Annotated in this window: 179 protein-coding genes and 3 pseudogenes (2 of these 182 only partly in view); 104 read left to right on the top strand and 78 right to left on the bottom strand. The window is 70.5% G+C overall.

The window, feature by feature from the left end; genetic code table 11:
- Window positions 1–309: the 5' end (the start) of a 50S ribosomal protein L3 gene (gene rplC, locus WMF44_RS10810; RefSeq protein WP_437299042.1), read on the bottom strand. The gene continues 390 nt to the left of window position 1, outside the view; only the first 309 of its 699 coding nucleotides appear in the window; it begins with the start codon at window positions 307–309; its stop codon lies beyond the left edge, outside the window.
- Between the two features lie 364 nt (window positions 310–673).
- Between rplC and WMF44_RS10805 the strand changes: the two genes are divergently transcribed.
- Entirely contained in the window at window positions 674–1,183 is a 510-nt protein-coding gene (locus WMF44_RS10805) for a hypothetical protein (protein ID WP_437299041.1), read from the top strand.
- A 36-nt stretch (window positions 1,184–1,219) separates the two neighbouring features.
- Here WMF44_RS10805 and WMF44_RS10800 read toward each other — a convergent pair whose 3' ends face one another.
- Window positions 1,220–1,618, bottom strand: coding sequence for a cupredoxin domain-containing protein (locus WMF44_RS10800; protein WP_437299040.1), 399 nt, complete (start codon window positions 1,616–1,618; stop codon window positions 1,220–1,222).
- A gap of 130 nt (window positions 1,619–1,748) precedes the next feature.
- Window positions 1,749–2,495 (bottom strand): Bax inhibitor-1/YccA family protein, encoded by a 747-nt coding sequence (locus WMF44_RS10795; RefSeq protein ID WP_437299039.1) that lies wholly within the window; start codon window positions 2,493–2,495, stop codon window positions 1,749–1,751.
- A gap of 801 nt (window positions 2,496–3,296) precedes the next feature.
- Between WMF44_RS10795 and WMF44_RS10790 the strand changes: the two genes are divergently transcribed.
- From WMF44_RS10790 to WMF44_RS10760, 7 genes are all read left to right on the top strand, one after another.
- Window positions 3,297–4,418 (top strand): DUF4419 domain-containing protein, encoded by a 1,122-nt coding sequence (locus WMF44_RS10790; protein WP_437299038.1) that lies wholly within the window; start codon window positions 3,297–3,299, stop codon window positions 4,416–4,418.
- A 276-nt stretch (window positions 4,419–4,694) separates the two neighbouring features.
- Window positions 4,695–5,948, top strand: a complete 1,254-nt coding sequence (locus WMF44_RS10785; RefSeq protein ID WP_437299037.1) for a hypothetical protein — start codon at window positions 4,695–4,697, stop codon at window positions 5,946–5,948.
- Between the two features lie 45 nt (window positions 5,949–5,993).
- On the top strand, window positions 5,994–7,112 hold the full coding sequence (locus WMF44_RS10780; RefSeq protein ID WP_437299036.1) for a hypothetical protein: 1,119 nt from the start codon (window positions 5,994–5,996) through the stop codon (window positions 7,110–7,112).
- A 25-nt stretch (window positions 7,113–7,137) separates the two neighbouring features.
- Window positions 7,138–9,573: a DUF2169 domain-containing protein gene (locus WMF44_RS10775; protein WP_437299035.1), complete on the top strand. Its 2,436-nt coding sequence runs from the start codon at window positions 7,138–7,140 to the stop codon at window positions 9,571–9,573.
- The gene (locus WMF44_RS10770; protein ID WP_437299034.1) at window positions 9,570–11,309 is read left to right on the top strand and encodes a pentapeptide repeat-containing protein; all 1,740 of its coding nucleotides are present in this window, start codon (window positions 9,570–9,572) and stop codon (window positions 11,307–11,309) included. Before WMF44_RS10775 ends, WMF44_RS10770 begins: the two co-directional genes overlap by 4 nt.
- A 16-nt stretch (window positions 11,310–11,325) precedes the next feature.
- Complete coding sequence (locus tag WMF44_RS10765; protein ID WP_437299033.1) at window positions 11,326–12,036, top strand: DUF3540 domain-containing protein; 711 nt, start codon at window positions 11,326–11,328, stop codon at window positions 12,034–12,036.
- 12 nt (window positions 12,037–12,048) lie between these two features.
- On the top strand, window positions 12,049–13,116 hold the full coding sequence (locus WMF44_RS10760; protein WP_437299032.1) for a S41 family peptidase: 1,068 nt from the start codon (window positions 12,049–12,051) through the stop codon (window positions 13,114–13,116).
- Between the two features lie 19 nt (window positions 13,117–13,135).
- On the opposite strand, the gene WMF44_RS10755 is transcribed toward WMF44_RS10760, so the two are convergent.
- The gene (locus WMF44_RS10755) at window positions 13,136–15,184 is read right to left on the bottom strand and encodes a hypothetical protein (protein WP_437299031.1); all 2,049 of its coding nucleotides are present in this window, start codon (window positions 15,182–15,184) and stop codon (window positions 13,136–13,138) included.
- Window positions 15,185–15,902: 718 nt separating this feature from the next.
- Window positions 15,903–17,957, bottom strand: coding sequence for a hypothetical protein (locus tag WMF44_RS10750; RefSeq protein ID WP_437299030.1), 2,055 nt, complete (start codon window positions 17,955–17,957; stop codon window positions 15,903–15,905).
- A 124-nt stretch (window positions 17,958–18,081) separates the two neighbouring features.
- On the opposite strand from WMF44_RS10750, the gene WMF44_RS10745 reads away from it, so the two are divergent.
- Window positions 18,082–18,879, top strand: coding sequence for a sulfite exporter TauE/SafE family protein (locus WMF44_RS10745; RefSeq protein WP_437299029.1), 798 nt, complete (start codon window positions 18,082–18,084; stop codon window positions 18,877–18,879).
- 67 nt (window positions 18,880–18,946) lie between these two features.
- Here the strand turns inward: WMF44_RS10745 and WMF44_RS10740 are convergent, their stop codons facing one another.
- The 4 genes from WMF44_RS10740 to WMF44_RS10725 all read right to left on the bottom strand — a co-directional run bounded on the left by WMF44_RS10740 (window position 18,947) and on the right by WMF44_RS10725 (window position 24,450).
- Window positions 18,947–20,881, bottom strand: a complete 1,935-nt coding sequence (locus tag WMF44_RS10740; protein WP_437299028.1) for a DUF6798 domain-containing protein — start codon at window positions 20,879–20,881, stop codon at window positions 18,947–18,949.
- A gap of 127 nt (window positions 20,882–21,008) precedes the next feature.
- Window positions 21,009–21,740: an aquaporin Z gene (gene aqpZ / locus WMF44_RS10735; RefSeq protein ID WP_437299027.1), complete on the bottom strand. Its 732-nt coding sequence runs from the start codon at window positions 21,738–21,740 to the stop codon at window positions 21,009–21,011.
- A 267-nt stretch (window positions 21,741–22,007) separates the two neighbouring features.
- Window positions 22,008–22,580 carry a GNAT family N-acetyltransferase gene (locus WMF44_RS10730; RefSeq protein ID WP_437301549.1) on the bottom strand — a complete coding sequence of 191 codons (573 nt, stop codon included), beginning with the start codon at window positions 22,578–22,580 and terminating at the stop codon, window positions 22,008–22,010.
- 1,063 nt (window positions 22,581–23,643) lie between these two features.
- Window positions 23,644–24,450 (bottom strand): class I SAM-dependent methyltransferase, encoded by an 807-nt coding sequence (locus WMF44_RS10725; protein WP_437299026.1) that lies wholly within the window; start codon window positions 24,448–24,450, stop codon window positions 23,644–23,646.
- 222 nt (window positions 24,451–24,672) lie between these two features.
- Here WMF44_RS10725 and WMF44_RS10720 point away from each other — a divergent pair, with 222 nt between their 5' ends.
- Window positions 24,673–25,215 (top strand): DinB family protein, encoded by a 543-nt coding sequence (locus tag WMF44_RS10720; protein WP_437299025.1) that lies wholly within the window; start codon window positions 24,673–24,675, stop codon window positions 25,213–25,215.
- A gap of 88 nt (window positions 25,216–25,303) precedes the next feature.
- Here WMF44_RS10720 and WMF44_RS10715 read toward each other — a convergent pair whose 3' ends face one another.
- Window positions 25,304–26,827 (bottom strand): hypothetical protein, encoded by a 1,524-nt coding sequence (locus WMF44_RS10715; RefSeq protein WP_437299024.1) that lies wholly within the window; start codon window positions 26,825–26,827, stop codon window positions 25,304–25,306.
- 626 nt (window positions 26,828–27,453) lie between these two features.
- On the opposite strand from WMF44_RS10715, the gene WMF44_RS10710 reads away from it, so the two are divergent.
- Complete coding sequence (locus WMF44_RS10710) at window positions 27,454–27,795, top strand: lipocalin/fatty-acid binding family protein (RefSeq protein WP_437299023.1); 342 nt, start codon at window positions 27,454–27,456, stop codon at window positions 27,793–27,795.
- A gap of 70 nt (window positions 27,796–27,865) precedes the next feature.
- Here the strand turns inward: WMF44_RS10710 and WMF44_RS10705 are convergent, their stop codons facing one another.
- Entirely contained in the window at window positions 27,866–28,831 is a 966-nt protein-coding gene (locus WMF44_RS10705) for a LysR family transcriptional regulator (RefSeq protein ID WP_437299022.1), read from the bottom strand.
- 207 nt (window positions 28,832–29,038) lie between these two features.
- Here WMF44_RS10705 and WMF44_RS10700 point away from each other — a divergent pair, with 207 nt between their 5' ends.
- The gene (locus WMF44_RS10700) at window positions 29,039–29,662 is read left to right on the top strand and encodes an RNA 2'-phosphotransferase (RefSeq protein WP_437299021.1); all 624 of its coding nucleotides are present in this window, start codon (window positions 29,039–29,041) and stop codon (window positions 29,660–29,662) included.
- 76 nt (window positions 29,663–29,738) lie between these two features.
- On the opposite strand, the pseudogene WMF44_RS10695 reads toward WMF44_RS10700, so the two are convergent.
- A pseudogene (locus WMF44_RS10695) lies at window positions 29,739–29,924 on the bottom strand (peptide-N-glycosidase F-related protein); the annotation flags it as partial.
- 490 nt (window positions 29,925–30,414) lie between these two features.
- On the opposite strand from WMF44_RS10695, the gene WMF44_RS10690 reads away from it, so the two are divergent.
- Genes WMF44_RS10690 through WMF44_RS10680 form a run of 3 tightly spaced genes read left to right on the top strand, consistent with a single transcriptional unit; the run spans window position 30,415 to window position 33,185 of the window.
- Entirely contained in the window at window positions 30,415–31,437 is a 1,023-nt protein-coding gene (locus WMF44_RS10690; protein ID WP_437299020.1) for a glycosyltransferase family 2 protein, read from the top strand.
- 14 nt (window positions 31,438–31,451) lie between these two features.
- Window positions 31,452–32,144, top strand: coding sequence for a class I SAM-dependent methyltransferase (locus WMF44_RS10685; RefSeq protein WP_437299019.1), 693 nt, complete (start codon window positions 31,452–31,454; stop codon window positions 32,142–32,144).
- A 12-nt stretch (window positions 32,145–32,156) separates the two neighbouring features.
- A complete protein-coding gene (locus tag WMF44_RS10680) occupies window positions 32,157–33,185 on the top strand; it encodes a lysylphosphatidylglycerol synthase transmembrane domain-containing protein (RefSeq protein ID WP_437299018.1) in 1,029 nt (342 codons plus the stop codon).
- Between the two features lie 171 nt (window positions 33,186–33,356).
- Here WMF44_RS10680 and WMF44_RS10675 read toward each other — a convergent pair whose 3' ends face one another.
- The gene (locus tag WMF44_RS10675) at window positions 33,357–33,989 is read right to left on the bottom strand and encodes a HupE/UreJ family protein (protein ID WP_437299017.1); all 633 of its coding nucleotides are present in this window, start codon (window positions 33,987–33,989) and stop codon (window positions 33,357–33,359) included.
- 15 nt (window positions 33,990–34,004) lie between these two features.
- On the bottom strand, window positions 34,005–34,460 hold the full coding sequence (locus tag WMF44_RS10670) for a DUF6640 family protein (protein WP_437299016.1): 456 nt from the start codon (window positions 34,458–34,460) through the stop codon (window positions 34,005–34,007).
- 355 nt (window positions 34,461–34,815) lie between these two features.
- Between WMF44_RS10670 and WMF44_RS10665 the strand changes: the two genes are divergently transcribed.
- The gene (locus WMF44_RS10665; protein WP_437299015.1) at window positions 34,816–35,742 is read left to right on the top strand and encodes a LysR substrate-binding domain-containing protein; all 927 of its coding nucleotides are present in this window, start codon (window positions 34,816–34,818) and stop codon (window positions 35,740–35,742) included.
- 63 nt (window positions 35,743–35,805) lie between these two features.
- Here the strand turns inward: WMF44_RS10665 and WMF44_RS10660 are convergent, their stop codons facing one another.
- The gene (locus tag WMF44_RS10660) at window positions 35,806–38,877 is read right to left on the bottom strand and encodes an outer membrane protein assembly factor BamB family protein (RefSeq protein ID WP_437299014.1); all 3,072 of its coding nucleotides are present in this window, start codon (window positions 38,875–38,877) and stop codon (window positions 35,806–35,808) included.
- 276 nt (window positions 38,878–39,153) lie between these two features.
- Entirely contained in the window at window positions 39,154–39,573 is a 420-nt protein-coding gene (locus WMF44_RS10655) for a hypothetical protein (RefSeq protein WP_437299013.1), read from the bottom strand.
- 592 nt (window positions 39,574–40,165) lie between these two features.
- Here WMF44_RS10655 and WMF44_RS10650 point away from each other — a divergent pair.
- The gene (locus WMF44_RS10650) at window positions 40,166–41,830 is read left to right on the top strand and encodes a glycoside hydrolase family 43 protein (protein ID WP_437299012.1); all 1,665 of its coding nucleotides are present in this window, start codon (window positions 40,166–40,168) and stop codon (window positions 41,828–41,830) included.
- Window positions 41,831–41,908: 78 nt separating this feature from the next.
- Here the strand turns inward: WMF44_RS10650 and WMF44_RS10645 are convergent, their stop codons facing one another.
- On the bottom strand, window positions 41,909–43,471 hold the full coding sequence (locus WMF44_RS10645; protein WP_437299011.1) for an RtcB family protein: 1,563 nt from the start codon (window positions 43,469–43,471) through the stop codon (window positions 41,909–41,911).
- A 238-nt stretch (window positions 43,472–43,709) separates the two neighbouring features.
- Window positions 43,710–45,611: a hypothetical protein gene (locus WMF44_RS10640; protein WP_437299010.1), complete on the bottom strand. Its 1,902-nt coding sequence runs from the start codon at window positions 45,609–45,611 to the stop codon at window positions 43,710–43,712.
- 790 nt (window positions 45,612–46,401) lie between these two features.
- On the opposite strand from WMF44_RS10640, the gene WMF44_RS10635 reads away from it, so the two are divergent.
- On the top strand, window positions 46,402–47,913 hold the full coding sequence (locus WMF44_RS10635) for a hypothetical protein (protein WP_437299009.1): 1,512 nt from the start codon (window positions 46,402–46,404) through the stop codon (window positions 47,911–47,913).
- On the opposite strand, the gene WMF44_RS10630 is transcribed toward WMF44_RS10635, so the two are convergent.
- Window positions 47,902–51,144 (bottom strand): serine/threonine-protein kinase, encoded by a 3,243-nt coding sequence (locus WMF44_RS10630; protein WP_437299008.1) that lies wholly within the window; start codon window positions 51,142–51,144, stop codon window positions 47,902–47,904. The two genes, WMF44_RS10635 and WMF44_RS10630, sit on opposite strands and share 12 nt — an antisense overlap.
- Before the next feature lie 33 nt (window positions 51,145–51,177).
- The gene (locus WMF44_RS10625; protein ID WP_437299007.1) at window positions 51,178–52,572 is read right to left on the bottom strand and encodes a sigma 54-interacting transcriptional regulator; all 1,395 of its coding nucleotides are present in this window, start codon (window positions 52,570–52,572) and stop codon (window positions 51,178–51,180) included.
- 499 nt (window positions 52,573–53,071) lie between these two features.
- Here WMF44_RS10625 and WMF44_RS10620 point away from each other — a divergent pair, with 499 nt between their 5' ends.
- The 7 genes from WMF44_RS10620 (at window position 53,072) to WMF44_RS10590 (ending at window position 59,010) form a co-directional block, all read left to right on the top strand.
- Window positions 53,072–54,304, top strand: coding sequence for a hypothetical protein (locus WMF44_RS10620; RefSeq protein WP_437299006.1), 1,233 nt, complete (start codon window positions 53,072–53,074; stop codon window positions 54,302–54,304).
- Between the two features lie 118 nt (window positions 54,305–54,422).
- A complete protein-coding gene (locus WMF44_RS10615; protein WP_437299005.1) occupies window positions 54,423–55,454 on the top strand; it encodes an AraC family transcriptional regulator in 1,032 nt (343 codons plus the stop codon).
- Between the two features lie 43 nt (window positions 55,455–55,497).
- Complete coding sequence (locus WMF44_RS10610) at window positions 55,498–55,782, top strand: hypothetical protein (protein WP_437299004.1); 285 nt, start codon at window positions 55,498–55,500, stop codon at window positions 55,780–55,782.
- Window positions 55,783–56,402: 620 nt separating this feature from the next.
- Window positions 56,403–56,663, top strand: coding sequence for an AbrB/MazE/SpoVT family DNA-binding domain-containing protein (locus tag WMF44_RS10605; protein ID WP_437299003.1), 261 nt, complete (start codon window positions 56,403–56,405; stop codon window positions 56,661–56,663).
- Window positions 56,650–57,030 carry a PIN domain-containing protein gene (locus WMF44_RS10600; protein WP_437299002.1) on the top strand — a complete coding sequence of 127 codons (381 nt, stop codon included), beginning with the start codon at window positions 56,650–56,652 and terminating at the stop codon, window positions 57,028–57,030. Before WMF44_RS10605 ends, WMF44_RS10600 begins: the two co-directional genes overlap by 14 nt.
- 212 nt (window positions 57,031–57,242) lie before the next feature.
- Window positions 57,243–58,400, top strand: a complete 1,158-nt coding sequence (locus WMF44_RS10595) for a hypothetical protein (protein ID WP_437299001.1) — start codon at window positions 57,243–57,245, stop codon at window positions 58,398–58,400.
- Between the two features lie 43 nt (window positions 58,401–58,443).
- Window positions 58,444–59,010, top strand: coding sequence for a hypothetical protein (locus WMF44_RS10590; RefSeq protein ID WP_437299000.1), 567 nt, complete (start codon window positions 58,444–58,446; stop codon window positions 59,008–59,010).
- A gap of 97 nt (window positions 59,011–59,107) precedes the next feature.
- Here WMF44_RS10590 and WMF44_RS10585 read toward each other — a convergent pair whose 3' ends face one another.
- Window positions 59,108–61,912, bottom strand: coding sequence for a hypothetical protein (locus WMF44_RS10585; protein WP_437298999.1), 2,805 nt, complete (start codon window positions 61,910–61,912; stop codon window positions 59,108–59,110).
- Window positions 61,913–62,451: 539 nt separating this feature from the next.
- Here WMF44_RS10585 and WMF44_RS10580 point away from each other — a divergent pair.
- The 3 genes from WMF44_RS10580 to WMF44_RS10570 all read left to right on the top strand — a co-directional run bounded on the left by WMF44_RS10580 (window position 62,452) and on the right by WMF44_RS10570 (window position 68,096).
- Window positions 62,452–63,468 carry an ABC transporter substrate-binding protein gene (locus tag WMF44_RS10580; RefSeq protein ID WP_437298998.1) on the top strand — a complete coding sequence of 339 codons (1,017 nt, stop codon included), beginning with the start codon at window positions 62,452–62,454 and terminating at the stop codon, window positions 63,466–63,468.
- A gap of 56 nt (window positions 63,469–63,524) precedes the next feature.
- On the top strand, window positions 63,525–66,344 hold the full coding sequence (locus WMF44_RS10575) for an ATP-binding protein (protein ID WP_437298997.1): 2,820 nt from the start codon (window positions 63,525–63,527) through the stop codon (window positions 66,342–66,344).
- Window positions 66,345–66,410: 66 nt separating this feature from the next.
- Window positions 66,411–68,096, top strand: a complete 1,686-nt coding sequence (locus WMF44_RS10570) for a response regulator (RefSeq protein ID WP_437298996.1) — start codon at window positions 66,411–66,413, stop codon at window positions 68,094–68,096.
- Here WMF44_RS10570 and WMF44_RS10565 read toward each other — a convergent pair.
- Entirely contained in the window at window positions 68,093–69,865 is a 1,773-nt protein-coding gene (locus tag WMF44_RS10565) for a hypothetical protein (protein ID WP_437298995.1), read from the bottom strand. The genes WMF44_RS10570 and WMF44_RS10565 overlap by 4 nt on opposite strands.
- 211 nt (window positions 69,866–70,076) lie before the next feature.
- On the opposite strand from WMF44_RS10565, the gene mbhE reads away from it, so the two are divergent.
- From mbhE to WMF44_RS10520, 9 genes are all read left to right on the top strand, one after another.
- Complete coding sequence (mbhE, locus tag WMF44_RS10560) at window positions 70,077–72,365, top strand: hydrogen gas-evolving membrane-bound hydrogenase subunit E (RefSeq protein ID WP_437298994.1); 2,289 nt, start codon at window positions 70,077–70,079, stop codon at window positions 72,363–72,365.
- 3 nt (window positions 72,366–72,368) lie between these two features.
- Window positions 72,369–72,788: a Na+/H+ antiporter subunit B gene (locus WMF44_RS10555; protein WP_437298993.1), complete on the top strand. Its 420-nt coding sequence runs from the start codon at window positions 72,369–72,371 to the stop codon at window positions 72,786–72,788.
- Window positions 72,785–73,132 carry a Na+/H+ antiporter subunit C gene (locus tag WMF44_RS10550; RefSeq protein WP_272101619.1) on the top strand — a complete coding sequence of 116 codons (348 nt, stop codon included), beginning with the start codon at window positions 72,785–72,787 and terminating at the stop codon, window positions 73,130–73,132. Before WMF44_RS10555 ends, WMF44_RS10550 begins: the two co-directional genes overlap by 4 nt.
- Window positions 73,129–74,640, top strand: coding sequence for a proton-conducting transporter transmembrane domain-containing protein (locus WMF44_RS10545; protein ID WP_437298992.1), 1,512 nt, complete (start codon window positions 73,129–73,131; stop codon window positions 74,638–74,640). Before WMF44_RS10550 ends, WMF44_RS10545 begins: the two co-directional genes overlap by 4 nt.
- A complete protein-coding gene (locus tag WMF44_RS10540; RefSeq protein ID WP_272101617.1) occupies window positions 74,637–75,110 on the top strand; it encodes a Na+/H+ antiporter subunit E in 474 nt (157 codons plus the stop codon). The genes WMF44_RS10545 and WMF44_RS10540 overlap by 4 nt, the downstream gene beginning before the upstream one ends.
- The gene (locus WMF44_RS10535) at window positions 75,107–75,373 is read left to right on the top strand and encodes a monovalent cation/H+ antiporter complex subunit F (RefSeq protein WP_437298991.1); all 267 of its coding nucleotides are present in this window, start codon (window positions 75,107–75,109) and stop codon (window positions 75,371–75,373) included. Before WMF44_RS10540 ends, WMF44_RS10535 begins: the two co-directional genes overlap by 4 nt.
- On the top strand, window positions 75,370–75,945 hold the full coding sequence (gene mnhG / locus WMF44_RS10530) for a monovalent cation/H(+) antiporter subunit G (RefSeq protein ID WP_437298990.1): 576 nt from the start codon (window positions 75,370–75,372) through the stop codon (window positions 75,943–75,945). The genes WMF44_RS10535 and mnhG overlap by 4 nt, the downstream gene beginning before the upstream one ends.
- Window positions 75,946–76,087: 142 nt before the next feature.
- Window positions 76,088–76,414, top strand: coding sequence for a hypothetical protein (locus tag WMF44_RS10525; RefSeq protein WP_437298989.1), 327 nt, complete (start codon window positions 76,088–76,090; stop codon window positions 76,412–76,414).
- Between the two features lie 219 nt (window positions 76,415–76,633).
- A complete protein-coding gene (locus tag WMF44_RS10520) occupies window positions 76,634–77,242 on the top strand; it encodes a superoxide dismutase family protein (RefSeq protein WP_437298988.1) in 609 nt (202 codons plus the stop codon).
- A gap of 78 nt (window positions 77,243–77,320) precedes the next feature.
- Here the strand turns inward: WMF44_RS10520 and WMF44_RS10515 are convergent, their stop codons facing one another.
- The gene (locus WMF44_RS10515; RefSeq protein WP_437298987.1) at window positions 77,321–77,638 is read right to left on the bottom strand and encodes a hypothetical protein; all 318 of its coding nucleotides are present in this window, start codon (window positions 77,636–77,638) and stop codon (window positions 77,321–77,323) included.
- A gap of 102 nt (window positions 77,639–77,740) precedes the next feature.
- Here WMF44_RS10515 and WMF44_RS10510 point away from each other — a divergent pair, with 102 nt between their 5' ends.
- From WMF44_RS10510 to WMF44_RS10490, 5 genes are all read left to right on the top strand, one after another.
- Window positions 77,741–78,016: a TrkA C-terminal domain-containing protein gene (locus WMF44_RS10510; RefSeq protein ID WP_437298986.1), complete on the top strand. Its 276-nt coding sequence runs from the start codon at window positions 77,741–77,743 to the stop codon at window positions 78,014–78,016.
- A 136-nt stretch (window positions 78,017–78,152) separates the two neighbouring features.
- Complete coding sequence (locus WMF44_RS10505) at window positions 78,153–79,412, top strand: trypsin-like serine peptidase (RefSeq protein WP_437298985.1); 1,260 nt, start codon at window positions 78,153–78,155, stop codon at window positions 79,410–79,412.
- Window positions 79,413–79,556: 144 nt separating this feature from the next.
- On the top strand, window positions 79,557–82,007 hold the full coding sequence (locus tag WMF44_RS10500) for a hypothetical protein (RefSeq protein WP_437298984.1): 2,451 nt from the start codon (window positions 79,557–79,559) through the stop codon (window positions 82,005–82,007).
- The gene (locus WMF44_RS10495; protein WP_437298983.1) at window positions 82,004–82,579 is read left to right on the top strand and encodes a hypothetical protein; all 576 of its coding nucleotides are present in this window, start codon (window positions 82,004–82,006) and stop codon (window positions 82,577–82,579) included. The genes WMF44_RS10500 and WMF44_RS10495 overlap by 4 nt, the downstream gene beginning before the upstream one ends.
- Complete coding sequence (locus WMF44_RS10490) at window positions 82,576–83,508, top strand: HTTM domain-containing protein (RefSeq protein ID WP_437298982.1); 933 nt, start codon at window positions 82,576–82,578, stop codon at window positions 83,506–83,508. The genes WMF44_RS10495 and WMF44_RS10490 overlap by 4 nt, the downstream gene beginning before the upstream one ends.
- Before the next feature lie 25 nt (window positions 83,509–83,533).
- On the opposite strand, the gene WMF44_RS10485 is transcribed toward WMF44_RS10490, so the two are convergent.
- Entirely contained in the window at window positions 83,534–83,890 is a 357-nt protein-coding gene (locus WMF44_RS10485) for a hypothetical protein (RefSeq protein ID WP_437298981.1), read from the bottom strand.
- Between the two features lie 235 nt (window positions 83,891–84,125).
- Here WMF44_RS10485 and WMF44_RS10480 point away from each other — a divergent pair, with 235 nt between their 5' ends.
- Both WMF44_RS10480 and WMF44_RS10475 read left to right on the top strand, forming a co-directional pair.
- Window positions 84,126–84,491: a hypothetical protein gene (locus tag WMF44_RS10480; protein ID WP_437298980.1), complete on the top strand. Its 366-nt coding sequence runs from the start codon at window positions 84,126–84,128 to the stop codon at window positions 84,489–84,491.
- Between the two features lie 128 nt (window positions 84,492–84,619).
- Window positions 84,620–85,033 carry a hypothetical protein gene (locus tag WMF44_RS10475; protein WP_437298979.1) on the top strand — a complete coding sequence of 138 codons (414 nt, stop codon included), beginning with the start codon at window positions 84,620–84,622 and terminating at the stop codon, window positions 85,031–85,033.
- Between the two features lie 106 nt (window positions 85,034–85,139).
- Here WMF44_RS10475 and fbaA read toward each other — a convergent pair whose 3' ends face one another.
- Entirely contained in the window at window positions 85,140–86,213 is a 1,074-nt protein-coding gene (gene fbaA, locus WMF44_RS10470) for a class II fructose-bisphosphate aldolase (RefSeq protein ID WP_437298978.1), read from the bottom strand.
- Window positions 86,214–86,422: 209 nt separating this feature from the next.
- Between fbaA and WMF44_RS10465 the strand changes: the two genes are divergently transcribed.
- Window positions 86,423–86,833 carry a nuclease A inhibitor family protein gene (locus tag WMF44_RS10465; protein WP_437298977.1) on the top strand — a complete coding sequence of 137 codons (411 nt, stop codon included), beginning with the start codon at window positions 86,423–86,425 and terminating at the stop codon, window positions 86,831–86,833.
- Window positions 86,834–86,842: 9 nt separating this feature from the next.
- Here the strand turns inward: WMF44_RS10465 and WMF44_RS10460 are convergent, their stop codons facing one another.
- Complete coding sequence (locus WMF44_RS10460) at window positions 86,843–87,820, bottom strand: DNA/RNA non-specific endonuclease (RefSeq protein ID WP_437298976.1); 978 nt, start codon at window positions 87,818–87,820, stop codon at window positions 86,843–86,845.
- Here WMF44_RS10460 and WMF44_RS10455 point away from each other — a divergent pair.
- From WMF44_RS10455 to WMF44_RS10420, 8 genes are all read left to right on the top strand, one after another.
- Window positions 87,774–90,497: a TonB-dependent receptor plug domain-containing protein gene (locus WMF44_RS10455; protein WP_437298975.1), complete on the top strand. Its 2,724-nt coding sequence runs from the start codon at window positions 87,774–87,776 to the stop codon at window positions 90,495–90,497. The two genes, WMF44_RS10460 and WMF44_RS10455, sit on opposite strands and share 47 nt — an antisense overlap.
- 613 nt (window positions 90,498–91,110) lie before the next feature.
- Window positions 91,111–92,112 (top strand): alpha/beta hydrolase, encoded by a 1,002-nt coding sequence (locus tag WMF44_RS10450; protein ID WP_437298974.1) that lies wholly within the window; start codon window positions 91,111–91,113, stop codon window positions 92,110–92,112.
- A gap of 134 nt (window positions 92,113–92,246) precedes the next feature.
- Window positions 92,247–92,543, top strand: a complete 297-nt coding sequence (locus WMF44_RS10445) for a DUF2288 domain-containing protein (protein WP_437298973.1) — start codon at window positions 92,247–92,249, stop codon at window positions 92,541–92,543.
- A gap of 36 nt (window positions 92,544–92,579) precedes the next feature.
- A complete protein-coding gene (locus WMF44_RS10440; RefSeq protein WP_437298972.1) occupies window positions 92,580–93,482 on the top strand; it encodes a WGR domain-containing protein in 903 nt (300 codons plus the stop codon).
- 237 nt (window positions 93,483–93,719) lie between these two features.
- A complete protein-coding gene (locus tag WMF44_RS10435) occupies window positions 93,720–96,584 on the top strand; it encodes a hypothetical protein (RefSeq protein ID WP_437298971.1) in 2,865 nt (954 codons plus the stop codon).
- On the top strand, window positions 96,581–103,486 hold the full coding sequence (locus tag WMF44_RS10430; RefSeq protein WP_437298970.1) for a HEAT repeat domain-containing protein: 6,906 nt from the start codon (window positions 96,581–96,583) through the stop codon (window positions 103,484–103,486). The genes WMF44_RS10435 and WMF44_RS10430 overlap by 4 nt, the downstream gene beginning before the upstream one ends.
- Window positions 103,483–105,390, top strand: coding sequence for an SWIM zinc finger family protein (locus WMF44_RS10425; protein WP_437298969.1), 1,908 nt, complete (start codon window positions 103,483–103,485; stop codon window positions 105,388–105,390). The genes WMF44_RS10430 and WMF44_RS10425 overlap by 4 nt, the downstream gene beginning before the upstream one ends.
- Before the next feature lie 386 nt (window positions 105,391–105,776).
- Entirely contained in the window at window positions 105,777–107,261 is a 1,485-nt protein-coding gene (locus WMF44_RS10420) for a reverse transcriptase family protein (protein ID WP_437298968.1), read from the top strand.
- 6 nt (window positions 107,262–107,267) lie between these two features.
- Here the strand turns inward: WMF44_RS10420 and WMF44_RS10415 are convergent, their stop codons facing one another.
- Window positions 107,268–108,161: a helix-turn-helix transcriptional regulator gene (locus WMF44_RS10415; RefSeq protein WP_437298967.1), complete on the bottom strand. Its 894-nt coding sequence runs from the start codon at window positions 108,159–108,161 to the stop codon at window positions 107,268–107,270.
- 90 nt (window positions 108,162–108,251) lie between these two features.
- Here WMF44_RS10415 and WMF44_RS10410 point away from each other — a divergent pair, with 90 nt between their 5' ends.
- Together WMF44_RS10410 and WMF44_RS10405 are read left to right on the top strand one after the other, a co-directional pair.
- Window positions 108,252–109,010: an MBL fold metallo-hydrolase gene (locus tag WMF44_RS10410; RefSeq protein ID WP_437298966.1), complete on the top strand. Its 759-nt coding sequence runs from the start codon at window positions 108,252–108,254 to the stop codon at window positions 109,008–109,010.
- 378 nt (window positions 109,011–109,388) lie between these two features.
- The gene (locus WMF44_RS10405) at window positions 109,389–110,126 is read left to right on the top strand and encodes a hypothetical protein (protein WP_437298965.1); all 738 of its coding nucleotides are present in this window, start codon (window positions 109,389–109,391) and stop codon (window positions 110,124–110,126) included.
- Between the two features lie 13 nt (window positions 110,127–110,139).
- Here WMF44_RS10405 and WMF44_RS10400 read toward each other — a convergent pair whose 3' ends face one another.
- The 8 genes from WMF44_RS10400 to WMF44_RS10365 form a co-directional block, all read right to left on the bottom strand.
- On the bottom strand, window positions 110,140–111,315 hold the full coding sequence (locus WMF44_RS10400; RefSeq protein ID WP_437298964.1) for a PAS domain-containing protein: 1,176 nt from the start codon (window positions 111,313–111,315) through the stop codon (window positions 110,140–110,142).
- 349 nt (window positions 111,316–111,664) lie between these two features.
- Entirely contained in the window at window positions 111,665–113,158 is a 1,494-nt protein-coding gene (locus WMF44_RS10395) for a hypothetical protein (protein ID WP_437298963.1), read from the bottom strand.
- 57 nt (window positions 113,159–113,215) lie between these two features.
- Complete coding sequence (locus WMF44_RS10390) at window positions 113,216–114,793, bottom strand: hypothetical protein (protein ID WP_437298962.1); 1,578 nt, start codon at window positions 114,791–114,793, stop codon at window positions 113,216–113,218.
- A 299-nt stretch (window positions 114,794–115,092) separates the two neighbouring features.
- On the bottom strand, window positions 115,093–115,719 hold the full coding sequence (locus tag WMF44_RS10385) for a S1 family peptidase (RefSeq protein ID WP_437298961.1): 627 nt from the start codon (window positions 115,717–115,719) through the stop codon (window positions 115,093–115,095).
- A gap of 401 nt (window positions 115,720–116,120) precedes the next feature.
- The gene (locus WMF44_RS10380) at window positions 116,121–117,923 is read right to left on the bottom strand and encodes a WD40 repeat domain-containing protein (protein WP_437298960.1); all 1,803 of its coding nucleotides are present in this window, start codon (window positions 117,921–117,923) and stop codon (window positions 116,121–116,123) included.
- Complete coding sequence (locus WMF44_RS10375; protein WP_437301548.1) at window positions 117,842–119,497, bottom strand: CHAT domain-containing protein; 1,656 nt, start codon at window positions 119,495–119,497, stop codon at window positions 117,842–117,844. The genes WMF44_RS10380 and WMF44_RS10375 overlap by 82 nt, the downstream gene beginning before the upstream one ends.
- Window positions 119,498–120,005: 508 nt before the next feature.
- Entirely contained in the window at window positions 120,006–120,308 is a 303-nt protein-coding gene (locus WMF44_RS10370) for a type II toxin-antitoxin system RelE/ParE family toxin (protein ID WP_437298959.1), read from the bottom strand.
- Window position 120,309: 1 nt separating this feature from the next.
- Window positions 120,310–120,537 carry an addiction module protein gene (locus tag WMF44_RS10365; protein WP_437298958.1) on the bottom strand — a complete coding sequence of 76 codons (228 nt, stop codon included), beginning with the start codon at window positions 120,535–120,537 and terminating at the stop codon, window positions 120,310–120,312.
- Window positions 120,538–121,240: 703 nt separating this feature from the next.
- On the opposite strand from WMF44_RS10365, the gene WMF44_RS10360 reads away from it, so the two are divergent.
- The gene (locus WMF44_RS10360; RefSeq protein ID WP_437298957.1) at window positions 121,241–121,564 is read left to right on the top strand and encodes an H-type lectin domain-containing protein; all 324 of its coding nucleotides are present in this window, start codon (window positions 121,241–121,243) and stop codon (window positions 121,562–121,564) included.
- Window positions 121,565–121,810: 246 nt separating this feature from the next.
- On the opposite strand, the gene WMF44_RS10355 is transcribed toward WMF44_RS10360, so the two are convergent.
- A complete protein-coding gene (locus WMF44_RS10355; RefSeq protein ID WP_437298956.1) occupies window positions 121,811–124,429 on the bottom strand; it encodes a WD40 repeat domain-containing protein in 2,619 nt (872 codons plus the stop codon).
- 131 nt (window positions 124,430–124,560) lie between these two features.
- Window positions 124,561–124,989: pseudogene (locus WMF44_RS10350) on the bottom strand (helix-turn-helix domain-containing protein); the annotation flags it as partial.
- A 73-nt stretch (window positions 124,990–125,062) separates the two neighbouring features.
- On the opposite strand from WMF44_RS10350, the gene WMF44_RS10345 reads away from it, so the two are divergent.
- On the top strand, window positions 125,063–125,908 hold the full coding sequence (locus WMF44_RS10345) for a class I SAM-dependent methyltransferase (protein WP_437298955.1): 846 nt from the start codon (window positions 125,063–125,065) through the stop codon (window positions 125,906–125,908).
- A gap of 108 nt (window positions 125,909–126,016) precedes the next feature.
- Here WMF44_RS10345 and WMF44_RS10340 read toward each other — a convergent pair whose 3' ends face one another.
- From WMF44_RS10340 to WMF44_RS10320, 5 genes are all read right to left on the bottom strand, one after another.
- Window positions 126,017–126,556 (bottom strand): hypothetical protein, encoded by a 540-nt coding sequence (locus tag WMF44_RS10340; protein WP_437298954.1) that lies wholly within the window; start codon window positions 126,554–126,556, stop codon window positions 126,017–126,019.
- A gap of 138 nt (window positions 126,557–126,694) precedes the next feature.
- Window positions 126,695–127,960, bottom strand: a complete 1,266-nt coding sequence (gene kynU, locus WMF44_RS10335; RefSeq protein ID WP_437301547.1) for a kynureninase — start codon at window positions 127,958–127,960, stop codon at window positions 126,695–126,697.
- A 170-nt stretch (window positions 127,961–128,130) separates the two neighbouring features.
- Window positions 128,131–128,409, bottom strand: a complete 279-nt coding sequence (locus tag WMF44_RS10330) for a hypothetical protein (RefSeq protein WP_437298953.1) — start codon at window positions 128,407–128,409, stop codon at window positions 128,131–128,133.
- Between the two features lie 67 nt (window positions 128,410–128,476).
- Window positions 128,477–129,661 carry an ARPP-2 domain-containing protein gene (locus WMF44_RS10325; protein WP_437298952.1) on the bottom strand — a complete coding sequence of 395 codons (1,185 nt, stop codon included), beginning with the start codon at window positions 129,659–129,661 and terminating at the stop codon, window positions 128,477–128,479.
- Window positions 129,661–131,256, bottom strand: a complete 1,596-nt coding sequence (locus WMF44_RS10320; protein ID WP_437298951.1) for a hypothetical protein — start codon at window positions 131,254–131,256, stop codon at window positions 129,661–129,663. Before WMF44_RS10320 ends, WMF44_RS10325 begins: the two co-directional genes overlap by 1 nt.
- An 812-nt stretch (window positions 131,257–132,068) precedes the next feature.
- Here WMF44_RS10320 and WMF44_RS10315 point away from each other — a divergent pair.
- Window positions 132,069–133,340: an alpha/beta hydrolase gene (locus tag WMF44_RS10315; RefSeq protein WP_437298950.1), complete on the top strand. Its 1,272-nt coding sequence runs from the start codon at window positions 132,069–132,071 to the stop codon at window positions 133,338–133,340.
- Window positions 133,341–133,417: 77 nt separating this feature from the next.
- Here the strand turns inward: WMF44_RS10315 and WMF44_RS10310 are convergent, their stop codons facing one another.
- From WMF44_RS10310 to WMF44_RS10285, 6 genes are all read right to left on the bottom strand, one after another.
- The gene (locus WMF44_RS10310; protein WP_437298949.1) at window positions 133,418–134,029 is read right to left on the bottom strand and encodes a hypothetical protein; all 612 of its coding nucleotides are present in this window, start codon (window positions 134,027–134,029) and stop codon (window positions 133,418–133,420) included.
- Between the two features lie 68 nt (window positions 134,030–134,097).
- Window positions 134,098–135,120 carry a TauD/TfdA family dioxygenase gene (locus WMF44_RS10305; RefSeq protein WP_437298948.1) on the bottom strand — a complete coding sequence of 341 codons (1,023 nt, stop codon included), beginning with the start codon at window positions 135,118–135,120 and terminating at the stop codon, window positions 134,098–134,100.
- Window positions 135,121–135,207: 87 nt separating this feature from the next.
- Window positions 135,208–136,632 (bottom strand): hypothetical protein, encoded by a 1,425-nt coding sequence (locus WMF44_RS10300; protein WP_437298947.1) that lies wholly within the window; start codon window positions 136,630–136,632, stop codon window positions 135,208–135,210.
- Entirely contained in the window at window positions 136,616–137,656 is a 1,041-nt protein-coding gene (locus tag WMF44_RS10295; RefSeq protein ID WP_437298946.1) for a hypothetical protein, read from the bottom strand. The genes WMF44_RS10300 and WMF44_RS10295 overlap by 17 nt, the downstream gene beginning before the upstream one ends.
- Window positions 137,653–138,399, bottom strand: a complete 747-nt coding sequence (locus WMF44_RS10290; RefSeq protein ID WP_437298945.1) for a nucleotidyltransferase domain-containing protein — start codon at window positions 138,397–138,399, stop codon at window positions 137,653–137,655. The genes WMF44_RS10295 and WMF44_RS10290 overlap by 4 nt, the downstream gene beginning before the upstream one ends.
- Before the next feature lie 3 nt (window positions 138,400–138,402).
- The gene (locus tag WMF44_RS10285; protein ID WP_437298944.1) at window positions 138,403–139,908 is read right to left on the bottom strand and encodes a multinuclear nonheme iron-dependent oxidase; all 1,506 of its coding nucleotides are present in this window, start codon (window positions 139,906–139,908) and stop codon (window positions 138,403–138,405) included.
- Between the two features lie 101 nt (window positions 139,909–140,009).
- On the opposite strand from WMF44_RS10285, the gene WMF44_RS10280 reads away from it, so the two are divergent.
- Entirely contained in the window at window positions 140,010–140,276 is a 267-nt protein-coding gene (locus WMF44_RS10280) for a hypothetical protein (RefSeq protein WP_437298943.1), read from the top strand.
- A gap of 161 nt (window positions 140,277–140,437) precedes the next feature.
- Here WMF44_RS10280 and WMF44_RS10275 read toward each other — a convergent pair whose 3' ends face one another.
- Window positions 140,438–141,361, bottom strand: a complete 924-nt coding sequence (locus tag WMF44_RS10275; RefSeq protein ID WP_437298942.1) for a Rieske 2Fe-2S domain-containing protein — start codon at window positions 141,359–141,361, stop codon at window positions 140,438–140,440.
- Between the two features lie 661 nt (window positions 141,362–142,022).
- Between WMF44_RS10275 and WMF44_RS10270 the strand changes: the two genes are divergently transcribed.
- Window positions 142,023–142,715, top strand: a complete 693-nt coding sequence (locus tag WMF44_RS10270) for a hypothetical protein (RefSeq protein WP_437298941.1) — start codon at window positions 142,023–142,025, stop codon at window positions 142,713–142,715.
- 118 nt (window positions 142,716–142,833) lie between these two features.
- Here WMF44_RS10270 and WMF44_RS10265 read toward each other — a convergent pair whose 3' ends face one another.
- Complete coding sequence (locus tag WMF44_RS10265) at window positions 142,834–143,040, bottom strand: hypothetical protein (RefSeq protein ID WP_437298940.1); 207 nt, start codon at window positions 143,038–143,040, stop codon at window positions 142,834–142,836.
- 400 nt (window positions 143,041–143,440) lie between these two features.
- On the opposite strand from WMF44_RS10265, the gene WMF44_RS10260 reads away from it, so the two are divergent.
- A complete protein-coding gene (locus WMF44_RS10260; protein ID WP_437298939.1) occupies window positions 143,441–143,746 on the top strand; it encodes a type II toxin-antitoxin system Phd/YefM family antitoxin in 306 nt (101 codons plus the stop codon).
- Window positions 143,743–144,174, top strand: coding sequence for a type II toxin-antitoxin system VapC family toxin (locus WMF44_RS10255; RefSeq protein WP_437298938.1), 432 nt, complete (start codon window positions 143,743–143,745; stop codon window positions 144,172–144,174). The genes WMF44_RS10260 and WMF44_RS10255 overlap by 4 nt, the downstream gene beginning before the upstream one ends.
- Window positions 144,175–144,253: 79 nt before the next feature.
- Here WMF44_RS10255 and WMF44_RS10250 read toward each other — a convergent pair whose 3' ends face one another.
- Complete coding sequence (locus tag WMF44_RS10250; RefSeq protein ID WP_437298937.1) at window positions 144,254–145,225, bottom strand: alpha/beta fold hydrolase; 972 nt, start codon at window positions 145,223–145,225, stop codon at window positions 144,254–144,256.
- A 468-nt stretch (window positions 145,226–145,693) separates the two neighbouring features.
- Window positions 145,694–145,948, bottom strand: coding sequence for a hypothetical protein (locus tag WMF44_RS10245; RefSeq protein ID WP_437298936.1), 255 nt, complete (start codon window positions 145,946–145,948; stop codon window positions 145,694–145,696).
- On the opposite strand from WMF44_RS10245, the gene WMF44_RS10240 reads away from it, so the two are divergent.
- The 8 genes from WMF44_RS10240 to WMF44_RS10205 all read left to right on the top strand — a co-directional run bounded on the left by WMF44_RS10240 (window position 145,947) and on the right by WMF44_RS10205 (window position 153,489).
- Window positions 145,947–147,347 (top strand): hypothetical protein, encoded by a 1,401-nt coding sequence (locus tag WMF44_RS10240; protein ID WP_437298935.1) that lies wholly within the window; start codon window positions 145,947–145,949, stop codon window positions 147,345–147,347. The two genes, WMF44_RS10245 and WMF44_RS10240, sit on opposite strands and share 2 nt — an antisense overlap.
- Window positions 147,348–147,646: 299 nt before the next feature.
- Window positions 147,647–148,207 carry an NADPH-dependent FMN reductase gene (locus tag WMF44_RS10235; RefSeq protein ID WP_437298934.1) on the top strand — a complete coding sequence of 187 codons (561 nt, stop codon included), beginning with the start codon at window positions 147,647–147,649 and terminating at the stop codon, window positions 148,205–148,207.
- A gap of 247 nt (window positions 148,208–148,454) precedes the next feature.
- Entirely contained in the window at window positions 148,455–149,129 is a 675-nt protein-coding gene (locus WMF44_RS10230; RefSeq protein WP_437298933.1) for an RNA polymerase sigma factor, read from the top strand.
- The gene (locus WMF44_RS10225; RefSeq protein WP_437298932.1) at window positions 149,113–150,384 is read left to right on the top strand and encodes a hypothetical protein; all 1,272 of its coding nucleotides are present in this window, start codon (window positions 149,113–149,115) and stop codon (window positions 150,382–150,384) included. The genes WMF44_RS10230 and WMF44_RS10225 overlap by 17 nt, the downstream gene beginning before the upstream one ends.
- A 146-nt stretch (window positions 150,385–150,530) precedes the next feature.
- Window positions 150,531–151,799, top strand: a complete 1,269-nt coding sequence (locus tag WMF44_RS10220) for a hypothetical protein (protein ID WP_437298931.1) — start codon at window positions 150,531–150,533, stop codon at window positions 151,797–151,799.
- Window positions 151,800–152,549: 750 nt separating this feature from the next.
- Window positions 152,550–152,840 (top strand): RNA recognition motif domain-containing protein, encoded by a 291-nt coding sequence (locus WMF44_RS10215; RefSeq protein WP_437298930.1) that lies wholly within the window; start codon window positions 152,550–152,552, stop codon window positions 152,838–152,840.
- A 107-nt stretch (window positions 152,841–152,947) separates the two neighbouring features.
- The gene (locus tag WMF44_RS10210) at window positions 152,948–153,130 is read left to right on the top strand and encodes a hypothetical protein (protein ID WP_437298929.1); all 183 of its coding nucleotides are present in this window, start codon (window positions 152,948–152,950) and stop codon (window positions 153,128–153,130) included.
- Window positions 153,131–153,348: 218 nt separating this feature from the next.
- Window positions 153,349–153,489, top strand: coding sequence for a hypothetical protein (locus WMF44_RS10205; protein ID WP_157906575.1), 141 nt, complete (start codon window positions 153,349–153,351; stop codon window positions 153,487–153,489).
- 14 nt (window positions 153,490–153,503) lie between these two features.
- Here WMF44_RS10205 and WMF44_RS10200 read toward each other — a convergent pair whose 3' ends face one another.
- The gene (locus WMF44_RS10200) at window positions 153,504–156,386 is read right to left on the bottom strand and encodes an SAM-dependent methyltransferase (protein ID WP_437298928.1); all 2,883 of its coding nucleotides are present in this window, start codon (window positions 156,384–156,386) and stop codon (window positions 153,504–153,506) included.
- An 80-nt stretch (window positions 156,387–156,466) separates the two neighbouring features.
- Here WMF44_RS10200 and WMF44_RS10195 point away from each other — a divergent pair, with 80 nt between their 5' ends.
- Window positions 156,467–157,291 carry a hypothetical protein gene (locus tag WMF44_RS10195; RefSeq protein ID WP_437298927.1) on the top strand — a complete coding sequence of 275 codons (825 nt, stop codon included), beginning with the start codon at window positions 156,467–156,469 and terminating at the stop codon, window positions 157,289–157,291.
- Window positions 157,292–157,772: 481 nt separating this feature from the next.
- Window positions 157,773–158,708: a right-handed parallel beta-helix repeat-containing protein gene (locus tag WMF44_RS10190; protein WP_437298926.1), complete on the top strand. Its 936-nt coding sequence runs from the start codon at window positions 157,773–157,775 to the stop codon at window positions 158,706–158,708.
- Window positions 158,709–158,828: 120 nt separating this feature from the next.
- Here the strand turns inward: WMF44_RS10190 and WMF44_RS10185 are convergent, their stop codons facing one another.
- Complete coding sequence (locus WMF44_RS10185) at window positions 158,829–159,476, bottom strand: hypothetical protein (protein WP_437298925.1); 648 nt, start codon at window positions 159,474–159,476, stop codon at window positions 158,829–158,831.
- Between the two features lie 346 nt (window positions 159,477–159,822).
- Between WMF44_RS10185 and WMF44_RS10180 the strand changes: the two genes are divergently transcribed.
- Complete coding sequence (locus WMF44_RS10180) at window positions 159,823–160,704, top strand: VOC family protein (protein ID WP_437298924.1); 882 nt, start codon at window positions 159,823–159,825, stop codon at window positions 160,702–160,704.
- A 78-nt stretch (window positions 160,705–160,782) separates the two neighbouring features.
- On the opposite strand, the gene WMF44_RS10175 is transcribed toward WMF44_RS10180, so the two are convergent.
- The 4 genes from WMF44_RS10175 to WMF44_RS10160 are packed head-to-tail and all read right to left on the bottom strand — an operon-like array spanning window position 160,783 to window position 164,415.
- Window positions 160,783–161,700: an AraC family transcriptional regulator gene (locus tag WMF44_RS10175; RefSeq protein WP_437298923.1), complete on the bottom strand. Its 918-nt coding sequence runs from the start codon at window positions 161,698–161,700 to the stop codon at window positions 160,783–160,785.
- On the bottom strand, window positions 161,685–162,968 hold the full coding sequence (locus WMF44_RS10170; protein ID WP_437298922.1) for an MFS transporter: 1,284 nt from the start codon (window positions 162,966–162,968) through the stop codon (window positions 161,685–161,687). Before WMF44_RS10170 ends, WMF44_RS10175 begins: the two co-directional genes overlap by 16 nt.
- Window positions 162,965–163,705 (bottom strand): MBL fold metallo-hydrolase, encoded by a 741-nt coding sequence (locus tag WMF44_RS10165; protein WP_437298921.1) that lies wholly within the window; start codon window positions 163,703–163,705, stop codon window positions 162,965–162,967. Before WMF44_RS10165 ends, WMF44_RS10170 begins: the two co-directional genes overlap by 4 nt.
- Before the next feature lie 17 nt (window positions 163,706–163,722).
- Window positions 163,723–164,415, bottom strand: coding sequence for an ArsR/SmtB family transcription factor (locus tag WMF44_RS10160; RefSeq protein WP_437298920.1), 693 nt, complete (start codon window positions 164,413–164,415; stop codon window positions 163,723–163,725).
- A gap of 82 nt (window positions 164,416–164,497) precedes the next feature.
- Between WMF44_RS10160 and WMF44_RS10155 the strand changes: the two genes are divergently transcribed.
- The 4 genes from WMF44_RS10155 to WMF44_RS10140 all read left to right on the top strand — a co-directional run bounded on the left by WMF44_RS10155 (window position 164,498) and on the right by WMF44_RS10140 (window position 167,516).
- Window positions 164,498–165,196 carry a TetR/AcrR family transcriptional regulator gene (locus tag WMF44_RS10155; protein ID WP_437298919.1) on the top strand — a complete coding sequence of 233 codons (699 nt, stop codon included), beginning with the start codon at window positions 164,498–164,500 and terminating at the stop codon, window positions 165,194–165,196.
- The gene (locus WMF44_RS10150) at window positions 165,193–166,029 is read left to right on the top strand and encodes a class I SAM-dependent methyltransferase (RefSeq protein WP_437298918.1); all 837 of its coding nucleotides are present in this window, start codon (window positions 165,193–165,195) and stop codon (window positions 166,027–166,029) included. Before WMF44_RS10155 ends, WMF44_RS10150 begins: the two co-directional genes overlap by 4 nt.
- 600 nt (window positions 166,030–166,629) lie before the next feature.
- Window positions 166,630–167,034, top strand: a complete 405-nt coding sequence (locus WMF44_RS10145; RefSeq protein ID WP_437298917.1) for a PadR family transcriptional regulator — start codon at window positions 166,630–166,632, stop codon at window positions 167,032–167,034.
- The gene (locus WMF44_RS10140; RefSeq protein WP_437301546.1) at window positions 167,034–167,516 is read left to right on the top strand and encodes a DoxX family protein; all 483 of its coding nucleotides are present in this window, start codon (window positions 167,034–167,036) and stop codon (window positions 167,514–167,516) included. Before WMF44_RS10145 ends, WMF44_RS10140 begins: the two co-directional genes overlap by 1 nt.
- A gap of 82 nt (window positions 167,517–167,598) precedes the next feature.
- Here the strand turns inward: WMF44_RS10140 and WMF44_RS10135 are convergent, their stop codons facing one another.
- Complete coding sequence (locus WMF44_RS10135) at window positions 167,599–168,579, bottom strand: response regulator (protein WP_437298916.1); 981 nt, start codon at window positions 168,577–168,579, stop codon at window positions 167,599–167,601.
- 388 nt (window positions 168,580–168,967) lie between these two features.
- On the opposite strand from WMF44_RS10135, the gene WMF44_RS10130 reads away from it, so the two are divergent.
- Window positions 168,968–174,943 (top strand): protein kinase domain-containing protein, encoded by a 5,976-nt coding sequence (locus WMF44_RS10130; RefSeq protein ID WP_437298915.1) that lies wholly within the window; start codon window positions 168,968–168,970, stop codon window positions 174,941–174,943.
- Here the strand turns inward: WMF44_RS10130 and WMF44_RS10125 are convergent.
- Window positions 174,924–176,336, bottom strand: a complete 1,413-nt coding sequence (locus WMF44_RS10125; RefSeq protein WP_437298914.1) for an L-serine ammonia-lyase — start codon at window positions 176,334–176,336, stop codon at window positions 174,924–174,926. The genes WMF44_RS10130 and WMF44_RS10125 overlap by 20 nt on opposite strands.
- A 215-nt stretch (window positions 176,337–176,551) precedes the next feature.
- Here WMF44_RS10125 and WMF44_RS10120 point away from each other — a divergent pair, with 215 nt between their 5' ends.
- The 3 genes from WMF44_RS10120 (at window position 176,552) to WMF44_RS10110 (ending at window position 180,291) form a co-directional block, all read left to right on the top strand.
- Entirely contained in the window at window positions 176,552–177,346 is a 795-nt protein-coding gene (locus WMF44_RS10120) for an OmpA family protein (RefSeq protein WP_437298913.1), read from the top strand.
- Window positions 177,347–177,359: 13 nt separating this feature from the next.
- Window positions 177,360–178,640: a glycosyltransferase gene (locus WMF44_RS10115; protein ID WP_437298912.1), complete on the top strand. Its 1,281-nt coding sequence runs from the start codon at window positions 177,360–177,362 to the stop codon at window positions 178,638–178,640.
- Window positions 178,641–178,773: 133 nt separating this feature from the next.
- Window positions 178,774–180,291, top strand: a complete 1,518-nt coding sequence (locus tag WMF44_RS10110) for a cytochrome P450 (protein WP_437298911.1) — start codon at window positions 178,774–178,776, stop codon at window positions 180,289–180,291.
- A gap of 132 nt (window positions 180,292–180,423) precedes the next feature.
- Here WMF44_RS10110 and WMF44_RS10105 read toward each other — a convergent pair whose 3' ends face one another.
- The 5 genes from WMF44_RS10105 to WMF44_RS10085 all read right to left on the bottom strand — a co-directional run bounded on the left by WMF44_RS10105 (window position 180,424) and on the right by WMF44_RS10085 (window position 186,879).
- The gene (locus tag WMF44_RS10105) at window positions 180,424–182,352 is read right to left on the bottom strand and encodes a tyrosine-type recombinase/integrase (RefSeq protein WP_437298910.1); all 1,929 of its coding nucleotides are present in this window, start codon (window positions 182,350–182,352) and stop codon (window positions 180,424–180,426) included.
- Between the two features lie 71 nt (window positions 182,353–182,423).
- Window positions 182,424–182,951: a hypothetical protein gene (locus WMF44_RS10100; RefSeq protein ID WP_437298909.1), complete on the bottom strand. Its 528-nt coding sequence runs from the start codon at window positions 182,949–182,951 to the stop codon at window positions 182,424–182,426.
- A 598-nt stretch (window positions 182,952–183,549) separates the two neighbouring features.
- Entirely contained in the window at window positions 183,550–184,371 is an 822-nt protein-coding gene (locus WMF44_RS10095; protein ID WP_437297344.1) for an ATP-binding protein, read from the bottom strand.
- Window positions 184,368–185,936 carry an IS21 family transposase gene (gene istA / locus WMF44_RS10090; protein WP_437297343.1) on the bottom strand — a complete coding sequence of 523 codons (1,569 nt, stop codon included), beginning with the start codon at window positions 185,934–185,936 and terminating at the stop codon, window positions 184,368–184,370. The genes WMF44_RS10095 and istA (WMF44_RS10090) overlap by 4 nt, the downstream gene beginning before the upstream one ends.
- 535 nt (window positions 185,937–186,471) lie before the next feature.
- Window positions 186,472–186,879: a hypothetical protein gene (locus WMF44_RS10085; protein WP_437298908.1), complete on the bottom strand. Its 408-nt coding sequence runs from the start codon at window positions 186,877–186,879 to the stop codon at window positions 186,472–186,474.
- A 1,054-nt stretch (window positions 186,880–187,933) separates the two neighbouring features.
- Between WMF44_RS10085 and WMF44_RS10080 the strand changes: the two genes are divergently transcribed.
- Window positions 187,934–188,230 carry a hypothetical protein gene (locus tag WMF44_RS10080; protein ID WP_437298907.1) on the top strand — a complete coding sequence of 99 codons (297 nt, stop codon included), beginning with the start codon at window positions 187,934–187,936 and terminating at the stop codon, window positions 188,228–188,230.
- A 319-nt stretch (window positions 188,231–188,549) separates the two neighbouring features.
- Here WMF44_RS10080 and WMF44_RS10075 read toward each other — a convergent pair whose 3' ends face one another.
- Window positions 188,550–189,338 carry a hypothetical protein gene (locus WMF44_RS10075; protein ID WP_437298906.1) on the bottom strand — a complete coding sequence of 263 codons (789 nt, stop codon included), beginning with the start codon at window positions 189,336–189,338 and terminating at the stop codon, window positions 188,550–188,552.
- Between the two features lie 354 nt (window positions 189,339–189,692).
- On the opposite strand from WMF44_RS10075, the gene WMF44_RS10070 reads away from it, so the two are divergent.
- Window positions 189,693–189,905 carry a hypothetical protein gene (locus tag WMF44_RS10070; RefSeq protein WP_437298905.1) on the top strand — a complete coding sequence of 71 codons (213 nt, stop codon included), beginning with the start codon at window positions 189,693–189,695 and terminating at the stop codon, window positions 189,903–189,905.
- 150 nt (window positions 189,906–190,055) lie between these two features.
- Here the strand turns inward: WMF44_RS10070 and WMF44_RS10065 are convergent.
- The 4 genes and pseudogenes from WMF44_RS10065 to WMF44_RS10050 all read right to left on the bottom strand — a co-directional run.
- Window positions 190,056–190,490 (bottom strand): annotated as a pseudogene (locus WMF44_RS10065) (CgeB family protein); the annotation flags it as partial.
- A gap of 405 nt (window positions 190,491–190,895) precedes the next feature.
- Window positions 190,896–191,108, bottom strand: a complete 213-nt coding sequence (locus tag WMF44_RS10060) for a hypothetical protein (RefSeq protein ID WP_437298904.1) — start codon at window positions 191,106–191,108, stop codon at window positions 190,896–190,898.
- 63 nt (window positions 191,109–191,171) lie between these two features.
- The gene (locus tag WMF44_RS10055; protein ID WP_437301545.1) at window positions 191,172–192,059 is read right to left on the bottom strand and encodes a helix-turn-helix transcriptional regulator; all 888 of its coding nucleotides are present in this window, start codon (window positions 192,057–192,059) and stop codon (window positions 191,172–191,174) included.
- A 129-nt stretch (window positions 192,060–192,188) separates the two neighbouring features.
- Window positions 192,189–193,310 carry an RNA polymerase sigma factor gene (locus WMF44_RS10050; RefSeq protein ID WP_437298903.1) on the bottom strand — a complete coding sequence of 374 codons (1,122 nt, stop codon included), beginning with the start codon at window positions 193,308–193,310 and terminating at the stop codon, window positions 192,189–192,191.
- A 190-nt stretch (window positions 193,311–193,500) separates the two neighbouring features.
- On the opposite strand from WMF44_RS10050, the gene WMF44_RS10045 reads away from it, so the two are divergent.
- The 3 genes from WMF44_RS10045 (at window position 193,501) to WMF44_RS10035 (ending at window position 197,940) form a co-directional block, all read left to right on the top strand.
- Window positions 193,501–194,712 (top strand): hypothetical protein, encoded by a 1,212-nt coding sequence (locus WMF44_RS10045; RefSeq protein WP_437298902.1) that lies wholly within the window; start codon window positions 193,501–193,503, stop codon window positions 194,710–194,712.
- Between the two features lie 92 nt (window positions 194,713–194,804).
- Window positions 194,805–196,373 carry a hypothetical protein gene (locus WMF44_RS10040; RefSeq protein ID WP_437298901.1) on the top strand — a complete coding sequence of 523 codons (1,569 nt, stop codon included), beginning with the start codon at window positions 194,805–194,807 and terminating at the stop codon, window positions 196,371–196,373.
- Window positions 196,374–196,410: 37 nt separating this feature from the next.
- Window positions 196,411–197,940, top strand: coding sequence for a hypothetical protein (locus WMF44_RS10035; protein WP_437298900.1), 1,530 nt, complete (start codon window positions 196,411–196,413; stop codon window positions 197,938–197,940).
- Between the two features lie 43 nt (window positions 197,941–197,983).
- On the opposite strand, the gene WMF44_RS10030 is transcribed toward WMF44_RS10035, so the two are convergent.
- The 3 genes from WMF44_RS10030 to WMF44_RS10020 all read right to left on the bottom strand — a co-directional run bounded on the left by WMF44_RS10030 (window position 197,984) and on the right by WMF44_RS10020 (window position 200,457).
- Window positions 197,984–199,081 carry a hypothetical protein gene (locus WMF44_RS10030; RefSeq protein WP_437298899.1) on the bottom strand — a complete coding sequence of 366 codons (1,098 nt, stop codon included), beginning with the start codon at window positions 199,079–199,081 and terminating at the stop codon, window positions 197,984–197,986.
- A gap of 105 nt (window positions 199,082–199,186) precedes the next feature.
- Window positions 199,187–199,921: a hypothetical protein gene (locus WMF44_RS10025; protein WP_437298898.1), complete on the bottom strand. Its 735-nt coding sequence runs from the start codon at window positions 199,919–199,921 to the stop codon at window positions 199,187–199,189.
- Window positions 199,918–200,457, bottom strand: a complete 540-nt coding sequence (locus WMF44_RS10020) for a hypothetical protein (RefSeq protein WP_437298897.1) — start codon at window positions 200,455–200,457, stop codon at window positions 199,918–199,920. The genes WMF44_RS10025 and WMF44_RS10020 overlap by 4 nt, the downstream gene beginning before the upstream one ends.
- 1,121 nt (window positions 200,458–201,578) lie before the next feature.
- Here WMF44_RS10020 and WMF44_RS10015 point away from each other — a divergent pair.
- The 6 genes from WMF44_RS10015 to WMF44_RS09990 all read left to right on the top strand — a co-directional run bounded on the left by WMF44_RS10015 (window position 201,579) and on the right by WMF44_RS09990 (window position 210,246).
- Entirely contained in the window at window positions 201,579–201,818 is a 240-nt protein-coding gene (locus tag WMF44_RS10015) for a hypothetical protein (protein ID WP_437298896.1), read from the top strand.
- Between the two features lie 512 nt (window positions 201,819–202,330).
- Window positions 202,331–202,525 (top strand): hypothetical protein, encoded by a 195-nt coding sequence (locus WMF44_RS10010; protein WP_437298895.1) that lies wholly within the window; start codon window positions 202,331–202,333, stop codon window positions 202,523–202,525.
- Window positions 202,526–203,753: 1,228 nt separating this feature from the next.
- Window positions 203,754–204,341, top strand: a complete 588-nt coding sequence (locus WMF44_RS10005) for a hypothetical protein (protein ID WP_437298894.1) — start codon at window positions 203,754–203,756, stop codon at window positions 204,339–204,341.
- Between the two features lie 816 nt (window positions 204,342–205,157).
- Window positions 205,158–206,570: a DUF4062 domain-containing protein gene (locus WMF44_RS10000; RefSeq protein WP_437298893.1), complete on the top strand. Its 1,413-nt coding sequence runs from the start codon at window positions 205,158–205,160 to the stop codon at window positions 206,568–206,570.
- Window positions 206,571–206,864: 294 nt separating this feature from the next.
- Complete coding sequence (locus WMF44_RS09995; protein ID WP_437298892.1) at window positions 206,865–207,875, top strand: hypothetical protein; 1,011 nt, start codon at window positions 206,865–206,867, stop codon at window positions 207,873–207,875.
- Window positions 207,876–208,659: 784 nt separating this feature from the next.
- Window positions 208,660–210,246, top strand: coding sequence for a protein kinase domain-containing protein (locus tag WMF44_RS09990; RefSeq protein ID WP_437298891.1), 1,587 nt, complete (start codon window positions 208,660–208,662; stop codon window positions 210,244–210,246).
- Between the two features lie 176 nt (window positions 210,247–210,422).
- Here the strand turns inward: WMF44_RS09990 and WMF44_RS09985 are convergent, their stop codons facing one another.
- Window positions 210,423–210,563 carry a hypothetical protein gene (locus tag WMF44_RS09985; RefSeq protein ID WP_437298890.1) on the bottom strand — a complete coding sequence of 47 codons (141 nt, stop codon included), beginning with the start codon at window positions 210,561–210,563 and terminating at the stop codon, window positions 210,423–210,425.
- A 1,028-nt stretch (window positions 210,564–211,591) separates the two neighbouring features.
- Between WMF44_RS09985 and WMF44_RS09980 the strand changes: the two genes are divergently transcribed.
- Entirely contained in the window at window positions 211,592–211,846 is a 255-nt protein-coding gene (locus WMF44_RS09980) for an addiction module protein (RefSeq protein ID WP_437298889.1), read from the top strand.
- Between the two features lie 404 nt (window positions 211,847–212,250).
- Here WMF44_RS09980 and WMF44_RS09975 read toward each other — a convergent pair whose 3' ends face one another.
- Together WMF44_RS09975 and istA (WMF44_RS09970) are read right to left on the bottom strand one after the other, a co-directional pair.
- On the bottom strand, window positions 212,251–213,072 hold the full coding sequence (locus WMF44_RS09975; protein ID WP_437298888.1) for an ATP-binding protein: 822 nt from the start codon (window positions 213,070–213,072) through the stop codon (window positions 212,251–212,253).
- Window positions 213,072–214,637 carry an IS21 family transposase gene (istA, locus tag WMF44_RS09970; RefSeq protein WP_437296944.1) on the bottom strand — a complete coding sequence of 522 codons (1,566 nt, stop codon included), beginning with the start codon at window positions 214,635–214,637 and terminating at the stop codon, window positions 213,072–213,074. Before istA (WMF44_RS09970) ends, WMF44_RS09975 begins: the two co-directional genes overlap by 1 nt.
- Window positions 214,638–215,643: 1,006 nt before the next feature.
- Here istA (WMF44_RS09970) and WMF44_RS09965 point away from each other — a divergent pair.
- Entirely contained in the window at window positions 215,644–216,306 is a 663-nt protein-coding gene (locus tag WMF44_RS09965; protein WP_437298887.1) for a hypothetical protein, read from the top strand.
- Window positions 216,307–216,340: 34 nt separating this feature from the next.
- Here WMF44_RS09965 and WMF44_RS09960 read toward each other — a convergent pair whose 3' ends face one another.
- On the bottom strand, window positions 216,341–217,018 hold the full coding sequence (locus tag WMF44_RS09960) for a hypothetical protein (RefSeq protein ID WP_437298886.1): 678 nt from the start codon (window positions 217,016–217,018) through the stop codon (window positions 216,341–216,343).
- 658 nt (window positions 217,019–217,676) lie between these two features.
- On the opposite strand from WMF44_RS09960, the gene WMF44_RS09955 reads away from it, so the two are divergent.
- The 7 genes from WMF44_RS09955 to WMF44_RS09925 all read left to right on the top strand — a co-directional run bounded on the left by WMF44_RS09955 (window position 217,677) and on the right by WMF44_RS09925 (window position 225,696).
- A complete protein-coding gene (locus WMF44_RS09955; protein WP_437298885.1) occupies window positions 217,677–218,729 on the top strand; it encodes an NAD(P)H-dependent flavin oxidoreductase in 1,053 nt (350 codons plus the stop codon).
- Window positions 218,730–218,823: 94 nt separating this feature from the next.
- Window positions 218,824–219,834: a hypothetical protein gene (locus WMF44_RS09950; protein ID WP_437298884.1), complete on the top strand. Its 1,011-nt coding sequence runs from the start codon at window positions 218,824–218,826 to the stop codon at window positions 219,832–219,834.
- A gap of 259 nt (window positions 219,835–220,093) precedes the next feature.
- Window positions 220,094–220,999: an ATP-grasp domain-containing protein gene (locus WMF44_RS09945; RefSeq protein ID WP_437298883.1), complete on the top strand. Its 906-nt coding sequence runs from the start codon at window positions 220,094–220,096 to the stop codon at window positions 220,997–220,999.
- A gap of 2 nt (window positions 221,000–221,001) precedes the next feature.
- Entirely contained in the window at window positions 221,002–221,541 is a 540-nt protein-coding gene (locus WMF44_RS09940) for a 2'-5' RNA ligase family protein (protein ID WP_437298882.1), read from the top strand.
- Between the two features lie 159 nt (window positions 221,542–221,700).
- A complete protein-coding gene (locus WMF44_RS09935; RefSeq protein WP_437298881.1) occupies window positions 221,701–223,410 on the top strand; it encodes a protein kinase domain-containing protein in 1,710 nt (569 codons plus the stop codon).
- A gap of 73 nt (window positions 223,411–223,483) precedes the next feature.
- Window positions 223,484–224,551 (top strand): tetratricopeptide repeat protein, encoded by a 1,068-nt coding sequence (locus WMF44_RS09930; RefSeq protein ID WP_437298880.1) that lies wholly within the window; start codon window positions 223,484–223,486, stop codon window positions 224,549–224,551.
- Window positions 224,548–225,696, top strand: a complete 1,149-nt coding sequence (locus WMF44_RS09925; RefSeq protein ID WP_437298879.1) for a hypothetical protein — start codon at window positions 224,548–224,550, stop codon at window positions 225,694–225,696. The genes WMF44_RS09930 and WMF44_RS09925 overlap by 4 nt, the downstream gene beginning before the upstream one ends.
- A gap of 24 nt (window positions 225,697–225,720) precedes the next feature.
- On the opposite strand, the gene WMF44_RS09920 is transcribed toward WMF44_RS09925, so the two are convergent.
- Window positions 225,721–226,767, bottom strand: coding sequence for a glycosyl hydrolase 53 family protein (locus WMF44_RS09920; RefSeq protein ID WP_437298878.1), 1,047 nt, complete (start codon window positions 226,765–226,767; stop codon window positions 225,721–225,723).
- On the opposite strand from WMF44_RS09920, the gene WMF44_RS09915 reads away from it, so the two are divergent.
- The 3 genes from WMF44_RS09915 to WMF44_RS09905 form a co-directional block, all read left to right on the top strand.
- Window positions 226,766–226,915, top strand: coding sequence for a hypothetical protein (locus tag WMF44_RS09915; RefSeq protein ID WP_437298877.1), 150 nt, complete (start codon window positions 226,766–226,768; stop codon window positions 226,913–226,915). The genes WMF44_RS09920 and WMF44_RS09915 overlap by 2 nt on opposite strands.
- Before the next feature lie 351 nt (window positions 226,916–227,266).
- The gene (locus WMF44_RS09910; RefSeq protein ID WP_437298876.1) at window positions 227,267–230,287 is read left to right on the top strand and encodes a carboxypeptidase regulatory-like domain-containing protein; all 3,021 of its coding nucleotides are present in this window, start codon (window positions 227,267–227,269) and stop codon (window positions 230,285–230,287) included.
- Between the two features lie 119 nt (window positions 230,288–230,406).
- A protein-coding gene (locus WMF44_RS09905) for a LysR family transcriptional regulator (RefSeq protein WP_437298875.1) crosses the window boundary here: on the top strand, window positions 230,407–230,686 show its start. It continues 641 nt past the right edge of the window; only the first 280 of its 921 coding nucleotides appear in the window; the start codon lies at window positions 230,407–230,409; the stop codon falls past the right edge of the window.

Raw genomic sequence — 230,686 nt, 5'->3', positions numbered from 1 at the left:
GTCGACCTTGAGCGTGCTCCCGATCTCGTACTTCGCCGCGTGCTCCGCGCTGCAGCGCAGCTCGCGCACGACCCGCTTCGGCGTCTGCCCCGACTTCTTGTACGCGCCGGCGACCGGCTTCGTCGTGTGCTTCTCCGCCCGCTCGCCGAGGCCGAGGATGAGGGCGCTGTAGCCGTCCTTCTCGAGCGTGCGCTTGCCGATGACGACGCAGCCCGCCTGCACGACCGTGCAGCGCAGGACCTCGCCCGTCTCGTTGAAGATCTGCGTCATGCCGATCTTCTTGCCGATGATGCCGGGATGCTGATTCATGATGGGATCGCCTTGCTCGCTCCGTCTGGGGTGGCTGAAACAGGCTCCGCGCGGCGCGCCGCGGGAGCGATCCCCTCGGCGCGCCTCGTCACGAGCCGGTTCGGAGCGAAGAACCGGGGCGGCTTCCCGCCGGGCACGTTGGGGGGCGCAGAGCTTACCCACGGAAGCCCCAAAGGGAAGCGAAAACCACCGCCACAACGGTAATACAGACCACATCAAACCGAGACGCATCGCATCACGTCGCTTCGCGTCACGTCGCGTCACGACCGCTCGGACATTGTCCTTCTGGGCGGACATTTCCTGTCTCTCCCTGGCATCGAAGTTCGGAGGAGCGGGCCTCACATTGGGCCGCCGGAGGTCAGGGATGACAGACATCATCGCTCACGGTGGGCCGCGCGGCGTCGAGCGCCTCATGGATCGTTACTGGTTCCTGCTGAGAGGCGAGGCCCACGGCGCCGGTGAGGACAGCGCGAGCGCGGCCCGGACCCGGGTGGTCCGCGACGGCGAGTTCATCGTGGTGAGCATCGAGGCGTCGGCGCTCGGGTGGCCCGAGGGGACGCTGCTCTTCAGGTTCCGATCCGAGGTGGCCCCGTGCGCCGAGTGCGTCGAGCGCGCGGCCGCGATCGCGCGCCACCGGACGCGCGGCATGCTCCGCTCGGGCGACGTGCGCGAGATGCTCGGCTTCGCCGTCGCCCGCTGCGCCGCCTCCGGCATCGACCTGGCCCACGCCGGCGCGCCCGCTCGAGGCGACGGGGCGCGCCGGGACGACGCGCCGGGCGGCGCGGGGGAGCCCGCCTCGGGAGGGCGCCGCGCGGCAGAGGACGCGGGCGGCGGCGCGAAGCGCTACGATGCCGAGCTCTGGCTCATGCTCTGACGGCGCGCGCGCGTCGCGACGGGCGCGGCCGCCGCGTCACGAGCCGACCACGTTGATGGTCGCCTTGACCATCGCCATCCAGCACTGAAGCACCATCTTCCCCTCCTTCTCCGGGGTGATGGCCACCTCGACCTGCGTGTTCAGCGGCAGGTCCTTCTCGATCTTCAGATCGGGAATCGCGATCGCCTTCAGACACTCGCTCTTCGTCGTCCGCGTGAAGCGCAGCACCACGGGCTCTCCCTTCTTCAGCTCGATCGTCGACGGGGAGAACCCGCTGTCGTTCACCGCGATGTCGACGCGCTTGACGTTCGCCGGCGCGGCGAGCTCGGCGGCCGCCACAACCGGCGCCTCCTCGGCGGGCTTGTTGCAACCGAGCGATGCGAGCGGTGCGAGCGATGAGAGGGCAAGCGCGGAGACGAGGAGCTGCAGGCTCATGGTCAGCGCGTTCTTACCCGGCCCAAATCGCGCGTCAAGCCGCCCTCCAGCCGTCCGCCCCGGGCGAGAGATCCAGGGGCGGTCGGGCGCAGACGGGCGCGCGCCGCGACGTGAACGCGACGCGGCCGGCTCAGACGTGGCGGCCCGAGAGGATCTGCAGGATCGACGAGAAGAGGTTGATGAAGTTGAGGTAGAGATCGAGCGCGCCGCCGACAGGGTCCTCTTCGTTCGAGTGGAGCAGGCGCGACGTGTTGTAAAGGACGTATCCCCCGAACACGAGGACGGACACGCTGGCGATCGCGAGGCCGAGGAGCGTGCTCCCGAGCAGGGCGTTCAGCAGCATCGCGCCGAGGACGACCATGGCGCCCATCACCAGCCCGCTGGCCATGAACGACAGGTCCTCCCTCGAGAGGAAGACCCCCAGCGTGAGGCTCCCGAACGTGAGGACCGTCAGGATGAAGGTGTCCCGCACCGGGGCCGACGACAGGGTGCCGCCGAGGCCCGCCGCCGCCTGGGCCATGTAAAGCGCAGGCGCCGTGGTGACGCCCAGGACGGCCGCCATCCCGAACAGCGCGAGGACGTTGACCCCGGGGATCTTGCGCACCGCCCGCGCGCCGAACATCACGCCGAACACGACGCCCATCGAGAGGATCGGGTGCTGCGCGAAGAGCGCGACGACCGGCGGCATCTCGCGCCCCAGCGTCCCCTCCTCCAGGTCCGGCGCCCCGATGTACAGCGCGCACATGGCGCCCAGGGACGAGACCACAAGGCTCGCCGTGAAGAGCCCGTACACCTTCTTGAGAAAGTCGATCCGCAGCGCCAGCTTCGGGCTGGCCGAGACGCTCGCCCCGAGGGGACTCGCCTGGCGTGAGTTCATCTGCTGCGCTCCTCCTTCAGGGCGTTTCGCCGCGGCTGCACGAGCGCCTAGTCGTGCACCATTCACCTCGGACATGCAACACCGCCATGCGAAGCCCTCGGGCATCTGCCGCCCGCAAAAAAAATCACGCCCCAGCGGCATCGCGCGCGCACGGCGGGGCCGGCGCGGCGTGAACCGGCGTGACCCGGCGTGAACGACGCGCCGGCATCGCGTAGCTTCCGGCGAAGAGCAGCCCGGATCCAGAGAAGATCCTCTCGATTCAGGCTAATTTAAGCCCACATCCAGAGAATCATCTCTGGACTCCGGCTAAATCCAGCCTGGATCTAGAGAAACAGCTCTCGGTTACGGCGAAGAGCAGCCCGGATCCAGAGAAAACGCTCGGTTTCGACGACAACCCGCGCGGCTGCGACGAAGGCGCGCTCGGTTGCAACGCCAGCAACGCCGGCAACGCTAGCGCCGAACGACAGCGCCGTCGACCTGGCTGCGGGCGCCGTGGGAAGGAGGAGAACGAGCTCCTGTCTTCTGAGGTCCGGAAGAACGACCTCTCACGCCTCCCAGCGGACCCGGAGCACGACCGATCACGACCCATCACCAATCGATGCCTCGGAACAGGCACCTTGCCGCGCCCCTGCGCTCACGCCGGGCAGCGGAAATGGGCCGCGCCCGGGCGCGCTCCGCCCCATGCAGGGACGCCGCGGTGGGCGCCTGCGCGCGGCCCGTTGTCGCGCGCCGCACGCTCGTGTACGAAGGATCGCGAAGCATCACGAGCGCGCCGCGCAGCCCCGGGGAGGACGAGGTTCCATGAACGTCACGACGATCGCCGTTGCCGACGTCGAGCCCGCGACGGCGCCGTTGCCGGGGTTCGACAGCGAAGCGGCGGTGCAGAGCCTGCTCGTCTCGAAGATCGAGGCCTCCTACCGCCACCGCCTGCCCCTCGTGGGACGCACGGACCTCCACCCGCTCGTCCAGGCCGCCTATACCGCCTTCACCCAGCGCTATCCCCTCGTGCTCTCGCCCGACGTGGTCTGGCTCTGCCTGGCGCGCGGCTTCACGTTCCACCTCGCCGCGAACGACGAGCAGCGGCGCCGCTTCCTCCCTGACGATCACGAGTTCTCGCTCGTCGTCGATCGCCCGGACTTCACCCTCGGCGAGGTGAACCCGTGGCCAGCTTTGTTTCCGGACTTTTCCAGGCAGGTTTCGGCGCGGGTCGGCTCGCTGCGGGACCTCGTGACCTCCAATTTCTCCACGACGGGGCCTGTCGAGCGGGTGTCGTCGGAGCTCACGGTCGCGACCCCGCTCGCGCCGCACTACGCGTGGGAGCCGCCGTTCCCGGGCGACATGGTGTTCCCGCAGCGCGGGATCCCGCGCGTGTACCTGCTCGGCACGTCCGACGACTGGCGCTGGGTGCGCCAGCGCGTGGCGATGCTCGGCTCCGTCGGGCAAGATCGGTGGACCCGCGCGCTCCTGCCCGTGCTCGACCAGATCGCCGCCTCGGCGGAGGGGCGTGCCGACACGATGTTCTGGCGCGCGTTCTTCAGGTACGAGAGCTCGGCCGACGAGCTGACCGGGTGGATCCACGTGCTGTTTCCGTACCTGCGCGCGTGGCCCAACGACTACTTCGCCCCGAATCCCTATTTCGAGAGCTGGCACGAGCGATGGCTGACGGCGGAGGCCCGGAGCGACGCGCTCGGGGGCCTCGGGAACCCGCAGGGACCGGGGCTCTCCGAGCTGCCGCCCGGCCTGACCAGCGCCCAGCTGCGCTTCATCGACGGGAGCAGGCGCGAGCACCCCATGGAGTTCATCAGCGGTCTCATCGGCGTGACGCAGGATCCGCACTCCCTCGCGCTGCTGCCGGAGTTCGTCTGGGCCATCGCGCACCAGGCCCCCGAGTCGGCCGCGCAGCGCCCCGCCGAGGCCTCGTGAGCCCCGCGGCCCCGTGAGCCGCGCGCTCCAGAGCGGTTTTCAGCTGAGCCTGGCACGAGCGTCGCGGAGCGGCGGTCACCCGCACAGGAGACGGGCCCAGATCGGCGTTTTCGGCGCGCAAGCGCACTCCCGTGCGCTGAGCACCGAAAACGCCGAGGTGGGCCCGTATCCGAAGCGGGTGACCGTCGCTCTGGACGGGCGGCGCACGCTGACATAGGATTGTGCGGTCCGCGACACGGCGACGCCTTGCGTCGTCCATCACGCTCGGAGGCTCCAGTGTCCGGAGGCAAGTTTGCGCTCCTCGAAGTACCGGATCTGAATGGTGGGGAACCGTCCTACCTGCGCCTCGGGGCCGCCGCGCCGCTCGGCGAGAGCGCGGGCGACGATCTCGCCGAGCGGATTCAGACGTTCACCGACGACGACCGCAAGCGGGACGGCTCGCCCAATTTCGTGCCTGTGGGCGAGCGAAAGGCCGAGACCGCGAAGCTGCACACGAAGGGCGGCTGGCGCGATCACACCGACGGCAACCGCATCTCGACCACCAAGGGCGACAAGGTCGAGGTGATCGGGGGGAACTACCGCCTGCTCATCCTCGGCCGCGGGGAGCACCAGGCGGGCTGGGACGTGTCGGGAGGGCACGTCACCGAGGTCAGCGAGACCTTCGGCGGCGGCACCACGATCGAGTGGGTGCAGAACTACGGCGGGACGTGGAAGGTCGTCGAGACGACCATCAAGGGCGAGGTGCGCACCCTCTACCACGGCGACGTCTACGACTATTACTTCGGGAAGATCAAGGAGAGCCAGACCGGCACGGACACGTTCCCCACGCTGAATGTCACCGACGATTTCATCGATGACAAGAATCCGCCCTCGCCCCAGGCGATCCCGACGGAGAACCCCACGATCGTCGACAGGACGTGGGCCAAGAGCATCGAGTCCTATACCGGCTCGGCGAAGCTGCCGGTGCCGTCGATCACGGACGAGACCTGGGCGGAAGTGATGGTGACGAAGACGAACGCCACCTCGATGACCGACGAGACGACCGTCAAGGAGGAGTCGAAATCCACCATGCGCGCCGCGTCGATCACGTCCTCCACCAAGGTCGACGGGACCATGGATGACCACACCGAGGCCGACGTCATCAAGAGTTATACGAAGGCGAGCAAGATCATCTCCGAGACCCACGCCGACACCGAGGACGATATGTACGGCGACGCGGACTCCTACACGAAGGGCGACAGCAAGACCGTCGTCGAGGGGATCGAGACGACGATCAACCTCGGCATGGTCAACGAGGTCGTCCTGGGGGGGATGATCGAGGCGACGCTCGGCGCGGAGGTGACCTTCACGGCCGGCGGCATCGTCGACGTGACCGTCGGGCTCAAGGCGGATTTCAGCCTGACCGGGACCATCGACGTCTCCGCCGGCCCCAGGCTCGAGATCAGCCCGGCGGGCGTGGAGCTCCACATGAGCAAGACGGAGATCGCGCTCGCCAACAAGATCGTCTCGGCGTTCAACCTCTTCGTTTGAGGGCGCGAGCACGACGCTCCACGCGCCACCGGATACGGAGCTCCCATGGCCGGCGATGGCAAGTACGGTATCCTCCATGTGCCTGATTTCGGCGACGGCATGTCGTCGTACCTGCGCATCGGCGCGGCCGAGGGCGACGAGTACACCTGGCGCGATCACACCGACGGCAACCGGGTCATCACCACGCGGGGCGACAAGGTCGAGGTCATCGGGGGCACGTACAAGATGACCGTCCTCGGCCGCCGCGAGTTCGAGGGCGGCTGGAAGGCCGAGGACGGGCAGATCAACGAGAAGAGCATCACCTTCTACGGGTCGGGCGAGTTCGACTTCATCCAGGGCCCCCGCGGCGAGAAGCGCCTGCGCGAGAAGACCGTGAAGGGTGAGGTGCACACCACCTACCACGGCGATGCCTTCGAGTTCCATTACGGCAGCAGGCTGGAGAGCGTCACCGGACACGACAGCCCGCCGCGCAACCTGGACGAGATCACGGACGCCTGGGGGCTCCCGTCCTCAGGCGTCCTCGGGGAGAACCCCACGATCGTCGACAGGACGTGGGCCAAGAGCATCTCTTCGTATACCGGCTCGGCGAAGCTGCGGGTGCCCTCGATCTCCAACGAGACCTGGGCGGATACGATGGTGTCGACGACCCACGCCACGTCGATGACCGACGAGACGACCATCGACGGACCGTCGAAGTCGACCATGAAGGCAGGGTCGATCACGACCTCGACAACGGTCACCGGGACCATCGATGACCACACCGAGGCCGACGTCATCAAGAACTTTACGAAGGCGGGCAAGATCATCTCCGAGACCCACGCCGACACCAAGGACGAGATGTACGGCGACGCGGACTCCTACACGCAGGGCAACAGCAAGACCGTCGTCGACGGGATCGAGACGACGATCAACCTCGGCATGGTCAACGAGGTCGTCCTGGGGGGGATGATCGAGGCGACGCTCGGCGCGGAGGTGAGCTTCACAGGCGGCATCTCGGCGAGCGCCACGATCGGCCTGGAGGTGTCCGTCACCGTCGCCGCGTCCCTCGACGCCAGCATCGGGCCCACGCTCTCGATGGGGCCGGAGAAAATGAAGGTCACCCTGGACCGGGGCAAGGTCGTGCCCGTCCGCACGAACATCGCGGCAGTCCACCTCATGATGTGACGCGCTAGCGCGGCGACCCTCACGGATGGCGAACAAGAATCTCACCCCGTTCCTCTTCGGCAGCAAGGTCACCTCGCGGAGGCCGCCCCAGCCGGAGATGACCCTGATCGTCCGGGCGAAGTTCATCCTCACGCCCGGCGCGCCGCTCTCCCTGCCCGAGGGCCACCCGGCGCTCGCGCAGGAGACGCTGCGCGGCGACGTGTTCCACGACGACGATCACGAGCAGACAGGCGAGTGCCTGTACCCGAGCGATCTCGTGGACTTCAAGCCCCACGCCGACGTGCTCTTGCTCGGCACGTGCCACACGCCGGGCAAGGCGCGCATGACCGAGTGTCCGGTGCGGTTCGGCGTCGGGTCCTGGTCGAAGATCCTGCGCGTGGTCGGCGAGCGCGTGTGGATGGATGGCGTGCTCGGGCCCGCCATGAGCGATCCCGTGCCGTTCGACAGGATGCCGCTCGGCGATCGGCGCAGCTTCGGAGGGCCGGGGCACCCGCTCAACCCGGTGGGCAGGGGCCACGGGACGCGCGAGCTCCCCAACGTCGAGGGCGCGGACGATCTGCTGCTGTCGCGCTCGGATCGGCCGGCGCCCGCGGGGTTCGGGCCCCTGTCGCCGAACCGGCCCGATCGGCGCGCCCGGGTCGGAAAGAACTACGGCAAGGCGTACCGCGAGAAGCGAGCGCCGTACTTCGCCGACGACTTCGACTGGACGTACTTCAACTCGGCCCGGCCCGACCAGTGGCTCCCGTACCTGCGCGGGGACGAGGAGCTCCTGTTCCAGAACCTCCACCCGGACGCGGAGGTCTTCCGGTCGCGGCTGCCGGGCCTCCGGATCCGCGTCTTCGCGAACGACGCGGAGCGCGGGTTCCGGGAGGTGCCGATGCACCTCGACACGCTGCTCGCCAACCTGGACGAGGGGGCCCTGTTCCTCACGTGGCGCGGCCTCACGGAGGTGACCGACGACGACCTCTCGCGCGTCACGACGCTCGTCGCCTCCGAGCCGCTCGACGGCCCGGCGCTGCCCGAGGAGCATTACCGGGAGATCCTCGCGCGCTTCGAGGCCGATCCGCTCGAGATCGAGGAGCAGCTCGCGCCGGAGCTCAAGGAGGAGTGGGGGGCGCTGCAGGCGCTGCAGAAGAAGGGCGACGGCGCGGCGCGCGACGGCGGCGGCGGCGCGGCGGGGCTCGACCCGCTGTCGGCGCTGCTCAAGGCGCGGCTCGGCGACGTCGCGAAGCCGCAGCAGGAGAGGATCGGCCGGGCGATGGCGGGGCTCGCGGGCGTCGCGCTGCCGGGGGGCAAGGTCCTCGGCAGCATCATCGCGGAGGCGCTGCGCAACCTGCCGAAGGCCTCGCAGGCCCTGCCGCCGATGAGCTCCGGCGCGTCGCCCATGCTGATGGACGCGGCGCTCCGGACGGCCTTCCGGCGCGTCGCGCGGGCGGTGGAGGAGGCGAAGGCGCTCGCGGCCGCGCGGGGGACCCAGGTCCCGGCGCTCGCGGCGTGGGACAAGCTCGCCGGCGATCCGAAGCTCGCGTCGATGGGCCTCTCCATGGCCCCGCCGCGGCCGCCCGGGCAGATCGGGCCGGGGAGCGACCTCCGCGACCAGGACCTGAGCGAGCAGGACCTGAGCGGCCGCGACCTGACCGGCGCGGACCTCACGGGCGCCCTTCTCACGGGCGCCAACCTCCGGGGCGCCAGGCTCACGCGCGCCATCCTCAAGCAGGCCGTGCTGTTCGACGCCGACGTGAGGGAGGCCGATTTCACGGGCGCGGACCTGAGCCTCGCCACCCTGCAGAGCGCCTCGGCAGAGCGCGCCGTCTTCCGCGGCGCCACGCTGGAGGGCACCACGTTCGACGGCGCGCGGCTCATGGAGGCCGATCTCTCGGGCACGCAAGGGTCGCAGCTCGTCTTCTCGAGGGCGGACATGACGGGGGCCGTCGCGCGCGGGGCGGCGTGGGCCGTGGCCTTCCTGGAGGACACCGTGCTCGAGCGCGCGGACCTGTCGCAGGCCTCGCTCACGCGGTGCTTCGTGTCCAAGGTCAAGGGCGCCTCCGCCACGTTCGCGGGCGCGACCCTGACCGGATCGAGCTTCTCCGGGTCCGACCTGACCGGCGCGGTCTTCGCGGGCGCGCGGGGCGACGGGAGCGTGTGGATGGGCGCGACCCTCACCGGCGCGGATCTCAGCCTCGCCGTGCTGACGGGCACCCTCTTCATCGAGGCCACGGCCGACGGCGCGAGCTTCTTCGGGGCCAACGCGCGGGGCGCCCGGTTCGACCGGGCAAACCTCACGCGCGCCGACTTCACGCGGGCGAACCTCTTCGAGGCGGACCTGCTCAGGGCGCGGGTCCCTGAGGCGAAGTTCGTCGACGCGAACCTCTACGATGCGAAATTCTACGAAACCTCGGGATCCGGCTGTGATTTCAGGGGGGCGAACCTGAAGAAGTCGACGCTGGAGCGAGATCGATGACCCCGGACGAGCTGAGGGCGCTGCTCCAGGCGGGCGAGGCGCTCGAGGGCAGGACGCTCGGCGACATGGATCTGCGGGGGGCCGACCTCCGCAACGCGCGGCTGCGCGGCGTGAAGCTCGGGCGGGTGCAGCTGGAGGGCGCGGACCTCTCGGGGGCCGATCTCCGCGGCATCAAGATGGCCTGGTGCGCGCTCCGCGGCGCGGACCTGTCGGGCGCTGACCTCCAGGGCGCGGCCGTCGCCCAGAGCGACCTCTCGGGCGCGAACCTCGCCGGGGCGAACCTCACGGGGGCGAGCCTCGTCCGCGGGCAGCTGACCGGGGCGAACCTGCGCGGCGCGCGGCTCCAGGAGGCGAACCTGGCCGAGTCGAGGCTCGCGGGGGCGGAGCTGTCCGGGGCGACCCTGAAGGGCGCGCGGCTCGACCTCGCCGATCTGTCGGGCGCGGCGCTCGACGGGGCGAGCGTCTCGCAGTCGTCGTTCACGCGGGCGGATCTCTCGGGCGCCACGCTGTCGCAGGCGCGGATCGAGGGCTCGTCGTTCGCCGAGGCGAACCTGACGCGGGCCGATCTGTCGGGCGCCGAGCTCGACACGGTGGTGTTCCTGAAGGCCGATCTCCGGGAGGCCGTGCTCCCGAAGAAGCTCACGAAGACGGTGTTCGACGGCGCGCGCCTCGGCCGGCTCGACCTCTCCGGGGCGGACCTCGCGGGCGCGGCGCTGGAGGGGATGGACTTCGCGGGGGTGAGCTTCGAGAACGCGAACCTCACGCTGTCGTCGCTCCAGGGCACGGACCTCCGGGGCGCGAGCTTCCGGGGCGCGACGCTCGACCAGACGGTGCTCGCGGGCTGCGACCTCACCGGCGCGGACTTCCGGGGCGCGACGCTGAGGTCGTGCATGCTGTACAGGGCGCGGCTGCCGGGCGCGGATCTCTCGGGCAAGGACCTCGAGATGGTGGTCTTCAAGGAGGCCGATCTCTCGGGCGCCGACCTGTCCGGATCGCGGCTCGTGCGCTGCATGCTGGAGGGGGCCGACCTGACGGGCGCGAACCTGACGCGCGCGCTCGTCTCGCAGACCACGCTGCGGACCGCGGTCGTGGAGGGCGTCACCTTCGAGAAGGCGATCTTCGACTGCGTGGACTTCTCCGGCGTGGACCTGACGCGGGTGCCGCTCTCCGGGCTGACCATCACGCGGTGCTTCTTCGCGCTCGGGAACCTCTCGGGGATGGACCTCTCGGGGTGCAACCTGTCGAACTGCGACTTCACCTCGTGCAACCTGGAGCGGACCCGGCTCGACGGCGCCATCCTGGCGAACGCGAACTTCAAGGGGGCGAACCTGAGGCAGGCCTCGCTGGCGGGCGCGATGGCGAAGGCCGCCTTCTTCGGCGAGGGCGTGCTCGCCGGCGCCGGGCTGACGCAGGCGATGCTCCGCAATGCGATCTTCGTGAAGGCCGATCTCTCGGGGGCGAACCTCGCGGGGGCCGACATCCGGGAGACGGTGATGCACGAGGTCCGCGCGGCCGATGCGCTGTTCGTGGGGGTCAAGGCGCACCACGCCGATCTGTCGCACGCGGACATCTCGGGCGCCGACTTCACCGGCGCGGACCTGCACTGGGCGAACCTGCACCACGTCCGCGACGAGAAGACACGGTATCTCGATGCCAACCTCGCCACGGCGAGGCGCACGGACGTGGATCGCCTGGAGGCCGAGGCATGGATGCCGCCCGAGCGGCGCTCGCAATGAAGGAGGAGCGATGTCGATGGGAGCCATGAAGGAGAGCGATCGCGCGGCGGCCGTGCGGGAGGACGCGGCGGCGGGCGAGGAGCGCGCGCCTCGGGCGTACAGCGCGTACGGCGCGCACGGCGCGCACGGCCCGCGCGGCGCGGACGTGCTTCGGATCGGCCTCCCCCGGGCCGGGGGTGCGGCGGCCGGCGATGCGGGTCAGGAGGGCGCCGCGGCGCTCCCAAGGGAGTACCTGGGCCCGGGCCAGGTCACGGCGGCGGATGGGGGCGCGATCGCGGTGGAGCTGCCGGGCGGCCAGCCGGTCGCCGTCGAGATGGCGCTCGCGCTGCCTTACGAGCCGGCCGTGGGCGACACGCTGCTCGTCATCGGCAGGGAGGAGCGCTACTACGCCATCGGCGTGCTCCACGGCGCGGGCCGGACGGTGCTGTCGCTCCAGGGGGACGTGGCGGTGCACGCGAGGGACGGAGAGCTCTCGCTGTCCGGGGACAAGGGCGTCGCGATCCGGGGGCCGGAGCTCGAGGTGCAGGCGGGCAAGATCCGGATGGTGGCCGACGCCGTGGTCCAGCGGTTCACCTCGATGGTCCAGCGGGTGAGCGCGCTGCTGAGCGTGCAGGCAAGCGAGTCGCACACGGTCGTGGAGAAGACGGCGTTCACCAAGGCGAAGAACGCGACGATCCTGACCGAGGAGACGGTCACGGTGAACGGCAAGCAGATCCTCTTGGGATAGGAGGCCGGCGCGATGCTCCCTGCGAACAACAAGTGTACCGGCATGAGCGCCGGGTACCCCGACGTGTGCCTGTCGCCTGCGCTCGGCCCGTTCCCGTTCCCCAATTTCGACCTGAACCCGGTGAGGTTCCCGTTCTCGATCAACGTGTGGTTCTCGATGGGGCCTGCGCTGAGCCTCCTCGCGCGCGCGATCCTCACGATGGGCGACTGGCTGGGCACGCTGCACTGGACCTTCATGGGAACAGGCCAGTACACGTTCGGCAACGTGCGGGTCTTGGTCAACTATGCCCCCGCCACGTCGCTGCTCTCTCCGAGGTCCGGCAACAATTACAACTGCTTCATCGGCGTCCAGGTGTTGCCGAGCGTGACCAACGTCTTCATCACGTACAACGCGGGCAGCGCCGGGGGCGCGCGGCCCGCCGGCGCCCCGATGCTGGCCGATCTGGACGCGCTCGTCGCATCGCTCCACCCGTGCGGCGGGGCGTCGCCCGTCGAGAGCGTCCAGCTCGAGCCGGGGGTCGGGTACGTGAGGATACGCACCTTCTCGCTGGACGTGCCCGCCCGGGTCCACACGGCGGTGAGGGCGCTAGAGGCCGAAGGGCTGGAGACGCTCGTGCTGGATCTGCGCGACAACCCCGGCGGGGAGCTGACGGCGTTCCTCGAGCTCGCGGGCGACTTCCTGGAGCCGGGGAGCGTCCTCGGGAGGGCGATCGACGCGGACGGCGACGAGATGGTGTACCGGTCGAGCCACCGGGATCCGCGCCGTGTGCCGCTGTGGATCCTGGTGAATGGCGGGACGGCGTCGGCGGCGGAGCTCTTCGCCGGCTGCCTCCAGTGGCACGGGAGGGCGGTCGTGGCGGGGGAGCGCACGTACGGAAAGGGGACGGCGCTGAAGGTCGCGGCGGATCCGGAGGATCACGCGCCGGTCCTCGCGCCGGCGGCGAGGATGGTCCTGCCGGGGGGAGAGCCGATCCACGGGGCGGGGATCCGGCCGGATGTCGAGCTCGGGGCGATTGAAGGGGCCGATCGTGGCGGGGAGCGGCGATCGCTGATGGACTTGATCGCCGGCGCGAAGGCCTGAGCGCGATCCGCCGCTCGGCTCAGGGGCGCACCGCGAGGTACACGGTGCTCCAGAGCTGCACCGCGTTCGACTCGTCGTGGTGCAATCGCTCCGCGCCGAAGGGGACCAGCTTGTAACAGCCGCCCTCGAAGGCCCAGCTCCAGAGCTCCCGCGTGCTCTCCTCGCGCGTCGCCGCGATGACCTCCCAGAGCGCGCTCCGCGCCCGCTCCAGCGCGCCCCGCGCGCGGGGCGGCAGATCGCCGCGGCCGAGCTGCCGCTCGAGGCCCGCGGCCAGCATCGCCTGCTGCCACGACCACGTGACCGTCCCGTGGTAATGGGCCGCCGTGAAATCCCTCCGGATCGCCGGATCCTGCGCGAACGCGGGGTTCGCGACCAGGATCCCCACCGGCGTCCGCAGGCCGGCCGGGAACGGGCGGATCAGGCGGCCCGCGATCTCCTCCAGCGCAGCGGGCGGCGGCTCCGTGAACAGGAGGACGAAGCTGTCGTCGGAGTGCATGATGGGGATCGGCTTCCCGTCGTCGTCGAGCGCGACGGCAGGAAACGACAGCGTCCCCGAGAGCGACGCGAGCGCCGGCGCCGCGTCCAGGCCCAGCGACGCCGCATAGGACGACATGCGCCGCCTGGCCTCGTCCTCCGGCAGCTCCACACGGAAGAACACGCCGGCGTCCTTCCACGCGCGCGCGAGCCGCTCCGCCCGGCCGGCGCGCTCCGCGTCCGCGCCGAGCAGCGGGCTCGCGAGCAGCCGCGCCGACGCGTGGAGCGCGGCCGGAACCAGCGCGGTGTTCACGTCGTAGGGGATCCTGCCGCCCGCCAGGCCCTCCTGGCTGTCACGCCACTCGCCCACCTTCGTGCCCGCCTTGAGCCCGATCAACGTCATCGGATCCCCCGTCTCGGCGAAGGGGGCGGCGAGGTGGAGCACGAGCGCCACGTTCCGCGCGAGCGCCTCCGCATACGTATCGCCCCCCGGCGTCCGGCGCGACAGGAACTCGGCGGCGCGCTCCCGGCCGGCCGCGCTGCCGAGGAGATACTCGGCGGCGACCGGCGCGAGGAGGAAGTCGTCATCGATCATCTTGTAATCGTAGATGGGCTCGCGCAGCGCCCCGGGGATGCCCGCATCGAGGTGCATGAGCGCCGCGTACTCGCCGATCGCCTCCTCGTGCGCGACCTCGCCGGCCAGGCTCAGCCGATCGAGGACCGAGCCGAGGCCCGCCTCGACCACCGCCGGATCGAGGACGGGCAGGAGCATCCTCACCGCGAGCAACGTGTCCCGGCCGAAGTACGTAAGGAAACGCCAGGACCCGGCCAGCAGCTTCTCCCGGTACGCGAGGAAGCCGAGCGCCCGGCGGTGGCGCGCATCGTCGCTGGCGCGCTCCGTCACGAGCTCCTCGAGGGGCACCGGCGTGAGCGGCGCCTCGTCCGAGAGCGCCGTCACCCGGACACGGAGGCCGCGCGGCCCTGCCGCCAGCGCGATCCGGCCGTCGTCCCCGAGTGCGGCCGTCGTGCCGTCCTGCGGCTCGATGAGCAGCTCGAGGTGATGATCGCCGTCCAGCATCGTCCGCCGCACGGCGATCGCCGCTCCCCGCTGCGAGGCGAAGGCCTCGACGTCGTTCCCGAGCCAGGCCGGAACCTCGGCGTCGCGCCCCACGTCGCGGAGCGTACGGACGCTCCCCAGGAGCACCCGATGGACACGCAGCACCGGCGCCTCGCTCGCGAGGAGCGCCGACACGCCGCGCATGACGCCGGGCCGCTCCACGCGCTCCACGCGCTCCACGCGCTCCACGCGCTCCACTCCAGAGACGTCCCCCTCCACCGAGAGCTCGACCGGCGCGGGCAGAGAATCGAACCACACAGCGATTCCCATGTTCCCTGCCGGAAAAGCGACGATGAGCCGCGGCGACACGCCCGACGTCGTCAAGAGATGGGCGGCGATATGACCGCGACGGAAGAAGTGGTTGTCTATCTGGCCTTCTTGCAGATCGAAGGCCAAGAGCTCAGCAGGCGGCGGCGCGGAGGGCGCCTCGCCGTGTGGTGCGCCGGAGACGCAGGAGGCGGCAAGCAGCGTGGACAAGGTGGCTCCCCTCAGAAATCGCTCGATCTTCGTGGGCCTCGTGGGCACCGCGGGACCGTACCCAGCCGGGGCGCGCCTGCCAAGGACCAAGGGCCTTCGGTGGCCGCCAGCTTACGTCTGCGACGCGCTGGCCGTTTATCGCGTATTTTCAGCGAATTTACCGAGGTAGAGCGGATTCGGCAGGACGCCTGGGAGGGCGCCGCCACGGCCTCACGCCGCGCGGCACGTCTGGCGCCGGGAACGGACGCGACGGACGCAAGATGCAACGGACGCGGCCGACCAGAGCACCAGAGGACACGATCGCGAGGACGAGATGACAAAGAAAGAGCTCACGCCTTGGTTACCCTGCGATAACCCATCCGAGAACTCAGTTGTTGATAGTGGGTTCGCAGCAGGCGAATGGCCTGCGAGCCATTTTGAGGAAGGGGGTTCGAGATGGGCGAGAGCATCTCCGGCCAGGCCGCGGCCGGCAGCAATGGTTGCTGATCGCGCGAAGCTCAGCGTTCCGCAAGAGGGCCTGATCAGCACCTGGGTTGATGGCAGCCTCGGCGTCGTCGAAGAGGTCGTGCGCGCGGGGTTCGGCTTCCTCTGAGGACGTGCGCGTCGAGACGCAGGAGCGCCTCGGCGCCACGCTCTTCTTCCTCCCCGCCTCCCTGTGAAAATTCTCCGGGTTTCAACGTGATCTGTGCTCCAGGCAGGCGAGCGAGGCGTACGCCCGTCAGCGCCCCTCGGCCCCCCGCCCTGGCTTCCGCCGGCGGTAGAGCCCGATGACCAGCGCGAGCACGGCGGCGCCCAGCCCGGCGACGGCGATGAGCCGCGCCGTCGTGCTCCACCGGCCGAACGGCCATCGGCTGGCCCGTCCCGCGCTGTCCGCCTCGCCGCCCGTGCGGGGGAGCGGGACGAGCGCGCGGCGGGCCGCCGCCGCCTCGGCGAGCGCGCGGCGGACGCCGGCGGCGTCGAGCGAGGCGTCCGCCGGGATGAGGGCGCGCAGCGCGGAGCGCGCCCTGAAGAACGGGGCGCCGTCGCTGCTCCACGCGGCGGGCGCGCTGTCGAGCGCCTCGTCGAGCGCGGCAGGGATCACCTCCTTGACGATCGCGTCCACCGCGCCGGGCGACGCCGACCTCGCGAGCGCGATGTAGCCGGCGTCCTGGATCCCGCGGCGAAGGCTCTTCAGGCGCATCGAGGGGAGCACGCCGGGAAAGCCGACGGACCGGGAGGAGAACGCGCCCCGCTGCGTCCCGGGATAGAGCAGCATGCCGTCGCCGAGGCACGCGTCGCCGTCGCGGTTGTGGAAGTTCTCGGCGACCGTGAACGGGTCGATGGGCCCTTTGCCGCCGCGGTTGCCGTCGTGCCAGAACGCCGTCTCCCACAGGAACCAGCGGTCCACCTCGTGGGAGGCCGCGATCCAGCCGTCGGCCATGAGCCCGGTGAGCGGCGCGTCGATCATGAACGTGCCCGTCCTCGGCAGCGCGCCGTTGTACACCCAGAGCCGCTGGCCCGCCTCGCGCGCGGCCCGCGCCCACGTGGAGTCGAAGCGGTTCGCCGGCGTGAGCACGAGGTCGACGTCCTGCTCCACCGGAGGGATCTCGCCGCACGAGTGCCCCACGAGGACGCGCGACGACAGGCGCGAGCCGCGGATCAGCCGGCGCCAGCCGGGCCCGCGGGGGCTCTCGCACTGCTCGTCGATCGCATAGAGCATCACGTCGTCCACCGCCGGCGGGAGGAGGTCCGCGACCGCCTCGACGCGGCGGAGGGTCGCGTCCCCGGGATCGCCGAAGCCGCCATAGGCGCCGAGCGCCACCGCCCCGGGCGGCACGCCCGCGCCCGGCCCCCGGTAGCCGCGCGCCTCCGTGAAGAGCGAGCCGTCGATCGCAGCGCGCAGCCGCTCGACCTCGGCGGGGCTCCGGACCGACGCGAAGCCGTCGACGTGGTGCTCGTGGAGCAGCTGCCAGAGCTGCTGCTCCACGGCGGGCCCGTCGCCGACCCGCGCGGCGACCTCGTCGGCCTCGTAGAACGCGATGAAGTCGACAGCGCCGTACGGCAGCGTCGCCGGGGCGACGTCGAGCTTCAGATCGAGCGACGCGAGCTCGCCGTGCGACGCGGATCCGACCACCACCCTCCCTTCGTAAACGCCGGGGAGGGCGCCCTCCGGGACGTGGAGATCGATCCAGACCGCCCGGGTCTCGCGGGCGCCGACCTCGAGCGGGTACGGCGCCCAGGGGGGCGCGAGCTCGACAGGGATGAGCGCGTCGGGGAGGAACCCGAGGTGCACGTCGTCGGGCGGCCGCGCCGCAGGGCTCCACCCGAGCGACTCCCGGGGGCGCTGCTCGTTGCGCGAGCGCTGCGTGATCTCGACGTAGTGCTCGACGAAGCGGCGGATCGAGATCGCCCCCGCGGGCGCCGCTCCCTGCCCCTGCGCGGGCTGCTGCGGCGCCTTGGCCGGCGCGCCCGGGCCGGCCGCGGGGTCGAGCGCGGAGAGCTCGACCGTGACGCCGCGCACGGGCTCGGCGCCGGCCTCGACGACGACCTGGAAGGCGACGACCTCCGCGCGGAGCGCGCCGAGCCGGATCGGCTCGCCGGGCCGGAAGACAGCGTTTCCTTCGCCGCGCGAGAGCGGCAGGCCGACGTCCTCCCGGCGGACGCGCGTGCCGTCGTCGGCCACCCAGACGCGCGCGCGCTCGGGCTGCCCCTCGCCGGCGGCCGCCGGAGCGAGCGCGCCGCACGCCATGACGGAGAGCAGCGCGGCGGGGAGATGCGGGAAGGATCGCGGCATGTCGCTCGGCTCTCCGAGGAGGAGCGACCGCCAGGGTCGGCCGCCATTCCATCCTAGGGGCGCCGCGCCCGCCCCCTCAAGCGCGGCGGTTGACAGGCCGGCGGGGCTCGGGCGATCTCGCGCCGTGGATCTGACCAGAGCGGCACTCCTCGCCGGCGGCGCCGCCGTGGCCGGCGCCATCAACGCGGTGGCCGGGGGCGGCACGCTTGTGTCGTTCCCCGCGGCGATCGCGGCGGGGCTGCCCCCGCTCGCGGCGAACGCGACGAACGCCGTGGCGCTCACGCCGGCGTCGCTCGCGTCGGCGTGGGCGTATCGCCGGGAGCTCTCCCGGGACTACCGGGTCCTCGGCGTCCTGTTCCTGCCCTCGCTGCTCGGCGGCGTCGTGGGCTCGGCGCTCCTGCTCGTGACGCCGCAGCGCGTGTTCGACGCCGCGGTGCCGGGGCTCGTGCTCGTCGCGACGCTGCTCCTGCTCTGGCAGAACCTGCGCCGGGCGAAGCCCTCCGCGGTGCCATCCCCCGCGGCCGATCCCGGCGCGGAGCGCTTCGCGCTGCCCTCCCGGCCGTGGCTCGTGTTCCTGCTCCAGTTCCTCGTGAGCGTCTACGGCGGCTACTTCGGCGCGGGCATCGGCATCATGATGCTCGCGCTGCTCTCCTCGTTCGCGGGCGACGTGGACATCCACCGGCTGAACGGGATCAAGACGGTGCTCGCGAGCCTGATCAACGGCGTGGCGGCGCTCGCGTTCCTGTTCGCGGGCGCGGTCGACGCGGTCGCCACGCCGATCATGATGGCGGCGGCGGTGGTCGGCTCGCTCGCCGGCGCCGTGGTCGCCCGCCGCATCGAGCCCAGGAAGGTGCGGTGGTTCGTCGTCGCGCTCGGCCTCACGCTCACGGCCAAGCTCGCGTGGGACCGGCTCGGCGGCTAGCTCGGCAGCTCGCCCGGACGCCTAGGCGATACGCGACCCGCGGCGAGCCTCGAGCCCCGATGACGTCTCAGCCGGCCAGGTCGAGGATCACGAAGCGCGAATTCTGATAGACGACCTTGCCCGGCAGGTCCCTCTGCCGGCCGCGCGCCACCACCACGTAATCGAGCTTGTATTTCTTCTTCAGCGGGCCGAGCCGGGCGGCATCGAGATCCCCGTAGCCGTCGGACAGGTCGTCCGAGCGCCGGAAGCCCTTGCGCCCGGAGACGTCCTCCAGCCGCCGGTACCATTCCACCAGCTCGCTGGGTACGTAGGCGCTGCTCTTCCAGTCGACGACGATGGCGCGCTCGCCGAGGAGCCGGAAGCGCTCCAGCTGCGGCGGCGTGAGGAACACCGCGTCCTTCGGGGTGCTGGCGCGGATCCAGGCGTACATATCGGCCTCGGGCCCGCGCATGCCCTTGATCACGCTCGACCGCTCCCGGTAGCCCCTCACCTTGGGCACGCCGACGCGGAGGCAGGCGAGCGCCGCGTAGGCGACGACCGCATAGGCGCCGAAGCGCAACAGAAATGCGCGCGCCGGGGCGAGACCGACGCGCCGGCGCTCGAGCAGCGACGCCGCCGCGCCGACGAGGGCGCCCGCGGCGCCGGGCGCGAGGGCCAGCACGAGCGACCACCCCACATCCCCGCCCTTGTCGAGCATGGCCAGGGCGACGAAGCCGCCCAGCGTCAGCGTGAGGGCCGCGGGCGGGATGCGCCGGAAGAGGGAGGGGCGGGCCGCGATGCTCACCGAGGCCGCGCAGACGAGCAGCTGCATGAGGAGATCGAGGAACGGCGCGAAGCGCCACACGAAGAGCTGCGCGACGCGCGGGATCTGCACCCAGGTGGTGAGCAGCGTCCCGGTCCAGAGGAGGATCGCCATCGCGAGCACCACCGCGCCGAGGCGGCGCCCGCGCCCCTCGCGGCCGCGCAAGAGCCACCCGCCGGCGCCGAGGCCGAGCATCTGCCACGCCGCCACCGGGAAGAAGCTGCTCTTGTAGGTCGTGGGCGCGTAATGGTGCGGCGCGCGGATGTTGAAGAGGATCTCCTGCGCGAACGCCGCGTCCGGCGAGCGCACCGAGCGGAGGATGAGCGGGGAGAGGAGCAGGAACACCGCGATGGCCGGTCCGACCTGCATGGCGATGCGCCGCGCCAGATCCTTCCAGCCGTCCCTCCAGCCGAGCAGGAGCTGGGTGAGGCCGAAGGTGCCGATCCCGAGGACGAGGTAATTGGCGTGGAACAGGCCGCTCAGGCCGAGGAACACGCCCGAGAGCAGGGTGCGGCCGGCCACGAGGGGCGGCAGCGCCGCGAGCAGGAAGAGGCTGCCCAGGGTGGAGGGCTGGAGGGTGAAATCGAAGATGTAGCTGACAGCGACGCTGTCGGTGCGGGTGACGAAGGCGATCGCCATTACGAGCAGGAAGGTGGCCAGCGCGAGGCGCCGCTGCTTCAGCAGCTCGACAGCGAGCCAGTACACGCACATGGCGCCGAGCGCCGCGGTGACCACGAGGCCCCAGCCCACCGCCGCGCCGCCGCGGTCGATGGCGAGCAGCAGCCAGCCCACGTAGGAGAACGCCGGGTGGTAGTTGGCCGCGCCTGTCGCGTACCAGTCCTTGGCGAGCACGCTGGGATCGAGCAGCCGGAGCGCGCCCAGCAGGTACGACGTCTGGTTGTTGACGCCGTAATTGACGCCGTAGCTCAGCCCGAAGCAGATGGAGACGACGAGCGCGATGAGCGCGGCCGGCAGCTCGCGGAGGAGCGGCGCGAGCCTCTGCCGCGGCGAGGGCCGCGCCGGCCCGGCCGCCGCGGGCCGCGCGGCGCGCGGAGAGCTCTCCTCGCCGCCTGCGCCCTCCGCGCCGGAGCTCGCCTCGCCGCCTGCGTCGGCGGTGTTCTCGTCATCCGCGCCGGCGGCAGCGTCCGTGTCGGCCTCGGCCTCGGGCGCCCCGGGCCCGGTCCCGATCTTGGTCCTCATCTCGGGGCGCGAGCCCTAGCATAGGTGGCACGATGCCGTGCGTGGAATCTCGACAGCGCGCGGGGCCGGGAGCCGAGCGCCGGGCCGGCCTGATCCGCGCCGTCGGCCTCCTCCTTCCTCGGCCTCGTCAGCTGACCGGCGGCGACGTGACGACGGCCCGGCTCGGCCTCGGGCCCACGAGCACCGGATAGAGGGCGCCCGCGAGCACGCCGCCGGCGAGCGGGGCGAGCCAGAAGAGCCAGAGCTGAGACAGCGCCCCTCCGCCGACGAACAGGGCAGGACCGGTGGAGCGCGCCGGGTTCACCGACATGTTCGTGACCGGGATCCCGATGAGGTGAACCAGCGTGAGCGCGAGCCCGATGGCGATCGGCGCGAACCCGCGCGGCGCGCCGTGATCGGTCGCGCCGAGGACCACCATCACGAAGCCGAACGTGAGGACGATCTCGGTCAGGAGGCTCGCGAAGAGCGAGTATCCGCCGGGCGAGCGCCCGCCGTAGCCATTCGACGCGAAGCCTGCCTGCACGGCGAACCCGGCGGCGCCGCTGGCGATCGCGTAGAGGATCCCGGCGGCGACGATGGCGCCGGCGATCTGGGCGAGGACGTACGGCAGGATGTCTCGCGCGGGAAAGCGCCCGCCGGCGATCAGGCCGAGCGTCACGGCGGGGTTGAAGTGCGCGCCCGAGATGTGGCCCACCGCGTAGGCCATCGTCAGGAAGGAGAGCCCGAACGCGAGCGCCACGCCCAGGAAGCCGATCCCCAGCCTGGGATACGCCGCGGAGAGCACGGCGCTCCCGCAGCCGCCGAGCACGAGCCAGAACGTTCCGAGAAACTCTGCGGCCGTACGCCTGGACAACGACATCTCCATCTCTTCATCTCCCCTGCGGAAGGCCCCCTCGGCGCGGACCGAGGCGCGGCAGCGGCCGCGCCCGACCGTGGAGCGGCCGCGCCCGAACGTAGACCGAGGCGCTGCGGCGGCCGCGCCCGGCCGTGGGGCCATCCCGACGGCTGGCGCAGGCCGCACGGTCGGCCGGCGGGCACCCTGCCGAGGCGATGCTCCACCGGCCCTTCGTCGACATTGGATGAGCCCCGGCCCGCCGCGTTGCGGTCGGACCGCTTCGAGCGCCCCTCACCGGTGTTCGATCTTCCGCAGCCGGTACGCCCGCGCGTCCCACAGCCAGAACGCCCGCTCGCCGCTCGCGAGGACGTCGAACCCGTGGCGGGCCGCCAGCCGCGCGGCGTCGGCCGCGTCGTGCGCGGCGTGCGCGGCGTCAATCGCGCGCGCGGCGGCCGCGAGGTCCCCCGCGGCGCCGAGCAGCCGCACCAGGCCGACCTCCGGCGACGCCTCGCCGGACATCACGGCCTGCACCGCGCCCTCGCCCTCCCCGACCTCTCGCCCGGCTCCGCCGAGCGCGCCCCGGCGCCGCAGCCGCCGGCGGAACGTCCAGCGGTCGACGGCGCCCCAGTCGTACTTGTACGGCTCGCGGCCGCGGAGGAAGTCCACGGTCCGCGCGCCCTCGCGCGCCGCGTGCTCGATCGCGCTGGCGAGCATCACGAGCCCCGGGCTGTACCACGCGAGCTCCGGATCGAAGCCGGTGATGTACGACGCGAGCCCGCCGCGCTCGGCGAACCCGTAGAGCGACGCGATGATCCGCCCGCCGAGCCGCAGGCCGAAGAGCCGCAGCGCGCCCCGCGCGCACAGCGCGCGCGGCCTCGCGGTGGAACGGCCGGAGCGCCTCGTCGAGCACGCCCCCCTCGCCGCGCGAGCGCCAGCGCGCCGTGTGGTTCACGAACAGCGCGTCGAGTAGCTCGTCCACGCTCGCCGCGTCGGCCACGTCGAGGCGCAGGTCCCCGGCCCGCGCGAGACGCTTCCGCGCGCGGGCGACGCGCGCGCGCATCCCCGGCGGAAGCGGCGCGTCCGGCGCGGCGCCCTCGGGGCTCGTCACCGCCGGACACGCCTCGTGCTTCTCGACCTCGTCCGACCAGCCGGGGGGCGCCTCGGCGAGGAGCAGCGGCGACGACGCGCGCAGGTCGTGGAGATCGGCGACGTCCCACGCGTCGGCGCGCTCTTCGAGGCAAGCGAGCGCCGCGTCCGCGACCGCGCGCTCGTACCCGGACGCGGCCAGGACATCGTTGTAATCGGTGATCCCGGCGCCGAGCAGCGCGACGACGCGCTCGTCGCCGATGCGGTGAACCGCGAGGGGCGCGAGGCCGACGAGCCCCTCGTCCGACCGGAAGACCAGGGCGAGCACCGCCTCGGGCCCGAGCGCCCGGCACCACGGGATCAGCCACTCCGGCCGCTGGAACGCCGTCGCCGACGGGCACCGCTGCCACAGCGCGCTCCACGGCTCCCGCAGCGCCTCGAGCTCCTCGCGGCGGCTCAGCACCTCTACGTCGAGTCGTTCGCTCACCTGCCCCCCGAGCGGCGGGCTCGGCGCTCCTCGGCCGTCGTCGAGCGCGCGCGGGCGCTCACCGGGCTCCCCGCCCCTGCCGGCGCCGTATCCTCGCAGAGGCGCGCGGCCACGCAACCGGCGTGCGCTCGGAGAAGGCTCTGGAGAGCTCGCGCCGGCCGGCTCGTCGCCTCTGGCCGCTGGTTGCCGAGCTTAGCGACAAACGGGTTGAAACCCCGAGAAAAAGCAGAAATTTCACAGGGAGGCGGGGAGGCGGGGAGCGAGAGACGGCAAGAGGGAGAAATTCATTTTTTCTTCCTCCCCGCCTCCTCGCCTCCCTGTGAAAATTCTCCGGGTTTCAACATGATCGCTGTTCTAGGCCTCTCCCGCGCGCGCCACGGCGAAGATCAGGTGACGTTGCAGCCGGATCCCCTCCGGCGCGCGGCGGCGCTCGAGCTCGGCCGCGAGCGCCGCCTTGACCCGCGCGGCCCCCGCCGGATCGAGGTTGGACAGGAAGTTGCCGAACGAGCTGGCCAGGTAGAACGCGATCACGTCGTCCGTGTCCGTGAAATGGTCCGTGAAGGAGCGGATCTGGAGCCTCGGATCCTCGAAGCCGGCGAGCACGAGGGTGCTCGTCAGGTCGTCCGAGGTCACCTTGTAGGTCGTGCTGCCGAGCGTCTCCGCGCTGCCGGTCAGGCCGAGAGACGACAGCACCCCCTCGATCACCTGCTCGAACTCGTGCGGGCGCTCCCTGGCGGCCGAGCTGATGCCGAGACGCCCTCCCCGCTTGAGCACCCGGCGCGCCTCGCGCAGCGGCCCGAGCTTCTCGGGCAGCCAGTGGAGCACGCTGTTCAGGAACACGACATCGAAGCTCCCGGCGACGAACTGCGAGAGATCCTCGGCCTGCCCGACGCTGGCGCGGAAGTTCGGCCGGCGCTTCTCGTTCGCCAGATCGACCCGGAGCGGCAGCGGATCGACGCCGGCCACCGCGCCGGAGGGGCCGACCAGATCGGCGACGTAGGCCCCGAGCCGGCCCGTCCCACACCCGACGTCGAGGACGCGCTCGCCCGGGGAAATCTGGAGATCTTCGATGAGCAGCTTTCCGTGGTTGAACTGCCGATCGCTGACGCGATCATACGTCTCGGCCAGGACAGCTGAATCGAGCGAAAGGCTGACCATCATGGCTCCTTGGGAGAGGAGGTGGAGATCGGCGAAAGACGGGTTCGAGTGGAGGGTCTCCCCGACCACCACGCGTCTGCTATCGAGGACGATAGTCCGCCATAACGGACCGAGCAAGCGCGATCTCGACGGCTGCGCGCGAAGGCGGCGGTGCTGGCCCGGTTTCGCCGTCGGGGGCGGGCGTGGTAGCGTCCGCGCCTGCTCTCGAACCACGAGGAGTCGCTCATGAGCTGGATCGACCAGTACCGCGCCTTGGCTCGCTACAACCGGTGGATGAACGACAGGCTCTTTGCGCTGGTCGGCGAGCTCGACGACGTGGAGCGCAAGCGCGATCGCGGGGCCTTCTTCCGGTCGATCCACGGCACGTTGAACCATATCCTGCTCGCCGACCGCACGTGGATGGGGCGCTTCACCGGCGGCGCGGAGCGGTTCGTCTCCCGCGATCCGAGCGGGAAGGCCATCGAGATCACCGCGCTCTCGCAGGAGCTCTACGCGGACTTCGGCGATCTCTCCCGCGAGCGCGCCAGGACGGACGCGGATATCCTCGCCTGGGTGCACGAGCTCGATGACCGGGCGCTCGCGGGCGACCTGACGTACACGCGGAGCGGGACGGTCTACACCTCTCCGCTCTGGTGGTCCGTGGGGCACCTCTTCAATCATCAGACCCATCACCGCGGTCAGGTGACCACCCTGCTCACACAGATGGGGATCGACCCTGGCGCGACCGATCTGATCGCGATGCTGCGGGACGAGAGCCGCGCGTCATGACACGCGCACGCGCGCCTCGCCCCGCGGCGAGCGCGGCTGTCCGGTGGTCCGACAGCCCCCTGGGCGGGCGGGCGGGGCCAGCTCGGGATCACCGGGCGGCGCGCCGCCGGCCGTCCTGCCGCGCCTGGCTCGCCGCCCTGACCTCGACGAGCGGATTGCGCGCCTCGGCGGCGCGCAGCCGCTCGAAGCGCTCGATCCGCGCGCGGTTGCCGCTCTGCCGCAGCGTCCGCGCGAGCACCACGCTCTTGGCGAGCCGGATGAACCGCAGGCGGTGGGCCGAGTCCACGTCCTCGACGTCTCTCCTGCCCGCCCGGGGCCCGAACTCGCGTTCGTAGGCGGCCCGGAGCCGGTGCTCTCCGTGGAGGCCCAGCGCGTCCGAGAGCCCCTCGAGCGCGGCCCGCTCCGCCGGGGTCGACCACGAGAGGACCCTGGAGTAGGGCGTCGCCATGGTCTCGTGATCGGGCTTGTTGACGAAGCGGCGCAGGAACACATCGGACGTCGCGACCGGCACATCGCCCGTCTCCTGGTGGAGGAGGGCGTACGCGAACGCCTCGTTCATCCCCACGAGCTGGTTCCGGTCGTAATCGGCGCCGTGGACGCGCTTCCCGAGGCGATCGACGCCCGAGAGGGCGGCGAAGAAGAAGCTGCTGAAATCGGTGTAATCCGCCTCATCGATCTCGGGCGTGCAGCCCGACGCGGGGCGGTCCCGGGTCGCCGCGAAGAAGCCGACGATGTCGCGCTCGACCAGCTCGCCGTCGGGCCTGCCGCCCTCGAAGAGGAGGTTCGCGAACGAGCCGGAGTAGCACTGGGCCATGACGAGGACGACGGGCGTGCCGGCGGGCAGCTCCTTCATGCGGGCAGCGAGATCGCGCACGGACAGCGCTCCGCCGCCCCAGAGGTCGAATACGTTGTTGTCGAGATCGTGCCCTGGATCCGGGCTCCCGTGGCCGGCGAAATACAGCAGCAACGGGTCGGCGGGGCGCGCGTGGACGAACCTGCGCCAGATCGCGTCGAACCCGGGGCGGGTGGTCGCCCCGTCGATGCGCGGCAGCCTGGGCGCGCGGTAGCGCGTGTGGCCGCCGTCGAGGAACTGCACGCTCCGCGTGCCCCGGCGCCCGTCGGCGAACAGGACGCGCCGCTCCGCCCAGGCCGGGAGCAGCGACTGGAAGTACCGGATGTGGCCTTCGATGGCCACCTGGTTCATGGGCGGCCTCGGGCCGCCGCCCACGACGAGCGCGCGCCAGGCCGCGGGCTCGGGGGAAGCCGCGGAAGGCAGGGCCGGCGGGGCGAGCGAAGCCGGGGGCGCCTGCGGGGTGGCCGGCGCGGGGCGCGGCGGGTGAGCCTGCGGGGCGGCCGGCGCAGGGCGCGGCGGCCGCCCCGGCGAGGGGGCTGGCGCACGGCGCGGCGGGCGCACTGGCGAGGCCGCCGGCGCGGGGCGCGGCGGGTGGGCCTGCGGGGCGGCCGGCGCGGGGCGCGGCGGGCGCGCGCCCGCGGTCGCGGTGGTCGCCGTGGCGACGGCGATCACAGCGACCCGGAGGAGCAGATGGTGCGCGGCGGTCACGTCCTCGGCCTCGGCAGCGCGCACATCGCGGCGCTCGATTCTAGGTAGCACGAGCGGCGCCCCCGCGTCGATACGCGCTCTCTCGATCTCTCGGCCGCCCAACCGGGTTGGCCCGGCCCACGTGGGTTACATCGAGCGCGAGCTACAATGGGGACGCCTGGTTCCGTGGCGAGCGCCACCGGGATGCTTTCACTGCGTACACGTGTGCCTCCATGAGGGCGCCGCGCGTCGCGTGTCGGGCTGTTTCTGTCTGCCAGGCAGTCTGTCTGTCAGCATTCGAGCAGTCAGTCTGTCGGCCTGTCTGCTTCAGGTTCAAGCGGATCCAGGGGAACGCGCTCTCCGACGAGGACCTGCGCCGGCCGGCAGCATTTCGCCGCAGGCGGGGCAAATTGTATCGCCGAGCCCATCGTCGACCACAGCAGAGCTCCCCTGCTTTCACCACGGTCTCCGCGTGGTGCCTGCGACGCGTCGCGGCCACCACGGTCTCCGCGTGGTGGCCGCGACGCGTCGCAGGCACGACGGCGCGGTTCGGCAGCGCGACGGGCTCCGCGGCGCGCTCGGTCCAGGGAGCCGCCGTATGGCCGAGGTCGTCCATCGCGTGCCCGGATCTTCTCATCGGCCTCTGGCATGCGGATTGCCGTTCCCCGCGCCGATGCACGAGCACAGGAGGGAATACCATGTCGGCCAGCTCATCGAAGACGACCATCGATCATGACGAGATCCGCCAGTGGGCCGAATCGCGCGGAGGCCGCCCGGCGACGGTGAAGAGCACCCAGGAGGGCGGTGAGCCTGGCATCCTCCGCATCGATTTCCCCGGGTACAGCGGGGAAGGCACCCTGGAGGAGATCTCGTGGGAGGACTTCTTCGACAAGTTCGAGCAGTCGAACCTCGCCTTCGTGTACCAGGAGAAGACAGCGGACGGGCAGCCGAGCAACTTCTCGAAGCTGGTGAGCCGCCCGGACGATGTCGGCGGCAAGAAGGCGAAGCAGGGCAAGCAGAAGTCGAGAAAGGCGGCCTGAGCCCGGGAGCCAGCGTCCGGGAGGGAGACCGGCAGAGACCGGCAGGCGGCAGGAAGAGCGATGCGGGGGCTCAGCGCCGGCGCGCGGGCGCCGTCGGGGCGGCGTCGGGCGCGCGCGACGCGCCTGACGCGCGCGACGCGCCCGACGCGCTCAACGCATGGGTTCTCTGCCACGCCGCGGCGTGCGCGAGCAGCGCGTCCCGGAGCTCCGCGGCCGCGCCCTGGAGCTCGCCGCCGCGCCGGCGGACGAGATAGAAGACCTTGCGCGGCAGCTCGGGCAGCGGGCGCGCGGCGAGGCCGCGGGGGAGGCGGCAGCAGGCGTTGACCACCGCGATGCCGACGCCGAGCTGGACGAAGTGGAGCATCAGCTCCCAGCCGTTCGCCTCGACCGCCGGCTCCCAGCGGACACCGGCCGAGAGCAGCGCCTGGGCGAGCAGGGCCCGGTGGGGCCGCGACGGGCCGGGGACGACGAGCCGCGCCCCCTCGAGGTCGCGCAGCCGGATGTGGCGCTTCCGGGCGAGCGGGTGGCCGTCAGGGACGACAAGGACCTGCGCCACCTCGGTGAGGCGCTCGGCGGCGAGCCCGTCCGGCGCCCCCTCGAGCGGCGCGACGCCGAGGTGCGCCTCGCCCGCCGCGACGGCCTCGAGCGTGCCCTCCCGGTCGCGCGTGAGCAGCCGGAGCGGGGCGGCGGCGCGCGCGGAGAAGGCGCGGATCCCCTCGCCGAGCAGGTAGAGGTACGAGCCCTCCCCGGCGCAGAGCACCACCGGCTCCCGGCTCTCGCCGTGGCGGAGCACGTCGAGGAACGAGCGCGTCCGCTCGCCGACCTCGCGCCCGAACGCGGCGACGCGCTTGCCGTCGGCCGTGAGCTCCAGCCGCTGCCCGCGCCGCTGGTAGAGCGTGACGCCGAGCGCCTCGCCCAGCTTGCCGATCTGGGCGTGGAGCGCAGGCTGCGAGACGTGGAGCGCCCGCGCCGCGCGCGTGAAGTTGAGGTGCTCGGTGAAGACCACGAAGGCGCCGAGCCAGTCGAGGTTGAGCATGGCGGCAAGCTATCGCGAAACGCGATAGCGGCTCCAGAAATACTTCTTCCGGATGATAGCCTGGCGTCTATTCTTTCCTCGTACCGATTCCCTTCACGGTTTCGGTCCCGGTCCCTGCACCGTCCAGGGACCTTCCGGAGGCCCCTGCGTGCCCGCGCGAACCGCGGGCCGCGGCCCCGGTTCACGAGACGGGAATGGAGCTTGACGATGGGCCGCGATCGCTTGACCGACACGAGCAAGAAGCTCTCCTGGCTGCTCCGCCACGCGGCGCCCTCGCAGGGCGTCGCCATGGACGACGCCGGCTGGGTGGCCGTGGACGACGTCCTCAAGGCGCTCCGGATCTCCCGGCCGGTGCTCGACGAGGTGGTGGAGAAGAACACGAAGAACCGCCTCGAGATCCGCGGCGACCGGGTGCGCGCCTCGCAAGGGCACTCGCGCGACGGGATGCCGGTGACGCTCGCGGGCCTCGAGGCGTCGTGGGAGGAGGTCCACGGCGACGCGTCGATCTGGCACGGCACCAGCGTCGACGCCGTGAGGGGCATCGCTCGCGACGGGATCCGGCCGGCGGCGCGCACGCACGTCCACTGCACCGACGCGCTCGGCAGCGCGGTGGGCAAGCGCGCGAAGGTCGACGTGATGCTCGAGATCAGCCCGGCGAGGCTCCGGGCGCGCGGCGTGCGCGTGTTCCGCAGCCAGAACGGGGTGATCCTGGTGCGGGAGGTGCCGGTCGAGTGCCTCGTGGGGCTGATGCCCATCGTGGCGCGGGCGCAGCGGGAGGCCGAGGCGCTGCGGGCGCTGCTCTTCGGCGACCGGTCGCGCGGCGCGGCGTGATGTCCGGAAAGGCCCCGGCGCTTCGCGAGACGCGGATCATCCCGTCCGACCGCGGCGACCGCCCGTAGATGCCGTTGCCCTGCGTGTTGTGCTTGCGGAACGGCTCACACGACATGCGACCGGGCTTGTCCTGCAAGGCCAGCTTGCCGTCGACGTGCACGAAATGCTCGCGGCGAATGTGCTCCTCGCCGCCCTGCTTGGCGCCGTGATTCGACGTGATCAGCGCGAGCCGGGGGCGCCGCCCCCGACGAGACGGTGTCAGAGCACCAGTGATCTCGACCCGCTGGTGTCTCGATTACATCGGCACATTCCGCTTTGCCGAGAGCTCGAGCGGCAGCCTGGCCGGCCTCCGTCGATCGAGCACGATGGCCCGAGGGCTGGGGATGTGCATCACTCGCTCGCCTGGTTTTCTCTGGCTTTCGAGCTGCTCGGGTACGAGCCCCGCGTGCCCTCGGAGGACGGGCTCGGCCGGACGGCGGTCTACCTCTCGGACTTGCAGAAGAGCGGGCGCTCGGAGGGCGGAGGCGAAAAAGCGGGCGCTCGGAGAGCGGAGGCGAAAAAGCGGGCGCTCGGAGAGCGGAGGCGAAAAAGCGGGCGCTCGGAGGGCGGAGGCGAAAAAGCGGGCGCTCGGAGAGCGGAGGCGAAAAAGCGTGCCCGGGCGGGCTCGGGTGAGGCCTCGGGGCCTGTGATTGGCCGTTGACATGGTAAGCCTACCGGGTAGCATGCGCGGGTCCATGCGCGAGCCGCGCCTGATGAGCGTCAAGAAGCCTGTGCTTTATGTGGTGAGCCCTTGCTACAACGAAGCAGAGGTCATCGGTGCATTTTACGACGCGCTGAAGGCTGTTCTTTCTTCGCTGAAGGACATCGATCACCGCATCCTGCTCGTCGACGACGGCAGCAGCGACGCGACGCTCGACGAGCTCAACGCCCTCGCCGACCGGGACGAGCGGGTGCTCGTGTACTCGTTGTCCCGCAATTTCGGGCATCAGGTGGCCATTTCGGCGGGCATCGCGAAATCGCGCGGGGACGCGACGATCGTGATGGACTCGGATCTCCAGCATCCGCCGACGCTGATCCCGGAGATGCTTGATTCGTGGCGGGCGGGGCATGACGTCGTATCGGCCGTCCGGAGGAGCACGGACGACGCCACGCTCTTCAAGCGGCTGAGCTCGGATGGGTTTTACACGGTCATCAACTGGCTCAGCGACACCCGGATCGAGCCTGGCGCGGCTGATTTCTGCTTGATGTCGCGCAAGGCGCGCAAGGTGCTCGCCGGTATGCCCGAGCGGCACCGGTTTGTCCGGGGCCTCGTCGCGTGGATGGGCTTTCGCCGCGCGTACGTCCCGTACGTCGCGCCGCCTCGCGCTGCGGGGCATTCGAAGTATTCGTTGCGGAAGATGCTGCGGCTCGCGCTCGATGCCGTCTTCGCGTTCTCCGTCGCGCCGATCCGGCTCGCGACCCGGGTCGGCGTGGGGATCGCCGCGCTCGGGGCGCTTTACCTCGTGTACGTCATCGGGCGTGCGTTATGGCTGCACGACACGGAGCCCGGCTGGAGCTCGCTGCTCGGCACGCTGCTCATCCTGGGCGGGCTTCAGCTCGCGTTCACGGGGCTCATTGGTGAATATCTCGCGCGTATATTCGAGCAGGTGAAGGGCAGGCCCCTTTACGTTTTCAAACAAACCCCCGAAGAGCGCCCGAGGCGCGCGACGTCCGCTGCGGCCAAGAAGAACGCACGGACGGAGGCGCCCCTCGAGCTCGCGAATGAGCAGGGATGACGATGTCAAGCCGCGTGCCCGATCAACGAGAATACTCCCACGACCGGCTCGGTGATCGCTTCGAGAGAGCGCTCTCCCAGTACGATACGCAGCGCCGCGTCGAGACGCTCGTCGACGAGTTTCTCACGGACGAGATGGTCCGCGGCAAACACGCGCTCGACGTCGGCTGCGGCCTCGGGTACTTCAGCGAGGCGCTCGCGAAGCGCGGGGCCATCGTCACGGCCTGTGATCTCGGCCCGAACCTCGTCGAGGCCACGCGCAAGAGGGTCGGCTGCGAGGCCGTCGTCGCCGACGCCCTCCGCCTCGTCGATCAATTCGGCCGCGATCGATTCGATCTCGTGCTCTCGTCCGAGTGCATCGAGCATACCCCGGATCCGCAGGCTTGCCTCCGGCAAATGGCGGGGGTGCTCAAGCCCGGCGGGTATCTCTCGCTCAGCACGCCGAATCTCTTGTGGCAGCCTGTCGTCCGCCTCGCGTCTCGCCTCAAGCTTCGGGCTTTCGACGGCCACGAGAATTTCAGCACGTGGGGGTCGCTTGCGCGTCCGCTCGGGGACGGGGGGGTCAAGATCATCCGGCGCAAGGGGCTGCACCTCTTCCCGTTCCAGTTTGGCCTCCACGAGCTCTCTCGTTCTTTCGACGAGCGTCTGCAGGTCGCCTCCCGGCTCATGATCAACCTTTGCATCCTCGGTCGCAAGGACCCTGAGTAGGGCTTCTGGCCCGTGGCGTCGAAGAATTCGCAGGATTCGCGGAGGAGGCTCCTCAGGCTCGGTATTCAGCTCGTGGGGCCTCTGCTCCTCGTGCTCGTTTTCCTTCGTATGCGCGACTCGCGCGTCGCGCTCGACGCCCTGCTCGCGGCCGACGTCGCGCCTCTGCTCCTCGCCCTCGCCGTGAACCTCGGCGTTTTATGGTTCAAGGTGCTCCGCTGGGATGTGCTGCTCGCGGCGCGTGGGCGTCGCCTCCCTCGGGCGCGGGCCTGGACGTCGTTCCTCGCCACCGTCTACGTCGGCCTGATGACCCCGGGGCGCGTGGGCGATGTGTTGCGGGTCCAGTACCTCCGGCACGACCTCGAGATGCCTTATGCCGAGGGGATGGCGCTCGTCGTGCTCGACAGGCTCTTCGATCTCTATGTCCTCCTCGCGTTCGTCGCGGTCGGCATTGCTCGTTTCTCCGGCGTCATCGCCGGAGATCTCGCGAAGATCACCTGGCTCGGCGTGGGCCTCGTCGCGCTCGGGCCGCTTGTCCTTTTCTATCGTCCGCTCGCTCGTCGCGCGGTCGGCGCTGTGTATCGGCGCCTGCCCGGTGATCTCTCGAGCGAAGGGTTCGAGCGTTTCCTCGCCGCGCTTCGGGCGCAGCGGGCGCGCCACGTCGGGCTCGCGCTCTTGCTCTCGCTCTCCGCGCTGCTCTTGAATTTCCTCCAAGGTTACTGGCTGGCTGGCGCGCTCGGGGCTCCCATTGGTTTTTTCGATGTCTGCTGCCTGCTCGCCGTCGCCAGCCTGCTCGGCTTGCTGCCGATCTCCGTCTCTGGCATCGGCGTGCGCGAGCTCTTTTTCTCGCTCGTGTTTCCGGTGCTCGGTTATGCCTCGGAGAAGGGCGTGGTCTTCGGGCTTGGCGTCTTCCTCGTCATTTACGTCGCCGTGGCCGTACTGGGGGTCCTGAGCTGGCACCTCGCTCCGCCGCCCATCGGGGAGCCTCCCGCTCGTTTGCCGGCGCCGGAGTCGTTCCCCAAAGACGCGGCCAAGCCTTCGTGATGAAGGGCACCGTCGACCAGGACGATTGAAGCCGATTCGGAGGGATGATCACCTATTCACTGTCGACGAACCATCAAGCCCATCGAGTCGTGGAAGTTCTTCAAGCAGTTCTGACCGACGTCCTCGCCGCGGGCGGACCCCTCGCCATCCGTCGCGGCGAGCCGCTTCCAGTCAGATGCCGGCCCCGCGCGCCAGGAGGACCATCCCCGTCCCCATCACGGCGGCGCCGGCCCAGCGCAGCCCCCGCGACAGGGACTCTCGACCGGCGGTGAGCTCGCCGAGGACGAGACCGCAGAGATGAAGCACGGTCGTGCTCAGCAGAAAGCCCATGGCATACAGCGCCGGGCTGACCGCATGAGGCATCTCCAGGCCGTGGGCATGTCCGTGAAAGACACCGAACATCGCCACGCACCCGGAGAGCAGGAACGGTGAGGAGCCGCGGGTCGTGGTGACGATGCCGAGGCCGAGCGCCGCGACCGACGCCGCGATGCAAAGCTCGCCCAGGGGCATGGGCCATCGCGCCATTCCCAGGAGGCCGCCGACCAGCATCGCGGCGACGAACGTGGCGGGGATCCGGAGGAGGTGCTTTCCACCGAGCTGCGAGCTGACGACACCGACGCTCACCATCGCGAGCAGGTGGTCCGCGCCGAACACCGGATGGAAGAGGCCCTTCAGAAATCCCGCATCGGCGCCGCCCGGGTGCGCCCAGCTCACGGAGGGCCACGAGACGAGCGCGGCGACGAGCAGGGCGCGCGCGCCGGGACAGGAAGCCCATCCCATCGTCTTCTGGATCGTGGATTTCATGAAGCGCCTCTCTCGTCAGGCGTTCGCCGCGCGCGCCGCCGTCGATGCAGGATCGCTGTGGAAGAGCTTGTAGGCGAGCGCCGCGAGCAAGAGCTCGGTCCCTGCGATGAGCACGTTCGGGTAGAGAGGGATGCCCGCGACGACCGGGAGCGGCACCTCGGGTCCCGCGAGCAGGCTGGTCCCCGGGATGAGCCACGTGATGTAGAAGAAGGGCGTCCAGATGATGACGACGATCCAGGCCGCCACGTTGAACCCGATCTGCGGCTCCATGGACCGCCGCCACACCATCCACAATCCGACGATGGACACGCCGCACAGGATGAGCAGCATGAGGGCGTCATGAAAGCGCGCGTGCTCATGCCATGCAGGGTTGAACAGGTGGGTTTTATTCCAGTCCACGCCGACAGCGACGATGGCGCCGCTCGCCAGAACGAACGTGAGAACGACCCTTCCCAGGGTACTTCGGTTCATGGTGACAGGCTCCTGACTCTCGTTGGTTGAATAGCCCGCTTCCCTCTTCGGCGCGGCCGCCTTGCGTTGAATTCATGGTAACGGTGGGACGTGGCCGCGGCGCGTGCGTGTGCAGGTCCAAGAACCCGCGGACCTGGTGCTTGCCCGAGGCATCGACGGACGACACGGCCGTGAGCCCGAGCTTCTCCTTCCGCACATGATCATTCATGGGCTCTCCGCGGTGAATCACGGGTGAATCACGGGTGAATCACGGGTGAATCACGAAGATCATAGCCGCCCATTCACCCAAACAACAATAGATTGATCCAATCGATCGATTTGATCTGCTGATTGATCCATGGTACGGTCGAATGTCGTGGACCTACGACACCTTCGCTATTTCCTGGCCGTCGCCGAAGAACGCCATTTTGGCCGCGCGGCGCGGCGACTGCACATCGTTCAGCCGGCGCTGAGCATGCAGATTCGGGCGCTCGAAGACGAGATCGGCGGCGCGCTGTTCGTGCGGACGAGCCGGCGCGTGGAGCTGACCGAAGCCGGCGCATTGCTGGTCGTCGAGGCGCAGCGGGCGGTCGCGCAGGCGGAGCGGGCCAAGGCGATCGTCCAGCAATCGCTGCGCGGCGACATCGGCAAAGTTCGCATCGGTTACGCGGGCAACGCGATCCTCACTGGCAAGATGACGGACCACCTGCGAGCGTTCCGCAAAGCCCATCCTGCCGCGGAGATCGAGCTGCGCGAGATGCCACCTTCGAGGCAGGCGGAAGCCGTGTTGGCCGGCGAGGTTGACGTCGGCTACCGCTCGGCGTTCGCTCTCAAGGTAGATCCGCGGTTGAGCGTCCAGCCGATCGGCGCTTGGCCGCTGGTGGTCGCGATGGCAGAGGAGCACACGCTCGCGGCGCACAGGCGCGTGACGCCGAAGATGCTCGCCGGAGAGCCGCTCATCATGTTCCCATCGGAGGAGGCCGGCGGCGACGTGCTGAAGAGGTTGATTCTCGTGACAGGACGCGAGCCGCGCCGGGTCCACCGCGCCGACACCACCTTGAGCATGCTGTCGTTGGCCGGCGCAGGCCTGGGCGTGGCGCTGGCTCCACAACCGCTGATTCAGGTGAAGGTTCCCCGCGTCGTCTATCGTCCGTTCGTCGCGCCGAAGGACGTCTTCGCCGAGCTGCTCCTGATCGGCCGCGCCGACGAGACCGCCGGCGCTGTACGCGCCTTCGTGAAGCTAGCGTCCGGCTCCTCGGATCGGGCCACCTCACGGTCGCAAGCTTCCTCGACCGCCCGATAGCCGCCACGCTTGCCCCGAGCTCGGCGCGCGGCACCCCGACATGGCGCCCGTCCCCCATGGGTTTCAGGGATTGAACGTCGCGACGAAGATGTCGGAGCCGCCGGCGTGGGGGATGGGGCCGGTCCCGAAGTCGACCGCCGCGCTCGCAGCCCCTGTGAGGGCGATCATGCCGCTCGGCGAGATCGAGATGCCATGTGCGCGGGCGCCGAAGCTGAGGGTCCAGAGCTCGGCGCCGCTCGGGTCGAGCTTGGCGAGCCCGTCTCCGGCGACGACGACGTTACCAGCGGAATCGAGCGCGAGCGCGTCGCCGAAGGGAATCGAGTCGCTGAACACGTGGGCCCCCGCGGCGTCCAGCTTGAGGAGCACGGGGCCAGCGGGCAGCACGCCGCCGCCGAGATCGACGGTCCCGTCCGTGATGCCGGCCACGAAGACCTCGTCAGCCGCATTGACGGCCACCGACCAAGCCGCCTTCCACGCGCCGCCAGGGGGGATCGACGGATCCGGCGCGAACGGGCGGCTCCAGAGCGCGGCGCCGGTCGGGTCGAACTTGCTGACCGTCAGATACCCTGCGTCGGCCTGCGGTGCGGTCACGGTCAGCGCGTTGCCCGCGCTGTCGATCGCGAGATCGGCGCTGTAGTCCAGGGACCTGAAATAGTCCTCCGGGCCGGGAGGGGGCGTGATCCTGTGTTTCCAGAGGACATCGCCGCCAGGGCTCAACTTTGACAGGTAGGCGCCGTTCGCCCAGAGGTCGACGTAGACCAGGTAGGTGTTGCCCAGCGCATCGACGGCGATCCGCTCGGGAACGCTGTAGCTCTCGATCGCGTCCGACGTGTAGATGGGCGCTTGACTCCAGATGGCCTTGCCATCGCGGTCGAGCTTGGCCACGAAGGCTACGGTATTGTGGGACGGCTCGAAGGGGGGGAGGCACTGGTTCAGCACCCTATCGCCGCCACCCGAGTATGTGCCGGCGAGCAGGAGGTCGCCGTTGCCATCGACGGCCATGACGAGCGGGTGGCCGCTCGTCAGGCGCTCGCTCCAGAGCGGCGCGCCCGATGGATCGAGCTTGAGCAGGAAGTGGCGTCCGGGCGGGGAGGTCAGAGGGCCCACGCCGAAGTCGACGGTTCCTGTGAAGCTGCCGGCGACATAGTAGTTGCCTGCGGCGTCGTTCGCGATGTTCAGGCCCTCGTCGGCGCCGGTGCTGCCGAACCCGCGCGCCCACGACAGCATGGGGCAATGGGGCTCGCCGTCGCAGCTCTCGTCCTCCGGCGTGGAGCAGAGCTCCTCGGCAGGCGTGACCTCGCCCACGCAGGGGCCGAAGCCAAGGCCGCTGGGCCGACAGGTCTGCGTCCCCGCAGCGCAGGGTCCGACGCCCCTGGTCCCGGCAGGGCCGGAGTAGCACGCGATGACCGAGCCCGGCACGCACGTCTCGGACGGGTCTCCGCCGTCGCTGCCGCCGCCGTCGCTGCCTCCTCCCTCGCCGCTCGCGCCGCTCGCCGGCGGATTGAATGTGGCAGCATAGATATCCCAGCCTTCTGTGTACTCGATCGGGCCGGTCCCGAAGTCCACAGGGCTGCTCACAACGCCGGTGACGGCGACCGCGCCGTTCGGGGAGATGGCGATGTCCGCTACAGAGGCCGCGAAGTCGCGCGTCCAGAGCTCGGTGCCGCTCGGGTCGAGCATCGTGAGCCCACCCCCGCCGAGGAAGATGTTGTCCGCGGGGTCGACCGCGACGTTGCCGGTGTGGCGGGCGGGCTGGGTGAACACCTCCTCGCCGTCCTGATCCAGCTTGATGACAGCTCCCTCGACCAGCACGAGGATCTCGCCCGCCGAGTTGACCGCCACCTTGCCACGGAATCCGTAGTCGTCCAATCTCCGGGACCAGAGCAAATCCCCATCCGGAGAGAGCTTCGAGACGTACGTGTAGAGGGCGATGAAGTTGCCATCGACACCTGCTTCATTCACTGTCACCACGTTGCCGGCGCTGTCGAGCGCGAGGTTCATGTGGAAGCTCGGGCTTCCCGGAGTGCTACGCCTCCAGAGGACATCGCCCATCGCATCCAGCTTCACCACCGCTGTCGCGTCCTCCAACCCGATGGCGACGTACACGTCGTCGAGAGCATCGATGGCCACCTTCGTCGCCCAGGTAGGATGCGAAGGGTAGAAGCGGAATCCATCGCTCCAGATGTGATTGCCGTCGGGGTCGAGCTTGGCCATGAATTGCCCGGAACGATCGGACGGAGCCGGCAGGGCGCACCCGCCGAAGCCGAGGTCCATGACAATGCCAGAGAAGTCGTCCTCGTAGTTGCCGACGATCAGGACGTTGCCGTTTCCGTCGATGGCCAGGGCATCTCCTGTCTCGCGCAAGGGGGTGCCGAAGCGCTTGCTCCAGAGCGGCGCGCCCGAGGGGTCGAGCTTGAGAAGGAAGATGTCGCTGTCACCGGCGCTGGTCAGAGGGCCGGTGCCGAAATCGGCCGTTCCTTTGAAGGCGCCGAGGATGTAGTAATTCCCCATGGCGTCGACGGCGATGGTCGATGTGGGAGTGGTGGGCTCGATGCCGAACCCGCGCGCCCAGGCGGCCGGTTGCGGGCAATGGGGGTCGCCGTCGCAGCTCTCGTCCTGCGGCGTGGCGCAGACCTCCGCAGCAGGGGTGATCTCACCCGTGCAGGGCCCGTAGCCGAAGCCGTCAGGACGACAGGTCTGCGTCCCGGCCGTACAGCGCCCGACGCCGTTGGTCCCCTCGGGGCCGGAGTAGCACGCGACGATGGATCCCGGCACGCATGTTGCCAGCGAGCCGCCGCTCCCGGTCGAGGTGCTCTCGTCGCCGCCGCCGTGGCCTGCGGAGCCGCCGCTGCCCGTGGCTGCGGAGCCGCCGCCGTGGCCTGCGGAGCCGCCGCCGTGGCCTGCGGAGCCGCCGCTGCCCGTGGCTGCGGAGCCGCCGCCGTGGCCTGCGGAGCCGCCGCTGCCCGTGGCTGCGGAGCCGCCGCCGTGGCCTGCGGAGCCGCCGCTGCTGCTGCTGCTGCCGGGCCCGCTCGGACCGCATTCATTCGTGGGGCCGAGGGCGGCGAGGAGCAGAGCGGCGGAGGCACGCCGGTGAAGCCCGGAAGGCGAACCGATGGACTCGAGCGGTCTTGCCATCCCGCCTCTGATGCTCGAGGCAGACGCCGCATTCATGCCGCGAGCGAGCGACGACGCGCGTCCGGGGGCCGAGGGACAAGGAGACGCGGCCACAGCGCCGTCTCCCGCGCGTGATTCGTGGCCACCCCACGCCTCGAACGCCACCTCGTCCTGAGCCGACCATCACGGCCGTGACCGGGAGCGCTCACCCCCGCGATGGCCATCGAACAGCCCGCGCGATCGAGCATCAACCATCGTGAGCGTCAACAGACAAAGGCGAGCGCAGAGCGCGGCGCCTCAGAAGGCGGCGTCGCGGAGCTTCGCCTTGTACTCCGCCTTGTACAGATCATGGCAGGCCTTGCAGCTCGCCTTGGCGCCGTCGATATCGCCCTTCTTGGCCTTCTCCGCGCCGTCCTTCGAGATGGCGACCCACTTCGGCATCCCGGGCGGCGGCTTCGACGCCACATAGTCCAGCGCCGACGCGATCTTCGCGCCGTCGCCGCTCGTGGTCGCCGACTGCATCACCGTCTTCATCCAGCCCTGCATCGGACAGGCCTTCTGTCCTTTGGCGCCGCAGCCGAAATCCTTCCCCTCGGCGACCGACGCGGGGACGTCCGCCGTCGCGCCCGCGGCCCATGCTGCGCTCGCAAAGCCGCCAGCAAAGCCCATGCTGACGCTCATGATCATGGCCCCCATCAGCTTCATGCTCAACGACATCTGGCGTCTCCTGATCCGGTGAAAGGCAAGCTCAACCCCCCATTGCAGCCCAAATGTGATCGTTCACATGGCCGACGTCAATCCAAATCGGCCGAGGATGAGGCGAGCTCTTGGCCGGAGCGCGCGCTCGAGTCCTCGCGCACAAGACGCGCACAAGAGGCGATACCCGGGGCGCCGGCCGCCTGCGGCATCGAGCGCCAGCCGTCCGTGCGCAGGCCGACATCGAAGCGCCAGCCGTCCGTGCGCAGGTCGGCATCGAGCGCGTCGAGCCTGCGATCACCGCGGTCCGGCGCCCTCCCCCCCTGTGACGCGGCGCTCCGGAAGAGCCCGCCAGCGCTGTCGTCCCTTCGGGATCGGGGATCCCGCCCGGGCCGGTCGATTGGGTTTGACACCCGGAATGTGATCGTTCACATTTCGAAAGGGTATACTTGTGCTTTGCCCTGGGGGGGTCGTCCTGCGTGCCTTTGCGTGGGCTGTCCTCTCATTGATGGCGCCTCCGTCGAGTCAGCACCAGGGGTGCGGGGCGCCGGCAATTTCGCTCGCGAGAGGATTCAACGTGCGCTTAAATACAACGTTCTACCGAGCAAGAAGAATGACCCTGTCGGCGATGGCGCTGGGCCTCGTCGCCGCGATCCCCTCCCCCGCTCGGGCGGACAACCCGATCGTACAGACCTTCTACACGGCCGACCCCGCGCCCATGGTGCACGAAGGCAGGTTGTACCTCTACACGTCCCACGACGAGGACGTCACGGTGAACAACTTCTACACCATGAACGACTGGAGGCTATACTCCACCACGGACATGGTCAACTGGACGGACCACGGCTCGGTGGCGGGCTACAAGTCCTTCAAGTGGGGAACCGACAATGCGTGGGCGCCGCAGGGTATCGCCAGGAACGGCAAGTACTATCTGTACGTGCCGCTGAACAACAACAGCGGCGCGAAGATCGGCGTTGGCGTGTCGGACAATGTGGCAGGCCCGTTCATGGACCCGCTGGGAAAGGAGCTGGCCGTGGCGCCCGGAGGCGGCAACATCGACCCGACGGTGTTCGTCGACGACGATGGACAGGCCCACATGTACTGGGGGAATGCCAAGCTCCGGCACGTGAAGCTGAACTCGGACATGATCAGCACCTCGGGAAGCATCACCGAGGTGCCGTTGAACGGCTTCACCGAGGGGCCGTGGCTCCACAAGCGAGGGTCGCTGTACTACCTCGTCTACGCCGCCATCGCCGGGACCGAGAAGATCAGCTACGCGACCAGCAACAGCCCGACCGGGCCCTGGACCGTCCGCGGCGACATCATGGGCGCTGGCCGGACCTACACCAACCACGCCGGCATCGTCGACTACAAGGGGCACTCGTACTTCTTCTATCACAACAGCGCATTGCCGGGCGGCAGTGACTTCAAGCGCTCGGTCTGCGTGGAGGAGTTCACCTACGGCGCCGACGGCAGCATTCCGAAGATCATGATGTCCACGAACGGACCGTCCGCCGTCGACACGCTGGATCCGTTCAAGCAAGTCGAGGCCGAGACCATCGCCTTCTCGTCCGGGCTCAAGACCGAGGTGTGCACCGACACCGGCGCCGGCATGAACGTAACGTCCATCAGCAATGGCGACTACATCAAGGTGAAGGACGTCGATTTCCTGGACGGCGTGACCTCTTTCGAGGCGCGGGTATCGTCCGCAGCCGGCGACGCGAAGATCGAGCTCCACCTCGACAGCCAGAACGGCACGCTCCTCGGGACGTGCGACGTCTCGGGCGCGTCGTCCTGGACCACAAAGACCTGCGCGGTCAGCGGGGGCAGCGGGAAACACGACCTGTTCCTGAAGTTCGTCGGTGGCGGCGGCGACCTCTTCAAGTTCAACTGGTGGCGGTTTACCGGACCCACCATGCCGGGTGACGGGGGCGACGGAGGCGGAGGCGGTGCCGGCGGCTCGGACCCGGGAACGGGCGGCAGCGATGCCAGCGCCGGCGCCGGGGGCGCGACCTCGGGCACCGGTGGCAGCGACGCCGCCGCGGGCACGACCTCGGCCAGCGGCGGCTCGGTCACCGCAGGCACCGGCGGAACGACCGGCTCCGCCGGCCCGGGCAGCAGCGGCAGCGCCGGACCCACCGGTGGGAACGACGCGGCCGGCGACGACTCGGACGGCTCGTGCGCTTGCCGGGCGGGCGCGAGCACCGGGGGCGGCGGGCTCGCCGCCGCCCTCTGGCTTGCCGCTTCTGCGCTCGTCCTCGGGCGTCGGCGCCGGTAGGCGCTCGGCGGGTGGAACCAGGAGCGGGCGCACCTCAGGCGCCCGCTCGCGGGCGGAGCGGTCGCCCGGCTCGTGCCCTCATCCCTTGACCGTGACGAGCGGCCAGAGGCGCGCCACGCGCCGCGCGATCCCTGCCTCTTCGACGGAGCGCACCACCGGCGTGATGGGCTTGTAGGCATAGGGTGCCTCCTCCTTCATCCGCTGGTGGTACTTCGCGAGGATGTCGCGCCGCCGCCGCACCTGGGGCGCGTCGGGGTCGAGCGGCGTCACGACGTGCAGCTTCTCGACCGCGCGCCGGTAGACGTCCTCGTCCGCGTGCGCGGAGCGGCCGCGCGTGAGGCTGCGGCCCGCGCCGTGGCACGCGCTCGCGAGCAGCGCCGCGTGCCCCGCGCCCGCGAGCACCCAGCTCGAGTCGCCCATCGAGCCGGGGATGATCACCGGGTCGCCGGTGTACGAGAACGCTCCGCCCTCGCCGTCGGGTCCCCCGGCGGGCGTCGCGCCCTTGCGGTGCAGGTAGCGCGGCTCGGCCCCGTCGGGCTCCCAGATGAGGTTGTGCGGCGCGTCGTACACGAGCGAGCTCGTGACCTCACGGCCAAGGACCTCCCGCATCGCGCGCACCACCATGAGGCCGAGGAAGAGGCGGTTCGCGAACGCGAAGTTCGCGGCGTTCCGCATCGCGTCGAGGTAGACGGAGGCCTCGTGGGCGTGGGGGCCCACCGCCGGCAGCACATAGAAGCCGTGCGCCGGATGGGGCACCCCCACCGGGTACAGCGCGCGGGCGCGCTCGTTGAAATAGCCGCCGACCGCGTGTCCGAGCCCGACGGAGCCCGCGTGGGCCATGATCGTGACGGCGTTCTTCGAGAGCCCGAACGAGCGCGCCGTCGCGCCGTCGACCAGCTCGTCGACGGCCTGTATCTCGACGAAATGGTTGCCGCCGCCGACCGTGCCGATCTGGACGTCACGCCCATCCGCCCGGCCCGACGCCTGGATGTACGCGTCGAACGCGAACGTCCCACGCGCGGGGAGCCCGCCGTGGAAGTGCACACGATCGAGATCCGCGCGCTGGGCCCGAGGATCGTAGTGGGCCCACAGGCCGGTGCGGGCGTTGTCCGCCGCCGTCTCGTGCAGCCCGGACAGGCCGTCACGGAGCATCGCCGCGCGCTGGCGCGGCGACATGGGGATATCGCGCTGGCCCTGGAAGAAGATCGCGCGGAGCCGCTGCTTCAGGGCGCCGATGTGCGGCGCGAGCTCGTCCCGGTCCACGTCCGTCGCGAGCAGGCGCATGCCGCAACAGACGTCGTTGCCGACGGCCTGCGGCACCACGAACCCGCGGGCATCGACGACTGTGCCCACGGGGATGCCCGCGCCCTTGTGAAAGTCGGGCGTGAGCACGATGGAGCGGATCTCGCCGGCTGTGCCGCCCCAGAACGGGGCAATCCTGCCGGCCTTTTCCCAGGCCTGAAGATCCCGGAGCGTGCCCTCGAGCGAGGCGAACCGGAGGAGCTCCTCGATGCCGTCGGCCTCGACGACGACATCCTCCCTGGCCACGAGGGTGATCGGAATACCGAACGGATTGTCGATGCGGGCCGTCGCGCCATCCAGGCGACGCACCACCGCATCGAGATGCAATTTGCCAACCATGCTGCTGTCCAATCCACGAAGACGCACGCGGCCAGCGCGATCACGCGACGGGCCGCGGCTCACTCTCCCCCGATTTGGACCCGGTGCGCGAACGAGGGGATCGCACACCGCAGCAGCGGGGCTCACTATAAACCAGGAACGCCGGTCGTCAAGCGGCGCCGGCCGGCTCCACCTGCGCGGCTGGCGCGGGGGCCCGGGCGGCGCGTTCGGTCGCCGCGGGCCCCGCGCTCATCGCGGTTCAGTGGACGCTGAGCAGCGGCAGCCGCAACACCTGGAAGGGTGGGATTCCAATGCGGAACGAACACGACTGGTTCGCGAGGCTCGCGAGAGCCTGCTTGCGGTTGTCCATCTCCGCGAACGAATGGGTGAGCCCACGGTTGTCCGTCACCGTCAACGGACCTTGCAGGAAGGCCGAGATGCTGGGGACGCCGCCGGGCCCCGCGGGGCGAATGTGGTAAAAGAGCGTGTCCGTCTCGCCCGTATGGCAGCCGCTGCACGTGTTGGACGAGAACCGAAAGCGCGCCTCGAGCTCCGCCGGCGTGTCCAGCTCCTTGTGATCCCAGAAGGTCCCGGCGTTGTAGGTCGACGCGCCGCCCATGAAGGGCACGCCGCCGCGGTCTTCGGGCATCGTGTAGCCGGGGCTCATGGATGCCAGGATCTCCGTGAGCAGCGCGTCGCTGCCGTTCAGATCGATCGGCGCCGGGGTCGTGCCCGGGACCGACGTGAAGCTCGCCTGGTGCTCGCGGGGGTTGTTCTTGGTGGTGGTCTGTTGCAGAGGTCCGCTCCCGGGGCGGATCACGAACTCGCGCATCTGCCAGATCCCCGTGAGATCGATCTCGTTCGTGCGCAGCTGGTTGAGCGCGTTCTGGTTGGGGTTGCCCGGCGCGGCGCCGTTCCTCACCACCTGCTCGGTCAGCGCCTCGAGCGACGTGCCGTAGGTGGGGTCGCCGGGGAGCAGGGCGCTCAGGTTGACCCACTTGTTCGCCCAGTCCTTGATGTCGCCGCAGCTCGTGATGGGCACTCCGTACTCGAAGATCGCCGCCGCCTCGATCGGCTGGCAGGTGTCCACGCCGTCCCTGGCATCGCCGTCACGATTGCCGTCGCGGACCTCCATCAGGCCGAACACGAAGCGGAGCTCGCCGCCGTTGTTGCCGGCAGCCCCGCCGAGGTAGGGCGAGCTCTGCGCGAGGTCGGGGCGATACAGGATGGCCTGCAGCCGAAACGGCGCGATGCTGAGGTTCAACGCGCCCCCGCCGCTCCGCTGGCGCCAGGGGTTGATGATCATGCTGTCCACGTTCGCCGCGGCGGCCGCGCTCGTCGCGTCGAGGACCAGGCTCCCCGAGCTGGCGTTGACGATCTGCTGGGTGCGCCAGGAAGCCAGCCACTGCTCGACGAACTGGCTCGCGGTGAGCCCGGAGCCGATGGCCATCTGTTCCATCAGGTAGCCGAAGGTCCACTTCTTGAGCGGGGCGTTCGCGGCGATCGCGTCGCACGGGTTCATGGTGCGCGCCGGGTCCTCGATCACCGGCAGCGAACGGATCAGCAGCGATTTCTGCGGGTTGATGGCGGCCGTGGTCACGCCGCCGAGCGTGCGCAAGGGGCCGAGCTCCGCGAGGTTGGGCAAACGGATGGTCGCGCCCTTCTTCAGCGCCTCGATGTCGATCGCGTTGGTCTGCGCGATCTCGATGGGCTTGGCGGCGAAACGCGACCCCGGCTCGAACGTCTGGAGCGTGCGGGTCTTGAGCTTCGAGATCTCGCTGTTGATCTGGCTCAGCCGCTCCAGGTCGATGGGGACCGAGGCGGAGAACAAGCCGTCTCCGGCCTTGAGATCCGGCTTCATCCCCGAGTCGTTGAAGGTGACCGCCTTCTCGCGCGCATCGAGGCTCATCTGGAACGCCGCGCCTTTGTTCTCTTCGAGCACACGCTTGCGGTCGCTCGGCGCGAACTCGAGGGAGAGCACCCCGACGCCATCCGACGCGAGCCGCAGGTACAGCTGATCGACCTTGGGCGCCCGCCTGGAGGGCGCCACGATGAGCGAGTCGCTGTTCGATCCGGCGAGCTCCGGCTCTTCCGGCTCGGCGCCGCAGGCGGTCAACAGCAGGGCGCAGGTCAACGCCGCGCCTATCGTTCGATTCTTCATGGAATTCTCCATCGCTGGTCGTTGGTGCGCGCGGCGCGAAAGGCGCCCGCGCGTGACGAGAAGATCCAGACGTCTGCAATCCTCACGCAGAGCTGGACGTCTCCCCCGCCCCTGGCCACGCATCCCGGGCCGAGAGATGGCCATCCGGGCGCCTGACCGCCCGGTCGGGCAGACGCTCGCCGGTATTGCAGCTCCGGTGCCAACCGGACGGACGATCGCGCGTCGCCAGCGCTGGCCCTTCGAGCACGTGCCAGACGCGGACACCCGCGCCTCGACGGGGTGATGCCGGAGGGCCGGACGTGCCGTTCCATCGCGGCGCATCGTTCGTGGCTTCACGCCGAAACGGACCGCCGGCCCGGCGCATCGGTCACCGTCGCCGTCCTGTGACGCCCCGCTGGCTCCGCGCCGCGCGGTGCAACAGCGGGGCGCCCGACCTGTTGCGGGGACACGTGCGCGGCGCGTTTCTCCGCAGCGCAACACGGTGTATCACCGGCGTAACACCCCGGTTCATCGCAGGCGCTGGGCGCGCCAGGCGGGGCTCACCGCGCCGGCGCTCGGCGCTGCCTCGATGGGACGGCGAACGTGCCGCCCGCGGTCAGAACCAGGCTCCAGCCACGCTGGTGGGCAATGCCGCGCAGCGTACACCGTGGCACGAAAGATGCCTCGGCGGCGGCAAGAACCATTCAGCATCGATGGGGCCAGCTGGCCAACCGCCGCGCGTCCGTGCAAGGATGCGCGCCGACGAGGAGCGCTCACCTCGCGACTCGAGTTCAGGAGAAGGAGAATGCCTGTGACCGTAAGCCGTTTGTACATGGCGCTGGCCTGCATCGGCGTGGGTTCTTTCCTGGGGTGCGGCGGGTGCGTCGTCACGGTGAACCCCAAAGGGCCCGTGACGCCGGCGTCCACGGGTGGGCCAACAGAGCCAGTCGCTCCCCCGGGGCAGCTGCCTCACAACGGCATGCCCAAGAACGGCATCAGCGCGGAGGCGCTCCGCGCGAACAGCGAATTGCTCGAGCGCCTCAAGGTGAGCAGGCTGAACAGCCTGAAGCTCGACGATGTCAAGCCTTTCAGCACGCAGGACCCGACGCTGGAGCCTCGCGCCGTCCAGCTGATGCACTACATCGTATCGTTTGCCCTGAAGGAAGGCCAGAAGGTGTCGGCCCGCGTGGGGAACAAGCGCTACGAGTGGAGCGGGCACATCGGGGCATGCGCCGGCGGGGGACCGCTCGGGGACTGGTTCAACGACCTTCCATCCCCGGAATGCCTGCAAGCGGTCTCCGCCGGCGTGCTCGCCCGGGTGAACGCGCTCAACAAGGTGGTCGTCGTATCCATGCGCGGCCCGGAGGATCTCGTCGCGCTCCATGACAAGGTCCCCGCCGAGACAAGGTCTCGCGAGCGGAACACCAGCACGGGCGAGGCCACGGTGATCGAGAGCTTCGCCGCTTGCAACCCTGTCGGCAGACCGGATCAGGCGACGAGCGACTGCGGGTGGTCGGCGCGCTACGTCGGCCAGTGCCTGGCCCAGAGATCAGGCGATACCGGGCCGAGGACGGTCAAGCTCAAGCTCAACTCGGCCCACGCCCGCCCATCTCCGGTGTTCGTGCGTGTATGCGCGGGCATCCATGGATGCAACCATGTGGACTACGCCGCGGCAGATCCTCGGAGCAGGTACATCAAGCACATCAAGAGCGACACGCTCGACGGTCCTGGCGATACGGTCGAGTTCACGTGCCCCGCGAATGGCCCTGCTGGCGCAGGCCTTGTTGATGAGGCGAATTCCACCTTCGAACAGGTCGGCTACTTCAGCGTGATGCTGTCGGAGCGAAATTTTGCGGTCGATGTAAAATTCGAAGGCTCGGGCGATGGCGTGAGGTATCCGGCGAAGGAGGCGGAGCTGTTCAGGTACCGCGAGGGCGCGTTCTATGGAAATATCTTCGATTCGGTGCCCAGCGATGCTCGGCCCGACGGGGTGCTCTTCGACAAGCAGTACGCGTGTTATGGCGAGGACTGGGATCAAGGGGCGGCGAACCTCGCCGACAGGCTCTGCGCGCTCCCTGCGCCCGATGCGGCCGCGCAGTGCTTCGTCCATGAGCCGAAGGCATGCTCGCCTTTCAATGGGAACCCGGGCGCCTGCACCAGGTCTGCTGGCGGCAGGCGAGCCATCTACACGCCGTGTGATGAGGCGGGCGCGAACTGGAGATACCCCGTCACGGTCTACTTGAACCATCCATGCGATCTCAGGAGCGATTCCGGGTGCTCCTCTTCGTTCAAAGGCTGGGTGATCGACCGTTCACTCAGGTAGCCTCGCCGCGAGCCGCCTCATCGACTCGACCGCCGGGACAGGGGCGTCCACCGCAGACCAGGCCTTGATCACCTGCTGGGCGAGCGCGAGGGCCCTCTGCCTGTCCCCGCGCCTCGCCGCGCGCTCCGCCTCGCGCACCGTCTTCAGGCTCGCGCCGTTCAGGGCCTCGCTGTCGTCCGGGATCGCCTGCTCCAGCCGGTCCACGAGCTCGTGCTCCCCCTCGCGCTCATACGTCGCGATCATGGCGTCGCCGAGCACCTCGACGAACGGCTCAGGCTCCTGCAGCAGCGGGCGCCACGCCAGCGCGGCGCCCCTCCGGTCTCCGCTGGCATGACGCTCGGCGCCCGTGATGAAGCTCTCCGTGTTCGGCAGCTCGCCTTCCGGGAACCTGACCCGGAGCTCGCGAAGCCGCTCGAAGCAGCGCCGCGACACCGCCCGGCTGGCGCGGGCGCAGACGGCGCCCATGCGGAGCGGGACGCTGATGTGGGTGCCCTCGAGGAGGGGCGGCTCCGGGTCGAGGAAGCGGGACACGATGAGGTCGGCGATCTCGCGCTCACGCCCGAGGACGAGCGCGAGCTCCAGCGCGCGCCAGGCGATCTGGAGGCGTTGCACGCGAACAAACCCGGAATCGCCGGGGGAAATGGCCATCGCGCGCCTCGCTCGCTCGAGGGCGGCGCCGACGCCGGCCTCGCTCGCCTCGACGCGGAGGAGGAGGAGCTCGCCGCCGACCTTGTGCAGCACCTGGCTTCCCTGGCCCACCGCGAGCGCTATCCCGCGCGCCTCCTGGCGCGCTCCCTCCTGGAGGAGCCGCTCGACGAGCGTGTCGGCCACATTCATGTCCAGGGGCGAGAGGACATAGGCACGCCGCGCGAACGTGAGGGCGCGCGCGCGCGCCTGCCGCGCGGGAGCCTCGGCCGCTGCAGGGCCGGAGTCCTCGAACAGCCACCCATACGCCTCCCACGGCATCCAGGCCCGCATTCCCTGCAACGCGCTCGCCGCGCTCGGGGTCCCGTGCGTCACCGTCGCCAGCTGCACCCAGGGCGCGCACCACTCCCCGATCGGGTTCTTCGGCTCGGCCTGCACCGCGCTGAACGCCATGTCCTTGGCGAGCGTCGTCCTCTCCGTGGCGCGCTTCTCGTCGGGCGACGGCAGCAGGCAGGATATCGTCGCCGCGAGGGTCGAGCGTCCCCAGGCCGACGCCTCGCGATCATGGAGGCGCTGGAGCTCCGCCACGGCCGTCGGGTCGACGGTACGCCGCATCATGAGATCGACGCGGGCGCGCGCGGCGAGCTCACCCGGTGAGGCGTTTGCGCTGGCCGGTGGGAGCGCGACCCCAGGCGCGGGCTCGCCGAGCGTGTAGGCGCAGCGGAAGCGCTCTCCTGGCCCCATCTCCGCGAGCCCGCCGCCGCGCGCCTCGAACCGGGCGCACTCCTGTCGGAGCCCGCCGGCGTTGTGGGTCATGGCCAGCGTCAGGTCGAGCAGATCCAGCGCCCCGTCGACCGTGCGCGCCCTCGAGTAATCGGCCACGGCGTCGTCGAGGCGCTGGGCCTTTGGCAACACCCCCGCATCGACCCAGGGCTCCATGGCGTTCCTCACGGCTTCATAGAGCGCGCTCGCCCTCCCGACCGAGGACGCGAGCTCCCTGCCGTCGGCGGCCCGCAGCGTGACCGTGAGCCGAAAGGCGCGGGACGGCTCCAGGACGATCGCCCCGTCCACATAGGCCGCTCCCCTCCTGCGCGCCGCGTCCAGCGATTGCGCGCGAGCCTCCGGCCCGGCATAGGGATCGATCGGCGCCGTGTCCGCGTGCGGCCGCGGGAGCGAGAGCAGCTCCGCAGGGACCAGCGTGCGCGCCGCGCGGCCTCCGAGGAGGACCCGAGCCCGCTCGCACAACGTCGCCGCCGCGGCCGCTCCCAGCCACCCGGCCGGCTCCTCGACCCCGGAGGCCTCCAGGATCGGACAGGCGAGCACCGCGCTGTCGGGCTCCAGCGGAGATCGCAGGACGGCGGGTGGAGGAGCAGGCGCTTGCCGGTGAGGGAACACCCAGCGGGCGGCGCCCAGGCCCATGGCGGCCAGCGCGACGCTCGAGGCTGCGATCCAGCGCCACCGGCGCGACCGATGCACGATGGCCCGCGGCTGCCGAGCGGAGCTCGCGCTCGGCGCGCCGCTCTCGGGCTCGGAGCGAGGCGGCGCGGGGCCGGGCCCCCCTGCGCCGGCGGCCACCGGGTCCGTTCGTCCCGCTGCCTCGCTCCCGCCCCGATGCCCGTCGGACTGGAACGTGTCGGTCCACGTCGACTGCTCGTCGACGGGTGGCGTCCCCTCGCGCGCCTCGGCCCCGGCGGCCTGCTGTGCTGGCAGCTCGTAGCCCGGCACGCCGAGCGCTCGCGCGAGCGCCCCCACGGCGGCGCCCGCGGTCGGGAAGCGCTGGCCCGGCGCGAGCGCCGTGGCGCGCGCGAACCACGCGTCGAACGCGGGCGGCAGCGTCACGCCGTACCGCGCGGCGCGCTCGCACGCAGGCTCCTTGGGGCCCTGCAGCGCGACGAGCGCGAAGGCGACGGGGCTGTCGCCAATGGCCACTTCGTCCTCCCAGTAGGGCCTGCCGACGAGGAGCGTGAACGCGATCATGCCGAGCGCGTAGATATCGGCGGATCGTGTGATCCTGCCGTTCTGGAACTGCTCCGGCGCCATGTAGATCGGCGTCCCGGCCGCGCCGGTCGAGCCGCGCGTCGCGCCCTCGCGCAGCACCTTCGCCACGCCGAAATCGAGGATCCTGATGCGCGGGGCGTCGTTCTCTCGCTGCTCCAGGAACAGGTTGCTCGGCTTCAGGTCGCGGTGGACGATGCCGAGCTGGTGCATCTTGTCGATGGCCGGCGCGGCCTGAGCGAGATAGACGAGCACCTCCTCCGGCGCGTGGCCGCCCGCGCGCGCGAGCCGCTCGCTCAAGGTCTCCCCCCGGAGCAGCTCCATCACGAGGAATGGAGTCCCCGTGGCGTCATCGACGCCCGCGTCGACGACGTCGACGAGCGCGGGGCTGTCGACCTGGCCGGACACGCGGGCCTCCAGCGCGAATCGCTCCCTCAGGTCGGCGCGATCGACCGTGTGCGGGTGCATCACCTTGAGCGCCCGCCGGCGCTCCGTCTGGAGGTCGATCACCTCGTAGACAGCGCCCATCGCGCCCGCGCCCAGGCGGCGCAGGACGCGGTAGCGAGCCGCGACGACGGTGTCCGGCGTCATGCCCGCCTCACGCCGCAGCCGCGGCGCAGCACCTCAGTGGCGGAACTCATCGGGGTCGATCTCGTAGCGCTTCAACCAGCGATGGATCTGCATCCTGGCTTTGCCCATGGCGCGCGCCACGCCAGCGATGTTGCCGCTGTGCGCGCGCAGGAGCGCCTTGAGCTCCTCGGGCCGGGTCGGATCGTCCCCCTGCTCCGCGGCGCCTACGGCGTTGCGCCTCAGGGCGCTGTTCAGGTGATCGAGCTCGATCGTGCCTCGCTGCGCCAGCACCGCCGCGGTCGTGATGCACTGCTCGAGCTCGCGCACGTTGAGCGGCCAGCCGTACGTGACGAGGGCGCGCGCCGCGCGCGGGTGCAGCTGGATGTGCTCGGCGCGCTCTGCGTCGGCGCGCCGGAGGATCGCGCCGAGGATGAGGCCGAGGTCCTCCCGGCGAGCCCGGAGCGGCGAGAGCTCGACGGCGTGACCGGAGAGGCGCGCGAGCAGGTCGGAGCGGAAGTCGCCCGACGCCGCCATGCGCTCGATCGGCCTGTGGGTGGCCGCCACGACGCGGAGGTCCACGGCGATCGAGCGCGTGCCGCCGACGGGGCGCACCTCGCGCTCCTGGAGCACGCGGAGCAAGGCCACCTGGGCGGACAGGGGCAGGTCGCCGATCTCGTCGAGGAAGAGCGTGCCGCGATCGGCGCTGCGCACGAGCCCGGGGCGATCCTCGGTGGCCCCGGAGAAGGCGCCCTTCCTGTGCCCGAAGAGCTCGCCTTCGACGAGATCCCGCGGCAGCGCGCCGCAGTTGATCGCCACGAACGCGCCCGGCCTGCCCGAGAGCGAATGGATGGCGCGCGCCATGACCTCTTTGCCGGTGCCCGTCTCGCCCTGGATCAGCACGGGGATGGTGGAGGCCGCCACCACCCTGAGCTGCTCGAACATCTCGAGCTGCGACGGGATGAGGGAGAGCAGCCCGGGGACGTGCGCGGCGAGGCTCGACGCTTCCAGCAGCGTGACCTGCTCGGCGCCGCGGGGAATCGCCGCGCGGTAGAGGAAGAACGTGCGACCCAGCTCGAGCACGTCGCCCTCCGCGAGCTCGGCGTGCTTCCTCGGCGCCCCATTGAGGATGCTGCCGTTCTTGGAGCCGCAATCCTCGAAGCACCACCGGCCGAGGACCCGCATGATCCGCGCATGTTTCGACGAGAGCCAGGGGTCGTCGAGCCGGATCTCGACGCGCCGGCGTGAGCCGCTGTTCGCGACCTCGAGCCTCCGGGCATTGCCGCGGCCGATAACGACCTCCTCCACGTCATCGAGGGCGATGCGCGCCGACGACGCGAGCGGCCGATGGCTGTCCGCGATCAGAAACAAAAAGCTGCCGTTGCCTGATTTCTCCAGATACAGCTGTCCGCCCGTGGCGGATAGCGTTCGTTGATCAGGTTCACCAGGCACGAACCCAGTCGTACCCAGTCGGGCAGACGCGGTCAATATGCCACGGGCGGCATTCCGAGCGGCTGCCACGCGGGTTGATCATCGTCCGCGGGCGTGCGCTGCGTCTGCTCACCGATCGACCAGGAACGCCGCGAGCACCTCGCACGGCGCACAGGAGCATCCGGGCGGGGGGCTCGACCGACCCGTCGTCCGCGCTGCGCGCGTTCGTCGCGAGGGATCGTTCGGGGAAGCTCGGAAGGCCTCGACGCGGCGAGCGGAGCGCATCGCGAGGCCATCGTCTGGCCGATTCGACCAACTCCCTGGCCGGCGCGACCAGGCTGCCCCTGAGGCCAATCGCTACATCTGCCTCATGTCCAGCCGCGGAGGCGCGCGTCGCGCCTCGCCGGACGCGTGGAGGCTCAAAGCCATGATCGGTCGAATGGAACTGTCGCGAAATTCAAGGAGGGGCTCAATGGCCCTCGCGCTCGCCACCACCCTCGCGGTCGCAGGATGCTGCCCCATGCCGGATGATGACGGCGCCGGCGGCAGCTCGACGAGCGCAGGGCACGGCGGCTCGTCGGTCTCCGGCGAGGGCGGCTCCTCGAGCTCCGGTGAAGGCGGCTCCTCGAGCTCCGGCGAGGGCGGCTCCTCGAGCTCCGGTGAAGGCGGCTCGGACCGCTGCGCCCCGGTCGCGACGCACAACGGGATCATCTCTATCCAGGAGATATCGATTCAAGGGGTGCCTCAAGCGGGCCACGGCCTCACGGTGCAAGTCCTGTTCACCGCGTCCAGGCCTCCTACTTACGAGGAGAGGCCCGGGCAAGTCGAAGGATGCAAGGCGTGGGTCTACGACACGGAGGACAGCCCGCCACCGGCGCTGACGGATCAAGGCGAGATCACGATTGCCGGCCTCGAAGGCGGGCCCATCGCGTGCCGCTTCGCCGGCTCGGGTTATGTGTGCCCGACGTCGACGGGGGCCGGACAGGCGAGCGTCGCCCCGGGGCAGGCGGGGACCGCGGCCTACACGATCGAGGGCGCGACGTTCTCCGCGGCCGACGTCGGCCGTTACCTGCGCGTCACCGGCGCGGCGAATGCGAAGAACCAGGGCGCGTTCCCCATCGTCGCCGTGGAGTCGAGCACGACGGCGATCGTGGTCAATCAGGGCGCGGCGGAGGAAGCCTTCGCGGCCGAGTACACCGTCCTCGCCGGGGCGGGGCCCGTTCCGAACAACCCCACCAACCCGATCGAGGGCGGCGACGAGGTCGTCGTGGGCATCTCGCCCGGCGGCGAGATGGCCTTCGACTTCCCCGACAGCGCGCCCATCGTGGCCGGCGAGGCGTTCACCCCCGACACGGCGTCGGCGGCCGCCCTCGTCGCGGTGCCGCTCGACGGCAGCCCATTGACGCTCGGCTGCGGCGGCCCGGGGGGCAGCTGCGGGCCGGCGCAGGCCACGATCGTGCGCCTCACCAGCACGGACGGCGACGTCGAGGGCGCGTCGCCGTTCGCGATGCCCCCGCCCGCGCGCAAGCAGGTCGAGATTCAATGCGTCGCGCTGGGAGGTGATGGCACGCTGACCATCCCGGCCGAGGCGATGAAGCTGCTTCAGGAGGCCCACCAGGCCTCCCCGATCTCGCGCATCCGGACGGCGCTGATGCGCGAAGGGTGGGCGGCCCCCGCGAACGCCGCCTCCCTGCCTCCGAACATCACGACCCTCCTCGTCGGCCACGGGCTCCTCGGCTTCACCAGCCCCTGACGCCCGCGGTGCCTGCGCCCTGATCGGCGCGTCAGAGCGCGCTCGCCCCCCGCGCTCTCGCGCCGCGCCGAACACCGGCGAGCGACCGCCGGTGCGGATCCTGCATGATCGCGGGCGCATGCACCGCCCGCTGCCCACCGTGATGACGTCCGTGGCCAGGCTGGTCGTCGACCTCGGGCTCCGCGACGGCATCCGGCTGGGCGCGATGGAGCGCGCCGCGCGCCTGCCGCCGCTCGCGGCCGATCCCGAGCGGCGCATCGAGATCGACCGGCTGCTCGATCTGTGGACGTATCTGGGTCAGACGCTGGACGACCCGTCGCTGCCGATCCGCGTCGCGCAGCGGGCGAGGGTGGAGGACCTGCATGTGCTCGGCTTCGCGATCATGACCGCGCCCTCCATCCGCGATGCGCTCGACACCGCGGCGCGGTACAGCGCGCTCCTGACCGACTCGGGACGATGGGAGACGGTCGAGAGCGCGAAGCGCGCCGAGGTGCGGTGGCATCGCCTGCGGCCGCTCACGCTGGGGCACCGCCTCTCCAACGAGACAGCGCTGGCGCAGAACCTCGGCTGTCTGCGGCAGATGGCGGGCGACGACCTCACGCCGCTGGAGGTGAGCTTCCGCCATGCGGCGCCGCCGCGCCGGACTGCGCACGTGGAGTTCTTCCGTTGCCCCGTGCGGTTCGACGCGCCCTGGGACGGGATGGTGTTCCGCCGCGACGTCCTCGACATGGTGCCTGCGGGAGCGAACCGGAGGTTATGGGAGTACCTGTGCCGGAGCGTGAGCGCCCTCTGCGAGCAGCTCGCGCCGCCGTCGATCGCCGACGGCGTGCGGCACCAGCTCGTCCGCGCGCTCTCGAGCGCCGAGGGCGCGATCCCGACGGTCGACGACGTGGCTCGCTCCCTCGGCACGACGGAGCGGACGCTGCGCCGGCGCCTGGCGGTCGAGCAGACGAGCTTCCGGAAGCTGGTCGAGGAGGTGCGCCGTGACCGCGCGGCCGACCTGCTGGCGAGGAGCAGCGTGACCGAGACGGCGCTCCGGCTCGGCTTCTCCGACACGACCGCGTTCACCCACGCGTTCCGGCGCTGGTTCGGCTGCCCTCCACGCGAGCTCCGGGGCGCGAGGGGGGCTGCGGGCAATCAGGGGACGTGAGCGGGGGCGAGCCGCAGGTGCCATTGGTGATGGAGCAGATCGGATGAGCGAGTCGTCGGCGTACAAGGAAGGGTATTCAGCGCTGCCTGCCGAGGATCGGCGGCGGCTCGCCGGGCGAATGTTCGCGGAGAAGAACTACGTGCTGGCGGCCGCGCTGTTCGAATCGGTCGGTGAAGAGCTCTCGGCCCTGGAGGAGGGTAAGCTCCGCTACTCGCGCGCGCACATGCAGCAGGGGCACGTGAGGCTCGTCAACACGTCGGCCGTCTTGCCGATCCTCTTTCATGGATATCGCGGAGAGACCGTGGCCGGCGTCCTCGGCGTCAAGTAGTGTAGCAGCGCTGGAGAACCTGTTCGGCTACTTGCGTGGCTCGGGGCTCCCGCTCAAAGTGCAGCCGGGGCCGCCGCGTATTCTCCGGATTTTCGGGCGTCTGGGCTGGAGCCCCGATGCGGCCGACGCCATTCGCGAGGTGCTCTCTGCCATCCCTGTGGATGAGCCCCTCATCGTCGACTTTTCGAACTTCCGATCGATGGGCACCCATTTCCATCCATTCTTCGCCCCCCTCATCCAGCGGAGCGGTCCCACCGCGTGGATTCGGTCACCAGGTGCAGATGACCATCTTTGCGCCATGGCTGTCAGTCCGGCCTGCATCTTCGACACGATGCCCGACGCTCTCGCACACATCCGCGCGGCGCAGAGATGAGCTATCCGCATCACACGTAAGAAGGAGCTGCCCAGCCTATCGATGAACCCGGCGTCGCTTCGCTCCGCGAGTGTTCGTCGGGGCGTTGAGCCGGCGGAGGCCCTCGGGCGGGACGATCGGGGCATCCTCGGAGGCATTCCGTCCGATGTTTCATGGGGAGGATGCGGGTCGTCGCCTCCGGCCGGGCTCATCGACGGGCCGAGCGACCGTCCTTGCTCGGGATTCATTACCGTGGTACTGTGCCAGCATGAAGCTCGCGCAATCCAGGGTAACGGCTCAGGGGCAGATCTCGGTTCCCGCCGAGGTGCGCAAGCGCCTCGAGCTGGTGCCAGGTTCGATCTTGGAATGGGACGCCGACGGTGATCGAATCACCGTGCGGCGCGTTGGTCGGCACAGCTTCGAGGACCTTCACCAGGCGCTGTTCTCGCGGGAACCCCAGCCGCGAAGCCTTGAGGATCTCAAGGAAGGCATCAGGCAGCGCATGAGGGCCCGCCATGCGCGCCGTTGACACGAATGTCCTCGTTCGCTTGCTGGCACGCGACGACGCAAAGCAACTCGCTGCTGCCGAGGCCTTCGTGGAGACAGGAGCATGGATCTCACATCTCGTGCTCATGGAAGCCGTTTGGGTCCTGGACTCCGTGTACGGCGTCGCGCCGGAGCAGATCGGGAACGGAGTAGAGATGCTGTTGGACCACAAATGCATGGTGGTCCAGGACGCCGGCGTGGTAAGGGCGGCCGTCGCGCAGTTCCGCGAGCACCCCGGCCTGGGCTTCTCCGATTGTCTGATCCTCGAAGTCGCACGCGCAGCAGGCCACGTTCCACTTGGGACCTTCGATCGCGGACTCGGGAAACTGCAAGGCGCTCAGAAGCTATGATCACATCGCCCATCGGCGAGCACGTGTAGCCGAACGGGCCGTGGCGGCCGGCGGCGCTTCGGGCCGCGACAGACCGACAGATCGAGGTCCTCTTTCCCCTGGTCCCGACCTCGGCTCGCCGGACAGAGAACCTACACCGCCCGCCACCGGGTCTTCCGCATTTTTTCCTCGGGCGCTCGCGCAGGCGGCGGAGCTGCGGGTAGCGTGGAAGGATGAAGAACCATCTGCAATTTCCCCTGGTGATCGCGCTGATCCTCGCCGCCTGCGACTCCACGTCGAGCTCCAGCGGTGACGGCGGCGCACAGCCGGACACATCCTCCTCGGCGGGCCCTCACGGCGGCGGAACCAGCGATGGCAGCGGGGGCGGCGGCGGAACGAGCGATGGCGGCGAGGGCGGCGGCGACACGTCGCCGTCCGGCACGCTGAGCGAGCGCTACCCGGACGACGTGGAACTCGCCGGTGACCCGGCCGTGCTCTTCCACGACGACTTCGAGCAGGGCTGGGGGCGCTGGGACGGGCCCACCGCCGACACGCGCTACCTTCATATCGAGACCGACCCGGCCACGGCCCACGCCGGGCAAGGCTACCTCCGCTCGACCGTGACGACCGCCGATCTGGCGGAGGAGACGTACATCTCGTCGTCCACGTGGGTCACCCATGAGCGCGTCGACGCGCTCTACTGGCGCTTCCATGTGCGCTTCCCCGAGCTCGCCCCGAACCCGCACCACTGGGTGCGCATGGCGGCGGGCACCGAGAGCTGGGACAGCAGCGGCCGCGCGAACACGGTGCCGCCAGGAGACGAGGGCTTCTGGTTCGACTTCGACACGACCACCGACGACGTCTTCAACTTCTACGCCTACTGGTACAAGATGCGCTCCGGGCGCTGCAACGACGGGACCGCCACCCCTGGCTGCGCCGGCGATCAAGGCACGACGTACTACTACGGCAACGTCTTCCAGCCGCCGGATCAAGCGCCGTTCCCGCGCGACCGATGGTTCTGCGTCGAGATGCACGCGCGCGCCAACACGGTCGGCCAGAGCGACGGCGCGCTCGCGTTCTGGATCGACGGCGTGGCGATCGGCGACTACCGCCCCGGCTACCCCGACGGCACCTGGCTCCGCGCCCAGTTCCACACGGAAGGGTGCGACTTCAGCGCGTGCACGCCGCCCGAGCCGTTCGGTGGCTTCGACTTCCGATCGAGCGATGACGTGCGCTTCAAGAGCTTCATGCTCGACGCCTACTACGAGCGCGACTCCGACGCGCGCCGGCGAGCGGAGATGGAAGAGCTCGGCATGACCGTCTCCGACACACACACCATCCTCTACGACGATGTCGTCGTCGCGACCGAGCGCATCGGCTGCCGCCGCTGAAGCACGCTCCGCGCTCGGCCCTCTCCATGGTACCCTCCCGCGCATGGGTACCGCGAACGCCCCCTCCCCCCGACGGCGCTCGGCCCTGCGCTGCGCCGCATGCGCGGCCCTCCTGCTGGCCGCATGCGGCCCCGCGCCCACGCTGGCCGAGCCGCGCGCGCCGGAGCCGCCGCCCGCCGCCGAGACGATCTACATCGTCCTCCAGGATCCGCCCCCGGCGGCGGCGACAGCGGCGGCCGACGGCTGGGTGCCGGAGGAGTTCCCCGGCGACAACCCGTTCGAGCGGACGCGGACCTGGATCGGCGATTACGACTGCCCGCAGGGCACGACCGAGATGACGTTCCGGATCCTGGAGGTCAAGGGCGACAGGATCAAGGCCGTGTTCGGCTTTCATCATGCCGAGTCCGGCGCCGCCGGCAAATACCTCATGAGCGGCCGCTACGACGCCGAGACGCGGACGGCATCGTTCTCGCCCGGCGCCTGGCTCGATCGCCCGCCCAACTACGTCACCGTGGGCATGAAGGGCGACCTCGCGTTCGACGGCTCGCTCTTCGCCGGACGCATCGAACACCCCGACTGCGGCGCGTTCCGGCTCCGGCCGGCGGGGTAGCGCCGCCCCTCGCGCTGCTCGTCGCCGGGCCACGCCGAGCGACGAGCAGCGGTTTCATGAGGTGGGCAGTCGCGCGAGCGGGGGCGCGGCGCGACCCTCAGGGCGTGCTCGACGGGTCCGCCGGGTCGCTGCCCTCGTCTTCCTCGTCGCCGTCGCGGAAGCCGTCGCCGTCGCGATCCAGCCCCATCCGCACCCCCGAGCCCGGCGGCGCGCACGTGTACGTGAGCTCGCCCCGGTTGCGCGAGGCCCGGTGCCGCAGCGCCGCGTCGCGGATCGGCGCGTCGCAGAGCCGGTCGCCGACGAACAGGCCCGCGCCGACGTAGAGGAACCCGGCCGCCTCGTGGTCGTGTGATCCCTTGACCACCAGATCGCACTCCCCTGCATCGGCCCGCGCGCGGAGCAGATCGATCCTCGGCCCGACCACGGCCGCGTTGTGCCGGGTGAGCGTCACCTGCTGCCCGACGATCGGCGCCAGGTTGCTGTCGAACGCGAGCAGGAACTGCTCCACCTCGCGCCGCATCACGTCGCCCTCCGGCCCCGGCGGGAACCCGCCCGGGGTGAGCGGCGACTGGTTGAACCCCATGTCGGGGGTCGCCGAGCTCACGAAGCGGAAGAGCGTCGGGACGCCCCCTTCGTTGTTGAAGCCGAAGCCGCGGACCTGGTCGCCCATGTGCGCGTCGCTGCCCGGGAAGAGCTCGTTGTTCGCCATCCCGAACATGCCGACCTTCTGGTACAGATTGCGGAAGTGCGGCGACTTGAAGGCCTCGGTCTCCAGGTCGAACGTGTACCGGCCATCGCCGCCGAAGAAGCCCGGCGCGTCGACGCCGAACTCCTCGTTCGCGTGGCGGTCGAGCACATGGCACGAGACGCAGGTGCCCTCCTCGCTGAAGTCGGACACGTTGTTGAAGAAGAAGCTGCGCCCGGCCTGCTGCGCCGGGGTGAGCGAGTTGTCCAGCGCCCGGATCGGGTTCGGCGGATAGGTGACCTGCAGGATGAAATCGGCGAACGCCTGCATGTCGGTCTCGGGGATGAACTCGCTCCTCCCCAGGAGATCCGTGAACGCGGCCTGGAACTCCATGAACGCCGTCACCTCGTCGAACGTCCCGCTGTCCGGGTGCGCGCTCGGCTCCTCATCGCCGCCGGTGCGATCGCCGCGCCAGTGCATGGGCCCGTGGTTCGCCATCCCGCGGAGGCTCTGCGTCGTCATCGGCCCCTTCATCGGGTGGTGGGTGTCGGGTATCCCGAAATCCAGCGGGTGGGACTCGAACGGCCCCGGGATGTCGGCGACAACGCCGTCCGGATTGCCGAGATCCCAGGCCAGGCTGTCGAAATCGCCGTAAACATGGCAGCTCGCGCACGACGAGTCGCCGTGGCTCGACTCGAACGACGCGTCGTAGAGGAACCGGCGGCCGGCGACAACGCTCGGCGGCTCCGGGTTGTGCATCGGCACGTGCGCGATCTCGGACTTGGTCGTCGTGCTGAGGATCGAGATCGCGTTGTCGAAGCGCGTGATCGTGTACAGGCGCCGCCGCGCCTCGTCGAGCAGGAGCCCCGTCGGGCCGCCGCCGGGCACCGGGATCTGCTTGGAGGCGCTCGGCACGAAGGTGTCGTTCTCCAGGGCGGCGGTGCTGAACACCCCGATCTTGGACGAGCCTATCGTCGCCACGTACAGCGTCTTGCCGTCCTTCGTGACGGCCATCTGCTGCGGGAGGGCGAGGCTCTTCTGGTTCTCGGCGTTCGGGACCGGGGCGCAGCACGCGTCGTAATCGATGTGTTTGTTGAGGTGCCTCGGCTTGACGCTGCCCGCCGGGCCGAGGACGGTGATCCTGCTCTCGTGCAGGTGGCCTCGTACCGTCTGGCCGGCGAAGATCCCGGGCCCCTCGAAGCGCTTCTCGTTCCGCGCCTCGGTGTTCGACACGTACACCTTCCCGCTGACCGGGTTGACCGCCATGTTGTAGAGGACGGTGCCGACGCCGGTGTAGAACCCGGCGGCGCCGGGCAGCTGCCTCGGCGGGTTCGCGTTCGCGTCGATGACGAACACGTCCTTGTCGGGCAGCGAGAGCCGGACGGAGCCGTCCCAGACGCGGTTCAGCTCGTCCACCCAGTGGGAGCCATTGAACTTGACAATGAGCCCCGTCTCCGGGTGCGGGATCCCCTCCGCGTTGGTGGCCGGCCCGGGCACGCCCCCCGCCGCCTCTCCGCCGTTCGGGATGATGCCCTCGTGGAGCGCGGTGGTGCGGTTCCCGGAGTGGAAGGCCGCCGCATACACCTTGCTGCCGTCCGGCGTCACCGCGAGCGCCCTCGGGGTATCGCTGAACAGCGTGACGATCGTGAGGGGCGCGCCGGCGAGCGTCGACCCGAGGTGATCGGCGTCGAAGACCCATACGTCCGCCCGGCCCACGCCGGGGGTCGTGAGCTGGGGATCGAACGGGATGTTCTGCCCGCGGTGCGCCGTCGTGATGAACGCGCGGCGCCTTCCAGGACCCGCGAACACGATATCGCGCGGCTCGTCGCCCACGAGCAGCGTCCGCACGACCCGGCCCGAGCGCGCCCCCTGGGTCAGCTCGACGACGCTCACGCTGTCCGACAGGTGGTTGACGACCCAGACCTCGGTATCGCTCCGCGCCGCCACGGCCACCGGCTCGAGGCCGACGGGGATGGAGGCGCGGTGCTCGATACCCTGATCCTTGACCCGATACACCTCGAGGTGGTTGTCGGGCGTGTTCACGGCGAATAGCAGCTTTCCGTCGGGCGAGAGCGCGAGCGGACGCACATGGCCGCTCTCGAAGAGGGTGAAAGACGACGCCGCCTCGGCGGATCGGCCCGCCGCGAGGGCGACGAGCAGCGCCGACGCCGCGACGAGACGGGAGAGGACGTCGCGCACGACAAAGTACGAGGCCATGAGTCACCTCCGATGAGTGGGGTTCTCTTCAACTGATTTCGAATGGCAAGCAGACGATAAGACGCGAAGGCTGAGTTTAAGGGTAGTCGTGGCCGGCTCGCATTGCAATATCGCAATGGTTTTGCTTCAGCAATCGATGCCTTCGGCACACCTGCGCCGAGCTACCTACCGAGGTCTCGCGACGGTGCGAGGCAGTCCAGCCGGGCAGACGGCGCCGGCGACCTCGAGGCGGCCCCCCGGATCGCCGTGATCCGGTCGCAGAGCATCGCGGCGCCGCGGCGGTTCATGGTAGGCTGCGCAACATGCAGGGGGGCCTCGCAGTCGGGCCGTCGTCTCGGCGCCGGTCGATCGATCGGCCGGCATCGCGCGCTGCCGCGTCGCCACGCGGGGCGCGCGCTGCCCGCGCGGCGCTGCGTGGAGAGAGGATAGCCCCCGGACCCCCGCCGCGCGCGTTCTCCCGCCAGCGCCTCGCGCGCACGTCGAGCGCCGCCCGCTTGACGCGCCCTCTCCACGATCCCGGGAAGGAGCCCCGAGAGACCATGAAGACATCGGCTGTGCGACGGACGATCGGCTGGCTCGCGGTGACGGCGCTTTCCCTGCTCGCCTCGGCGTGCCAGCCGGAGCCCTCGCGCGGCGATCGGAGCAAGGAGGCACGGCCGCCGCTCCGCGTCAGCCACGGCTACTGGGTCGGGTACTTCCCGATGTCGATCGCCGAAGAGAAGGGCTTCTTCGACCAGCAGGGCGTGGACGTCGAGCTCCTCTTCAACCCGGACCTGTACGGCATGATCTCCGATTTTACCGCAGGGAAAGTCGACGGCCTGCCCTGGACCATGGAGGTCGTCGTGCGCGTCCTCGCGAGGGAGCCGGACGCGCGGGTCGTCCTCTACCTCGGCCAGACGGCGGGCGCCGACGTCGTCATGGCGCGGCCGGAGATCGAGAGGATCTCGGATCTCAAGGGGAAGAAGATCGCGGCCAAGACCGGCGCCCTGGGCGAAATGCTGGTCGGCGAGATGCTGGAGAGGAACGGCCTCGCCATCGACGACGTGACGCTGGTCAACGTGAGCGAGACGGACGTCGCCCCGTTCCTGGCGAACAATACGATCCAGGCCGGGCACACCTGGGAGCCCTACGTGACGCAGGCGGCGAAGTCCGGCGCCAGGCCGATCTTCTCCAGCAAGGAGACGCCCGGGCTGTTCGCCGATTTCATGATGTTCCGAGGCACGGTGCTGCGCGACCGGCCGGACGACGTCCGCGCCTTCATCCGGGGCTGGTTCCAGGCCGTCGAGTTCTGGAAGGCCCACCCGCAGGAGGGCAACGAGATCATCGCGAAGGCGCTGAAGATCCCGGTCACGGACATCAGCATCGACGGATACGAGCTCTTCTCGCTGGAAGAGGTCCGACAGCGGTTCGCACCGAACAACGACCCCACGTCGCTGGCCCCGCTCGTCAACAAGCACATCGATTTTCTCGTCCAGGACGGGCAGCTGGGGCGCCGCCCGGACATCGACAACATCTTCGATTCGTCCTTCCTGCCGCCCGCCACGAGCCGCGAGTGACCGCCGCGGCCCGCGGAGCACCTGGAGAGCATCGCCACGGAGGCTCGACGAACGCCATGAGTCGCGCAATGCAGCAGCAGGCCCCGCTCATCACGCTCCGCATGAAGCTGATCGTGGCGCTCTTGACGGTCGCGCTCGCGCCGCTCTCGATCCTCACGCTGCTGAACAAGCGGACGAACGAGATGGTGTTGACCGAGAGCGCCAACCAGGCGCTCGCCGCGGCCGCGTCGCAGGCCGCGACCAGCGTCGACGACTTCATCGAGAGCAACCTGGACGCGGTCCGCGTCGAGGCCCGCCTGCCCGGGCTGACCAGCTACCTGAGCCTCGACGACGAGGCCCGGAGGAGCGGGGGCGAGGCGCATGCGTTCGCTTCGAGGACGCTGCACGGCCTCATCAGGAAGGACACGATCAACATCCTCTCCTATGCGCTGCTCGACGAGCGCGGGCACAACGTCCTCGACACGGTGCAGGCGCCCGCGGAGAGGGACGAATCCAGGAGGGACTACTTCGTCCGCGCGATGGAGACGGGCCTGCCGTACGCGTCGTCGGTCGTGTTCGCCGGCGAGGTGCCCCAGCTCGTCTTCAGCAGCCCCGTCCGCGACGCGCTGAACAAGAAGAGGACGATCGGCGTGCTCCGGTGCACCTACAACCTGTCCGCCGTCCAGCGGATCATCCTCTCCCAGACGCGCCTTTTGGAGGCGTCGGACGCGTTCGCGATCCTCCTCGACGAGCACCACGTCCGCCTGGCGCACGGCCGCTCCCCGGAGCTCGTGTTCAAGTCGCTGGTGCCGCTCGCCCCGGAGCTCGAAGGCCGGCTCAAGGCGGAGCGGCGGCTGCCGGACAAGCCGGCCGCGGAGCTGTCGACCGACGTGCAGGCCTTCGACGAGGGGCTGCGCCGGTTCGAGCGCGAGCAGGACCCGACCTCGACGGCGAGCCGCTTCCTGCAGGCCCGCATGGCCGCGCGGGACGCCCCCATGAGCGCGGTGGCCCTCGCGCGCGTGAGCGCCTTCGACGGCATGAAGAAGCCGCCGTGGACCGTGGCGTTCGTGCGGCCGGAGGCGGCGTTCCTCGAGCCCATCGAGGAGAGGACGACGCGCGACGCGCTGCTGCTCGCCTCGCTGATCGCCGCGATCGTCACGGCGGTCGCCGTCCTGATGGCGCAGGTCCTGACGAGGCCGATCACCCGCCTCGCCCAGGCGGCGTCGCAGCTGGCGAGCGGGAAGCTCGACACAGCGGTCGAGGTGCGATCCCACGACGAGATGGGCACGCTGGCGGAGTCGTTCAACCAGATGGCGCGCCAGATCCAGGGGTCGTTCGAGGAGCTCGAGCACCGCGTCGAGCAGCGCACGGCCGAGCTGAAGGAGGCGAAGGTCGCCGCGGACGCCGCCAACAAGGCGAAGAGCGACTTCCTCGCCAACATGAGCCACGAGCTCAGGACGCCGCTCAACGGCATCCTCGGCTACGCGCAGATCCTCCGGCGCTCGCGGGGGCTGAGCGAGCAGGACCTGCGCGGGATCGACGTCATCCATCGCTCCGGCGCCCACCTGCTCACGTTGATCAACGACGTCCTCGACCTGGCGAAGATCGAGGCGCAGGCGATGGAGGCCCACGCGAACGATTTCCACCTGCCCTCGTTCCTGCGATCGACGGCCGAGATCTGCCGCATCCGCGCCGAGGAGAAGGGCATCGCGCTCGTGTATACGCCCGATCCCGAGCTCCCCACCGACGTCTACGCCGACGAGCGGCGGCTGCGGCAGGTGCTGATCAACCTGCTCGGCAACGCCGTGAAGTTCACCGAGAAGGGCCGCGTCTCCTTCACGATCAAGCGGCTGGGCGACGGGCCGCGCCCGCCGCACGGCTCCGCGCCGGACTCCGCCGCGATCCAGAGCGCGCCGCGCAGGACGCACCGGGTGCGCTTCGAGATCGAGGACACAGGGACGGGCATCAGCCCGGATCAGCTCGACCAGATCTTCCTCCCGTTCAAGCAAGCCAGCGACGGCAAGCGCCGCGTCGACGGGACGGGGCTCGGGCTCGCGATCAGCCAGCGCATCATGAAGCTGCTCGGCAGCTCCATCGAGGTGAGGAGCGAGCCCGGCAAGGGGAGCGTGTTCTGGATGGACGTGGTCCTCGCCGAGTCGCCCCGGCGAACCCAGCCCACGGCGCTCCGGCCCGCCTCGGCGGTCGTCGACTACGAGGGCAGGCGGCGCCACGTCCTCGTCGTCGACGACCAGCCCGAGAACCGCGCGGTGCTCGTGAAGATGCTGCAGTCCGTCGGGTTCGAGACGTCCGAGGCCGCGGACGGCAAGGAGGGCCTCGCGGCGGCGTCGGAGCGCGAGTTCGACCTGGTGATCACGGACCTCGCGATGCCGGAGCTCGACGGCTGGGAGATGATCCAGCTGCTCCGGAAGGCGCCGGATCGAGCAGGATTGAAGATCTTCGCGTCGTCCGCGAGCGTCTTCCTCTCCGATCAGGACAAGAGCCTGGCCGCGGGCGCCGACGATTTCCTCCCGAAGCCGCTGCAGCTGGAGGATCTCCACGACAAGATCCAGCGGCACCTCGGGCTCTCGTGGATCTACGAGCAGCAGGGCGATCCCGCCGCGCCGGCCGAGGCGCCCGCCGGCGCCCACCGCGACCCGAGCTCACCCGAGCTCGCCGGCGGCGCAGATCTCCCGGTGACCGCCCCCGCCGCCGAGGATCTGCGGCTGCTCTTCGATCTCGCGCACAGGGGGCTCTTCCACCAGCTCCAGAAGCACCTCGACAGGCTCGATCGCGCCGATCCGAAGCTCGCGCCGTTTTGCAGGCACCTGCGCCGCCTGATGCAGGATTTCAAGATGGAACCCGTGGAAGATTTCATCAAGATGCACCTACGCGATTGACGTTGCTCGGACGGCGCGCGCCTTGGTCGTGGCAATGGGAGCGCGCGCTTCCTGGAGGGTAGAACGATGGATGCCAGTGAAGCCGGGACGATACTCATCGTGGACGACAACCCGAGGAACCTCGGTCTCTTGTCCGATACCCTGACGGGCTCAGGCTTCGAGGTCGCGGTGGCGGTGGACGGCGCGCGCGCCCTCCGGCTCGCGAGGGAGGGGACGCCGGATCTCATCCTGCTCGACGTGAAGATGGATGGGATGGATGGGTTCGAGACGTGCCGCCGGCTGAAGGGAGACCCGGCCACGGCCGCGATCCCCGTCATCTTCATGACGGCGAGCACGGACCTGTCTGCGGACCGGGTGAAGGGCCTGAACCTCGGGGCCGTCGATTACCTCGCCAAGCCGTTCCTGGACGAGGAGCTGCTCGCGCGCGTCCGGGTGCACACCAAGCTCAGGAAGCTGACGGTGCGGCTCGCCGCGCAGGTGGACGAGCGGATCGCGGCGGAGGCGGCCTTGCAGCGGCTCACGCAGGAGCTGGAGAGGCGCGTGGGAGAGCGCACGGTGGCGCTGGAGCGCGCGCTCGAGGGGCTCACGCAGGCGCAGGCGCAGATGGCGACGGTCATCCGCGCGGCGCAGGCGGTCTCGGGCGAGATCGTCCTCGACGACGTGCTCGACCGGCTGATGCGGCTCACGCTGGAGCACGCCGGCGCGCGGAAGTGCGTCCTCGTCCTCTCGCGCGAGTCCGGGCTGGTGATCGAGGCGTCGATCACGAGCGATCCGGACACGGTGGTGCTCGGGCTCTCGGCGCCGGTGGGCCCGGGCGCCGATCTCGCGGTGTCGCTCGTGGAGGAGGTCGCGAGGACCCGTCAATCGGTCTTCGTCTGGGACACGAGCCGCGACGCTCGCCCGGCGGACGCGCGGTACCTCGCCGGGAGGGGGCCGAGGTCGATCCTCTGCCTGGCCATGATGTGCCAGGGCGAGCTGATCGGCGTCCTCTACATCGAGGGCGACGCGGCGCCGGAGCCGCTGCTCGCGGCGCAGCTGGAGACGCTCGGGCTCCTGGCCTCCCAGGCGGCGGTGGCCGTGAAGAACGCCCTGCTCTACGGGCACCTGGCGGACATGACGTCCGAGCTCCGCCGCTCGAACGAGCGCCTGGAGACCGAGGTGGCGCGCCAGACGGAGGAGCTCCGCCAGACGAACGAGCGCCTGCAGCGGGAGCTCGTGGAGCGCGCCCGGGCCGAGGAGGAGCGCGCCCGGGCCGAGGAGGAGCGCGCCGCGCTGCAGGCCGAGGTCATCGACGCGCAGAGCGCCCGGCTCGCCGAGCTCTCGACGCCGCTCATCCCGATCACCGATCATATCATGGTGATGCCGCTCATCGGGACGATCGACTCCGCGCGAGCGCAGCAGGCGCTCGAGGCGGCGCTGAACGGCGTCCAGGCGAACCGGGCGAAGGTCGTGATCATCGACGTCACCGGGGTGACGGTGCTCGACTCGGCGGTCGCGAGCACGCTGATGAGCACGGCGACGGCGCTGCGGCTGCTCGGGTCGAAGACGGTGATCACCGGCATCCGCGCCGAGCTGGCGCAGACGCTCATCGATCTGGGCGTCGATCTCGGCGCCGTGGTGACCAAGGGGACGCTCCAGAGCGGCATCGGCTATGCGCTCCGGCAGGCCGGCGACGGCGTGGCGGGCCTGCACGAAAGCGGCAAACACGCCCGCAACGGCGCCGCGCCCGGGCGCCGGAGCGGCCATGATTAACGGCCGGCAGATGGCTGCCGTTCGCTCGCCGCGCCGGGGAGCGCCGCCCGGTACCCCAGGTAGCGCCCGAACGCGCGCATCGCCTGGTTCCAGTGCTTGGGCTCCTTCACCAGCATCTCCTTCACGCCGACGTCGGCCAGCGCGTCGCCCACCTCGATCCACCGCGGCTCGCGCGTCAGCGCGTAGGCGGCGCCGAACACGGGCACGATCAGCAGGTTGAGGTCGGCGGTCCCGCTGTCGTCGTACGCGTCGGTCTCGCAGCCCCACAGGTACCGGAACGCGCGCCCGTCCGAGGTGATGGCGCGCTCGGCGAGCCAGCTCGCCGCGCGCGCGACCACCTCGCGGACGCGCGGGTCGCCGGTGAGCGCGTGGTAGTCCATGAGCGCGTCGACGAGCAGCGCGGTCATGAACGGCGAGCCGCCGCGCGGGCCGCGCTCGCACTCCGACGGGTCAGCGCGGGTCAGGTCGTGCTCGAACGCGCCCGACGCGCCCTGCCGCTGCCACGCGACCGTGCGATCCGCGAGCCCGCGCAGCGTCGACAGGAGCTCCGGCCGCGGGTCGAGCGCGTAGTAGCTCGACAGGGTCATCATCACCCAGGCCATGTTGCGCTCGGTCACGCGCAGCACGTCTTCCCTTCCGCCCGTGAGCGCGGCCTGGTTCTGCCGGAGGGCCTCGCCCATGGCGAGGACCGCCTCCCTGGCCGCAGGATCGCCGGTGAGCAGGTAGTCGTCGACCATCCCCTGGCCGAGCATGCGCCGGAGGACTCGCCAGGAGAGGGGCGCCGCCGGGCTCCAGTCGTCGCGCTCGCAGACGTGGACCGCGAGGCGGCGATCGGGCGAGAACCTGAGCTCGTGCTGCCGGTACCAGACGGCCTCGGCGCGCGCGCGCCTGTAGCGCGCGGCGTCGCCGTTGCGGAGGAAGCGCTGGTAGAGCGCGTGCGGGCCGTCGTAGTACGTGCGGTACGGGGCCGCGCAGCTGACGCCGTACGCGTCGTAGGCGGGCGTCATGCGGGCGAGCGCGCCCTCGATGCGGGCCTCGAACCCGGGGAAGCGGCGGTCGTCGATGGCCGGCAGCTGCGGCCCGGACACCAGGCTCGCCGCGTACCACGACGGCGGCAGCACCGCCGCGATCGGGCCGTCCGGGTTCGGCAGGAGCGCCTCGTCGAGCACGGCCGCCCGAGGGACCTGGAAGGGCTGCGGGACCTGGGCGAGCGGGGCGGCCTGAGGGGCTTGGCGGTCGGCGCGCTGCGAAGGTGACGATGGCGAAGGGACGCCGAAATCCAGCGTGTAGATCGCTCGTTCTCCGAGCGCGAGCGCGGCGCGGAAGACGAGGAGCGCGCTGCGGATCGAGCGGCCCATGGGCCAGACGGCGAGCGGCTTCGCGCGGAGCGGGACCGCCGCGCCGCGCGCGTCGCGCAGGCGGATGAGCCGGACGTCGCGCAGCGCGCCCGGCGCGAACGGCACGGCCGCCGACACGACGGCTTCCGGCGCCGGCAGCGCCGCTCCCGGCGGGCGCTTCAGGGGCGCGGGCGCGCTCGGCGCGGCGTCGGCGACGAGCAGCAGCGGGACCGATTCCGCAACCGGCGGCGCCGGGAGCGCAGGCGCGCCGTGCGCCTCCAGGACGGCCCGCACGCCCGGCTCCACCCGGCGGGCGGCGGGCGCCCGAGCGGACGGCCGGCCGCAGCTCGCCAGGAGGAGCGGCGCTGCGAGGAGCAGCGCCGCGAGCGGGCGGCGGGCGGCGGGCCTCGCCTTGGCGCGCTGCGCATCCATGCCGCATCCGATGCTCTGCGCCCGCCGCGCATCGCGGCAGCGCCATCGAGCGCGCGGCCGCGACGAGGCGTGCTGCTCGGCACGGCGCGCTCGCCCGATCGCGCTCGCCGGCGCCGCGGGAACGAGGGCAAGCAGCGCGTCGAGCTCGCCCGGCAGGCCGTAGGCCCGAACGCCTCGGCCCCTCGCCGGCATCGAAGGGGAACCTGCCGCGATGCTGTGGGCTGTCCTGTGCGTGTTCGTCGGAGCGCTGCTGGCGCCGGCCCTCTACCGCGGGCTCGGGCGCCCGGCCGGCTGGCTCTTCGCGGCGCTCCCGCTCGCGGTGCTCGTGTCCGCGGCGCCGCTCGTCGCGAGGCCCTTCGCCGGGGGGGAGGCCCATCACGCGTCGCTGCCGTGGATCCCGTCGCTCGGCGTGGCGCTCGCGGTGAGGCTGGATGGGCTCTCGCTCGTGTTCCTCGGGCTCATCTGCGGCATCGGCGCGCTCATCTTCGTGTACGCGAGCGAATACCTGCGCTCGCACCCGCGGCTCGGGCGGTTTTACGCCTACCTGCTCCTGTTCACGGGATCCATGGCGGGCCTCGTGCTCGCCGACGACGTCATTCTCCTCTTCGTGTGCTGGGAGCTCACGAGCGTGAGCTCGTATCTGCTCATCGGGTGGGACCACGAGCGGCCGGAGGCGCGCAAGGCCGCCTTGACGGCGCTCCTCGTGACGGGCGGCGGCGGGCTCGCCATGCTCGCGGGCCTCGTCCTCCTCGTCGTGGTCACGGGAGAGACGCGGATCTCGCGGTTCTCGGGGGACGCCGCCCGCGGAGGCCCTCTCTACCTGCCGATCCTGCTCCTCGTGCTCGCGGGGGCCTTCACGAAATCAGCGCAGGTGCCCTTTCATTTCTGGCTCCCTCGAGCGATGGAGGCGCCCACGCCGGTCAGCGCCTACCTGCATTCGGCCACGATGGTGAAGGCCGGCGTCTACCTGCTCGCGCGCCTGCATCCCACGCTGGGCGCGACGCGCGAATGGCACCTCGTCGTGACGGGCTTCGGCGCCGCCACGATGGTGGCGGGCGCGGCGCTCGCTGTCACGCAGAAGGACCTCAAGCGGATCCTCGCCTATTCGACCGTGAGCGTGCTCGGCCTCCTCACGATGCTCCTCGGCATCGGGACCCGGGAGGCCGTCTCCGCGGCGGTGGTCTATCTGGTCGCGCATTCGCTGTACAAGGGCGCGCTCTTCATGACCGCGGGGACCCTGGACCACGAGACCGGGACCCGCGACGTCACCCTTTTGCGCGGCCTCGCGCGGCGGATGCCGATCACCGCGACGGCGGCCGTGCTGGCGGCGATCTCGAGCGCGGGGGCGCCGCCCCTCCTCGGTTTCCTGTCGAAAGAGCTCTTCTACGAGGCCGTCCTCGGGCCGCCCTCGATGACGGCGGTCCTCGCCGGGGCCGCGGTCCTGTCGAGCGCCCTCCTGGTCGTTGCGAGCCTGGTCGTCGCCCATCGCCCCTTCTTCGGCGGTCCTCCGGCGGCGCCCGCGCTCCCCCACGAAGCGCCGCTGTCGTTGTGGCTCGGGCCAGCCACGCTCGCGGCGGCGAGCCTCGTCCTCGGCGTGGCGCCGCGGCTCCTCGGCGACCTCCCGAGCGCGGCGGCGACAGCGATCCTCGGCCGGCCCGCGCCGCTCGAGCTGCACCTGTGGCACGGCCTGACCCCCGTGCTCGGGCTCAGCGTCGCGACCCTCCTCGCCGGCCTCGGGCTCTTCCGCGCCCTCTCCGGCCGCGAAGGGCGCCTCCTCGACGCCGCCGCGCGCCTCGGCGCCTGGGGCCCCGCGCGCGTGTACGACGCTGCCTTCGCGGGGCTCCTCCGGTTCGCGGAGTGGCTGACAGGGCGGCTCCAGACGGGGCATTTGCGCCGCTATCTGCTCATCACGGCCCTGACGACGGTCGTGCTCGTCGGGACGCCTCTGCTCCGGAGCCTCCCTTTCACGATCCCGTCGCTCACGGTGGAGCTCCCGGAGCTCGTGCTCGCGGGCGTGATCCTCGCGTCCGCGGCCATGGCGACGCACACGCGATCGCGCCTCGCCGTCGTCGCCGCGCTCGGCGCGATCGGCCTCTGCGTCATGCTCGTCTACGTGATCTTCAGCGCGCTCGATCTCGCGCTGACGCAGATCATGGTCGAGGTGCTGACGGTCGTCATCTTCGTCCTCGTCCTGCACCACCTGCCGCGCTTCGTGCCCCGATCCCCCGCGCGCGTGTGGATCCCGGACGCGATCGTCTCCGCGATCTTCGGGGCCACGGTGACCGTGTTGATCCTCATGTCGTCGACGCTCTCCCCGGAGCCCATCCTGCGCGAGTTCTTCGTGGCGAAGGGATACCCGGAGGCCCACGGGCGGGACATCGTCAACGTGATCCTCGTGGATTTCCGGGCGATGGACACGCTGGGCGAGTCCACGGTCCTCTGCGTGGCCGGGATCGGGGTCTATGCCCTGCTCGCGACGCGCGCGCGGAAGGGGGCCTGAGCCATGCCCTCCGTCATCCTGCGCGCCGCCACGCCGGTCTTGATGGTGCTCCTGATCATCGTCTCGATCTACGCGCTCCTCCGCGGTCACAACGAGCCCGGGGGCGGGTTCCTCGGCGGGCTCATCATCGCAGCGGCGTTCTCGCTCCACATCCTCGCTCACGACGTCCCCTCGACGCGGCGGCTGCTCCGCGTCGCGCCCCAGACGCTCATGGGACTCGGGCTCTCGACGATCTTGCTCTCGGGCGTCATCGGGCTCGTGGCCGGCGGATCCTTCCTGCAAGGCGTGTGGGCGACCGTCCCGGTGCCGGGGCTCGGCGACGTCGCGGTGGGGACGCCGGTGCTGTTCGACGTCGGCGTGTATGCCGCCGTGATGGGCATGGTGCTCATGATCCTCCTCATGGCCGCGGAGATGAGCTCATGACGGTCCTCCTCGCGATCGTCGTCGGCGGGCTCTACGCGTCGGGGCTGTTCCTCATGCTCCGGCGCAGCATCGTGAAGCTCGCCTTCGGCCTCGTGCTGCTCGGGCACGGGACGAACCTCCTCATCCTCACGGCGGCCGGCGTCGTCCGCGGCCGTCCCCCGCTGATCCCCAAGGGCGAAGGGGCCTTCCACGCGCCGCCGGCCGATCCCGTGGCCCAGGCGCTGATCCTGACGGCGATCGTCATCAGCTTCGCGGTCGTCGCGTTCGCCGTCGTCCTCCTTCATCGCGTTCATCGGACGATGGGCAGCGACGACATCGACTCTCTCGAATCGACCCGCCCATGAAGGTGCTGCTCGTCCTGCCCGTCCTCGTCCCCCTGGCCACGGCGGCCCTCTCGCTCCTCTCCTTCCGGCGCGTGGGGAGGCAGCGCGCGCTCGGGCTCGCGGGGAGCGTCCTTCAGCTCACCGTCGGGTTCGCCCTGCTCCGCGCCGTGCACCGGGGAGGAATTCAATCGACCCAGCTCGGCGGCTGGCCCGCGCCGTACGGCATCACCTTCGTCGTCGACCTCTTCTCCGCGCTGATGGTCCTGCTCTCGGGCGTCATCGCGGTCGTCACGTCGTTCTACTCCCTGTCGGACATCGACCGCGGACGGCGGGCGCACGGGTTCTACCCGCTCATGCACGTACTCCTCATGGGCACGAATGGGGTCTTCGTCACCGGCGACCTCTTCAATCTGTACGTCTGGTTCGAGGTGACGCTGATCGCGTCCTTCGTGCTCCTGGTGCTCGGCAACGAGCGGCCGCAGATGCAGGGCGCGATCAAGTACGTCGCGATGAACCTGATCTCGAGCGCCCTGTTCCTCACCGGCCTCGGCATCCTCTACGGATCCGTGCACGCCCTCAACATGGCCGATCTCTCGCTCAAGCTGCCGAGCCTCGCGCCGCAGATCCGGTTCACCCTCGCGATGATCTTCCTCGTCGCGTTCGGCATCAAGGCCGCTGTCTTCCCCCTCTTCTTCTGGCTGCCGGACTCGTATCACACGCCCCCGGTGACGGTCACCGCGCTGTTCGCGGGGCTCTTGACGAAGGTGGGTGTCTACGCCCTCGTGCGCAGCTTCACCCTCCTCTTCGTGAGCGACGGGGAGGCCACCCACGCGCTCCTCCTCGGGATCGCGGCCTTCACCATGGCAGTCGGCGTGCTCGGCGCGGTGTCCCACCGGGAGGTCCGGCGGATCCTCGCGTTTCACAGCGTGAGCCAGGTCGGCTACATGGTCATGGGCCTCGGCCTGTTCACGCTCTCGTCCCTCTCGGGGGCGATCTTCTTCGTCTTGCACCACGCCATCATCAAGTCGAATCTCTTCCTCATCAGCGGGCTCATGCAATCCGGGGGGAAAGACGCCCGCCTCGACCTCCAGGGCGGGCTCCTCGCGCGGAGCCCCGGGCTCTCCGCCTGCTTCCTCGTCACGGCCCTCTCCCTCGCCGGCATGCCGCCTCTGTCAGGCTTCTGGGCCAAGCTCATCCTGGTGCGATCGGGGCTCGAGGTCGGCTCGCGCGGGGCCGCGGCCGTCGTCGCCACGAGCCTCGCCGTCGGCCTCGTCACCCTCATTTCGATGACGAAGATATGGAACGAGGCCTTCTGGAAGCCCGCGCCCGCCGGGGTCGACCTCGCCCCGCGCGAGCTCGGGACGCGGCGCCGCGCGCTCCTGTACGTGCCGGTCGTCCTGTTGACCGCGCTGGGCGTCACGCTCGGAATGGCGCCCGAGCCGCTCCTCTCCGTCGTCCGGCGGGCCGCCGCGCAGCTCGCCGATCCGACCGAGTACGTGCGCGCCGTGCTGGGGGAGGGTCACTCATGAGAGCCCTCGTTCTCAATCTGTTCCTGGCGATCGTCTGGGTGGGCCTGACAGGCCGCGCCACCGCAGGGGGCCTCGTCTTCGGCTTCCTCCTCGGGTACCTCTTGCTCCTCTGGCTCCGGCGCCTGATCGGCCCCACGACCTATTTCGAGAAGCTGCCAGGGGTGCTGTCGTTCATGCTGTTCTATGCAAGAGAGATGGTGCGGGCGAACCTCAGGGTCGCCCGCGACGTCATTTCGATCAGGCGAAAGAGCCGCCCCGGCATCGTCGCGGTCCCCCTGGATCTGACGACCGATCTCGAGATCACCGTGCTGACGATCCTCCTCGCCCTGACGCCCGGCACCTTTGGCCTCGACGTCTCGGGCGACCGCACGGTCCTCTTCGTCCATGCGATGTTCGTGGACAGCGCCGACGCGCTGCGCGCGACCATCAAGAGCGACCTCGAGCGCCGCGTGAAGGAGCTCTTCCGATGACCCCGCTCTTGCTCTTCGCGATCGCCGTCGTCACGGTGGCGTTCGTCGTCGCGTTCATCCGCCTCCTGCTCGGGCCGAGCCTCCCCGACCGCGTTGTCGCCATGGACCTCATGGCGACGGTCGGCAGCGGGGGCATCGCCCTCTACGCGATGGTGACCGACCACGGCGTCCTGCTCGACGCGGTGATGGTGCTGTCGCTCATCTTTTTCCTCGGCACCATCGCGTTCGCGTACTACCTCGAGCGGCAGGGGGAGATGTCGTGATCCTCGAACTCGTCGAGGGCGCGCTGCTCGTCGTCGGATGCCTCTTCATGTTGCTCGCGGCCGTGGGCATCCTGCGCATGCCGGACCTGTTCACGCGCCTCCAGGTGACATCGAAGGCCTCGGTGTTCGGGATGACATGCATCATCTCGGCCTCCGCCCTTCATTTCTACGACCCGGCCGTCACCACCCGGGCCATCGTCATCATCGCGTTCGTCGCGCTGACGATGCCCGTGGCGACGCACTTGCTCGCTCGCGCCGGTTACACGACGAGCACGCCCCTCTCGCCGGAGACCGTGGTGAACGAGCTCGCGGCGCATTACGATCCGGCGACCCACACCCTCGCCGGCACAGAGCCGAGGACCCGCGCGTTCGAGCTCGTGTCCGGGGCCGCCGTCGTCGGCAAGCGTATCGCCGAGCTCGGCCTGCCTGCCGGCGTGCTCATTCGCGCCATTCACCGGGAGGGCGGGACCGTCGTGCCCCGAGGCCAGACGATCCTCGAGGCCGGCGACAGGCTCGACGTGCTCGTGGAGCCGGCGGAGCTCGGCCGCGTGCGCGAGATCTTCGAGGCCTAGTACTACAGCCGCACGTCGGCGAGCGCCGAACGAGCTGGGCTCCACCTGTGTGCGGACAAGCCAAGCGTCACGATCGTCCGCCCGTCCATCGAAATCCGCGGAGATTTCGCGACGTGCGGCTGTAGTACTAGCTCGATCCCTGATGAACCGGCTCCGTATCCTCACGCTCAATCTCTGGAACCGCAAGGGCCCCTGGGACGCGCGCCTCTCGCTCATCCGCAAGGGCATCCGCGCGTGGAACCCAGATGGTATCGGGCTTGAGGAGGTACTCCTCGAGAACCATCACACGCAGACGGACGAGATCCGCGAGGGCCTCGGGAGCTGGGATCTCGAGCTCGCCGATCGCATCCGTGCAGGCTGGCCAGACGGCCCTCCCTGGAACCAGGACTTTCTCGCTTGGCTCGGTCGAGACTACGATCGTCTCGCTGCCAGGACAGCCTCCTCCACGCGAGCGCTCAGGGCTGGATAGCCCCCACCGCGCGCGCCGGAGCGCCGAAGCAGGGCAGCAGGGCCACATTTTTCTACGATCGACGGAATTCCGTCGCCGGATAGGCGACCGATGCATGATTTTTGTGACGGAACTGCTTGGACGCTCGCCGTGTTCGGACATACTCGTGCCCTCGATGGCTTGATCGCGTCCGGGGGGCAACTGCCTGCCTGTTCGGGTCACCCCGAGAAAAGGAGACTTATGTCACGGTGGTTGAAGCTCTCGTTGCTCGCCCTTGGGGCCAGCACTTTCTTGGCTGCGTGCGGGGATGACGGGGAATCGCCCGCTGGCACCAGCAGCACGTCGTCCACGGCCGGCTCGGGCGGGGGCGACGCCTCGACGAGCACATCCGCGTCGGGGAGCGGCGGCGGTGACGGCGGAAACGGCGGCGGTGACGGCGGAAACGGCGGCGGCGCGTCCCTGCAGGCCGAGGCGGAGATCCAGGGGCTGAACTCGAGCGGCCTGACCGGGACCGCGGCTTTCGCGCAGACCGGAGAGGAGGTGACGCTCACCATCACGCTGTCAGGCTGCCCTGAAGGCGAGCACTCCGCTCACATCCACGAGAACAAGAGCTGCGGCAGCAACGGTAATGATGCGGGCGCCCACTGGGTGCCCAACGGCGAAGGACTCGGCAGCTTCACGTGCGATGCGAGCGGCAAGGGCACGCAGACGGTCAAGCGCGGGACCGACGTCTGGACCGTCGGCGACGACGCGGACACCGACGTGACGAAGTACGCGATCGTCGTGCACGCCGCGGCAGACCCCGACGCGGGCGGCCGCATCGGCTGCGGCCTCATCGAGCAGGAGTAACCCTCCGCGGAGCTCGTCCGTCCGGGCCTCCGGGGGGCGTATCGGCCCCCCGGCTACCATCCCGCGGCGAGTGGCCAGCTAGCGGGACTCGGAAACTTTCTTCGAAGGCATCACCGTGACCTCCTGACGCCGGAGGGTGACGGTGCGCTCGATGACGTCCGACGCGGAGAGCTGAAGGAAGAGAAGCCGAGAAATCCGCGGCCCAGCCGGGAGCGCCATGCCGCCCGAGTCGCCCGTGCGAACCGCGGCCGCGTCCTTGGTCCCGTACACGAAGCGCACCGCCCGCAAAGGCTCGAGCGACGGTGTGCCCTCGAAGCTCGTGTAGCAAATCTCGTCCACCGCGTATTCGGCGGTATGGCTGTCCTCGGCCTCGGCGAGGCAGTACGCGTAGGTCATGGCGTTGCCACGGCCGTCGCGGGTCTCGTTCGCGAGCCACGCGCGCGGGACGCCGCTCGCGCCGGCTACACGACGAGCACGCCCCTCTCGCCGGAGACCGTGGTGAACGAGCTCGCGGCGCATTACGATCCGGCGACCCACACCCTCGCCGGCACAGAGCCGAGGACCCGCACGTTCGAGCTCGCGCCCGGGGCCGCCGTCGTCGGCAAGCGTATCGCCGAGCTCGGCCTGCCTGCCGGCGTGCTCATTCGCGCCGTTCACCGCGAGGGCGGGACCGTCGTGCCCCGAGGCCAGACGATCCTCGAGGCCGGCGACAGGCTCGACGTGCTCGTGGAGCCGGCGGAGCTCGGCCGCGTGCGCGAGATCTTCGAGGCGTAGCACCGCAGCCGCGCCTTGACACCCCCGGCGCTCGGCGGGCAGGCGTGTTTGCCAGGCTCGCCATCCTCTCTTATCCTATGCGGTTCGTCCGCTTGCGCCGCTTCCACGCGGCGAGCCGGGACGAAGGGGGGTTGTAATGAACAGAATGATGCTGGTCGCTGGGTCGCTCCTCGCGCTCACGGGGTGTGCTGGGAACGTGGACGCTCCCGGCGCAGGCGGAGCCGACGACCCAGACGAGATCGAGACGGCGCCCGGGCCGCTCCGGGCGGGTGACGTCATCGCGTATGCGGCCGAGACGTCCCACCCGTACGCTGGTGGCTGGAAGCAGGCGATCACCTCGCCGGGCGCCACGTTCGTGCGCGTGCACTTCAACGACTTCTCACTCGCGAAGGGTGATTATGTCACCGTCTCGAGCCCCGACGGCGCGCAGTCGTTCCGGTACGAGGACCGCGGCCCGAACGGGGACGGCGATGTCTGGACGTTCGCCATCGACGGCGAGACGGCGATCGTCGAGCTGCACAGCAGCACCGGCGGTGGCCACGGGTTCTCGATCGCGGACATCGGCCACGGGACGCTCGCGATCGCGCCGGATCCTGTGACATCGGGCGAGGCGACGCCCCACAGCGTCTCCCTCGAGCGGAGGCCCGGCGGAGGCACGCCGGACATCGTGTGTGCCACGGAGGGCCGCGAGAACATCGCGTGTCACGAAGAGCTCGATGGCCAGCAGAGACCTGTGGCGCGGCTGAGCTTCGTGAGAGATGGGGGCATGTACCTGTGCACGGGCTGGCTGATCGCCGGGTCGAACGACAACACGCTCATCACCAACAACCACTGCATCAGCACCCAGGCCGAGACGGCAAGCCTCGAAGCCCGCTTTGGCTATCAGAACACGACCTGCTCGGGCCCGGTGGCGGCAGGCGTGAGCGTCAGGGGCGGCTCCCTCCTCAAGACGAATAGCCGGACCCGCTCCCGCTCCAGAGGCGGCCTCGATTACACGCTGATCACACTGCTGGCGCCGAACGACTTCGAGGAAACCTGGGGCGAGCTCATCCCGACGACGGAGACGCCCAGCCTCGGCGCCCACATCAATTTCATTCAGCACCCGGGCGGGAGGCCGAAGCAGGTCGGCTACTGGAGGGATGCGGAGCATACCCTCCGCTGCCAGATCGACGCGCGCAATCAGACTTACTCAGGCACGGTCGTGGGATCGCAGATCGGCTACTCATGCGACAGCGAGGGTGGATCGAGCGGGTCGCCGATCATCGATGCCGGCACGGGCCTGGTGGTCGGCCTCCATCACCTCGCCAACGTCGGTTGGTTCACCTGCAGGAACGGGGGAACAGAGATGTCCGCGATCTGCGCGGACGCGGGCGCGCTCCTCGACTGCAGCCCTTGAGTCGGACACGGTTGAGTCGCGCCTCCGCCGCTCCAGACCGACGGCGCCGGTGTCGAGCGCCTTGAGGCCGCTCGCCCCTCGAACCGCGGTCAGGCGACGGCGGCGATCGTGCGCGCCAGGCGCCGTGATAAGCGTCGCCGCACCATGCAGGCGCCCGACACCGATCCCCCCCCGCCCTCGGAGCCGCTCCAGGACAGCGCCCTCCCGGCCGAATCCCCCACGCTCGCCAGCCGCGGCGCCGCCTCCACGCGCCCGCCCGCGCGCCGCTGGGCCGTCGGGCTGCTCAGCGCCCTCCACGCCCCCGTCTTCGCCTGGGCCGCGCTCTCCCTCCCCTTCCGGCCGTGGACGCTCTTCGCCGTGGTCACCGCCGCGCTCGCGCTGCTCCACGCCGCGACCGCCGTCCTCTCGCTCCTCCCCCACCCGCTCGCGCCGCGCGCCTTCCGCGCGACGTCGTTCTGCTCGCTCGGCTACCTCGCCTTCCTGAGCTTCGGGCTCCTCTCCTCGGCCGTCTACGTCGCCTCGCTGAACCGCGGCCTCGGCACCGGCATCGCGGCGGCGCTGCTCGCGGTCTGGGCGGTCGTCGCGCTGCTCACGCTGCCGTTCGCGTGCTGGGGCGTCGCCTCGACCGGCGGCCTCCGCCTGCTCCGCGCGAAGCGCCGGCCCTCGCCCGCGCTCTCCGCGCTCTCCGCGCTCGCCGCGCTGGTCGTCCTGGCCGCCCTCTCGCTGCTCTTCCGCCACCGCGTCGCCAAGGCCGACATCATGCCCGTGCCGGGCGGCGCGCCGTCGCGCACCGGGGCGGCGCTGCGCGAGGCGCTCTCTTCCTTCGACGCGCTCCCGCCGCCGCCGGGCAAGGCGCCCTCGCTCATGACCACGGCGCCGGCCGCGTGCGCCGCGCCCCCGGAGCCCGGCCGCCCCACCCTCGTCGTCACCCACCTCGCCCGCGGCCGCGACCCCGAGCGCGCCGCCGTCGCGACCCGCTGCGTGCAGCCCGGGCCGGGCGAGGACGCCGCGGCTGCGCTGCGCGGCGCGCTCGCCGACGCCCTGCGCGGCCCGCTCAAGATCGACGTCGTCTCGGCCGCGCAGCCGCTCGCCTCCCCCGGCCCGGGCCTCGACGGGCTGTCGCTGCGCCCCGGGCTCGACGGCCTCTGCCTCGCGGAGCGGTGCCTCATGCCGTGGCAGCTCATCGCGCTCGACGCGTTCAACACGAACGCGCCGCTGGCCGGCGTCCCCGACTTCCGCTTCGGCGTAGATCTCGCGGTCCTGCGCCGCGCCCTCGGCGAGCCCGAGCCGCCCGGCGGCCCCGCCGCCGGCGGCGCCGCGCTGCGGGACGGCCTCGTGCGGATCGAGACGCACAGCTACGCCGCCGACGCCGACGGCGCGCTCCACCTCCTGTCGCGGATCGGAGAGCCGTCGGTCCCGCTCACCGAGGCGACCGCGCAGCAGGCGGCGGCCGCGGCCCAGCGCTACATCCTCGGGGCGCAGCGGAAGGACGGCATGTTCCGCTACATCGTCGATCCGTTCACCGGGCGCGCCTCGTTCGACGGGTTCTCGATCGCGCGGCAGGCCGGCACGACGCTCGCCCTGTGCGAGCTCGGGGTCGGCGCCGAGGGCGTACCCACGTCGCCGGAGCTCGCGAAGGTGGTGCAGCGCTCGCTCGGGCTGCTCGCGAAGCTCGAGCGCAAGGCCGGCGAAGACAGCTCCGTCGGCGCGCTCTTCTACCCCAAGGACAGCCCCGGGACCATCGCGGGCCTCAACCCCACGGCGCTGAGCCTTGTCACGTTCCTCTCCTGCCGCGACGCGCACGGTGCGCACGACGCGCTCATCGGGCGGCTCGCCCGGATGGTGCTCGCCACGCAGCGGGACGACGGCGGCTTCGCGCCGCAGCTCGACCTCGCGCGCGTCGCGCCCGTCCTCGGCCCGACGCAGCTCTACGAGGGAGGCCAGTCGGTGCTCGCGCTGACGCTGCTCGAGGCGCTCGCCGCCCGCGAGCCGAGCCCCGAGTACCCGCCCGCAGCCGCCGTGCGCGCCGCCGTCGATCGCGCCATGGACTACTACGCGAACCGCTACTGGGACCATTTCGCCAGCAATTTCGTGTACATGGAGGAGAACTGGCACTGCCTCGCGGCGCGCGCGGCGCTCGGGCACCACCGCCGCGACGACTACGAGCGGTTCTGCCTCGACTACGTGGCGTTCAAGTCGCGGCTCGTGCTCGACGAGGACAGCAAGGTGACGCCCGATCTCGTGGGAGGGTACGGGTTCGGCAACGTGCTGCCGCCGCACAACACGGCGACGGCGGGGTTCGGCGAGGCGCTGGCCGCGGCGATGGCGGTCAAGGAGGCGCGCGGCGAGGACCTCGCTTCCGATCAGGCGCTGATGCGGCGGGTGCTCGGGTTCCTCGTGCGGCAGCAGTGGTCGCCCGCGACCTGCTTCGCGTGCAGCCGCGACGTGATCATCGAGGGGGGCTTCAGCGAGAGCATGGCGTCTCCCCGGATCCGCATCGATTACGTGCAGCACGCCTGGGCCGCGCTCGGCCACGGGGGCCGGATGCTCGGGCTCGTGCCAGGGCGGAGCGCGCCGGCGGCGGGGCCTCTGTGAGCGCGGGCGGCGAGGGAGAGGCCGTCGCGAGCGCTGGCGCCGGCGGTGGATCGAGCCCGCAGGGCGGCGCCGTGGGCGCCGGGGCCGGCGGTGGATCGAGCCCGCGCGGGGCCGCTCGCTTCGGCGAGCGCCGGGCGTACGCGTACGGCGTGACCGCCGCGTTCCTGCTCCTCATGCTCGCCCCGCTGCTCCGCCGCCCTCCGGTGGACAGCTTTCCGCTGTCCACCTACCCGATGTTCTCGTGGGGCCGCCACGACGCGCGGACCGCCGTGGAGCGCGCTGTCGGCGTGGACTCCCGGGGCGGTCGGCGGCCGATCCCGCCGCGCCTCGTGGGCAGCGAGGAGGTGCTGCAGGCCAAGGCCACGCTGGCGCACAGCATCCGCCAGGGCGCCCGCGCGGCCCGCGCGCTCTGCCGCGGCATCGCGTCGCGCGTCGCGGAAGAGGACGGCTACGCGGATGTCGTCGCGGTCGAGATCCGGACCGACACCTTCGATGCCGTCGCGTTCTTCGAGGGCCAGGAGGCCCCGATCGACGCCAAGCGCCACGCGACGTGCAAGGTGGGCGCGCGATGAGGCGGCTCCTTGCGCGGTTCGACCGGGCCTTCTTCGCGGAGGCTCCCGCCGAGCGGCTCGCGCTGCTGCGGCTGCTCGTGGGCGCCTTCGCCCTCGTGTACCTCTGCGCCCGCGCGGTGCACCTCCAGCGGGTGGGCCACCTACCTCCGGGGAGCTTCAAGCCGATCGGGGTGGTCTCGGTGCTGTCCTCGCCGCTGCCTCTCTGGGCGGTGCGCGGCCTCATCGGCGCGGCGATCGCGGCCGGGGCTGCCTTCGTCGTCGGCTACCGGTTCCGCGTCGCCGGTCCGCTCTTCGGCGCGCTCCTGCTCTGGGTCCTGACCTACAGGAACTCGTGGGGCATGGTGTTCCACACCGAGAACCTCCTCGTGCTCCACGTCATCGCGCTCGGCCTCGGGGCCGCGGCCGACGTGTACTCGCTCGACGCGCGCGCGGCGCGCCGCTCGGGCACCCACGCGCCGGCGCCGGACGGCCGCTACGGCTGGCCGATCCGGCTGTGCTGCGCGATCACGGTGACCTCGTACTTCATCGCGGGGGTCACGAAGCTCCGGAACAGCGGCCTCGACTGGGCATTCAGCGACATCCTCCGCAACTACGTCGCTTACGACAACGTCCGGAAGATCGCGCTCGGCGACACGCACTCCCCGCTCGGCGGCGCGCTGGTCCGCTACCGGTTCCTGTTCCCGCCGCTCGCGCTCGCCAGCCTGGCCATGGAGCTCGGCGCGCCGCTCGCCCTGTTCAGCCGGCGCGTCGCGGTCGTCTTCTGCGGCGCCGCCTGGCTCTTCCACCTCGGCGTGCTGCTCACGATGGCGATCCTGTTCCCGTACCCGCTGCTCGGCGTGGCGTTCGCGGGGTTCTTCGAGCTGGAGAAGCTGCGCGATCTGAGGCGCCCGCGCCGCGTGAACGCAGCCATCGGGGCCGGGACGTCGTGAAGGGCTCTCCCGGGCTCGCGCGCCGCTACGAGGGCTCGCTCGGCTCCTCGTCGAACGGCTCGCAGACGAGATAGACCTTCTTCCCGCTCGGATGGATCGCGAGCGTCGCGTAGCGCGGGCAGGCGAAGCACTCCCGCGCGTCCACCATTGCCGCCCGCCGCGGGCAGCGCACCCTCCGTGGCTCGGTGCCACCCCCCTCGATCTCGATCCACACCAGCTTGTCCGATTCTTCCAGATGACAGGCCATGGCGACCTCCTCCCGCGGCCATCTGCCGATGAAGGGCGTTTTGCAATCGCCGAGCCGGAAGACGTCGACCCGCGGCGCCGCCATGGCGAGCCGCCAGGACCGCACCGGATCGCGCCTGTTGACGTCGATTCCCATGCTTCTTCACGGCTCCTCGCGTCGTCGCTCGGCGGCGGGGCGGGCTGCAGCTCCTCACCCAGGGTTCCGGGGCGCACGCCCTGCGCCGAGAGGCGCGCGGAATGCATCCACGATGACACGAGGAACGGGCCCTCCCGCGCCGGCTGGCCCACGCCTCGGCGCAGCGCATGGCGCGCCCCTTGCTGCGTCGTACGTGCTGCGGTGGGCGCCGCAGCGCTCTTCACAGGGGGTCGCGATGGCAGACTGGCTCGTCGTGCTGCTGGCGGCAGCTGGAGGCGTCGTGGCGTTGATCGTCGGGACGAGAAGCCTGCTCGCCCGGCGGCATTACCACACCTCGGAGGTCACCCTGGTCTGTCCACGGACCGGGGCTCCCGTGCGGTGTCGACTCGTCGTCGACGGCCGCTCCGAGGAGCCCGTCGAGGTCGCACACTGCTCGCTTCTCCCCGGCGGGCCGCCCACGTGCGAGCAGGACTGTGTGAAGCTCCTGAACCTGGGCATCCGGCTCGCGCCCGTCGAGGCGGCGCGTCCACCACGAACACACGAGCGCCCTGACGCGGGCGAGCCCGGCGCCGGCGAGGAGCCCGGCCCGCCCTCGCCCTGATCGGACCAGGGGCTCGTGAAGCGCAAGGCGTGCGCCGCCCCGCACTCCCTGCATCACGCAGCGCGCCGGCCGGCCCGCCGCCGCCCGGGAGCCGTGATGGCACATCGCGTGCTGTCGTGGCCGGAACCATGGCTTTCCAGATACCGAAGATGACGACCCGCTCCTCGGCCAACCTGCCGATCGCGATGGTCCTCCTGGGGACTGGCTCCCTGCTGTGGACCCGCGCCGCGCTGCGCACACCGGGCGCGCTGGACATGACCCCCAGCGTCGACGGCTGTCTCACGGTGGGGATCGTCGGCGTGCTGCTCGCGTTGCTTCACGGCGTCACGTACCCGACAGCGCTCCTGTCGGTCGCGGCCCCGATCGCCCTCGTGCAGTTCCTCGTCATCGGGGGTTCGGGCTTCGCTTTCCTGCCCGTGCTGGGGATCGAGCTCACCGCGCTCGGCCTCTTCGGCCTGCCGCTCTCCCGGCTGCCCCGCCGCCGCCCTGCGGAGACGGCGCCGGAGCGCTCGCTCAGTGAGGCGCACCCGTCGCCCTCGTGAGCAGCCAGCCGCTTGCGGGTCGATCGACGCGCCGCGGTCGCGGTGTCGCGGGTGGACAGGCGTCGCTCCGGCCCCGCTCGCGCGGGGCCGTCGCTTTCGCCGTGGATCAGAACTCGAACTTGTCGAACGAGTTCAGGTCCTTGCACGCGTCCACGAGGCGCGCCGCCACGCTCTTCTCGCCGAGGTGGAGCCAGCCGCGCGGGTCGATGTACTTCTTGTTGGGCTTGTCCTCGCCCTCGGGGTTGCCGAGCTGCGACTTCAGGTAGGCGCCCTTGTCATCCATGTACTTCTTGATGGGCTGCGTGAAGGCCCACTGCGTGTCCGTGTCGATGTTCATCTTGATGACGCCGTAGGACACCGCCTCGCGGATCTCCTCGCGCGACGAGCCGGAGCCGCCGTGGAACACGAAGTCGACAGGCTTCGGGCCCGTCTTGCGCTCCTTCTGGATCGCGTCCTGGGAGTTCTTCAGGATGGGCGGCCGGAGCTGCACGTTGCCCGGCTTGTAGACGCCGTGCGTGTTGCCGAACGACGCGGCGATCGTGAAGTTGCCGATCGGCTTCAGCGCGTCGTACGCGGCGAGCACCTCCGCGGGCTGGGTGTACAGCTTGGAGTTGTCGATGCCGCTGTTGTCGACGCCGTCCTCCTCGCCGCCCGTGACGCCGAGCTCGATCTCGAGCGTCATCTTGAGCGCCGCCATCTGCCGCAGGTACTTCTGGCAGATCTCGAGGTTCTCGTGGAGCGGCTCCTCGGACAGATCGAGCATGTGAGAGGAGAACAGGGGCTCTCCGTTCTTCTCGAAGAACTTCTTGCCGTGCTCCAGCAGGCCGTCGATCCACGGCAGGAGCTTCTTCGCGGCGTGATCGGTGTGCAGGATGACCGGCACGCCGTAGGCCTCGGCCAGGTTCCGCACGTAGTGCGCGCCCGCGACGGCGCCCGCGATGGCGGCCTTCTCACCCTTGTTGTCCAGGAACTTGCCGCCGAAGAAGTGGGCGCCGCCGTTCGAGAACTGGATGATGATGGGGCACTTGGCCTCTCGGGCCGCCTGGAGCGCGGCGGTCGTGCTGTGCGAGCCGATCACGTTCACGGCCGGCAGCGCACACTCGACGCTCTTCATGTACTCGAACAGCTCCTGAAGAGCGGAGCCAGTGATCACGCCGGGCTTGAGCTTCATCTTGGACATGGCACTTGAATCCTTGTTCCTTGCTCGGGTCTCGCCCGAGCATGCAACGCGGCGAAGGAAAGCGGAAGGGTGGATCGGATCCGCAGGGCGGGCGGGTCCGGGTACCATCGCCTAAGCCCAGGGAGCAAGCGGATTCTCCGCTGGCTTCACGGCGGAATGATCACCCCACGGCGAGCTCGCCCTCGCCGAGCAGCCGCCCGGAGATCCGCATGCAGGCCTCATCCATGTCGCCCGAAGAGCTCCTCGCCTCCCTCACGGAGGCCGCGCAGGGCCTGCTGTTCCCCAGCGAGTCCGATCACGAGCTGCGCCCGTTCCGGTCGCGCGGGGACGCGTCCTCGCCGGCCGCGCTGCTCGCGGCCGAGGGCCTCGGCGCGGCGACGCCGGTCGAGGTCACGACGGCGAGCGACCTCTTCGCGCCCGTGATCGACGTGCCCGGGGACGGCGGCGACGCGGCGCTGGCCGAGGCGGGGCGGTACCGGCGGCTCGTGGACCTGCTGGAGCGCCAGCTGACCGACGTCCGGGTCTACCGCGTCGGGCGCGTCGCGATCGATGTCTACGTCGTCGGCCGCCATCCGTCGGGCGCGTGGCTCGGCCTCGTGACGAAGGTCGTCGAGACCTGAGCGCGCCGCTCAGCGACCGCCGGCGGGCCCGTCGTCGACGCGCGCCTCCAGCGTCCGCTGCGTGGCCTCGGGGAGGGCGGTCATGAGGTCGTAGCCCGCGCGCCGCTCGATCTCGTCCACCGTCGTCCGGTACTGCCCCCAGCCCCGATCGAGGATGCCCGTCTCGTTCGGCATCACCACCGCGATGACCCGCGTCGCCGGGCCGATGTCGCCGGGCCCCTGCCCCGGATCGAGGACCACGGCGACCTTGAAGAACGCGTCCGGCACGGCGACGTCCTTGCCGATGGTGGCGGCCCGGCGCTCGCGCTCGTCGAAGAGGCCGCCGGCGATCAGGAACAGCACCCGCCGCTCCTTCTGCGCGAGCTCCTGGCACGCCTCCTCGAGCCTCAGCCACGGACCGGCGTTGAGCTCGTGCCGCTGCGGCAGGATGTTCGTGAGGAGGAACGTCGCCTTGTTGTCGTCGGGGTTCCGCGTCCGCTCCTCGGAGCGGACCATGTGGCCTCGATCGAAGCCGGAGCCGGTGTAGTCGTCGTGCTGCACGCGGTACCAGCCGTCCGGCAGCGCGCTGTCGGCCAGGAACTTGCCCCGATGGCGGGGCGCGTCGCCGAACGACGCGGCGTCGAGCCTCCAGCCGACCCAGTTCGCCACGTTCCTGGAGCGGTTGTAGGAGAGGGCGTACTGGGGCTTGATCATCAGGTGATCGTCGGACGCGTCGGCCCGCGCGGCGCGCGCTCCCGTGCGGGCCGGGACGCCGAGCTCGAGATGCGGGCTCGGCGCGGACGGGCGCGAGGAGGGCGCGCCGCTCGTCGGAGATCCCTTCGGCGGAGCGCCCTTCGGCGGCGAGGCGCTGCCGGATCGGCCGGGCGTCGGCGATGGCCTGGAGGGGCGATCGCCGCCGAGGTCGAGGCCGAGCTCCTCGAGCCCCCGCTCGAGGCCGCACTTGACCCCCACCGCGCTGAGCCCGGTCACGAGGAGCGCGACGAGCACGCGCGAACCCGAGGACTTCTGTTGTCGCTTCCTGTTCGAGCCCACGTCGGCGCTGCCAGCTATCTACGGCAGGGACGGCACGGTCGTCCAGCGCGACCTCGGCGAGGCGCGCAGCGCTCGGCCCGAAGGGGGCGCCGGTACGTTTTGCTTGAGCGTGCCGCCGCGACTCTCCATGGTTTCCGGAGCGCCGATGGGGGAGCCGGAGCACAGCGATCTGCGACACCGGAGGACGCGCGGCGCCGCGGCCGTCGCGGTGGCCGCGGCGACCGGCGCCCTCGTGGCCTTCACCGACGGCGAGGCCACGGCGGCTCCCGCGCAGGCGCAGGCCCCTGCGGCGCCCGCGGCGGCCACGCAGGGCGCGCGGGTCACGATGCCGTCGCCGCTCGGCCCCACCGAGCCGCCTTACCCGCCCGGCGGCGTAGGCGACGCGACCGTGGTCGCCCGCATCACGGTGTACGCGGACGGTACCGTGGGCGCGGTCGAGGTGGAGGGCGAGGAGCCGTTCGCGAGCGCGGCCGCGCGCGCGGCGCCGTCGTGGCGGTTCGAGCCCGCCCGGCGCGACGGGCGGCCCATCGGCGCGCGCATCCTGTTCCCCGTGAGGTTCCGCGATCCTCGCGCCGCGGCGCCGGCCGCGCCGGCCGCGCCGAGCGCGCCTCCTGCAGCGCCCGCCGCGCCCCCGCCGCCCCGCGGGAGCGCGGCGGCGCCGCCCTCGCCGCCGGCCGCCGCGCAGGCCATCGACGTGGTGGTGGTCGGCGAACGCGCCGCGCCGATGACGACCTCGATGACGCGCGAGGAGGTTCGCCAGGTGCCCGGCGCGTTCGGCGATCCTTTCCGCGCGATCGAGGCGATGCCCGGCGTGACGCCCATCGCGTCCGGCGTGCCGTACTTCTTCGTGCGCGGCGCGCCGCCGGGCAACGTCGGCTACTTCATCGACGGCGTGCGCGTCCCGCTGCTCTATCACGTGGCGCTCGGCCCCAGCGTGATCCACCCGGCGCTCGTCGAGCGGGTCGATCTCTACCCCGGCGGCTTCCCCGCGCGCTTCGGGCGCTACACGGGCGGCGTCATCGCCGGCGAGACCCGGGAGCCGGCGCGCCTGCTCCACGGCGAGGCCAACCTCCGGCTCTTCGACGCCGGCGCCCTTGTCGAGGCGCCCTGGGCCGACGGCCGCGGCACCGCGCTCGTCGGCGGGCGCTACGCGTACCCGGGCGCGCTGCTCGCGCTCTTCTCGCCCGGCGTCGAGCTCGGCTACTGGGACTACCAGGCGCGCGTCACCTACGACGCCTCGCCGTACGACCGGGTCGGCCTCTTCGCCTTCGGGTCGCACGACTACCTCGCCCAGATCGAGGACGACGGCGACAAGGACGTGGTGCTCGCCGGCGACTTCCACCGGCTCGACCTGCGCTACGACAGGTTCTTCGCGCGCGGCGGCCGCCTCCGGCACGCGATCACGCTCGGCCACGAGGAGAGCGAGAACCAGGACGGGGAGCGGGCCGGGCGCGCCCGCCTCGTCGGCGCGCGCGTGGAGCTGTCCGCGCCGGTCTCCGAGCGGCTGACGGTGCGCGCCGGCGCCGACGCCCAGCTGGAGCGGTTCGACATCGACATCCGCGAGAACGACGGCGACTTCCCGACCCGGAACGACAGGGCGCTCGCGCGCCTCTTCACGAGCCGGGAGGACCTCGCCGCGGGGCTCTGGGCCGACGTCGTCGTCCGCGCCGCGCCCGGGTTCGAGGTGGTCCCGGGCCTGCGCGGCGACCTCTTCGCGTCCGGCGGCGCGACGAGGGCCACGGTGGATCCGCGGCTCGCGACGCGGCTGCAAGCGACCCCGCGCGTCGCCCTGCTGAGCGCCTTCGGCGTGACCCACCAGCCGCCGAGCTTCCTCGGCGCGGTGCCCGGCATGCAGGTGGGCGGCCTGCGCGGCGGCGTGCAGACGGGGCTGCTGGCGAGCGCCGGCGTCGAGCTCCGCCTCCCCGGGGAGATCAAGGCCACGATCACCGGGTTCCGGAGCGGCTTCTTCGACCTGAGCGACGCCCTCGGCAACCGGCCTCCCGGCATCGACGCTGGCCTCGCGCAGCGGGCCGAGCTGCGCGGCGCCGGCAGCGCCCATGGGCTGGAGATCCACGCGCACCGCAGCCTGTCGAAGCGCATCGGAGGGTTCGTGTCTTACACCCTCTCCCGCTCGGTCCGCCATGTCGGCCGGGAGAGCTTCGACTCGGCGTTCGACCGCCGCCATGTGCTCAACATGGCGGCCGCGGTCGACGTGGGTCGCGGCTGGAAGCTCGGGGGCAGGGCGGTGTTCTACAGCGGCATTCCCATGACGGTCGATTACGACCTCTGGGACAACGACGGCGTCGACGGGCAGCGCCCGGATGGCAACGACGACCGCCCCGACACGGAGCAGGACATCCGGCGCCGCGAGCAGCTGCGCGAGCGGATCGCCCAGGTGGTCCGCCGGCTGAGCCTGCCGGAGCGGCTTCCGGCGTTCTTCCGGCTGGACGTGCGGCTCGAGAAGCGGTGGATCCTCCGCGAAGGACGGACCGTCTCGCTCACAATCGAGGTGCTCAACGCCACCGCTGGAAAAGAGACGCTGCAATACGAGTGCTCGCTCCTGCGCGGATGCGCGCCGGAGACGCTCGGACCCATCATCCTGCCGAGCATCGGCGTCGAAGCGACCTTCTGAGCGGCATTGACCTCACCGCGCCGCGAGCAGCGCTCGCGCTCACCAGCGGCGCCGCGGCTGCGCGCCCGCGCCGCGCAGAGGATCGCCGGGATCACCCGCGGGGGCGCGATCGCCCGTGCCTCCGCGAGCACGACACAGCGGAGCCACAAAAATCCCATATCGGTTCATCAAACGACGTCCGTGCCGCGATGGCGTCTCCTGGCCATGACGTCCGGCAAGAGCGGTAAAGCACGGGGAGATTTGTTCGCCAGCACAGAAGTCGTCGTGATGACGCCTTCCCTGGCACATGTGCCGGGACCGGCAGCCGGCGTCACCCCCGTGCAAGCCATTGCGGCATCACGCAAAGACTCGTGCAGCGGTCCGCTCCTCACGACGGGCCGCGAGGGCCCGGCGAGCCCACGGTCGACGCGCTGTCGACCAAACAGCGCTCTGAAATGGCGGCGAACGGCGGCGCGGGCGGAGATCGTGCGCTATCCTGTTGACGTGGACGCTTTCTGGTCCAATGTTTGCGAACATGGCGTGGCGGCGCTGGAGCTGAGAGACCACGGGATATCGCACCGCGATAGACGTTGCCTCACCTCCAATCACCTGCCGTAACCATGAGGGTCAATTCATGAACTTTTATTATCGCGCACTCAGCACGGTACTCTTCTCGGCGACGCTCGCGGCCGCCGCGCTCTCTTCGGGCGATGCCGAGGCGTCGTCGTCGAGGCAGCCCACCAAGGTCGAGCGCCTGGTGTTCCCGGTGACCCTCTCCGACGGCAACACGTACGACATCGTCGGCTACCTCTACTATCAGGGCCAGACCAAGTACCGCCCGCTTCAGGTGCTCGTGCACGGCCTGACCTACACGCACGAGTACTGGGATCTCCCGTCGTTCGGCGGACACGATTACTCCTATGCCCGGCACATGGCGAAGGAGGGATACGCCGTCCTGGCGCTCGACATGCTCGGGGCCGGAGAGAGCAGCCGGCCCGACGGCGACTTCCTCGACCTGGCCGACACCGCCGACAGCGTCCATCAGATCATCACCGAGATGCGCACGCCTGGCGGCGTCTACAAAACGCCTTTCACGCGCGTCGCGCTCGTCGGTCACTCGAACGGCGCCATCATCAACTCGTTCGCTCAGAGCACCTACAATGACGCCGACGTCCTCGTGAACACCGGCCTCGCCTTCACGCCGCACCCGATCCCGGTCCCCCCAGAGGCGATCTCCGCGCTGCTGCAGACGCCCTATATCGCGATCCCGCCGGACATGCGCACCGCCATCTTCTACGACACCGCGAACGCGAGCCCGGCGCTCATCGATTTCGATAACGCCACCATCGCCGACACGTTCACGCGCGGGCAGTTCCTCAGCCTCCTCGCCGTCTCCGAGGATCCGACGCTCGCCGGCATCGACGAGGTGACGAGCCCTGTGTTCATCCAGTTCGGGGAGACGGACGCGCTGCAGCCGGCGGCGTACGCGGACTCCGACGCGGCGCTCTATGCCAGCGCCGAGAGCGTCACGACCGCGATCGTCCCCGACACGGGCCATATCCTGAACGGCCATCGCAAGGCGCGGGTCGGCTGGGAGCAGATCGACTGCTGGGTCCACCACAACATGGGCTGGTAGGGCGCGATCGGGGCCTCGGGCAGCGCCGCCTGCCCGGATCGCCGCGGGCGCCAAGTCTGCGCGCCGCCGCCCTCCCTCGCCCGGGCGGCGGCGCGCAGGCTTGGCGGCCGCTGTCCGGGGCCTATGCTGCCCCCATGCGCGAACAGCTCGCCAAGACGCTCGGGGAGGTCTTCTGGACCGATCTCCGCACCCATACAGCGCGCGACGCGGTCATCGTCGTCGCCGCCGATCTCGACCTCCTGGACGTCGGCGAGGCCATGGCCGCGAACGACACGGCCGCGGTGGAGGCCTGGATCGCGGCCGGCAAGCTGACCAAGCCGACGGCCGCCGATCTCGCGCGCTGGCCGCAGCAGCACGATCTGCGCTTCCTGTCGCTCGTTGTCGCGCCGTTCGTGCTTATCCGCCAGCCGCCCTCGCCGCCGCCCTCTTGAGGCGCGCCGCCAGCGCGACGTGATATCGTCGCCCGCATGCGCCGGTTCGAGTTCGTGCAGGGGACGAGCGCCAAGTTCTGGATGGCCGACGTGGACGACACGACCTTCATCGTCGTCTACGGGCGGCTGGGGACCGCCGGGCAACGCAAGGAGAAGGCGTTCCCCACGGCGGAGGCCGCGCAGCGCGAGTGCGACAAGAAGATCGCGGAGAAGCTCAGGGAGGGCTACCAGGAAGTGGCCGCCGCCGGGGGTGGCGCGCCCGCAGGCGGCGCCCCCGCGGCCACCCCCGGCGCGACCGCGCCCCCGCAGCCGCCGAAGCTCGATCTGCCGCCGCGCGTCCAGCCCGGCGAGGCCACCGAGGCGCGGCGCAAGGCCGCCGTCCACGCGCTCGCCGCGGTCTCGGCCGCGCGCGGCCGGCGGAGCTGGGTGCTCGGGCGCGCCGTCCGACGCGCCCGCCGCGCGCTCGAGCCGCTCGGCGGGCTCGATCCCGCGACCGACGGGGCGCTGTCCGCCGCGCTGGACGCGCTCCTCGACCGCGTCGTCGCGCCGAGCGCGCGCGATCGCCTGCCGCTCGTGCGCGCGCTCGAGCTGCTCTCGGAGCTCGACGCCGCGGCGTTCGCGCGCGCGGTGCGCGACACCTGGAAGGCCCCGCCGGCGACCTCTCCTGCCGCCGGAGCGCTCGCCCTGCTGAAGCGGCAGCTCGAGGAGCTCGACGATCCCGAGCTCGGCCTCCGGCTCGGCGCCCTGCTCGTCGATCGGCCACACCACGGCTCGATGAGCGCCGAGGCCGGGTGGGCGCGGCGCTGGAAGGCGCTCTCGCCACACCTCGAGGCGCACCTCGCCCACCGCGGGCGCTCGCTGAAGGACCTCCTCGCGAGCATCGACGCGGGCGGCGACCCGCACGTCGCCGAGCGGGTCGCGCGGATGCGCGCGGCGTGAGCTGCTCGGCCTGAGCTGCGCTGACCGACCTGCGCGGCCTGTGCTGAGCGTCCGGCGCGCGCCTCGAGGCAACGCTCCGGGCGCCGCGCGGCACCCCTGCATCGGCGAACACGCCCCACCCACAGGCGCACACCGCGGGGAAGCGACGACGCTTCCGTCATCGTCAGATCGACTCTGGCTTGACCTGCAACGCGGGGCTCGCGATTCTCCCAGGCCATCCCGCCGCGGGAGGGCGCCTTGACGAGCTCACCGAACCCGATCGACATCGCGAACGTCAAGCAGCTCGCCACGAGCGGCTCACCCACCCTGGCCGAGGTCGTCGAGGCGTACCTCGAGCAGCCGGATCCAAAACCGGAGACGCCGCCGCGCGAGGGGGCGCTCACCTTCGCGGCGTTCCTGCAGCTGCTCTCGCGCGCTCAGGGCATGCGCTCCCCCGAGCAGCGGCGAGAGCAGTCGACCGACGCGTGGAAGCGCTTCCTCGCGCAGGTCGACGCCGCGCCGCCGCCGCGGCTCGAGCTCGCGGACCTGATCGTGCGCATCTACGAGGAGGGCACGGACGCAGGGCGCAGCGCGCTGCGCGACATCGCCACGAGCGCGCCGCTGGTCTTCGGCGCGTGGGGCGGGCTCAAGCGCATCTACAAGCTGGCCGAGGCGCGGCTCGACGCGGAGCTCTTCGGGGCGCTCGCCTTCCGCTTCGACGTCGAGCTCTCCCGCAGCCGGCGGCGCGAGGTCTCCAGGGGGACGTTGATCTACATGCGCCGCCGCGCGTGGCGCTTCCTGCGCGAGCTCGGCCGGAGCACGCCGGAGCTCTACCCGCAGTTCGCGGTCGAGGTCCTCCGCCACTACGCGCCGGGCACGAGCTTCAGCGACCTCTGGGTCGCGAACCACATCTGGGCGCACGGCACGGGCAAGTACGACGGGCGCTCGTTCCACGGCAACGTCCCGCCGAACGACATGGTGAAGCACCGCGCCTTCGACGAGGCGTGGAAGCGATCGCCCGATCCGCTGATGCTCCTGCTCTCGGCCTGCCAGGCCGATCCGCCGGCCAAGTTCGCGATCCAGGGGCTCAAGAAGGACTTCGCCGACACCCTGCGGAGCGTCACGCCCGCGTGGCTCTCGCGCCTCGCGTACCGGCCGCTGGCGAGCGCGCACGAGTTTTTGATCGAGACGCTGCTCGGCTCGCCGGAGCTCCACCAGAGCAAGCTGCGCGGCCTCGGGCTGCACGACGCGGCGCTCGCGCTGCTCGCCTCCCCGAGCGCGAAGGCGCGCACGTTCGCGATCGAGTACGCCCGCGCGCACGCGACGGACCTCGACCCGGAGCGCCTCGCCGCGCTGCTCGACTCCGAGCACAAGGACACGCGCGCCTTCGCGGCGTCGGCGCTCCAGGGCAAGAGCCCGCGCGCGCTCGGCCACGCGTTCCTGGGGCGGCTGCTCACGCACGGCGAGACCGAGGCGTGGGCCAGCAAGGCCCTGAGCGAGAGCTTCGACCGCGCCGAGCTACCCGAGGGCTTCCTCATCGACATGCTCTACGGCGAGTCCGAGCAGAAGAAGTGGGCCGCCGCCTACTTCAAGGCCAAGTACCGGCCCGGCGAGCCGGGGGCCGGCTTCTGGGTGCGCGTGCTCGACGACCCGCGCCACGAGGACGACTACCAGGCGACGAAGTCCGCGCTCGACGCGCTCGGCAAGCACCCGATCGCGGCGATCGGGACGCCGTGGCTGCTCGGCGCGCTCACGCGCAAGCGCCTCGGGTCGACGGTCGCGACCTGGCTCCAGAAGGCCGACGCCCTGCCCGACCTGACGGCCGAGGGCGTCGAGCGCCTGAAGGGGCTCGTGTTCAGCGCCGAGACGCGCGCTGTCGCGCTGGAGGTGCTCGGCAACCCGAAGATCGTGTCGCCGCGGCAGCTCACGCTGCCCTGGCTGCTCGCGCTCGCGCGGCGCGCCGATCCGACGCTGAACGGCTTCGCGCGCCGCTACCTCCTCTCGCACATGAAGCCGCAGGACTTCGATGCGGGGCAGGACGCGAGCGGCCGCGGCGACCGCGAGGCGGGCACGGCGAGGCTGTTCGCGCTCGCGCTCGGCGAGAAGGAGCCCGAGCCGATGCGGGCGTTCGCGCAGACGTACCTGCGCTGCCACCACCCGGTGCTCGGGCCCGAGCAGGGCGAGGCCAAGGAGCTCGAGCTGAAGCCGGCGCTCAAGCGAGGCGCGTTCACCGCCGAGCGCATCTGGCCCGCGCTCTCCGACAAGCGGGACGATGTCCGGCGCTTCGCCGCGCTCATCACGCGCGCCGAGCTCCGGGCGTGGGGCTACCAGACCCGCGTCTACGAGCTCGCGCACAGCGACGCGAAGGAGGTGCGCAACATCGCCTTCGACGCGCTCCGCAAGGTCGGCGATCCGTCGGCCGATCCGGCGATCGCGCTCACGCCGGAGGAGCTCGATCCGGCGCAGGTCTTCGCGCTCACGGAGAGCCTGAAGAAGAGCGCGCGCGAGCTCGGCCTGTCGCTCATCCTGAAGCACTACGCGCGGCTCGGCGGCCCGGAGCGCCTCGGCTGGCTGATGCAGAGCGCCGACCGCGAGGTGCGCCTCTTCGCCGTGCGGATGCTCTGGGAGAAGCACCGGCCGCGCCATCTGCCGCCGGGCTGGAAGCCGCGCGCGGCGCGCGGAGACGAGGCGCGCCCCGCGGCGGAGCTGCCCGAGGACGCCGGGCGGTTCGCGGACGTCGAGGCGCTCCGGCGCTTCCTGCGGTACGTGCTGTCCGGGATCCCCGCGGGGCGGTCGCCGGAGCCGGGCGACGACGCGGGCTCGCGCAGGCGCCTCTCGGCGAGCGAGGCCAAGCGGCACGTGATCGAGGTCGTGCGCGATCTCGCGGTCGAGGACGCGGCGTTCGCGGCGCTCGTCGCCCCCGTCATCGCCGAGTTCACCGGGTCGATCGCGAAGGGCGAGTGGCAGGCGTGCCTGGCGGCGCTCCTGCGGCTCAGGCACGCGCACCCGGGGCTCGAGATCGAAGGCCTCGAAGCGGCCGGCGAAGGCCGGGCGCTCCCCGGCGTCGGACGAGCGGCAGGCGAAGGCCGGGCGCTCCCCGGCGTCGGACAGGAGACCGCATGAGCCACGCTATCGGCCATTACGAGAAGGTCCGCGCGCTCGCGATCGGCCCGCGGCTCCTCGCTGTCGGCGGCGTGCGCGCGCCGGCGCCGGGCGAGCCGCGCGGGACGCGCGAGACGCAGACCACGCCGTCCCCCGCGAGCGCGAGCCAGGTGACGCTGTTCGATCACGTGGCGAACAAGCCGGTGCGCTCGATCGACGTGCCCGCGCACGTGCTGGGCCTCGCCTTCGCGGGCGACCTGCTCGCGGCGGCGTGCTCCGACGGGGCGCTGCGCCTCCTCGCGGGCGACGGGGCCGACGGGCGGGCGATCGACGCGCACCCGGGCGGCGCGACGGCGATCGCCGCGGGCGTGTGGCAGAACGCCGGCGCGCGCCTCGCGACCGTGGGGGTCGACGGCGCGCTGCGGGTGTTCCGCGTCGGCGAGGCCGCCGGCTCCCCTGCCCCGCCGCCCGGCGCCGCGGTCGAGATCGCGTCGTTCGCGCTCTCGGCGGCGCCGCTCCGCGCCGTCGCCTTCGATCCCGCCGGCGAGCTCTGCGCGGCGGCGGGCGACGACGGCGTCGTCCGCGTGGTCACGCTGTCGACGGGCGCCGTCCGCGCCATGCCGGGCCACGACGGGCCGGTCACGGCGCTCGCGTTCACGCCGCGCGACGGGCGGCTCGCGTCGGGCGGCGACGACGGCACCGTGCGCCTCTGGTACCTCGTCGGCGACGTCGAGTGCGAGGTGCGCGGCGCGGACGGGAGCGGCCACGCGGGCGGCGTCCGCGCGCTCCTGTGCCTGCCCACCCCGCCGCCGCAGGAAGACGGCAAGGAGAGCGGCGACCGCCTGCTGTCCGCGGGCGCGGACGGCGCGATCCGCATCCACCGGCTCGAGGACAAGCGCAAGCCGCGCACGCTGGAGACGAGCGCGCTGGCGCTGCACGCGCTCGCGCTCGCGCCGGCCGCCGCGCGCAAAGGGGCGCGCGGGCAGGCGGGCCGCGGCGGCGCGGACGCGAAGGACGGGCTCGGCGCCGTCTTCGCCGCGGGGGACCGGCGCACGGTATGGCGCTTCCCGATCGACGCCGCCGGCGCGCCCGCGGACGGCACCGCCGAGCTCACGCACGGCTTCGATGTCCTCGCCCAGGCGCTCTCGGGCGCGCGGCCGGCGCGCGAGAGCGCCGTCAAGACGCTCGCCTCGCTGGACGAGCCCGAGGCGCTCGAGGCCGCGCTTCCCGTGCTCCGCTCGGATCGCGACGCCGAGGTGCGCGCGCTCGCCGCCCGCGAGCTCGGCGCGAAGGGGCGCCGCGGCGCGCGCGCGAAGCTGCGCGAGGCGCTCGACGACGAGAGCCCGAACGTCCGCATGGCCGCGCTCGAGGCGCTCCGCGCGATCGAGCGCGACACGCCGCTCGCCCCGCTCCGGGCGGCGCTCGACGCCCGCGCCGCGGACGTCCAGCGCCGGGCGCTCCTCGAGCTCGGGAAGCTCTACGGCAGCTCGCCGCTCGTCCCGGGGCTCATCGCCGAGAAGCTCGCCGGCCGCGACGCGTCGGTGCGGCTCACGGCGCTCGACCAGCTCCAGCAGATCTACCCGGACGGCCCGCAGCCGCTCCGCACCGCCTTCGAGCGCGGCCCGGCCGACCTCCGGGTCGAGGCGCTCATCCGTGCCGCGCTCGCCGGCTGGCTCTCGGCGCCGGAGTTCGCGCCGATCGCGGCGCGCGCGCTCGACGACGAGGACGCCGAGGTGCGCCGCATCGCGTTCGCGGCCAAGGTGATCGAGCGGCGCGCGCTCGCCCACGCGCTCGAGGCGCGCGACGAGGATCTCGGTCGCGCGGCGATCGACATCGCGCGGCGCGCGGCGGAGGTCCTGCGGCGCGCCGGCGCCGGCGCAGGCGGCGCGGAGAAGCCCGCGGCGAACGCGAAGGATGGGGCGAAGGACGCCGCGAAGGCGGCCGACGAAGCGGCCATCAAGGCGGCGCGCGCCCGGATCCCCGGCGTGGGCAGCCCGGGGGCCGAGCCCGCCGAGGCCGACCTGGAGCCGCTGCTCACCGCGATGGCGTGCCGCACGCCGGACACGGCGGTGCGTGGGGCGCGCGGCCTCGCGCAGCTCGGCGACACGCGCGCCCTCGGCGCGCTGCTGCAGCTCACGCGCGAGCAGGACCCGTCGCTGCGACGGCAGGCGGCGACCGCGCTCGCCGAGCTCCGGGACACCCGCGCCGAGAAGCGCCTCATCTGGATGCTCGACGACGCGGACGGCGCGGTGCGCGCCGCGGCGCACGACGCCTACGCGCGGCTCCAGCCGTCGGCCCCGCTCACCGTCGCCGAGGCGTCGCTCCGCTCGTCGCAGGAGGACATCCGCGTCCGCGGGCTCGACCGGCTCGTGGCCCTCGCCGGCGAGGGCAAGGGACCGAGGCCGCCCGAGGCCGAGGCGCTGCTCGCCGACGCGATCGAGGACGAGTCGCCCAAGGTCCGCCGCGAGGCGTTCCGGACGCTCTGGTCGTGGCACGCCTCGGATCCGCAGACGGCGCTCGACCGCGCCCAGCTCGCGCGCTTCCCCGACCTGCGCCTGCGCGCCGTCGAGGAGCTCAAGGCGCACGGCGAGCAGCCGTGGGCCGCGGAGCGGCTGCACGCGGCCATCGGCGACCGCGACGCGGGCGTGGCCCAGGCCGCGTACGACGCCGTCGTCAAGCTGCGCGGCAAGGAGGCCGCGGAGCCGCACCTCGCCGCGATGGCGTCGATCCACCCCTCGGTCCGGGAGAGCGGCGCGCGCGGGGCCGCGCACCTGCCGACGGGCGACGACGCGCGCAACGCCCTGCTCCGGCTGCTCGCCACGCGCGTGCCGGTGGGCGAGGCCGCGCGCAGCGCCCTGAGCAAGCTGCTCGAGGACGAGCACGCGGGGCCGCGCATCGCCGCGATCGAGGCGCTCGACAGGCTCCTGCCGGGCGAGGCGGGGCCGCTCCACATCGGCCTCCAGTCGAGCCACCTCGACCTCCGGGTGCGTGCGGCCGAGCTCTGCGCCGTCCGGCGCGACGAGCAGCTGATCAACCCGATGCGGGCGCTCCTCGCCGATCAATCCCTCTTGAACGCGGGTCGGGGATCCGCGTTCGCGGTCCCCTCCGCGCAGGTGCCGATCCAGGTCCTCGGCCCGCTGCGCGCCCGCGCCGCGACCGCGCTGGCGACGCTGGGATCGCCGCGCCTCGTCAAGTACTTCGCCACCGAGCTGCTCAAGGACGAGTACCCCGACGTGCGCGAGCAGGCCGCGCGCGGGCTCGCGATGGCCGCCCGCCGCGGCGAGGAGGGCTACCTGCTCGACGCCATGGGCCACGCCGACGTCGCGGTGCGCTCGTGGGCCGCCGACGGGCTCGCGCGGCTCGGCGACGTGCGGGCGCTGCCGGTGCTCACGGGCACGCTGCGCCACGAGCACCCGCCCATCCGCGTCGCGACGATCATGTCGTTCGCGGCGCTCGGGCCCGAGGGCTACGGCGGCATGCTGCAGGGCCTCGAGGACAGCTCGCGCGAGGTCCAGGAGATCGTCTTCGCGATCGTGCTCGCGCGCGACCTCAGGGCCTTCCGCCGCGGCGACCCGCCGGACCTCCTGACGAGCGCGCTCTCGTCGCAGCGCTCCGACGTGCGCTTCGCCGCGGCGCGCGCGCTGGAGCTCCGCACCGATCCGGAGCTGTACCTCGCCCACCTCATCGAGGCGCTGATGCCCCCGCGCCCCGACACGGCGGAGCAGGGCCGCGCGGCCGACGGCGAGAAGCCCGCCGGCATGAAGGACTGGCCGCCCGAGGTCGCGCGCGGGCGCATCCTGGTCGGCCTGGCCGAGGCGCTCGCCAGCGACGACCCGCAGCAGCGCTACGCGGCCGCGCAGGTGCTCCGCATCCGGCGCAAGCCGGTCGAGTACTTCCGCGAGGCGAAGCGCGTGGCCGCGCTGCGCCCCGCGGGCGCCCACGTCGTGGCGGACACGACCCCGCGCGCCGCGGAGGAGAGCGACACGAAGCCCGCGAAGGGGTGGCTCCGCCGCCTCTTCGCGCAGCCCGAGCCGAGCGGGCAGAGCGGCCAGAGCGGCCAGAAGGAGAGCGACAGGCCGGCCGGCGACGCGGTCCCGGAGGGCGAGCAGCGGCGGCTGCGCTGGCTCGCGTTCGGCGCGTACATGGGCCTGCTCCGGCAGGTCTCGGCGGGCGACGACGAGGCGCACCGCACGCGCCGCGACGCCATCGATCGCATCGTCGACGTCTGCGCCAAGGGGCACGTCAGCAGCACGGCGGCGGTCCCGCCGCTCGTCCGGGCGCTCGACGACCCGCACCACCTCGTGCGCAAGGCGGCGTTCGCGGGGCTCAAGGCGCTCTTCCCGGCGGGGGCGGGCGAGCCGCTCGCGCTCGGGCTCGCCTCGGCGTCGGCCGACGTGGCGCGGACCGCGCTCGACGAGATCGCCGCGCGGGGCGGCGACGCCCGCCCCGAGATCGTGCGCGCGCTGAGCTCCGCGCTGCCCGACGTGCGCCGCTACGCCTTCGAGCTCCTGGAGCGGCTCTCTCCGAAGGGCAGCCTCGACCCGCTCCTCGCGGCGCTCGGCAGCGAGCACGCCGACCTCCGCCTCGGCGTGCTCGAGCGCCTCGCGTCGTCGAGCGATCCGCGCATCGTGCCCGCCCTGTGCCGCGCGATGGAGAGCGATCACGACGACCTGCGCCTGCGCGCCGCGGAGCTCCTCGCCCGCAGCCGCGACGATCGCGCGGTCGACGTGCTCTCGGCGTTCCTGCGCGAGGGCGCGGCCGCGCCGGCGGCGCGCGCCCGCAAGGCGCTCGTCGCGCTCGCGAGCGACGCGGCGGTGCGGGCGCTCGCGGCGCGCATGGATGAGGCCGCCACGCCGTCGGACCGCGCCGCGCTGGCGGGCGCGCTCGGGAGCACGCGGAACCCCGCGGCCACCGGCCCGCTCGCGGCGCGCTTCGACGACGAGGCGGCCGAGGTCCGGAGCGCCGCGCTCAAGGCGTGCCTCGAGATCGTCGACAAGGGGCGCGAGCGCGAGAAGCGCGAGACGGCGCTCGCGCTCGCGTTCCTCGCCGCCGCCACACGCGCGAAGGACCCGGCGCTCCGCCTCGCCGCGGCGCGCGAGCTCGATCTCGGCGACGATCCCGCGCAGAACGACCTCCTTGTCGCGCTCTTCGCGGATCGCGATCTCCCCACGCGCGTCGCGGCCGTGACGTCCTACGCGAAGCGCGTCAAGGGCGATCGACAGCAGCGCGCGCCCTCCGGGCCGCTCGAGGCCGTGCTGCGCGCGGGCGCGCGCGAGCTCGTGCTGCCCGCCGCGGAGGGGGTGGCCGAGCGGGGACTCGCGTCGGCGCTCCGGCCGCTCCTCCTCGTCGTGCGCGCGGGCGAGCCCGGGGAGCGGGAGCGCGCGCTGCTCGCGCTCGGCACGCTCGGCGACGCCCGCGCGCTGGAAGAGCTCGAGGCGGTGGCCGCCGGCGGAACCAAAGAGGCGCCGATCGAACCGAGCATGCAGGCCGCCGCCACGGAGGCGCTCGGCCGCATCGCCCCGAAGCTCGGGAGCGCCGAGCTCCGCAAGCGCGCCTCGGAGCGCGTCGAGCAGGCGCTCCACGCCGACTCCATCGATCTCCGCGAGTCGGCGGCGAAGGGCGTGCGCTGGATCGGCGGCGAGCGCGCCCGCGTGCTGCTCGAGGAGCTCGTGCGCGCCGGCGACACGCCTGAAAGGCTCCGCGTCGTCGCGGTGAACGAGCTCGGCCTGCTCGGCGACGGCGCGGCCGAGCCCGCGCTCGCCCGCGCGCTCGACGCGCGGAGCGGCGAGGTCCGCAAGAACGCGCGCAAGGCGCTGGAGAAGCTCTTTCCTGGCGAGCGGACGCGCGTCGAGCTCCTCGCGGTCGGGAGCGAGTACGACGACATCGCGGGCCCGGCGGCGAGCTACCTCGCCGCAGAGGCCGACCCGGCCGAGCTCTTGCCCCGGCTCGCCGCGCTCAAGGACGAGGACCTACGGCAGCGCCTCGCCATGGGCCTGCTCCGCCGCGGCGCGCTGCCGGTGGCCGCGCTCCTGCGCATGCTCGAGGACGAGCGCGCCCCGGCGCGGCAGGAGGCCGCGCGGCTCATCGCCGCCGGCACCGTGGCCGGCGATCGCGGGCCCCTCGCGGGCGCGCTCGCCGCCGCGGCGCAGCGCACCGCGGAGCGCTGGTCGGCCGCGCACGGCGACGAGCGCAGCGCCGAGGCCGCGGCGTGGCGCGAGCTGCTCTGGGCCGCGGGGCGCGCCGGCGCGACCGCGATGGCGCCCGCGCTGCGCGCGCTCCTCTCGAACGACAGCGCCCCCGGCGAGGTCCGCCGCGAGGCCGTGCGCGCCCTCGGCGCGCTCGAGTCGGCCGCGAGGTCCGCAGGTGCCGCGCCGCCCGCGGGCGCCGTGGAGGCGCTCACGGCGGCCCTCGAGGACATGGACGCCGGCGTCCGGGCCTCGGCGTCGGCCGCGCTCGCCGCGCTCGCGCCGGACGGCTCGGCCGCGATCGCCGTTGCGGTGAGGCCGTTCGACCCGGTCGCCTTCGGGCCGACCGCGCGCGTCGCCTCGCCCGAGGCGCTCGCGGCGCTCGCCGCGACCGAGCCAGGCCGGCGCCTCGCGCTGCCGTCGATCCTCGCGCGCCACGACGCCGCCGCGCTCGCCCCGCTGATCTCGCTCGCCCAGGGCAGCGGCGGCGATGCCTCCGCGCGCCTCGACGCCATCGCGGCGCTCGGCCGCGCCGGCGGCGAGCGCGCGCTCGAGGCGCTGGCCGCGCTCGCCTTCGGCAAGGAGAAGGCCAAGGAGAAGGCCGAGATCGCCGTCCGCAAGGCCGCGTACCGAGCGTACCGCCGCGCGAAGCGCAAGGCGGCGGATCCCCGCGCGGCGCGGCTCGCGGCCGCGCGCTCGTCCAGAGAGCCCGAGACCCCCGAAGGAGTCAACGCATGACGGCCGCACTCGCCCGCCCGATCCTCCTCCGGTACGCCGCGCCGAGCGAGCTCGCCGCCGCCCCGCTCCACTCGAGCGTGCGCCTCTCCCTCGACGGCGCCCGCGGCCCGGTCGGCGTGCGCGGCACCGTCCGCGACGCGGCGCTCTTCCGCGACGCGATGGCCGCGCTGGCGACCATCCTGGAGAGCGATCTCCGGTACAAGGGCCGGGATCGGACCGCGTACCTCGCCTACCTGATGAAGCAGGGCAAGAAGGCGACGGCGGCCATCTGGGAGGCGCAGAAGGCGTTCCTGGAGGGCGCCTTCCCCGACGACGCGGCGACCCAGGGCGACGGCTCCGCCGCGAAGCCGAGGGCCTCCGGCGCGCTCGATCCCGTGCTCACCGTGCACCCGGACGAGGTCTCGATCGAGGTCTTCTCGCGCGACGAGAGCGCCTACGCCCGGCTCGCCTTCTCCAGCGACCTCTTCGAGGGCCGCGAGGCCGCCCACGGTACCGCCTTCGTCGATCTCTCGCCGCGCATCGTCGAGCAGATCGATCGCCTGCGCGCCTACGCCAAGGTGGAGCTCGACGCCGGCGCGGCGCGCGGAGACGCCGAGGCGACGCGCGCCACGCGCGCCACGCGCGCCACGCCGATCGAGCGCTCGATCGAGGTCCCGACGACCTGGCTCCGCGGCTTTTTGCAGGTGCAGTCGGCGGCGACGCTGCCCGCGGTCTCCTGCGAGCTCGCGCCGATCGATCTCTACAACGCGCTGTTCGTGCTCCGCACGCGCAAGGCGAAGAAGCCGCCCCGCGGCCTGCGCTTCGAGCTCGTCCCCGGCAAGCCGCCGCGGCTCATCCTGGAGCCCTGGGAGATCTTGATCGAGGGCCACGGCCCTCCGTACGAGGGCCCGCCGCGCGTGGTCCGGACCTTCGGCCGGCAGCGGCTGCTCGCGCTGTCGCGGCTCCTGCCGCACGTGCAACGCGTGCGCGCCGAGCTCCGTGGCCCCGGGCTGCCGGTCTTCTGGGTGCTCGATCTGGGCCGCGCGACGCTGACGATCGCGCTCACGGGCTGGACCGACAGCAGCTGGGCCAGCGCCGCCTCGTTCGACGCCCTGATGCCTCGCGAGGGGAAAGGCGGCGACAAGGCGCGCGCGGCGCTCGACGCGCTCGCGGGCAGGCAGCTCGCCCTCCTCCGCGAGCGCGGGCCGCTCCCGCTCGCGTCGCTCGCGGCCGGCGGCGGCGCCGAGGAGGCCCGCGCGGCGCTCCAGCTCGAGTGCCTGCGCGGCCGGGTGCTCTACGACGTCGCGCGCCGCGTCTACCGCCCGCGCGAGCTGTTCGCCGATCCGGTGGACGAGCGCGACATCCGCTACAGCTCGCCCCGCGAGGCCGCGGCCCACCGCCTGCTCGGCGCGCCCGGTGCGGTGAGGCCGACCAAGGTGCACGAGATCGCCGGCGAGGGCACCGAGATCCACGGAGAGGTCGCGGACCGGGAGGCGCACCGCGACTTCGCGCCGCGGTTCACGATGGATCTCGAGGGCCGCGTCTCCGACGCGTGGTGCAGCTGCCCCACGTTCCGCAGGAGCGGCCTCCGCGAAGGTCCGTGCGAGCACATGATCGCGCTCCGCGTCGCCTACGCCCGCGAGCGCGCCGAGCGGGACGCCCTGCGCCAGACGGCCGAGGGGCGGTCGCTCATCCGCGCCGAGACGCGCACGTACGTGCGCCGCGAGGCCTCGGGCGCGGAGGTCGTCTACCGTGTCTCCCTGGACGACCGCGTAGTACACCTGTCGTGGGGGGCGCGCGCCGAAGCGCCTCGACACCAGCGCATTTGGTTTGACACGGACGGCGAAGCGCGCGACGCGTATTTCAAGAGACTGGATGCATTGACGTCCTCCGGGTTCGTGGACGCCGACGCGTCGTCAGCATGAGAGAGGAAAGGAGGTCAAGAAAAAGAGATTGTTCGTGTTGCCAGGAGAGGTTCTGAACGCACCAGCCTCCACGCCTCGAGCGTAGGAGCGGCGTCGCGCCGCTCTGGAGGAACCGCCAGTCACTCTCCGCAAGGTAGCCTGTTCTTGGTTCTCTTCGGCTAGACGAGCCCTACGGCGTCGGGAGAGCTGAGACAACCTCGCAAACGCCGTTTCTCCCGACGCCGTAGGGCTCGTCTAGCCGGAGAACCGGTGAGGCTACCGTGCACCAAGCGATGAAGGTGATGCGCTTGGAGCCTCTCTTGGCGACATGAGACAGCGATCGACGGTCCGGTGTCCCGAGGACAGATCGCTTCCATCGTGACTCACCACCACGCTCCCACCGAGACATGACCGCGAAGATCGACGCGACCGTTCAAGCCCGAGCCCCCGTCGTTCTCCCCATCACGACGCCGCCTGCCCCCGGCGGCGCGGCGGCCCGCGGCGCGGGCGCGGAAGCGCGCCGGCTCGCCCACGAGGAGCGCGTCGCCCGCTGGAAGGCGATCGACGAGGCGGGCGGGATCGACGCGTGGGTGAGCGCGGAGCTCACGTCGAAGGGCGCCCTCGCGACCGGCGATCCCAAGGCGATGTCCGACCGGGAGCGCGCGCAGTGGAAGGAGCGCAAGAAGGTCGAGGCCCGGGAGCGCCGCGCGCTGCGCCGCCTGGCCTGGGAGGCCTACGTCGCCACGCACGTCAACCACCTCGGCGCGGGCGTGCACTGGAGCGACCGTGTCGGGCCGGACAGGCTCGATGTGCCCGGGCTGAGCGAGCGCGCGCGGGCGCACGGGCTCCCCGACCTGCCGGGCGCGGCCGAGCTCGCGAGCGCGCTCGGGCTGTCGATCCCGCGGCTCCGCTGGCTCGCGTACCACCGCGAGGTCGACACGGGCACCCATTACCGGCGGTGGCACATCCCGAAGCGCGACGGCAGCGCGCGCACCATCTCGTCGCCGAAGCGGGATCTGAAGCGCGCGCAGCGCTGGGCGCTCCGCAACCTGTTCGAGAAGCTGCCGGTCCACGCCGCGGCGCACGGCTTCCTGGCGAGCCGATCCATCGTCACGAACGCCGCCGCGCACGCCGGCGCCGACACGATCGTCAAGGTGGACATCAAGGACTTCTTCCCGACGATCACGTGGCGCCGGGTGCGCGGCCTGCTCCGCAAGGCGGGCGTGGCCGAGGGTCCCGCGACGCTCGTGGCGCTCCTCTCGACGGAGGCGCCGCGGGACGTCGTGCAGTTCCGGGGGCAGACGCTCTATGTGGCCACGGGTCCGCGCGTGCTCCCGCAGGGCGCGCCCACCTCCCCGGCGATCACGAACGCGATCTGCCTGCGGCTCGATCGGCGCGCGTCCGGCCTCGCCCGCAAGCTGGGACTTCGTTACACGCGGTATGCTGACGATCTCACGTTCTCCTTCCGCGCGCCCGAGGCGTCCGGCGCCGCGCGGCCGCGCGCGCCGGTGGGCGCGCTGCTCCGCGGGCTCCGGGAGATCCTGAGCTCGGAGGGCTTCCGGCTGCATCCGAGCAAGACGGTGGTGATGCGCAAGGGCAGCCGGCAGAAGGTGACGGGCCTCGTCGTCAACCAGGCGAGCGAGGGGGCGCCGGCGGCGCGCGTCCCGCGCGATCGGGTGCGCGCGCTGCGCGCGGCGATCCGCAACCGGGAGCTCGGGAGGCCGGGCAAGGGCGAGACGCTCGCGCAGCTCAAGGGGCTCGCGGCGTTCGTGTACATGACGGATCCGGCCAAGGGGCGCGCGTTCCTCGGGCGCATCGAGGCCCTCGAGCGGAACCAGCCCACGCCGGCCGGCGAGGCGGGCTCTCCCGAGGCGCGCCCCGTGCTGACGTAGGGCGGGCTACTCCGCGGCTGAAGAGCCCCGGGCCGGCGACGCGGCGTCGGCCGAGCGCCGGCCCCCGCCCCCGCACGTGCCGTGAAGCGCCGCGCGCCGGTAGGCCGCGGGCGTCGTCGCGAAGCGGCCCCGGAACAAGCGCGTGAAGTGGCTCGTGTCGCGGAAGCCCCAGCGCGCGGCGACCTCGGACACGGCCTCGAGCGGGCGGAGCGAGAGCTCGCTCGCCGCCCGTTCGAGCCGGCGCCGCCGGATGTGCGCGGCCAGCGAGCAGCCCAGCTGCTCTGCCATCACGCCGTCGAGGTAACGGCGGCTCACCCCTTGCGCCCGCGCGATATCCGCCGGCTGGAGGGTCGAATCGCCGAGGCGAACCTCGATGTCGGCCAGCGCCCGCTCGACCCTCGCCTGCGGAAGCTCGGGCGCGCGGCCGCACATCCCGATCGCCTCGAGCACCACGCCGACGGCCGCCACGCAGTCGCGCTCCGACAGCGAGGAGCTCTCGCACAGGATCTGGCGCAAGAGCCCCGCCACGACCCGCTCGCCCGCGTGCTCTTCGCCGCGCGTGACGGCCGTCCGTAGGTCGACCCCCGGGTGCCTCTGCTGCACCGCCGAGAGCGGCAGCCGCAGCAGCAGCCGCCGGCCCCGGCTCATCGTCAGCTCGAAGGGGGTGTCCGACTGAAACCAGGCGAATGTCCCTTCGCGCAGGATTGCCCGGCGCCCTCCTTGCGCGATCACCCCCTCCCCCTCGGCCACGGCGATGATCTTGAGCAGCCCCGCGGCCTGTCTGGGCTCGCAGCGGACCTCGAAGGGCTCGGCGCCGAGCCAGAGCAGCTCGCCAGGGCCGGTCCGCACCGCGCGCTCGAGCATCGACTCCGGAGGTGTCGCCACGTGGGTCAGTTCCATCGTGGACCATCCGCCGCGTCGAATCGGGCCAGGCGAGAGCCGCCTCGACACGCCACCTTGGGGCCAGGCGTTCGGCCCCGGAGGAACATCATGTCTGCCGCCCAGATCATTCGCGTGCCCATTCTACCCTTTCGCATGCTCAACGCCTACCTGCTCGTCGGCGCCACGGGTTGCGTGCTTGTCGATGCGGGCGTGACGGACGCGGCGCCCAGGGTGGGCGAGGCGCTGGCGCGCGCGGGCCGTGGCTGGTCCGACTTGAAGGCGATCGTGGTCACTCATGCGCACGTCGACCATGCCGGGAGCGCCGCCGAGCTGCGCGAGCGCTCCGGGGCGCTCGTCGTCGCCCACGAGGCCGAGGTCGAGCACCTCAACGGGCGGGCCCCGATGACATTCTGTCCGACCGGTTGGTTCGGCCGCTTGTTCGTCCGGGCCCCTCTCGTACACGAGCGCTACGCCCCCGTCGCGCCCGACCTCGTGCTGTCCGGCAACGAGACGCTCGATCTGGCTCCCTACGGGGTCGCGGGTCGCGTGCGCCACACCCCCGGGCACACCCAGGGCTCACTCTCGGTCGTCCTCGAGTCGCGCGAGGCGCTGGTTGGAGATCTGGTCGCCTCGGGGCTGATGCTGGGCGGGCTCGCGCGGCTCGGCCACGCTATCCGTCCCCCCTTCGAGCTGGACCCGCGCGCCGTCGGCGTCGAGCTCACGCGGCTGGTCGACGAGGGGATACAGACGTTCCACCTGGGCCATGGAGGGCCGCTCGGCGCTGACGAGGTGCGGCGGCACGCCCGCGTGTTGGCCGGATCCCTCGCCGGCGTGCCCCACCTGCAGCGGATGCCCCAGCTGCGGTGAGCGCCACCCCATGCCGGATTCTGCTTCGGGTCCTCGAGTCAAGCTCGGGCCCTGCCTCGACGCTGGGCGAAGGAAGGAGCGTGGGGCCGCCGACGTATACGCTCCATGGCCCGGTCCCAACAAGGGAGTGGCGAGTCGACCGATCACGGACGTTGCATGTTGAAACAACAGCGCTCCCACGCTGCACGAGGACACTCCCCGACAGCGTCGAGCCGGCGGCGTCCCGCTTGCCTGGTTCACGCGTGAACCACGCGTAAACCACGCGTAAACCACGCGTAAACCACGCGTAACCCCCGCGTGAAGCCATGCCGCTGTAATGCTGCTTTCTCCGCGATGTGCATGGACATCGCACGTGTGGAATGGATAGGATGGTCGGCTATGCGAAAGCCATCTGCTCGTCTCCTTGCGCTTCCGGCCGTCCTGCTCTTCGGCGCCCTGCTCTCGGGCTGCCCCAACCCGAACTCCTACGGAACCCCGCGGACCGTGGCGCCCGGCAAGGTCGCGCATTCGGTGTCGCTCGAGAGCTTCGGCTACATCGGCGAGACCGCCGAGCTCGTGGAGAATCCGGAGACCGGCCAGGCGGAGGCGAGGACGAGGACGACCAGCGGGTTCGTGCCGACGCTGCCCTCGTATCAGCTCCGGACCGGCTTGACGGACATCCTCGACGTCGGCGCCCACGTCCATAACCTCAGCTCGTTCGGCGTCGATCTCAAGGTGAACCCCGTCCGCGGCGTCTTTGATCTCGCCGTCGATCCGGGGGTTCAGTACTTCTACCTCGCGTCCGACGACGCGTCGGTCCACATCGTCTACCTTCACGCGCCGGTGATGCTCGGCGTGAACCCGACGGACTGGTTCTCGATCGTGCTGACCCCTGGCGTCACCTACGGCCTCTCCTCGAGCAATATCGCAAACGACGATGAGGCCGCTGCGACCGCGGATGGCCTCCTCCTCCGGGGTAGCCTCGGGTTCCAGTTCCGGACCTCCGACAGCTTCGCGATCCACCCGGAGCTCACGATGATGAAGAGCCTCGAGGGGCCGGGGCTCGTCTACAACTTCGGCATCGGGTTCAACTTCGGCGCGCTGCCGAGCTACAAGGACCTTCAAGAGCCGATGTGACGCGCCCGCCGGACTAGCGCGCTGGACCGGTCGTCGAGAAGAGGCGGATCGCGTCCTTCGGGGTGCGCATCGTGACCATGCTCGACAGATCGATGCCCAGCGAGGTCATCGTGTGCGCGACCGCCGGCTGGATCCCCGTGATCGCCGCGCGCGCGCCGAGCAGGCCTATCGCGCGGACGATGCCGACCAGCCGGTCGGCGGTGCGCGTGTCGATCGTCTCGAGCGCCGAGAGGTCGAGCACGACGCTGCGCACCTGCCGCGTCGCGATGATGTTGAGGAGGCGCTCGGTGAGCGTCGCCGTCCGCTCCTCATCCATGGCGCCGATGAGGGGCACGCCGACGACGCCATCGGCGACCTCCAGGATGGGCGCGGAGAGCGCCAGGATCTGCCGGTGCTGCGCCTGGATGACGGCGAGCCTCCGGTCGAGCTCGGCCGCGAGCGCCGACTTCTCGTCCGCCTCGCGCCGGGCCGCCGCGGCCATGGCCTCGAGCTCGCGCGCCGAGCTCTGGAGCGCGTCCTGCGCCTGCTGGCGCTCGGTGACATCCACGCAGAAGCAGGCGACCTGCACCTCGCCGCTCCTGCGGAGGATGGGCTTCTTGACCGTCTCGTACCAGTGCACCTCGCCGTTCGGCCGCGTCTCCTTCTCCTCGATGACCACGGGCTGTCTCGTGTCGATGACCTGCCGGTCGACGCTGGTGAAGCCTGAGGCCTCATCCACGCTCGTGGTGAGCTCGTGCTGGGACGCGTGGACGACCTGCGCCGGCGTCATCCCGTAGCAGCTCGCGAGGGCGCTGTTCGCCATGACGTAGCGGCTGCGCCGGTCCTTGATGAACATGAGGTTGGGCGCGAGGTCGATGAAGTTGCGCAGGAGCTCCAGCTCCTCGGCGAGCGCCTCCTCGCGGCGGCGCTGCGCGGCGTCGTCGGCCGCATGAGCGTGGACGAAGACGAGCGGCTCTCCCTCGGCTCTCGAGCACCGCAGGAGCGTCCAGCGCTGCGGGCTCGCCCCGTTGCTCGCCGAGGCGTCGATCTCCGCCCGGCGCTGGGCCCCGCCGAGCACCGCGCGAGCGGCCTCCTCCGCCTCGGGCACAAGGCGCGCCGCCTCTCCGAACGCGTTGCGCCAGGCCAGGTTGGCCTCCCGCAACCGGAGGTCCGCGTCGAGCACCGCGAGCGGTTCAGGAAAAGCGTCCAAGTTTGCGTGCATCCATACCTCCCCCGCGGCCCGTGCGGCGCAGCAGACGCACCATGCCGCATCGTTGAAGATGCCTGTGCTCCAGCGCCTTGTCCACGGCGCGCGCCGGTGCCCGCGACGAAAGCCACCGTCTCTCACAGAGGATGTTCCGTGAGTGACGGACGGGCGAGAGGCGCTGGACGGACTGGCCTGGTTCGCGATGTGGAGCGACAGACAAGGAAGGCGCAGGACTCTGCCCGTCCACGGCGTTTCCATCGACGGCAGTAGCGTACGTCGTGGGCGTGGCGTGGGCGTGCTCCCACCTGCGCGAGCCAGGAGAGCGACACGCGCGGCGGCGCGCGATTGCCGACTACAGCGCTGCCGGGTGCGGGGCCTGGCTCCCCTTCAGGGGCAGCCGCGCCGCGGGATCGCCGAGGAGCACATAACCCCGCAGATCGTTGCGGAGCATGAACGCGCTGCCGCGCTGCATGGGATCGACCGGGGAAGGCCGGTTCCACACGCGCGCGTCCTCCTCGGCGTGGTAGCCGGCGAGCAGCTCGTCGTTGACCTCGCGGTAGGAGCGCATCAGCGCGTCGAGCGCCACGCCGGCGCGGCTGCCGCGGGCCATGGCCTGGAGGCAGCTGAAGATCCGGGAGGCGCGGCTCTGGGTCATCCTGTTGGGATCGACGAAGCCGAAGGTCCAGGCCAGATCCAGGTGCGCTATCACCGAGAGCGGCCCCTCGGGATTCCGGAGCGCGGCCTGCGGCAGCGCGGCGAGGAACGGGCGCTCGCCGCCCTGAGGCAAGCTCGCCAGCACCCGCTGGACCTGGCCGCCGTAGGCGCCCTCACGGGCGAGGAGCGAGAGCCAGGGATGGAACGCGCTCTCCTTCGGTGTCCCGGCCCCGAAGCAGGCCAGACAGAACCACAGGCCGCCTGGGAGGAAGGGCGCGTGGTGCAGCATGTCCGCCGTGAGCAGCGGCGAGGAGCTGCCATGGGCGCCTACACAGAGCGCCCCCTGGAGCGCATGCTGCTGATCGACGGATGCCCACCCGCCGCGGGGCCGCCCGAGGCCGTGGCTCACGGACAGGAGCACGGAAGGCCTCGGCGTGCTCCCCGCGCGGAGGAGATCGTCGGCGCTGCCGGCGCCTGGGATCTCGATGACGTTCGCGGCCGGGAACGGTCGCCTGCCTTGCCTCTGCGCCATCGTGACGCAAGGCGCGATGAGCAGGCTGCGGCCGAGCTGGGTAGCGGCGGTGCCGTCGTCCGCTACGAAGAACAGCGCATCGGGCCGGTCGTATCCAGAAGGCGCCTTGGCCCAGCGCACCACCTTGTCTGCGTACGCGGCATAGCCGCTGGGATCCGGCTTGCCGTCGGCGCCCGCGATGTGGAGGCGGCCGACGAACGCGCCGTTCGCGAGGACGTGCTGGAGCTCGGCGGAGACGGCGTCGAGATCCCCGAGGAGGAGCAGATACCGGGGCCTCTCCTCCTCCGGAATCGACTCGTCGCGCAGCACATCGGTCTTCCAACGGAGGGCTTCCGCCATGCCCATTCCGGGCTCGACGCGGTAGGGTGTCACCGGCGCGCCTTGCTCCGCCTCCCGGAGCCGGAGGAGCGGCGCGATCGCCTCGAGCGCCTCGTCGCCCAGCGCGCCTTCGGGCGCGATCACCGACCAGCGCTGGAGAGCGAGATCGTTGGGATCTGCGTCGGGCATCTCGCGCACGAGCGCGTCCACACGACGAGACGTCTTGTCCGGCCGCGGCGCAATGCCCGCCGTCACCTCGGGCAGGCCCGCCGCGAGGGTGGGGCGGAGCTCGGTGGCGTCCGCGAGCAGGAGCTCCAGGGTGCTGGGGAGGGCAGCGTTCATGACCGCCGCAGGGTGCCAGGGGCATTCGGGCGGGTCAATGCGCCGTGGCGGTGTGGTTCAACCTCTCTCTTCGCGCCACGATCCATCCTGCGTCGCGCTCTGCTCGGTGTGCTCGGGAGCCAGGCGAACGGCCTGGATCTCGTGCCGTGCGATCGCGAACGCCGCTCGCCCTTCCCCCTCGGCGACGAGGACATCGTTGAAGCGGAGCTCGAGGATGCGGACGCGCTGCGCTCGCGACCAGGGCTCGGCCCAGCCAGGCGCCACGCCGATCACCAGATCGATGGGCGTGCCCGTCTCGCTGGCGCTCTTCAGCTGCCGGTAGAGGCTCACGTCGCCGGGCAGCGCCCACTCGGTGGTCAAGCCCTCGTCGATGAAGCCCCAGCGGAGCCGGACGAAGCCTTGGATGACACCGTAATGGTAGAATGCATAAAGCGCCTTGACGTCGCTCTCGAGCCGGCGCGCGAGCTTCGAATGGTCTCCTTCGACCAGGTAGCCCGCCATCTTCTCGAGGTCGCCGAGCGGGCGGCTGATTCCGGTGGTGCCGGCGATGAGGAGCTCCGGCGTGATCTCCAGCGTGCGGCCCGCGCGGTTCAGCCGTCTCGACTTCTTCGGCGGCCTGAGGTCCACGACGCGGCGCCGGTCGGCGTCGAGCCCGAGCGCGCGCAGCGTGTTTCGGATGTTGAGGCCGGCGATCACGTCGAACCGATCGAGCATGCCGGCGAGCTCTGCGATGTCGCGGCCAATGAAGACCCGGATCGATCGCTGGCCGACGTCGAGCACCGCCGCGGCCTGCGGTTCCTCCGCGAAAGGCACCACGCGAACGACGGCACGGCGCGCCCTTCGCGCGATCTCGGCGTCGCGTCGTGCCTCCGCGTCGAGCTCCGCCCGGCGGACCGCGAGGCGCTCCGCGGACGCCGCGCGCTCCGCCCGCCGGACGAGCTCCGGCTGCGACAGCTTGCGGATCGCCCGCCGCATCGCGGTGAGGCCGGGCGCGAGCGGGTCGAGCGTGAGTCGTCCGCCGTCACCGAAGAGGAACAGGTCGCTCTTCTCTGGCCCGTTGGTTTCGCGGAGCGGCGTTCGGTGTCTCGTGATCGCTGCGAGGAAGGCCTCGATCTCCTCCGCCGTCATCGCCGTCTGCCGTGCGTCGAGCACGGCCGCGGCCTGGCGGACCCATGAGAGGCTCGTGATGAACCGATCGCGGAATGCCGCGTCGAGCTCCTCGGCGGACAGCGGGACGTCGTCGCCAGGCGCGGGAGGTGTCGGCGCGGGAGGCGGAGGCGCCGCGCGCGTCTCGCAGAGGCCGGTGACCTGCATGATCATGCGAAGCGCGAAGGCGTCGAGGTCGAGGCCGAAGTTGCCCGTCGCGTCGCGGTACACCGGCGCCATGCCGTGCCACGCCTTCTTGAGCGAATAGGCGAGATCGCCGGTCTCGGCGAGCACGCCAGCCGATTCGAGGCGCTCCGCGATCTCGTCAAGGGTCATGGGGGCGCCGCGCTCGAGGAGGGCGACGATCATGAGGTGGAAGAGCTTCGCCGCGCCCTGCGCTGCGACGTCCTCGACGCGGGGAACGGCGATGCCCAGGCGCTCGCAATACCTGTTCTGCGCCGGGGTCATGGCGCCTTCCGAATGGGCCATGGCACGCAGCATGTCGCTCGAGCGAGCGGCCGGAGCTCGGGTTTCTTCGTGATTCTCGTGGTTCGGGGCCTCGGCCTCGGCATGGGCGCGCAGCCTACCGCAGGACCCGCGTCGAATGATCGGCGGCAGGCGTGAGAAAATTTTGGGCGAAAAGGCAATGCACGCTGGATGCGTCGGCGGCATTGCGATGAGCCATAGCAATTTACCATGCGATCGGCGCCGCGCATGGGGGCGGGGCTCGGAGCGGGATGAGCGTGCGACCGGCCGCTGGGTGGGCGTCGTCGTAGCTAGCGTGTTCTTCAGCGCTGCCGTTCGACGCTCCGGTAAATCGAAGCGGCGTCCTCGCCGCCGGCCTCCAGGAACTTCTCTCCCTGCATCCTGGGCTCGAACCAGACGGTCATCACGCCGACCACGTGCCCGGCCCGGTCGACGACCGGCGCGCCGCTGAAGCCGCGGATGTCGACCGGCGGGTCGATGTCGTATCGGAAGCGATCTGCGGTCCGCGCGGTGATCTTGCCGGCATAGACGTTCTGCTTGCACGCCGCCTCGTCGTAGGGACAACCGACGAGAAAGACCTCCTCGCCGACCTCGACCGCCTTCTGGCGCAGCCGCAGGGGCGTCGCGGGGAGGGGCTTACCGGTGTCTTTGAGGGTCAGGATCAGCCAGTCGAGCCTCCGGTCGTCGAGGCCTTCGGCGCCGACCCTGCCCGCATCGACGCGCTGGTCCTGGAGCGTGCGCGGGAACAGGTGCCAGGACTGGATGACGCCATCGAAGGCGGCCACGGAGACCTCGGGTTCCACGCCGCCGTTCTGGCCGAGGAGGTGCTTGGCGGTCGCGGCCAGCGTGCGCCCGTCCTGGGTCTTGATGAGGAAGGCGCTCGCGCCCTGGAGAGGGGTGCTGCCCTGGAACTCGGCGCGGTTCGTCAAGACAAGCTGAGGCCACTCTCGTGGCGGCCGGGACGCCCACGGCTCGGCCGGGGGAGACGGGGGCGTGGGAGCAGCGGGCGGAGCCGATGGCGGATCGCTGGGGGTGGCCTCGGAGCGCTGGCAGGCGGCCATGAGGAGAGAGAGGGCGATCGAGAAGGAACGAGGATTCATGTTGGCGATCCCTTCGGCTGCGGCCGAACGTCGGACATCCCGTGGGCCTGATGCCCACGGAGGGGCCCCTGCCAATGTTACATCCTGTTGCACCGAGGCGGGGATTCGTGGGGAGGGCGAAGAAGATGAACCAGGCACCGGGTATCGAAACTGTCGATAGGCGTCGGTCCTCGCAGAGGAGGCTTATCGAGGAAAATCAGCCCCGCGTGGGCGTCCCCGGGCTCGCGCTTTCATGGTTCGACGGCGTGCAGAGAAGGCTCCTTTGCCGCTCGCCGCAGGTCGACCTCTGGGTAGAACGGTATCCGGCCGTAGGAGCGCTCGCAGGACTCGTAGCCTTTCCGGGCATCTTCATCATTCTCGCTGAGGTAGGTTCGGCGCATTTCAGGCGAGAGGCAGTCGGTGGTGACAGAGCGGAGGCTCAGCGGGAGAACGAGGGAGAAGATGGGCCATATCCGCGCCGTCTTGTCCGCTGACGCGGTGACCGCCCGCTGCCCGTCGGCGCTGAACTCCGCGGACCAAACCCCGCCCTCGTGGCCCTGGAGCACGACGGGTGCGCCGCTGCCGTCCGCGTTCCACACCCGCGCTGTCCTGTCCTCCGACGCGGTGACTATCCGCTGCCCGTCGGCGCTGAACTCCGCGGACCGAACCCAGCCCTCATGGCCCTGAAGCACGACGGGCGCTCCGCGGCCGTTTGCGTTCCACACCCGCGCTGTCTTGTCCTCCGACGCGGTGACTATCCGCTGCCCGTCGGGACTGAAGCCAGCAAACAACACCATGCCTTGATGGCCACGCATCGTCGTCTTCGGAGGGCCCAGAGTCAACACCTCATGCATCAAGTCGACCCATCCCCTTACCTTGTCCGGGTCTTCGACTTCGAGAAGCAGGTTTGCTGCTGGTGCAAGCTGGTTCCTCGCCAGGAGCTCACCAGCGCCGGCCATCAAGGAGGAAGTTCGCGCGCGCCCCGCCTGGGCCGTAGCCTCCTGCTGCGCTGTCTTCGCGACATCTTCGGCGCTCAGCGCCGCGTTCCGCTGCCCCAGCGCCCAGACGACGATGACCGCCATCAACGCCGCCACCGCGATCGCAACCGCCGCAATCGTCCCCAGAGTCCGCCGCGCCGCCCGCTCCCTGGCGCTCCTCTGGCCCTCTTCCTCCCTCCGCTTTCTCTCCGCCTCTTCCCGTTCCTGTTCCCGCTCCCGCCTCCGCTGGAACACCCGGCCGGCCAGCCAGTCGTGCCCGAGCTCGAAGTACCGGCTCCCCTGGTGCTCCTCCGCCCGCAGCACCGCCGCCCTCTCCAGTCGCCCGAGCACCTCGTCCGCAGCTCCGGCCGGCAGCACGCGGTGCGCCTCCGGCTCGGTCAGCAACGTTCGGTGCCCCTCCCCATCGATGAGATGCTCCTCGAGCAGGTGCCGCGCTGGCCCACTCAGCGCCCCGAGCCCTTCCACTGTGGCCTCCAGGTACCGGTGCACGATGGCCTCTGCCTCCACGGCGCCGGCCTCACTGCCTCGCCCCTCGGCCCGCTCCTCCCACAGCGCCCGACAGACGATCTGCCCGAAGGCGGCCTGCACCTCCGCCTCTTCCGAGGCTGACGATCCGGGCGTCCTCACCTCCAGCATCAGCGCCCGCACGTGCTCCTCAGCCCACCACTGGCGCGGCCATCCCTCCTCCGCTGCCCGGCAGACCGCGCGGCTCATCTCGCCTACCGTGAGCGGCCCCAGCCGGAAGCCGTGCTCGAGCAGCTCCCGCCGCCCTCTCGCCCGATCCCGGAACCGCCCGAGGTAGTCCTCCCGCAGCGAGAGAGCGATCTGCAGCCCCCGGATCGGCTTCTGCGCCAGCCGATCCACCGCCTCGATCAGCGCGCTCGCCTCGCCCGCGTCCCGCCCTGGGAAGAGCAACTGCTCGAGCTGATCGAGATAGATCAGGATCGGCCGCTCGCTCCTTCGCTCGGCCAGGCTCATCGCCTCGTCCAACGCCTCGCCTGGGCCCATCTGCGATGGCGGTGTCCCGATCTCGAGGTCGTCGAAGAGCGCGCGCACGAGCCAGGAGAGCGGCGCTTCCCCGGGGGCGGCCAGGTATCGACGCGCACGACCCGGAAGTCGTGCGCCTCCTCCAGGAGCGGGATGACCCCTGCTTGCATCAGCGACGACTTCCCCGCCCCGGAGGGCCCGAACACCGTTGTGCACGGATGGGCCATCAGCCGGTGCGCAAGCTTTCTCGTGAGCTCCTCCCGCCGCAGCAGCACGATCTCCCGCTCGAAGTCGACCGACCCAGGCGGCGCCTCGAGCGCCTCCCAGTCGCCCCCGGCCTCCCGCCGGAGCACCAGCGTGCTCTCCTCGTCCGGCTGGATCACGTGGATCGTCCTCTCCGGCTGCTGCTCCGCGAGCGCGATCTCCAGCAGCGGGCTGCGCAGCAGCGTCGCGTGCACCCCGGGGCCGAGGGCGCGCGCCAGCGCCTTGATCACCGGCGGAGCCTCCGCGCCCCCGCGGAATGCGCGCTGGAACACGGCGCCCAGCTTGTCGGCCCCGCGGCGGAGCGCGTACCGCTGGGTCAGCGCGCTCATCGGCAGGCCCGTCGGCATCGGCTCGGCCCCCTTCGCGAGCTCCGTCCGGAGCTTGTCGCGAAAGCCGTCGAGCGCGGCGCGCTCGGCCTTCCAGCGATCGCCGAGCAGCAGCGAGAACGGCCGCGAGGCGATGCGCGCCAGGGCCGGTTCGATCGCCCTCGCCGCATCGCTCACCGCGGGCGCATTCGCTGGAGGAGGAGCGACCTTGCGGCCCTTGAAGTCGAAGAGCACCCCGTCCGGCCCGCGGAGGTACACGACCGGCGAGAACGCCTCGGCGCTGCCCTCGAACTCGGCGAGGATCGCCCGCCTCGCCTCGTTGAGGGCGCGCGCGACGTCTCCCTTGCCCAGGCTCGCGCCGGCGAGCGAGCGGTAGAGCTGCGCCGAGCACGCCCTGGCCACGTCGGCCTGCACCGGCCAGAGGTGCGCAACCACGGCGTCCGCGCCGGCCCGGGCGAGGAGCTCCGCTGCCGAGGCGAACGCCGACGGCCGCGCCCCCTCGCACGCCTCCAGCACGACGAGCCGGAGGAAGCTGCGGAAGCCGGCCGCGAGCTGCTGCCCGAGGAGCTCTACCGGCAGCCAGCGCTCGTCGCCGTCCGCGTCCGCGAGCCGAAGGACGGGAGCGCCATCCTTCACCCCTCCGTGGCCAACGAAGTGGAGCACGTGCGGTATCGGCTCGCAGCGCAGGCGATCGAAGAGCCAGGGCAGCCGCGCGGCCTGCCCCTCGATCGGCGCCAGCCACTCGACCTCGCCCGCGGCGATCGGCTCGGCAAGCGCCCCCCTTGAGCGGCGCGAGCGCGGCGCCGCCGCCAGGCGCGATCGAGAGCACACGCACCGCGCCGCGCACCTCGCGGGGCTGCCACGGCTCGGTGGACCTGACGCCGCGCACGGGCAAGAGGTCCGGCGAGGTCCCCCAGTAGCGCATCGCCTCGCCCGGCGCGGCGAGCGCCTCCCACGGGACCTCTTGCAGCTCGGGATCGCCCACCACCAGGCGCACGAGCAGCGGCCCGCCCGCGCTCCCCGCAGCCTCACAAAGGCGCGCCCGGAGGTCATCAATGCCATCGCGGAGGACGGCGCGATGGAGCGCCTGCGCCGTCTCGACGCGCGCCCCGAGCGGCCGCCCGCGCGCAGCGGCCTCGCGCACGGCGACGCCGAAGCTGCCGAGGTGCTCGGCGCCGAGCTCCGGGCCGAGCGGGTGCGCCGCCGTCTGCTCGCCCCGGCTGCCTCGAGCAGAGGCCCGCACGTCGAGTCCGGCACGGTCGAGCTCTATCTCCAACCACGGGCTGGACGCCCCGGGTCGCTGCATGCCCATGGACGTTACACCACGCGGGCTCGCCCGATCCCACGCGCGGTATTGGGCCTGTTTCCTCGGCGGAGATCGCGCCCGCGCCGACGCACCGTCACCTCGGCCTCATCGCCGCAGGAGGCGCCACCCCGACCCAGGCAGCAGAAGGCGACGGCGACGAGGCCTTCCGCGAACAGGTCGAGTTCGGAGAGCAGGCCCTCCTGGGCGTCGAGAAGAACGACGGGGACACGCTGCGAGCGGCGGACGCTCGAAGCGTCAGCCCCCGCGGCCGCGCCAGGAGCCCGGTCGGCGCCGGAGGTGCATCACCGCGAGCACCAGGACGTGCTCCGACGCGATCGCGTACAGGACACCGTACGGGAAGCGGTGCAGGAGCATGCGCCGCACGCCTTGCTCGATCTCGGGACCCTGCTCGGGGGTCTCCGTGATGCGGTCGATGGCGGCGAGCAACTCCCCCTCGAAGCGGGCGCCTGCACGCTCGTCCCGCTCCCGGTACCAGCGGAAGGCTTCGTGGGCTTCGCGCTCGGCCTCGGGCGCGAAGGACAGGGTGCGTCGAACCACGTCAGCCCCGCGCGAAGATGCGCTTCCGGGCGTCCTCCCAGGGGATCGGCTGGGTGCGTCCTGCGCGGAGATCCTCCAGCCGGCGCAGCGCCTCCTCGGTCCACGCGCGCTCGATCTCCTCGGGCGGCTCCTCGCCCACGCTGTCGAGCAGGCGGAGCGCGATGAGGCGCCGCTCGCTCTCGGGGAGCTTCAACGCCTCGTCGAGGAGCTTCTCGGCCGGATTGCTCATGGAACGCAGCGTAGCAGCGCCGGCCACGCTTCGGGAGGTTCAGATCGGCCGAGCTGAGCCCTCGCGCAGCGCGGCGAGCGCACACGCCGCACGCCGCAACCGGGGACGCGCCCCGGTCTCGACCCCTCGGGGGCGCTCCACGCTCCACCGCGCATGGGTCCCAGCCCTCCCGCGCACGCCCCGCGTTGGGTAGTGGTCAAGTTTGAAACTGAAGACGGGAAGGCGGGAAGAAAACATGAATGATCTTCCCGTCTTCATGTGGGCTCTCTCTGGGCGAAGGATCCTGATCGAGCAGCCAACTGCGTCCGGCGTCTACCAGGTGACGGCGTCGAACGGAGCGCACGCCAGCCCGACGATGTCGCTGAGCAGGTAGGGAGTCCAGAGAGGGTTGACCGAGCCAGGGCCATCTAGCCCCACCATGCGGGTTGACATCGTCAGCCGCCATGCGCCCAGCAACACGCCGGACTCCCTGCGCAAGGAGATCGAGCAGCGCCTCGGCGCGAGCGCTCGATCGCGAGCATGGGCAGGCGCTCATCGCTTGCCGAGCATCCACCGCGGAGCACGACCTGGCGGCGCGCCGGGAGCGCTCACGAGGCGCTCCGGTGATCTCGCGAGTTTCCGTCGCGTGTCGTCCACCGGCTCGGGAGGGGCCTCGTGCAAAGGCGATTGACCCGGCTCGGCGCCTCGACTCCGATGCGCCACCATGACTACCGCCGTGACCCCTCTGCAGATGCTCGCCGGCACGAACCACTTTGGCAAGGCGCAGCCGGACTGGAACCTGCTCGGACCGCCGAGCGAGGGCGTCGATCGGGAGTTCTCGGCACGCGTCGAGTTCGAGCGCGAGTTCAATAGCCCGCCGGTCGTGCACATCGGCATCGCCGGTCTGGACGTGGAAGGCAGCGACGCGGTGCGCGTGCGCGTGCGCGCGCGCCACATCGATCGCGCCGGCTTCACGGTGCTGCTCAGCACCTGGTTCGGCAGCCAGGTGCACGGCGTCGACGTCAACTGGATCGCGCTCGGCACCTGAGCCGATGCCCCTCCTCTGGACCGCACGATGCGGCTCGCTCTCCCAGGGGCTGTCATCGACGCGAGCGCGCTGTGGAAGATGACATCCCGCCGTCCGCGCGCTCCGTGCTAGAGCGCCGCCCGTCGTAGGCGTGCTTCCCGACGAGCCCGTCCCCGCGTCCTTCTACGACCGGCGAGTCCCGCAGCTGCCCGATTCGCTGCCGGGCGGCCGGCCGGTCGTTCGATGTCGAGCAGGCACCTTTGCGGCTCACGGCAGGTCAACGTCTGCGTAGAACGGGACCCGGCCGTAAAAGCGCTCGCAGGACTCGTAGCCCCGACGGGCGTCTTCGTCGCTCTCATCGAGGTAGGTCCGACGCATCTCAGGAGAGATGCAGTCGCTGGTGGCGGCGCGAAGGGCCTGCCGAAGCGCGTCGGTAGAGATTGCCCACACCCGCGCAGTCTTGTCCGAGGCGGTGACCACGCGCTGCCCGTCGGCGCTGAACGCCGCCGAGAGAAGCGAGCCCTCATGGCCACGGAGCACGACGGGCGTGCCGCTGCCATCCGCGTTCCACACCCGCGCCGTCCTGTCGTGCGAGGCCGTCACCACCCGCTGCCCGTCGGCGCTGAGGGCCGCGAAGCTGACCCCTGCCTCGTGGCCCCGGAGCACCACCGGTGCCCCGCTGCCGTCCGCGTTCCACACACGCGCCGTCTTGTCGTGCGAGGCCGTCACCACCCGCTGCCCATCGGCGCTGAACGCCGCCGAGAGCAGCGAGCTCTCATGGCCCCGGAGCACGACGGGCGTGCCGCTGCCATCCGCGTTCCACACCCGCGCCGTCCTGTCGTGCGAGGCCGTGACCACCCGCTGCCCGTCGGCGCTGAGGGCCGCGGACCAGACCGGGGCCTCGTGGCCGCGGAGCACGACGGGCGTGCCGCTGCCGTCCGCGTTCCACACACGCGCCGTCCTGTCGTGCGAGATGGTGATCACCCGCCGCCCATCGGCGCTGAACGCTGCGGCTCTGACCCAGTCCTCGTGCCCCCGGAGCACGACGGGCGTGCCGCTGCCGTCCGCGTTCCACACACGCGCCGTCCTGTCGTTCGAGGCCGTGACCACCCGTTGCCCGTCGGCGCTGAACGCCGCAAAACCGACCCCTGCCTCGTGGCCTCGGAGCACGACGGGCGCGCCGCTGCCGTCCGCGTTCCACACGCGCGCCGTCTTGTCGTGCGAGGCCGTGACCACCCGCCGCCCATCGGCGCTGAACGCCGCCGACCACACCGGGGCCTCATGGGCCTGGAGCACGACAGGCATGCTGCTGCCGTCCGCGCTCCACACACGCGCCATCTTGTCGTTCGAGGCCGTGACCACCCACCGCCCATCGATGCTGAACGCCGCCGACCACACCGGGGCCTCATGCCCTCGGAGCACGACAGGCATGCTGCTGCCGTCCGCGCTCCACACACGCACCGTCGTGTCGTTCGAGGCCGTGACCACGCGCCGCCCGTCAGGGCTGAACGCCGCGGAGCTCACGTCGCCCTCGTGGCCACGGAGCACGATGGGCACGCCGCCGCCGTCCGCGTTCCACACACGCGCCGTCCTGTCGAACCCGGTGGTGACTACCCGCTGCCCATCGGCGCTGAACGCCGCGTACCCGACGCCTAGCTCATGGCCGCGGAGCACGACAGGCGCGCCACCGTCCTCCGCGTGGTCGTGGTCGCAACCGGTCTGCGCGTGCTCGGACTCATCCGCGTGAACAGGGCCATTCCGGGCACTCCCGGCGTTCCACACCCGCGCCGTCTTGTCGTTCGAGGCCGTGACCACACGCTGCCCGTCAGCGCTGAACTCCGCGGAGCTCACCACGCCTTCGTGGCCCCGGAGCACCACCGGCGCTCCACTGCCATTGCCATCCGCGTTCCACACCCGCGCCGTCTTGTCGTTCGAGGCGGTGACCACACGCTGCCCGTCAGCGCTGAACTCCGCGGAGATCACCGCAGCCTCGTGGCCCCGGAGCACCACGGCCCTGCGGCTGCCATCCGCGTTCCACACGCGCGCCGTCTTGTCGTGGGAGGCCGTGACCACACGCTGCCCATCCGCGCTGAACTCCGCGGAGCTCACCTCGCCTTCGTGGCCCCGGAGCACCACGGCCGTGCCGCTGTCATCCGCGTTCCACACGCGCGCCGTCCTGTCGTGGGAGGCCGTGACCACACGCCGCCCATCCGCGCTGAACGCCGCGAACACAACCGCGCCCTGATGGCCCCCGAGCACCACGGACGTGCCGCTGCCATCCGCGCTCCACACCCGCGCCGTCCCGTCGTCCGAGGCCGTGACCACACGCCGCCCGTCGGCGCTGAACGCCGCGAACATGACGGCGCCCTCGTGGCCCCGGAGGACCACGGTCGTGCCGCTGCCGTCCGCGTTCCACACCCGCGCCGTCTTGTCGCTCGAGGCCGAGACGATGCGCTTCCCATCGGGGCTGAAGTCAGCACGCAGCACGTCGCCGCGATGGCCGCGCATCGTGAGCATCAAAGGAGCCGAGCCGAGCACATCACGTGTCAGCTCGGTCCAGCCAGGTACGTTTTCCGCGTCTCTCACCTCGAGCAGCAGCTGCACCGCTGACTCTGGCCGATCTCGCGCCAGCAGCTCACGAGCGCCGGCCATCAGCGAGGACGCTCGCTTCAGCGCCGCCTGGGTCGCCGCCTCCCGCTGCGCCTCCTCCGCCCTCCGCGCGGCAGCCTCCGCATTCCGTGCCGCGGCCCGCTGCTCCAGCGCCCGGACGACGATGACCGCCACCACCACGGCCACCGCGGCGGCAACGGCCGCACTCGCCACCAGCGTCCGTCGCGGCGCACGCTCCCGGACCGCCCGCCGCTCCTCTTCCTCTTCCTGCTTCAACGTCGCCCGCTCCCGTTCCTGCCCTCGCTCGCCTCGAGCGCGACGGTAGCAGGCCGCAACCCGGTACGTGCCCCGGTCCCGCCAGCCCGGGAGCGCCCCACGCTCCGCCGGGCAGGGTTGCCGCCCTCCTGCGCACGCGCCGCTCTGGGACCGGAAGCGGGATCGAGACGGCCGGCGCCGGCGAGCCGGACGATGCTGCGAAAGCGCGGACACTCCATGTGGCTCGGCGCGGTACACGCCGCCGCGTGGCGCAGGCCGTCGCGCAGGGCGACCAGGCGCTGGATGGTCCCGTCCAGCTCCTCGGCCTTGGCTGTCAGCCGCTCTCGCTCGATGCGCGGCCGGCCGTCGGGCGAGAACATCCGGGCGATCTCGTCCAGCGAGAACCCCGCCACCTGGCCGAGCGCGATCAGCGCCAGGCGCTCCAGCACCCCGGGGTCGAACAGGCGCCGCAAGCCCCGCCGCCCGGTGGACGCGATCAGCCCCTTCTCCTCGTAAAACCGCAGGGTGGAGGCGGGCACGCCGGAGCGCCGGGCCACCTCCGCGATGTCCAGCTGTTTCACGCTTGACCTCAAGTTGACTTGAGCTTGCAGACTACGGCACATGAGTTCCGACTGCAAACCGAAGGAGACTCCGATGTCCGAAGCCCATCGACCGAATCGCGACCAGGCCACGCTGTGGAACGAGGCCAGCGGGCGCACCTGGGTGGAAATGCAGGAAGTGCTCGACGGCATGATGGCGCCGCTCGCGACGCCGCTCATCGACGAGGGCTTCCCCGGCGAGGGCGGGCGCGTCCTCGACGTCGGCTGCGGCGCGGGCGCCACGTCCCTCGCGATGGCGCGGCGCCTCGGGCCAGCGGGCCTCTGCCTCGGCGTGGATATCTCCGGGCCGCTCGTGACGGCCGCCAGGGCGCGCGCCGCCGCCGAGGGGCTGGCGTCCGCCGCGTTCGTCCAGGCGGACGCGCAGACCCATGCGTTCGAGCAGGGCACGTTCGACGCGGTGATCTCGCGCTTCGGCGTGATGTTCTTCGACGATCCCGCGGCGGCGTTCGCCAACATCCGGCGCGCCGCCCGGCGCAAGGCGAAGCTCTCGTTCGTGGCATGGCGCAGCGCGGACGAGAATCCGTTCATGACCGAGGCCGCGCGCGCTGCGGCCCCGCTCCTGCCGAGCTTGCGCGTCCCGGACCCCGACGCCCCCGGCCCGTTCGCCTTCGCGGACAGAGAGCGGGTGCAGCGGATCCTGGACGCGAGCGGCTGGACCGACGTCGACATTCGCCCGATCGACGTGCCGATCGGCGTCGCGGAGAAGGACCTGCTCGCCTACGTCACCAGGCTCGGACCGGTGGGTCAGGCGCTGCGGGACGCGGACGAGCCGACGCGCGCCCGGACGGCCCAGGCGGTTCGCGCTGCCTTCGACGCGTACGTCCAGGAGGGCGCGGCCCGCTTCACCGCGGCCTGCTGGCTCGTGAGCGCGCGCGCCTAGAGAAATCCTGCAGAACAGCCGGTCGATGACGATCCGTCGCCCGGCGCGCCGTGCCCGGCGACGGGCCGAGACCGACATGCCGCGCGTCGCGAGGCGCCGGGCCGCACCTCAACCAAGGTCGCCTGTGAAGCGGATCGGCACGCGAAACGCCGCGAACATGGCCTTCACGTGCCTGGGCGAGAAGAGCGCGCCGAGCGTCGTGTCCTCGACCCCGCGGCTCCGCACCAGCTCGTGGAGCTCGAGCAGCGAGTACGCGCAGAAGAGCTCGAGGCGCTTTCCGATGTGCTTCAGGATCCTGCCGCGATTCCTGTAATACGGCGCGTAGTCGCCCTTGTACCGGAGATCGAGCGCTTCGATGCGGTATTCGTACTGCACGTAGGAGCGCTCCCCGAGCGCACGATTGCAGAGGAGCTCGGCTTCGACGTGCGCGCCGGTGTCGCCCACCTCAACGCCGGGCCCATCCCCGAAGACCCAGAGCCCGTCGAAATGGGGCGCTTCGGCCTCTCGCGCCTCCTCGTGCGTCTTCGGGTGCCCGGGCGACACGGAGAAGCACGCTCGAAACTCGTCGCGTATCTCGGCGCTGCGCGCGCAGAGCGCCTCCATCTGCCGCTCTTTCGGGACCGAAAACAGTTTGGCCGTCTTGCCCATGAGCCGTGCTCCTCAGAGATGTCTCGCCCGCAGCCCGAGAGTGCCCGAGTCAGAACCTCCCATGCTAGCCGATCGCAGCGGGCTGCGAGCGCCGGGCCAACGCGTCCCCGGCGGCTTCCCGTCCAGGCTGCGGGCGGATCAGGTCACCGCGCCGCGCTGGTGGAATTCCGCCTTGTCCCAGGCGCCGCTCTCCAGAAGGTCGCGCAGCGCTTCCACCGCATCCCAGACGTCGACGAAGCGGGTATACAGCGGGGTGAAGCCGAAGCGCATGATGCGCGGCTCGCGGTAGTCGCCGATCACGCCACGGGCGATCAGCGCCTGCATCACCGCGTAGCCCTGCGGGTGCTCGAAGCTGACCTGACTGCCGCGGCGGGCGGCGTCGCGCGGGGTGACCAGGATCAGCGGATGCTGGCCGCAGCGCGCTTCCACCAGCTGGATGAACAGCTCCGTCAGCGCCAGCGACTTGGCGCGCAGCGCGGCCATGTCGGTATGGCGGAAGATGGCAAGCCCGCATTCCACCAGCGAAAGGGCGGTGATCGGCTGGGTGCCGCACAGGAAGCGGCCGATGCCGTCGGCGGGGGTGTAGGCGGGTTCCATCGCGAACTGCCGGGCATGGCCGAACCAGCCGGACAGCGGCTGCCCGAAGCGGCTCTGATGACGCGGCGCCACCCACAGGAAGGCCGGCGCGCCGGGTCCGCCGTTCAGGTATTTATAGGTGCAGCCGACGGCGAAGTCGGCGCGGGCGCCGTGGAGGTCCACCGGCACGGCGCCGGCGGAATGCGCCAGGTCCCACACGGTCAGCACGCCGGCTTCGCGCGCGAGCGCCGTGACGGCGGCCATGTCGTGCATATAGCCGGTCTTGTAGTTGACATGGGTGAGCATCAGCACCGCCACGTCGTCGCGGATCGCCTGCGGCAATTCCCTGGGCGAGTCGATCAGGCGCAACTCGTAGGCTGCGCCGCCGCCCATCTTCAGCAGCTCGGTCAGGCCCTCGGCGATGTACAGGTCGGTGGGGAAGTTGTCGCGCTCCGACACGAGCACCCGGCGCTCGGGCGCGGTGGTCTGCTGCTGGCGCAGCGCGGTGGCCAGCACCTTGAACAAGTTGATGGACGTCGTGTCGGTGACCACCACTTCGCCGCTGCCGGCGCCGATCAGCGGAGCCAGGAGGTCGCCCAGGCGGCGGGACAGGTGCACCCAGCCGGCCGTGTTCCAGCTACGGATCAAGCCGTCACCCCATTCCGCTTCGATCACTTCCCTGGCGCGGGCCAGGGACGCCTTGGGGCGGGCGCCCAGCGAGTTGCCGTCCAGGTAGATCACACCGTCCGGTAGCGCGAACTCGTCGCGCAGGTGGCGCAGCGGGTCGCTCGCATCGCGGGCAAGGCAGGTGTCGCGGGTGGTTTGCAGGCTCATGTAAAGCGTCCTTCGGTTCCGCAGCGCAGGGTGCGCAGCATGGCACGGACCGGACTCGCGCCCAGGGGGGCCAGCGTGAGCGGCAGGGCGATCCGTCCGTGGTCGCCTGGCGGCATGGCAGCCAGCCGCAAGCGACACGCGGCCCCGGTCGCCCGTGCAGGTGCTCAGTCGGCGAGCGCCCGTTCGACGGCCTGCGCGTACGGCATGGGCGTGAGCGGGATGATGGCGCGGATCGGCCCCACATCGCCGACGAGGTCGGCGTCCAGGCCCAGCAGCAGGTCGGCGAAGGCGCCACGGGGCAGGCCCGCCAGGCGCTCGAAGAGCCCGGCGAAGGGCGCTAGCAGCCAGGGCAGGAGGTGCAGCTTCCACGGCGGGCGCCGGCCGAGCACGCGAGCCGCCACGTCGACCATCTCGTCGGTAGTGAACGCCTCGTCGCCGCCCACGACGAAGGCCCGGCCGAAGGTGCGCGGCTCGTCGAGGCTGCACGTGAATGAGCCGGGAACGGCGCGCTCACCTCGTCCGCTTCAGCGCCGCCTTGAGCACGTGCTCCGCGATGAGGTAACCGAACCCCTCGCCCTCGATCCGCCGGATCAGCTGGTCGCGCGTGGTCCGGAGCGCCGCCGCGGTGGCGTTCAGGTTCCACCCGTGCGCCGCGAGCTGCTGGAGGAGCCGGGCGCGCCTCACCTGCCCCGCCGCGAGCCGGTACGTCTTCGCGTACTCCAGCGTGCCGTCCTCGCGCACGATCGCCTCGCCGATGTGGTTGTCCAGCGACGGATCGAGCTCGGTCATGAACCGCTGCAGCGAGAACGGCCCCGCCCGGTACACGCGCTCCGCCGCGATCGGCCGGCCGAGGAGCCCCGCGGCCGTGTCCACGTGCAGCGCGCCGGCCTCCGCCCGCGCCCGGACGAGCGCGGCCCGCAGGTCGTCGAGCGAGCCGATCTGCGCGGCGTCGAAGGTGTGCTCGAGCGCCTGGCTGTCGCCGTTGTGGCGGGCCGCGTAGAGCAGCGTCTGCTCGTAGAAGTCCTCGATCAGCGTGCGGTGCAGCGCGCGGTAGTCGTCGGGGTGCGACACGACGAACACCGACGCGAGCAGCTCGCCGACGAAGAGCAGGACGCCGCATTGGCCCTCGTGGATCTCGAAGACGCGCAGCGCGTCCTCCAGGCTCGGGATCGCCCGGCCGGAGAGCGACACCTCGGTGCGCGGGTCGAGGCCGCGGGAGATCGCCCGCCGCGAGTACTCGGACCAGGCGATCTCGGGGGCGTTGAAGTGCAGGGAGAGGAAGCCCTCCATCGCGAGGTGCAGCGGCAAGAGGCGCAGGCGGTTCCGCTCGGCCGGGTCCTCGCCGCGCGCCTCGCGCCGGGCCATGCGGTGGAGCAGCTGGACGCCGCAGCCCCACTTGCTGAGCGGGTTCCGGACCTCCGGCCCCGCGAGCGCCGCGCCGTAGGACGCGACCGGCGAGCCGTCCTCGGTCCACCCGATCACGAGCGCGTGCGGCACGTAGGAGCAGTAGGCCGTGCCGTCGCCGAGATCGACGATCGACCAGGCGTCCTCGTGTCTGCGGCCGGCGATACGCAGGTCGTCCCGCGGCGCGTCCCGGAGGAGCGGGACCAGGCGCACGCCCGCGAAGACCTGGGCGTGCGTCGCGGAGAGGCCCCGGAGCGAGAGCGACCGGAGCAGGGCCGGCGCCTTGGCCATCAGGGCACCTCGAGCGCCGCGGCGGGCGCCTCTTCTGCGGGCTCGGCGGCGTCTGCCGGCTCCACGGCGTCTGGTGACTCCACTGCGTCTGCCGGCTCCACTGCGTCTGCCGGCCGCGCGTCCGCAGCTGGCTCCGCGGCGCCCGGCGTCCGGGCGTGCCGCGAGAGCAGCGCGGCGGCGCGCTGCGCGAGGTAGCGCTCGAGCTCCGCGAGCGGCGCCGTGCCCTCGGCAAAGCGGGCGAAGCCGAGGACCGTCGGCAGGTCCTCGGCGTCGCGCAGGCCGACCGTCGGGATCGACGGGCCGAGCGCGCGGGGCGCGTAGCGCTCGCTGTCGAACACGGGGTTGATGTGGACGATCGACGTGCGCTGCCCCGGATCGAGCCGCGCCCGGAAGCAGCGGGCGACCTCGGCGGCTGCGCCGGGCGGGTCGTTCTCGAAGCCGTCCGAGAGGACGACCACGACGTCGGGCCGCCAGGCGAGCGCGTCGAGCAGCGGCGTCGCGAGATCGGTCTGGCCGCGCGCGCCGACGAGGATCTCGTCGGGCGTGGGCGCGGTCCAGAAGGCGCGGTACTCGCGGGCGGCGGCGCGGAGCAGGTAGCTCACGCCGAGCGCGACGGCGAGCGGGCGGCGGCGCTTCTCGCTCGATCCGGACGCCGAGTAGCTCCGGTCGAGCACGGCGGCGACGCGCCCGAGCGCGGCTGGGCTCTTCCTGAGCGCGCGGGCGGCGGCGCGCTCGAGCGCCGCGTGGAGCTCGTCGCGGCGCTCGCGCCGCGCCTCCTCGGGCAGCGAGAGCGCATAGAGCGCGACGCGCGTGAGCGGGGCGCGGCCGAGGTCGACGGCGAGGTCGACGTCCTCGCGCCCGGCGGCGCGCTGGAGCCGGAGGCGCTCGCCCTCGGTCATGCGCGGCGCGGCGCGGCGCAGGAGCTCCTCGCGAGAGACGCCGCGGGCGGCGGCGAGCCCCTCGGCGACGGTCAGCGGCAGGTCGAAGATCGCCTCTTTCGCGTAACGCGCCTGCCGCGCGCGCTCGAGGAGCGGCGTCTCGAACGGCGCGCGGCGCCCGGGCTCGAACAGGAACGGCCCGATCTCGCCGGGGAGCTGGAGGTGGGCGTGCACCGCGAGCGCGCGGAGGTGGGCGCGGTACTTGACGGCGTCGAACGCCGGGTCGGGCCGACTGGCGAGGTAGGCGCGGATGACGGCGCGCGCGCGGCGGTTGTTCACGCGGCGCTCCCGGAGCTCGCGCAGCGCCCGGAGCGCGCGCTGCGGCGGGAGCTCCCGGAGGGCCGCCGCGATGAGCGAGCCCTCCTCGCGCCGGTCGGGGGCGGGCGTCTCTGCGCCGGTCGCGAGGAGGTTCACGGCGATGCGCGCCTGGTTGAAGTGGTTGATGCCGGCGGCGAGCGTGCGCGCGTAGAGGCGGCGGTAATTGCCGAGGATGTACTCGTGGAGGAACTCGATGGAGACGGCCTGGCCCCCGGAGGTGCCATAGAACTCGGCCTGCCCGGTGCACGCGAAGCAGGCGTTGATGAACATGACGAGGTCCTCGCGCTCGACGCGCTCGGTGTGGAAGCGTGCGGGGGGCGCGGGAGGGGCGGGGGGCATGGCAAAGAGCCGCCCGGGGAATGGTGGGGCGATCAACCTACGACAGTTTCCAGACTGGGATCGGAAATCGCCCCGAAGTCCCACGGGCGGCAACCGGCAGCATACACCTGGAGGGGCATCTCTCGAAGGACAAGATCTCCCTTGACGACAAGATCATCGCTGGCAGCGCTGAACGTCTCCACCCTGCCTGCCATGTCTTCGTCCCCCGCTCCGAATTCAGTTAGTTAGACTGCCTAACAAAACCGGATCGAGCCAGGCGGCCGACGGAGGGTGCAGCGCCAGGCGCGACGAGGAGCCCTGCTGATGTAGGGCGACGAGGAGCAACGACGAGGAGCAACGACGAGGAACAACGACGAGGAGCAACGACGCGACGCACACGCCGTCGGCCGCCCGGTGACGGGAGGTCTCGAGAGGCGCTCTTGAGCAAGGGTGGCGAACAACGGACAGACATCAACCTCACGAAGCAGGCGAGAGAGGCGAACCGCGCAAGGCTTCCCGTGCCATTCAACACGTGCGGCGTGACTGCACCATGAGAACGTTCACACGCGGCGCTTGACATTCGAACCGCGTTTGGATTCTCTAGTCGCTCGGATCGCGTTTGGATTCCCTCGCCCTGTTGCTCCTCGGAACGCCTGAAGCGTAGTTTTGCATGCCCGCTGCCGCGTGGTGCGCGACCCGTGCGTCGGCACGTGCCGCTTGCCCGGGACACCACGGTGACAATGCAAGTGCGCCAATGCGCTTGTAGCGCGGGCCATGGAACTAGCGCGGGCCATGGAACTCGATTTTGAATTTCACGCACGTTGGAGGTCCTCATGCCCTTGAAGAACTGGCCTGCCGTCTTTTCGCTCGCGGTCATCTCTGCCCTCCCCGCCGCGGCGTACGCCAGCGACCCCGCGAATCTTCCCCTTCCGCCCAGGGGCTTCGATGCCAGGGACAACAGCATTCCCCATGGGAAGGTGGACGTCTCCGTCAGCTATCCGACCCGAAACTACGGAATGCGGAAGGTGACGGTTTACACGCCGCCGGGGTACTCGACGGACAAGAAATATCCTGTCGTCTATCTGCATCACGGGATCGGCGGCAATGAGGTTTCCTGGATCGGCCAGGGGAGCAACGAAGGCAATGCCGACAATATCATGGACTATCTGTACTCGAAGCAGATGGCCAAGCCCATGATCGTCGTGATGCCCAGCGGCAAGATGGACGGAGGGGACGATTTCGCGCGCTTCGCGAACTTCGGGGACGTCCTGCTCAACGACCTGATCCCCTGGGTCGAAAAGACTTATTCCGCCGCCACCGATGCCGATTTGCGGGCCATCTCCGGCCTGTCGATGGGCGGGGGGCAGACCTTCAACTTCGGGTTCCCCAACACCGATGTCTTCCATTACATCGGACCGTATTCGGCTGCGCCCAATACCCAGCAGCCAAGTCAGACCATCAAGGATGTGGCTGCGGTCAAGAAGGACGTGAAGCTCATCTTCATCTCTTGCGGCAGCGCAGACAACCTGATCAACAATAGCAGGAATTATCACGACTTCCTGGATCAGAACAACATCGACCATATTTACCAGATCGAGGCGAACGAAGGTCATACCAAGACCGTCTGGAACCGCAGCTTTTACAACTTCGCCCAGCGCATCTTCCTCGATGAGGGCACGACGAGCGGCGGTGGGGAGGGCGGGGCCGGTGGGGCGGGTGAGACCGCGGGCAGCGGCGGTAGCGCAGGGGACGGGAGCGGGAACGGAAGCGGCGGCAGCGCAGGGGATGGGAGCGGGAGCGGCGCGGGCGCAGGGGACGGGAGCGGGAGCGGCGCGGGCGCAGGGGACGGGAGCGGGAGCGGGAGCGGCGGGGGCGTGCCCGGAGGTGATGCCGTCACGACAGGCGGTTCCACAGCGAATGGCGGGCAGGGTTCGAGCAGCGCGAGCGGCGGCACCGACCAGGCTACGCCTGTGACGGAAGACGGTGGCTGCAGCGTCTCGGTCCCCGGGTCCGAACCCGGAACGCCGCCTTGGCGCTTCGGGATCCATCTTGCGGCGATCGGAGCCATGCTCTTCAGAGCGCGAGCAAGACGCAATCGCGGCTGAGCGGCCGAGCGTCGCTCCGGAACCTGCGCTTTCCAGGCAGCTTCAAGCCGGTCGGTCGCTCTACCGCGAGCAGGCCTCTACTCCGGCCAGACCTCGATCCAGACGAACAGCACCTGCCCGGCGGCCTGGTTGTCGACCGCCACCGGATAGACCGTGCGCGCTCGGAGCGCCTCGACGAGGTGACCGTGGTGGATCGCGAACCGCCCGATGAAGTCGTCGTTCACGAGGTCCCTGTCGACGAGCTCACCGCTCAGGTGGACATCCGGCGTGAGCGGCACGCGGTACCAGGTCGGCGGGCCTTTCCATCCGGGCGTGCAGGTGTCGCGTTGCCCCGGGCGATCCAGCGCGCGCCTCCCGAGCGACCGGCCGCCCACGAACAGCTCCGCCGAGCCGAAGGGCTCCGGCGGCTCGGTCCCCGCCCCCGCCGCCTCCGCCGCGAAGCCGGCCACACTGGCGGCCGCGGCGACGGGGTGCTTCGTGCGGAGCAGGCCGCCGATGGCGGTGAGCGCCTCCGCGGGGACCGCGCCCATGCCGTCCCATTGACGGCCGTCCGCCTTGGCCGGGCTGATGACGGCGCCGTCGATGGAGATGCGGACATGCGCCGGCAGCGGCGGCGCCGCCGGCTTGCACGCCGCGCAGCCAAGGGCGATCCCGCACAGCGCGGCCGCTCCGAGAGGACGTGACGCCATGCCTCGAGAGCGTATCCCGGCGGCCGCGGCGCACCAACGTCCTCGGTCGCGCGCGGGCGGCCGTGGGGTCACCCGCGGCTCGTCCGCACGATCGCCTCCGCCAGCGCGCCGTCGTCCGCGCCCTCGGCGTCGCCCGAGAGCGCCTCCTCCGCGGCGGCGAGCGCCGCGTCGCGGAGGCGGTAGAGCTCGGGCTCGGGCATGCGCTCACGCGCTGCGAGGACGCCCGGCGGGACGCCGCGCAGCATCTCCAGGACCAGGCCGAGGCGGCGGCGGGCCTCGAGCGGCGGCGGCGCGTCGAGGCCGAGCCGCCGCCGCGTGGCCCGCGGCGCTCCGGCGAGGCGGCGCGCGGCGGCCCCGGCGACCTCCGCGGCGAGCGCGTCGTACGCCGGCGGCGACGGGAGCCGCGCCTCCGTCCAGACGAGCAGCCGCACGAACTCGCGCGCCCCCTCGAACGCCCGCCGCCCGTGCAGCATGCGCCGGTTGTCGACGACCAGGATGTCCGCCGGGCCGAGCGACAGCTCGATCACCTCGCCTCGCGACGCCTCGACGAAGCGCGCGAGGCGCGCGGCGATCGCGTCCCCCGGCGGCACGAACGGCGCGTGCGTGAGCGCGAGCGCGCCGCCGCGGAGCGACACGGTGGGCCCGAAGAAGTCGCCGAAGACGAACGGGATGCGCCTGTACACCGTGAAGAGCGCGCGGAAGAGCTCGGGCTCGGCGCGCTCGATCGCCGAGAGCAGCGGCCAGCCGTCGAGCAGGAGGCAGCCGCCGCCGTGCTGCGCCGGCCTGACGCAGGCCATGATCTGCACCGCCGGAGGCGCGCCCGCGAAGCACTGGCTGTCGGTGTGGAGCGGCGCCGCCGCGGAGCTCGCGGCGAACGACCTGCCGCCCGGCACGGCCTTGATCGGCTGCCGCTCCACCAGGAGCGGCCTTGCCCCGAGGAGCCGCTCGGCGAAGCTCCACGGCGCCCGCGCGGCCTCCTCCGGCGCCAGCGCCGCGTCGCCGCGGAGGACCGAGAAGCCGCGCGCCGCGAGCTCGCCGAAGAGCCTCGCCGGGCCGCCCTCCGGCCCGGGCCAGATCCATCGCTCGCTCATGGGCGCGCTCCGCGAGGGCGCTCGAAGGGGGAAATCATCATGCTTATCCAGCATATACAGACCCGCTGATCGCGCCGTCCGTTCCGCTCACGCATCGAGGAAGCGGGCCTCCCGGAAGCCGGCCCGGAGCAGGTCGCGCGGGATGGGCACGATCCGGAGCAACGGCGCGCCCTCGGGCACCTCGATCGGCGCCCCGAGCCGGCGCACGTGGAACACCGCCGGGGTCGCGAAGAAGGCGTCGGTCGCGACCACGCCGCGCATCACGTCGTAGCCGTCGCCGTTGACGCCGTCGAGCAGGCTCGACCAGCCCGGCGGCGTCCGGGTGAAGGCCCAGGGCTTCACGAAGAAGTGCGGCTCGCCCGGCGGATGCGGCGTGAAGTACTTCGTCAGGTACCAGAGCGCCCCGCGGTTCGCGGCGAGGAAAGCGTCGCCGAAGGTCCGCGCGAACGCGCGCTCCACCGCGGCCGCCCCGTCGGCGAGGCGCGGCGCGTCCGGCGCGACGGCGAGCGTGTGCCCGTCGAACGTCGCGCGGAACGGGACGGCGTTCCTCACCACGATCGACGCGAGCCGCCGAGCACCCCCGCGCCAGGGGACCGGATCCGGCCCGGCCGCGGTCGTGACCTCGGTCACCTCGATGATCTCGGGCGCCGCCGGCCCGGCGACGACCAGCCGCACGCGCGCCGGCCCTGCGCTCGCCTCGCGCGTGCTTCCCACGCGCGTGCTCTCCTCGCCCGCGCCCTCCCCGCCCGTGCTCCCCTCGCCCGCGCTCGCGTTCCGCCCACCCGCAGTGCCCCCGACGAGCCGCCGGTACTTGCGGGTCACCTGGCCCTTCTTCACCGCGAAGTACTTCGCGTCGTAGAACTCGGCGTGCGCCCGCCCCACCTCGGGCGCGTCCGCGAGCGAGCACGCCTCGATCTGCACGTCGGGGAGCACGGGCGCGATGCAGCCGATCTCCCCCTCGATCTGCAGCCGCTGCGGGGCCTCGTCGCGGACGCGCAGCTCGACCACCAGCGGGACGAACGCGCCGTCGTCGGCGAGGTATGCCTCGCTCACCTCGATCAGCGCGTTCCGGCGGTTGGCTGCCCCCGCGACGCGCAGCCACAGGCCCGGGTCGGGGCGCACCAGGAGCCCCGTCCACAGGCGCAGGCGGGGCGGCCCCAGCCCCTTGCGGCACGTCCAGGCGAGGCCGCCTCGCAGCGCCCGGTGCCACGCCCCTTCCGGCGCCAGGAAGCCCTGCGAGACCAGCCGGGTCAGCGCGGCGCGGTGGGCGCGGGCGAGCGCCTCGCGGTGCTCGCCCGCCGGCTCGGCGCGGAGCGACCCGAGGCGCCGCCGCACCTCGACCGGCCGCGCCAGCGTGATCTGGAGCCCGAACGCGTTGCCCTCGAGCAGCGGTACGCACGCCTTCGCCACCCGGAGCGGCACCGCGCCGTCGAGATCGCCGGTGCGCCGGGTGAGCCGGCACAGGCCGAGGGCGTCGAGCACCTCGAAGCGGGCGTCACCCGCCGCAGCCACCACCACCGCCGCAGCCGCCGCCCCCGCCGCAGCCGCCGCCGCCCCCGCAGCTCGACGAGCTGCAGCTCGATCCGCCGGACGAGCCGCCCCCCGTCGTGACCGGGGGGGGCGGGGTCATCGCGTAGACCATCGGCCCGAAGAGCGGCGACATCGCGAGCGCCGCCGTGCCGCTCGCGGCGACCGTCAGGCCGATGTCCACCGCCTCCCGGCGGCGGCCGCTCGCGACGTCGGAGCGGAGCGAGACGGTCGAGTCGTCGAGCCACCGGAGGTAGTCCGACTTCATGGTGCTGTAGGCGCTCGCGGTCCGCGCCACGATCCACGTGGCGACGAGCAGCGCGATCATCTCCACCACCAGGAACGCGTAGGGCCGGTCGAGCTCCTCCGCGCGGAAAGCGCGGATCAGCCCCACGCCGAGCAGGCCGAGGCCGACCGCCCACACCACGGCCGAGAGGGCCGTCATCGTCCCCCGCGGGCGGAGCATCCCCGCGGCGGCGAGATCGAGGCGGATCTCCTGCTCGAAGCGGGCCGCGATCTTGTCGGCGGAGGTGCGCACCTGCTCGATCGAGAGCGTCACCGTCTGCTGGCCGTGCGCGCCCCTCGACGAGAGCGAGCTGAAGAACGCCGCGAGCACCCGGTCCGGCGGGGGCGAGCCGACCAGGAGGTGCAGCGCCTGCGGCGCGTCCTTCGCGTCCCCCGCGGGGACGAGCCAGCCCGCGCCCATCGCGACCGCGATCAGCGTGGCGGCGACGCCCTTGTTCCCGTCGCGGAGGTACGCGATCGCCCAGTACTCGTCCGGCTGAGGGATCCATCCCGCCGAGAGCCGCTGCCGCCACGCCGGTGAGCGGTACGACGCGCCCCCCGCGGGGACGCTCGCCTGCCCCGCTCGATCCAGGGAGGCGCCGACCGCGCTGCGCACCAGGATGGCGACGACGAGGCCAGAGACCGAGAGCGCCAGATAGAAGAGCAGGAACGCCGGCCCCGACGCCATGTTGAACGGGAAGAAGTCGAAGATCTCGTGGATCATCGCGCCGCCTCCGGGTGCTCCAGCCGGTCGACGTCGTCGACCGCGCGCGCGAGCAGCTCCGCCAGCGCCGCGTAGGCCGGGCCCGGCGCCTCGTGGACGCGCTTCAGCGGGGCCACGTCGACGCCGAGGAGCTTGCCCGCTCCGGCGAGCACCGTGCCCAGATCGTCGCCGCCCTCGATCCCGTGCAGGCCGAGCAGGGCGTGGAGCGGGCCGCGGATCTGCTTCACCTTGCGGGAGACCGCCCCCTTCAAGGCGTCGTCCGCGCCCATCCCGTCCACCACCGCGCGCCGGAGGCGGATCTGCGCCTCGCGCAGCTCCTGCTCGACGCGCAGGCGGCGGTTCTTGCCGTCGATCACGAGCGACGAGAACGGGTCGCTGCCGGAGAGCAGCACGTGGCACCGGCGGATGTCGTCGTAGAGCAGCGGGAACACGTCCGCGGCCCGCGGGATCTCGGCGGCGGTGAGGATCATCGCCTCGATGCGGGCCGCGTAGCGCGCGATCTGGAGCGCGTTGGCGATCGCGTCGAGGCTCTGGCGGGAGGCTTCCTTGAGCACCACCATCAGATCGACGTCGCTCTGCCCGTCTCGGTAGCCGCCGCGCGCCGCGCTCCCGTACAGGAGCAGGCACGAAAGCTCGTCGCCGAGCGTCCGTTCGAGGCTCTCCTTGAGCTCGACGAGCCGCGCCTGCACCGGCGCCGGCAACCTGGAGACGGCGCTCCCCGTGGCGATGGATCCCTCGTTCATGGTCTACCTTCGCGGCTCGATGAGCCGGACCTCGGCGCTCGAGCCAATCCCCTTGATCGCCCAGACTACCCGACCTCCCGGCAGCCGCTCTCGCCGAATGAACGGCAGGAGCCTGGGCCTGACGCTCCCGTCGCCCGCGGGCCCGACGAAGCGGGCGCGGAGCAGCAGGCGGTCGACGATCGCCTCGGGCGCGAGCCGGGCGTCGTCCGCCGCCGCCGCGGCGATGCGGAGCGCGTCGGCGACCGCCGTGAGGCGCGGGGCCCGCGGCGACGCCTCGACGCACCGGGCCCCGAGGCGCGCGGCCGCCTCGCGGTGAGACGAGAGCCGCGGCAAGAGCGGGAGCGCGTCGTCGACGCGCTTGCGCTGGAGGATCGCGCGCGACCGGGCGACGTCCTCGGCGTCGAACGGAGCCACGGCTTCCGGCCGCGGATCGACGGGTGAGGTGAGCAGCTCGGCCACGCGGGCCTGGACCTCGGCGAGCGCCGACGCCTCGGAAGGTGAAGCATCAGGAGAATTTTGCAGCAAGGCGACACGAGAGGTGGGCAACCCCGGTCGGGTCGGCGCCAACGTGGGTTCGGCCGGTGTGGGCCCGGCCAACGTGGGTCGGGTCGCGGCCAACGTCGGTCGGGTCGCGGCCAACGTCGGTCGGGTCAACGTCGGTCGGGTCGGCGCGGACCGGACGATCGCCCTCGCGGTCGCGATCTCGGCCGCGAGCGCGGCAAAGGGCGGGAAATCACCGTCGCGCTCGAAGAGGATCGGGAGCGGCCCGATGCGAGCGACGACCTGGGCCAGCAGGTCGAACACCGGCGCGGGGACCGGATGGGCATGCGTGTCGAAGTAGAAGCCGTGCTCCACGACGCCCCCGGCGATGTGGATCATCGCCACGCGCTCGAGCGGGTAGGAACCGACGAGCTCCCCGGGATCGACGCCGGCGTTGACGGCGTTCGCGTAGACGTTGCCGACGTCGAGGAGCAGATCGCACCCGGTGCGGGCGACGACCTCGGCATAGAAGTCCCCCTCCCCGAGGGCGTCGCCCGGGAACCGCAGCGTGCACGCCGCGTTCTCGAGCAGCAGGGGGATGTCCGGGAGCGCCCGCCGGGCGGCGGCGACGTTCTTCGCGACGGCGCGCGCCGCCTCGAGCGTGTACGGCAGGGCGGTGAGGTGGCCGATCTCCCGGCCGCCGCCGCGCACGAACGCGACGTGCTCGCTCACGACCGGGGCCGAGAGCTCCCGGCAGAGCGCCCCGAGGCGGCGCGCGCGATCCATGTCGATGCCCGAGGCGCTGCCGAGCGAGAGCTTCACGCCGTGGGGCACCACCGGCCAGATGCGCGCGATGGCCGAGGCCTCGCGCCGCGCGGCCGGGCTCGCGAAGCAGGCCTCGGCGACGACCTCGACGAAGTCCACCGCGCCGGGCGCGGCCAGCAAGTCGGCGGCGAGCTCGGGGCGGAATCCAACGCCGACGACGCCGACGGCGCCGGAGAGGGGCGATCTGGGGGCGGGCACGAGCACGCGGGGACCTGCCTCAGTCTGCCCTCGCGGAGGGATCCGGAACAGAGGCCATCGGGATCGGCTGGAAGTCGAGCTCACCCGAGATGCGAGAGGCAGCACCCATGCGCGTGGCGATCCTCGACGACTACCAGGGCGTGGCGCTCCGGATGGCCGACTGGCGAAGCCTCCACCCTGCGGCGGAGGAGCAGGCCTTCACCGACCACCTCGACGACCTCGAGGCCCTGGCCGCGCGGCTGCGCCCCTTCCAGGCCGTGGTGCTGATGCGCGAGCGCACGCCGTTCCCGCGCGCGCTGTTCGAGAGGCTCACGTCTTCGAGCCCGAGCCGCTGCCCGCGGATCACCCGCTGCTCGCGCTCGACAACACGGTGATCACGCCGCACCTCGGCGTTGTCACCGAGGAGGGCTATCGCCTGGTCTATGGCCAGGCGGTCGAGGACCTCCGCGCCTTCCTCGACGGTGCTGCGGCCCTTGAACCAGCTCCCGGTCGACGTGGCCCCGCTCGGATAGGCGCCGCCGCCGCGCCCCGCGCGTCAGAGGAACTGGCTGCTCCACTTGCGGAACGTCATGATGCCTTTCTCCCCGGCGCACAGGACGGGCTGAGCGCGGTAGATCTTGTTCTCCCAGATCGGGATGTCCTCCTCGATCTGCCGGCAGACCTCCGCCGCCAGGGCCTGGCCGAGGCGCTGCGCGCCGTCGTTGCGCAGCCAGAAGGCGACGCGGATGTCGACGAGCTCGTCGTCGATCGGGGTGACCGTGTTCACGAAGAGGAGCTCGACGATGCCGGTGAAGCGGATCGTCCCGTACCCCATGCCGTGGCCTTCCCAGGTGATCGTGCCGTCGACCACCTGCCCTCCCGGGCCCTTCTGCTTCACCGCCGACCTGGATCGGATGATGTGGCCCTCGATCTCGATCTCGGTCCGGGGCGGCACCAGCATGCCGTGCACCGTCACGAAGTGGGCCGGATCCACGATGTTCTCGAGGTTCTCCTGGATGTGCGTCCGGACCCTCCAGCGCTTGCTGAGCTTCGGGGACCACTCCGTCGAGCGCGCCTCGGCGAGCGGCGGGATCTCGAAGGCGGGGGGCTCGCCGCCGAGCGCGTGGTGGACAAGGATCAGGCCGTCGAGCTCCCGTACCTCCCAGGCGCGGGTCTTCGCTTTCGGCGGGATCGTGTCCGCATAAGGGATGTGCACGCACTTCCCTTCGCCGGAGATCACCCATCCGTGGAACGGGCACCGGATGCCGCCCTGCTCGACGCGGCCCCCCACCCCGAGGTGCGCGCCCATGTGAGGGCAGTGGGCGTCGAGGACCCTGGCCTGTCCGTCCTGCGTCCGGAACAGCACCAGATCCTGCCCGAAGCAGCGGAGCGAAATGGGCCCGCCCGTGGACAGCTCGTCCGAGGTGGCGACCTGGAACCAGCCTCGGGGGAAAGGCTGAAGAGGGATTCGAGCGCTCACGTGGGTCTCCTCGGCTCAGCGTCTGTCGGGGCCGCCCGCGCGCTCGTGCAGCGCCGGGCGGAGGGGCCTCATCGTGCCGGTGATCGCGGCATGAGAACGTCACTCTACCAGCAAACCTCGCAGGCGTGAGTGCGCCGAGGCACTGGCACGCTCCCTCGCCGCGCGAGGCGCGCCTGGCGAGCAGCCGGGCGGCCGGGCGCGAGCTGCTGGGCATCCGGGGCGGGTGGTGGCGTACTTCCCCTGCCCTGCCGGAATGAAGGAACCGTCAAGACGCCAGAAGACGCCAAAAGACGCCAAAAGACGCCAAAAGACGCCAATTTTTTATATTTTTCTTGGCGTCTTCTGGCGGTTCAAAGCCCCACCTTCGGCCAAAGTACACCACCACCCGTGGGCGAGCTACGCTCGCGCCGGAAGGAGCGCAGCACGCTGATGGCCCCCATGCTCGGCGCAGTGTAGGCTCGGCCACGTGTCAGGACCGCGCTGGGCTCGCCGCGCGAGGAGGGCGACGCAGGCCGTCGTCGCAGCGGCGGGGCTCGCGCTGCTCGCGCTGCGCTACGTGATCCCTGCCCTGATGATGCAGGCGCATCCCATCGGGTCGACGGCGTCGCCCTACGGATATGTCGAGTACGTGCCGCCGGAGCCGGGGCCGCGCCCGCTCCTGATGGTACTGCACGGCGGGAGCAGCCGCGGTGACGGTAGCGATCCGCGCGCCATCATCCACCGCCTGCCGCCGCTGCGTTATCTGGCGCGCGCGCGCCTGTTCGGCATGTCGTCCCCGCTCGTCGACGCCGGCGTGCTGATCGCCGCACCGCAGTCGCCCGGCGAATGGGACCCGACGAAGATCGACGCTTTCCTCGACCACCTGCTCGCAACGCACGAGATCGATCGCGACCGCATCTATGTCACCGGTCCGAGCATGGGTGGATGCGGAACCTGGCGCTACGCCGCTATGCATCCGGAGCGGCTGGCGGCGGCGCTCCCCATCTGCGGCGCTTGCCCGCAGGCGGGTGAGCTCGCGGCGGGTCTGCGCACGCTGCCGGTGCGCGCGTTCCACGCGTTCGACGACGAGATCGTGCCGAACTACATGTCCGCGACCTGGGTATCCGCCATCGCGGCGCTGCGGGGCGCCCCGGCCGGCAATCCGATGCTGAGCTATCCGCCGGGGTCCGATTCGACCGCGGTGTTCGATGGCGGCCAGGTCGTCTGGCGTCCCGGCACCGGCGCGTCCGCGGACGAGGCGCTCACGCTCACCGAGTTCGCGCGCGGCGGGCACGCCGTGTTCATCGATGTCTATGCCGAGGATGGGACCTGGCGCTGGCTCTTTGCGCAGCGCCGCGGCGCTCGTGCGCAATGAACGCACGGCGGGCATCGAGCCGCCACGCCCGGCCCCCGCCGCGGCGGCCGAAAACGGCCCGGCACCGGCCACGAGCGGCCGCAGGATCCGGCGCTCACCGCCCGCGGCTCGTCCCCTGTCAACAAGCCGCCGAGAGCTGGTCCAGCCCCTCTTCCACGCCGATGACGGGCGTATCGCCGAGCTCGGCGCGGGCGCGGTCGATCTTCACGGTCACCGAATGCGACATCATGGCGACGGCGAAGCGGGTCATCGGCGGCGCCCGGCGGACGCCGAGGAGGCGCCATGCGCCCTCGATCGCGGCCGCGAGCGGGACGACGGTGGTCATGCCGCCGGGTTCGTTCGCGGCGAGCACGCGCCGCTCCGCCTCTGCCTTCGTCTCCGAGTACAGGAAGCGTTACCTCTCGGGATAAGGGTGCGTCAGCCCGATCAGCCGACCGTGGACTGTCTCCTCGACGTGCGCGCCGAGATCGTCACGCGGAGGGCGAACAAGCCGCAAGCTGTCCGGTGCGCCGTGTGCGGGGGCATAATCGCCCTTATCTCCGGTCTGGCAGCACGCGCATGCAGGCTGACAGCACACGCGCGTGAACCCCTGCGCCGACTCGCTGGTCGCAAGCCACGTATCGTCGGCAGCATCGTCGGAGGGAGTTCTCCGGCGCCAAGACCGGTCCTGACGCCGAGCTGCGCGACCCGAGCGAGGACCAGAGCCATCCCGCCCGGTTGCACGAATGTACATATTGGTGTACATCTATGGAATGGCGCATCGCTACTCCGTCGCAGAAGCTCGGGCCCATCTCCCCTCCATCATCGAGCAAGCGGAAGCGGGTGAAGTCGTCGAGCTCACCCGGAGAGGTCGCCCCGTGGCGGTCGTCCTGTCCCGGGAGGAGTTCGACCGGCTGCGCTCGGATCGACCGAGCTTCGGCGACGCGTACCGTGCATTCCGGAAGAGGCACGACCTCGCGGAGGTGGGCCTGGAGCGCGACTTCGCCGCGTCCGTTCGCGACCGTTCGCCGGGTCGACAGGTCAAGCTGTGAGCCCGCGCTTCTTGCTCGACACCTCCACGATCTCGGAGCCGATGAAGCAGGCGCCCGACGAGGCGATGCTCGCGAAGATCGAGGCCCACGCGCACGAGAGCGCGCTCGCCGCCCCCGTGTGGCACGAGCTGTGGTACGGCTGTCGGCTCCTGCCCTCAGGCAAGCGGCGCACGGCGCTGGAGGCGTACCTGCGCGAGGTCGTTTACCTGTCTTTTCCCATCCTGCCGTACGATGCCGCGGCCTCGGCATGGCATGCCGACGAGCGCGCTCGGCTCGATGGAAAGGGAACGTCGGCACCGTTCGTGGACGGCCAAATCGCCGCCATCGCGAAGAGCAACGACCTGATCCTGGTAACGGTGAATACCCGAGATTTTCGGCGATTTCAGGGCCTGCCGATCGAGAACTGGTCGAGCAGAAAGAAGCAATAGGCGCCGAGTTATCGTATCGACAGCGAAGGCAGGTGCCGCCGCGCAGCCCCGCGCGACAGCCGCTCAGGGATGGCGCAGCTCAGCCGAGGAAGTCGAGGACATCCTCGTTGAACTTCTCGGGGTTCTCGAGCCACATGAAGTGGCTGCCCCCCTCGTCCGCGCCGAAGAGGATGAGCTCGGCGCCGGGGATCTGGTCGGCGACCCACTGCTGGGAGATGGGGTTGAAGATGCTCGCCTCTCCGCCGACGACGAGCGTGGGCACGTCGATCCGCGGGATCACGTCCCTCCAGTCCTGCTCGGCCTGGTCCACGAGCAGCTTGGCGGCGTACTCGCGCGGGAGCTTCAGGTTCTGCTCGACGACCAGGGCGAGCTGATCCGCCGGGTAGCCGGCGGTGAACATGGTGGCCACGAGCCCGTAGGTCGTGGCGATCCCGTCGGGCCCGCGCAGCGCGGCGGCCGTCTCGTGGAGCGACTGCGGGGTGAACAGGGCCCCCGCCTCGACCGCCTCTTCCGGGGACCAGTCGGGCCAGGCCGTCATCGCCGGGCCCACGTCGACGAGGATCAGCCGGTCCAGAGCGCGACCCCCGTAGTTGTCCCAGTAGCCGTAGAGCGCGCCGCACCCCATCGAGTGACCGAGCACGGAGAGGTGCTTGAACCTCATCCCGGAGATGAATTCGTGAAGATCCCTGCTGAAGCGGGCCATGCGGTAGCCGTGCTCGGGCTTCTCCGACGCGCCATGTCCGCGCCAGTCGAGCGCGAAGACATGGTGGTGCCGCGAGAAGGCGAGGATCTGCGCCCTGTACAGCGCGGCCGACTGGGACCACCCGTGCAGGAGCAGCAGCGGCCTCCCCCTCCCCGCCTCCAGGTAGTTGAGGGCGACCCCGTCGCTCGTCATGAAGGTCCCGGAGCGGATGCGCGGCGCCGCCGACGCCTCGCCACCGAGCAAGCTCGTGGCGGCCAGCCCCGCGCCGAGGCCCACGGCCTGCTTCAGCACCTGGCGGCGGGTACGGGTCGAGCTGGACGAAGGTGCTCCTTGCTTCTTGTCGGTCATGGCTCTTGATCTCCACTGCCGGCCGCGCGCGCGAGGCTGCCCCTCGATCACGCGCTGCCACGGCCAAAAGGAAGAGTCTCGACGCGACCGCGGCGATCGCCAGGATTGACGATCATCTCGACCGCGCCGCCGAGCAGATTGTTCACGAACGGACCAAGGCCGCAAGTAAATACAAATGACAAACGGCTCAAGCAAATCTCCGACGCCGGGGCGTGTCTACGCAGGATACAGGCCGCGCGGCGCCGCGATCGCGACGGCGCGCGCCGTGTCATGCATGAATCGGACGCACTACATCGGAGGGAGGTGGCTTGAGATCGCCTGCCAGGAATCGCCTTGATCTTCCGGGGTCCGCCTGCGCGCAACGAAGCTCACCGCGCTGGCACCGCGCCCCAAACTCGAGCGGTAGCGTCGCGCGCCCCGTGACATGTCACGTCCCGGCGTGACGTGTCACGGTCGCGGCGTGACATGTCACGGTCGTGGCGCGAAGAGCATCGCGGTCGCCCCCGAGGCGGCAGCAGAGCCCTGGCCCTGCGCGCTGAATGGAAAGCGCCTTCGTCGGTCGATGTTTCCGGCATCCGCGACGCGCGGCGCCCCGAGCGGGTCCGCCAAGGCACCAGCGCCGCCGAGGAGAGCCACGGCCGGCACGGCCGTTGCTGACGTTGACGTCGCCGACGACAGTTCAGAAAGCGGATTGACCGGCGCTTCCACGGTATTCTGAGCCATGCAACACGACCTCCTTGCCAGTCTCGCGGCGCGCGCCGTGCCATTCTTCTTCTCCCTTTCGGCCCTCTCGGCGAGCTGCTCTCGCGGCGCGCCGGAGCCTCCGAGCGTCGACGGCACCGGCGGCACCGGCGGACATCCGGCGACCGCTGACGCGACCCAGGGCAGCACGCACGGGTCCGGGACTGCAGGCGAGGCGACGACCGGCGCCGGCGTCCCGGGTGACGCTGGCCCGGATGCGCCTGAAGATCAAGGCGACAGCACCTGGAGAGCCACGGGTTGGCTCGAAAGGTGCCAGGTCGACGTCGCCGACGAGCCCGGCAAGGCGCTGCCGTCCTTGCGCTGGGAGCATTGCCCGGGCAGCGCTCCGGGCTGCACGTCGCTCGTCGTCGACTGGGACGCCGGCAAGTATCCATGGACCGCCTCGCCGACCGTCGTTCGATGGGGCGACGGCTACCGCGTCGGGCTGTATTTCGAGCACCGGGGTGAGCGACGGACCGGCGTCTACGACGCCGACGGGACACCGCTCGCCGCATGGCGCTACAAGGACCTCGAGCCGACCGTGCCCGAGGCCGACCCGATGCAGGAGTACTGCATACCGACGGTACCCAGCGTCGGTCATGAGCGGGTCTGGCTCGGCGCGCAGAGGGTGAGCGTCGAGGCGCCCGGCTCGGCCTACCTCGTCTCCGGCTACGACGCGCTCGCCACCGCGAGCCAACCCATCCCGGTCGACGCGCTGAGCCAGGGCCTCTACACGACCGACGACACCCTCGCGCTATCGGGGCCCGGGCCCGGCACGGTCAACATCTACGACAGGATCAGCAACCAGGCCAAGAGGTTCGGTCGCCAGTCAGGCAACGGCGCGCCATCGTTCTACGAGATGGTTCCAGTCGGCGATCATGCGCTCGGCCTGGCGACCCTCGAAGACGCCACGTCCGAGGGGTGGATCTGGAGCCGTCAGACCCACACCGTCGAACCGCTGCTCCGGGCGGAGTCGCCTCGGGTCATCGCCGACATCAAGAGCGACGGCCAGACGCTCGTGTGGCTGGAGGCGGAGCCCTACTCCGACGACGGGCTCTACGGGGCGTCCAGCCTCTGGACCAGCCCCTTCGCGGCGACAAAGGCGGCTCTCGCGCCGCAGGAGCGCCGGCCGGGCCCTATCATCGGATACCCCATCTCGGCCGCCGGGGAAGGCTTCTATGCCGTCTACGCGATCGGCGAGAACGTGATCCACGTCTACCGCCTGTCCGACGCCCATCACTGGTCGTTCACGACGCCCCCCGAGCTCTTCGCCATCCAGAACATCGCTCACGTGGACTCCCGCGAGGTCTGGGTCTGGGTCCGGGGCGGCATCGTGCGCCAGGCGATCTCGGGGCTCGGCGCCGGCGATCCCGCCCCGTGATGTCCGACCCCACCCCGGGGACGAGCCTGGACGATAACGCGGCAAGTCCCATGGCGCGGCCCGCCTGCCCGTACCAGGGCTCACCCCCGTGGCGCCTGCGGCCACGCAAGCGGCGGCACGGGTTCAGGGATCGCGCGCTCCCGCGACACGTGGCTGGCGGGAAGCCTGCCTGGCTGGTAGTAGCGTCGAGCGGGTAGCAACCTCGTGAGCCCCCTCACCTCCACCACGGCGTCGTGGGAATGCGCATCACGCCGCCCGTTGGCTCGAGCGGAGAGGGGCTATTGCCCTGGAGAGAAGACATGTTGAAGGTGGCGATCATCCTGGGGAGCACGCGGCCGGGCCGCAACGGCGAGGCCGTCGCGAAGTGGGTGCACGACCTGGCGACGAAGAAGGGCGGCGCCGACTACGAGCTCGTCGATATCAAGGATTTCGACCTGCCGTTGCTCGACGAGCCGGCGCCCCCGTCGATGGGACAGTACACGAAGCCTCACACCAAGGCGTGGGCGGCAAAGATCGATTCGTTCGACGCCTTCGTGTTCGTCACGCCGGAGTACAACCACGGCACCTCGGGCGCGCTCAAGAACGCGATCGATTACCTGTACAAGGAGTGGAACAACAAGGCGGCTGGCTTCGTGAGCTACGGCAGCGCGGGCGGCTCGCGCGCCGTCGAGCACCTCCGGCTCGTGATGGCCGAGCTCCAGATCGCGGACGTGCGCTCGCAGGTCATGCTCTCTCTGTTCGACGACTTCGAAAATTTCAGCGTGTTCAAGCCCCGCCCCCGCCACGAGAAGTCCGCCTTCGCCTTGCTCGATCAGCTGCTCGCGTGGGCCGGCGCGATGAAGACGCTGCGCGCCGGGTGAGCAACGCGCGCCCGCGCAGCCTCGAGGGCCCGACGCCGCCGATCCGCAGCGGTTCTCGTGACGTTCGCCGATTCTACCGCGGACGTTGCAGGAGGGTACCAGGAGAACCCCGTGGAGGGGAAATCGCCGCCTGAGGCCGCCGAGAGGAAACCAGCGCCGACCTCGATTGTGTAGGGTGTCAGATGGCGCAGCTCGTGGTCGGCTCGTGGGGCTTCACGGCGGACGGGACCCTCGCTGGGAGGCGCCGGTGAACCTCGCCGCGCGACCTCATTTCGAGGGCCAGACCCGGGCGGAGGAGCTGCTCCCCCCTCCGGGGGACGGAGGCCGGAGCGCTCCGCCGGACGACATCGCCGTGCCTTCGGAGCGGAAGCTCCCCCCCGCCGTGACGCAGCGCTCCGGCGAAGAGGCGCTGGAGCTCGGCGCGCTCTACCGCAACCACCATCGCCTGGTGTACCGCCTCGCGCTCCGTTACGGCCGCGGCAACGTGGCCTGGGCAGAGGACGTGACGCAGGACGTCTTCCTCGACCTGATGAAGGCGCTCGACACCCTGACCGACCGAGACAACCTCGAGGGGTGGCTGTACCGGACGACCTCGAATCGCTGCCTGAACCGCCTGCGCCGGGACCGATTCCTGGCGCTCCCCCCCATCCGCTGGCTGCTCGGGCAAGGCGAGGGCGAGCGCAGCCCCCTCGATGAAGTGACGATCGCGCGCGACGATCTGCGCCGCGCGCTCGAGACGCTGGGCACGCTGCCTCCCAAAGAACAGGTCGCTTTCTCGATGTTTTATCTCGACGGCAAGGAGCAGGAGGAGATCGGGAAGATACTCGGCCACTCCAAGGGATACGTTTGCAAGCTGATTCAAAAGGCGGTTGCGCAGCTCCGCGACGCCGGATGGGAGGTGGGCCATGACGCGAAACCGTGATCTGCTCGCGTTGCTGCGCGAGGTGGACGAGCAGCTCGCCGCGGTGAAGCCGTCCCCTCGGCTCGAGGCGCGCCTCGTCGCGGAGCTCGACCGGCGCGGGCGGCGGCCTTTCATGGCCGGGAGCGGGGGGCGCTCGCTCGTGCTGGCGCTGGGCGCCAGCGCGAGCGTCGTCGCCCTCGGCACCGGGCTCCAGGGCCTGACACCCGGCTCGATCTTCACAGAGCGCCCCGTCGAGCCAGCGATCGAGCGCGCGGGTGATCCGACTCCCGCGGACGCCGGGCTCCTGGAGCGCACGCCGGCCCACGGCCCGACAGCGCCGCCTCCCCGGATCCGCGCCCCGCTCCTCCAGGAACCTCCCCGCCGGCTCGCTCCGGCGCCGCCCGTGCCGCGCAGCGCCGTGCCGCCGCGGGACGCGAACGACACCCCAGGGCTCCTGGACGACAGCGGGCTCCCTGTCGACCGCGCCTCGCCTCCGCCGGCGCGCGGGCGCGTCGAGCCGCTGACCCCTCCGCAGACGCTGGGCCGGAGGTGGGTCGACGGCCCGGAAGGGCTATCTCCTCTCGCGCAGCGCGGGCCTCACGCCGCGCTGCGCCGAGGCGCCGGAGGCGTCCCCGCGGAAGCGGCAGCGCACGAGGGCGAGAGCGGAGAAGGCACCCGTGCCCCGGACGCCGAAGGACCCGCGACCGAAGATCCGGTGGCCCCGCGGGACGAGGCGCTCTGCCGGACGGCGGACGTGTTGCGGCGTGAGGCCAGGGCGCAGTGCGAGGCGCAAGGCCTCATCGTCGCGGACCTGACGCTGCTCGATCCCTGCGATCACGGGGGCTACCTCGACGCCGAGTACACGTGCGGGAAGATGGCGCTGACCACGTGCTGGAAAGGGGTGCTCGGCGACGGCGTCACGTGCTTCGACACGACGTATGTCAAGGACGAGGTCTGGACGATGTGCAGGGACAGGGGCACGGAGCTCCGCTCCCTCGAGCAGGAGCAGCCTGACCGGGACTGCGGTGACCACGAGACGACCAGGGTCTACTACGAGTGCTGCCCCCCGGGGGATCCGCTGCCTTCGCCGTCGTGCTGGACGAGCGAGATGGACTTCGGTGAGGCGTGCCAGCCGTACGAGAGGCTGGATGCCGAGGCCACGGCGCTCTGCAGCGGCAAGGGCCACTATCTCTTCCGTCGCGTGTTCGGGGACAAACACGTCGCCTGCACCGACGCCACGGCCACGAGCCTGAGCTACACGTGCTGCCCCTTCTGAGCGCGAAATCGCCCGCCCGAGGAAACCGCCGGCCCCGTCGCGGTTGATAGATGGAGAGCGACACGACGGAGAGGGCGCGCTGACCCGAGCTCGAGCGGCGCGTTCGGAGCTGTCCGGCGCAACGCCGGCTTTCACGGAGGATCACGATGCGGACTTCCCTTGCGATAGGTCTATTGCTCAGCGTCTCGATATCCAGTCTCCTCGTCGGCTCCGGGTGCACCATCACCCTGGCGGCGGATCCCGATCCACCAGCGGGCTCGACGGGCGGGGAAGGCGGGAACGGCGGGGACGCGAATCAAGGGACGGGCGGCGGGGAGGACCCGGGCTCGGAGGGCGGCGGGGGACGTTTGCCTCCCCCCCCGCCCTCGGCGTGCTGGCTCGGGGACATGGGCGACGGGTTCACGTGCCACGACACGGCCACGCTCCGGGATCACGCCCAGGCGAGGTGCGCGAGGATGGGCGCGGAGCTCGCGAGCTTCGTGAGCGACACCCTCAACCCGAGCTGCGCCGAGCACGAGAGCAGCGAGGTGGTCTTCGAGTGCTGCGGCGGCGAGCCGCCGCCTCCGCCGCCGCCGAACTCGTGCTGGAAGGGCGAGCTGGGGAACGGGGCCTCCTGCATCGACATGGGCGCCATCAAGGATCGGGCCTACGCGATGTGCGTGAGCGCGGGCGCCCGGCTCACCTGGCTCGACGCCCTGCCGGACCCCGGGCGCTGCGGTCCGAACGAGGCCACCAAGGCCACCTTCGAGTGCTGCGGCGGCGAGCCGCCGCCCCCTCCGCCGCGCGCGTGCTGGAAGGGCGAGCTGGGCGATCGCAGATCCTGCGTCGACCCCTCCGCGCTCAAGGACCAGGCCTATGCGGCGTGCTCGCGCTCGGCCGCAGACCTCACCTTCTTCGATTACGAGCGGAACAACCCGAGCTGCGCGGCCCACGAGACCACCTGGGGTTACTTCGAGTGCTGCGGTAACGAGCCTCCTCCTCCTCCGCCGCCGCCTCCTCCGTCCGGCGCGTGCTGGAAGGGCGAGCTGGGCGATGGCCTCTCCTGCGTCGACCGCACGGCCATGAAGGATCGGGCCTATGCGACGTGCGTGAGCGCAGGCGCCAGGTTCACCTCCTTCACGTACGAGGAGGAAAACCCGCGTTGCACCGGCTACGAGACCAGCAAGGCCTTCTTCGAGTGCTGCGGTAACGAGCCGCCGCCTCCTCCGCCGGAGGCCTGCTGGGGTGGTTCTCTGGGCGACGGCACCTCGTGCATCGACGCGACCGCCCTCAAGGAACGGGCCTACGCCACGTGCGCGAGCGACGGCGCGGAGCTCGCGGCGTTCGACGCCGGAAACGATGGTCGCTGCGCCGCCCACGAGTCGAGCCACGCAAAGTTCACTTGCTGCGCCGCGAAGACGCCGCCCCCTCGGTAGCGCCGGCGCGACCGCGCGGAACCCCGGGCGAGCGTTCTCGATCCTCGAGCGCTCGCCGCTGCCGTCGACAGGTCGTGCACCCCGCCAGCGCCGCCGGTGAGCGTACCGAGCGAGCCCATCGGGCCGTGCATACATCCCAGGGTCGTAAGGCCGACAGCGGTCGCTCGGGGTCCACTTCAGGACACGACTCGACGATCACCCACATCGAGCCGATGAGCTGCTCCGATTCCAAGCAGCTCGCTTGTTCGCGGTCGGATGCGTCCGCGGCCTACACGTGAGATTGACGTCCTCGCGCCGGGGGCCGGGCCCGTCCAGCACGCTGCGCGGTCGCGAGGGGCGCGGGCGCCAGGCCCCCCTCAGCTCACGGCGGGCCCTCGCAGGGTCCGGGACCGAGGTGCACGGCGATCGCGGACATGGGCCATTTCGCTCCGATGCAACCTCATTGTTCGCCGGCTGCCTGCGGTCGGCGGCTGGCTCGGCGTCGGAAGACGGAACGGCCCGCTTGCGGACGACGACGCACCGGGCTAGGATGCCCTCCTCACGACCGTCCCTGGCCCTCTATAACGACGCTTTCCCTCTTCCCTCTCTCGTGAGGGAGATTGCAGCTCGCTCGGATGACTGGACGACGCACCGTGTGATCGCGCGGGAGTTCCGCGCCGCACGTCTCCGTTCGATCCGTTACGGCTTCGTCGGATGGCAGGCCGAGAGCGCTGCGGAGCGCACCAGAAAGCCGTAAAAGAGCAGGATGGCATGGGAAATCGTCTCTACGTAGGAAATGTTTCGTTCAGCACCACCCGCGAGACCCTCGAGTCCGCGTTCGCCGCGGCCGGCGAGGTCCGTGAGATCGCGATGCCGACCGACCGCGAGACGGGCCAGCCGCGCGGCTTCGCGTTCGTGACCATGGGCACGGCCCAGGACGCGAACAGCGCCATCTCGCAGCTGAACGGCGCCATGGTCGATGGCCGCGCGCTGAAGGTCAACGAGGCCCAGGAGCGTCCGGCGCGCGGCTTCGGCGGCGGCGGCGGTCGCGACCGGTACTGATCACGGGCGCGGCGTGGCGGCGCTCGTGCGCCGCCACGCCTGCGCACTCAGGACGCACCATGAGGTGCTGAAGAACGCGCCCGGAGGCGCCGAAAGGCCTGTTTCGCATGCAGAGACAAGGAGCATTGAAGCGGCAAAAGGAACGCGAACGGCAAGAGAAGCAGCGCGAGAAAGACGCGAACCGTCTCGCGCGCCGCATGGGAAAGGGCTCCGGCGTCAGCGGGACACCGGGAGAGGATCCGGACATCGCAGGGATCGTCCCGGGGCCTCAGCCTACGGTCACCGAGTGAAGCGCCCAGCGCCGAGCCTGGGCGCCGAGAGCGCCCCGCCAGAGCCAGGAGCCGACGAGGACGGCTCGGCGCAGGCGATCGTGCGGCAACGATTCATCGAGCAGAGCGCAAACGCGCTGGGTCAGGCGTGGGCCAGGCGTTGGCGTCAAGACCTCCATCGAGAAGGCCGCCCCGCCGCCGGCGGATGGCCCGGCACGCTGCGTGAAGCACGAACTCAGGTGGAGATCACCCTTCCCGGGGAGCTGCGCCATCGCAAGATGCCCGCCATCACCGGCGTGGAGCGCGAGCTCGCCGCCCGGACCGCCAACTCGAGCGCGCGGAACGAGTGGCGAAGGCACACCGATCCCGAAATCCCCTAGTCGGGGGCCCTCCCTCACGCCGGCGAGCTGGTCGTGCCAGTGCTCGCTCTCGGTCCGTCGAGCGTCGCGTCGGGCGCGTGCGTGAGGAGCGGGAGCGGCTCGAGCCCTGGCAGCTCCGGGAAATAGGACGCGCCGCGTCCCACGACGAGCAGCTTGAAGACCGAGTTCCCCACGAACTCGGCGAAAGGGCGCTGATCGGTGGACGCGAGGACCCGAGGAAGCTCGCGGCCGGCGATCGCGCGTTCAGGACCGAAGTAGACGTGCCCGAGCCCGGCCTCGCGAGCCGCCAGCGAGAGATCGGTGAAGTTGACGTCGGCCGTCAGGTCCTGCGCGCCCGGACGCGCGTACGGGGTGTTGGGGCGCGGAAGATAGCTCCCTTCATCGCAGTAGATCCGGAAAGGAAACTGGCCCTGCCTGGCCCCCTGAATGAGGCCCCAGGTCGTGTCGCCGTAATCGATGGTGAGGACCTGGCCCAGGCGCAGGACCTTGGCGAGCTCGCCGATGAAGCGGGTCGCGTGAACGTTCACATAGGTGATGACCCCGGACGGCTCAGCCGCCAGGGCCCGAGCCATTTCGGACGCGCCACGCCGAAGGACCACCGCGAGCGAGCCGAAGCAGGCGGCCGGCACGAGCACCTCGTCGAACCAGACCTTGTCGATCAGCGGCTCACGCTGGCCCGCGGGGAGCCGGTAGAGGGCCGTCATCAGATCTCCCAGACAGCTCCGATCGAGCAGGAGCTCACCGCCGTGGCGGGTCTCGCCGAGGAGCGGACGAAGACGCGCGTCGGCCTGACGGCAGGCGTCTCGGAGCTCTGGGCGGAGCGCATCGAGGAGCTGTGACTCGATGCGCGGGACGACCAGGACCGCCTCGGCGTCCCCGCTCGCCGAGAGACGGACCTTGTGGACTCCGAAGGCGTCCGGCAGCTCGTTGGTGACGACGAGCCCCACGAACCCCTCAGGGAAGTCGCGGCGCAGGCAGCCTGCCGGCGCCCGCGCGTCTCCCTCGAGCACGCGGGCGTCGGCGCCGAGCAGAGCCTGCTGCTTCTTGCGCAGGGGATCCGAGATCTCGTAGATGCGAACCTCGAGGACCTCCCTGAAGCGACGCCAGTCGTCGCTCGAGCCGCTCAGGCTCCGGACCGCATCCAGGACGTCGCGGGCAAGGCGTCCGTTGCCCGCGCCGAGCTCGACGAGCGAGAAGGGCTCATCCCGCCGCAGCTTGCCGCTCGCGCAAAGCTCTCTCCACACCTCGAAGGCCCAGGCGGCCACCCAGCGGCCATAGTGCGGCGTCAGGTTCTCTGGATGGGTCGAGAAGTGACCTTCCTGTCCGATGACGACGCGGTTGGCGTAGTAGCCCCAGCGCGGGTCGTGGAGGGCGTCATCCATGAAGGCCTCGAAGCTGGGAAGGAGCGACACGGCCGTGGCGAGGGCGTCCGGTGCCAGACGCCGTCCGCCGAAGAGCTCCGGATTGGCCAGCTCGCGGGCGGGGCGAGCGCGGGACCAGCGATCGAGAGCGGCGAGCGTGCCCTCCTCCTCGGCGGGCGCGACGCCTGGACACAGAAGCCGGCTCGGTGGCAAGGCCGCGAGGCCCGGCAGGCGCGCTTCGAGCTCGGCGCGACTCCGGTAGGGCCAGCTCTCGAACCATGTGTCGGCGGCCGACGCGCGCGCATCGGCCCTGACGCCAGCGCTCTCGAGCAGGTCGAGCACCTCCCTGCGATCGACGTCATTGACCGAGGGCGCCGAGCCGGCGTCCGCGGGATCCGAGACGCCGACCACCCCGAGCAAGCGTTCGATGAGGGTGCTGAGCGGCGCGGCGGCTTCCTCGCCGCGCTCGAGCCGCAATCGGTCGCGGCGTTGTCGCAGCTCGACCAGGTTCCACCAGGGTCGTCGCGGATCATCGGACGCCAAGGGGGGTGCGGAATGAGGATCGCGGTAGCGCTCGACCCAGGGGCGATAAGCCCTGCCTTCTCGAGAGCGCGCGAAGGAATCGAGGAGCGCCCGGGCCTGCGCGACGCCGCGCGCGGGATCCTCGCCGAGGTCCAGGCAGCGCAGGCCCCTGCCCCGCGTGAAGCCTGCGAACGCCGCCTCGGGATCGGTGAGCGGAACGGGGAGCCCCAGCAGATCGCCGTCGACCTCCCAGTCCTCGTACGCCATGAGCTGCATGAGATAGAGCAAGAACCGCTCGGGGCCGACGCCGCTCTCCAGGGTGCGCGCCGCCGTCCAGCGGAGCGCGAAGCTGCCGTCGCGATCCCGTTTCACCAGGAAGTCGCCGTCGTTGATCACGACGTCGGCGATCATCGTCCCGCTCTCGAGGTCGTAATGGTAAGCCATGGCCGCGCAGAGCTCGACGAGGATCTCCCGGGTCGAGCGTGCCCCGAGGCCGATCCCCCAGGCACCGTCCTCGTGGATGACGTCGACGCGGGCGCGACCCAGGCCGAAGGTCAGAGGGAGATAGCCGCTCGGCAGCCGAAAACAGGCCCCCACTCCGGCGCCGCGCGCCTCGACGAGCTGGTCCGGAGCCAGGAGATAGCGATTTAACCGGCGCTCGGCGAAGGTGCGCGCGTGCTCGAAGCAGCGCTCGGGCACGCGCGCTCTGCTGCGTCCGCCGACGCCCGCCTGGTCGATGCCGAGCGGCAGGACCAGGTGGACGGGGCCGCGCCGATCCCGGCCGCGGACGTTCCAGGACAGCACACCGAGGTTCGCCTCCTCCACCTCGAGGTCTCCGAGCACCGAGGTCAGCGCGTCGAGCTGCTCCTGCAGCTGCTCGACGCCGACGCGCGCCGAGAAGGGCCCGGTGTAGAGGCGCGACGGATCGGGGGTGATGAGGTTATCCCGCGACCAGCGGCTCGAGAGGAGGGCCGAGGGAACCAGGGGCACGAGCCCTTCGCCGGGTGGAGCCACGGAGGCGATTCTACCGAGATCGCCCGGCGCGAGCGAGCGCCCGGAGCTCCGGCGTCCGGGCGTGATGGGCCGCAGTGTGCGTGGAAGATGCTTGCACCATTGCCCTCGGCGTCCGGCTCCCGCGCTACGGCCGGCTCGCCGCCCGCGGGTACCTGAGAACGATCGAGTCTGCTCGCGCCAATGCTCATGCGACCGGCAAATCGCTCCTCGTTTCTCGGCGCACGATCCTGGGTCTGCCGCTGCTGGCCGCGCCGGCGCTGCTCACGGGCTGCACCGCCGAGACGCTGCTCAGCGCCGGGTTCAACCAGGACGCCGCATCTCAGCCGCCGGGCTCACAGCAAGCGGTCGGCACCGTCGCGACGGCGCTCGGCAACGGCAACGTGACGGTGGCCGCTTCTCCGGCTGGCGAGGCCAGCGATCAGTGGGTGCTCATCCAGCACCCGAGCTTCAACGACGTGACGTCGGTCCAGGGTCGCTTCAGCGCCTTCCGTGGAGATGGTCAGTACATGGCGACCGCCAGGCTCTTCATTCCAAGCGCGGGCGGCGGGGTCCCGACGCTGCAGTTCGAGGGCTTCAACCAGCCGCTGAACGACCTGAGCAGCTTCTTGCACCTCGACTTTCTCACGAACGGAACGATGCGCGTCAACGACGACAGCAACCTGACCTTTGGGACCTATCAACGCGGGCAGGTGTTCAGCGTGCAGGTGACGTTCAACATCGGCGCGAGCGCGGCGACGGCGACCATGACCCTCCTGGGGGCGGCGTCGGGCAGCCTCGACGTCGCGATCCCGAGCTACTACCTCAACCAGGCGCGGAACTTCGGCGCGGTCAGAGCCTGGATGGGCGCGAACTCCACGGGCGCCTTCTACGTGGATGATCTCTCGGTCATTTTCGTGATACCGTAGACATACCGAGAGGGAGGACGCGCGACAGCGGGACGAGGTGGTCTTCTCGTCCGGCGGCGGCGTTGTCCCGCGACGAGCTCGCCCCATTCACGCGATCCTCCAGCCGGGATCGCAGCCGAGCTGGTGCAGCGCAGATCCAGGGACAATGCTCGGGAACGCTATATTCCATCGAGAGAGGCGCATACCTGTCCGCCCAACTTATTTTCGTGCAGCCTCCCTGCACTCGTTGACACGTCGACCTATCAGCTCCGCCGGAAGGGCTGTGCCCACGGTACCCACGGCGACATCGCCAGAAGCAGCCCTCCCAGCAGCCGCTCCAGGTGGTTCACCGAGGTGCCCGGTGACAGGCTGGGGTGAGCTCCTGGCGTACGGCCTGTCGTGCGCCGCCGCCCCCCGCAGCACAGTTGTGTCGGGGGAGCACCGTTTGCTGCTATCCGGCCGGGTGCTATATGGCCGCAGGGGGCGAACAGGAGGCTTGGTGATGCGCGAGGATCGATCGAAGAGAGGGCTTCAATCCACGGGCTTCGGCCCCTCGCGGTGGTGGGCAGCGTGGGCAGCCTGGACTGCTGTCCTGTCGGCATCGCCGATGGCTGGCGCCATCACCGTCGGCAATGTGATCATCGAGGAAACCACGAGCCTGACTGAAGACCACATTGGCCAAATCGAGCTGCGAAACGGCGCGAGCCTGTTCTGCAACGGTCACAGCATCATCAGCTCTGCCGGGTTCGTCCCGCTGGAGAACTGCGAAGATGACACGGGAACAGCCCGCAGCTGCGGGCTCAAAGTGCTCGGCGGGTCCGGCGCCACGATTCACGATTGCCGCATCGGCAGCGCGGGGCGCTGGAACTATGGGCTCTGGGTGAAGGACGCGAGCGACCTGCAGATCATTCTCGTGGACGCGGGCGGCACGTACGGTGCCGGACTGCACGTGGCGGACAGCGTCAACTTTCGGGTTGAGGACAGCAACTTCTCCCAAAACTGGGGCCACGGGGTGGAGCTGATCAGGGCCTCCAGCGCGAGCATCGTGGACACCGCCGTCCTCGAGAATCGCGAGATAGGGTTCTACCAGGAGGACAGCGACTGGATTCAGTATTTTGGGGGAGAAGCGACCGGGAACTGGGGCGGGGGTCTCTACGTCCTCGGCGGCGAGAACAACGTGGTTGAGAATTTTGAGGCGACTGGCGGGTGGGTCGGCGTAGAGTTCAAGGACACTTACACTTTCACCATCGAGGGCACTGTCACGACGTCGAACGACTATGGGATTCGCGTGGCGAACGGCCGCAACGGGCACATCCTCGGCAACGTCGCCCACGGGAACTCCGTCTATGACGCGTGGCAGAGCTACAATTCGTCGTCGCCCACCAACAGCTGGCACGACAACGACTTCGAGACGCGGCGGAACGTGCCTGCTCAGTGACGCCCAGCGCTGGGGTCCCACGGCTGTCGTGGATTTAGGGACGAACTCAGGCCAGCGCCCTCTCGGACCGGGGCATCCGGGGAGGATTCGAGAGAGCGCACGGTCCGCCGCGGGGCTGAGCTACTGCTGCAAATACGTGCAGACGCCTTGGATGGCGTCGGCGAGGCTGCCGCTCCGACCGGAGAGCGAGGTGATGACGTAGCCCTTCGGGCAGGTATCGGTGAATGCGCCTCCGCCCGGACCTCCACCCGCGTAATAGCCGTTTCGGACGCTGCCGCAGCTGCACCAGTCGTCCACCGGGGCGCACTGGATCCCGATCTGATCCACATACTTCCCGGAGCGTCCTTCGAGGCCGACCAGCACCTCCCCGCTTGGACACAGCGTGGAGAATGGCCCGCCGCCATAGCCACCGGCGGAGCCGCGGGTGGAGTAGGGACCGATGCTGCCGTTTGCCTGGAGCGGCGCGCAGACGAGACCCACCTGGTCGACGAGCGCGCCGCTCCGCCCGTACAGTCCGATCGCCACCTCGTCATGCGCACACGGGATGTCGAACCAGCCGCCCCCCGTGCCACCGCGATACGCCATCCGGACATGAGCGTCAGTTCGTGAGAACGCCGCGGTCGCGATGCCGACGTCGTCCTGCGTTGCGGCACGATCGGATGCTTCGGGCTCCTGCGCGGCAGGATCAGGCTCGGTCACGTCCACCTCAGCAGCGCAGGCGGGCACGAGCGCGATGCTGGATAGTACACCTATGAGCAGACTACGCATGATAGCTCCTCGTGGTTCTTGGGCACCGTCGTCGGAAGGGCGCATCCGATGTGCCCAGTTGTCGCACACGGGGCACAACTGCAATACGTATGCCTCATCTCGAAGCGGCGGCGGAAGTACGCATAGTGGCCGGATAGCCGCGGGACGGCCGATTGGCGGAAAAGGGTTGAGCACGACGGATCTCGTTCTCCGTCCGCACCGGCGGGGAGCCGCGATTGTACAGCTGCGTTCTACGAATATGCTGGAATGACACCTATCGGTGAAGGAGGACCACGTCGCAGTCGCTCGGGCCCGCGGCTTCCAATTTGTCCAATACGGCGGCGCGCGCGGGCGACAGAATCGGCGCATGAAGATCATCGTCAAGATCATCCTCATCCTGGTCATTCTCTCTCTCGGAGGTTGCATGTCCCATACCACCGGATCGACCTCGGTCATGGAAGGCCCCGATGCCACCTCGGCCGTCGTCCGCTACCAGGTCACGGACGTCGATCGCGCCGTTCGCTTCTACACCGAGCGGCTCGGCTTCACGCTCGACCTGCAGGCCGGCACGGCGTTCGCGACGGTCTCCCGCGGTGACTTGCGCTTGCTCCTGAGCGGCCCCGGCAGCTCCGGCGCGCGCCCGATGCCCGACGGCCGCGCTCAGGTCGCGGGCGGCTGGAACCGCGTCGTCCTCTACGTCGACGACCTCGCCGCGCTCATCGAACGACTCCGCGCGGCCGGAACACCCTTCCGAAACGACATCGAAAGCGGCGTGGGGGGCGCGCAGATTCAGCTCGAGGATCCCGACGGCAATCCGGTCGAGCTTCACGAGGCGCCGGAGGAATCGACCTCGACAGCGGAAGTCCCCGATGCCACCTCGGCCGTCGTCCGCTACCAGAACACGGACGTCGATCGCGCCGTTCGCTTCTACACCGAGCAACTGGGCTTCACGCTCGACCTGCAGTCCGGCACGGCGTTCGCGACGGTCTCCCGCGGTGACTTGCGCTTGCTCCTGAGCGGCCCCGGCAGCTCCGGCGCGCGTCCCATGCCCGACGGCCGCGCTCAGGTCGCCGGCGGCTGGAACCGCGTCGTCCTCTACGTCGACGACTTCGCCGCGCTCATCGAACGACTCCGCGCGGCCGGGACACCCTTCCGAAACGACATCGAACGCGGCGTGGGGGGCGCGCAGATTCAGCTCGAAGATCCCGACGGCAACCCGATCGAGCTTCACGAGGCATCGGCGGGTTGATCATGACGACTCGGAGGCGACCGGGTTCGTCGCCGGTCGCGCCGCGGTGCGTCCCGACACCGCGCTGATCCTTCGCGGTCATCGGGTCGGGACGCCTCGGGATCGCGCGTGTCGCCGGTCCCTTCCGCGCGCCCCATCCGGCGCGGCTGGCGCGGCGATGGCGATGTGGTGCAACTTGACGCGTTCGCGGGAGGAGTGGGCGACGAGCGCGGTCGGCGAATTGCCGGAGAGCGCCACGAACTCGCGGATCAGGTGCGACTGATCGCAGAACCCTGACACGGCAGCGAGCCGGGCCCAGTCCGGCTCGCGCTCCCTCTCGGCCTGCGAGAGCGCCCGCCGAAAGCGTGTGATCCGGGCGAAGGCCTTCGGGGCGAGGCCGGTCTCGGCGGTGAACACGTCGACGAGCCGGCGGTGGCTGATGCCAAGCGTGGCCGCGACGTCGGCGACGCGCCTTTCGCCTCCCTCGAGCGCCGCGATCGCGTGCGGCACCAGGGGATGACCGGGGCGCGCAACCGAAAGGCGGTCGAGCAGCGCGCGCTCGAGCAGCGCGAAGCGCGCGCGCGGCTCCGGCGCCGCGCACAGGCGGTCGCGGAGCTCCGCCGCTCGCAGACCCCAGAGGTCCGCGAGGTCGGCGTGCCTGTCGGTCAGCGCGCCGGGCGGCGCGCCGAGGAACGGCCACGCGCCGCCGGGCCGGAACTGGACCCCGACCATCGACGCGTGCTCGCGTGTGTCGACGCCAAAGGCGGACTGGTACGCGCCCGAGACGACGGCACCGGAGTAGCGGCGAATGGTGGAGCCATCGTAGACGCGCACCTCGTCCTGGTCGAGGTTGACGACCAGCTGGAGGGTACCGGAGGGCAGGATGCGCTCGGCCGCGTGAGGCGGAGCAGCCGAAAGGTACCAGAGCTCGGCGACGTGCGCCGAGAGCGGCGGACCCGGCACGTGGCGGACATACAACACGTGGACACTATGGCCGGCAATCAGGTCAACGGCCACATCGCTGCGCGGCGATCGCCCACTTGTGCCGGGGCCGCGGTACGACGCAGGGTCTCGCTCATGCGCACCGCCACGACCAGGCCGGAAGCGAACGTGAGCGCGGCGACGAGCCACATCGCAGCCGGGAGGCCGAGCGCGTCGGCCGTGATGCCGGCGACGAGCGCGCCGAACGCGTAGCCGATGTCGCGCCAGAGCCGGTACACACCCACGGAAGAGGCGCGCCAGGAGGGATGCGCGACGTCGCCGATCGCGGCGAGCAGCGTCGGGTACACCATGGCCGTGCCCACGCCCAACAGGACCGCACCCACCGCGAAGCCCGCGAAGCCGGTCGACATGGCCACGGCCGCGATTCCCGCGGCCTGGACCCACATGCCGCCTGCGATGAGCCACTTGCGGCCCACGCGATCGGACCACGCGCCGGTGAAGATCTGAGAGATGCCCCAGGTCGCCGGATAGATCGCCGCGAGCGTGCCGATCTGCCCGAGGTTCATCCGGGCCGCCGCGAAGAAGAGCGGAAAGAGCCCCCACGCCATACCATCGTTGAGGTTGTTGACGAGCCCCGCCTGGCTGACGCTCGATAGGTTCTTGTCGAGGAGGGACGTCCGCCAGAACACCTCGCGCTGCGTGGGCATGCCCTCTGGGGGCAGCGCGCCGTGGAGCTTCGACTCGGCGGCCACGTGGTGCTTCGTCTCGCGGACGACGAGCACCGAGAGCAGGAGCCCGAGCGCGACGAACGCCACGCCCAGGTAAAACGGCTCGGGGCGCAGACCGTAATGCGCCGCGACGACTCCGGTAGCGAGCGCGCTGCCGGCGACGGCGAAGTACCCGGCGAACTCGTTGAGGCCCATCGCGAGGCCGCGCTTCTGCGGACCCGCGAGGTCGATCTTCATGATAACCGTCGTCGACCACGTGAGGCCCTGGCTGACGCCCAGGAGCGCGTTCGCGAAGAGCACCCAGGCCCAGCTCGGCGCCCACATCAGCAGGAACGGCACCGGGGCGGCCACGAGCCAGCCACCCACGAGCACGAGCTTGCGTCCGAAGCGATCCGAGAGCCGCCCCGCGAGGTAGTTCGTGAGCGCCTTCGTCACGCCGAACACGACGATGAACGACAGCACCGCCGTCTTCGCGGCGAGGTGGAAGTCCTGCTCGGCGATCGCCGGCAGGATGGTGCGCTCCATGCCGACCATCGCGCCGACGAAGGCGTTGACGAGGACCAGCAGCGAGAACTGCCCGAGGTTTTCGCGGAGGCCGAGCCGCACCTGGCTCATCGCGCGGGCGCCTCTCGGCCCTGGTTGACGCGGAGGATCTGGTCCATCGTCGCTGGCTTCGGGGGGACGTCCGAGAGCGCGTCGACGAAGTCCTCGCGCGACTTCGAGAGCAGCGGGTTCCACCGCTTCTCGAAGGCGATGGTGCTCGACGGCTTGCCGCTCATGCCGGCGCCGCACGCCGAACCGGCGAAGTGGCCCGGGTACACCTCGAGGTCGCCGGGCAGCGTGAGCAGCTTCTCGTGAATGCTGTCGTGAAGCTCGCCCGCGTTCTCGCGCGCACGCCCCGGGAGGTCAGGACGGCCAACAGCACCGACGAACAGCGTGTCGCCGGTGAGCACGAACCACGGGTCCTCGCCGCGTCGGAGATCCGTGACGACAAGGCAGAGGCTCTCCGGCGTGTGCCCGGGCGTGTGGAGTACCTTCGCGCGCGTGTTGCCGAGCTCGATCTCCTGGCCGTCCGCGAGGGGCTCGAACGGGAGCGCGACGTTCGCCGACTCGTACAGGCAGTACGCAGCGCCGGCTTTCCTCGCGAGCGCGGGCCCTCCGGAGCGGTGGTCGGCGTGCACGTGCGTGTCGATGACGTGCGTGATGCGCATGCCCTTCGCTGCGGCGAAGGCGATGTAACTGTCGACATCCTCCTCGTGCGCGTCGACGACCGCGCACTTGCCGAGCCCCCCGCAACCGAAGAGGTACGCGGCGCAGCCGGTCTCGAAGTAGTAATAGGGCTTGAAGATCATGGACGTGCTCCTTCGCGTTACGCGCCACCCGACGAGGCGCGCTGGCGCGCCTCGATGCTCCAGCCGCGGGCACGCCAGTCGACGACCCCCTGCTCCATGCGGTGGGCCTTGAAGCCCTTCTTGCGGAGCAGCTCGACCGCTTCGACGGCCATCACGCAGTACCGCCCGCGGCAGTAGGCGACGACCTCGCGATCGCCCGGCAGCTCCTTGAGGCGTGCTTCCAGCTCACCGACGGGGATCGAGATCGCGCCGGGGATGTGACCGGCGCGGTACTCCTCGCGGGGACGCACGTCGAGGACGGTCACCTCGCCGCTCCTGACGCGGCGAAGCAGCTCCTCGCCGTCGACCACCTCCATCACGCCGCGTCGCTCGAAGTACTCGCGCGTGACCTGGTCGATTTCGGGGAGTCGCGTCTCGGCAAGCCTGCGCATCGCGAAGACGAACTGGCCGATGTCGCCATCGGCGAGCCGGTACTCGACGTACAGGCCCTTCTTCTCGGCGTCGACGAGCCGCGCCGCACGAAGGACCTGCAGGTGCTGCGAGGCGTTCGCGACCGAGATGGCCGCCTGCTCGGCGAGCGACTCCACCGTGCGCGGGCCCTGGCAGAGGAGGTCGAGCAACTCCAGCCGCTTCGGTGCCGAGACGGCTTTCCCGAGCCGGGCGAGCTGCTCGTAGATCACGTCCTTGAACCGCCGATGGGGCGTCGCCATACGCTCAACTATTCAAGCAACAAGTAAAATAGTCAAGCGACGCGGATCTTGACTGACCTGGTCGGTCGGTTATGGTTCGCGGGTGGCGAGAACGATTCCTCCGGACCGGTTCCGTCAGCTTGTCGATGTCGCGACGGACACGTTCGTCGCCCGGGGGTACCGGATGACGCAGATGGCGGACGTGGCGAGCGCGCTCGGCGTCGCCAAGGGGACTGTCTACGGCTACGTCGAGTCGAAGGAGGCGCTCTTCGACCTGGCGCTCCGCTTCGCCGACGGCCCTCTGGCGCCCGATCCGGCCGCGCTGCCGTGGAGGACGCCTGGTCAGGGCGCGACAGTGGCCTACATCCGCGAACGGCTTGTGAGCGAGTCGAGCGAGCTCGTCCTGCTCCAGGCGCTCGGCCGGCCATGCCCGGGAGATGCGGCGGCGGAGTTCGCAGACATCGCGCGTGACCTCTATCGTCGCTTGGCGCGCAACCGGAGGAGCCTGAAGCTCGTCGACCGCTGCGCGCTCGATCACCCCGAGCTCGCAGCCGCATGGTTCAACGAGGGGCGATGGGCGCAGCATGCCGCGCTCGCGCATTACCTCGAGCGCCGCATCGCCGAAGGCGCGCTGAGGCCCGTGACGAACGTCTCGATCGCCGCGCGCCTCGTGCTCGAGACCATCGCCTTCTGGGCTGTCCACCGCCACTGGGACCCTTCCCCGCAGCCACTCGTCGAGGAAGAGGTCGAGGCCACCATCAACGAGCTCGTGTTCCATGGGCTCGCGAAGGAGTCATCATGATGAACCGCGCCCGCCTGTACCTTCCGCTTGCTGGTTTCGTGATCCCGACGGTCGTCATCGGATACGGCTTCGTGATCCCTCGAAGCTGCATCGCGGGCGTGAACGAGCTCACGCTCGGCTTCGCGACGACGATGCTCGGCGCCGTCTTCACCTACGTCGCTGGCCTGCGGACGGCGTTGTCGGAGATGCAGGGCGCGGCGTGCTCGAAGCCGCCGCTCCGCATCCGGCTTTCCCGCTGGGTGAACCGCCAGGCGGCCCACCCACGCGGCGTCTTCGGCCGCTTCCTCGGATGGAACTGGACCCGGGAGACCGCGGCGGTGAACGCAGCGACACTCGACCTCCTCTCGATCGAGCCCGAAAGCCGCGTGCTCGATCTAGGCTGCGGACCCGGCGTGACGCTGCGCGAAGCCGCGCGACGCGCGAGCCGTGGCAGCGTGGTCGGTCTCGATGTCTCGAATCTCATGATCGCCACGTCGCGACGATGCAATCGAAGCGGGATACGCGAAGGCCGGGTCGAGGTACGGAAGGCCGATGCGGACGATCTCACGCTCGAGGCGGAGGCGTTCGATCGCATCTACTCCGTTCACTGTATCTACTTCTGGAGCGACCCGGATCGCGTCCTCGGGCAGCTCGCCGCAGCGCTACGTCCCGGTGGAAGGCTCGTGCTCGCCTTTCGGCCGGAAGGGCCGAGCGTGCCCGCGCGCTTCCGCGACCCGACCTACCGCTTTTACGCGCCCGAGGACGTGATCGCTCGCCTCGCGCGGGTCGGGCTGAGCAGCGAGGTATCCAAACAATCGGATGACGTCGTCTGGATCGTGGCAGAACGGCCGTAGAGAAACAGATAACCAGCCGCAGCGACTGCGGCTCTCGGCCCTCTTCCCGGTCCGGCCGTCCTCCTAGCTGCGTGCGCGAGCTTGCGGCGGGCGGCTTGCTCGCGGAGCGGCTCTTTCGCGAACGTCAGCACGTCGTCGGTCACGAGGCGCCCCGCCTGGTGCTGACGGCGGAGCACCGCGACGAGATCGGTGTGCTTGCCGGCCCTCTCGAAGCGGGGGAACAGACGGCGCTCATGCCGATGCTGCCGGTCGCGAGCAGCAGCGTCCTTCGCGACAATCCGTCGTTGTTCATGGACGATGCCTCCCTCCCGCGGCGCGCCCCAGCTTGCTACCCGTGCTTCAGCCCCTCCACGCGCGTGGCGCGATCGAGCAGCCCATTCCCCTGGAGGCGCCGGTCACGAGCGCAGCAGCCGGCTCCATCCCGTGACGTGCGATGCGGGCGGTTCGAGCCATGGATCACGATACCAGGCAGCACCGAGCCGGCCGATGCGGAGGCGCCGGGCTCGATCGTAGGACCGAGCCGGAAGGTTACAGGCCGCGTCCGTACGATAGCGTGTCGAGCTTGACGACATTACGAAGATCGTCTACGCGCTTCGAACTATGATCTCGACGGCGGATCGTGAGATCCGGGTGGGCCTCTGGAAGATCCACATCCTTCACCACGCCGCGGCGCGCGAAGTTTGGGGCCTGTGGCTCCTGGAGGAGCTCGCAGAGCACGGCCATCGGTTGAGCCCCGGAACGCTCTACCCGGCGCTCGCCCGCATGGAGCGCCACGGCTGGCTGGAGGCCAGCCAAGAGACGCAGGCGCGTGGCCGGCGAAGCTACCGCGCGACGGGCGCGGGCCGCCGGCTGCTCGCTGCGCTCAAACGCGACGTGGCGGAGCTCTACCGCGAGGTCGTACTGGGCGAGGAGCCCCGCGGCCGCGCGGCAGCTTCAGACGAGAACCGTGGCGCCGTCGTGCGCCCCCGCAAGCGCACTCCATCAACGAGGGCTGGAACGAAATGATGAAACACCTGCGCAAGATGCTCGATTCCGAGGCGCCCGCGGCGACGCTCCTCGTCCGCCTCTCGGTCGGGGCCGTGTTCCTGTCCGAAGGGATCCAGAAGTTCATCTATCCGGCGGAGCTCGGCGCCGGACGGTTCGTCAAGATCGGCATCCCCTGGCCGGAAGTCATGGGACCTTTCGTAGGGGTGGTCGAGATCGTCTGCGGGGCGCTCGTGCTCGCGGGGCTCCTGACCCGGTTCGCCGCCGCTCTGCTCGTCATCGACATGGTCGTGGCGCTGGCCTCGACCAAGCTTCCGATCCTCCTCGGCCGAGACATCCTCGGCTTCCACGTGCGCAAGCTGCCGCACTACGGCTTCTTGAGCATGGCCCACGAGGCGAGGACGGACTGGGCGATGCTGCTGGGCGCGCTCTTTCTCGTGATCGTCGGCGCGGGGCGCTGGTCCGTCGACGCGCGCCTGGTACGGCGCCAGAGCGCGCCGTGAAGGAATCAACCACCTCTCCCGCGTAGGTCCAGCGCTGGACGGGGCCGATCTGAGGCCGGCGCGTCGCTCCCGAGCAGAAGTCCTATCCTCGATGACGGGACGAGTGCATCGCGACGGCGATGCCGTCCTGGAGCGTGCCCTTCGTGACGATGCCTTGCAGCGGCGCGTCGAGCTGCACGAGCGTTCGGGCCACCTCCGGACCTATCCCGGTGATCACCGTGCGCGTCCCCAGGAGCCGCAGGCCGCTGGCCGCGACGAGGAGCATGGTGGCGACGCTCTCGTCCACATGCTTGAGGCCCGTGATGTCGATGATGACGAACTCGGCGCCACGGCTGCTCGCGCCGTGGAGCATCGCGTGGTTTATCTGCTGAGCACGGTCGCTGTCCATCGTGCCGATGAGCGGCATGACAAGGATGCGATCCGTGATCGGAATGAGCGGCGTGGAGAGCTCGAGGAGCCGGCTGCGCTGCGCGGCGATGATCTGCTCGTGCAGCGCCGTCCTCTCCGCGTTCGCGTGCCCCTTCTCGACGAGCTCGCGCTCGAGCCCCTCCTTGGCCTCGCGCAGCTCGTCCGTACGGGTCATGAGCTCGACGAGGAGCGCCTCGCGCGCGGCCTCGACGTCGACGCGCCGCCGAACCTCCGACTCCAGGCTGGCATTCTTCTCCTGCAACGCCCGCGTCATGCGCCGGACGGCGATGTGCGGGCGTATCCGCGCAAGGAGCTCCTCCGTATCGAAGGGCTTGCTGATGTAATCCACGGCGCCCGCCTTCAACCCTTGCAACCGGTGCTCCCGATTGTTCAAGGCGGTCATGAAGACGACCTGGGTGTCGGCGGTCTGCGGGTTGGCCTTCAGGCGCCTGCACACCCCGAAACCGTCGATATCTGGCAACATGACGTCGAGGAGAACGAGATCCGGCTGCTCGCGCTCGATCAAGCTGATCGCCATGTTGCCATCCGTGGCGACGGCGAGGTCCAGCTGCTCGCCCGACAGTACGTCGAGGAGCGTGTCGAGGTTGGCGGGGTTGTCGTCGACCGCGACCACGAAACCATTGAATTGCGTCAAAATCGTCCCCCAGTGCCTGAAAAACGCAGCGTGGACGCTATCAAGGAGCGTGACGACTGTAAAGAGTCACGCATGCAGCGTCGCCCTGGAAGCGCTGTCCGACGCTCTTTGCGAAGTGCTCACACGACGCATCTGTAACGTGCTTCACGTCGAGAACACCAGGACAGATCGGACTGTACGAGTGCCAACGTGTACGGCTTTGCGCAAAGATGAACACGATCTGGAAACGGCGCACGCGGGTGTGCCCGCGCACGCGCGCGGGGTGCGCAAATGTGGCAGTCGCGAAGCGTCTTTCACAATTGCATTGACTTGTGTTGACCTGCCCAGGCTAGTTTAGCGAACACCCGGCTATCGCGCCGCGGTGCTCGTGCACGGGAGGGGTTCAGTGATGGAACTGACGGAGTACGCCCTGGGGGATATCGCCTACGAGGGGAGCGAGACGCGCGTCTGTCGCGCGGTGCATCTCCCCTCGGGCGCGCAGGTGGCGATCAAGCTTCCGCTCGCCGAGGTGCCCAGCCCTGGTGTCTTGGGGCGGCTGGTCCACGAGCATCAAGTGCTCCAGCAGCTCGCGGCCGTGCCAGGCGTGGCGCGCGTGCATGCGTTCGAGCAGCGGAACGGCACGGCGGCGCTGGTGCTCGAGAACCCTGGAGCGAGCTCGCTCGATCAGGTGCTCGCCAGGCACGGTCGCCTGCCGGTGGCGGCCGGGCTGCGGTTCGGGCGGCGCCTTGCTCAGGTGCTCGAGGGGGTGCATGCCGCCGGCGTGATGCACAAGGACGTCAAACCGCAGAACCTGCTCGTGGATGACACGTACGAGCAGGTCACCCTGCTCGACTTCGGCATCGCCTCGCTGCTGTCCCAGGAAGCGACCGAGGCGAGCATCCCCGAAGCGCTGGAAGGGACCCTGGCGTACATCTCGCCAGAGCAAACGGGGCGCACGGCGCGCGCGCTCGATACACGCACGGATCTCTATTCGCTCGGCGTGACGCTGTTCGAGGTGCTGTCGGGGCGGCGGCCCTTCACGGACCGCGATCCGCTCTCGCTGGTCCACGCGCATCTGGCCAAGAGCCCGCCTCCGCTCGACACCATCGCGCCGGAGGTCCCGAGCGGCGTGTCCGCGATCCTATCGAAGCTCCTGGCGAAGGATCCCGAGCGGCGGTACCAGACAGCCAGAGGCGCGGCCGAGGATCTGGAGGAGGCGCTCCGCGCGCTCAACGAGCGTGGCACGGCGGCGCCGTTCTCGCTTGGAAGGAAGGACTTCTCACGGAAGCTCCGGTTGCCGCAGGTGCTCGTGGGGCGGGAGCGGGACGTCGAGCGGGTGGGCGAGTCGTTTGCCCGCGCCGAGCGAGGCGCGGCGGAGCTCTTGCTCGTCGGCGGACCGTCGGGCATCGGCAAGACGGCGCTGGTGCGCACGGTCTACCACGACATCGCGAAGGCGGGGCGCGGCCTCTTGATTGCAGGCAAGCACGACCAGCTCGCGCGGTCGACGCCGTACGCCGCGATGGCGCAGGCGTTCGGGGGGCTGATGCGTCAATGGATCTCGAGCCCGAAGGCGGTCCTGGAGACCTTCCGGGATCGGATCCGGAACGAGGTCGGGGACAACGCGCGGCTGATCGCGGACGTGGTGCCGGAGCTCGACCTCGTCATGGGCAAGCTGCCGCCGGTGCCGCCGGCGGAGGGCGAGCAGGTGCTCAACCGGCAGAAGCTGACGTGGTTGAACTTCGTTCGAACGGTCACGACGCCGAACCCGCCGCTCGTCATGTTCCTGGACGACATGCAGTGGGCGGACAGCGCCACGCTGATCATCCTGCAGACGCTGCTGACGGACGTGGAGCGGAGATCGCTGCTGGTGATCGCGGCCTACCGCGACAACGAGACGCCGCCCGAGCATCCGCTGTGGAAGCTCGTGGAGGCCGTGGAGGCGAGCGAGGCCAAGGTATCGAGGCTGACGGTGGGCCCCCTGTCGGAAGAGCAGGTGCAAAAGTGGCTCTCGCGCACGCTCGAGAGCGAGCCGAAGCGCGTGGAGCCGCTCGCGCGCGTGCAGTGGCAAAAGACGCGTGGAAACCCGTTCTTCCTGGAGCAGCTGCTGTTCTCCCTGCACCGGCAGAAGCTGCTTTCGAGGGACGCGGAGAGCGGGGAATGGCAGTGGAATCAAGCAGACCTGGAGCGAGCGCAGATCACCGACAACGTGGTGTCGTTGCTGACGGACAAAGTGCGAGAAATGCCGGACGCGACACAGCAGCTCATGGGGCTCGCGGCGTGCGCGGGGCACACGTTCCATCTCCATGATCTGGAGCGATTGAGCGGGTGGGAGCCCGCCCGGGTGACGGGAGCGTTATGGCCGGCGCTGCAGGAGGAGCTCGTCGTGCCGGTCGACGGGGCGTATCGCCCCGCGCAGGCGCTCGGAGGCGTGGGCGACGGCGCGCTGGACGCTTCGTACCGGTTCTTGCACGACCGCGTGCAGCAGGCGAGCTACGAGCGGATCTCGCCGGAGCAGCGCGTTCTCGCGCACCTCGAGATCGGCCGGCGGCTCTGGGCGCGGTATCGCGCGGAAGGGGGCACGGCTCAGCAGTTCCTGGAGCTCGCGCGGCACATGAACCAGGGTTCGGCGCGGCTCACGTCCGCGGAGGAGCTCAACGACGTCGCGCGGATGAACCTGGAGGCCGCCCGCGTCGCGAAGGCCGCGAGCTCCCACCGCCTGATGGCGAGCCTGCTGGAGAACGCGCAGGGGCTCCTCGGCGAGCGAGCCGCCAGCGACGAGCTGGCGCTGTCGGTGGAGATAGCGCTGGAGCGGCTGGAAGCGGCCTATCTGCTGCGAGATTTCGAGGACGTCGAAGCACGTGCGCTCGACCTGCTCGCGAGGCCTCTCGGGGCGGTGCCCTGGCTGTCGGCCCAGGAGATCCGCGTCCGCTGCTGCCTGGCGACGGGCCAGTATGCGCGGGGGATCGGGCTGGGTATCGCGGCGCTCGCGGAGCGGGGCTTCGCCTTCCCCGAGACGGACGAGGCGTGTCAGCCGGCGCTCCTCGAGGAGTCCGCCGCGCTGGATCGATGGCTGGAGCAGGACCTCGGCGCGTTCGATCGAATGCCGCCCGAGCAGTCCGCGGAGCACCGGCTCATCGACGCTTTGATGACGCAGACGCAGCTCTGCTCCATCTACGGCGGCCGGCCGATGCTCTACACGCTCATCATCGTCCGCCTGGTCTCCGAGGCGGTGCGGCGGGGGGCCCTCACGCCAGCGGCCACCCTCATGCTCTGCAGCTTCGCCAACGTGTGGTCGGTGGCCACGGGCATGTACCGCCGGGTCTTGCGGTGGGTCGAGCCCGGGGTGCGCGCCGCGGAGCGCGTGGGGTCCCCGATGCTCCCCGAGTGCCTGGTGCTTCACGGTATCTACATGGTCTATTCCAGGCCTGTCGACGAGACGGCTGCCCTCTATGAACAGGGCATGGCGGCCGGCCTGAAGCTCGGTTCATTCCAGGGCACGAGCTGGGGCCTCCTCGCCGAGCTGTTCTACCACCGCGTCTGGCGTGGCCTGCCGCTCGGCCAGGTCGACGCGCAGGTCAAGGCGCGCTGGGATCTCGTGCAGCGCGCGGGCGACGCCGTGGGGAGGCACCACTTCGAGGCGATCGCGTCCTATTGTGACGTGCTGATGACCCCTGACGGCGCCCCGAAGCTCCTGGACGACGAGCCGCTCTCGCGAGGCTCGCACTCCCTCCTGGCCGACGGGGACGGGTTCACGGGAGGGCTCGCTCGTACTCTGGAAGTCTATCTGTTCTGTGTCACCGGCAGGTGGGAGCGAGCGTTGTCGCGGGCGCGGGAGGCAGACCAGTCTCGAGCCGACATCCTCGGCATGCCGCCGGTGACGGATATCCCGTTCTTCCTCGCCCTCTCGGCGGCGAAGCGCTGGCAGGACGCCGCCGGCGCCGAGGAGCAGGCGAGGCTGCGGGAGCACATCGACCACGGCCTCGAGCGGCTGCGGTACTTCGCGGAAGGGTGCGCGCCGAACTTCCTCCACAAGCTGCGCCTCGTCGAGGCCGAAGACGCCCGCGTCCGCGGCGAGACCGAGGAGGCCATCGCCAGGTACGACGAGGCCATCGAGCTCGCGCGCGAGCACCGCTTCCTCCACATCGAGGCGCTTTCGATCCAGCTCGCCGCCGAGCTCCGGCTGCAAACGGGCAAGAGGCACATCGGCGCGATGTACCTGCGCGAGGCGCGCGACGCCTATGCGCGCTGGGGCGCGGTCAACCTGGTCGCCCATCTGAACGCGAAATACCCTGCCTTGCTCAGGGCGGCCATGCAGGGGGCGCCTGTCGAGCGCGCGATGATGGCGGCGGCGACCACGGCGACCACGGGCGCCTCCACGGGCGCGAGCCTCGACGTGAACACCGCGGTGCGCGCGGCGCAGGCGCTCTCGAGCGAGCGCGACCCGGAGCGCGTCGTTGGCCGGCTGATGGAGCTCTTGCTGGCGAACGCGGGGGCGCAGCGCGGCGCCCTCGTCCTCCGCGAAGGGGAAGCGCTCTCCGTCGTTGCGCGGCTGTCGGTGGAGGGGGCTCGCATCGAGACGGGGCTGTCGGAGCCGCTCGGGCAAAGCCACGACGTGCCGGCGACGATCGTGCAGTACGCGGCCCGCGCGGGCGAGCCGGTGGTGACAGGCGATGCGACGAGCGACGCGCGCTTCGCCGTCGACCCTTACCTCGCGTCGCGCGTGGTGCTCTCGCTGCTGGCCCTGCCCTTGACCCACAGGGGGCATCTCGTGGGCGTGCTGTACCTCGAGCACCGCGACGTGCCGTCGGCGTTCCCTCCGGCGCGCGTGGAGTTCCTGTCGGTGCTGGCCTCGCAGGCGGCCATCGCCGTCGAGAACGCCGTCCTGTACCGGGACCTGGAGGCCAAGATCAAGGAGCGCACGGCCGAGCTCCAGATCGCCAAGGAGGCGGCCGATCGCGCGAACCGGGCGAAGAGCGATTTCCTCTCGAGCATGAGCCACGAGCTGCGCACGCCGCTCAACGGCATCCTCGGTTATGCCCAGGTCCTCGCTCGCGCGCCCGAGCTCTCCCTGAAGAGCCGTGATGGGGTGCAAGTCATCAAGAAATCGGGCGAGCATCTCCTTTCCTTGCTGGAAGACGTCCTGGACCTCGCGAAGATCGAGGCCGGCAAGATGGATCTCGTCGCGAAGAAGTTCGATTTCCAGGCGCTGGTGCGCACGGTGGTGGATCTGTGCCGCGTGCGCGCGGACCAGAAGGGCATCGCCTTCACCCATGAGATACGCGGCGGGACGACGTCGACGTTCTACGGCGACGAGAAGCGCCTGACGCAGGTGCTGTTGAACCTCCTGAGCAACGCCATCAAGTTCACCGAGCGAGGGAGCATCACCCTCGTCGTCGACGAGCTGAAGCGCGGCCCTTGTGAGGCGAGCACGTTGCGGTTCCGGGTCGAGGACACGGGCCCCGGGATCGCCGCGGAGCACGTCTCGCGCATCTTCGATCCCTTCGAGCAGGTCGGAGATCACAGGGCGAAGAGCGCCGGCACAGGGCTCGGCCTCGCCATCACGAAGAAGATCGTCGACCAGATGGGCGGCACGATCGAGGTCGAGAGCGAGCTCGGCCGAGGCAGCGCCTTCACGGTGACGCTCGCGCTCGCGGAGGGGCCTGCCTCCGCGGGCGCCGACAAGACCATCGGATGGCATACGATCACCGGGTATCGCGGAGCGCGCCGCACGATCCTCGTCGTGGACGACAACCCGCATAACCGTGCCCTGATGAGCGATTTGCTGGTCCCGATCGGCTTCGAGGTCGTGGAGGCCGAAGACGGTGAGGCGGCGCTCCGGCTCGCCATGGAGCGGAGGCCGGCGCTCGTCGTGATGGACCTGGTCATGCCGGGCATCGACGGCCATGAGGCCACGCGCCGCCTGCGGCAGATGCCCGAGCTCGGCGAGATCGTCATCCTGATCTCGTCCGCGAACGTGTCCGGAGCCGAACAGCAGGAGGGCGTCCGCGCCGGCTGGAACGACGCCTTGCACAAGCCGGTGCAAGCGGGCGAGCTCTTCGACAAGATCCACCGCTTCCTCGGCGTGGAATGGATTCACGCCGAGGAGAAGGCCCCTGTCACGGCGGCGAGGGAGAAGGGTCCGCTTGTGCCGCCTTCGGCCGAGGAGCTCGCCCTTCTATCGCGGCTGGTGGCGTCGGGGCGCGTCCGCAACGTGGTGACGGAGGCGGTGCGGATGGAGGAGACCGATCCGCGGCTCGGCCCGTGGCTCGAGCAGCTCAGGGCGCTCGTGCGGACGTACCAGATGCGAAAGCTGCAGGAGTTCGTCGACGGGTATGCCGCAGCCACGGTGCTTTCCAGGAAGAGCGCTAGCACTCCGGCAAATTGACCCCCACCTCCACCGGCAGCTCGAGCACGTTGACGGCGAGCCCCCCGCGCGCCGTCTCCTTGTACTTCGACTCCATGTCTGCGCCGGTGTCGCGCATCGTCTTGATCACCTTGTCGAGGCTCACGAAGTGCGCCCCGTCGCCGTGCAGCGCCATGCGCGCCGCGCTGATGGCCTTGATCGCGGCCATCGCGTTGCGCTCGATGCACGGCACCTGGACGAGCCCGCCCACCGGATCACACGTCAACCCGAGGTTGTGCTCCATCGCGATCTCGGCCGCGTTCTCCGCCTGCTCCGGCGTGCCGCCCAGCCCCTCGGCCAGCGCGCCCGCGGCCATCGAGCACGCCGAGCCCACCTCGCCCTGACACCCCACCTCCGCGCCGCTGATCGACGCGTTCTCCTTGTAGAGAATGCCTATCGCGCCCGCCGTCAGCAGGAAACGGATGACCCCCTCGTCCGTCGACGTCGGCACGAAGCGCCGGTAATAGTGCAGGACCGCGGGGATGATCCCCGCGGCGCCGTTCGTCGGCGCCGTCACCACGCGGCCCCCGGCGGCGTTCTCCTCGCTCACCGCGAGCGCGTAGAGGCTCACCCAGTCCATCGCCGTCAGCGGATCCCGGAGCCCCGCCTCGGGACTCTCGATGAGCTTGCGGTACAGGGCCGGCGCGCGGCGCACCACCTTGAGGCCGCCGGGCAACACGCCCTCCGCCCGGAAGCCGCGCCGCACGCAGTCCTGCATCACCCCCCAGATGCGCAGGAGCCCCGCCCGGGTCTCCGCCTCCGGGCGAAAGACCTTCTCGTTCTCCAGCATGACCTGGCTCACCGACAGGCCGCTCGCCGCGCACGCCGCGAGCAGCTCCGCGGCGCTGTGAAACGGATATGGCAGCGGCGTCGTGTCCGCTTCGATCGGGTTCTCCCCCTTCGCCGCCGCCTCGTTCACCACGAAGCCGCCGCCCACCGAGTAATACACGCGCGCGCGCAGCGGCGCGCCCCCCTCGTCCAGCGCCGTGAAGCGCATGCCGTTCGGATGAAACGGCAGGCTCCGGTGCAGGAAGGCCAGGTGGCCTTTCACCTGGAAGCCGATCTCGTGGCGGGAGAGCAGCGACAGCCGGCCGCTCTGCCGCACGCCCTCGACGATCGCGCCCGCCCGCTCGACGTCCACCCCGTCCGGCGTCTCGCCCATGAGCCCGAGGATCACGGCCTTGTCGCTGCCGTGGCCGCGGCCGGTGGCGCCGAGCGACCCGAACAGCTCCACCGACACCGCCGCGGTGCGGGCGAGCAGGCCCGCCTCGTCGAGATCCACCGCGAACATGCGCGCCGCGCGCATCGGCCCGACCGTGTGCGAGCTGCTCGGCCCGATACCGATCTTGAAGAGGTCGAAAATGGTGACTGCCATGTGACGTGGAACGCCGTTCAGCAGGATCTCCGGCGCCTTTGCCGGAGCGCGCTCGACGCTCGACGGTACACCCTACACCGGTGCAGGCCGGCGCGCAGGGCGGCTCGCGCCGCGAGCCCACAGCACGTCACCCCGCCGCTCCACCACGGGCCCCTTTTGGTATGCTCGGGGACGTCTTCCCGCATTTCCCTCACCCTCCAGAGATGGGGATCCCCATGCGCCATGCCCCGGCCGTGCTCCTCGCCGCCTCCCTGCTCGCACCCGCCGCCGCGCGCGCCGACGGCCCCTCGCCCGCGCCCCCGCCCGCGCAGAGCGCCCCGGCGAGGCCGCCCGCGCTCGAGGTGACGATCGACAGGTCCAAGGTGGACCTCAAGGGCCGCCAGATCGAGGTGAAGCTGTCGCGCGCCGCCAGCAAGGTGCGCATCAAGGTCCTCGGGCAGTCGGGCGCTGTCCTGGCCGAGGAGGAGAAGCCGTTCGGCGGGGCCGCCGCCGGCTCGCCGCTCGCCGTGACCTGGTCGCCCTCGAGCGACGAGCCCGTCGCGCGCATCGAGGTGTACGGCCACGACACCGAGGGGTACTGGGCGGGGATCGCGATCATCCCCTGGAACGTGAGCATCCCCCACGAAGAGGTGCAGTTCGAGACCAACTCCGACGTCATCCGCGCCCCCGAGGTGCCCAAGCTGGAGGCGAGCCTCCAGAAGATCTCGGAGGTCGTGGCGAAGACCAGCGAGCTCGGCAAGATCGCGCTGTTCATCGTCGGCCACACGGACACGGTCGGCAGCGCGGAGCACAACCTCGCCCTGTCGCGGAAGCGCGCCCGCGCGATCGCCGCCTGGTTCAAGGGCCGCGGCGTGAAGCTCCCCATCGCCTTCGAGGGGCTCGGGGAGTCGGCGCCGCTCGTGAAGACCGCGGACCAGGTGGACGAGCCCCGCAACCGCCGGGTCGACTACATCCTGTCGGTCGAGCCGCCGCGGCTGCCGTCGGGCGACGCGTCCTGGAAGGCGCTCTGAGGCGAGGCGCCCCGTGAAGACCACCGTCCTCGCGCTGGGCACCCGGGGCGACGTCCAGCCCACGATCGCGCTCGGCAAGGCGCTCGCGGCCCGCGGCCACGCGGTCCGCGTCCTCGCCGGCAAGAGCTTCCAGCCCTGGATCGAGGCGCACGGGCTCACGGCGATCCCGGCGAGCGTCGACATGGTCGAGGTCATGGAAAGCGACCTCGGCAAAGAGTGGGTGTCGCGCGGCACGAATCCGATGGCCCAGTCGCGGATCCTGCAGCGGCTCATCGATCGCTTCGGCGCGGAGATGACCGACGACGCCCTGCGCGCGTGCGAGGGCGCCGAGCTCATCCTGAGCAGCTTCACCTCGGACACGTACGCGGCCTCCATCGCCGAGGCCTCCGGCGCGGTGCAGGTCAGCATCCCGTTCCAGCCCTCCATCCTGGCGACGCGCCACGGGCCGACCGCGGTCGCCGCGCCCTTCCCGCGCAGCGACAGCCTGCTCAACCTCCTGTTCGGCAAGCTCCTGATCGAGCCGACGGTGTGGCGCTGGTACGGCGGCGTGACGGCCCGCGTGCGGCAGAGGCTCGGCCTGCCGCCGCAGGATCGGCGGGCGTACATGGCCGCGCTGCGCCGCATGCTGGTCGTCCACGGCTACAGCGCCCACGTCGTCCCGCACCCGCCGGACTGGCCGCCCAGCTACCACACGACGGGCTACTGGTTCCTCGACGAGGGCGAAGCGTACAGGCCGCCCGAGGCCCTCGAGCGGTTCCTCGCGGCGGGAGAGCCGCCGGTCGCCCTCGGCTTCGGCAGCATGACGTCCCACGATCCCGGCGCCACGACGAGGCTCCTCGTCGACGCGGTCGCGCGGAGCGGCCAGCGCGCCATCCTGCTCTCCGGCTGGGCCGGGCTCGGCGACATGGCGCTGCCCGACACCCTCCTCCGGATCGACGCCGCGCCGCACGACTGGCTGTATCCGCGGGTCGCCGCGGCGGTGATCCACGGGGGCGCGGGCACCGTGGCCGCGTGCCTGCGCGCCGGGCGGCCCGCGGTTGTCGTCCCGCACCTCGGGGACCAGCTCTTCTGGGGGCGCCGCGTCGAGGAGCTCGGCGTCGGCCCGCGCGCCATCCCGCGGCCGCGCCTCACCGCCGACGCGCTCGCGGCCGCGATCCGGACCGCCGCGACCGACGCCGGCATGAAGCAGCGCGCCGAGGAGCTCGGGCGCAAGATCCGCGGCGAGGACGGCGCGGCGGCGGCGATAGGCCACATCGAGCGGCACCTCGCGGCGCGCGGTCGCGTGACAGCGTAGGAATCCACCGTCCGAGGACATCGCCCCTCGGCCGCTCACGCCGTCGCTTGGGCCTCGCGCGTCCACACTGTGGGCGGCGAGGGCGCGCTGCGAAGGAGCCTTTCCAAAGTCCTCGTCGCCGGGGTCCGGGCGCATGTACTCTCGTCCGATCAGCGCAGCGGGCGCCCCGTCCGCCGAGCGGCTCGGATACTGCCGCTCGATCGGATACGCCCCTTACCTGGACGAGGCCATGATGCAGCCAGATCTTCTCTCCGGCACACCCGCCCGCGCGGGCGGCAGCGCCGGCGCCGCCGCCCGCGCGGTCTCGCCGCCGCTGGCGCGCGGTTTTCCGCTCGTCGGCGTGCTCCCGCACCTGCTCAAGGATCGGCTCGATTACCTCGTCTCGGCGAGAGCCGCGCTCGGCGATCTGTTCACCGTCGATCTCGGGTTCACGCGGATCGTCGCGCTGAACCACCCGAGGCACGCGCAGCACGTCCTGCGCGACAACGCGCGCAACTACCGCAAGGGAGGCGCCATATGGGAGAGCATCCGCGCGCTCATCGGCGATGGGCTGCCCACGAGCGAGGGGGATCTCTGGCTGCGGCAGCGGCGGATGATCCAGCCGGAGTTCCACCGGGACCGGCTCGCCGCGATGTGCGACCTCATGGTGCAGGCGATCGACGACGGCATGGCCGGCTTCGGCGCGGCCGCCGCCGCGGGGCGCCCTGTCGACGCCGAGCGGGAGCTCCCGCACATCACGATGAAGGTCATCCTCAACACGATGTTCGGCTCGGGGATCACCACGGAGGAGGCGGACGCCGTCGGCGGCTCGATGCAGTACGCGATCGACTACATGCTCCTCGGGGCCGCGCTCCGGGCGCTGCCGAGCTGGATACCGGCCCCGGGGCGGCGCCGCTTCGAGCGGTCGGTGAAGACGATCGATGAGAACGTGTTTCGCTTCATCGCGCAGCGCCGCGCGCAGCCGGGGCGGGGCGGCGATCTGCTCTCGATGCTCCTCGCCGCGGTGGACGCCGAGACAGGCGAGCAGATGTCCAACCAGCAGCTGCGGGACGAGGCGGTGTCGATGTTCCTCGCCGGATACGAGACGACCTCGGTCGCCCTCGCGTGGTCGCTCCACTTCCTCGTCGAGAACCCCGAGCTCCTGCAGGCGCTCGCGGCCGAGGTCGACGCGGCGCTCGGCGACAGGCGGCCCGGCTTCGCGGACGTCCCCCGGCTGCCGCTCGCGCTCGCGGTCGTGCAGGAGGCCCTCCGGATCTACCCGCCGGCGTACTGGATACCTCGCACCGCGGTCGAGGACGACGAGATCGACGGCTTCCACATCCCCGCCGGCACCCTGGTGGGCGTCATGAGTTATGTCCTGCACCGGCACCCGGATCACTGGGAGGCCCCGACGCGCTTCGACCCTGGCCGGTTCACGCCCGAGCGCGCGCGCGCCCGGCACCCGCTCGCGTTCATCCCGTTCGGGATCGGACAGCGGCAGTGCATCGGCAAGGAGTTCGCGCTCATGGAAGGGCAGCTCATCCTCGCGCGGCTCCTCCAGCGCTACCGGATCAGCGCGGTGCCGGGGCGGACGACGCGGCTGCACGTCGCGACCACGCTGCGCACGTCCGGCGGGGTGTGGCTCCGGCTGGAGCCGCGCGCGGGCAGGTGAGCGTTGATGCAGCTGGTCCTGCTGGCGCCCTCCGTCGAGATGGTCGACGACCTCGCGAGGTCCCGTCGAAGAGCCCCTGCCAGGAAGCCCGAAGCCGTCGCGGCGCCCCCGGCCGGGGCGGTCTGCACCCCGTCAACCCGTCCGGGTGATCCGGCTCGTCCACGCGGACATGGGAGGCACCCATCTCCCGGTCGCCGTGCCTCCACAAAAAGGCGGGGCAGACCCATCTCCGCGGCGGACGAGCCTCAACAAAAACATGGGTCGCACCCATGTCCCGGTGGACACGCCTCGAACAAAACATGGCTGCGATCCGTCTCCGCGGTGGACATGCCTCCAAGACTTCCCTGGTGCCGCGGAGCGATCGGCATGAAGGTCAACGATTTCAACTGGTTCCGGTCGATGCTCGACCGCGCTAGCTTCCGGTGTGGCCCAACGCGGGCCCAACCGGCCGCTTTCGGGCGCTTCAAGCTCCGCCTCGAGGGGCCCGGCAACGTCGCACGCGGTCGGCGCCTGGCTGGGCAGCGCGGCGGCAGCTTCGTTCGCCGCTCGTGCTTCCGGTGCCGCGTCCACGGGGCCGCCTGCCCCTGCCGAGCCTCCCTTGCCCCTGAGCTCGGGGATCGCCTCATCCAAGGGGGCAAAGTCGCTCAAGCCGAGCTCCGCGACCTTGCGCGCGGCGCGCTTGTAGTGGTGGATTTGGCCGCTCGACCTATGCCCGGTTCGGTCGGAGATCCACGTCTCCGTGCGGCCGTTCGCGAGCTTGATGGTGATGAAGGTAGCACGCGTATCATGCAGGCGGATGTTCAGCCTCGAATCCGTGGTCTCGAACAGCTCAGGCCGAGTGATTCCCGCGCGTCGAAGGTGGCCTCTGAAGCGCGCCGCCCCGTTCTGCCCCGGCAAAGAGTTGCAGCCCCACTTTCCTACGAAGATGCGTACCTTGTCCGGGCAGACCTCGCGCCACCTCCGGAGCGCGCGGACCACGTCGGGTGAGAGTGCCCAAGCCCGGGGATCGTCGGTCTTGTTCTCGTCGAGAACCACTGCGCCGCGATCGAGGTCTACGTCCGACCATTCCAGCTGTCCGGCCTCGTCGGCTCGCATTCCCTCGCGAATGAGGAAGCCGTAATAGATCCGGAAGCATAAGGGGATCGACGTACTCCCCATGAGGAGCTGATCCTCGTCAGGGTACAAGTATCCTTTTGCTTTGTCGGCGTCTGCCTTAGGGGCCCAGCCGCGCGGCAAGGGGTTATTGCCGATGAGGCGCGCCGGATATGCGGCCAGCGCCAGGATGCGGTGAATGAAACCCGCAATATTTCGACGCGATCCAGTCCCCAGATGCCTTGGCAGCAGGGACATCGCACGGTCCGCATGGTCCAGCGTGAGGCGCACGAGAGGAACAGGGCCGAGTACGTCGACTAAATGCTTTAGCCTCCCGCGATAAAGATCCGGGCGGCGAATCGCCTTCACATGATCCGGATACTGCTCGGCCAGCTTTCCCGAAACAACCCGCTCAGCGAACTCGGCGAAGGTGGTTTCCCCGGTGGCGCGGGCGCGCGCTTCACCCCTGCACAGGTGGTCGATCGCGAGCCGGACGTCACGGAGCGCGGTTCCCTCGCGCGCGGCAGCCTGCTCCAGCAGCGGCAGGCCGAGCACGATCTGACCCGCGGCGAGCAGGCGCCCTGCAAGCTCGGACAGGACCTCTAGCCTCGCGTTGGCTTCTTGCTCCGTGCGGCACGTCGGCAAGCTGAACGTGGGTCGACCGGCCTCGCCGAGGCTGAGGCGTGCGGTCCACGTCTTGCCGCGCAGCCGGACGGAGCCGGAGCCGTTGGCGCGCTTCTCTCCGGCGGACCTGCCGGCGCTACGGACGGCCGGCTTCGGGTGCTCCGTCGAGCTGACCGAGCCCGGCGGGCTCGCGTCGGGCGCGACGACATCCGCCGCCGGCGAAGTGCGCCCGCCGGAGCGGCTCGCACGCGCACGCGGGTCGGTCGATGTGGATGCGGGAACGGACGATGAAGGGAGGGCAGGCGAGCGCTTGGCGTGCGCCCACCTCTGCGGTACGTCGGTCATGGATCGGTCTCCGGTGATGCGGGGGTCGATCAAGGGCCCGTCCGGCGTTGCAAGCGCCGAGCGGGCCCGTTCTACTTCGGCGGCAGCCTACCATGGCGTGCGCCTTCGGGAGGGATGCTCGCTCGGCCCGTACGCGTCGAAGCGACGGGTTCAAGGCCGGCGGCGGCCAGCACGGCGGCAACCCGCGTGCGCTCGTCCGCCTCCGCCGTACGACGTGAGGCCGGCTCACCGGCCAGGGCGCGCAGGTACGCCACGAACACCTCGCGCTCGACCAGGCGCAGCTTGCCGAGCTTCGTGACCGGCAGGGGGAAGCCCGGCGCGCGGATGGTGTCGAGGAAGACGCGCGCCGGGATGCCGGTGACTGCCTCGACGTTCTTCTGCGAGAGCATCTCCGGCTGCGGCGCCGTGATCGTCAGCCCATCCAGCGGGATCGCGAGCGTTGCGGTTGCCGTCGCCGTCGCTGGCTGGTCGATCACCTTCGGGCTGGACCATCCGCCGGTGGGCGTCTCCAGGCTCGCTCTGTCGATAGCGCGCGTGCCGTTACCAGCCTGACGAAGAGCAAGCGGTGCCGATACACGCGCGAGAGCCGCTCGTGTCATGCCATACCTCCATCTGTGTTGGGTTCGTGCGCGACCGTGACCGCCGCTTCTGGAAGGAGCACGAAACGGTAATTCCGTATCGCCGGTAATTCGACACGAATTGCCCGGAGACCTGCCTGGGGAAAACACCCCGTCGCATCGCGGGGTTGGGTGTTCTGGAAAGCCCTGCCGAGGGGCCGAAATGGGGGGTTGCGAAGGACTCGATTTGGTAATTCGCGAGCTCCGGCGACGCCGCGCGTGGAGGCGACGTATGCCACGTTTCAGGGTCATGGGGCCACCCCGTTTCAGGGTCATGGGGCCAGGGGGAGACGACGTGATCGGCCTCGACGATGCCCGAGACCGCGAAGCGTGTCGAGGTCCCCGGAGCCGGGAGCGAAGCGACCGGCGACGTCTCTCTTTTTTGCAGGGTCATGGGGCCACCCAGGCCCCCTGGTAGGCTCTGGCGGAGAGCAGGGGCCACGACGCTCACGAACAGGTCCCCCGGCCCCCGCGGCACCGGCGGTTACCTCGACGAGGGCGGGCCAGGCGCGCCGCGGGGAGCGAGGGGGTCAGAGGCGGCGCGGCCCCGGGGGCGACGTCCTCGCCGGGACCGCAGCGGTCATCGACGCTTGGTGCGTGGATGGGTGGGCGGCTTGCCGCGCGCGGGCCGCGGCGCGGCCGTGCTGCTCTCGTCGAGCTTCGGCTTGAGCCGTGGCCTGTACGACTCGCCCTCGATGATGAAGTCGAACGCCGCGTTCTTGAACCGATCGACGGCGCTCTGCGCGAGCAACACGTCGTCGAACATCCCGAGCCACTCGGCCGTGTCGCGATTGCTCGTGACGATCATCGACCCGCGGCCCGTGCGTTCGAGGAAGAGCTGGTAGACGTCACGGCTCTCTTCCTTGTTCATCGCCTCGAGCGCGAAGTCGTCCAGGATGAGCAGGTCGACGGTCGTGAGCGCGATCATCTCGGCGTCGCGTGAGTTGTCGAGCCTGCTCTGGCGCAGCCTGCGCAGCATCGCGTCGGCGCGCAGGAAGCGCACGCTGTAGCCGTGCTGACACGCGAGGTGTCCGAGCGCGTTGGCGAGGAAGGTCTTGCCCACGCCGACGGAGCCGAGGATGACGATGTGCTTGTGCTCTTCGAGGAAGAGCAGGCTCGTGAACCCACCGAGCAAGCGCCTATCGAAGCTCACCTTCGCGGTCTTGTCCCAGAGCTCCAGGCGCATGCTTGGGTCGAGCCCGGCGTCGCGCACGCGGCTGTCCGTCGCGCTCGCCTCGCGGCGCGCGATCTCGTCAGTCAGCAGCATGAGCAACATCTCCTCGTGCCCCATCGACTGCTTCTCGGCGAGCAGGAGGCGCTCACGCAACGTCGCTGCGATGCGGCCGAGACGCAGCCGCTTGAGCGCCGTGACGAGCGCAGGGTCGACGTCGTTGGCGCTCATCGCACCTCCTCCTTCGTCACGGCAGCCGCCGTCGTACGTGTCGCGAAGTGCTCCGTGCTGCGCGCGAACCGCGGCGTGGGGAGCGCAACGACCTTGCGGTCCTCGGTCGACGGTGACGCGGCCGGCTTCGCCGTCTCGAGCATGCGCGTCACGCGCTGCACGTCGACGACGTCGAAGGCGAGCGCGCTCTGGCAGATCGCCTCGACGCGCCCATCACCGAACTTCTTGCACAGCCGCAGCAACGCATAGACGAGCCGCATGCGCGTCCAGGGCAGCGGCACGTCGAGCAGCCGCTCGGCGTAGATGCCGACGTGCGCCCCGCACTTTCTCGCGCTCGCGACGAGCGAGGCCACGTCGCGCACCGCCGCGACGGCCTTGCCCGTGGGGTAGTCGCTCGGGTCGGTGGAGCGCTTGCCCGGAGCGACCCGCGCGTGCAGCTTCACGAGCTCGGTACCCGCGTAGATTCTCACCGACGCGCGGTCGGCGCGGACGCGCACCGTGCTGCCGACGTAGCGCGTGGGCACGCTGTAGAGCGACCGGAGGACCTGCACATGATGGTCGGGGTGCACCTTCGCGTCAGTCCAGTGCGGCACGTCGAACGGCGCTTCCGGCGCCGGCCTCATGGCGCCCTTCTCGCGTGACTCGAACACCTCGCGCGGCACCTCGCGTGTCGTGCCGTGGATGCGCGCGCCGGCGACATCGCGACACCACAGCTCCGCGGATGCGCGGGCCTCGTCGAGGCTGGCGAACGACTCGCCGTCGAACCAGCTCTCGCGCACGTAGGCGACCTGGTTCTCGACGCGCGCCTTGTCTTTGGGCGACCTGACGCGTGCGGCATCGACGAACAGCCCGCGCGTCTGTGTGTAGTCGAGGAAGGCCGGCACGAGCACGACGGCGAGCTCGTCGGCGCGCAGCACGATGGCCTTCATGTTGTCCGGCAGGATCACTCGTGCCATCGCACCGAAAAACTTCCACGCCGTGTCCAGGCCCGCGCACACCGCCGTGGTGGTCTGCTCGAACGACGGCCACACGAACTGGTAGCGGCTGTACGCGAGCGTCACCACGAGCACCCACAGATTGCGAACCCGCTGCGTTGCTGGGTCGAACAGTCTTCCCATCAGGCCGAAGTCGACCTGCGCGATCTCGCCGGGCTCGGTGTCCGCGACGCGAACCGTCGGCGTCTTCTTGCGCCACGCGAGCTCCTCCATGGCGAAGCGCCGGAGCGTGCCGTAGCTCGCGCTGACGCCGTGATCGCGCTTGAGCAGCACGTGGATCTTCGTCAGCTTCAGCGGCCGGGGCTGGGCGAGCCAGGCCTCGATACGTGCGCGATGCGTGCCGATCTCTTTCCACTCCTCGCTCGTGTCGGGCACGGGGCGCGCCTGCACGCGCTGGGCGATCGCGTGGATCTCCTCGTCCGTCGGCTCGCGGTCACACGGCAGTGGCAACGTCGTTGCAGCCTCGAAGTACCTGCCGACCGTCTTGCGATCGAACCCTGTCGCGCGCGCCACATGACGCGCGCTCTGCCCCGCCGCACGACGGCGGAGCATTTCCTTGATGTCAACCATGATCAGCTCTCGGTAGGGCATCGGCCTCCTTCCGACGGCGACCCGCGCCGTCATCGGAAGGAGCCCGTCTCAGATCCCGACCTCGGCGTCCCGAGCTGGCCCCATGAGGCTGCAAAAAACCTCGGAAGCTGGCCCCATGACCCTGAAAAAAACTGGGTCACGCCCCCGCGCGGGTGGCCCCATCCTCCTGGATTTGGGGTGGCCCCATGACCCTGAAAAAAACGCCGTCAGGTGGCCCCATGAGACTGAAAACTGGCAGCGACGTAGAGCCACCCATCGGGCCTTGTCCACCCCAGGCGAGCGCGACGCCGTCGCAGAGATCGAGGCGGACGTCGGCAAACGTTGCGCCGTCGGCCTCGCCCATCGGGCCGAGCGCGGCACCGTACCGGCGCCGTGGCAGCACTCCTTGACGCACCTGGAGCTGCACGACGTCGCCCATGCGCCAGCGTCGCCTGCTCCCTGAATTGGGATCGGCGAGCGGGCGCATAGGCACGCACGGGAGAGGTACGCGGCGAAAGTCCAACGCGACGCCGCTTCATGTGCTCGACTCGCGCGCTTCCCGCCGGGCAGCGCTGCACCGCAGACCAGCATGCCGATCGCTCGGACGTGGGCTTGAGACCGCGGGCGTCCCGCGCTCCGCCGCCTCCCACGCGGCTCGCAGGCTGCTAGCAAGTTTTCCTCCCCCCTCCATCGGCGGTCCCATTCGCTTCAGCGCCTCCAGGCGCACAGCCTCCAGCCTCGACCGGCGCGGCGCCGTCGCCCGGCGCTTCTCCACGAGCTCACCGAGCACCTGCGCCGCGCGCTCCCACTGCTCCGCCGCCCCCGGCGCGTGCGCGATCCTTCGCACGGCGTTCCAGGGCGCTTCAAGCTGATCACACAGGTTGCCGATCTCCGGGTGCAGCCGTGCGATCGCGCGCAGGTGGCACCGGGTCTGCTTGTTCATCTGGAAACACTCTTCCAGGACGTGGCTCGGCGCGCGGACAACTCCGCACGCGAGCTCGTACCAGCGCCGCGAGCTCATGCGTCTACAAAAGCACCGAATCAGAAACCTGCCAGAGCGAAGCCTTCATTTTCCGTTCAACTTTAAAGAGCGTTAAAGCACAGTACAAGAGTCGGCTCCTGGCGAGGGCGACGGCATTAAAGTCTGATGTAGCGTGCGACCAAGAGGACGCCGGTTTTCACGTGGCACCGTGACCTGACTGGCATTCGCTGGGGCCCGATCACGTGACCTCGGTGTGCGGGGTGACCCCTCCGGCGATCCCACGGCCCGGCCGTCGTGCGGGGCCAGCTCGCTCGGCGCCGCGGCCGCGAGCCGCGCTGGGCGTCCACCTGAGGGAGCTCCGCCTTGCGCCAGCCTCTCGCCTGGACGAGCTCCGCGGCCCCGTGCGCCGTGTTCGCACCCTGCTGCGTGCTCGGCTCCAGGCCCAGGCCGGCCCGGCGTCCGCCGGGAAGAGCTCACGCCGCGCCCTTCGGGCCGCCCCGCGGTCGTGCCCGCCGCGCGCCGCCCTTGCATACGTGTGCGACAAGACGGAGGTCGGCGGCTCGTCGGAGCCCCTCAGCCGACCCCGCGCAAAATTACCAAATCGACCCCCTTCGCGCCCCCCAAATCGGCCCCTCGGGAGCTCCCTCGAAGCGGTCTAACTGCGCGTCACCAGAGCGGTTTCCACACTTGACCAGATCCCGGTAACTCGCGACGAGATACCGGGTCGTCAGAATTACCATTTCGGGCCGCCTCACGGGCTCTCGTTCAGGCTCCGCCTCGAACCCGAAACACCGCAACAACGGAGGTTCGGATGTGGCAGGAGCCGCCGCCAACGCCGAAGCGCGCCTCGCCCGGCCCCGTACCACCTCGCGCGGAGCGGACATCCGCGCCGGGGGGCGCCGCCGTAGCCTTCAGCCCGCAAACGTTGTCCTCACCGCCGCTCGCAGCAGCACCCGCCGGGCCCGCCGTGATGCCCGCGGCTTGCTGCGCGGTGGAAGCTGTTGCCGGTGACGTCGTGATCACGGACTTCGGCATCTCCGTCCGCCACCTCGACAGGCTGCTCGGCGGCCTGCTGCTCGCGACCTCGCCGCGCATCGACTGGGCCAAGCGCATCCGTCGAACGTTCAGGCTCGACGCCCTCCGTTGCGCGCATTGCGCCGGCCGCCTGCGCCTTCTCGCCGCCATCACCGAGAAGGCGACCGCCAGGAAGATCCTGGAACACCTCGGCCTGCCCGCCGATCCGACCTCGCCGCGATCCCGGACCCGCGACCCGGACGACCCGGCCTCCTGGATGGACGGCGCCGCCGAGTAGCGAGCCGCCACGAGACCGCCGACGGTCACCCGACCAGACGCCGGGACGAGGCGAACGTGTGGGCGTGTGGCACGCCGGCGCCCCCGTTTGGACGAGCTCAATCTGGGCGGCGCGTACAGTAGAGTGGCAACTGCTGAGCCCAACGGGACACGCTTACCTGCTAAAATTACTCGGTTTTTCTGGATGGCACGACCACGTCGTGGTTGTGGCGTTGGGTTAACTGGATGGGCGCGGCAGATTTCCTCTTCACTTCGGGAAGTCGGTAGGGCTCCCTATCCGCGGGGGACGCCCAGCTCCGCGAGCTCGTAACCTGGACAGTTCAGGTTGCGCCCTCAGTAGCGCTCTGCTCGAAATGCTGCTTCAGCGCGTATAGTCGATGCATGTACCGAGCAGCCATCTGTAGAGCGATGAAGCAATCCTCACGGCCAAATGTCACACCCGTGGGATGCCCCGCCTCGTTGCGGTTTATGCGGAGAAGATCCAGCACTGAGTCGAGCATCAAGTGCATTCCGTCGCGCAGTCCCTCTGGCAAATCCTGCCTTTTCGGCTCGATGCGCTTTCTAAACTCCTGAAACTTTGCAACATAGCTACCAGGACCACTAAGCAAGTTCTCGAACTTACCTCTTGCTTCACCCGACAAAGTACCAGCAAAGGATGACCCCAACTCTAAGAAAGCCGCCTCCGAGGCAACACCCAGCATAACGGTAGATGCAAGGTACAAACGCTGATTAAACGCGTAGAGCGACTCACTCATGTACCTTAGAACAACCTGACTCGGCTGAGGAATTTGCTGACGCAATCGATCAATGTAGCCACTCGGATCGTGCGGATTAAACTCGGAATCTTTTAGAACAGCGTAGCCACTCGCAGTTAACCTCAGCTCCCAATTGCTCGCCGACGGCTGAGTCGTATCGATATACGCGAGGCCCTGCGCCACGAGCGACCACATCGCTTCTTGAACGTCACCGCGCTGCGGCGTTGGGCTTAGAAGGCCTCGGGCTTTGATCGTATCGAAGAATCCGCGACCTCCGCCCGAGATGTATTTCGGCGACCTGTCGTCCGAGAGTAGGTCCATGAGGACACGCTGAATTTGAGAAGAGTCTGTCATGATTGGCCTCAAGATTGAACAACGAGTCAACCGTCGACATGTGTCGCGCTCAGCGTACAGCACTCAGCACGGTTGGCGATGGTACCCAACGGCGAGACCGACGCCAAGGCGGCAGGGGGCCGAGCTCCGCCAGCTCGACGACCTCGGGGCGCCGAGCTCCGTGAGCTCGACCTAGCGACGGGGCTCTACTGTCCGGCCTTACGGGCCCGCAGGAACGGCACGAGGTCAGGTCGATCACGCGCGCACGCCGGCGCAGCTCGAGACGCGGCGGCGCCTCCGGCACGGGCCAGTCGAGGAAGTCGGTAGGGCTCCCTATCCGCCGCCAGGGCGAGCGGCCGCCCCGCGGGCCCCGCCGTGGTGCAGGCGCTCGGCGACGCGGTCTGGGGCGCCGCCGTCGACCAGGAGGTGCTCGCCGGGCACGGCGGCGCGGTCCACCACGCGGTCTTCAGCCCCGACGGCCGCTCCGTCGCCACCGCCTCGGCGGACGGGGCCGCGCGGATCTTCCGCCTCGGCGGGCGCGAGGCGCCGGTCGTGCTGCGCGCCGATCTGGGCGGCGCGTACCGGTAGAGTGGCAACTGCTGAGCCCAACGGGACACGCTTACCTGCTAAAATTACTCGGTTTTCTGGATGGCACGACCACGTCGTGGTTGAGGCGCTAGGTTAAACTGGATGGGCGCGGCAGATTTCCTCTTCACTTCGGGAAGTCGGTAGGGCTCCCTATCCGCCGAGAATGGCCACGAGCTCCGCCGCGCGCCGCGCGGCGCTGTGCTCCGCGAGCACCCGCTCCCTCGCCGCGCAGGCGATCTCCGCGATCTCGCCCGCCGGGAGCGACAGCGCCGTGACCGCCTCGTCCGTGGTCGTCACCACCAGGATCTCCCTCCCCGGCGTAAAGAACCAGTCGAGCCCCTCCCAGCCGTCGCTCAGGACCGGCGTGCCTCAGGCGGCGGCCTCGAAGAGCCGCCCGGAAGGGCAGTAGCCCATCGCCGCCATCGCCCCCCGCGTCACGTTGAGCGTCAGCGGTGAGGAGCAATAGAACGCCGGGTGATCCGGCGGCGCCACATGGCGCACGTAATAGACGTTCTGCGCCCACGGGAGATCCTCGGGATAGAGGGAGCCCCCGAGGACGAACCGCTTTTGCGGCAGCCGACCGGCGCACGCCACCGTAGCACCGCCCACGATCCAGCACCCGCCACCGCAGCGGGTCTCGTCGCGTCGATCGGCGCAACCCGCCCTGACGGGCGCCGCAGCGGCCCCGCCGGCGCGGGCAGCGAAGCCCTCAGCGCGGCGTCGCATCGCCGCAGGGTTCTCGAGGCGATGGTCAAAGGCGACGGTCGCCTGAGATCCGGCAGGCTTCGCCCTCCCGCGAGAGCGGCGCGGGTGCGACCTCGAGCGCGGCCCGTCGCGGCGCCGTCGGCCGGCTCTTAACGGCGCGCTCAGGGGCGCACGCCTGGAGCGGCACGACGTCGTCCGTGCGCCAGCGTCGCCCTCGAGCGCATCCCAATTGCGGCGCGGCGGGCCGGTTGCGTCGCCGCCACGATGACACGGGTTCGTCGGCAGCTAGATCGTGACCTCGTCATCCCTCAGAAGCCCGTCAATCTTGCTTAGCAAATCTCGCTTGACCCGCTGCCGGTTCAGTTCGTCTTCGTAACCGGCCTTGACAGATGCCACCTTGACAACGCCCTTGATCATCATCAGGGCGTCGATCGTTCGCTGTGCTTCATCGTCATCCAAGTCGCGCCGAAAGTGGACAACCAGGCCCTTGACGCTCATTGCAATCCCACTCCCCGCACAGAGATCTCGCTGGCTTCCCGAAGCATAATGATATTACGCAATTCACCCATGGCTCCCCACTCCCGGAAGTGTCGTGTTCAGCGGAGAGCGTTCTACGTCCTCCCAATCGGCAGCCGTTGCGGAACCCGGCTCGCCTTCGTCACCCTGTACCGGGAAGCTCGTCAGCGTCGCAGCACGCCGGACGAGCTCAGTCCCTGTGGCGGCGCGGACAGGGAGCGGCGACCGAAGCCGCGGCTGTGGAGGCGGCGGGAGCTTCGCCCGCGGGCTCCTGGCCGCAAGCTCGGGAGACGGCACCACAGGCGGAGGAACGTCGAGCGCGCGGGGAGGTAGCGTCGGCGGTGTCGAGCTCTGCGCCGGCGACGACGCGGGACGCGCCGAGCTCTCGCGCTTGGTGACGGGCTCGCCGACCTGGATCACCACGGTCTCCTCGGCGTCCGTCCGGTGGTCGTCGTGCAGCTGCCAGAGGCGCTCCCAGTACCGCGCCGGCGTGCCGGTGAAGGCCTCCAGCTGCCGGGCAAGGCCGGGCGTCATCGGGAGGTCGCTCCTCAGCAACCGTTCCACCTCCCTCGGCTCCAACCCCATGCTCTCGGCCAGCTTCCTCCTCCACGAAGGCATCGTCGCGCAGAACGACTCGAGGACCCTTCCTGGCCAGGGGACGGGGCGCGCACGGGCGTCTGTCAGCTCTGCGAGCGCCGCGTCGACGTGACAGTCCAGAAGGCGCCGGTATCGGTCACGCTCCGCCGCAGCCTGCTCCTTCGCATCGGTGAGGGCTGCCTCCTCGTCGTCATGCGCGTGCTCGCGCGCCTCGCGAAGCCCGCGCTCGCGTCCGAGCGCTTCGCGCGCGGTGACCGCGAAGCCGATCGCGACACAGGCTATCATCGCGAGCCCGAGCGGCGAAATGAGCCACATCGCACCAAGTAGATCCTCCATTGTATTCATCGCGTTTCGTCTCCTGGACGTGATCGTTCATGTCGGGACGCAAGGCGGATCTTCGCCTTGTGCTGTCCGAAGACGTCACCAGGGTTACCGCCTGTGAGCTGCCGAAGGACAGCCGAGGATTCAGCGAAGCTGCCGGAGGAGTGCTTCGCGCTCGGCGACGAACCGCCCCCGGGGGAACTCCCGCGCGTGGGTATTCAGCAGCCGGAGAGCCTCGACGTTCGCCGTGACACTGCGGGCCTCGATGGCCCTCCGGGCCTGGTTGATCAGGCTCCGCTCGCGCTCCTCGCCGGTCGTCGGTCGAACGGCGTTCGCCGGAGACGCGGGCCGGCGATCGGTCGTCGTTGAGGGAACGGGCGTGCTGCTCGCCACGGCCTGCACGCGCGCGCTTCCTTGCGCCCTCGGCGACGACATCCCGCGCGCGATCGGCGCGGCCGGTGCTGCGGCGCTGTGCGCGCGTACTCCGCCGGCGGGCGCCCCGTCGCTGTGCGCACCGTCTCGCGCAGGTGACGCCGCAGCCTCCTGCGCAGCGGGCGGGGTGGCAGGAACCACCGCCGCCCCGAACCACGATTGAAGATCGGGCAGGGACGACACCGAGGAGACGAGCGCGCCGGTCAGCACGGCGAGCGCCCCCTGAACGAGGATCCTCACGCCCAGGCGTCGTAGCGAGGCCACCCACGACGGGCGACGGCCGAAGCCCAGTGCGAGCGGCACGCAGAGGCTATCGTCCCTTTCCTGCGAGCGCTCCTGCGCCTGCCACCGCTCCCGCTGCACCCGGAGCTCCTGGTGCGCCCGCCAGTGTCGCGTCCTCACCGTGTCCAGCGGAAGTCCCTGCTCGGCCGCGATCTCGGCGAGCGGAACCTCTTGGAGATCGTGCTTGATCACGAGATCCCGGTACTTGGGATCGAGTTGGTCTATCAGCTCCCGCGCGAATTTTTCCCGCTGCCGTCTCCGGAGCAGCTCTTCCGGCGTGGGGCACTCGTCTCGGATCTCGCACTCATCGAACGACGTCAGCACCTCGCCGCGGCAGCGTGCGTCACGGACGTGATTGCGCGCCTGGTTGATGGCGATTGTGACGCGGTACGGGGCTGGGTCTCCCCCTGGGTCGATCCGCTTGTCGGCCTCCAGCCCGCGCAGCAGCGCTTCCTGAGCGATATCCTCGGCGTTTCGCTCCGGCACGCCGTGGCGCCTGGCGAGGCGCCGGAAGAGCTCGAAGCCGGGGAAGACGGTCGGTGGCTTGCCCACGGTAAGCAGCACACTTGAGCCGACCAAACTGCTTCACAAAAAAGAACCGAGGAGCAACTTTGGTCGGATAATGTAAACCAAAGTATCACCTCAAACCACATGAAGACGGTCCTAGAGGACGACTGAGCACATTCCGTCATACGACCGCCAATTCTCGCCCAAACGGCCGAGGCGTCGCGATTTCTGGCGGTTGACGCCGAACGGCCGGCGTCAGTACCGTCCCTGGATGCGTTGCATTGCGCATTCGTTCTCGATATTTCTCACGCTCGGGGTCGCAACAGGCTTCCCGACCTCGGCCAGCGCCGATGATGCCCCCCCGAAGGCGCAACAGACTTCACGAAGTCTGCCAGCGCCGCCGATGTCCCCCCCGAAGGCGGGACCGAACGACAGCTCATCGGTGAAGGACCATGTTCGCCGTGGTCAGAGAGCGCGCAATGCCGGGCGGTGGAGCGAGGCATACGCCGCCTACAAGGCTGCTTTCGACGCCGCGGACCCGACGACCAGCACCGAGCGAGAGCGGGCGGAGATCGCCGGCGAGCTCGGCCTTTGCGAGGTCGCGTTGCACAAGTATCGCGATGCGGCCGAGCACCTTACCAAGAGCCTCGAACAGCGCGAAGCGCTGCCGGACGCGCTCGAGCGGCGATTCCAGGCAGGCCAGCGCGAGGCCGTGAAGCGCGTCGCTACGCTCGTGCTCTCGGTGGATCCGCCCGACGCCGAGGTGCTCATCGACGGCGAGCGCGTCGGACGGACTGCGCGCACCTATACGCTCTTCTTCGAGCCGGGGGACAAACACATGGTGCGGGGCCGTGCACCGGGCCACGCGGATGCGTTTCAGGGGTTCCTTGGCGTGGCGGGCGTCGAGCACGAGATGACGATGGAGCTATCCCGCGCGGCGGCGGGGAGCGCCACGGAGGCGAGCAGCACGAAGGACACCGCGCCGGCGACGCCGACCCCCTTGCACACGTTGCCCGCGGCGCGCGCGCAAGCTCCCAGCCCGTGGGCCTCCTGGCCGGGGACGCTGCGCATCACGGGGATCGCCGTCACGACGGCTGGCGTGGCGGTGGGCACCATCCTCATGATCCACGCGGGCAAGCTCGATGACGACCTGAGCGCCCGGCGTGACTGGCTCCAAAGCGAGCCGTCATCGAGCGCGTCGATGTGCTGGCAAGCGCCTCGGAACTCGCCGTGTGGCGAGCTGGCGCGCCTGCAGGACGCGCGAAACATGTTCGGCCGCGCCGGTCTGGCCACGGTGATCACGGGTGGTGTCGTCGGTGCCGTGACCGCCGCGTCATTCTTCACGGACTTCTCTTTCCTGAGATTCAAGCCGGCTCAGGATCGGGTCAACGTTTCGCCCGTGGCGAATGGGAACGAAATCGGTGCGCGAATCGAGGGGGTATGGTGAGCACGCGGGGGGCCGAGAGAATGGGTGCGCTGGCAGACCGAGGTGCCGTGACGTCGGTCGTCGCTCTCGCCGTCTGCGTGTGGGGAGCTGGCATGCTGACAGCTTGCGCTGCCTATTCCGAGGATTGCTCGGAGAAGCTAGCGTGTGCTCCCGATCCGGAGCCTCCGCCCGACCTGTGCGCGGGAGAGCCCGGCACAGCGCCAGCGCTCGACAAGTGCGGCGTGTTCGTCAGCGAGCAGGGCGACGACAACAGCCCCGGAACGAAGGGAGCTCCGGTCAAGACGCTCCAGCACGCGATCGGGCTCGCCGCGCACGGTCGAGGCCACGGCGAGGCGCCGACGCGGCGCGTGTACGCGTGCGGCGGGGTGTTCGAGGAGGCGATCTCGCTCCCCCAGGGAGTCGACCTCTGGGGCGGCCGTCTGTGTGCCGGCGGCGACTGGTCCTACGGAGGGCCGCTCGACGGGCAGAGCGCGTTGACCGTCATCGCTCCGCCCGTGGGGATCCCGGTGCGGGTCCTCGGCGTGGACGACGCGGTCAACGCAGGGAACGACGCGACGTCGGTGATCTTCGGCGTGCGCGCCGTGGCGGCCGACGCCTCCGCGAGCGACCACAAGTCGTCGATCGCGATGCTCCTGAGCTATGGATCCAGGGCAATCGTGCGGGAGAGCGAGATCCTCGCAGGCGACGGGAAGGATGGAGAGCCGGGCGAGGACGCGCCGAGCTACCGCGCGAACGCCGGCGCTTTGGGGAACGACGGCGTGGATGCGTGTACGGCGAACATGGCGCCGGGCGCCCTTCCGGTCGTGACCGTGTGCGGCGAGGGGGTCGAGTCGACGGGTGGCCAGGGGGGCGATGGAGGCCTCGAGACGGGCGATGATGGGACGTCAGGACTGCCGGAGCCGGTCGAGATTCCGGACAATCGCGGCTCGGCTGGCACCGGCGCGTCCAGCATGCCGTGCACGGTTGGAGGCCGCGGAGCAGACGGCGCCGACGCGGAGCGCGCTGCCGGAGCGGCAAGCGCTGGCCTCCTGGGTGTCGAGGGATGGGTCGGCCCCCGCGGGGAGAACGGGAAGCCGGGCGGCGTCGGTCAGGGCGGCGGCGGGGGTGGCGGTGGCAAAGGGCGCGACCCCATGAACGCGTGTCCGGCGGGTCGGCCCCAGGGCGGTGCGGCCGGCGGATCGGGGGGCAGCGGTGGCTGCGGCGGCAAGGGGGGCAAAGGGGGCGATTACGGCGGTGCGAGCATCGGGATCGTGGCCTTGCAGGGGAGCTCCCTCACGGTCGACGCCAGCACGGTCCTCGGGGCCAAGGGCGGCAATGGTGGGGTCGGCGGAACGGGCCAGTGGGGCGGATTGGGCCCCGATGGCGGCCACGGTGGGCACAGTCTTGGGCCCGACTGGTCGCGAGGCTGCGCCGGCGGCGGTGGCGGCAACGGCGGCCGCGGGGGCGATGCCGGCGGTGGTCTTGGCGGCCACTCGTTTGGCATCGGCTCCGTGGGCGCCTCGGTGGCCATCTTGGAGAACTCGACGGTCTCGCCCGGACAAGCCGGCACCGGGGGGATCGGCGGCAACGCAACCTTGGAAAGCGGGCTCGGCCAGGGGAAAGACGGGACTTCGCTGTTCTGGTACCGGTTCGATGCGCCAGACCCGGAGCCGCCTCGATGAACCGCCCTGTGCTGGCGGGGCACGTCAGGAGACGCCCATGAGGAAGACCACCGCTGCTACCTTCGTCCTTCTTTTGTCGCCGTGGGCGACCGGCTGCGGAACCGCGCCCGGCGTGAACGACCCTGGCGTGACGCCTTGTGAAGGCACCTCGTGCGAGGACGAGCCGCCTCCGGAGTCGGTCTGCGTCGAGCACGTCGCCGCCGATATCCTCGACGACGGCTGCGGCGTGTTCCTCGCCGGAAACTACGGTTTCGGCGACGACAGGAACCCCGGCACGAAGGCGAAGCCGGTGTACACCGTCGCGCGCGCCGTCGAGCTCGCGCGCGCTGGACGAGGGCGCGTGTTCCTCTGCAACGACGGATTCGTCGTGGAGGAAATCCGGGTGCCCTCCGGCGTGGATCTCCTCGGGGGCTTCCACTGCCGGAGATGGGACCGCGACCCTCTACGCCCGCGGACCACGTTTACTCACGATCGGGTCTTCGGCCCCATGGTGATCGTCGAGCCCGCGGGCCCCGAGGACACGGGGGCCGCGGACGGGGTGTCGACGCTCGCCGATCTCTACGTCCGGTCGGCGGGCCAGGTCGGAGTGCTCGTTCAGTCGAGCACGGCGATGGAGATCCTGCGGAGCGAGATCTCCGCCCGCGGTGGACTGAGAGGGAAGGCTGGCGAGAAGTGGCAGACCTCGCAACCCACCGGACCGGATGGCATGTTCGGTGGGGACGCCTGCTCGGCGGCCGTCGTCGCCGGCGGCCCTGCGGTCGTGAACCGGTGCGAGAGCGGGCTCACGAGCATCGGTGGCAAGGGAGGCGACGGGCTGCCCGAAAGCGCCGAGGATGGAGGCGACGGGGAGCCCGCCGACCTTTTGCCGCCCGCGCGCGGTGGTATCGGGGAGCGGGACAACGTCAGTTGCAGCAGCGGATCCGAGGGGGGCCCGGGGGCTCCGGGGACGCAGGGCGCGCCCGGCAAGGGCATCGGGCGCCTCACCGAGGCAGGATGGGAGGGCGACACGGGGGCCGAGGGGACCTGGGGCACGCCGGGCCAGGGCGGCGGTGGCGGCGGCGGTCGCTGGGGCGGGCTCGCCGTGTGCGGTGTGGCCTCCAAGGGAGGCCCAGCAGGCGGCTCGGGAGGGGCCGGCGGCTGCGGAGGCAGAGGAGGCCGCGGGGGAGCGAACGCACCGCCGTCCATCGGCGTCCTCGTGCTTCACGCCCGGGTGACCGTGCGCGACACCAAGATCACGGCGGACTTCGGCGGCAATGGCGGCGACGGCGGGGAACCTCAGCGCGGCGGCACAGGCGGCCGAGGCGCACCGGGCGGAACGCTCGGGGATGAACTCGCCGCCTGCTTCGGCGGCCGGGGCGGCCAAGGAGGGCCCGGCGGATACGGCGGCCCGGGGCGCGGCGGCGATTCGATCGGCGTCGCCTACCTCGACGAGGACCAGCTCACGCTCGAGGGCGTCACCATCGAGACCGGACAGCCGGGCAAGGGCGGCACCAGCTGGAACCACGATGGCAGCATGACGGTGGGAGAGAGCGGCGAGGCCCACAAGATGCTTAGGTTTCCCGAATAGCCGCGGTCACGTCACGGGAGGACGGCGCGGATCTCGGCGACGGCTACGAAGAGGCTTTGGGGGCCGAGTCCACGAGCGAACTTGCCAGGAAGCTGGAGGCCCAAGCGACCATGGAGGCTGGCGGCTCGCCTTCACCATCCCACCCGGCGACCAGCGCTTCGATCTCGCGGATGGCAGCTTCGAGTTCGCGCTTGGAAGCGATGCCGCGGGGAGTCTTCGGCTGATCCATGCGCACCCGAATTTCTGCAAGCACTCTCAATATTTCTTCTTTGCGCAGGACCCCATCTGTTGTCACGCCTCCGAAGAAAGCGCCCCGCGCCTCTGGCATCAGGCCCCACAAGATGTTGTAGAGCGCCGCCAGCACCTTGAGGACTGCGACGAATCGTCCTGTCAGGCAGCTCGCATCGACCTCTACCCCTGGCGTCCGCACTTCAGACGGCGAAGGGGGCACCCATTCATGACCGGCCGTAAACAGGCAGTCGCACAGTCTAGCCTTCCCGAGAGCCCGTGGGTTCACCGCCACATCCGGCACGAGCACGGTACCGACCTCCGGTGGCATGCGTTCACAACCGAAGGTCGCTTCGATGTCGCGGGCGATCCACTCTGCGTATGGCAGCTCATCGTCCGATAGCTCGAAGTCGATATACGACTCACTGAACGTGACACTCTTTAGTTTTTCATCATCCAAACTTAATACAAGCGCCGAATCATTCGGGCTTCGCGGAATGAAGAAATTTACACCGCCAAAGACAACCCTAAACCTCTCTGGCTGCCTCACAAACTGGACCAGGCGCCAACCATAGACGAGATAGTAAGGGACCAGGAAGCCAATGTGAAACCACAGCGTTCGGGCGCCGGTTGTATTTGGCAGGGAAACCGAAAAGGAGTAGGAAGCGTCCAGGGCTCCCGTAGGCAGGTGAAACGAATTATTCGTAACAATGCTAGAGGGGAATCGTTCTTCGATTCGACGCAGCAAGGCAGGCCAGCGTTCGTCCGCTGCCGCGCGCCGCCGCGCGGCCACCAGGCGGCCGTACTCTTCTGTTTCCTTGTAGCGCTGAACGTCGACCTGCTCGATGACATCAATCCCATGTGGGTAATATCTGTAGACGACGTCCAGCAGCTCTCTAACACTGTGCTTCATAGCCGTACCGCCTCCGCCTTGAGTTCGGGCGTAAACGCCCTCCTCCTTCTCCGTCCCATCACTGCCTCCCTTTGCCTTCGGGGGTGTCTAGGGAAGCGGGGAGAATCAGCCCATAAGCCTGGCACCGAGGCCCTCGTACTCTTTGTCTTTCTCAAACCGTTGGCGTATCTCGGTCTTGAATTTCTCGCAGAATACACCAGGTGGAAGATCGGTAAGCCCTTCTTCGTAAAATTTTGCAGCTATCCGATTCATCAGATCGGCACTGATGATCGCCGCCCTCTCCGCCGAGATCGCGCCCCAAGTCTGGGTTCGCAATGGCATCCCGATGTGAACCGTGCACGCGTCGACGCCTCGGACGCCTCGTCTGAACACTAACCCCGCCGTCGCCTCCTGCCAACCACCTGCTACGGTCCCATCGTAGGCTAAGGTCGTAACAAATTGAAACATCGACGGCTCGAACGCCGAAATGTTGCAACTCATTTGCGGAGTGCCGCTCTGCTGGCAGGGATCTGGCGGGCTCGTCGGGCTAGCTGTCGGCCTCTCCGAGCTGTCGCTCGGGCTTTCCTCCTCGTCCTCGTCCTCGTCCTCGTCTTCGTCGTCCGTTTTGTTGCACTGGATCTTGCGCTCGCTGCCGTACTCCGGTCCGCTCGGCGGCTCCGCCCCGAAGTCCCCCGACGAGACGGAGGTGAAGACAGGAACGTGCGGCCCGACTGGCCCACCTGCACCTTCGCCCTTCACCCACTCCTCGCGGGGATAGCAGTCTCCTACCGTCCAGTTGCAGGCCGCCAGCATGCAGATGGCGACAGCCAGAATCGGAAACAGAATTCTTTTTGCGTTCATTTTATACTCCATCGAAGCACGGGACCGACGACGACAAGCACGGACACGTAACCTGGGAGGACGAGGCTGCTCCCGCCGACCCAATCCACATTGGCGCTCACCGACACGCCGAGCGGTCCTGCAACGTACGCGTTGGTTTGCGCATGCGCGCCTACCGCCATCCCGGCGACGTGCCCACACAATGTGCTTCCGCAAGCCGGCATGAAGTAGAGCGCAACGGATGGGCCAGCGCTAAAATCGCCATTCTTCCAGCCAGATCCGAGAGCGGCGATGGTACTATTGTAGACACCGACCCCACCTATCTGGACTGGGGGAATAACGCTGAGCAGATCGTGAACATTTAAAATGATGTCGCCGTTGATGCGCCACGATATTCCCGCGTGCGGACTCACCGCCAGGCGCGTCACGGTGCCAGCCTGGATCCCCCCGAAGCTAATTCCGGCACTCAGCTCCGATGCGTCTGCCTGCGTCGGAACGACACTGAGCAGGAGAGCGAACACTGCCGACGATGAGATCTGCCGGTCTGTCGTCCTCATCGTCTCCCTCCCGGTCGTCCGAAACACGCGAGCAACGTGGCGACGTGGGCCATTCTTCTGATCACGGGATCGGCGTCAAACGGAATCTAGACGAGGACACTACACGGGCCAGGGGTCGTACCGTCCGGAGCGTGCGCCGGCGCGCAGCGACCTGCGCGGCATCAGCGCGTGTCGGCCTACTGGCGCCGGCTGCCTGCCCACGCCGCCGGGAGAGGGCGCTACCGGCCACGCGCCCCGGGCTGCGCGTGTCGGCTGCAAGGGCGCCCCAGCGCGGCGCCGCGCGCAGGCAGCGGTGACCGCGCGCTGTGACGGCCACGCGCGTGGCGCGGCACGACATCGCTCGCGCGGCCACGCCGCCCGCGAGCGCGGCGCCTGACGGTGGCCTGCGCGGTCGGCGGCGACGACGCGCTAGCGCTCACGCGCCTGGAGCTGCACGACGTCGCTCGCGCGTCCGTGTCGGCGCGAGCGCCACACGTCGTGGCCCCATCGGCGGGCAGCCGTGAGACCGGCCACGGATGGCCCGATGGGGCTCCGCAGGCACCGCATCGCAGCCCGGACGGTCCCGCAGCCCTCGCCGGCTGCTCGCTGGCGTCGTCGCTGTTGCCCCGGCCGGGGGGCCTCTCGGCGTCGTCGAGCTGCCGAGCCGCGCCTACGCCGATCACCACGCACCGACGATCCAGATCGCCCAGGCGCGCTATCACCTCGATCACACCGCGCGGTACTCCGGCGAGCGAAGCGGGAGAACAGACGAGCGAAGCGGGAGAACAGACGGATAAAGAGCTCGATCATGCCGTTACGCGCCCGCGCGTCTTCGATCGACGGCGCCCGCGCGACAAGGGCGGGCGCGCCGCGTGCCTCACGATTCTGCCGCGCCGCGATCACGCGCGGCTTGGACGCCCTCGCTGGCAACGAGCGACGGCCGGGCCCGACGCGCTTGAGCACACGGGCATCGACGGCCCCGAACTCGCCGGCGTCCACCTCGATCCCCGCGCGCAGCGCGGTCGCGGACCTCGGCCCTGCGGCCTGTCTGCTCGAGCGCCATGTAGCGCGCCGTCGGCGGCCCCGCGCACATGCGGCCTCTCTGGAGCGAGGAATGCGGCCTTCCTGTCTGCTCCGGCGCCATGTACGTCGCGCAGAACGGGCGCCAGCTGGCCGATGCGCGCCGTGCGGACTTCGCGCGCGAAGTCATCCAGGTGAACCTCGGCGCCGGCGACGGCTTCGCGCGCGCCGGCGTCCACCTCGACCCCGCGGCTGCTGTCTGCTCCGGCGTCAAGCAGCGCGACGCCGGCGCGATCCCGAGCTCGCGTGCGTCCATCTTGTGGCTGCAGCCGCTCCTGCGGAGCGCCCGGCGTGCCCCTTGATCTCCGCAGCCGCCCCCCAGCGTACTCAACCAGGCAGACGGCGGCGTCGATGCGGCCAGAGCTCGCCCGCCAGCATGCACTTCGCCTCGCTGGCAATGTGAGCTCAGTCGGGTGGACGGCGTCGCGAAGCATCTCCTCCAGGTAGTAGCGCCTCAAATAGTGGGCTCGGCTACCCTGCGGAGCCGCTCACGCCCGAGACGGCGCATTCTCGGGCATCACGCGCAGCATCTCTCACCTTGTGCGACCCCGCAGCGCGCCCGCCGAGCTCCGTGCACCACACGGCGGCTCTGGCCCTCCGCGGCACCAGCCCTCCGCGGCACCGGCGGCACCGGTGGCGGAGGCAGCGGTGAGCCCCCGGTCGGGGTCGCCTTCACAGCGACGTCGGTGTCTGAGGAAGGGGACCGGGTGGAGATCGATGTTCGCCCCGACGCCGGCCGCACCGAGTTCGCGGCTCATGCGAGAGCCAGCCGTTCGGCCGCACCGTCCGACCGCTCCTCTGGTACGCTCGCAGCGTGCGTCCCGCTCGCTATCCCTGCTCAGCTGCCGAGATCCTCCGATCCGTCCCGCAGCGCGACCGCACCCTGCTGCTCCGGCTCGGCCTCAACCTGGACAACCCCGCCCACGCCGAGCTCTTCGTCGAGGGTGTGCGCGCCGCGGACGACGCCATCGCGGCCCAGGTGCGGTGGGAGCGGGAGCGGCTGGGCTGATGGCCGCCCGTTCGGTTGACTGCGGGAGCGCATAGATCGCCGGCTCGGCCCAGACCTCGCATCCTGACCCGCGGAGCCCCGGACCCGGCGCCGAGGGCGATCTTCGCAACTCCGGCGTCCGGCGCGTCTTGCATCGGGTTTGATTCCCCGCGCCCCACCATGATTTCGCGCGCTTGCGCGCCGTGCGGACGACTCCCAGACGAGACACCGCCCTCCCAGAGCGAGAGCGGCACCGGCGGGAAGACGTCGCCAAGTCCCGCGTGGCCCCCTCGGCTTCGCAGATGTAGCCCTGCGTCGCCTGGACACCGGCGTAACCGGCGCGCTGCATGATCTCGAGCGGGGCGTCCCCCACGGACGGCAAGCCAGATGATGCGGCCGGTGGGCTGGTCTGAGGAACGGACAGCGAACGGGCGGGGGGGCCCGTCCTGAAGGCGCATCGGGTCCTTGGCCCGCCGGGGGACGTAAGTATATACTTTTTCGGCCAGCTTATGTGGTCAGCAGGCGGAGAGCAGTCGATACCCATGCTCGGCCACGCCCGAATCGCGTTGCCCGGTTTTCCGACAACGAGACGGTCGTCTCGTTGTCAATATTCGCGAACGTTCTGGACTCCAAGCATGACGACGCCGCCTGTACCCTCCACAGAACGCCCCACCGGGAGACCATCGCGCTTGGCGACCCTGGCATGCATCGTATTTGGAATAGTGCTGCTATCGAGCTTGATTGCTGGACTCGTCCTCAGTGACAGGGGCGCTGCCGTAGCCATCGCTGCGCCAACAATGCGACTCGCCATGGTGTTTGAAGGAGCCGACCTGTTCCGGGAGATCAAGGGCGCTGGTGTTGAGCTGAAGCGTCGCCAGGCAGAAGAGGTAACAAGAGAAGCAAAAGCAACAAATTTATTGCCTAGCCTCCACAGCGCAAACTTCAGGAGACAGCGATGACGCCTTGTGCCCAATGCGGGAGGAAGAGCTCACAGATCGCTGGCTACGGTAAGATGTCGACGTCCCCCAAACTTGAGCAGGTCCGGGCTCGCACCAGGCCCGCGTGACAGGACGAGGCGGTTCCGATGGCAGCTAGGCGTACCCCGAAGGACAATCAAGACGAGATCCTGGGTAGCAGGGTAAGCTCGCGGGCAACGGTTCTCAGAGCGGCGACGGACCTCCTTGAATCAGCGAGGGAAGATATTAGTGACGAACAGCGCTCGACTCTTCTGCGCGCTGTTGGCCTGGTTATGAACTCCGGGGTCGAAGATAGTCTCATTAAGACCGCGTCCGAGAAAAGTGGCAAGGATGTCGGAAAAGACATGACGCTGATTCACAACGCACTGCGACGGGCACTTACCACGATTGCATGGCACGGAGAGGAAGGAGGAGCCCAGCAGGCCAAATGGTTCATGGACAAGATGGCGAAGGCGGCCAAAGAGTACAGCGCGCGCACCAAGCCGACGCACCGCGAGGCTGTGTTGGGCGCCCTGAAATCGCTGAGCCACGCACGAACGATCGACCATCGCGATGTCTATTCCCCCAACTACGAAGCCATTGCACGAGCGGTACTTCAGAAGAAGCGAGCGCGCCCCGATTTTGAAGCCCAGGTAGCGAAGCTTGCTGGGCGACTGCCTCGAGACCTAGATCCTTATCTCACGGACAATGGCTATCGCCCAGATGTTGACCTCGATACTGTAGCGCAGGAGGCTTGCAAGGCGGGAGGTGTCGACCTTTACAACACGTTCAAGGCTGCAGCGAAGATGCGTGACCGCCGCTTGCGCGAGAAGCTGGGCACACAACCCGTAAGGCGTGGGCGCGGGGCGCGCCGCACCTAACGGCTACCCCATCGCGTTAGGGCGTGCGGGCGGTCACTCTGTCGTCCATGAGCACGACGCGCAGTACGAAGCCTGGACGTGGCACCCCGCCCACTCGTCGCACCCCCAGGACAAGCCAGCCCCGCGAGGCGCCGCCCCGCACCCCGAACGTGTCGATCATGGAGCGGACAACCGTGCCCCCTGCGTCCGCCGGCCCTCCGCCTTCGCATGTTTGGAAGGGCGCTTTGGCGGCCGCAGTCGCGATCGTAACCGCGAGGCGCGCCACAGCGGGCTCTGACGTGACTGTCCAGGTCGCCGCGCTTGCCTTCCTCGCGATCGTTACGCTCGTAGCGATCGTCGCGGTCGTGGCCGTGGCGCGAACACGCTGAGCTGGCTACCTGCGCGGGTCTCGACGGCCGGCGCTCGGCGTGGCAGGCAGGCCGCCTACCGTGGCAATGGGCCGCCGAACCCGGCGCTGCACCCGACGGGGCGAGCGCCAGCGCGTTCGGCGGCTTATGTGCTGCCAAGATGGGCCAGGCCGGAGGCGCCCACCCGCACGCGGGCCCGCGCCCCAACAACGGGCGGCGTCGAGACAGTCCAAGGCGAACCGCGTGGCAGGGACGATGCATTGGGGGAGGGCCGGCAATGACGGCGCGCGCTCAGGACACGGTCACGCCGCTCGCGGTCACGGCCCGTCGACGCGCCTCTTGAGGGGGGCAGTTTGTGCTACTTCCACGCCCGGACGGCTGCCCGGGTTCCGCCCGCAATGAACGAGTAGGAAACGAACCCCTGGGCAGCCTCTCCGCTCGGTGGTAGGGTCGTTACTGACCTGAGCCTATGGACGAGACCCCCAAGCCGACCGCGCCCGCTGTCCCCCGACCGATCCGGCCGAAGTACCAGGTCTTTGTCAGCTCCACGTTCGGGGATCTTGAGAACGAGCGGAAGGCTGTCACGTGGGAGATCCTCAAGTTGGGCGAGATCCCCACCGGGATGGAGAACTTCAGCGCCGAGTCCGATCGGGGCTGGAGGATCATTCAGAAGACCATCGACCGGAGCGACTACTACGTCTTGGTGCTCGCTGGCCGTTACGGTTCACCCTTCGATTCCGAGACGGGCGTGAGCTGGACGGAGCACGAGTACGACTACGCTCACGAGCACAATATCCCGGTGATTGCGTTCATCCGCAAAGATGCGGCGATCACCGGGGACAAAATGGATACGGGCAAAACTGCCAAGCGGCTCCAAGAGTTCAAGGCGAAGGTCAAGAGTCGGCACCTCGTCGAATGGTGGGACACTGAGGCCGATCTCCGCGCTCGTGTTGCATCCGCGATCCCCAAAAGAATCCGGGAGGACGAAGACGAGGGGACGCCTCGTCCCGGCTGGTATCGGGGTGGCCAGGGGGCCTCGCCTGCGGTTGTGGAGGAGATGGCGCACCTCTTGTCGGACAACCGCACCCTCCGCGAAGAGAACGAGCGTCTCAAGGCTCTGGTGGCCGCAGTGAAGGAGGTGACCACCTTCGAGGTCGAAGTGCTCGATTCCGAGGGAAATCCGCTTCCCGAGCTGACGTTCAAGTTCGTATATCAGCAGGACCCACAACATGCTGCCGGCGCATTCACGCCGCTGGAGCTTTCATCGGGATCGACTTCACCGGGACCGGCGGACTTGATGTGGTCGTCCCAAATGGTTGAGTTCAACCAGAAGATTGAAAAATATCTCGCTACGGCCGAGAACGCCAACAGGGTACGCCAGTACACGCAGGAAGTAGCGCTTAATGGAAGTACGCGCATCATATTCGCGATTCGAAGTGCCGGGGGACCCACCACCAACGATGTACGGTGCGAGATCGAATTTCCGGAGGGATTCACACTGCACTGCGGCGAGCTTCCAAATCCAAGGCTTCCTCATGATCTGCCTGAACGTCCCCGGCGCTCAGAACGAGGGCGCGGGAGCACTGCTGTCGCGACGCTCCTCGAATACGTCGGAGCGGCGGTTCCGAGAGCCGTGCCGCCGGTCGCGTCATTTTTTCATGCGCCGTCATCGAACACCGTTTATGTGGATGGGACAGCCGTCACCCTGAGTGCGAAAAAGCTACAGCATGCCAGCCGCATCGTGTTCTCGCGCTCAGACGATATTGTGACGGTTCTCACGCCCCAAAATCAGCTTCACGAAGGCGAACTCCGCTACCGTATCTTGTCCGACGAGACTAAGCCGCAAGAGGGGACGATCCCTTTCCGCATCGTTTACGAGTGAACCAACTCGAACAGGTAGGCCAACCCCGCCACCGAACAAGCCGTTGCAGCGGACGGACCACCCAGCCTCGCTCCGCTCGGCAGGGTTGGCCCGCCGCTGAACGGCAAGTCGTTAGCCCGACCTCACCACTTCGAGACGAGAACGCTCTTGGCCCTCCTGACGCCCCAAGAAGACACCGAGCTCTCGCTAATTCAAGCCGACGCTTCCGACCTTGCGCGCGTGCTCCTGGGCACTCGCGAGCATCCTGACCGAGGCGTTTTCCCTTACACCACGATGGGCCTACTCGGCCTTGTCATGGAAGAGAGCTTCCACTACCTCACCCAAAAGGGATCCGACTCCGCACTAAATCTGCCCAAGCCCGAGCTGTTTTCCAAGTTCGCCAGGAACGTCACTAAGACCCGTGCCAGGTTGAAACTCTTTGACGACACTGACGGGTATACCGACGGACTAGTCGAAGCATTGGCAGTTGCGCATGCAAAGAGCCGCGAATGGCTCAACGTGCCTCACCGCAGTTTGCTTCGCTCTTGGATTCGACATTTACAGCCAGACCTCGGGATCTACTTTCTTCACGAAGACCCTGTTGCCACAACGCACAGCGCGCTTCCAGCCGTCGGGATCACTCTTGATGAGTTGAGGGCGTTCGGCCCGGGGGATCTGGACGGCCTTGGCCGACGACTGTATGCCTTTAGTCACGAGGTCGGCGCTTACCTTGCCCAGCTATCGAACCTCTTCGAGCGTTTCGGTAAACCCATCGAATTAGTGCACAAGACTTTGGCGCTTGAGCGCGTTCGCTTCAGTCACAATGACTTCCTCGGAGCAAAGGTCTATAACACGGTCACGGAAGCGATGCGCCCGCGAGAGGAGCGATTCGCCGGCGCGGCCCTCATGGCGCAAGCTCAAATCAACTGCGCAGCCCACGCACTTCCCCTTCTCCTGGCTGACCGCGCGAATCTGCTGTTCCGCATACAGTTTCTCACGGCCTACCATGCGCGTAATACGCTATCGGCAATCATCCCGTGGTTAACCTCGGAACTGCCTACGTTCACAGAAGGGGAGACGGCGATCTTGACATCTCGCAAGCTTCGCAATCTCTGCGCGCATTATGGTCTTCGTGGCGCCGCGGTTGCGGCGATAGGGACACATGATCCGTTCTCAGTCATGATCGAGAGCCAATCGAACGCGAGCAGGGAGGATGTGGCGACCCTAGTCAGGCGGTGGTTAACGGCTGCTTCCTCCAGCCTCCGAGCACGCGTGTCGAAATCTACGCTCCGCAAGGTGCGAGCGCTTTTTGGGGATCACAATTGAAACCGGCGGGCTAACTCAGGTTTGCATCTGGCGGGTCCCAGCTGGATGCCTCGTGCCTCGCGGGCGTGGTGGAGTACCACGCCCGCGGTCTTGCCTTCAGCAAGATTGGTGCGTAGCCTGACGCGCCAGCAGGTGAAACCTCAGTCGTTAGGCCGCTTACGCGCCGAGTGCTCGACCTCCTTGTCTCTGCTGCAGCGAGCAGCCGCCACGATGGTCTCGTGGGCGATGCGAGCCGCCGCGACGTCGCCCGCGGCGAGCGCCGCTCCGGCCGGCGCTACCCGCCGCGGCGAGCGCGCTCGGCGGCGAGGTCGATGACGCCGGCAGCATTGGGTCCCGGCGCGCCGAGCAGCCGCCCGATGGTCTCGTGGGCGATGCGAGCCGCCGCGACGTCGTAAGCGCCCGAGATTGGGGAGGCGTGATGCCTCGCGGCAGGCGTGCCTTGCGTCCCTGGCGGCAGGCCGGACCGCGGACCAGCCCGGGCCCAACGTACACCCACAGCGGAACGGCCAGGGGCCGCTCGCCAGGAGCAGGGCGGCCGGGCGCCCCTCCTGCCGTCGGCAGAGGCACCGGAGGCGGCCCCGTCTTGACACCGGACGGGATCTCCGCTGGCCTCGCAAAGTGGGGTGGCCATGGGGATAGCTGGAGCGGCATCAGGAAACGGAGAGCTACGCTCCGAGCCTCTGCCGGGGTGCAATGCCATCTCTCCACGCCACCAGATAGACTGGACTTGGAGCCTGCTCGTTTTGGCCCCACCAACTAAGTAACCCCTACACAGCAGAGCGACATGGACCTGGAGTTTGAGAAAGAGATTGGCCATGGGGCTTTCGGGCGCGTCTGGCTGGCGGCAGATATGTATCTTCCCAGAAAGTACGCCGTCAAGTTCTTCGACCGCAAACCGGAAACCGCTCAGTACGACGCACTTATGCATGCTCGTTCGCTTGCAAGGGTTGAGCATCCAGCCGTTGTCCGCCTTTACAGCTTCGAGGATCAAACCCACCCAGAGACCAAGGTGAGTGCTCCAGCGCTGATAATGGAGTACATCGAGGGTGGCACCCTTGAAGACGTGCGGACCACCTTAGCTGGCCAGCACGCAGACAAGGTGGTTATCGACATGATCGCCGGCGTCGAAGCAATTCATGCGGCCGGCATTATCCATGGTGACCTTTACGACAAGAACGTCCTAATCACGCGAAGCGGCGCAAAAATCATCGACATTCTGTGTCGCCTATCACCCGAAGATTTTGGAACGCGAACGGCACGCATGAACATAAGAGATGATCTTCGCGCTCTAGCTAACCTTGTACGACAGGTACTTGAACGTCGCGAGAAGGTCGATGTTCGTGCACTCGGCGATGCCTATTATCAAGCCTTCACACACGCGGCGTCTACGAACGAGATCCGAGCGGCATATACAGCCGTCTGCCCAGGGTTGGCGGGCGCGCCAGGGTCAGCAGGCGCGGTCAGCAGCGCGAGCGACGCAGTATTAAGAGATGCAGTCGATAGAACTCGAGGGATCCGAATTTCGACGGAGCCGACTCCTACCGTTTCGAATGCCGCTGCACAGCCAAGCGCTGCCTCAACTAATGTGCCCCCTGTTCCATCAAAGGATCATGTAGGGGCTAGTGGCGACACGGCAGCACCCAAGCCTGGCGCTCAGAACCCAGGCAAGATTACAGCGGTGGCAGTACAGGCATATCGACCTGCAGAATCGACTGCATTCTTTCATGATCGCATGTGCGATGCGTTCCCCGGGGTCGTCGATACCTGCTTGGTGACGAGCCCAGGCGAGATCATAACACGACTAAAACACTTACTAAAGAACCCGCTCGAAATCGAACGGAATCAACCTATCTGGGAGGTGGGTCGCGGTACAATGGGCGTGCCGTCGTTTAAGGTGCTCAACAAAACAATAGTTTTGGTTGGGCATGAGCGCTATAGAGTATCGAAGCTTTTGGGTTACAGATCGAGGGCGTATTGGCGAGATTTTGTGCTTTTATACTGGGATGCGGATGAGCCTACTGGACTGTACCCCGTCCGAACCGCTGAGGAACTAGGAAATCGGGTCAACAGATATGGCTATTGCACTGAAGAATACGGGGTCTACGGGAAAAAACTTGTTACGCGACAGGAGTACGACGATGGTACTGTGTTTGTCAATGGCAAGCCGAAGCAAATCTCAGCCCGACTGGAGGTGCGACACTTGACGCCGGGAGCGGCATTTCTGGTGGCGCAGCGGTCGCCGCTAAACGACGTTCGCTTCGATATTGAGCGCGAGCGGCTGCTTAGTGGCCTTGTGCAGGGCAGCGTGGCTCACGAGCAACTAGTTGCCTGGGTCGAAAAGCTTCCTAGGCATCGAAGAGACGAAGAATAGCTGTATGACCGGTCATCTGACGGGGTGGAGTCAGGAGCTGTGGTACTGTACGCAGGCATCTGCGGCTTCAGCAGAGCCGCGAGAACGCCGCGCCAATCGGCAGCATCCTGGGCTTCGGTCGCCCTCGGAGACCTGCTCGCCGGCGCCGATGCGGATCCGGCTGGGAAGGCAGGAATCTACCGCATCCGACGCCACAGCTTGAGCACGGCGGCAAGGCGGCGGCCTCGACGGAGCCGCGAGAAGGCCGTTCCAGTGGGCACCCCGAGGTTCCGCGCGACCTCGCTCACCTGCTCGCCCTCGCCGACGAGGGTCAGCACCCGACCCCTCCCGGGGCTCGACCAGCCAGAGCGGCTCCAGGAGGGCACGCGCCTCGAGCTCCTCGCGGACGGCCACGTCGGCGCCGACGAGGCACTCCTGGAGCACGTCGTCGCGATCGGGCGATCGGGCGCGCGCACGCCGAACCGGGCGACCATGGCGCGCAAGAAACCGCTCTCGGCGAGGGTCGGCTCCGGGATCTGGGTCGGCGGTGGTTTGTCGGCGCGGCGGGCGGGCGCTTGGCCCTCTCCGCCGCTTGCTCACCCGGCCCGCCCGCGTTCAACCGGGCCGGCGGGCGCCGAGGAGCTGCCGGGCTCACTGGGCAACCAGCTCGGGCATTCGACCCGACTATCGACTGGATTTGGCTCGCCTCTTCGGTACCGCCGATAACTCGAGCAGCCGGCCGATCGCCTCGTGAATGACATGAGCCGCTTCCTCATCGCCGAGGGCGACGGCGCGGCTCAGGTTGCCGGCGAGCGAGGCGACCACGGCGGCCCGAGGCGACGTGTCGGCTGGCGCGAGCTCGCCAAGCTCAAGCGTCGGCGGTCGGGCCCGGGTTGGGTCGATGCCTTCCGAACGGGTGCGATCGGTGGTCTGGTGCCCCCAAGATCCCGGGGAATGCGACGGATCGCGACGGTTCGCTACCGCAAATTCGTTCCTCCAGCAAACGATGAATTGCAGCCATCTCCGGGCTTGAGAGCGCCTCCCTCCGCCCCCGCGATCATAGGCATTGCTCCAAGCTCAGCCGCCCAACAAGGGCTTCTGCTGCGGGTGGGTCTGACGCGCGCACCCACCCGCAGCAGAAGCCCTTGTTGAGCGAAGAAGTGGAGGAGACCGGAGCCGGCCCCGGAATCCGGAACCTGGATTTTGCGCACCCCGGTACGGCGCTGCCCCCATGATGAGAGCCTCGCTGCTCGCCCCGCCGGCCCCGGCCCTGGTTGGCTGGTTCGCGCCGGTCCTGACGGTTGCCGGCGCGCAGGCCGGGCACACCGCTCCGCGGTAACGGCGTGCCGTGTGGTAGGCTCCAGGCATGCCGAGCGACCTGGAAGACGTGCTGGCAGCTGCGCTACGCCTGCCTGACCACGCGCGGGCTGCTCTGGCAGCCGAGCTGCTCCAGAGCCTGGACCAGGCCGAAGGAGACGGCGATCATGTCGAGGAAGCCTGGACGGACGAGATCGAGCGCCGCCTGGACGAGGTGGATGCGGGAACGGTCACGCCGATCCCATGGCCGGAAGCCCGTCGCCGCCTCCTCGCGGCAGCCGGTGGCCGTGGCCAAGGCCGTTGAACTACAGCCAGCCGCCCTCGCCGAAGCCGAGGAGGCCGCCGTGTGGTACGCTGAACGGGATTCTGCCACGTCGCAGGATCATGGGGCCACCCCGTCGCAGGGTCATGGGGCCAGGGGGGAGACGCCGTGATCGGTCTCGACCATGCCCGAGACCGCGAAGCGTGTCGAGGTCCCCGGAGCCGGGCGCGCAGCGACCGGCGACGTCTCTCTTTTCGCAGGGTCATGGGGCCACCCAGGCCCCCGGCAGATCCCGGCAGGGTCCGCGACGCTCAGGAGCAGGCAGGTTCACCCCGCCCCCAGCGACACCCGCGCTCCCGTCGACGAGGGTGGGCGAGGCACGCCGATCGGAGCGAGGGGTCAGAGGCGCGGCCCCGGGCTCGACGTCCTCGCCGAGGCCGCAGCGGTCATCGCCGCCTGCCGCGTGGGTGGGTTGGCGGCTTGCTGCGCGCGGGCACCGGCGCGGCCGTGGTGCTCTCGTCGAGCTTCGGCTTGAGCCGCGGTCTGTACGACTCGCCGTCGATGATGAAGTCGAACGCCGCGTTCTTGAACCGATCGACGGCGCTCTGCGCGAGCAGTACGTCGTCGAACATCCCGAGCCACTCGGCCGTGTCGCGATTGCTCGTGACGATCATCGAAGCGTTGCCTGTACGTTCGAGGAAGAGCTGGTACACGTCGCGGCTCTCTTCCTTGTTCATCGCCTCGAGCGCGAAGTCGTCGAGGATGAGCAGGTCGACGGTCGTGAGCGCGACCATCTCGGCGTCGCGTGAGTTGTCGAGTCTGCTCTGGCGCAGCCTGCGCAGCATCGCGTCCGCGCGCAAGAAGCGCACGCTGTAGCCGTGCTGGCACGCGAGGTGTCCGAGCGCGTTCGCGAGGTAGGTCTTGCCCACGCCGACAGAGCCGAGGATGACGATGTGCTTGTGCTCTTCGAGGAAGCGTAGGCTCGTGAACCCGCCGAGCAGACGCTTGTCGAAGCTGACCTTCGCGGTCTTGTCCCAGAGCTCCAGGCGCATGGCCGGGTCGAGCCCGGCGTCGCGTACGCGGCTCTCCGTCGCGCTGGCCTCGCGACGCGCGATCTCGTCGGTGAGCAGCATGAGCAACAGCTCCTCGTGTCCCATCGACTGCTTCTCGGCGACCAGGAGACGCTCGCGCAGCGTCGCCGCGATCCGGCCGAGACGAAGGCGCTTGAGCGCCGTGATGAGCGCAGGGTCGACTTCGCTCGCGCTCATCACGAGTCCTCCTTGGTCGCGGCAGCCGCCGGCATGCGCGTCGCGAAGTGCTCCGTGCTGCGCGCGAACCGCGGCGTGGGCAGCGCAACGACCGTGCGCTGACCCGTGGACGGTGACGCCGGCGTCTTCGCCGTCTCGAGCATGCGCGCCACGCGCTGCACGTCGACGACATCAAACGCGAGCGCGCTCTGGCAGATCGCCTCGACACGCCCGTTACCGAACTTCTTGCACAGACGCAGCAGCGCGTAGACCAGCCGCATGCGCGTCCAGGGCAATGGCACCGCGAGCAGTCGCTCAGCGTAGACGCCGACGTGCACTCCGCACTTCTTCGCGCTCGCGATGAGCGAGGCGACGTCGCGCACCGCCGCGACGTCCTTGCCCATGGGGTAGTCGCTCGGATCGGTGGAACGCTTGCCCGGCGCGACGCGCGCGTGCACTTTCACGAGCTCCGTGCCGGCGTAGATCCTCACCGACGCGCTGTCGGCGCGGACGCGCACCGTGCTGCCGACGTGGCGGGTGGGCACGCTGTAGAGCGACCGGAGCACCTGCACGTGATGATCGGGGTGGACCTTCGCGTCGGTCCAGTGCGGCACGTCGAACGGCGCTGCCGGCGCCGGCTTCATGGCGCTCCTCTCGCGCGCCTCGAACACCTCGCGCGGTACCTCGCGCGTCGTGCCGTGGACGCGCGCGCCGGCGACGTCGCGGCACCACCGCTCAGCCGACGCGCGCGCGTCGTCGAGGCTCGTGAACGATTCGCCGTCGAACCAGCTCTCCCGCACGTAGGCGACCTGATTCTCGACACGTGCCTTGTCTCTCGGCGACCTGACACGCGCGGCATCCACGAACAGCCCGCGCGTCTGAGCGTAGTCGAGGAAGGCCGGCGCGAGCACGGGGGCGACCTCGTCGGCGCGCAGCACGATGGCTTTCATGTTGTCCGGAATGATCACGCGCGCCATCGCATCGAAGAAGCGCCACGCCGCATCCAGGCCCGCGCACACCGCCACGGTGGTCTGCTCGAACGACGGCCACACGAACTGGTAGCGGCTGTACACGAGCGTCACCACGAGCACCCACAGGTTGCGAACTCGCTGCGTCGCAGGATCGAACAGCCTGCCCATGAGGCCGAAGTCGACCTGCGCGACCTCGCCGGGCTCGGTATCCGCGACACGAACCGTCGGCGTCTTCTTGCGCCACGCGAGCTCCTCCTTGGCGAAGCGCCAGAGCGTGTCGTAGCTCGCCGTGACGCCGTGGTCGCGCTGGAGCAGCGTGTGGATTTTCCGCAGCTTCAGCGGGCGAGATTGAGCGAGCCAGGCCTCGATACGCACGCGATGCGCGTCGATCTGCTTCCTCTCGTCGCTCGCGTCGGGCACCGGGCGCGCCTGCACACGTTGGGCGATCGCATGGACCTCCTCGTCCGTCGGCTCGCGGTCGAGCGGCAGTGGCAGCGTCGCCGCGGCCTCGAAGTACCTGCCGACCGTCTTGCGATCGAACCCCGTCTCGCGCGCCACCTGACGCGCGCTCTGCCCCGCCGCACGACGGCGGAGCATTTCCTTGATGTCAACCATGATCAGCTCTCGGTAGGGCATCGGGCTCCTTCCGACGGCGACCCGCGCCGTCGTCGGAAGGAGCCCGTCTCAGATCCCGACCGCGGCGTCCCGAGCTGGCCCCATGAGGCTGCGAAAAACCTCGAAAGCTGGCCCCATGACCCTGCGAAAAACTGGGTCACGCCCCCGCGCGGGTGGCCCCATCCTCCTGCGATTGGGGTGGCCCCATGACCCTGCGAAAAACGCCGTCAGGTGGCCCCATGACCCTGCGAACTGGCACGGGATTCCACGGCTCCTTCAGCGTTACCGGCCAGCGCGGTGCCGGGGCGGACGACGCGGCTGCACGTCGCGACCACGCTGCGCACGTCCGGGGGCGTGTGGCTCCGGCTGGAGCCTCGCGCGGGCAGATGAGATCTCTACTACGGCACGATGAGCGGCACGCCGAACAACCCAATCGTGCACGGCGGGAAGTACGTGCCCACAGCGCCAAAGCGATAGCCCTATGCCTGTTTGGCCCATCCTGCCTTCGCCTCCGCAGCAAGCGGATGTGGACCGCGCCCTCGGCAGCGCGACGGCGGCGTGGCTCGTCGCGAACGATCGCCGCCGCGTTCGCGTCCCTCGTTCCGAGCTCGACGCGCTTCGCCCGCTGCTTCGCCTCCGCGGGAATACGCCTCCGCACGGCGAGGGCGCAGTTCCAGAAGAGGACACGCTGGGACCGATCACGGTGGAGCTCGAGCGCCATGGGCGGCCAATCGCCGCGCTGCGCGTGGGTGCTGACCTATCGATCCGGCTTGCGTGGGATACCGCCGCGCACGTGGACGCGCCTGCCGCGCTCCGCGCCTGGCTCACCGCGCACGGTGTAGCCGCACCGCGCCCTGAGCCAGGACGCGGCCAGGCGCCCGCAGGCCTGGCGTCAGGAGGTGCGCTCGTTCCTCCGGGGACAACCCTCGTTGCCGCAACGTCGTCGTCCTATCGCCGCCTTTGCACGGATGGCAGCCGGGTCTTTTCCATCGACGGCTGGAGGCTCGTGCGGCTGAAGAAGGACCACGGGGTCCTCGAGGTGCGCCCGGTCTTCAGGCCAGCCACACCTATCGCGATCCGCAATCGCGCGGTGCTCTTGCTCGACCCGAGCGGCAAGCGCTGCATTGTGACGGAAGAGGGTGAGTCTCGCCCAGACCTGCGACCGCTCTGTGGCCTGCCGGCGTTACGCCTTCGCCATGCGCTGCCACGCTTCACGGAGGCGCGCGACGCGGCGCTCGCCCGCCTCGTCCCGAACGACGCCGACCTGCTCCCGCTCGACCCCGGCTACGACGCCTGCGACGCCTACGAGGCGTTCGGCGGCCCGCTGCCGGCCGCGCTGCGGCTGCGCTCGTTCTGGGGCTGCGACGTTCCCCGCGGGCTCCTGCACGAGGTGCCGAAGCGCGGCGCTCCCCGGAACGTCGCGCTCGGCGGCCGCCCTGTCTGGCTGGGCGCGACCAGCACGGGCGTGCTCGTCGTCGTGGCGCGCGCTGACGACGAGGTCGCCGTCCTTGCGGTCGATGAGGGCGGCCCGGCCCGCTCGCTGGGCGCGTTCCGCGGCCGGGCGGACGACGTGCTCGCCGTGCTGCGCGTTGGCGGCGAGGCGTGGATCCACCTCGCTGCGCCGCTCGGCGACATCGTCGTGGCGCTGGAGGGTGCCGCCGGCGCATGACACCACTGCAAGGGGCACCTCTACCGCGGCACGGTCAGCGCCCCGCGCGCCGGCGGCGATCGATGAGCGCGGTCACGATCGGGAACAGCGGCAGCGCCATCAGCACGTAGAACCCCGGCTCATCGAACGCGGGCCCGCGCGGCCGGTAGATGCCGCCGCTGAGCAGGCACGTCGCGAGGTACGCCACAAGGATGGCCGCCCCGCACAGGCTCCACAGCCGCAGGTCGATCGGCGCTGGTGACGACGCACGCGCGGCCCGCGGCGTGGCCTCCGGCGCGTCGAGGACGCCGCGCCACCGCCCGACGTCCCACAGCGCCAGCCCGACCAGGCCCGCGAACATCAGCGTGACGACCGTCGCCGTCGGGACGACCGCCGTGCTCCAGCAGAACGCCAGGATCGCGCCCGTCACCGGCAGCGCCAGGAATGCGCCGGCCGTCGCGAACCGCTGCGTCATGAGCAGCGTCGCGGCCACCAGCTGGACCACGCCCACGAACGTGTAGAAGTGCCCGGTCGCGTGGAACGCGTGCAAGAACTCGTGGAACGGGCCGCGATTGCCCGGATCCGTGAACGGCTCGCCGAGGATCTTCTTCAGCCCCGCCGGCAGGAAGGCGAAGCCGATCAGGATGCGCAGGTTCACCACGGCGAGGTGCGCCCACCGGCGCTGCCGGAGCCAGGCGACCATCGCCTCGATGCGGTCCATCACGGAGTCCACGGGCCGCGCAGTGTAGCCGCCCCGCGCATAACGCCAAGGCCAGTCGAACCCGCACACCGGCGGCGAGCCGCGATCGGACGGCGCTGCTCCACGATCACGTTGAAAGACTCACCAAACTGTCCACTGGACAGACCTCGTCCTGCGGCTTCGACCGACCAATCGACTCATAGTTAGACAAACCAACCAATTTGCGCATGAAAACGACACAAGCACCGCCACTCGCGATACTGCTGTTGCACGCCGGCTGTGCCCGAAATGGTCCGTCGCCTCTGCCCCACGGCTCCGCAGCTCGACCGCCCAGCGTCGAGTCGATCGGCGACATCAACGTGGACGGCCGCGAGGACCACAGGGTGACATTCAGCGCGTCACCGCAAGAGCGATGCGCCGGTTCGCTGCGAGAGGACTGACGGTGTTCAGCGCGCCCTCGGAGATCCAGGCCCGAATGCCCGAGCCACGCTCATCCCCGATACCTCATGCAGACCTTCGTACTGGCAGAGGAACGAGTAGCGCATCGTGCAGGCGAGCATGTGCCGTCCAACCCGGTGTTGCCACCGATGGGCCCTTCGCTTACGCTCGGGTCCCAAGATCGAACGCACTCTGCTGGACGAAAAAAGGCTAAAAGCTGGACTGTGCCTCGGCAGTGGATCTGGAGATTCCCATGACGACGCTTCAGGAGCTCCTTGGAATCGATCTTCCAATCATCCAGGCCCCCATGGCCGGCGTGCAGGGCAGCGCGCTCGCGGTCGCGGTCTCCAGCGCTGGTGGGCTCGGTTCGCTGCCCGGCGCCGTGCTGGGCCCGGACGCCCTGCGCAAGGAGCTGGCAGCCATCCGAGCGCAGACAACGAGGCCGTTCAACGTGAACTTCTTCTGTCACACGCGGCCCGAGCCCGACGCCGAGCAAGAAGCGATCTGGCGTGCCCGGCTCTCGCCGTTCTTCGCCGAGCTCGGCGTCGACGCAAGCGCCATCCCGACCGGCCCCGGCCGGTTGCCCTTCAGCGATGAGGCAGCTGATGTGCTCGACGAGCTCAGACCTGCCGTGGTGAGCTTCCACTTCGGCCTGCCCTCGGAGGCCTTGCTCTCGCGGGTGCGCCGCTCGGGCGCGAAGATCCTGTCCTCTGCGACGACGGTCGACGAGGCGCGCTGGCTGGAGGCGCGCGGGGTCGACGCGGTCATCGCCCAGGGCATCGAGGCGGGCGGTCATCGCGGCAGCTTCCTGTCCGACGATCTCAGCCTCCAGCTCGGCACCTTCGCACTGGTGCCGCAGATCGTGGACGCCGTGAAGATCCCCGTCATCGCCGCGGGCGGCATCGCGGACGCGAGGGGTGTCGCGGCCGCCATGGCGCTCGGCGCGGCCGGCGTACAGATCGGGACCGCCTACCTGTTGTGCCCCGAGGCCACCACGAGCAGGGTGCATCGCGCGGCCCTCGCGAGCGACGCAGCCCGCACCACGGCGCTCACCAACCTCTTCACCGGGCGACCCGCTCGAGGCATCGTGAACCGCATCATGAGGGAGCTTGGGCCGATGAACGGCGCCGCGCCAGCTTTTCCCCTGGCGACGTCGGCGATCGCACCCCTGCGCGCCAAGGCCGAAAGCCAGGGCAGCGGCGACTTCTCCCCGCTCTGGGCGGGGCAAAACGCCAGCGGGTGCAAGGAAGTGCCAGCGGCCGAGCTCACGCGACAGCTCGCGGCTGCACTCCCAGGTGCACACTGACGCCGCCGGGCCTGCCGATGGATCCGATGGGCGCCCGCGGCTCATCTGCCGACAACGGGGTGACAGGCTCCTCTTTGTGTATCCTGCAGCGACCATGTGCTGCACCTTCTCCCCCGCGAGGCTCTCCAGCACCCTCCTCTATGCCGGCGATGCGCAGTGGAACGGCCTTTACGTCCACGTCCTCGCCTACCAGAACACGGCGTCGACCTCCGGCCCGAACGCCATGATCCTGCCGATCCCGGCCACGCGGCTCGGCCCGCAGAACGCGGTCGACACGCGCCCGTTCCGCACCTTCCTCGAGGACATCCGCCAGGCGACGCGCCGGCCGATCCCGCCAAGCTACGGCCCGCCGCCGTTCGCCGCGGTCGGGGCCGCCCGGGCCGTTGTCTTCGACGTGGGCAGCTATGCGGTGGTGCTCGCCGAGTCGCCGCGCGCGGTCCTCTCCGTCCTCGGACAGGTCCCGGAGCCCAAGCGGCCTGCGATCAACGATCGCCTGCTTCAGGCGTTCGAGGCCTACTACCCCGGCTGGCCGGTGGCGGTCTGTTGCTGGAACGGCAACCTCCAGCCCGAGCCGCTCCTGTGGTGGTACGAGCCCAGGTACCCGGAGTGGCTGTTCGCGCCCGCGCTCGACGCGCATGACGGCAACCCGCCCGATCTCCGGGCGACGGTCGAGGTCGATCACCACGTCGCCTTTGGCTCGGCCCTGAAGCCCGAGGGCCAGCCGGTCCGTTACCGCGATGAGGCGGGCGCGCACCGGCCGCTCTTGCCGTCGAGCGTGCACGGCACGGAGCTGCGGTCCCGGATGAACAACGGCGATTTCTGGGCGCAGCGCGACCAGCTCGGCGGGCCGGCGCTGCGTTGCGTGCCGGGCGACAGGGCGGGCGCGCCGATCGCGCTGAACGGCTGGGAGGGAGCTCCACCGCCCTGGCTACCGCCGGAGCCCATGGCGTGGACCTGGAATCCGCCGTCACCCCGCCCGCCCATGCCGCCGCCTCCTGACGGAAAGAGGTACTGCTCGAACTGTAACTTCCTGCCCGACGCCTCGGCGAAGCTCTGCACCATGTGCGGAACATGGATGGATGTCGAGGGAGCAGCCCAGAGCTGAGCTCGACGGCCACGGTCGAGCGATCTGAAAGCCGTCGACCCCGAGCAAGCAGAGGCGAAGGATGGTCCCCACCTCTCGCCTCTCCACCTTGGTCTCTCGATATATCTCCTCCCCGTCTCCCCGTCTCCCTGTGTGCTCTCTCTTGCTCTCTCTCCCGCCCGACAAGCCGGCGGGGCCACCTCCGAGCTGAAAATCGCGCGGTCATCGCCCGATCTACACCCTCGTGACGACCATCCCGCCATCGTATAGAGTCTGCGAGATGCTCCCCGCCCCGCTCGTCCTGTTCCCGAGCAGCCCGCTGCACCCGACCGCGCCGGACAGCGCCTTCGAGGAGGAAGCCGGGCATGCCGCCAGCGCCGGCTTCGACGTCGGCCTCATCGACCTCGAGGTGTTCCTCGGCGGCGGCGTGAAGCTCCGCCGGGTGCCGGAGGGCCCGGGCGAGGTGCTCTACCGCGGCTGGATCCTGGGCCTCGATGCTTATCGATGCATGAGCGAGGTCGTCGCCGCGCGCGGCCGGCGACTGATCACGGAGCCGGCGGCGTACCAGCACTGCTATCACCTGCCCGAGTGGTACGAGGCGATCGGCGGCGCCGAGCACACAGCGCGGTCGATCTGGATCCCGGGCTCCGCGTTCGACCTCGACGCCGTCGTCGTCAACGTGCGAGAGGCGTTCGGATCGGGCGCCGTGATCCTCAAGGACTATGTGAAGTCCCGCAAGCACGAGTGGTTCGACGCCTGCTTCATCCCGGCGGCGGACGACGAGGCCAACGTGCGGCGCGTCGTGGGCAACTTCCTCCGCCTCCAGGACGACCACGTCGTCGGCGGGCTCGTCTTCCGGGAGTTCGTCGAGCTGCGACGCATCGGGCTGCACCCGAAGAGCAGGCTGCCGCTTGTGAACGAGCATCGCTTCTTCGTGCTCGACGGCCGGCCGTTCTACGCGGCGCCGTACTGGGCCGACGGTGACTATCCGGGCGAGCCGCCGAGCGCCGAGGTCCTCGCGCCCGTTCTCGGCCGCGTGCGCAGTCGCTTCTACGCGGCCGACGTCGCCGAGAAGGAAGGGGGCGGCTGGATGCTGGTGGAGCTGAACGATGGCGGGTCGGCGGGCATCCCCGAGGGTGGGGCCGCGGACGCGTTCTACCGGCACCTGCGCGCGGCGCTCGGCTGAGCATGGCGCAAGAGACAGCGTTCGCCCTGTGGCTCATCCCCGGCGGAGCGCCGGCCGCGCGGCTCGAGGAGCTCATCGATGCGCTCGCCCGGGAGACCGGGGGCCCGGCGTTCGCGCCTCACCTCACCCTGCTCGGCGGGCTGCGCGGCGACGGCGGCGCGCTGGCCGCGAAGCTCGGCGGGCTGCGCGGCGACGGCGGCGCGCTCCGCCCCGTCGCGCTCGAGGCGCGGGGCCCCGCCACCGGCAGCACCCGCCACCAGTGCGTGTTCCTCGACGTGACGCCGTCCGAGCCGCTCGCGGCGCTGCGCCGCGCGGCCGAGGCGGCGCTCGGCGCGAACGCGAACGAGGCCCCCTTTCGCCCGCACGTGAGCCTCGTGTACGGCGAGCTGCCGGCCGCGCGCCGAGAGGAGCTCGCCGCGGATCCCCGGGTGCTTGCGCTCGCGCACGAGGTGTGTCGGGCCGACCGGCTCGAGCTGTGGGCCGTGGAGGGGCAGACCGAGCGCTGGCGCTGCGTCGAGCGCGTCACGCTGGAACGCCGGTGAGATCTCGCCGGCGCGGGTGTCATGCCTGCCCACCACGCGTCCCGACGCACGGCGCCGCCGCAGCGCAAGCGTCGACGAGGTATTTCCGCCCTGCGCGCAGATCGCCGCTCGCCGAAGTATGTGATCTCGTGGATCTCGGCTAGCCTAGGGCCCATGGCGATGGCTCCCGTTGCTGTGGGCGACGTCCTCGCGGGCAAGTACCGCGTGGAGCAGATCGTTGGCGCCGGTGCGATGGGCACGATCGTCGCCGCGTGGCACCTGGAGCTGGAGCAGCGCGTCGCGATGAAGTTCCTGCACTCGCTGCGGGCGGACGGCGGCGACCCGGCGGAGCGGTTCCGGCGCGAGGCGCGCGCGCTGGCCAGGATCAAGAGCGAGCACGTGGCGCGCGTCCTGGATGTCGGCTCGCTGGAGGGCGGGCTGCCCTACATGGTGATGGAGTTCCTGGAGGGGAACGACCTCGCCCACGAGATCCGGGCGCGCGGTCCGCTGCCCGTGATGGAGGCCGTCGGGTACATGCTCCAGGCCCTCGACGCGATGGCCGAGGCGCACGCCACGGGGATCGTGCACCGCGATCTCAAGCCGGCCAACCTGTTCCTCTCGCTCCGGCCCGACGGCGATCGGGTCATCAAGGTCCTCGATTTCGGGATCTCGAAGTCGCTGCTCGGCATATCGCGCGACCAGGTCGCGCTGACCCAGACAGCGTCGCTCCTCGGCTCGCCGCTCTACATGTCTCCCGAGCAGGTGCGCTCCGCGCGGGACGTGGATACGCGCGCGGATATCTGGTCTCTCGGCGTGATCCTGTACGAGATGCTGACCGGGCGGACTCCGTACGACGGCGACTCCGTCGCTCAGCTCTTCCACGCGCTGCTCTACGAGAACGCGGCCCCGGTCGCCCAGCTGCGCCCCGACGTCCCGCGCGAGCTGGACGCCGTGGTGATGCACTGCCTCGCCAAGGAGCGCGAGCAGCGGTGGACGAACGTCGGCGATCTGGCGGCCGCGCTGCTCCCGTTCGGCCCCGCCACGGGCCACATGCACGTCGACCGGGCGCGCCGCATGCTCGGCAGCTCCTCGGACATCGCGCGGCCGTCGCTCCTCCAGACCGGCGTGCCGAGCGGGGGCGCCCAGGGCACCGGATCGCGCCCGTCCGTACCGCACGGAGGCCCGCCCTTCGCGCCGGCCTCGCCGTCGTCGCCGTCCTTCGCGCCGGGCACGCCGCCCTTCGCGCCGTCGTCGCCGTCCTTCGCGCCGGGCACGCCGTCCTTCACACCGGGCACGCCGTCCTTCGTGCCGCCCTCGCCGACCGCGCCCAACGCGGAGACGGGGCCGACGGTCAACTCGTGGAGCAACTCGGGCCATCCGGTGCGAACGGTCCGCAACGGGGCGCGCGTCGCCCTGGCCATCGCCGCCGCCGCCTTGCTGGCAGGGGCCTCGCTCGGCGCCCTGTTCTTCCTGCGCTCCGGGCTCGCCACCGACCCGGGACAGCCCCCCGCAGCCGCGTCTACGCCCACCGCCGAGGCCACGGCGGCGCCCACCGCCGAGGCCGCGGCTGCGCCCACCGCCGAGGCCGCGGCTACGCCCGCCTCCGAGGCCACGGCGAAGGGCGACGCGCGCGAGGCTCCCGGCGCCACCGGCGCCGCGCCCGAGGCGGCCGGCGGTTCTCCGGCCCCGACCGCGCCTGCGGCCTCGTCCAGCGCGCCCGCGCCGCCGCCGGCGGCGGCCTCCGGCCCGGCGGCGCCGCTCGCCGCGCAGCCGGGCGCGCCTCGGGCGACCGCCACGGCCCGGCCCGTCGAGCGCGCGCAGCCCGACGCGGGGGCGCGCCCGGAGCCGACGCGGAGCAATTCGATCAGCGACTTCGGCGGGCGGCGCTGAGCGTGGCGCTCGCGTCGATCCGGCGACGGCCCCGAGGCTCGTCGTGGCCAGCTTGGAGGAGAACACGGGACGTATGAGGCGTACGAAACGTCGTCAGCGAAGCATCGCACACTGCGTCGGCCTGGGTCTGTGCGCGGCGTTGATCGCCGGGGGGCTCCCCGCGCGGGCGGAGCCGAGCGCCGCCGACAAGGCGACGGCGGAGGCGCTCTTCGACGCGGCGCTCGACCTGATGAAGCAGGGGCGCAGCGCGGAGGCGTGCCCGAGGCTGGAGCAGAGCCAGCGCATCGATCCGGGCATCGGCACGCTCCTCTACCTGGCCGAGTGCTACGAGAACACCGGCCGCACGGCGAGCGCCTGGGCCACGTTCCGGCAAGCCATGTCGGAGTCGCAGGCCGCGGGGCAGGCCGACCGCGCCCGCAAGGCGCAGGCGAGGGCGGCCCGGCTGGAGCCGGGCCTGTCGAAGCTGAGCATCGGCGTCGCGGCGGAGAACCTCGCGATCGAGGGCTTCAAGGTGCGCTCCGCCGGAAAGGCGGTCGATCCCGCGGTCTTCGGCGTCGCGATCCCCATGGATCCCGGCGAGATCGCGATCGAGGCGAGCGCCCCGGGCCACGAGACCTGGACGGCGACCGTGAAGCTCGGGGGCGACAAGAAGGGCCCTGCGAGCGTCGATGTCCCGGCGCTCAAGCGGATCGAGGGGCCGCCGCCTGCGCCCCGCGATGCGCCGCCTCCCGAGGCGGCGGGCCCTGCGCCGGCGCGCGGCGCCCCTGCGCCTGCGCCGGCGCCCGCGGCGTCCGGGGGCAACACGGCGCGCTTGATCGGCCTCGTCGTGGGCGGCGCGGGCGTCGTGGGGCTCGGCGTCGGGACGTTCTTCGGCGTGAAGGCCATCTCGAAGAACAGCGACGCGGAGGGCTACTGCAAGGGCGGCAGCACGTGCGAGGACGAGCGCGGCGTCACGCTGACCGAGGAGGCCAAGAGCGCCGCCACCGTGTCGAACGTCGCGTTCGGGCTCGGGGCGGCGGCGGCGATCGGCGGCGCCGTCCTCGTGTTCGTCGTCGCGCCGAGGCAGGCCCCGCCCGTCCAGGTGGGGGCGTTCGTGGACGCGCGCAACGTCGGGTTGCGCGTGGGAGGTACGTTCGAATGAGACGCATGACAGGGCTCCTGTCGCTCGCCCTGCTCGCCCCGCTCTCGAGCCTCGCGTGGCTCGGCTGCCAGGCCATCGCCGGCATCGAGGACCGCACCTTCGACCCGGGCAGCTCGGAGACGGGGGGCGGGCAGGCGCCCGTGAGCGAGCAATGCGCGTCGTACTGCGCCGACGTGATGGCGAACTGCACGGGAGAGCACCAGGTCTACGCCACGCTGGCGACCTGCCAGGGCGTGTGCGCGCTGCTCCCGGAGGGCGATCCCCTGGAGCCCGTGGACAACACGGTCGCGTGCCGCGCCCGCCAGGCGGAGCTGGCCGGCGCCACCGGCGAGGTCGGGGTGCACTGTCCGGCGGCGGGCCCGGGCGGAGACGGCGAGTGCGGGAGCAACTGCGAGAGCTACTGCGCGCTGCGGGCCGCGGCGTGCACGCTCGAGGTCGCCACCGAGGAGGAGTGCGTCGCCATGTGCGCCGGCCTCAAGGACGTGGACAAGTTCGACGTCATCGAGAACCACGACGGCGACACGCTGCAGTGCCGCCTCGTGCACGTGAGCTCCGCGACGGTGGACCCCGAGGAGCACTGCCCGCACGCGAGCCTGACGCCGGTGCAGCCCTGCGGCGATCCGGAAGGGACCGAGCCGAGCTGCGAGGACTTCTGCCAGGTGGTCATGACGTCGTGCACGGGTGATCTGGCCGTCTACGAGTCGAGAGCGCAGTGCCTCGCGGTCTGCGCGGCGCTCCCTCCCGGCGCGACGGAGGACCGGACCGAGAACACCGTGGGCTGCCGCAAGTACCACGCTTACAGCGCGATGCTGGCGTCGACCACCCACTGCCCGCACGCGGGGCCGGGCGGAGACGGCCATTGCGGGGTCGAGGAGCCGGGCTCGGGCGTGACGGGCAACTGCGTGTCGTACTGCACGCTGTTCGAGGCGGCCTGCAAGGAGGCCCTCGGCGAGGCGTACGTTGGCTGGGGCGCGGCGTGCCAGGACGAGTGCAGCACGATCACGGGAGCCGCCCACGACTCCCACTACGCCGTCGCGAGCGCCGAGGGCGGCGACACGGTCTCTTGCCGGCTGCTCCACGTGAGCCGCGCGCTCGAGAACCCGGACGAGTGCGCGGCGCTGGCCGACGGGACCGCCTGTCAGTGACGGCCCGCGGTGGCCAACACCACATTACAGGCCGAAGCTCGCCTTGATCGCGTCGAACTCGGCGAAGTCTTGGCTGTTGGCCCTGTAGGCGCCGCCCTGCTGCGTGAAGAGGGATGAGCCCCATGAACCGCTCTGCGTTGGCTCCCAGAAGAACGTCCCGAGCCCTCTGCCATCCGGCAGGTCGCGCATGATCTGATTGGCCGTCGTGCGTTCGGGGTTGTACTCCGCGATCGCGAACGACAGATCCGGGAATGTCTCGGCCAGGGCATTAAAGGTGTTCCGCCATACCGCGGGCTGCCCCTGAAATGCCGTGTAGCAGGAGAGTCCGAGGACGTCGAACTCGACGCCCCGCGTCTTTGCGCTGTCGACCCACCACGTGACTCCGTTGACGTCCTCGGTGTTCTCGACGTGCAGCATGATCTTGATGGTGTCATCGACCTCCTTGACCCCGGCGATTCCCGCCTTGAGCAGGGCGGCCAGGTTGTCCCAGTTCTGGTTCGTCGCTCGCCCGGTGAGGCCTTCCGGATGAACGACCGAATCGTTGCCCCAGCAGTCCGTGTTCGCGGACGGCACATGGATGAGCATGCCCGGCGTGATCTCGTTGCCGATCTGCACCATGTCCGGGCGCGCGCCCGCGCTGACGAGCGCGGCGACGACGTCCTTCGTGTAGGCCTTCAAGAGGCCCGCCATCTCGGCGATCGTCCGGGCGCTCCGCCAAGCGTCGGGGATGATCTGTTTGCCAGGATCCGCCCAGGTGTCGCTGTAATGGAAGTCGAGCAGGAACCCCATGCCCGCTTCCTTGATCTGCTTGCCGAACTCGATCGTGTGGTCCTTGTCGCAATAGGTCTCATTTTTTTCGCAAGAGCCGCCGGTCCCGAAGGCATATCCGTAGGTAGCGCCTGGGTCCACGAACGCCCGGAGCCGGATATAGTTGAACCCGTGATTCTTCAGCAGATCGAGCATCGGCTTTTCATTTCCGTCCGTGTCCGTGTACGTCGCGCCGTTATCGACCGCCTCCTGGACGCTGGAGATGTCAGCGCCGAGGATGAAGCTGGGCTCGAACGCCGGCATGCCGCCCATTCCGCCCGTCCCGGAGCCGCCCGTCCCCTGCGACGAGGAGGAGGACGAGGACGAGCTCGTTGAGACGGATACGCCTCCCCCGCCCGTGCTCCCTGTCGTCACGCTGCCACCGCCTTCCCCCGAGGTGGCTCCTCCCTGACCAGCGCCGCTGGCATCACTTCCATCCGAGCCTGACCCGGTGCAGTGACATAGAAAAAGTGAGATGAATAGCGCGCCGATCGTGGCGCTGGAGGGTAAGCTGAAGCGAATCGTAGCCATCATGCCACCATCATATCCGAGCCCGATCGCCAGCGTCACGAAGGAACCTTTCACCTGACGGCCCAGGAAGGAGGCGTCTACTGCAAGCGACTCGAGCGCTCGAGCGCCCGCGCCCCGCCGTGGGAACACGCCGTCATCCTGCTACCCAGGACGATGCCCCGCCGCGCGTACGCGCGATGGATTAGTGATCCCGGCGGCAGAGGGCCATGCACGGAGGAGGGGCTGTCAGGCCATGAAGAGAGCGGAAGCGAGACGGTGGCTTGCCCTTGTCGTGCTCGGGCTGGCGGCGGCGGGGATCCTGGGCTTCTTGTCGTGGCTCCGCGCCGGAGACGCGCCGGCGGAAGGCCCCGCGCCTCCGGCGAGCGCCGCTTCGACGCGGGGAGCGCGGCGCCTCCGCGCGAGGGACGCGCCGCCGCCGCAGCTCGGGAGCATCGCGGGCCGGGTCGCCGATGCGGCCGGCTCGCCCGTCGCCGGAGCGCTCGTGTGCGCCAGCGCGAGCGGCGGAGCGAGCGGACTGACGCCGTTCGATCTGGGCGAGCCGACGTGCGCGCCCGCAGGAGAGGACGGCCGCTACCAGATCGCGGATCTCTCCCCCGCGCGCTGGACGATCGTCGCCTCGGCGCCGGGCCACCGCCCCGCGAGCTACACCTCCCCTGCCCCGGACCGCGCCGGCTGGCTCGATCTCCGCCAGGGAGAGGCGCGCACCGGCGTCGATCTGACGCTCGTCCGCGGCGGCGTCGAGGTGCGGGGCCACGTCAAGGACGTCAGCGGCGGGCCCATCGCCGGGGCGCTCGTCATGGTTCATGGCTTCCTGGGGTCGCACCGGGGCGTCGCGGTGACCCGCTCCGACGCAGAGGGCTCCTTCTCCGCGTGGACCGAGGAGGGATACTGCCTGGCGCGCGCCACCGCCGACGGGTACGCCGAGGGGTCGCAGCACGGCATGGCGCCGGGGCCGCCGCTCGAGATCTCGATGACGCCCGGCTCGGTGATCGAGGGGCGGGTCGTCGAGGCGGGGTCGGGCGCGCCGATCGCCGGCGCGACGGTCCGTCCCGGGATGGATCAGAGGTGGGGTCCCGGGGAGGTGAAACCCGTGTCGAGCGACGCGGAGGGGCGCTTCCGCATCCCGGGTCTGCCGCCCGGGCGGTACAAGCCCACGGCGCGCGCCGCGGGCGGTTATGGCCAGACGCGCGCGAGCGTGGTGCTCGGGATCGGCCAGACCGCGAGCGAGGTGGTGATCGAGATGCACCCTGCCAGCAGCGTGGCCGGCCGGGTGGAGGTCGCGCCCGGGGGCGGGCCCTGCGCGAGCGGCTCCGTCACCCTGTTCCACGAGGGGAGCGGCTGGCTCCCGACGGTCCTCGGGGCCGACGGTTCGGCGCGCTTCGAGGGGGTGCTGCCCGGCTCGTACCAGGTGATGGTGCTCTGCCAGGATCACGCGTCGGAGCCGGCCTACCCCGCCGTGGAGGTCGGCGAGGCGGACGTCGAGGGGCTCGTGTGGACCGTCCGCGCCGGGCTGTCGCTCCGCGGCCGGGTGGTGGACCGCGAGGACAAGCCCGTGCGCGCCATGGTCCACGCGAGCCCGACCGACATCGGGGGGATGCAGCCGATGCATCCCGGCCCCGTCGGGCAGAGCGACGACGACGGCCGCTTCGTGCTCCGGGGGCTCCTCCCTGGCAAGCACAGGGTCATGGCGCACTCGAACGATCACATTCCGCCCGAACCGGTGATGGTCGAGCTCGTCGACGAGCGCGCTCCCGAGATCACCCTCGTGATGGACAGCGGGGGTCGCGTCGAGGGCACCGTGACCGACGAGGACCGCCGCCCCGTCGCAGGCGCGGACGTCATGCTGAGCGCGCAGCAGCCCGGGTGGGGCGGCCCTCCGAGAAAGTCCCTCGCGGACGGGACATTCGTGATCAAGGGGGTCGCGCCGGGCGCATACCGGATCTGGGCCATGCAGGGGGGTATGCCCATGAGGGCGAAAGGTCAGGCCGGCGGCGGCGACCCCGGGGTCGCGGTCACCGTGAAGGCAGGGGCGGCCGCGCGCGTGAGCCTGGTCGTGGAGCGCCAGAACGGCGAGATCCACGGGCGCGTCGTCGACGGGAGCAGCAGGCCGGTGGCGGACGCGTTCGTCAATGTCCAGCGGGAGCCCGAGGGCGCGGGCGGGCCGGGCGCCCCGGCCCCTCCGCCCCCGCCGCCGGAGAGCGTGGGGCCCTACGCGCCGGTGCTCACCGATCCCGACGGGGAGTTCGTGATCGGGAACCTGGGCCGGGGCACGTACACGGTCCAGGCGCAGCGCCGCGGAGGGGGCCGCGCCGCCGTCGAGCATGTCGAGATCGGCGGCACCGTGACGCTCATGATCCAGGAGACAGGCACCGTCTCCGGCGCCGTCTCCAGCCCCGGCGGCGCGCCGCCCGATCAGTTCACGATCCGCGTCACGGGCCGCGAAGCGCCGTTCTTCCGGAACGAGTCCTTCTCGTTCACGGACGGGGCCTGGACAATGAGCGATCTGCCGGCGGGCAAGTACGACCTTGCAGCCGACGCCCCGGAGGGGACGGCCACGGGCGAGGTGACGCTCGCGCAGGGGGAGCAGCGGAGCGGGGTGGTGCTCACGCTCGCCGGGCGCGTCGCGCTCCGGGGTCAGGTGGTGTCCCTGGAGGACGGCGCGCCCATGGCCGGGGTGACCGTGCACGCGTACCCGCGCGCCGGCGGAATGGCGCCCTCGCCGGTGCAGCAGCACGAGGTCACCGACGGAGCGGGCCATTTTCACCTCGACCGCGTGCCCAGAGGTCCCCTCGCGCTCATGCTCATGCCCGCGGATCCGATGAGCTCGGCGTTCGACGCGGCGATGATCCCTGTCGATGTGCAGCCGGGCGCGGAGACCGACGTCGGGCGTTTGCTTATGGCGAAGCGCCGGGTGAAGTACGACGAGCCTCCCGGCGATCTCGGGTTCACGGTCGAGCCGCCCCGGTCGCCGATGGAGTCGGCCATGCGGCCGCACAAGGTGGTCGAGGTGCGCCGCGACGGTCCGGCCGCGGCGGCGGGCCTGCAGGTGGGGGACGTGATCGTCTCGGTGGACGGCCACGATGTCACCGGCAAGCTGGGCTATCTGGTCGGGCCCCTGCTCCGCGTGCCCGCGGGGACCCGGGTGACCCTCGGGCTCTCGCGCGGGGCGCGCGTGGCCCTGGTGGCCGCGGCGATGCCGCCGCCCCCGGGCTTCGGGCAGGGCGGCATCGAGGCCGCGCCCGCGTCACCGTAGGCGCCGGCCGCTCCTCCCGGTGCCCATGAGGTCTCCGGGATCTCCTTCATGGACGGTACGCGCACGCCGCTCGGGCCCTCGGCCGCGGGTGTCTATCGGCGCAGCGCTACCCTCCCCGCATGAACGCACCGCCGCTGCCTCGCCTGCGCGCCGTGGACCTGAACCTGCTCACCGTGCTGGACGCCGTGCTCACCGAGCGCAACGTGACGCGGGCGGCCGAGCGCCTCGGCATGACCCAGCCGGCCGTGAGCAGCGCGCTGAACCGGCTGCGCCTGCTGTTCAACGACGATCTCATCGTGCGCCGCGGCAAGGAGATGGCCCCGACGCCGCGCGCCCTCGCGCTCGCCGGCCCGATCCGCAGGGCGCTCGACCTGATCCAGGCATCACTCGCCCACACCG

This window comes from Sorangium sp. So ce426 (assembly GCF_051475585.1).
Taxonomy (GTDB): domain Bacteria; phylum Myxococcota_A; class Polyangia; order Polyangiales; family Polyangiaceae; genus Sorangium; species Sorangium cellulosum_B.
The sequence above is the reverse complement of the archived record's forward strand: the minus strand, read 5'-3'. Positions and strand labels throughout refer to the sequence as shown.

Excerpts from the sequence above, each read along its gene's own strand:
- WMF44_RS10800 (WP_437299040.1), bottom strand. The coding sequence starts at position 1,618 with ATGAGCCTGCAGCTCCTCGTCTCCGCGCTTGCCCTCTCATCGCTCGCA.
- WMF44_RS10125 (WP_437298914.1), bottom strand. The coding sequence starts at position 176,336 with ATGGCAGTCACCATTTTCGACCTCTTCAAGATCGGTATCGGGCCGAGC.
- WMF44_RS10450 (WP_437298974.1), top strand. The coding sequence starts at position 91,111 with ATGAACTTTTATTATCGCGCACTCAGCACGGTACTCTTCTCGGCGACG.
- WMF44_RS10395 (WP_437298963.1), bottom strand. The coding sequence starts at position 113,158 with ATGAACGCTGCCCTCCCCAGCACCCTGGAGCTCCTGCTCGCGGACGCC.
- WMF44_RS10535 (WP_437298991.1), top strand. The coding sequence starts at position 75,107 with ATGACCCCGCTCTTGCTCTTCGCGATCGCCGTCGTCACGGTGGCGTTC.
- fbaA (WP_437298978.1), bottom strand. The coding sequence starts at position 86,213 with ATGTCCAAGATGAAGCTCAAGCCCGGCGTGATCACTGGCTCCGCTCTT.
- WMF44_RS10440 (WP_437298972.1), top strand. The coding sequence starts at position 92,580 with ATGCGCCGGTTCGAGTTCGTGCAGGGGACGAGCGCCAAGTTCTGGATG.
- WMF44_RS10120 (WP_437298913.1), top strand. The coding sequence starts at position 176,552 with ATGCGCCATGCCCCGGCCGTGCTCCTCGCCGCCTCCCTGCTCGCACCC.
- WMF44_RS10035 (WP_437298900.1), top strand. The coding sequence starts at position 196,411 with ATGAGGAAGACCACCGCTGCTACCTTCGTCCTTCTTTTGTCGCCGTGG.
- WMF44_RS10515 (WP_437298987.1), bottom strand. The coding sequence starts at position 77,638 with ATGACCTACGCGTACTGCCTCGCCGAGGCCGAGGACAGCCATACCGCC.
- WMF44_RS10000 (WP_437298893.1), top strand. The coding sequence starts at position 205,158 with ATGGACGAGACCCCCAAGCCGACCGCGCCCGCTGTCCCCCGACCGATC.
- WMF44_RS10615 (WP_437299005.1), top strand. The coding sequence starts at position 54,423 with ATGCACCGCCCGCTGCCCACCGTGATGACGTCCGTGGCCAGGCTGGTC.
- WMF44_RS10415 (WP_437298967.1), bottom strand. The coding sequence starts at position 108,161 with ATGGAACTGACCCACGTGGCGACACCTCCGGAGTCGATGCTCGAGCGC.
- WMF44_RS10055 (WP_437301545.1), bottom strand. The coding sequence starts at position 192,059 with ATGGAGGATCTACTTGGTGCGATGTGGCTCATTTCGCCGCTCGGGCTC.
- WMF44_RS09980 (WP_437298889.1), top strand. The coding sequence starts at position 211,592 with ATGCCGAGCGACCTGGAAGACGTGCTGGCAGCTGCGCTACGCCTGCCT.
- WMF44_RS10610 (WP_437299004.1), top strand. The coding sequence starts at position 55,498 with ATGAGCGAGTCGTCGGCGTACAAGGAAGGGTATTCAGCGCTGCCTGCC.
- WMF44_RS10545 (WP_437298992.1), top strand. The coding sequence starts at position 73,129 with ATGAAGGTGCTGCTCGTCCTGCCCGTCCTCGTCCCCCTGGCCACGGCG.
- WMF44_RS09950 (WP_437298884.1), top strand. The coding sequence starts at position 218,824 with ATGTGCTGCACCTTCTCCCCCGCGAGGCTCTCCAGCACCCTCCTCTAT.
- WMF44_RS10180 (WP_437298924.1), top strand. The coding sequence starts at position 159,823 with ATGAAGATCATCGTCAAGATCATCCTCATCCTGGTCATTCTCTCTCTC.
- WMF44_RS10595 (WP_437299001.1), top strand. The coding sequence starts at position 57,243 with ATGAAGAACCATCTGCAATTTCCCCTGGTGATCGCGCTGATCCTCGCC.
- WMF44_RS10605 (WP_437299003.1), top strand. The coding sequence starts at position 56,403 with ATGAAGCTCGCGCAATCCAGGGTAACGGCTCAGGGGCAGATCTCGGTT.
- WMF44_RS10220 (WP_437298931.1), top strand. The coding sequence starts at position 150,531 with ATGCGGACTTCCCTTGCGATAGGTCTATTGCTCAGCGTCTCGATATCC.
- WMF44_RS09925 (WP_437298879.1), top strand. The coding sequence starts at position 224,548 with ATGAGACGCATGACAGGGCTCCTGTCGCTCGCCCTGCTCGCCCCGCTC.
- WMF44_RS10430 (WP_437298970.1), top strand. The coding sequence starts at position 96,581 with ATGAGCCACGCTATCGGCCATTACGAGAAGGTCCGCGCGCTCGCGATC.
- WMF44_RS10660 (WP_437299014.1), bottom strand. The coding sequence starts at position 38,877 with ATGGCAAGACCGCTCGAGTCCATCGGTTCGCCTTCCGGGCTTCACCGG.
- WMF44_RS10365 (WP_437298958.1), bottom strand. The coding sequence starts at position 120,537 with ATGAGCAATCCGGCCGAGAAGCTCCTCGACGAGGCGTTGAAGCTCCCC.
- WMF44_RS10210 (WP_437298929.1), top strand. The coding sequence starts at position 152,948 with ATGCAGAGACAAGGAGCATTGAAGCGGCAAAAGGAACGCGAACGGCAA.
- WMF44_RS10465 (WP_437298977.1), top strand. The coding sequence starts at position 86,423 with ATGCAGGCCTCATCCATGTCGCCCGAAGAGCTCCTCGCCTCCCTCACG.
- WMF44_RS10525 (WP_437298989.1), top strand. The coding sequence starts at position 76,088 with ATGAACCGGCTCCGTATCCTCACGCTCAATCTCTGGAACCGCAAGGGC.
- WMF44_RS10725 (WP_437299026.1), bottom strand. The coding sequence starts at position 24,450 with ATGATGGTCAGCCTTTCGCTCGATTCAGCTGTCCTGGCCGAGACGTAT.
- WMF44_RS10555 (WP_437298993.1), top strand. The coding sequence starts at position 72,369 with ATGCCCTCCGTCATCCTGCGCGCCGCCACGCCGGTCTTGATGGTGCTC.
- WMF44_RS10485 (WP_437298981.1), bottom strand. The coding sequence starts at position 83,890 with ATGGGAATCGACGTCAACAGGCGCGATCCGGTGCGGTCCTGGCGGCTC.
- WMF44_RS10360 (WP_437298957.1), top strand. The coding sequence starts at position 121,241 with ATGACTACCGCCGTGACCCCTCTGCAGATGCTCGCCGGCACGAACCAC.
- WMF44_RS10675 (WP_437299017.1), bottom strand. The coding sequence starts at position 33,989 with ATGAAATCCACGATCCAGAAGACGATGGGATGGGCTTCCTGTCCCGGC.
- WMF44_RS10760 (WP_437299032.1), top strand. The coding sequence starts at position 12,049 with ATGCTCCCTGCGAACAACAAGTGTACCGGCATGAGCGCCGGGTACCCC.
- WMF44_RS10140 (WP_437301546.1), top strand. The coding sequence starts at position 167,034 with ATGAAACACCTGCGCAAGATGCTCGATTCCGAGGCGCCCGCGGCGACG.
- WMF44_RS10795 (WP_437299039.1), bottom strand. The coding sequence starts at position 2,495 with ATGAACTCACGCCAGGCGAGTCCCCTCGGGGCGAGCGTCTCGGCCAGC.
- WMF44_RS09940 (WP_437298882.1), top strand. The coding sequence starts at position 221,002 with ATGGCGCAAGAGACAGCGTTCGCCCTGTGGCTCATCCCCGGCGGAGCG.
- WMF44_RS10490 (WP_437298982.1), top strand. The coding sequence starts at position 82,576 with ATGAGGCGGCTCCTTGCGCGGTTCGACCGGGCCTTCTTCGCGGAGGCT.
- WMF44_RS10240 (WP_437298935.1), top strand. The coding sequence starts at position 145,947 with ATGCAACACGACCTCCTTGCCAGTCTCGCGGCGCGCGCCGTGCCATTC.
- WMF44_RS10425 (WP_437298969.1), top strand. The coding sequence starts at position 103,483 with ATGACGGCCGCACTCGCCCGCCCGATCCTCCTCCGGTACGCCGCGCCG.
- WMF44_RS10750 (WP_437299030.1), bottom strand. The coding sequence starts at position 17,957 with ATGCCGCGATCCTTCCCGCATCTCCCCGCCGCGCTGCTCTCCGTCATG.
- WMF44_RS09995 (WP_437298892.1), top strand. The coding sequence starts at position 206,865 with ATGGAAGAGAGCTTCCACTACCTCACCCAAAAGGGATCCGACTCCGCA.
- WMF44_RS10405 (WP_437298965.1), top strand. The coding sequence starts at position 109,389 with ATGCGAAAGCCATCTGCTCGTCTCCTTGCGCTTCCGGCCGTCCTGCTC.
- WMF44_RS10215 (WP_437298930.1), top strand. The coding sequence starts at position 152,550 with ATGGGAAATCGTCTCTACGTAGGAAATGTTTCGTTCAGCACCACCCGC.
- WMF44_RS10310 (WP_437298949.1), bottom strand. The coding sequence starts at position 134,029 with ATGGCGTCACGTCCTCTCGGAGCGGCCGCGCTGTGCGGGATCGCCCTT.
- WMF44_RS10165 (WP_437298921.1), bottom strand. The coding sequence starts at position 163,705 with ATGATCTTCAAGCCCTATTACTACTTCGAGACCGGCTGCGCCGCGTAC.
- WMF44_RS10265 (WP_437298940.1), bottom strand. The coding sequence starts at position 143,040 with ATGACCACCGTCGTCCCGCTCGCGGCCGCGATCGAGGGCGCATGGCGC.
- WMF44_RS10445 (WP_437298973.1), top strand. The coding sequence starts at position 92,247 with ATGCGCGAACAGCTCGCCAAGACGCTCGGGGAGGTCTTCTGGACCGAT.
- WMF44_RS10520 (WP_437298988.1), top strand. The coding sequence starts at position 76,634 with ATGTCACGGTGGTTGAAGCTCTCGTTGCTCGCCCTTGGGGCCAGCACT.
- WMF44_RS10290 (WP_437298945.1), bottom strand. The coding sequence starts at position 138,399 with ATGAACGAGGGATCCATCGCCACGGGGAGCGCCGTCTCCAGGTTGCCG.
- istA (WP_437296944.1), bottom strand. The coding sequence starts at position 214,637 with ATGGTTGACATCAAGGAAATGCTCCGCCGTCGTGCGGCGGGGCAGAGC.
- WMF44_RS10740 (WP_437299028.1), bottom strand. The coding sequence starts at position 20,881 with ATGAGGACCAAGATCGGGACCGGGCCCGGGGCGCCCGAGGCCGAGGCC.
- WMF44_RS10790 (WP_437299038.1), top strand. The coding sequence starts at position 3,297 with ATGAACGTCACGACGATCGCCGTTGCCGACGTCGAGCCCGCGACGGCG.
- WMF44_RS10185 (WP_437298925.1), bottom strand. The coding sequence starts at position 159,476 with ATGCGTAGTCTGCTCATAGGTGTACTATCCAGCATCGCGCTCGTGCCC.
- WMF44_RS10020 (WP_437298897.1), bottom strand. The coding sequence starts at position 200,457 with ATGAGGACGACAGACCGGCAGATCTCATCGTCGGCAGTGTTCGCTCTC.
- WMF44_RS10500 (WP_437298984.1), top strand. The coding sequence starts at position 79,557 with ATGCAGGCGCCCGACACCGATCCCCCCCCGCCCTCGGAGCCGCTCCAG.
- WMF44_RS10670 (WP_437299016.1), bottom strand. The coding sequence starts at position 34,460 with ATGAACCGAAGTACCCTGGGAAGGGTCGTTCTCACGTTCGTTCTGGCG.
- WMF44_RS10540 (WP_272101617.1), top strand. The coding sequence starts at position 74,637 with ATGAGAGCCCTCGTTCTCAATCTGTTCCTGGCGATCGTCTGGGTGGGC.
- WMF44_RS09935 (WP_437298881.1), top strand. The coding sequence starts at position 221,701 with ATGGCTCCCGTTGCTGTGGGCGACGTCCTCGCGGGCAAGTACCGCGTG.
- WMF44_RS10015 (WP_437298896.1), top strand. The coding sequence starts at position 201,579 with ATGTACGTCGCGCAGAACGGGCGCCAGCTGGCCGATGCGCGCCGTGCG.
- WMF44_RS10645 (WP_437299011.1), bottom strand. The coding sequence starts at position 43,471 with ATGGTTGGCAAATTGCATCTCGATGCGGTGGTGCGTCGCCTGGATGGC.
- WMF44_RS09955 (WP_437298885.1), top strand. The coding sequence starts at position 217,677 with ATGACGACGCTTCAGGAGCTCCTTGGAATCGATCTTCCAATCATCCAG.
- WMF44_RS09920 (WP_437298878.1), bottom strand. The coding sequence starts at position 226,767 with ATGCCGGCGTTCGAGCCCAGCTTCATCCTCGGCGCTGACATCTCCAGC.
- WMF44_RS10705 (WP_437299022.1), bottom strand. The coding sequence starts at position 28,831 with ATGCTCAACCTCGACTGGCTCGGCGCCTTCGTGGTCTTCACCGAGCAC.
- WMF44_RS10315 (WP_437298950.1), top strand. The coding sequence starts at position 132,069 with ATGCCCTTGAAGAACTGGCCTGCCGTCTTTTCGCTCGCGGTCATCTCT.
- WMF44_RS10590 (WP_437299000.1), top strand. The coding sequence starts at position 58,444 with ATGGGTACCGCGAACGCCCCCTCCCCCCGACGGCGCTCGGCCCTGCGC.
- WMF44_RS10575 (WP_437298997.1), top strand. The coding sequence starts at position 63,525 with ATGAGTCGCGCAATGCAGCAGCAGGCCCCGCTCATCACGCTCCGCATG.
- WMF44_RS10100 (WP_437298909.1), bottom strand. The coding sequence starts at position 182,951 with ATGACACGAGCGGCTCTCGCGCGTGTATCGGCACCGCTTGCTCTTCGT.
- WMF44_RS10270 (WP_437298941.1), top strand. The coding sequence starts at position 142,023 with ATGGTACTGCACGGCGGGAGCAGCCGCGGTGACGGTAGCGATCCGCGC.
- WMF44_RS10225 (WP_437298932.1), top strand. The coding sequence starts at position 149,113 with ATGACGCGAAACCGTGATCTGCTCGCGTTGCTGCGCGAGGTGGACGAG.
- WMF44_RS10655 (WP_437299013.1), bottom strand. The coding sequence starts at position 39,573 with ATGTCGTTGAGCATGAAGCTGATGGGGGCCATGATCATGAGCGTCAGC.
- WMF44_RS10235 (WP_437298934.1), top strand. The coding sequence starts at position 147,647 with ATGTTGAAGGTGGCGATCATCCTGGGGAGCACGCGGCCGGGCCGCAAC.
- WMF44_RS10780 (WP_437299036.1), top strand. The coding sequence starts at position 5,994 with ATGGCCGGCGATGGCAAGTACGGTATCCTCCATGTGCCTGATTTCGGC.
- WMF44_RS10150 (WP_437298918.1), top strand. The coding sequence starts at position 165,193 with ATGATGAACCGCGCCCGCCTGTACCTTCCGCTTGCTGGTTTCGTGATC.
- WMF44_RS10390 (WP_437298962.1), bottom strand. The coding sequence starts at position 114,793 with ATGGCCCATTCGGAAGGCGCCATGACCCCGGCGCAGAACAGGTATTGC.
- WMF44_RS09930 (WP_437298880.1), top strand. The coding sequence starts at position 223,484 with ATGAGGCGTACGAAACGTCGTCAGCGAAGCATCGCACACTGCGTCGGC.
- WMF44_RS10305 (WP_437298948.1), bottom strand. The coding sequence starts at position 135,120 with ATGAGCGAGCGATGGATCTGGCCCGGGCCGGAGGGCGGCCCGGCGAGG.
- WMF44_RS10245 (WP_437298936.1), bottom strand. The coding sequence starts at position 145,948 with ATGGCTCAGAATACCGTGGAAGCGCCGGTCAATCCGCTTTCTGAACTG.
- WMF44_RS10105 (WP_437298910.1), bottom strand. The coding sequence starts at position 182,352 with ATGACCGACGTACCGCAGAGGTGGGCGCACGCCAAGCGCTCGCCTGCC.
- WMF44_RS10600 (WP_437299002.1), top strand. The coding sequence starts at position 56,650 with ATGCGCGCCGTTGACACGAATGTCCTCGTTCGCTTGCTGGCACGCGAC.
- WMF44_RS10765 (WP_437299033.1), top strand. The coding sequence starts at position 11,326 with ATGGGAGCCATGAAGGAGAGCGATCGCGCGGCGGCCGTGCGGGAGGAC.
- WMF44_RS10280 (WP_437298943.1), top strand. The coding sequence starts at position 140,010 with ATGCGCGTGGCGATCCTCGACGACTACCAGGGCGTGGCGCTCCGGATG.
- WMF44_RS10085 (WP_437298908.1), bottom strand. The coding sequence starts at position 186,879 with ATGAACAAGCAGACCCGGTGCCACCTGCGCGCGATCGCACGGCTGCAC.
- WMF44_RS10060 (WP_437298904.1), bottom strand. The coding sequence starts at position 191,108 with ATGAGCGTCAAGGGCCTGGTTGTCCACTTTCGGCGCGACTTGGATGAC.
- mbhE (WP_437298994.1), top strand. The coding sequence starts at position 70,077 with ATGCTGTGGGCTGTCCTGTGCGTGTTCGTCGGAGCGCTGCTGGCGCCG.
- WMF44_RS10640 (WP_437299010.1), bottom strand. The coding sequence starts at position 45,611 with ATGAAGAATCGAACGATAGGCGCGGCGTTGACCTGCGCCCTGCTGTTG.
- WMF44_RS10250 (WP_437298937.1), bottom strand. The coding sequence starts at position 145,225 with ATGACCGACAAGAAGCAAGGAGCACCTTCGTCCAGCTCGACCCGTACC.
- WMF44_RS10585 (WP_437298999.1), bottom strand. The coding sequence starts at position 61,912 with ATGGCCTCGTACTTTGTCGTGCGCGACGTCCTCTCCCGTCTCGTCGCG.
- istA (WP_437297343.1), bottom strand. The coding sequence starts at position 185,936 with ATGGTTGACATCAAGGAAATGCTCCGCCGTCGTGCGGCGGGGCAGAGC.
- WMF44_RS10410 (WP_437298966.1), top strand. The coding sequence starts at position 108,252 with ATGTCTGCCGCCCAGATCATTCGCGTGCCCATTCTACCCTTTCGCATG.
- WMF44_RS10805 (WP_437299041.1), top strand. The coding sequence starts at position 674 with ATGACAGACATCATCGCTCACGGTGGGCCGCGCGGCGTCGAGCGCCTC.
- WMF44_RS10650 (WP_437299012.1), top strand. The coding sequence starts at position 40,166 with ATGACCCTGTCGGCGATGGCGCTGGGCCTCGTCGCCGCGATCCCCTCC.
- WMF44_RS10565 (WP_437298995.1), bottom strand. The coding sequence starts at position 69,865 with ATGGATGCGCAGCGCGCCAAGGCGAGGCCCGCCGCCCGCCGCCCGCTC.
- WMF44_RS09975 (WP_437298888.1), bottom strand. The coding sequence starts at position 213,072 with ATGAGCGCGAGCGAAGTCGACCCTGCGCTCATCACGGCGCTCAAGCGC.
- WMF44_RS10420 (WP_437298968.1), top strand. The coding sequence starts at position 105,777 with ATGACCGCGAAGATCGACGCGACCGTTCAAGCCCGAGCCCCCGTCGTT.
- WMF44_RS10580 (WP_437298998.1), top strand. The coding sequence starts at position 62,452 with ATGAAGACATCGGCTGTGCGACGGACGATCGGCTGGCTCGCGGTGACG.
- WMF44_RS10075 (WP_437298906.1), bottom strand. The coding sequence starts at position 189,338 with ATGACAGACTCTTCTCAAATTCAGCGTGTCCTCATGGACCTACTCTCG.
- WMF44_RS10040 (WP_437298901.1), top strand. The coding sequence starts at position 194,805 with ATGCTGACAGCTTGCGCTGCCTATTCCGAGGATTGCTCGGAGAAGCTA.
- WMF44_RS10690 (WP_437299020.1), top strand. The coding sequence starts at position 30,415 with ATGAGCGTCAAGAAGCCTGTGCTTTATGTGGTGAGCCCTTGCTACAAC.
- WMF44_RS10110 (WP_437298911.1), top strand. The coding sequence starts at position 178,774 with ATGTACTCTCGTCCGATCAGCGCAGCGGGCGCCCCGTCCGCCGAGCGG.
- WMF44_RS10720 (WP_437299025.1), top strand. The coding sequence starts at position 24,673 with ATGAGCTGGATCGACCAGTACCGCGCCTTGGCTCGCTACAACCGGTGG.
- WMF44_RS10190 (WP_437298926.1), top strand. The coding sequence starts at position 157,773 with ATGCGCGAGGATCGATCGAAGAGAGGGCTTCAATCCACGGGCTTCGGC.
- WMF44_RS10025 (WP_437298898.1), bottom strand. The coding sequence starts at position 199,921 with ATGAACGCAAAAAGAATTCTGTTTCCGATTCTGGCTGTCGCCATCTGC.
- WMF44_RS10375 (WP_437301548.1), bottom strand. The coding sequence starts at position 119,497 with ATGACCTCCGGGCGCGCCTTTGTGAGGCTGCGGGGAGCGCGGGCGGGC.
- WMF44_RS10770 (WP_437299034.1), top strand. The coding sequence starts at position 9,570 with ATGACCCCGGACGAGCTGAGGGCGCTGCTCCAGGCGGGCGAGGCGCTC.
- WMF44_RS10170 (WP_437298922.1), bottom strand. The coding sequence starts at position 162,968 with ATGAGCCAGGTGCGGCTCGGCCTCCGCGAAAACCTCGGGCAGTTCTCG.
- WMF44_RS10320 (WP_437298951.1), bottom strand. The coding sequence starts at position 131,256 with ATGCCCCCCGCCCCTCCCGCGCCCCCCGCACGCTTCCACACCGAGCGC.
- WMF44_RS10775 (WP_437299035.1), top strand. The coding sequence starts at position 7,138 with ATGGCGAACAAGAATCTCACCCCGTTCCTCTTCGGCAGCAAGGTCACC.
- WMF44_RS10160 (WP_437298920.1), bottom strand. The coding sequence starts at position 164,415 with ATGGCGACGCCCCATCGGCGGTTCAAGGACGTGATCTACGAGCAGCTC.
- WMF44_RS09910 (WP_437298876.1), top strand. The coding sequence starts at position 227,267 with ATGAAGAGAGCGGAAGCGAGACGGTGGCTTGCCCTTGTCGTGCTCGGG.
- WMF44_RS09990 (WP_437298891.1), top strand. The coding sequence starts at position 208,660 with ATGGACCTGGAGTTTGAGAAAGAGATTGGCCATGGGGCTTTCGGGCGC.
- WMF44_RS10005 (WP_437298894.1), top strand. The coding sequence starts at position 203,754 with ATGAACTCCGGGGTCGAAGATAGTCTCATTAAGACCGCGTCCGAGAAA.
- WMF44_RS10475 (WP_437298979.1), top strand. The coding sequence starts at position 84,620 with ATGGCTTTCCAGATACCGAAGATGACGACCCGCTCCTCGGCCAACCTG.
- WMF44_RS10570 (WP_437298996.1), top strand. The coding sequence starts at position 66,411 with ATGGATGCCAGTGAAGCCGGGACGATACTCATCGTGGACGACAACCCG.
- WMF44_RS10480 (WP_437298980.1), top strand. The coding sequence starts at position 84,126 with ATGGCAGACTGGCTCGTCGTGCTGCTGGCGGCAGCTGGAGGCGTCGTG.
- WMF44_RS10505 (WP_437298985.1), top strand. The coding sequence starts at position 78,153 with ATGAACAGAATGATGCTGGTCGCTGGGTCGCTCCTCGCGCTCACGGGG.
- WMF44_RS10145 (WP_437298917.1), top strand. The coding sequence starts at position 166,630 with ATGATCTCGACGGCGGATCGTGAGATCCGGGTGGGCCTCTGGAAGATC.
- WMF44_RS10345 (WP_437298955.1), top strand. The coding sequence starts at position 125,063 with ATGTCCGAAGCCCATCGACCGAATCGCGACCAGGCCACGCTGTGGAAC.
- WMF44_RS10550 (WP_272101619.1), top strand. The coding sequence starts at position 72,785 with ATGACGGTCCTCCTCGCGATCGTCGTCGGCGGGCTCTACGCGTCGGGG.
- WMF44_RS10030 (WP_437298899.1), bottom strand. The coding sequence starts at position 199,081 with ATGAAGCACAGTGTTAGAGAGCTGCTGGACGTCGTCTACAGATATTAC.
- WMF44_RS10620 (WP_437299006.1), top strand. The coding sequence starts at position 53,072 with ATGCCGGATGATGACGGCGCCGGCGGCAGCTCGACGAGCGCAGGGCAC.
- WMF44_RS10295 (WP_437298946.1), bottom strand. The coding sequence starts at position 137,656 with ATGATCCACGAGATCTTCGACTTCTTCCCGTTCAACATGGCGTCGGGG.
- WMF44_RS10710 (WP_437299023.1), top strand. The coding sequence starts at position 27,454 with ATGTCGGCCAGCTCATCGAAGACGACCATCGATCATGACGAGATCCGC.
- WMF44_RS10700 (WP_437299021.1), top strand. The coding sequence starts at position 29,039 with ATGGGCCGCGATCGCTTGACCGACACGAGCAAGAAGCTCTCCTGGCTG.
- WMF44_RS10260 (WP_437298939.1), top strand. The coding sequence starts at position 143,441 with ATGTACATATTGGTGTACATCTATGGAATGGCGCATCGCTACTCCGTC.
- WMF44_RS09915 (WP_437298877.1), top strand. The coding sequence starts at position 226,766 with ATGCCGCCCATTCCGCCCGTCCCGGAGCCGCCCGTCCCCTGCGACGAG.
- WMF44_RS10630 (WP_437299008.1), bottom strand. The coding sequence starts at position 51,144 with ATGACGCCGGACACCGTCGTCGCGGCTCGCTACCGCGTCCTGCGCCGC.
- WMF44_RS10325 (WP_437298952.1), bottom strand. The coding sequence starts at position 129,661 with ATGGCCAAGGCGCCGGCCCTGCTCCGGTCGCTCTCGCTCCGGGGCCTC.
- WMF44_RS10095 (WP_437297344.1), bottom strand. The coding sequence starts at position 184,371 with ATGAGCGCCAACGACGTCGACCCTGCGCTCGTCACGGCGCTCAAGCGG.
- aqpZ (WP_437299027.1), bottom strand. The coding sequence starts at position 21,740 with ATGTCGTTGTCCAGGCGTACGGCCGCAGAGTTTCTCGGAACGTTCTGG.
- WMF44_RS10130 (WP_437298915.1), top strand. The coding sequence starts at position 168,968 with ATGGAACTGACGGAGTACGCCCTGGGGGATATCGCCTACGAGGGGAGC.
- WMF44_RS10340 (WP_437298954.1), bottom strand. The coding sequence starts at position 126,556 with ATGGGCAAGACGGCCAAACTGTTTTCGGTCCCGAAAGAGCGGCAGATG.
- WMF44_RS09945 (WP_437298883.1), top strand. The coding sequence starts at position 220,094 with ATGCTCCCCGCCCCGCTCGTCCTGTTCCCGAGCAGCCCGCTGCACCCG.